Below are 186,521 nucleotides of genomic sequence, written 5' to 3'. Positions count from 1 at the left end.
CGCCTGTTTGAGGTTGCGCTCCTTGCTGTCGCGGGTGCGGAAGCGCTCGTTCCACGTTCGGAGGCGCTGCATCTTCTCGCGCTGGCGGGAGCCGAGGGTGTTGCCGTAGGCGTCCTTGTCCTGCCAGCCGATGTTGGTCGACAGCCCCTTGTCGTGCATCATCTTCGTCGTCGGTGCCCCGACGCGGCTCTTCTGGTCTTTCTCCTTCGAGTCGAACGCGCGCCATTCGGGACCGCGGTCGACGGAATCTTCTTCGACGACGAGACCGCACTCGGCGCAGACGGTTTCGCCGCGACCTTCGTCGCTGATGACGTTGCCGCCACATTCGGGGCAGACGCCCTCTTCTCGCTCGTCCTCGCTCTCGTGTTCCCGTTCGTGGGCCGATACGCCGGACTCGCTATAGCGTTGTATCTTGGTTGTAGTCATGGGTATGCGTTGGCGGAGGCTCCCAGTAGGGAAAACCCGAAGAATCCCGGAAGCTTAGTTCCTAACTCCTGGTTAGGGCGAAAGTTACTTAAATGTTTCGCAATCTGGTGCGATTTTCACCGGACCATATTCGCCGTTAATGACGCCGCTACCGCGCGTTAATCGCTGTTTGAGATTCAGATAATCTCCGTGTTGTGAATCGAAACCAACAAAATACTGTCGGTTTATAATATGAGAAACACTTCCACAGCATTTCGGTCCCGTCGTCTGGCTCATTTCGTCTTCGAACGATGCGCCTGTTCCCTATCCTAGTCCTCTAGATACGTTCTCGCCACCTCGTCGGGTACCTGCTCGAACACTCGATAGAACTGCCCGACCGCTCCGAACTGGAACGGCGCTTCGATGCAGAGCACCTCGTCCACCTCGCCGCGCAACTCCTCGATGGAACTCGGCGACCCGACCGGAACGGCCAGCGTAACGCGGTTCGCACCCTCGCTCTTCACCTGTCTCAAACAGGCGATGGTCGTCGCGCCGGTCGCCACGCCGTCGTCCACGATGAGCACCCGTTTCCCCTCGATATCGGGTACCCGGTCGCCGCCGCGGTACGTCTCCGCCTTCTCGCGGGCCGCTTCGGTCTTCCGCTCTTTCTCCCCTTGGAGGTACGCATCGCCGACGCCGAGTCGGTCGATGAGGTCGTCGTTCAGCCAGACGCTTCCGTCCGCGCCGACGGCCCCGATTGCGAGTTCCGGGTTCCCGGGTGCACCCAGTTTCTTTGCGACAATCACGTCGAGCGGGACGTCGAGTGCGTCCGCGACCGGTCGTCCAATCGGTAGCCCGCCGCGCGGAATCGCGAGTACGATGTCCGCGTCTATCCCCTCCCGTGTGACGAGCGACGCGAGTTGTTGCCCCGCGTCAGTTCTGTCGTCGAACATGACTGTCCCCGCTCGGACAGAGGCGACTCCCGCGGATAAAGGTGTGCGCCGCTGAAAAACGCCGAACAATTCGTTTTCTGGACATAACAATTATGACAGCATGCGCCAGTTATAGAACGAACTTGAGAGATGGGTGAGACGCCTCCTATCGTCGTTCTGTACGTGAACGACGACACAGAGATGCTCGACCGTGCGGCGACGTTCCTCGAACGGGAGTCGAAGCAGCTACGACTCCGAACCGCAACCTCGGGCGAGGAGGCACTTTGCACCCTTCGTGCGGACGATATCCACTGTCTCGTTTCGGAGTACGTTTTGCCCGGAATGGACGGGGTGTCCCTCCTCGAATCGGTTCGGGAGGGGTTTCCGACCCTCCCGTTTATCCTTTTTACCGATGCGGGGAGCGAAACCGTCGCCGGTCGCGCCATTTCGGCTGGCGTCACCGATTACCTCCAAAAGGAAGCATCGACCGAACAGTACGCGGTGTTGGCGGAGCGAATCGAAACCGCCGTCGATTCGACCGATACCGAAGACGCGCTCCAAGAGAGCGAGGAGCGCTATCGAACGGTCGTCGAGGGAGGTCACGACGCGGTGTACATCTATCAGGACGACCACTTCACGTTCGTCAACGAGCGTGCCTGTGAGATGACCGGCTACGGCGGGGACGAACTACGGGGTCTCAACGTCTGGTCGCTCGTCCACTCGGACGACCACGAGCGCGTGCGGACCATCGCCGAAAATCGACTGCGCGGGACGCACGACGTTTCGACCTACGACGCCCGATTCACGACGAAAGACGGGGAGACCCGATACGGGAACTTCTCCGTCCGCGAAACCACCTACGAGGGGCGTACGGCGACCATCGGGTCTGTCCGTGACGTGACCGACCGCAAACGGACGGAGGCGCGACTGAAGGCGCTCATCGAGCACTCTCACGACCTCGTGACGCTCGTCGACGACCGGGGGATAATCCGGTACGAAAGTCCCTCCGTCGAGCGTCTCGGTTACGACCCCGACGAACTCGTCGGCGAACCGGCCCTCGAATACATTCATCCGGCCGACCGCTCGCACGTCGCCGATACGTTCTCCCGAACGCTCGAAAACCCGGAGGTTTCGCCGACCATCACCTATCGCTTTCGGCACGCGGACGGGTCGTGGCGCTATCTCGAAACGGCGGGTGAAAACCACATCGCGACCGTCGATGTGGAGGGAGTGGTGTTGAACTCGCGGGACGTGACCGAACACGTCCGCATGAAGGAAGCGCACGAGGACATCCTCGCGCGCATGACCGACGCGTTCCTCGCGCTCGACGACGACTGGCGGTTCACGTTCGTCAACGAGCGGGCGGAAGAGTTGCTCAACCGAACCGCGCCGGAGATCATCGGCGACGTCATCTGGGACGAGTTCCCCGAGGCGGTCGACTCCGCGTTTTACCACGGCTACCGCGATGCCATGCGAACGCAGGAACCGACGACGTTCGAAGCGTACTTCCCGCCGTACGACAGGTGGTACGAAGCGAACGCGTACCCGTCCGCCGACGGCCTGTCGGTGTATCTACGCGACGTAACCGAACGAAAGAACAGGGAGACGACGCTCGAAGAACTCCACAACGCAACCCGGACCCTCATGCAGGCGGAATCCATCGCCGCCGTGAGCGACATCGCGGTCCGCGTGGCCCGCGACGTACTCGGCCTCCCGGTAACCGCCATCTGGCAGTGCGAGGACGCCACGCCCCGACTCATCGCTCGGACGGCGGAACATCGGACGGCGTACGGCGAGTCGGTCTCGGCTTCCGACCGACGGGCGACGGTGGAAACCTACGAGACCGGTGAGACGGTCACCAGGGAGACTCGTATCGAGGGCGCCGAATCGGAAGCGTTCGTTCCGCTCGGCGCGCGCGGCGTCATCACCTTCGGCGCGGAACGACTGGACGAGTTCGACATCTACTACGCGCAGTTGCTCGCCGCGAACACCGCCGCCGCCCTCGACCGTGCGGAGCGCGAGGACGAGCGGCGGGAGCATCAATGGGAGTTGGAACGGCAGAACGAGCGGTTGGAGGAGTTCGCAAGCGTCGTCTCGCACGACCTTCGAAACCCGCTGAACGTCGCACAAGGCTATCTCGACATGTATCGTGCGACCGCGGACGAAGACCACCTCTCCCGAATTGAGCGCGCCCACGACCGGATGGTCAATATCGTCGACGACGTGTTGACCCTCGCACGGCAGGGGCGGACGGTGAGCGAGACGAGAGCGGTCTCGGGATTGGCCGTCACCACGAACGCCTGGGGGTCCGTTGAAACCGGCACCGCCACCCTGGACGCGTCGTGGACGGCGACCATCAGCGCCGACGGGAGTCGGCTCCAGCAGTTGCTCGAAAACCTGTTCCGAAACGCGGTCGAACACGGCCAATCTGACGTGACCGTTCGCGTCGGTACGCTCGACAGTATCGCCGGGGATGGAGGGATGCAACGCGACCGACCGACTAGTACCACGAACGAAGCGGCGACCGACCGCGGGTTTTTCGTCGAAGACGACGGGCCGGGAATTCCCGAATCGTCGCGTGAGGCTGTGTTCGAGTCTGGCTACTCCACCGGGGAGCAGGGCACCGGACTCGGTTTACCCATCGTCAGACAGATAGCCGAAGCCCACGGCTGGCGGGTTTCGCTCGGCGAGGCGGAAAGCGGCGGCGCACGGTTCGAGTTCACGGGCGTCGAACTGGCGGACGAATGATGCGCCGTCTGTCGGTTGAGTCGGACGCCCGCACCGACATTACTCACCAGTTCGACGTGTTGGGTCGTCGGGAATGACTACTTCATCGAACGGCAGACAGCCCGTATTCGGGTTTTATCCGACGAAAAATCAGGACCACGACAATGGTCGACGAAACACAAAATACTCAAACAGTTCGTGGACATGACTACGTTATGGACTGGACGGACCGACTCCCGCCACGGGATTGGCTCACGCGCGGGGTCGTCTTATTGCTGGTCGTCGCCCTGTTGACCCCCTCCGTGGTCTCCGCGATAACGTACGACCGAGAAGCATCGAATCTCAAACCCGGAACCATCGAACAGCCTGCCAACGGGACGACGATTATCAGCGTTCAAGGCTACCACTTCCAAGGGCAAGGAAACAAGAAAAAGCCCGCACGCCTCGTCGCCGTCGGCCCGAAAGGCGGCGTGAAATGGGTGTACAACGGCTCGAAGGAGGGCGCGACGTGGTTCTACGACGTCGACCCGCTTCCGAACGGCAACCTGCTCGTCGTCTCGACGCAGCGCGGCGGCACCCTCGTCTACGAGATGAACCCGAAGACGAAGGAGAAGGTCTGGAAGAAGTTCCTCCCGATTCACGACACCCACGACATCGACCTCATCAACAACGGGACGCAGTTGCTCGTCGGCAACATGCGTAACTACAACGAGACGACCGGCAAGAACGACGACCGGGTGTACGTCTACGACCTCGAAACGGACGAAATCGTCTGGCAGTGGCACCTGCGTAACTACTACGACAAGGGTGCTGGCGGCGATTACACGAACGACTGGACGCACCTGAACAACGTCCAGAAAATCGCCGACGGGAAGTACGCGCTCGACCCGCGGAACATGGACGAGGTGATAATCGTCGACCGGAACACGGGCGAGGTCACGACGAAACTCGGCGAGGACGACAACCACGACATCCTCAACCAGCAACACAACCCCGACTACCTCGAAAGCGAATCGGGCAAACCGACCTTCCTCGTCGCCGACTCCGAGAACAATCGCATCGTCGAGTACGAGAAGAACGGCAAGGACTGGAAGCGGACGTGGGAACTCGGGTCCACCGATACCCTCAACTGGCCCCGTGACGCCGACCGCCTGCCGAACGGCAACACGCTCGTCGTGGACTCCTCGGACCACCGCGTCATCGAAGTGACCCCCGAGGGGAACATCGTCTGGGAGTTCTACTCGCCGTGGCTCCCCTACGACGCCGAACGCATCGGCACCGGCGACGAATCCAACGGTCCGACCATCGCCGACCAGAACGCCCAAGGGCAGTACGCCATCACCGGCAGCGCGAACCTCGACCCCGGAACGGGCAAGAGCCTCAGGATGTCCGTGTTCCTCTCGAACGCCTTCGCGGGCACGTCGATGCAGGACACCATGCGCCACTACGGTGCGCGCTGGGACCAAGTGACGCCGTTCATCCGCCCCGTCTGGATGAGCGAGTACGCCTTCATCGCCGCCATCTTCGCCATCCTCCTCCTCATCTTCTGGCTCATCGGCGAACTGGTGTACCAACGAAAGCGGATCTACGACGGCGTGAAATACCGGTTGGGCTAAACGTCGCCCATCGACTCCTCGTCCGATTTACTAGATTTATTCGTTTCCGACCCGTCGGTATTTACACGATGAGCGACCCCCAAGACGGGACCGAGCGGACTGCGAGGGAGTGGTGGAACAGTTGGGCGAACCATTTTCAATCGGAGTACGGCGACGGCGAGATACCCGTCGGAATCGCGTTCGGGCCGGGTGCGGAACAGGGCGACGACCTCGGTCTCCTCGGCGATTTGGACGGAAAGAAGGTCATCGAACTCGGATGCGGCGGCACGCAGTTCGGAATTGCGGTGTCCAAGCGGGGAGCGGACGTGACGGGCGTAGACATCTCGGAGGAGCAGTTAGCGTTCGCACGAACCCTCGCGGACGAACACGACCAGGACATCGAGTTCGTCGAAAGCAGCGTGACGGAGATGCCGACGGTCGCATCCGAGACGTACGACGTCGCGTTTTCTGCCTTCGCGTTCCAGTGGGTCCGCGACCTCGAAGCCTGCTTTGCCGAGGCGTATCGCGTCCTGAAAGAGGACGGGAAACTCGTCTTCAGCGTGGACCACCCATACTACAAGACCCTCGACGCCGAGACCGGTGGATTCGAGCGGAGTTACTTCTCCGACGAACCGCGGCGGGTCTACAGCGAGGAGTTCGACGCGGAGATGGTAATTTACAGCCGAGGGGTCGGGGAGACCGTTTCGCTCCTGACGGACGTCGGGTTCACAGTCGAAGCGATACGGGAACCCGGATACGAGGACCCCGATTGCTACGAGTCCGAGTACGGGAGTTTCGCCCCGGAGCTCATGGCGACGGTTCCGCCGACCATCGTCTACTCGGCGCGGAAGTGAGAAGTCCCGTTTCACTCCGTGGTTCGGTACATCGGCGCTCGCTCGGATGAACCGCGAACGTGAAATATGTTCTACAAAAATGCAGTTCAGATAGCACTTAAGCCGCCCCCAATAGATTTCGTTCACATGCTCATCGCTGGAAGCGACGACGGCGTGTATCGAATTTCGGGCCTCCGCGAATCAGGGGGAACGACGGCCGAAAAGCTACTCGACGCCGAGAAAGTGTTTCGAGTCGAGCAGTTCGATGGACCGGACGGGCTGTTCGTGGCCGCGAAGTCGGGGGTATACTATTCTCCCGACGGAGACGAGTGGACGACTCTCTCCGTCCCGGACGAGGAGGTGTACAGCGTCACCGTCGCCCCGTCGGGCGAGCGACTGTACGCCGGTACGCGGCCCGCCCGCCTGTTCGTCGCCGACTTCGGTTCGGGCGTTCCGTCCGACGCGGAGGCGTGGGCGGAAGTCGTCGGCTTTCGGGAGTTACGTGACCGAATCGACTGGGGGTTGGACCGCCACGACGGTCTCGCGCAGATTCGAAGCCTCCGTACGCACCCCGACGCGCCGGAACGACTCGTCGCGGGCGTCGAAGTCGGCGGCGTTCACGTGAGCGACGACGGCGGGGAGAACTGGCGGTCGCGGTGCATCGACTGCGACGCGCCGCACACGGACGACATCCACCACCTCGTCCTCGAAGACGAGGGGACCATCGTCGCCTCGACCGGAAGCGGCCTGTACCGTTCGACCGACGTCGGCAGGACGTGGACGCGATTGGACGGCGACCACGACCAGCGGTATTTCCGCGGCGCGTTCGTCCACGACGGCACGGTCTACGCCGGTGGCGCACCCGCGTCCTCCTCGTCGTGGGAAGAGGGGAACCACGCGCTGTTCGCGTCTCACGACGGAAAATCGCTCGAACGGATTTCCTTTCCGACGTCCGACGAGGTGGCAATCGGATGGTGTGCGGTCGATGGCGACGTTCTGACAGCGACCCACCGCGGGACGCTGTTCCGGCATCGCTCCGGAGACTGGGAGACGGTCGGGTCGGTTCCGACCCCCGGACGTGTGCGGGGACGGTACATGCCGCTGACGTGGTACGAGCCCTGACGATTGCGATAAAAGAGGCGGTTGTCCGTGGTTCGGTCTCCGAACGCGGTTATTCGGTGGCCGTTTCGAAGTCGAGTTCGGCCTCTTCCACGTCGTCGTCGAGCATCTGCGGTTTGCCGAGCGGGAGCGAACCGAAGAGGGCGTAGTGGACGGCGAAGGCGACGCCGACGAGCGCGACGAGCAGGGTCAGGGTACGTTTGACACTTGCCATATTCGGGACGATGGGCGCGAAAAGAAAGAGTGCTTCGGTGTGCCTTCGGGTAGCCTACCGATCCACCTCTCCCAACACGATATCGAGGCTCCCGAGTGACGCGATCAGATCCGGCACCAACTCGCCTTCCGACATCTCCGGCAGGGCCGAGAGATTGTGGAAACACGGGCTTCGAATCTTGAACCGCGCGGGGCTATCGGTGTTGTCCGAGCGGATGTAGACGCCGAGTTCGCCCTTCGCACCCTCCACCGCGCGGTACGTCTCCGCGTCCATCGGCGGTTTGAGCGTCCGGGGGACGTTCGACTGCAGGGTGCGCTCCTCCTCGGGCCAGTCCTCCAGCAGTTCGACGCACTGCTCGACGATTCTGGCCGACTGCTCGACCTCCCGGAGTCGGACGAGGACGCGGGCGTAGTTGTCACAGCCGTCCTCGGTTACGACGTCCCAGTCGAGTTGGTCGTAGTAACCGTAGGGGTCGTCGCGGCGCAAGTCGTAGTCGATGCCCGACCCGCGGGCGACCGGTCCCGTCACGCCGTACTGTTTCGCCACGTCGGGTTCGAGGATGCCGGTATCGACGCAGCGGAGTTGGAATATCTCGTTGCTCGTGAGGAGGTCGTGATACTCCTCCATCGTCGCCGGGAGGCCGTCGATGAAATCGAGCGTCTTGTCGAAGAACTCCCGCCGCGGCTCCGGAACGTCCCAGATGACCCCGCCGAGGCGGAAGTAGTTGTACATCATGCGCTGGCCGGTCAGGTCCTCCAGGATGTTCTGGACGATTTCGCGGTCCCGGAACGCGTACTGGAAGATGGCGGTGAAGTCGCCGTACACGTCGAGCGCGAAGGTCCCGAGCGCGAGGAAGTGGCCGGTCATGCGCGAGAGTTCGACGCCGAGCGTCCGGAGGATTTGGGCGTATTCCGGCACGTCGATGTCCGCGAGGTCCTCGGCCGCCCGCGCGTACGCCCACTCGTTGGTCATGTTCGCGGTGTAATCCCAGCGGTCGGGGTACGGCATGATTTCGTGCCGGTATTTTCCCGATTGCGCCATCTGCTCCTCGCAGCGGTGGAGGTAGCCGATGTCGGGGCGAACGTCCAGCACCTGCTCGCCGTCGAGGACGGTTTCGATGTGGAGGACGCCGTGGGTCGCCGGGTGGTGCGGCCCGATGTTGAGAAACATCGTGTCGGCGTTGTCCGCGTACTCGTCGTGTTTTATCGGGTTTTTGTGGGCCTCCAGCGTGACGATTTGCGGCCGGTCCTGGTCGTAGTCGAGGGAAAGCGGGTGGCCCTTCCACGCCTGCGGAAGGAGAATCCGACGCAAGTCGGGGTGTCCTTCGTACTCGATACCCACGAGGTCGTAGGCCTCACGCTCGTGCCAGTCTGCGGACCGGTAGACGGGTTCCGCGGTCTGGCTCACGGGCGCGTCGGTCGGCGTGGGGACGACGATACTCACCTCTTGGGTGGGGTCGGCGTACTTTTTCAAGTGATAGATGCTCTCGTAGCGGTCCTCGTACTGCTGGGCCGACAGACACGAGAGGTGGTCGAACCCGGCCTCGTCCCGGAGCGTCGTCAAGGCGGCCTGCACTTCGTCGGGCCGAACGACGAATCCCGGCGCGTTCAAGTGGTCGTCGCGGCCGATGGCGAGGTCGCCGAGGAGTTCGGCCAGTTCGTCCGCCTCCAATTCCTGCACCGCCGGAAGGCGTTCTTCTCGTTGCGAACTCACGGCGAATCCACCCAGTTGTAGCGCATGACGAGCGTGTCCTCGTCGATTTCGTCCGTGAGCGACTGCACCAACTCGTCGCGTTCCAAGTCGCCGAACCGCTCCAGTTCGTACGGTTTGACGACGACCGGACTCGCCTCGCCGTGGGCGATTCGCTCCTGCAGTTTGGCGATACCGTAGATGAGCGCTTCGGGTCGCGGCGGACACCCCGGAACGTGGATGTCTACCGGGATGACCTCCTCGGCACCTTTGATGACGTTATAGCCCTGCTGGAACGGCCCGCCGGAACAGGTACACGACCCCATGCTGACGACGAACTTGGGTTCGGGCATCTGGTCGTAGACGCGCTTCATCCGCGGCGCGAACTTCGAGACGATGGTCCCCGGCACGATGATGACGTCGGCCTGTCGCGGCGACGCGCGGGGCACCCCCGCCCCGAAGCGGTCCAAGTCGTGTTTCACCGCGTAGGTGTGCATCATCTCGATGCTACAGCAGGCGATGCCGAACTGCAACATAAACATCGACGACCCTCGCACCCAGTTCATGAACGCGTCGAACTTCGTGAGAATGAACGGCGAGGTGCCGAGCGCCTCTCGGAGTTTCGAATCGAACCGCCCCGGCAGTTCCTCCTTTCCCTGTTCACGACTGGTCGGTTCGACCATCTCCCGCTCCGTCGCCCCCTGTCTCCGTCGAGGTGGATGTGTATCACTACTCATTGTCCCCTCCCCATGTGCCCGCTGCGGGCGCTGACTAGCGTTCGGGAGCGAGGCGTATGAGTATTCGGTCGTTACCGAACCCGTGTTCTGAAAATCGGCGTGTCCGGGGGAAAATTACTGCCGCTCAGACCAACAGTTGCACGTCGGACTCGGCCATGTGTTCGAGGGCGGTTGCGGCCCCGACGCCGGTGACGACGCCGTCGTAGAAGTCGTTCTCGTCGTAGTCCATCAGGTCGATGGTCATCTGGCAGGCCTGCAGCTCGACGCCGGTATCTATCGAGACGTCGATGAGTTCCTCGATGGTGGCCGTCCCGTTCTCCTCGATTTTGCGCTCCATCATCTTCGTCGCCATGGAGTCCATGCCGGGGAGTGCGGCCATCGCGTTCGGCATCGGCATGCTCGGGTTGCCGACCGCGCTGAGTTTGAGGTTCTTCGACTTCTTCTCGTGCAGGATGTCGAGTCCCCAGAACGTGTGGAAGACCACGACGTCCCATCCGAAGGCGGCCGCGGTGCTGGCGAGGATGAGCGGCGGGTACGCCATGTCCAACGTGCCTTTCGTGGCGATGATGGTCATCTTCTTCTGTCCGTCGTCGTCGTCCGCTTTCAGGTCGGCCAACTCCGCCTCCAACTCCTCGATACGGGCGGCCAGGTCGGCGTCGGAGCTCGCCGCGTCCGCGGCGTCACCGGAGTTAGTCGTGTCTGTACTCATGATTATTCCGTCTTCCGAACGAAGTGCCGGTAGACCGCTTCGCCGCCCTCCTCGTCTTCCTCTTGGTCGAGCATTTCGACGCCGTCGGTCGTGTCGGCCCATCCCTTGAGGTCGCTCATGCTTCCCGGGTCGGTTGCGACGACTTCGAGCACCTCGCCCTCGGCGAGCGAGTCCGTGGCCTGTTTCGTCTTCACGACCGGCATCGGGCAGTTCAATCCTTGTACATCTAGGGTCTCAGTGATATCGAATTCCGTACTCATCGTGTGAATCTCCTATATTGGACGTATCGAACAATATCGGATACACCATTAAAAGTGTGTTGGTTATTGTGGATAGCATCCACGAGCGAATTAATTATAGTGTCTATCGTGCGCTCGTGTGGGGTTTTTCCGATTCGAATCCAACACTGTATTGTATGATTTGTGGAATACTATACGAACGCTTTTGTAGCTGTAGCCGATACCAGTTGATACAGCATGAGCGACGCAGCGTTTCCATCGCCGGACGCCGAAGTGGAATCGGTGACCCCCGACGAGCTATACGAGAAAATCGACGCGGGGGAGTCGGTTACCATTCTCGACGTCCGAGCGACGGGCGAGTACGAGAAGTGGCATATCGACGGGGAGAACGTCGAGACCATCAACGTTCCCTACTTCGAATACCTGGACGACCCGGACGACGAACTGTTCGAACCGGTCCCTGAGGACGAGGACGTGACCGTCCTCTGTGCGAAGGGCGGGTCGAGCGAGTACATCGCCGGAATGTTCGCCGAGCGGGACTACGAAGTGAACCACCTCGAAGACGGGATGAAGGGATGGGCACGCGTCCTCGAACGAAAAGAGATCGAAGGCGCTGATGAGGACACCGCGGTTATCCAGTATCAGCGGCCGTCGAGTGGTTGTCTCTCTTATCTCGTCGTTTCGGGCGACGAAGCGGCGGTCATCGACCCCCTCCGAGCGTTCGACGAGGAGTACGTCGCGGACGCGAACGAATACGGTGCCGACCTCCGCTACGCCATCGACACGCACGTCCACGCGGACCACGTGAGCGGCGTCCGAACCGTCGCGGACGACGACATCGAAGCCGTCGTCCCCGCATCCGCGGAGGCGCGCGGCATCGACTACGACGAGTCCTACCGAGCGGTCGAGGACGGCGAAACCCTCCCGCTGGGCGAGACGGAAATCGAAGTCATCCACACGCCCGGTCACACGACGGGAATGACCTCGTACCGCGTGGGCGGCGTCCTGTTCACGGGAGACGGCCTGTTCACCGAGAGCGTGGCCCGCCCCGACCTCGAAGAAGGTGACGACGGCGCACCCGACGCCGCCGCGATGCTTTACGAGACGCTGCAGGAACGGGTGTTGTCGCTCCCGGACGACACAGTGGTCGCACCCGCACACTTCAGCGACGCGGCGACGACCGCCGATGACGGCACGTACACCGCAACCGTCGGCGACCTGCACGAGTCGATGGACGTGCTCTCGATGGAGAAAGACGAGTTCGTCGAGTTCATCCTCTCGGACATGCCGCCACGCCCGGCGAACTACGAGGACATCATCGCAACGAACTTGGGGCAACGACACGCAGACGACGAAGAAGCGTTCGAGCTCGAACTCGGGCCGAACAACTGTGCCGCGAGTCAGGATTCACTCACGAGCGACTGACGTGGCAGGAGGAAAACAATGGATTTAGTGCCAGCATTTGCATTTACGAACCTGTTCCCGAACGGAATCGGACGGTACGCCATCGGTGGAATGTTCATCGGGCTCGGCGTCGCCGTCATCTACCTCGGAACCGGAATCATCGCCGGGGCGAGCACGTTCTTGGAGTCTACACTGTCCTACGTCTCCGACGTGCCCCGGTTTCAGAAACCGAAATACGTCGCGTCCCGTGACTGGCGTGTGTTGTTCACGTTGGGTATCGTCGGCGGAGCGGCCATCTACCAACTCGCGTTCAACGGCCAGTTCTGGACGACGGACGTCCAGTGGTGGCGGCTCCTCGGCGGCGGTTTCCTCGTCGGCGTCGGCACCCGTATCGGAAAGGGATGTACGTCCGGCCACGGGGTATGTGGCGTCGGCTCCGCGTCGTTCACGTCCATCAGCAACGTCGTGACGTTCATGGCGGTCGCCATCGGCGTCGCACAACTAGTGCAGGCCTTGGGGGTGTCGCCATGAGCGGAGAATCGAAGAGCCGAGGACCCCTCTTCAACGTCCTCATCGTCGTCGGCGGGTTGATATTCGGTTTCGGGCTGGGCTTCAGTCACATGGCCCGACCCGAGGTCGTGCTCAACTTCCTGCAGTTCGAGGATTTCGGCCTCCTGTTCGTCATGGGCGGCGCGGCGGTCGTCACCGGGGTGACCTTCGCAGTTGCAAGCCGCTCGTCCGGTCGCGCACCCTTGACCGGAAAGGCGTACACCCGAAGGCTGAAATCGTTCGACCGGAACGTCCTCATCGGCGGCGGTATCTTCGGCGTCGGTTGGGGCCTCTCCGGAATCTGTCCCGGTGCGGCATACGCGAGCCTCGGAATCGGTAACTACCCCATCCTGTTCGCTATCGGCGGCATGTTCGCCGGTGCGTACGCGCAGGGGCTCTGGCGGAAACACAGCGTGAGCGACCGACCCGTGTCGTCGGAAGCGGACTGATTTCACGTTCGGCTGCGGTACTCGTTTCGTGACGGAGCGCGGTCGTGTTTTTGATGTGAAAAACCATCGTCGAACCTTCCCCGGCAGCGTCGGCACCGTCGAGTAACGCGTTCGACAGCGAAGAGTCGCTGAATCAATTCTCCGAAGGTGTGATCCGAGTTCGAGGGCGAAATCTGCCGTAGGGGACGATGTGACGGATTAGCGCCGGATAACATATGGGAATAGTATTGCCCGCTAGACCCAAAACTATTAAAAGCAATTGTGGCTAATCCACGGCCAAGCGACATAGTATGAAACGTACACAACCACCCAGTCGATGCACGACGGATGGATATCCATGTTCGGAATAGAATCGCTCAGCGGAAACCTCCATGCGGCGGCTATCGTCGGACTCGTGTTCAGCGAGGCGTTGGTGCTGTACGCCGGGTACGGCGTCGCCACCGGTGCTCTCGCCTCGGTCGTCGTGAACGCCATCCGAGGTGAATGAAGATGGAGGTTCTCGGTATGAGCCTCCTCCTCGTTCTCCTCTTCGTCGGCTTCGGTCTCATCATCGGAATCCTGTTCGGATTCTTCGGGATGGGCGGGTCGTTCCTCGTCACGCCCGCGTTGCTGGTGTTGGGATATCCGGCAAAGGTCGCGGTCGGAAGCGGATTAGCGTTCGTCTTCGGCACCGCCGTCATCGGTGCGCTTCGGCACCGTGACCTCGGACAGGTCGATTACAAGCTCGCGGCGCTGATAATCACCGGGATGACGGTCGGTATCGAGATCGGCAAACGGGCGGTTCTCCTGTTGGAACGAGCGGGCTTGTCCGATATCGTCATCAGCGTTGCGTACGTCGGCCTCCTTGTCGTCGTCGGCCTGCAGACGCTCCGTGACTCGATGCAGAGCGAGTCGGACGAGGGCGACACGTTGGACCTCTCGAACGCTCTCGAACGGGTCCGCATCCCGCCGATGCTGACGTTCACGGGCGGAACGACCGTCTCGCTCTGGGTGACGCTCGGCATCGGACTCGGCATCGGTATCCTCTCGGGCTTCCTCGGCGTCGGCGGCGGATTCCTCCTCATGCCGACGATGCTCTACGGCTTCGGCGTTCCGGCCGAGGTCGCCATCGGAACTAGCGTGCTCCAGATAACGATTCCCGGCAGTTTCGGCGCGTTCGTCTACGCGCAGGAAGGAGCGGTCAACGTCCCCGTCGTCGCGTCGTTGCTCCTCGGGAGCGCGCTCGGGGCGCGCATCGGCGCGGCCGCGACCGAACTGATAGACGGGGACGACATCAAGGGCTACTTCGCCGCGATGCTCCTCGCGGGCAGCGTCGCCGTCGCGAGCAAGAAACTGAGCGCCATGACCGGCATCGCCGCGCTCAAAACGGTGAGCATGGTCCTCATTTTCGGAGCGGCGATCCTCGTCAGCGGGGCCATCATCTACAGCTCCGTGCGGGTACTCAGGGGACAGTCGGTTTCCGGTCGCCCGTCGACGAACTGACCCGACCTCGGCACACCGTGGAATTTTTGGCCGGGTAACGAACCGATGTCGGCGACTGCACCGCAGTCGTCGGTTCGACTACGCCGCCGTGGAACCGCGGACACGGTACTGAGCCATCCAACAATATTGTATTTCTATTGCAAATCAATAGGGATGGTTACGTCGATATTTTCGACCCGGAGAGATGTTTTCTGGGAAATCAGGAGCGGAAAAAATACCGGTTGAAAACGACCCGTTACCGCAATAGAGGCCGACTGCCAACCGATATCCGGTTTCGACCGTAGCAGATTGTATTGCACAATATTCACAAAACTATTAAGACCTGTGAGCGGATAGGCTGTAGTGAGTAGAAAAGTATGATTCGCACAAAACCGCGGTCAGTACGAAAGCGAGGTCGATGAGCATGTTTGGAATCGAATTGAGTGGACTCGGAGCAGCCACGACGGTCGGTGCCGTTCTCGGGGAGGCAGTCGTCCTCTATGCCGGATACGGTGTCGTCGTACAGATGGTGAGTTCGAACGTTATCGACGCGCTTACGGGTGAGTAATCGTGGAGCCACTCCTCATTGCCCTGTTCATCGGGTTCGGACTGGTCATCGGAATCCTGTTCGGATTCTTCGGGATGGGCGGGTCGTTCCTCGTCACGCCCGCGTTGCTGGTGTTCGGATACCCGGCGAAGGTCGCGGTCGGAAGCGGACTGGCGTTCGTGTTCGGCACATCGGTCATCGCCGCGCTCCGACACCGTAACCTCGGACAGGTCGATTACAAGCTCGCGCTGATGTTCATCGTCGGCATGACGAGCGGTATCAAGGTCGGGGAATACGTCGTGTTGTGGCTCGAAGCGACCGGCATGGCCGACATCGTGGTGGGGACCGCCTACGTCCTCCTGTTGGCCACGGTCGGCCTCTTCACGTTCCGCGACTCGCGTGGCAGTGACGACGACGGCGCGTCGTCGCTCCCGGAGCGCTTCGAGGTGCTCCAGATTCCTCCGATGGTTTCCATCAGCGGTGGCGTGGAGATTTCGGTCTGGCTCACGCTGGGCATCGCGCTGTTCGTCGGCATCCTGTCCGGCTTCCTCGGCGTCGGTGGCGGCTTCCTCCTGATGCCCGCGATGGTGTACGTCCTCGGCGTCCCCACCGTCGTGGCAGTCGGGACTGACGTGCTCCAGATCACCGTCTCCGGTGGTTTCGGGGCGTTCTCCTACGCCCAGAACGGGGCCGTCGAACTCGCCGTCGTCGCTCCGCTCTTGGCGGGAAGCGCGCTCGGAGCACGCATCGGTGCAGCGGCAACGAACCTGACCGACGAGGACGACATCAAGGGTTACTTCGCCGCGATGCTCCTCGCGGGCAGCGTCGCCGTCGCGAGCAACCGAGTCGGAGACGCGCTGGGCATCCACCTCCTCGACCAGATCAGCCTGGTGCTCATCTTCGGCTCCGCGGTGGTCGTCGCCGCGGCAGTCGTCTACAGCGCACTCGTCAACCTTCGGGAGCGCGAGTCGCCGAGCGTGTCGACCTCCGACTGACCTTCGGGGCGAACAAGTAGTTTTGTACAAACCATGCAAAATCCTTATACGTGCCAAATTCTTACTCACGACTTGAAAATGGCGAACTCGATGGCCGAGTACCTTCAGCAAGACATGGAGTGTGAAGGATTGCTGGAGTGTCTTCACGGACTGAAAGAACTCGATAAGCAGTGTTATCGAGTCGTGATCGAGAGCGAGAACCCACTAACCATCGACGACATCGCGGAGCGGATCGACCGCGAACGGTCGACGGCGTACCGCTCTATCCAGCGACTGCTCCAATCTGGGTTCATCCAGAAAGAACAGGTCAACTACGACCAAGGTGGCTACTACCACGTCTACAAGCCGACCGACCCCGGCGAAGTGTCCCACGACATGCAGCGCATGTTGAACGAGTGGTACGCCAAGATGGGCCAGTTGATTCAGGAGTTCGAGGACAAGTACGACCCGATGGAACAGCCCGAACAACCGGTCTAACCGACCGGCTTACGGGACCCCATCGCCGCTCTCGACATCACGAAGACGGTTACGTCTCGACGAGAACTTTTACTCGGTTGTACGGAAGCCAGCGTAGCTCGGCGTCCAGATAGTCGGCGACGTGCGCGACGAACTCGTCTTCCTTCAGGAGGCCGTCCTCGTCCGCCTCGTCGCTCAACTGGAGCGTTACCTCGTCGACATCCTCCAAGACGTCGCTGCCGACCATGACGGAGAACAACTCGGCGGGCGTCACGGGTTTTCCGGCGTCGATGGCGACCGCAACGTCGTCCACGGCGGTCTCGACCTCCGTTTCGACGTCGAACTGCACGTCCACCGACACCGCTTGGCCGAGCATGTCGGCCGCGTGAACCTCTTCCGCCTTCCGAACCGCGGGTTCGAGGGCGTGTCCGAACTCGCCTCCGCTCTCGCGCATGCCAATGTAAGCGAACGAGAGCATGGCGGTCAGTCCGTCCATGAACCGCTCGTCGTCGGTGTCGAACACCTGCCGTCGGTCTTTCTTTTTCAGGTGGTGGACGAGAATCCCGAAATCCAGTATCGCGTCCGTGATTCGACCGCGGATTCGCGCCTCCGCGTTGCGCTTCGACTGTTCGTGTTCCATGTCGGCCTCGCCGAGGAGGTAGGCTCGGTCGGCGGGCGAGAGGATGCCGCGTCCCCTGTCGGTATCTGGCGTCATAATCGGAATGGGATTATACAGCATCCGATTCTATCCGAAGCTATTTGAAGGGTGTGAAACAACCACCGACAAATGACGCTTATCGACGTGACGATGCGAATCGTACACACGCTTTTCGCGGGCGTGTGGGCAGGGTGGACGGTGTTCATGGCGGCGCTCGTGGTCCCGGCGGCACGGGACGGGAAACTCGGCGCGGACGGAATCCGGTGGATGACCCAGCAGTTCACGCGCTTTTCGTCGCTCTCGTCCGTCGTGTTGTTGCTCACGGGGGGATTCATGGCCGGAGACCTCTACACCACGGAAACCCTCACGGGTAGCTCGCGCGGCCATCTGGTCCTCACGATGGTCGTCCTCTGGCTCGCGCTCTCCGGGCTGAGCCACATGGCGGGTAGTCGGTTGAAGAAGAACCTCGACGCCGGTGCGAAGCAGGCCGCGGCGGGAGCCACGACGCTGTTTTACGTCGCCGGCGTCGTGGCGCTCGGCCTGCTCGTCGTCGCCGGGTGGCTCTGATGGCCGAGGACGGGTCCAAGAGGGCGCTGGCGACGGTGTTCGCTATCGTCTTCGTCGACCTCCTCGGCTTCGGGATTCTGATTCCCATCATCCCGCTGTACGCCGAGCACTTCGGCGCGAACGAGTTCGTCGTCGGACTCCTGCTCGCCTCCTACTCGGTCATGCAGTTCCTCTTCGCGCCCGTCCTCGGCCGCCTCTCGGACGAGCGCGGCCGCCGACCCATCCTCCTGCTCTCGCTGTTCGGGAGCGTCGTCGCGTGGACGCTGTTCGGCCTCGCGGAAAGCCTCCTCGTGCTCTTCGTCGCTCGCATCCTCGCGGGCGCGATGGGCGGCAACATCGCCACCGCACAGGCGTACATCGCCGACATCACGCCGCCGGAGGACCGTGCGAAGGGATTGGGCCTCATCGGCGCGGCGTTCGGACTCGGCTTCGTGTTCGGTCCGGCGCTCGGCGGCATCTTCTCCAGCGACGCCGCGCTCTCGCTCGCGCGGAACGTCCTCCCCGCGGTGGTGCCCGTGAACCAGTTCTCCCTGCCGAGTTTCGCCGCCGCGGCCATCTGCGGCCTCAATCTCGTCGTCGCCGCGCTCGTCCTCCCGGAGACGCGCACCAAGCGGGACAGCGACGAGGAGACGACGGACGAGCGTCAGTCGCGTCTCGCCCGCCTCGCGGACGCGTTCGCCGACCCGGCGCTCGCCGGACTCGTCGCCTCCTTCTTCCTCCTCTCGCTCGCGTTCTCCTCGATGGAGAGCATGTTCGTCCTGTTCACCGAACAGCAGTACGGCTTCGGTCCGGAGATGAACGGCTACGTCCTCGCCTACGTCGGGGTCGTCATCGCCGTCGTTCAGGGCGGCCTCGTGGGAAAACTCACGGACCGCTACGGCGAGCGGACGCTCGCGCTCGTCGGCGTCGTGCTCGAACTCGTGACGCTCGCCGCCCTCCCGTTCTCGCCGATGCTCGGCGACCACCTCCCCGCCATCGGACCGCTTTCCGGTGGGTTGTTCGTCCTGCTGGTCATTCTCACGCCCCTCGCGGCGGGTAACGGGTTTGCGAACGTCTCGCTCACGACGCTCGTCTCGAAGAGCGCGACGGAGGACACCCAAGGCGGCGCGTTCGGCCTGACCCAAAGCGCCGGAAGCATCGCCAGAGCGGTCGGTCCCATCGCGGCGGGAGCGCTGTACGCGGCGGTCGCCTACTGGCTCCCGTTCGTCCTCGGCGGCCTGCTCATGCTCCCCATCGGCTACGTCCTGCTGACGACGTTCCAAGGAAACGGCACCCCGACGCCGGTCAACTGAGCGAGTAGGACCCGCCGTCACGATTGCGCAATCGACCCGGGGGATTATATACGAGAACGGGACCACTCGGCCCCGATGAACCGAATCTTCGCGTGGCTTTCCGTCGTTCTGTTGCAGGCGATTCGCCCGCTCACCCCGCCCGAACCGTCCAGCGACTCAGAAGGCGTGTCTGTGCCACCCGCCGTCGACCGGGAGGGACGCCCCGGTGATGTACGCCGCGGCGGGCGAGGAGATGTAGGCGACGGCGCGGGCGAACGACTCCGGAGTGCCGAGGTCGGAAATACGTTCCCCTGAATGACTCTCCATCCATACCTGTTTTTCGTGTGTGATTATAGCGCACGGAACGGGAATGGGGCGTCGTCCGCGACGTACCCATCGACGCGCGCCTCAGTAGGTTTCCGAGGGGTCGGCGGGACCGCTGAAGACGGAGTACACTACGCCGAAGTACACCACGACTATCGGCAGGATGAACGCCGCGGCGACGGTCAGCATGGTGAGCGGCAGATCCGAGACGACGCCCTCCTGCACCGTCAGTCCGACCGCGGGGTCGATGGCGGGGTACAGGAGGTTTCCGACGAACGCGACCAGCGCGTACGGGAGGAACGCGGCCGCCGCGAACGCCGCACGGTGGCGGTCCGCCCTGCTGGCGAGGACGACGCCCGCGACCAGCGCGACGGAGACGACGACGGCCGCCAGCGAGAGCGGCGACAGCAGCGCCCCGTGAAGGTCCGAGCGGGTCGCCGCGAGGTAGCCGATGACGACGACGACCAGCACGAGGTACGCGAGCGCGGCGCGACCGCTGTAGTCCGACATCTCGTCGCGGAGCGTTCCGCGCGTCTTCAGGCCGAGGAACGCCGCTCCTTCAACGAGCGTGAGCGCGACGACCGTCAACCCGAACGCGAGGGAGGGAACCGACACGATGGTCGATGCGCCGAGCACCCAGTTGGCGGCGAACATGCCGAGCAGGAACGGTGACAACGCGCTGCCGACGATGAACGACCGACCCCACCAACGCTTCCAGCGGTCGTCCGACCGCTGTTCGTACAGTTCGGGCGCGATACCGCGGAGGATGAGCGCCCCGAGGATGGCGAACATCAGGAGGTAGTGGCGGCTGAACAGTCCGGCGTACGCCGCCGGGAAGACGGCGAACAGCGCCCCGCCGAACACGACGAGCCACACTTCGTTACCGTCCCATATCGGCCCGATAGCGGCCAGCAGCGTCTCGCGCTCCTCCTCGTCGTCGCGGGTGGCGAACAACAACCCGACGCCGAAGTCGAACCCGTCCAGGAAGAGGAACGTCCCGAGCAGGACGAACACGAGCGCGAACCAGAGCACCGCGAGATCAATCATCCGCGGCCACCTCGCTTCCGGGAGCCTCCCGCTGCGCGCGTTCGATTTCGGGCGCGCCGCCGCGGATTATCCGACGGATGACGTACACGTACACGACCAGCAGAGCGGTGTACACCGCGACGAATCCGAGCAGCGTCAGGGTCGCTTCGGTGCTCGAAAGCCCCGGTGAAACGCCCGCGCTCGTCTTCATCACGCCCTGTACGACCCACGGTTGGCGACCGACCTCGGTGACGACCCAGCCGGTTTCGACGGCGAAGAACCCGAGCAGCGACGTCCAGACGAACGCCCTGTGGAGGAGTCCGTCCTCGAACAGTTCGCCCGTCCGCCAGCGGTAGCCGCCCCAGAACGCGAGGAGCATGAACCAGAAGCCCATGGCGACCATCAACCGGAACGACCAGAAGACGATTGCCACCGGGGGCGACCCTTCGAACTCGTTCAGGCCGACGATTTCGGCCTGCGCGTCGCCGCCGCTGGCGAGCCACGACGCTCCGCCCGGAATCCCGATGCCGAAGATGTCCTTCGCGCGGGGATTGAGGATGTCGTTCAACGACGTCGGGAAGGCGACGATGTACTCAGGGACGTAGGTTGCGGTGTCCCAAACCGCCTCCATCGCGGCGAACTTCTGGGGTTGCGTCACCGAGATGTGGCGGGCGTACGCGTCGCCGTGAAGCACCTGCAGCGGGGCGGTGATGATGAGCGCGACGAGCGCGATTTTGAGCGTCGCGCGCCAAAAGCGGTCGTCGTCGGTTCGCGCGCTTCGAATGTGATAGGCCGCGATACCCGCCATGAGCAGCGCGACGGAGAGCACGGCCGCGTTTTGCATGTGCACGAACATCCACGGGAACCGCGGGTTGGCGTAGGCGGCGATTGGGTCCACGAGGGTGACGATGGGATTGCCGTTCCGCATGGCGACCTCGAACCCGCGCGGCGTCTGCATCCACGAGTTCGCCACCAGAATCCACACCGCGGAAAGCCACGTTCCCAATCCGACCAAAATAGACGAGAGGAGATACAACCTGTCAGAAACCCGCTCGCGGCCGAAGACGAAGATTCCGAGGAACGTCGCTTCGAGGAAGAACGCCATCATCCCCTCGACGGCCAGCGGTCCCCCGAACAGTTCCCCCGTCGTCGCCGCGAACGCCGCGAAGTTCGTCCCGAACTCGAACTCCAACACCAGTCCGGTGACGGTGCCGACGACGAAGCTGACCGCGAATATCCGAACCCAGAACCGCCGTAGCTGCTCGTAAATGGCCTCACCCGTCCGTACCTCCTTCCACGTGAAATAGACGAGGAACGGCGCGAGACCCATACTCACCACTGGAAACACGATATGTACGATAGTCGTCAGTGCGAACTGGAGGCGGCTTGCGGTTGTTGGGTCGAGCATACTCACTCCTGATCCGAGCTAAGTGTGACATCCGCATTAGAACGCGGATGATTCCCACCCCACGATAATCAGATGCCGAGAATTAGAACTGTTATGGCCGACGAACTGTTCGGACCAGTATGATTTTGAGCGTCGATAGCGTCCGTTCTAGGGTAAATGTACGAGCGAATCCTGCTCCCAACGGACGGGAGCGTGTCCACGGACAAGGCGGTCGAACAGGCGCTCAACCTCGCGGACGCCTACGGCGCGAGCCTACACGTCCTATCGGTCGTCGACCGAACCATCGTCCCGCCGGACGTTCGGTCCGACATCCTCTACGACGAACTCGAAGACGAGTGCGCCGACGCGGTTTCGGACGTCGAAGCCGCGGCGAACGAGGCGGGTGTGGACGTGGAAACGACGGTACTCCGCGGGACGCCACACCGCGTGATTCTGGACTACGCCGACAAGAACGACATCGACTGCATCGTGATGGGAACGCACGGCCGCCGCGGTCTCGACCGGTACCTCCTCGGCAGCGTCACCGAAAAGGTCGTCCGCCTGTCGGAGGTCCCCGTCCTGACGGTTCGGATGAACGAGGAGGAGTGAAACGAGGGGTCGAAGCCGAACGGTGAAAATCCCCGGATACGGTATAATTTGGCGTTTCAGGCAGTTAAGACCGGATTTCCCGTCATAGACTTTTGTCGGATGACGCCGTAGACGTGTGCGGGTAGATGAGAAAATGATTGACACGCTAACAGACACGGGCGGATGAACGTTCTCGAAAGCGTTCGAATCAGTTGGCGAAACATCCGCGAACACAAACTTCGCTCGACGCTGACGACGCTCGGCGTCATCATCGGCGTGGCGGCGGTCATCACCTTCGTCACGCTCGGCGCGAGTTTGCAGGCGGATATCGTCAACACGGTCGCCGGCGGCAACGCGGCGACCATGTACGTCTCGGCGGAGTCGCCGAGTCAGAGCGGGATTCCGAACTTCGGGAGTAGCGGCGGACAAACGATTTTCACCGAGCACGACCTCGGCGGGATTCGGTCGCTCGAAGGCGTCGAAGCGGCCGTTCCGGAGAGCGGTATCGCCGCCTCCACGGTGGCGTTCAACAACTCGACGGTCGGTCGGCAGTGGGTCGTCGTCACGTCTCCGCCCTACTTCGACGTGAAAAACCAGCAATTCGTCTCGGGCGGGTCGTTCCGGAGCGGGGAACGCGAAGTGGTCCTGAACCGCCCCGCCGCGCGGATGTTCAGCGGCGGAAACGTTTCCGTCGGGGACAACATCACCGTCACGCGCGCCGTCAACGGGGAAGAGATCAACGCGACGGTGACGGGCATCGTCGAACCGTCCGACGAGACCACGCTGGGCATCAGCAGCGGCCCGACCCCGCGAATCTTCGCACCGACGGACCCCTTCTACCAGCGGACGGTGTACAGTCCGTCGGCGGACCGCAACCAGCGCGTGTACGGGCGGATACTCGTCCTCGCGGGCAATCCCGGCCAAGTGGACGCGGTGCAGGGGCGCGTCTACACGTACCTGGGCGAGGGCTCTGATGCGAGCGAACTGAAATCGGAGAACTACAAGTTCAAGGTGACGACGCAGGAGGAACTGGTCAGCCAGGTCAAACGGGTCAGCGACACGTTCACGGCGTACATCTCCGGCATCGCCCTCATCTCGCTCATCGTCGGAGCAATCGGCATCGCCAACATCATGCTGGTGAGCGTGACCGAACGGACCCGCGAAATCGGCATCATGAAAGCCGTCGGCGCGCAGAACACCGATGTCCTCCAGTTGTTCCTGTTCGAGGCGGTGTTGCTCGGCCTGTTCGGGTCGGCGCTGGGCGCGCTCGTCGGCTTCGGCGGCGGCTACGTCGCGGCCCAGCTCATCGGACTCCCCCTCGCGTTCAGGGCGGAATGGTTCGGTATCGCCGTCGTGGTCGGCGTCATCGTCGGGGTGCTCGCGGGACTCTATCCGGCGTGGGACGCGTCCCACACGAACCCCATCGACGCGCTCCGCTACGAGTGACGGTCGCGGAACCTCTCGGACGAGAGAACGGTTCCGTGAACTGTTTCGACCGTTTCAAATCGGGGACGACGGAGCGAACTCGTTTGGACCGTCCGTCCCGAAATCGACGCACTCACAACCTCGTGTTACTGTCGGTGGAATTCGCACCTACCCTCACTCCGCGGTCAGTATTCGTTGCTATCCCGCCGATAGCCACTGGATAACAAAGAGTGAATCCTGCGATAGTTCCGTCCGAACGAGACAAGTGCCGCTGCCAGCCTCGGAGCGGCCGCTTCCCCCAACACAACCATGGCTAGTCATCAGACGGATTCGAAAACGGCGCAGGAATCGAGAGGACTGAGTTACGAACTGCCATGGCTCGTCCCCGCGCTCATCGCCGGAGTGTGCGTCCTCTATCTCTACGTCGGAAGTCATCCCTATCCGTCCTTCGGCGCGGGGCTGTACCTCCACATCGCCGAGGAGATACAGAAAAACGGCTACGTCCTTCCGAAGACGATTCCGGGCTACACGCCCGACGGCGTGCCTTTCGCGTATCCGCCGTTCATGTTCTACATCCTGGCCGTCATCCTCGACGTGACGCGAGTCGGCGCGTTCACCATCGCCAGATACCTTCCCGGCCTCGTCTCGGTCGCATACCTCGTCCCGCTGTACTTCCTCGCGCGGGACCTGTTCGGGTCGCGGCCACAAGCCTCGCTCGCCACGCTCATCGTCGCCGTCAGCCCGCCGGTGCTCCAGTGGCACATCTCGGCCGGGGGCATCGTCCGCGCTCCCGCGATGTTGTTCTCGCTGACCGGAATCTACGCCGGGTTGCACCTCTTTCGGAACCACGACCGCCGGTGGCTCGTCCCCGCGCTCGTCACCTTCGCGCTGACGGTGCTGACGCATCCGATGTACACCATCTTCTTCGTCATCAGCTTTCTCGTGCTCTACGTCCGGTTCGACCGGTCCGTACGCGGGCTCGCCTACGGGTTGGTCGTCGGTCTCGGCGGGATAGTGCTCACAGCCCCGTGGTGGCTGTCGATCGTCTCGATGCACGGAACCGCCGTGTTCAGCGGGGCCGCGGGTACCCACGGCGGGCTCGGCGGTGCCATTCCGGCGCTACGGGGATTACTACGCCAGCAGCTCAACGAACCGCCGTTCCTGTCGGCGTGGCACCTGCTTCCGGCAATCGGATGTCTCTGGCTCGTTCGACGACGCGAGTACTTCCTCCCCGCGTGGTTAGTCGTCATCACGGCGGCGATGGACGAGGCGCGTTTCGTGTTCCTCATCGGCGCGCTCATCACCGCGCGATTCGTCTTCGACGGCATCTTCCGGTGGGTCAAGGAAACCTCTTCGTCCGCCGAACGGAACGAAATCGTCACGTTTTCCGTGGTGTTGCTGGCGACCATCGGCCTCAGCGGCGGGATGTTGTACGCGATGGGCGGGATGAACGCCCACGCCGGGAGTCCGTCCCTCCCGCAGTTCGTCAACGACAACGACGTCGAGGCGATGACGTGGGCGGGCGAGCACACCGACCCGTCCGCACAGTTTCTGGTGCTCGGCGACGCCGCGGAGTGGTTCCCACAGCAGACGGACAGGACCATCGCCATCGGGCCGTGGGGCGTCGAGTGGAAGGGTCACGAGCAGTACCAGTATCAACTCCATCAGTTCCGCGAGCTATCCCGGTGTCACAGTGCCAACTGTCTGACGACGGAACTGATGCGGATGCAGGTACACCCGCAGTACATCTACGTCCCGAAGGAAACCTACACGATTCGCGGGATGCGCCACTACCAACCGCCGGAGATGATGTCGACGATGCTCTCGTCGCCGCAGTATCACCTCGCGTTCGAGAACGACGAGGTGGCGATATTCGCGATGTCCGAGGGGTGGTATCCGTCGGGACCGGAGACGAGCGGACCGATGCCCGTCTGAGGGTGGGTGAGTCCGAACGCGACCCCCGAATTCGGCCCGAAAACAGCCGTGAGAGATAAGTCACGGCCGCGTGTATCGTCCAATCGGACGAATTTATTCACGAGAGAGTTACTTATGTCAGGACAATCACCACCGGAAAAACTTCGCGTCGGCGTCATCGGCGGCGGATTCATCGGAACGACCGTCGGACGCGCCTTCGAGGAGGACCCCCGCTCGACGGTCGTCGCCCTCGCCGACGTGAGCGAGGTGGCACGAGCGGAGGCCGGAAACGCGCTCTACGTCGGACAGGGGTCCCAGTACGAGCGGTACGAGGCGATGCTGGACGCCGAGGAGTTGGACGCGGTGCTCATCGGGACGCCGCACGCCTTCCACTACGAGCAGGTAACGGCCGCGCTCGACCGCGGGTTGCACGTGCTCTGTGACAAGCCGCTCACGACCGACCGCGAGAAAGCGCGCGAACTCGCGGAGCGAGCGGAGACGAGCGACCAGGTGCTGATGGTCGGCTATCAACGCCACTTGAACGAGGCGTTCGTCGAGGCGCGCGAGCGGTGGGCCGACTCGGAACTGACGCCGCGGTTCATCAGCGCCGAAATCACGCAGGACTGGATTTCCCGGTTCGAGGACACGTGGCGGACCGACCCCGACCTCTCGGGCGGCGGCAACCTCTACGACACCGGAAGCCACCTCGTGGACGCCGTTCTCTGGACGACGGGGCTGACGCCGACGTCGGTGCAGGCGGAGATGAAGTTCGCCGACGAGGACGATCGCGTGGACGAACGCGCACAACTCACGGTCGCGTTCGAGAACGGTGCCTCGGCCAGCATCTCGGTGTTCAGCGACGCGCCGTGCGTCCGCGAACACATCCACGTCTGGGACGACGAAGGGGCCGTGTACCTCGAAGGACGACAGTGGGAACCGCGGCAGTTGACCGAGATTCGGGAGGACAGCACGACGGTCTCACCCTACATCGACCAGCAACGAGGCGAGGACAAGGCGGCCGTGTTCATCGACTGCATCGAGAGCGGGAAGACGCCGCCCGCGACGGCCCGCGACGCGTTCGCCGTGACCGCGCTCACCGAAGCGGCCTACGAGTCCGCGCGAAGCGGCGAGCGCGTGACGGTTTCGCTCGACTGATCGTCGAAGCGGTAGGAAGAAGCGTTCGTAGCCACTCTCGGTGGTCCCGTCCGGGTCAGGTCCACCCGAGGCCGTCCACGACGTGCTTGCCGCCGATGAGGATGAGCGCGCCGCCGGCGAGGAGCACGAATTTCAGCGGTTCGTCCGTCGTTTCGGCTTCGAGAAATCCATCGCTCGGGGACCCCGGGGATACGTATGCCGTCACCGAGTCGCCCGTCTCGTACCCATCGATGACCGACCGGGCCTTCGATTTCGTATCGTAGCTCGGCGTGATAGTGGCGGGGTAGACGTTGTGTGCCGTGTAGGACTCGCCGCGGTAGCGATAGTCGAACGCGACCGTCGGCTTGTAGTCCGGGGAACTACGACGCCTCGAAATACGTTCGACGCCCGTATCGGTGATGGTGGCGTTCACCGTCACTGCATCGGCCACGGCGTCGGATTGTTGCGTGTAGTCGTAGACGCCGTAGCCCGCGACGGCGATGCCGACGACCAGCAGTAACGCCCCGAAGTGGGTACGGTCGAACGTGTCCAACGCGGTGGAGAGTTTCGAATCTGGGGACACGACGGGACGTGACAACTAAAACATGATAGTTTTTACGCACGAGCGGTTGGCGCACATCGCCGCTTCCGTCCGCTTTTTCACGGTTCCCTACCGACCAACGAGCGAATGAGAACCCGAGTGTCCGGTCGGTTTTCGCGCGTCGCCGACTACGACACGCTCCTGTTGACGGCCGGACTCTGGTTTCTCGCGAAGTTCCTGCGGTACGCACTTCCGGCGCTGTTTCCCACCTTTCGAACCCAGTTCGGCGTCTCAAACGCGTTTCTCGGAACGGTGTTCACGGTCACGATGCTCGGCTACTCGCTCATGCAGTTTCCCAGCGGCGTCCTCGCCGACCGGTTCGGCGCGGTGCGGGTCATCGCGGCGGGTGCCGCGGTCGCCGCCGGAGGGGCGCTGGTGCTCGGGGTCGCCGCGCCGCTCGCGGTGCTCGTCGGCGGTATGCTCCTCGTCGGTGTGGGGACGGGCATCCACAAGACGGTCTCGATTCGGTTGCTCTCGCGGGTGTACCCGACGAGGACCGGCCGGGCGCTCGGCCTGTTCGACACGCTCGGAGCGTTCGGCGGCGTGGCCGCACCCGCGGCCGTCGTCCTCGTGACCGACGCCGGAAATTGGCACGCGCTCTTTCTCGCGGGTGCCGTGGCGGGGTTCGTGCTCGGCGGCGGCGTCCTCGCGTACGTCCCACGGCGGTCATCGGACGCCGAGGACGATGGTGAGAATGGTGACTCCGCCGGTGGAGACGATTCCGCGAACCCGCTCGCGTTCCGGCGGTATCTCGACCTCTTTCGAAGCCGTCGGTTCACGGTATTCGTCGGCGTGACCGTCTGTTTCAGCTTCGCGTACAACGGCGTCGTCGCGTTCCTCCCGCTCTATCTCACCGACCACGGGTTGTCCGAGTCGGCGGCGTCGCTCGTCTACAGCGCCCTGTTCGCCGTGAGTCTGGTGCAGGTCGTCACCGGCGACCTCTCGGACAGAATCGGGCGGCTTCCGCTCGCCGTCGCCGTCCTCGCCGTCGCGGCGGGCGCGCTCGGAGCGCTTTCCCTCGCGGGGACGGCGAGCGCCGTCGTCTTCGGCGGTATCGTCGTCGCGCTCGGCGTCGGCAGTCACGGATTCCGTCCGATTCGCGGCGCGTACCTCGCGGCGACGATTCCCGACGACGTTGCCGGAGGCGGCCTCGGGTTGGTCCGTACCCTGCTGATGGGCGTCGGCGCGCTCGCGCCCGCCGTCGTCGGCGTCGTCTCCGACACGACCGGGTTCGCGGCCGCGTTCGGCCTGCTCGCGGTCGTGATGTCGTGTGCGGCGCTCTTGGCAGTTCTCACCGCACTTATCGGGACGTGAAACCCTTATCGGGGAGTGAAACCGACGAGCGGGGCGGGCGGTCGCGGTCATCCGCGGACCGCTCGACCGATCAGCCGACGTAGTGGGCGGCGACCCACGTCAGCAGCCCGAGCAGGACGAACGGAACGACGAGCAACAGCAGACCGAGGACGCGGTAGAGTTCGTTCGGCGGATACGGCGACGTTACGAAGAAGAGGACGAAGAAGAACCCGAGGATGATGAGGGGAACGATGTTCACCACGATGTCGAGCAGCGTCTCGCGGTCGAAGACGGAGTAGGTGGCCATCAGTCGTCACCTCCCGTGGCCTCGTCCGAACCGCCGTCCGTCAGTCCGTCGCCATCGCCGTCGCCACCGTCGGCGAGCGCGGTTTCGCGTCGGTTCTCGAACCACACCCACTCGGGCGAAAGCATGCCTTCCTCCTCCAGCGCCCACGGGTCGCCGCTTTCGACCGCCGGGCCTTCGAGCCACGACTGGACGATGTTCCAGACGAAGATGAACTGGCCGATACCGAGGATGAACGCACCGAGCGTGGCGACCTGATGCCACGTCGTGAACTGCGGGAGATAGGTCGCGTACCGGCGGGGCATGCCGCCGTAGCCGAGGAACAGCATGGCGAAGAACGTCACGTTCGTTCCGATCATCGTCAGCCAGAAGTGCCAGTGGGCGAGCGACTTCTGGTACATCTTGCCGCTGTAAATCGGGAACCAGTAGTAGAACGCCGCGAACAGGGCGACCCCGATGGCACCCATCACGATGAAGTGGAAGTGGCCGACGACGTAGTAGGTGTCGTGGAGCACGAGGTCGACCGGAATCGCCGCGAGGAAGATGCCCGTCACGCCCCCGATGATGAAGTTCTGGATGAACCCGATAGAGAAGAGCATCGGTGCCGTCAGGCGGATGTTCCCGTTCCACATCGTCGTAATCCAGTTGAAGACCTTGACGGCGCTGGGCACCGCGATGGCCAGCGACACCGCCATGAAACTGAGACGGATACGTGGGTCGATACCCGTTGCGAACATGTGGTGGGCCCAAACGCCGAACGAGAGGACGCCGATGGCCAACGTCGAGTAGACGACGAACTTGAACCCGAACAGCTTCCGGCCCGCGAAGCGCGGTAGAATGAGACTGACCAACCCCATCGGCGGGAGGACGAGGATGTACACCTCCGGGTGCCCGAAGAACCAGAAGAGGTGTTGCCACAGAATCGGACCGCCGCCGCCTTGTGGGGAGAAGAACGTGGTCCCGAAGTTGCGGTCGAGCAGGAGCATGATGATGGCGCTGCCGAGCAGCGGGAACGCGAACAGGATGAGCCCCGACTGCGTGACCATCGTCCACGAGAACAAATCGAGGTTCTCCCACCCGATGTTCGAACCGCGTTCGGTGAAGATGGTGGCGATGAAATTTATCGCCCCCATCGTGGTGCTGATGCCCGAGAGGTGCAGACCGAGAAGCATCAAATCCGTCGCCGGACTCGGTTGCTGAACGGAAAGCGGCGTGTACATCGTCCAACTCGTCTGTGCCGGTTGGATGCCCGACCCGATTGCCCCGAGTGGGAAGCCGATCCAGATGAGTATCGCCGCGGACGGTAGCAACCAGAAGGCGATGGCGTTGATGCGCGGGAACGCCATGTCGTCCGCCCCGATGAGGAGCGGGATGAAGTAGTTCGCAAACGCCGCAATCATCGGCGTCCCGAACAGGAGCAACATCGTGAGGCCATGGGTCGTCATCAGCGCGTTGTACGACTGCGCCTGGAGGAACATCGTGTCAGGCGAGAGTAGTTCGGTTCGCATCAGCAGGGCACCGATTCCGCCCCAAGCGAACGTTATCAACCCGTAGACGCCGTACAGGATGCCGATATCCTTGTGGTCGACAGTCGTCAGCCAACGGAGTATCCCCGAGGGCTTTTGCGCGTAGCCGACCCCCTGCTCTTCGCCGCGACCAAACCCCCCACCGGTGGGTGTGTACGACCGCCAGTCCTCGACTTGGAGGATGAAGTAGAGGACGACGAGAAGGAACCCACCCATCAGGATGGAGAGCGCCAATGATGTGGTAAGCGCTGCCATCACACAATGGTCGGGAGGCAAGGAGTAATTCGTTTCGGTCGTTTGTCATTTATTGCGCGGACACACGGGTCCCATCTATGACCTGAATTGTATTCGATGTGAAGCGTTCCGCGAGAAGGGACGTAGCACGACAACTCAAGTGGCGGACGGCAACGCGGAACGCACGGACGACGCGCCGAACCGGGCGTTACCAGAACGTGAGGTTTTTCTTCACCGCTTCCCGCTTCAGTTCCTGAATGTGCTGTGTCAGCGGGATGTCCTTCGGGCAGACGTTGGTACAGGAGAACTGCGTCTGACAGCGCCAGACGCCGTGTTCTTGGTCCATCTGGTTCAGTCGATGTTCCGTCACGGACTCTCCCTCGCGTTCGTCCATGGCGAACCGGTACGCCGCGTTGATGGCCGCCGGGCCGAGGTACCGGTTGTCGCCCGCCGCGATGTTACACGAGGACATGCACGCACCGCACCAGATGCACCGGGTTGCCGTCTTTATCTCCTCGCGGTTCTCGCGGGACTGGCGCTGTTCTTCGAGGTCGTCGTCCGGCTTCTCGTCCGTCTGGAAGTAGGGTTCGACCGCGTGCATCTGGTCGTAGAAGTGCTCCATCTCCACCACGAGGTCTTTGATGACCTCCTGATGCGGCAACGGTTCGACCTGCACCGGGCTGTCGAGGTCGGACACCTGCGTCTGGCAGGCCAGCCGTTGTGACCCGTTGATGAACACGGCGTCGCTCCCGCAGATGGCTTGCCGACACGAGTGGCGCACCGTCAGCGTGGAATCGAAGTGGTCGCGGGCGTAGATGAGCGCGTCGAGGACCGTCAGCCCCCGTTTGTCCGGGACGTAGAAGTGGTCGAACCGCGGCTTTTGCTTCTCGGGCACGTCGGGGTCGTACCGGAACACCTTGAGGTGAACCGACTCGTCCGGCGATTCGGCGGCCCGTTCCGCCTCGGCTTCGCGCTCCCGTCGCCGCCGCGCCTTGCGCTCCAGTCGGCGCTGTTGTGGCGACGATTCGGTCGCTCTTCCAGCCTGTTCCACTTCCTCTTCGGACTCCTGTCGCTCCATTTCCCCTTCCTGTTGGCTCATCGAAACCCCCTCGCACGGGTATCACGGGCCGAACGAGGATAAACCCCGTCGTCGATATGCCATTTCGGTCGGATGGCGAGCGACGGAACGACGGTTCGACGAACATCTCTCTGAAACGGACAAAAACGGTAACATGTTGGGCGACCATGCAGGAACGATTCGCATGGAATCCAAACGACACGCACAGAGCAGACGACGCGTCCTCAAACGGGGTGCCCTCGCCACCGCCGGGGTGGCTTTCGGCGTCCCCTCGCTCGTCGGGCAGGCGAGTGCGCAAGACGAGACGGAGGACTGCTGTAAGACCTGTTGGATGGACGTGAAACCCGGCTGTTGTCCGAACACGGTGAACGCGCGGGCGGACGAACCCGTCACGGTCTACATCGGCTGGCCGAACGTGAAACCCGAGAGCGTTCGTCTGGTTCCGTCGTCGGACCGGGCACCGTTCGAATCGCGGCGCTGTCAGAAGTACCGAAATCCGAAGTGGCGAGACATCACCTGTGCGGACATCGACGGCCTGCTCTCGGAGACCGACGGGCGGTCCGCACCGGCGTGTCGCGTGAAAAACGAGAACGTGGACGGCGACGCCGACGGCGACACCGTACTGACGTTCTGTAGCTGTGACCTCGAACTGTGTTCGAGCGACCGGAGCCTGCTCCTCGAAGCCGAGACGGGAAGCGGCTGTCGCCTGCTCGCCGTCGATAGCGTGAAGCCGGTTAACTGCTGACCCGCCACCAAGCACTAATCCTTCTTCCTCGTATTTCGGGCGATGAAAGCATCCGACTTGCTGGTGGACTGTCTGGAGCAGGAGGGCGTCGAGTACGTGTTCGGGTTGCCGGGCGAGGAACTCGGCGACGTCCTCTTCTCGCTCCGCGACTCCGACATCGAGTTCATCCCCGTTCGACACGAACAGGGTGCGGCGTTCATGGCCGACGTGCACGGGCGGGTGACCGGACGTGCTGGCGTCTGCCTCTCGACGCTCGGGCCGGGCGCGACGAACCTCCTGACGGGGGTCGCGGACGCACATCTGGACAAGAGTCCCGTCGTCGCCATCACCGGACAGGCCGGACTCGAGCGCCAGCACAAGGAGAGCCATCAACTGCTCGACGTGCTCCACACCTACCGGTCGGTGACGAAGTGGAACACGCAGATGACCGACCCGGAAACCATCAACGAGTCGGTCCGCAAGGCGTTCAAACTCGCCGAATACGAGAAACCCGGCGCGACGCACCTCGAATTCCCGGAGGACGTCGCGGCCGAGGAAACGAGCGCGGAACCGCTCGAATTCACCCGTCGGGTGCGGCGACCCGACCCGGACGAGCGGTCCGTCGAGCACGCCGCCGAACTGCTCCAACGGGCCGATAGACCGCTCGTCATCGCCGGCAACGGTGCGGTGCGGGAGCGGGCGGCAGAGAGCCTCCGCGAGTTCGTCTCCGAAACCGACGTTCCCGTCGTCGGAACCTACATGGGTAAGGGGGCGCTCTCGGACGCCGACGAGCACTCCCTGTTCACGCTCGACTCGGGCGAAAACGGCGAGGCCGCGGACGCCATCGCGCGGGCCGACTGCGTGCTCACGCTCGGCTACGACATCGCCGAACACGACCCCGAAAGTTGGAATCCCGACCGCGACAAGGACATCGTTCACCTCGACTCCGAACCCGCCGAGGTGTACGAACACTACAACCCGAACGTGGAACTCGTCTGTGACATCTCCGCCGGACTCGACGGGCTCCGGGAGCGACTCGACGTGGCCTGCCCCGCCGAATGGTACCGCGACAAGCGCGAGGCCATCGCCGAGCAGACGACCCGGCACCCCGAGTCCGACGACCCGGTGACGGTGAAGAACGTCCTCCCATTCCTCCGGGAGGCGATGGCCGACGAGGACGTGCTCGTCTCCGACGTGGGCAGCCACAAGATGGCCATCGCGCAGAACTTCCCGACCTACGAACCGAACACGGTCATCGTCTCGAACGGCCTCGCCAGCATGGGAATCGGCGTTCCGGGCGGTCTGGCGGCCGACCTCGCGTCCGATTCGAACGTCGTCGTCGCCACGGGGGACGGCGGGTTCATGATGAACGCGGCGGAGATAGAGACGGCGACCAGACTCGGCTGTGCGTACACCATCATCGTCTTCAACGACTCCGAGTACGGACTCATCACCGAGGAACAGGAGGAGGAGTTCGGCGAACACTTCGGGACCGGCCTGACGAATCCCGACTTCGTGAAATTCGCCGAAAGCTTCGGCATCGACGCCACGCGGGCCGAGACGTGGGACGAAATCGACGCGGCGCTGACCGAAGCGGTCGAGAGCGAGGACATGGCGTTGGTCGAGATACCGGTGCGGTAAGCACGAACCCGCGCCGGAATCGCGTCGGCGGGTACCCCGACCGAAATCACCTATACGAACGCCGACGAACGAGTTCTCGAATGACTGGTACGACGGAACCGACCGCCCTCGACGTCCTCCTGCTTCCAGCCTTCGCGGCGGACGACTTCGACGTGGAGAAAGACCTCCCCGACGAGTTCGAACGCTGGCGCGAGAGCTACGAGTTCGAGAATTCGGTGTCGGTATCGGGCGCGAACATGCCCGTCTACTACACGGACGACGGCATCGGAATCACCTCGACGGGGATGGGAAAAGCGGATGCGGCGGCGACCGTGACCGCCATCCTCGCCGGAGAGCGGTTCGACTGCTCGGAGACGTACTTTCTAACGGTCGGCATCGCCGGAGCGCCGCCGACGGTCGGAACGCTCGGGTCCGTGTTCGTCGCGGACAGCATCGTCGATTGGGACCGGAAACATCGCTGGGCGGCGCGCGACGGCGAGACAACGGACGAGCGGGAGCGGCCGCTCGAACTCCTCTCCTATCGGCCGCACGATTACGTCTACCACCTGAACGACGACCTCGTGACCGAAGCCGTCCGGGTCGCAAAGTCGGTCGAACTCCTCGATTCGTCGGGTACGGAAGCGTACCGAAACCGCTACGAACAGCAAGCTGCGCGGTCGAAGCCCGGCGTCGATGTCGGAACGACGCTCTGTGGCGACGAGTTCTGGCACGGAGCGACGATTTCCGAGCACGCCCAGTGGCTCACGGAGCAGTACGGTGCCGGAACCTACGCGACGACTGAGATGGAAGAGATGGGAACGGCGACCGCCCTCGACCGGTTCGGACTGCTGGACCGGTATCTGAGCGTGCGCGGGGTCGCCAACTTCGACAGACCCCACGACGGACAGTCGATTCGGGAGAGCCTGCACGACGGCGTGCAGGCGGAAACCTTCGACGTCACGCTTGAGAACGTTCGCCGCGCCGGGTCGGCCATCGTGGAGGAACTCCGCGACGGTGGAGATGTGAACGGGGAAACAGGCTGAGTTACCGTCCCAACCGGCCGCGAAGCATCGACATTCCCGTGCGAAGGCGCGAGGGGCGCGCCACGAGTGCCATCTCCGTCTCGGTCAGTTCGAAGTCGAAGATTTCGAGGTTCTGTTTCAGGTGCGCCTCGCTCGTCGATTTCGGAATCGTCACCACGCCGTCCTGCTGTGTCACCCACCGGAGCGCGACCTGTGCCGGGGACTTGTCGTACTTCGTCCCGAGTTCCGTGAGAACGTGGTCGTGCATGGCGCCGCCGTGGGCCAGCGGACTGTAGGCCGTCAGCAGCACGTCGTTTCGCTGGCAGTAGTCGAGCAACTCCGCCTGCGGGTTGAACGGGTGAAACTGCACCTGGTCGGTGAACACGTCCACCGTCGCCTCCTCCCGCGCCGTCTCCAACTGCCCCGTGTCGAAGTTGCTCACGCCGATGTGGCGGGCCACCCCGTCGCTCTGTAGGTCCGAGAGCGTCCGCATCACCTCGCCCGTCGAGGCGAGCGGGTTCGGCCAGTGGATGAGGAGCAAGTCCACGTACTCGGTCCCCAACTGCGCCAAACTCTCGTGGACGGAGTTCACGATGTCGGGACGTTTGCGGTGCATCGGCCACACCTTCGTCGTCAGAAAGATGTCGTCGCGGTCGACGTCGGAGTGCTCGATGGCTTGCCCGACCTGCCGCTCGTTGCCGTAGGCTTGCGCGGTGTCGATGTGTCGATAGCCGAGGTCGAGCGCGGTTCCGACCGCATCGCGGCACGTCGCGCCCTCCATCCGCCACGTTCCGAGGCCGACCTTCGGAATCTCCTCCCCGTGAATCGTCTCGTACTCCATATCGTTCGTATGCGTGCGGGACGGTAAATATCGACTGGCGGACTGGTGAGGGTCGAGCGGCGTTCCCGATACGCCGCCGTTACTCCTCGTCGTTCCGCTGTTACTCCTCGTCGTTCCGCCGCTATTCCTCGTCGTACGACACCACGCGTCCCCACGAACTCTTCTTCCCCCACAGTCCCGAACGCATACACTCCAACTCGACGATTTGGGAGTTGTCCACGAACAGGTTCACCTCCGGCCCGAAGTTCTTGATGTACCACTCGAAGACTTGCGGGTCGGCGGCCTCGAACACGCAGTTCTCGATGCCGACCTCGTTCGCTATCTCGAAGGCCACGTCGGTCCGCCAGTCGCGGACGCGCTCGGTGATTCCTTCGGATTCGACCATGATTTTGTACGCGCCTGCTTCGAGATGGCGGTGAGCCTCCTCGATGGCGCTCGCAGGGTCGATGGCCGCCTCGCTCTCCAGTTCCTCGACCGAAGAGGCCCCGCCAGCGCCGAATTGGACGTTGATTTCGGGCTTGGCCTTCAGGCCGTGGTCCTGAACGAGTCGGGTCAGTTCCACGAGGTCGTCGGTGTCGATGGCGATGAATCCCGAGGAGATTTCCACGATGTCGAAACCGAGGTTTCCGGCCTCCTCGATGTACCGTTCTACCTTGTCGTTGTCGCGGACGAGGACGTTCTCGATGAATCCCCCGGTCGAAACCTGAACGTCGTACTCGTGGCAGACGGTGATGAGTTCCTCCACCACGTCCTCGGGCATCAGTGCGAACGACCCGCCCGAGAACTTGTAGATGTCCACGTACTCGCCCATCGTGTCGAGAATGTCCTGCAGTTCGCGCGGCCCCATCGGGTCGTAGTACGGCCCGCGCATCTCGGTGATTCCCTTCTCCCGCGGTTTCGATTCGCGCTCGTTGACGTGCAGAAAGTCGAATGCTCTGTCGGTCATGAAACCCCCGGACGGGGTACGACGAACAGATACTAAAGGCGTTGGGCGTCGTAGTAAATGACAATACCTCAATAGAACATTCGTTCGCCAAACGCTGAAGGAACGCGGTTCGAAATTTTACAGGTATGGGCTCTCCACCATCGCTCGCGTCGGAGATTCGGTCGATGAGCTTCGACGATATTTTTTTGCTCACCACGATGGCGGTGTTCGCCGTCTCGTTCATCGGCCCGGACTCGTACTTCGGAATCGACGACGGGACGCTCGCGTGGGGATTGACCCTGTCGGGGATGACGTGGGCGTTTTCCCGAGGACGTGTGGCATACTCGCCGACAAGCTTCGGGGTGAAACACCGCACTGACATCCGACCCATCGAAACCGACGAACAGGTCCGCTGTGACTGCTGTGGAGGTCGAACCGAGGACGGCGAGCGGCGGCGGTACGCCAAACAGCAGGTCGCCTTCGGCATCCCGCTCAGAACGCTCGACTGGGGCGAAAACGTCTACTGTCGGGACTGTCCGTCGCCTGAATCCGACGCCGAACCCGGAACGGAACCGATAGCGGACGAAAAGCGTTCACTGAGACTCGAACACGGATATCGATAGGCGGGTCGTTCGACGCCGAGACGTGCGGAAACCCGGCATTTCTCGTCGGTAGCGAGCGTTTGAAGCGCGACAGAGACGGCCTGTTTCGACTGAAGGGGAGCGAACGACGAACGACGAGGTATCAGGTCGGCTTCCGCGCGTCAGTGGCCGAGGACGGAACGATCACGGGTTCTCCGGGAATCGACGTCGAACGGGACGACGCCGACAGAGAGGACAGACTGGACGACATTCGACTGCTCTTTGGCTAGCTGGGAATGCAGTCTCGGAATCACGCTCGGTAGTCGGCGCGACGACCCGCTACAGCGGCACCCACGGCGGTTCACCGATGCGGTCTATCTGCTCACCCGCCGGAAAGCGAACGAAATCGTTCCGCTCACAGCCAGCGCCGTAGCGCTGGAGGTGCCACAGGACGCCGTTGTCGGACGGTGCCGAACAGGAGTCCGCCACCGTCTCGGTCGGGGGTGACGGCGACGACGGTGCTCCCGAGAGGACGCCGGGTACGATTCCGAACGACAGGACGACGAGCAGGACGACGCCGCGCGTCGTGGCGTCGGTCGGTCGTAAACGCCGGTCGTCGGTGTCAGAACCGGAATCGACCGGAGTTCTGGACGGACGGTCTGCGTCGGTCATATCGAAACGGAGAACGGCGCTCTCGTGCTTTGTTATTGGGAACCCATCCGTCGCGCAATCTCGATTACCGGTCGTCGTCGTGCCGACGGGCCGAAAAATAGTCGTGCTGTAAAGCGTTTGGAACTCGATTCGCCGAGTTCAGTAATCCGCTGGTTTAGTCGTCCTGGTTCTGCCAGTTGTAGTTCTGGGCGTTCGACGCGCCGACCTGCGCGTTTTCGTTGCTCTGGTAGCTCGCTTGGACCGCGTACGCGTTGCCGGAGTCGGCCTCACCGTCGTCCCAGCCGACCGCAGCCGAGACCGCGTAGTTGTCCTCTTGGTGGTTGGCGTTGCCCTGTGCGACGTACTGGTCCTGGCTCACACCGGACCACGCGTGCTGTTCACTGTACTGTGCCTGATTGTCGTCCGCGAATGCGGCCGCGTTTCCGACGAAGCCAACCGCGAAGAGGCTGGCAACGACGGTCATAGCGAGGAGCATTCTAGTTCCTTTTTTCATTGTATTCACCTTGGACGACACCGACACGTCGTCGTGTGTTCATCGTCCACTTTCTCGTGTCGTCGCAACTGTATTTCAATGGAGGGGACCGTTTTTTCGACGCGGCCGGTCGGTACCAGATGGCTACCTTCATCGAGGTGGAGTAAGCAGGATAAGCCGGGCAATACAGCCGAATTCAGGCCTTTCGGTCCAACACAGTTCGGCTAACTTATCCGATAAAGCGCAGCCGACCGGACGACAAATATCATAAAACATACAATATGTTCGAGCTGCCAGTCGAGTTATATGCTATCCATTGTCAGCATATCCGGGAGTTAACCGAGGGCTGACGCGCCGCCGTTAGTCGAGTAACCGCACGATGTCGTCGGCATCCCGGTCTTCGAGTCCGCGTACCGTCTCGATGATGTCCCCCCGGTGCGCTTCGTCGTATCGGGATTCGGTCATCCGCTCGAACTTCGATTCGACCTGTTCCCACGACATCGAGTTGTTCGGATGGCCCGCGAAGTCGTCCTTCTCGACGTGGTACGTCGTGCCGTCGTCCATCACCACGTCGATGTTCGCGGGCATCTCGCCCGCCTCGAAGCGGTCCGTGAGGTCCTCGTCCTCCTCCACTTCGACGGTCCGGAGCAGTTCCTGTACGTCGTCCTGCCGGATTCGGTCCGGGTCGTACTGCGCGTTCGTCATCTCGCGGTCGATGAGCGACACGGCGAGCATGTACGGCAGGGAGTGGTCGGCCTGTGCCTTCGTCTCCACCTCGTAGCGCGACCCCTCGCCGCCGCCGATGATGAGTTTCGCACCCGCGAACGTATCGAGGTGAATCGAGTCCACGCGGTCGGGGTCGATGTCCTCGCGCTCCGCCAACTCGATGATTCCCTCGACGGCCGACTGGGCGTACGTCTCGGCGACGTACCGCTTCGTCATCACGTCGTGGACGCGCTCGCCCGGCGACAGGTCGACGTCGAACTCGCCGGAGACGATATGCTTCCATCCCTTTTGCCCCTCGAAGAGGTTCGTCGGCCCCTCGACGCCGTTTTTCGCTAGCATCGCCGAGTAGACGGCGTTTCGCGCGGCGTTCGCTGAGGCGAGACCCTTCCACTCCGAAATGCCCTCGGTCCGCGTCACCCGGAGGGCGTTGTGCGCGGTTCCGGCGATGCCGATGGCGGACCGGGTTTCCTCGCGGTCCAACCCGAGCAGTTTCGACGCGCCCGCCGTCGCCGAGATGACGGTGTGGGTAACGTGGTCCCATCCTCTGTCCCGAACTGGCGCGTTCCACGCCAGTTCGGCCTGCACCTCGTACGCGACGGCGATGGCGGTGATGAGGTCTTCCCCCGTACACCCCTCGTACTCCCCGCACACGATTGCGGCGGCGATGTTGTCGCTCGGATGCGGCGTCTCGCCGGGTGCGAGAAACGAGTCCATGTAGTCGAGATACCGGACGTACGCCGTGTTCAGCATGGTCGCGTCCGGCGGGGACGCGCTTCCGCCACCCCAGAGCGTACAGTCCCCGCCGTCACCCATCTCCTCGACGGTCGCGCGAACCGCCTCGACGGGTTTTTCGCCCATCGCTCCCACGGCGATTCCCACCGAGTCGAGCACCCGCTTTTTGAGTTCGTCCACCGTGTCCTCCGAAAGATCATCGTAGGTCGTTTCCGCGACGAAATCCGCGAGTTCTGCTGTCGTCGTCATGGCTCATGTGAGCAACGGGCACAGGTAAAAGTACAGCGGGCGATACGAGTCGGTAGTTCGGCGGCACTTTTGGGGTGTGGAAAACCATTATCGACATCCACGTGAATCCACACGAGATGAAGAAAGTCGCAATAGAGGATACGAACGGCCACGCGTCCCGCGCATTCCAACCGCTCACCGAAGCGCTCGGGGCTACCGGCCTCGCACTCAACTACTACGAACGCGCTTCCGGCGAACACATCGGCGATTGCTATCACCGCCATCACAAGCAGGAGGAAGTGTTCTACGTCCTCTCGGGCACGGCGACGTTCGAAACCGAGGACGGAGATGTCGAAGTAGACGCCGGGGAACTGATACGGTTCGCACCGGGCGAGTGGCAACAGGGGAGGAACGACGGGGGCGACCGACTCGTCGTCCTCGCACTCGGTGCGCCGCGTAGCGACGAACCGATGGACCTCCGCCGAACGTGCCCGTCGTGTGAGGAGCGAACGCCAGCAGTCCCCGAAGAGTCGGACGGCGAAGTCGTGTTCTACTGCGAAGTTTGTGGCGCAGAAACAGGGCGATACGGTTGGTGACCCTATTCGTGCGGAAGCGACATGACGGTCGCCTCGCCGGAGAGGACTTCCCGGTCGGTTTCCGCGCTGATTTCCACCGCGAGGCGGTCCGTGCCCAAATCCTCGGTCACGGTCGCCGTCGCGCTGACGGTTTCCCCCGGCCGGACGGGATTCTCGAAGTCGATGTTCTGGGAGAGATACACGATGTCGCCGGGGAGCGCCGCGAGCGCGGCGCTGACGACGCTGGCCGTGAGCGCACCGTGGGCGACGCGACCCCCGAACAGTCCGTCCTCGGCGTAGTCGGCGTCCACGTGGAGCGGGTTCTCGTCGCCGGTGAGCGCCGCGAACCGGTCGATTCGTTCCTGCGTCAGTTCCAACGTTGCCGTTTCGGAGTCCCCGACGGATGCGACTGGCATACCCGAACTCGGTCCCCGGCCGGAATGAATCTCCGGGTTAACATGTAAAACAGGGGGTTGATTACGCGCTCATACGTCGCAATACGCATGCCATTTACCGACAACGACGGCGTTTCGCTCTACTACGAGGAGCACGGACCGACGGACGCCGACCCCATCGTTTTCGTGGAAGGACTCGGCTACGGGCGGTGGATGTGGCGCTGGCAACGCGAGGCGTTCGCGGACGACTATCGCGTCATCGTGTGGGACAACCGCGGGACGGGGGATTCCGACGCGCCGGACGGTCCCTACAGCATCGAGGAGATGGCTGGAGACCTCGAAGCGGTACTCGCGGCCGTCGGCGTCGAATCGGTACACGTCGTCGGTGCGAGCATGGGCGGGATGATAGCCCAGCAGTACGCGCTCGACTACGACCGGGCGAAGACGCTTTCCCTCCTCTGTACCACGCCGGGCGGCGACGAGGCGGTGCCGACGCCGCCCGAGACGCAGGAACGGATGTTCGACGTGCCCGAGGGGTGCGACGAACGCGAGGCGATTCGCTACAAGATGGCCCCCGCGATGACCGAGGAGTTCACCGTGGAGCACGACGACCTCGTTTCGGACATCGTGGACTGGCGACTGGCGGGCGACGCGTCCGACGAAGCGAGGGGAGCACAGGCGATGGGCGTCACGAACTTCGACGCCAGCGACCGTCTCGGTGAACTCTCGCTCCCGACCCTCATCGCGCACGGAACCGCGGACAGCGTACTACCTTTCGAGAACGCCGAACTGCTCGCCGACCGCATCCCGAACGCGGAACTCGAACCCTTCGAGGGCGGGCCACATCTCTTCTTCATCGAGCAGTCCGGGGCGGTAAACGAACGACTCCGAACCTTCCTCGACGATGCCTGAGCACTCGACGCGACCGTACGAATGGGTCGGCGCGTGGAGCGAAAAGCGGGCGCAACTCTCTCCCGACGCGGTGGGGCTGGTAGACGCCACCACGGGCGAGCGCTACACCTACCGCGAACTCGACCGACGGGCGAACCGCACCGCCCGACTGCTCCGCGAACACGGGGTTACCGACGGCGAGCGCGTCGCCGTCCTCTCGCGCAACCGTCCGGAACTCATCGACTGCTTTTTCGCCACCGGGAAGACCGGCGGCGTGCTCGCACCGCTCTCACACCGCCTCGCACCGCGCGAACTGGTGCAGATGCTGAACGACGTCGAACCGGAACTGCTCGTCGTGGAAGCGCCCTTCGCCGAGCTCGCCGCCGACGTGCTTTCCCACGACGCCCGCGAGTTCGAAACGACGGTCGTCACGCTCCCGGCGGACGAGGATTCGTCGGAAAGCGATGCGGACCCGTCCGACGGGTCCGCATCGCACGCGGCCGAGTCACGAGAGGACGAATGGCGGGGAGACGAATGGCGGGGAGACGAATGGCGGTCGTGGGATTCGACCCTTCCGGTGGACGGTTCGCCGGTCGAAACCGCCGACGTGTCGATGGACGACCCGCACCTCTTCCTGCACACGGGCGGTTCCACGGGCGTCCCGAAGGAGACGGTCATCACCCACGGCTCCGTCCTCTGGAACTCCTTCAACACCATCACGGCGTGGGGGTTGCGCCCGGAGGACGTGACGCCGATGGTGTTCCCGCTGTTCCACACCGGCGGGTGGAACGTCCTCACGGTCCCCCTCTTCCACCTCGGCGCGCGGGTGGTCATCGCCCGCGAGTTCGACCCCGAGTCCGTGCTCCGACTGGTGGAGTCGGAAGGGGCGACCGTCCTCGTCGCGGTCCCCGCCGTCCTGCGGATGATGTGTCACCACGACGAGTGGGACGACACCGACCTCTCGACGCTCCGTTTCGCTAAGAGCGGCGGCGGCCCGTGCCGCAACTCGGTGATGGAAGCGTGGTGGGACCGCGGCATCGAACTCTCGCAGGGCTACGGTCTCACCGAGTGCGGGCCGAACAACTTCACCCTGCCGGACGGGTGGTCCCACGAGAAATCAGACAGCGTGGGCGTCCCCGCGATGCACGTCGATGCCCGCGTCGTGGACGACGACGGCGAACCGCTCCCGTCGGGGACCATCGGCGAACTCGAACTCGCCTCGCCCCACGCCGCCGACCGCTACTGGAAGAATCCGGCGGAGAGCGCGGAAACGTTCGGTGACTACGTTTCGACGGGCGACCTCGCGCGCGTGGACGAGGACGGTTACGTCTACATCGAGGGCCGAAAGAAGAACATGTACGTCAGCGGCGGCGAGAACGTCTACCCCGCCGAAGTCGAGGACGTCATCGCCGACCACCCGAAGGTCGAGGAAGTCGTCGTGGTCGCCGTCCCCCACGAGACGTGGGGACAGGTCGGAAAGGCGGTCGTCGAGGGCGACGAGTCGCTCACGCTATCCGATTTGGAGGCGTTTCTCGACGGCAAGCTCGCGCGGTTCAAGCGCCCGCGCCACCTCGCGTTCGTGGACGGGATGCCGATGTCCGGGCCGTCGAAGATAGATAGGGAAGCGGTGAAGTCGGAGTTCGGGGAGGCGAAATAGCCGTCGAATCCGATTCGTCGGGCTAGAAAAAAGTTTGGATTTAGGGAGCTAATTCTGATCTGATGTCCGGAACAATGGTGTCGTAATGAAGAAAATGCGCCCGGAAAAACCGTCGGTCTTCGTACCCGGAATGGTCATCCTCAGTGCAGTGGTGTGGGTGACTATAGGAGTTCTCTTCTTCGGTGAACGTCCGGTTAACCAAGCGGTGTCCGGTGCGAGGTGCGGATTCTTTCTGTCCCTCATCTAGGTCTTCGACCGATGGCGGAAACGGCGGCGGGGCGACGCGTGATTCGAGTCAGTTTCCGTCGAGCGTCGTCGTACCCTTTCGAACGGACGGTTCGATAGCTACGAGAGAGATACTGAACGGCAGATATTTCCAACACAGATATGGTAGTGGAAAACCAATTTCAGCTATGGATGTCTTCAGCCTCGAAAATCCATGGGTCTACTCGACCATCATAGTCGTGCTGTGGGCGGGGATATGGGGTGTTCTCGGTGTGTTTGTCTTCGACGGGGTACTGGTCGCCCCCATGATTACGGGTGCCTTCGGCGGGTTGGCGTTCGCACTCGTCTTTCAGTATCTGCGACGCAACGAGGAGAATGCAACCGGTCCGTGAATATCGACGTCACCGCCTTTTTTCACTCTCGGCGGGAGAAATCAGCCAGCAACGAGCGATAAGGAAACTATTTTAACTCGTCTTACGTATGTTCCGCGGTAACAGAGCGAACGATAATGATAGACCTCACGATGGACATGGAGCAGTACGACTGCCCGTTCATCGACTCCTCCGACGATTACGGCGTGGCGTACTCGGCCGTTCACTGGGATTTCGACCGAGCGCGGGAGGAGTTGGAGACGCGGTTGGTGGTCGAGGGTGACGACCGAACCGAACTCGAACACGGTCTACGGGCGCTCCGCGAACACGACAACATGCACGACTGCTCGCTGCTGTCGAAACGGGAGAACGTCGCGCACATCCGAACCACCATCGGGCAGACGGAGGCAATGGAGTCCATCCGCAACCACGACGGCTACATCACCGGCCCGTTCTACATCGAGGACGGCCACGAACTGTGGCACGTCGGCTTCGACCACGAGGACGTCGCGGAGGGCGCGCTCTCGGAACTCGAATGGAACAACGAGTTCGAGGTCGTATCGCGCGAAACGCCCGACCTGCCGGACCTACAGAACCTCGTGCAGAACGCGGGGGCCGCGATGACGCTCATCGACGGCTGTCGGGACCTCTCGGACGTGGAGCGCGAGACGCTCGAACACGCCGTCAGGGACGGCTATTTCCAGAGTCCGCGGTCGGCCACCCTCGGCACGCTGGCCGACGAGTTCGGCGTCTCGAAACCCGCCGTCTCGAAGAACCTCCGCCGCGGACAGCGAAAGATGATACAGCGCGTCGTGGACGCGCTGGAACTGCTCGACTGAACGTTATTCTCCCTCGAACGCGCTCCGTAGTCGCTCGCCAGCGTAGGCGAAAAACTCGTCCGTCGTGTCCACGACGCCGAGCATGTTGGCAAAGCCGTGTACCATCGCCTCGTAGTCCCGGTGTTCGACGGACACGCCGTCCTCCGCGAGTCGGTCGGACGTCACGACGGTTCTCACTCGTAGGTCAACGTCATGCCGCCGTCGAACAGCAGGTCGCCGCCGTTCAGGTGGTCCGCGTGTTTGGAGAAGCCGAAGACGAACAGGTTCGCCACGTCCTGCGGCGTCATCATGTCCTTCGTGCGCGCTTGGCCCAGCATCACGTCCTCGACCACCTCGTCCACGCTGATACCGCGCTGTTCGGCGGTGTCCGGTATCTGGTCCGTCACGAGCGGCGTCTTCACGTAGCCCGTGCTGACCGAGAAGGCGCGAACGTCGCCGTCGCCCTCGGCGGCGAGGGACTGCGTGAGGCCGCGGAGGCCGAACTTCGAGACGTTGTAGGCCACCTTATCGGAGGTGGTGTAGTGGCCGTGAACCGACGCCATGTTGCCGATACAGCCCGTTCCGTCGCCGCTCTCGCGCATGTGGGGCAGGCAGGCCTTCGCCAGCAGGAACGGCGCGCGGACCATCACGTCGTGGAGCAGGTCGAACCGCTCGGCCGGGAACTCGTCGATGGGGTCGATGTGCTGGAGTCCGGCGACGTTGACCAGATATTTCACCGCGCCCGCGTCCGCCGCGTGGGAGACGATGCGGTCTATCTCGTCCTCGTCGGTGAGGTCGGCGACCACCGTTTCGACGTTTCCCCCGAGTCCCAACTCCTCGGCGCGGTCGGTCGTCTCTGCCAGGCCGTCCTCGTCCACGTCCGTCCCGACCACCGTGAGGTCGTTCGCGGCGAGCGCGAGCGTCGTCGCACGACCGATTCCGGAGGCCGCGCCCGTCACGATAGCCACGTTCTCGGGCGTGAAGTGGTCGTCTTCGACGTGCAGTACCTCGTCGGGGTCGAACGTCGGCGGCGTTACCGCGTCGTCTGCCATATTTCAAACTCCGAGCGATAGCGAGGAAAAATCCACGGTTGATATGTGAACCGGCCCGATTCCGTTCTGTTCACATGTTAACCCTGCAGTATTTGCCGCTCGTAACTCCCGGTATAGGTGGTATGACAAGGCGGAGACTGACACGGCGCAACGTCCTCACGTCGGCGGGTGCGGTCGGGATTGCCGGATTGGCAGGGTGCACTGGAAACGATGACACAAACGATACGACGAACGACGACAAATCGGGGAACGACAATGGAACGGGTGGCATGACGACGACCAAGAACGTATCGGGGACGGTGAAAATCGGCGTTCTCCAACCGATTTCGGGGAGCCTCAAATACTACGGACAACAGAGCCTGTGGGGCTTCCTCTCGGGACTGGCCTACAAAGCCGACGCCGATCCGAAGACGGGCGTCAAGAGCGGGAAAACGGTCGTGTCGGTCGGCGACACCGATTTCGAACTGTACGTCCGCGACACCGGGTTCTCCCAGAGCAAGGCGAAGAAACTGGCGACGAACCTTGTGACGGATCAGAAGGTCGATATGCTCTTCGGCTGTGCGTCGTCGTCCTCGGCGACGACGGTCATCAAGACGGTGGCCAAGGCGAGCGGCGTGCCGTACGTCGCCGGACCGGCCGCGTCTGCATCCATCACCTCGGACGGCGAGACGTGCAACAACCTCGTCTTCCGCGCGAGCGAGAACACCGCGATGGACGCCCGAAGCGGCGGGAAGTACGTCGCCAAGAAAACCGACGTGAAGAAGGTGTACCTGTTCGGGGCCGACTACAGTTTCGGCAAGGCCGTCGTGAACAACTACGAGCAGGTACTCGAGGACGAAGGCGTCGAAATCGTCGGCAAGAAGTTCGTCCCGCAGGAGCACTCGGAGTGGAAGGGCCTGCTCGACAAGGCACAGGATGCGGGCGCACAGGGAATCGTCGGCGGATTCACCGTCGCCACGCTCCCGAACCTGTTCACCGAATACCTCTCCGGAAGCTACGACTACCGCGTCTTCGGCGGCTTTGCGACCCAAATCACGAACAAGGTGGTCGGCCAGACGATGCAGAAAGTCATCGGCAAACCGCTGACGAAAGAGAAGATAGAGAAGACGAAACTCGGCCCGTTCACGACCCGCTATCACTGGAACCAGTACGACAACGATATCAACACCTCGTTCGTCGATTCGTACACCAAGGCCTACGGCGTCGTTCCGGACCTGTTCACTTCGGGCACCTTCACCGCCGCATCGGCCATCGTGCAGGGCGTCCACCAGAGCGGTTCCACCAAAGGGACCGACATCGCGGAGGCCATGCGCGGTATGACCGTGAAAGACACGCCGAAGGGAGAGGGCGGCTACGTCTTCCAGAAGTACAACAATCAGGCCCGCTCTTCGATGACCGTCGCCAACCCAGTCCCGACCACGGACGAGTGGGCAGACAACTGGGACGCCGCCGTCATGCCCGGCGAGCCGCTCGCCACCATCGAGGGAGAGGAGGCGACCATCCCGAAGGACGCGGCCGGAATGTCCTGCTCGCTCTAACATGCTCCGAACTACGGGGCTGACGAGACGGTTCGGCGGCTTGGTCGCCGTCGATGACGTGGATTTTACGCTCGAAGCGGACGAACTGTGTTCGCTCATCGGGCCGAACGGGGCGGGCAAGACGACGTTTTTCAACCTGTTGACCGGCGTGCTCGCGCCGAGCGAGGGCAGCATCGAATTCCGAACGAACGGGTCGTGGCGGGACATCACGGGGACGGAGCCCCACGAGACGGCGCGGTTAGGACTCCACCGGTCCTACCAGATAACGAACGTTTTCCCGACGAGTACCGTCCTCGAAAACGTCCGCGTCGCGGTGCAGGCACACGGGGACGGGTCGGCCAATCCGATTCGAAACGCGAGGGCGTTCCCGGAGCACACCGAAGAGGCCCACGCGATTCTGGAGCGCGTGGAACTCGACGACTTCGCCGAGACGACGGCGGGGAACCTGAGCCACGGCCAGACACGCCAGTTGGAGGTCGCCATCGCGCTCGCGGGCGACCCGGACGTACTCCTGCTCGACGAACCGAACGCGGGCGTCTCTTCCGAGAGCGTGGGGACGATAATCGACCTCATCGAGGACGTGGCCGAGGACCACGCGGTGCTGCTGGTCGAACACAACATGGACATCGTGATGCGCGTCAGCGACCGCATCGTCGTGTTGAATCAGGGGTCTGTCATCGCCGACGACACGCCGGAGTCGGTGCGGGACGACCCGAACGTGCAAAAGGCGTACCTTGGCGGCTACGAGGTCGAGGAGGGTATCGCGTGAGCCTGTTGACCGTCGAGGACGCCCACACGTACTACGGCGAGAGTCACGTCTTGGAGGGCGTCTCGATGGAAGTCGAAGCGGGCGAAGTCGTCGCCCTCGTCGGCAGAAACGGCGTCGGGAAAACGACGACGCTCCGCACCATCCTCCAACTGACCCCGCCGCGGCGGGGGAGCGTCCGGTTCCGCGGCACGGAACTGGTCGGCAAGAGCACCCACGAAGTCGCGGAGAGGGGAATCGGATGGATTCCCGAGGAGCGGCGGGTGTTCACGCAACTTTCCGTCGAGGAGAACATCCGGGTGGCGGTGCCGAGCGGGGAGGACGTGCACGAGGCCCTCTCGCTCGCCTACGAGACGTTCCCCGACCTCGAAGAGCACCGCGACCGCGAGGCCGGAAATCTCAGCGGCGGTCAACAGCAGATGTTGGCCCTCGTCCGCGGTCTCGTCGGGGAGAACGAACTCCTGCTGGTGGACGAACCGAGCGAGGGACTGGCCCCGCTCATCGTCGAGGCCGTCGCCGAGGCGCTCGCAGAGGCGGCGACGGATACCACGCTGTTGCTGGTCGAGCAGAACCTCCCGCTGGCGCTCGACCTCGCAGATCGGTTCTACGTGCTCGACAACGGACGCGTCGTCGAACAGGGCGACGCGAACGAGGTGTCGATGGACGACGAGCGACTCCGGAGGTATCTCTCGGCATGATGGAACTCGTTCCGCTCGCGGGGGTCGGAAGTGCGCTGGGGGATTTCCTCCGGCCATCGACGCTCGCGTCGGTGTTCATTCAGGGGTTGGCGAAGGCCGCGCTGTACGTGATGATAGCGAGCGGCTTGACGCTCATCTTCGGCCTGATGGGTGTGTTGAATTTCGCCCACGGGTCGCTGACCATGTTGGGCGCGTACCTCGGCGGGTTGGTGATGGTCGCGTTCGTCGCCGCCGGAGGCAGTTCTATCACGCGGTTGGCCCTGTTTTTCGTGGCCGTCGTGGTCGTCTTCGCCCTGCTCGCCGGACTCGGGACCGCGGTCGAAGTCGGCCTCATCCGCAAACTGTACGACCGCCCGCCGGTGTACCAGATTCTGCTCACCTTCGGGCTGACGCTCGTGCTGAACGAACTGGTCCGAATCGCAGTGCTGTTCTACGGCATGCAACCTCAGACCGACTGGCAGGACGCCTTCGGGACGAAACCCGGCTTCCTGACGAACCAGATCGGACTCGGCTCCGTCTCGGTGAACGGCCTCGCGCTCTTCGAAATCGCGTTCGGCGTGCTCACCGTCGCGGGAATCTGGGCCTTCCTGACCCGGACCCGCTACGGACTCGTCATCCGCGCGGGAAGCGAGGACGCGGAGATGACCGAAGCGCTCGGCATCGACGTTCGCCGCGTGTTCACCGTCGTCTTTGCGCTCGGCACCGGATTGGCCGGAATCGCCGGGGTGTTGCTCATGTGGGACCCGAAGTGGGGTGCCAGCGTCCCGGTCGCCTCGGAAGCGCTCCTCCCGGCGTTCGTCGTCGTCATCGTCGGCGGCCTCGGGACGTTCCGAGGGACCGTCGTCGCGGCGCTCCTCGTCGGCATGGTGGACGCGGCGATGTCGTGGTGGTTCGTCAACGCCATCGACTTCGCGGGACTGCCCGAGATGACCATCTTCCTCATCCTCGTGGTCGTCCTCATCCTCCGGCCGCAGGGCCTGTTCGGCGTCGAGGAGGTGGGGGGCCATTAGCACCGAAACCGGAACGGACGCGGGGCGGTCGATTTCGGAGACGGACGCCTCGTGGGTCGAAGAGTACGCCCGCGACCACATCGTCCACCTCGCGGTTATCACCTTCCTCGCGGCCTATCCCGGCCTGTATCACCTGCTGGTGAACTCGCCGTTCGGGACGGAGGCGGCGACGCTCCTCCCGCGCGTGGAGACGATGATACCCGTCCTCTACTTCGGCCTGTTCGCCATGTCGTTCGACTTCATCAGCGGCTACACGGGCTACCTCTCGTTCGGCCACGCCGCGTTCTACGGGACCGGCGCGTACTTCGTCATCCTCACGGCGAACGACAAGATTCCGCTCCTCCCGCCGGGAACGCCGTTCATGGTGTCGCTCGTCGTCGCGGGACTGGTCGCCGTCGCGCTCGCGCTGGCGATTGGAGCCGTATCGTTCCGCCTGACGGGGGTCTACTTCGCCATGATCACCCTCGGCTTCGCGCAGGTGTTGTACGTCTTCGTCCGCGGCTGGGATTACGTCGGGTCGAACCCGCGCGACGGCATCTTCCTGAACGGGGCCAACGGCCTCAATATCGGCGTCCCCGGCGTCGATGCGCTGAACCTCTCCATCGGGGCGCTGACCGGTGACGAGGTATCGCTCGGATTCGTCCACCTCGGTCAGACGGAGGTGTCCTACTACATGATCGGTCTCGTGGTGCTCGTCTGCTACTTCGCCATGCAGCGAATCATCCACTCGCCGTTCGGCAAAGTGATGGTCGCCATCCGCGAGAACGAGGAACGCGCCATCGCGGTGGGGTACGACACCTTCCGCTACAAACTCGGCGCGTTCGCCATCAGCGCCTTCTTCGCCGCCGTGGCGGGGGGCCTGCTGGCGGGGTACGAACGAACCGTCTCCCCGGACGAGTCGTTCAACTTCCTCGTCGCGGGTGATGCACTGTTGGCCTCCATCATCGGCGGGTTCGGCACCCTCGCCGGACCGCTGTACGGCCAACTGTTCAACGAGACGTTCCGCGAGTTCCTGTCGAAGGCGGGCGAGGGCGGCGGACTCCTGCCGTACCTCAGAACACACCTCGGGTCGGGCGTCATGGGAACGACGATTTACAACGGCCTGACGGTACAGGGAGCCATCGAGACGTTCCTGAACGGCCACGCGAGCCTCTACGTCGGCGCGCTGTTCGTGCTGTTCGTGTTGTTCGTCCCGAACGGGTTGCTCGGCACGCTCCGCGACCGCCTCGGCGGTCCCGTCTCAAAAGAGATTCCCGCACGGCTCCGGAGGTTCAGATAATGGTCGGACTCACGGGCTACGGACTGTACGTTCCCGAAGAGACGGTAACGGGCGAAGAAATCGCTCGCCGGAGCGGGATTCCCGAGGAAGTCGTCGTCGAGAAGATGGGCGTCCGCGAAAAGCACGTTTGCCCGCCGGACGGCGACCACGCGGCGGACATGTGCGTGAAAGCGGCAGAGCGGGCGCTTTCCCGCGCCGGAATCGAGGCCACAGACCTCGACGCCGTGCTGTATCACGGCAGCGAGTTCAAGGATTTCGTCGTCTGGAGCGCCGCGGCGAACGTCGCCGAGCGCATCGGCGCGGAAAACGCGTTCGCCAGCGAGAGTTACGCGCTCTGTGCCGGTGCGCCCATCGCGCTCCGGCAGGCGAAAGCCACCCTCGTCGCGGACGCCCCGGAGCGAATCCTGCTCGTCTCGGCGAGTCGGGAGGAGGACCTCGTGAACTACGAGAACGAGGATTCTTCGTTCATGTTCAACTTCGGCAGCGGGGCGTGCGCGATGGTGCTCGAAGAAGCGCCGGACGACCCCGTCGCCACGGTCCGGGAGAGCGCCGCGATAACGGACGGCCGCTTCTCGGAGGACGTGGTGATGCCCGCTGGCGGGTCACGCAACCCGCCCAGCGAGGCGACCGTGGCGGCGGACCTCCACACCTTGGACGTGCCCGACCCGGACGGCATGAAGGAACGATTGGGCGAGGTCAGCCTCGATAACTTCCTCGACGTGGCCGACACCGCACTCTCGCGGTCGGACTACGACCGGGACGACCTCGGATTCGTCGCGCTGACGCACATGAAACGGTCGTTCCACGACTACCTCTGTTCGACGCTCGACACGGCGAACTACTATCTGGACGAGTTCGGGCACGTCCAGAGCGTGGACCAGATACTCGCGCTGGACGCGGGACTCGAGAACGGACTGGTCGAATCGGGCGACGTCGTTTGCTTCCTCGCCGCCGGGACGGGCTACACGTGGGCGGCGACCGTGTTAGACTGGCACGGCGAGTAGCGGGGCCAACTCGTCACTCCTTTGGGTAGCGAACGTACGGTCCGGGAAGGAGGGCGCGAATCGAGTACGACCGACGAGCGGCGTTCTCGTCGTCCGACTGTCCGGTCTCCGCGTCCGGTCGGTCCGTTTCACGGTCGGACGTTTTCCGCCAGTTGATTCCGAAGGTGCTCACACCACCGAGAAAACACTTCACGCGTCTTTATTATACGCCCGATAACCGCGTGACAGGGCGGGAATGAATTGAAATACGGAGATGACTAATCGTATAGCATGACCGTGTGGCCCGCCCATCCGCGCCGATGCGCCGTCGGATTCTTTCTCGCACTTCTCGTCTCCGTCGTCGCGGTCGGTCGCCGCGCTCGTTCGGCATTCCGCCGAACACGGGACGTTCCGTTGAGTCCGCTCGTCGCCAGCACCCGGGTAGGTTCGGACTATCTTCAACGGAACGACGTTACGACCGGCGTGCAACTGTCGGGCGAGATGGACGACATGGCGGCGTTCGCCCGTCCCGACTTCGACCCCGACGAGGTGCACCCGGAGGTCAGACGGTTCTACGAGCGCACCGCGGACTACGACATGGCGTATCGGGTGCACTGGCACCGCGGCTTCCGGGTCGGCGCGGCGCTCGCCGCCCGACTCACGAGCCGCATCGAACAGCTCAACCTCCCCGGCCCGTGGCAGTCGTCCGGCGGCCCCCTCACCAGCGAACTCGTCGCCATCGACCCGGACGAGGACCACCGAGACGGGGCGCGAGCGTGGATTCGAACGGACGGGACGGGAACCGCCGTCTTCGTCGCCATCTACGCCAGCCACGTTCGGGACGGAATCCGCTACGTCAACATCGCCGTCCCGCTCCCGTGGTCGAACCTGAGCACCGTCCTGCACGTGCGAACGCTCGACGGGTCGGTCGGTGACGAAGACGGCGAGGGGACCGGCATCGAACTGACGACCCGAAGCGAGACGGGCGACGAGGGGTTGTATCTCCGCACGCCGCTCGGTCCGGTCGCGCTCCCGATGGAACAGCGGTTCCGCGTGGCTCCGAAGGGTGACGGCATCCACGCCGAACACGCGATGTGGGTGTTCGGTCGACGGTTCCTCACCATCGAATACGACGCGGATCGGTAACCGACGTACACTCATTTACTATTCGTACTATCGCTACCATCGAAACCATCACGGTAGTCAGCACTCACGGTACGATTCGTTCCATCGGTACGTTCGGTACCCTCGAAAGAATCCCGACGCTCGCAACTATCGCGATACTTCCCACCCTCAGGACTACCGCGACGGTGCCACTGTTACTACCGTTCTCACTCTCACGACTACCGCGACAATACCACCATCTCTACAATCTCAACCATCACAACTGCCGCGACAGCATCACTATTACTACCAACATCACCATCACTACAAGCCTCACTATCAGAACTACCACGACGGAATCACCATTTCCACCGTCCCCACCGTCACCACTACCGCAACAAAACCACTATCACCACCATCCCAACCATCACAACTACCAAATCGACATCACCGCACAACCTTCTTCACCATCACAACTACCAACCAGACATCACCGCACAATCTTCTTCACCATCACACATATCTAATTCGAGTGAGAGGTTTCCCGTATGAAGTTCAGCGACGCGAGCGCGTCGGTTCGAACGGTCCTCCTTAGCCGCCCGGCCTCGGTCCTCCCGCTGTTCCTCGCGGGGGCGAGCATCAACCTCATGGCACAGACGTTCCCGATAGTGGGACTCGTGCTGGCCTTTTTGCTCCTCGCGGGAACCGGGCGACTCGACGCCGTATTCGCCGCGTTTCGACGGAGCGATTTGAACGGAATCGAGACGAATCCCGCCGCCGTGGAGCGACTGCGGGACGCGATTATGGGCGCGTTTACGCCCGAGGTCATCGTCATCCTCGTCGCGTCCGTTCTGTGCAGTCTCGTCGTCGTGTTCGTCGCCCGCGCGCTCGTCGGGGCGGGACAAGTACACGCCGTGATGAGGACCCTGCGGAACGAGCGCGCGAGTGCGACCGACGGCGACGTGGCCACCGTTCCCCTCCCGACGCCGCTTCGAACCGAACGAGCGATTGGGGCCGGCGTCGCCGGTGCGAGCAGGGACGGAACGAGGTTCATCCTGCTGTCGCTCGCCCGTCTGTTTACGTACTTCCTCGTCTTCGTCGCGTTCGGCGTCGCGGAGGTCGTGGTGACGAGTGGGGGTACCGTCACGGCGGTCCTCGGGTCGCTCGTGCTGGCTCTCGTGCTCTTCGTCGTCCTCCTCGCGGTTTACCTGCTCTTCCTGTTCGTCCCGCAGGCCATCGTCATCGACGACGTTGGCGTTCGCGGTGGACTGCGACGGAGCGGGAGTTTCGTCCGTCACCACAAGGCCCGCGTCGCTGGCTACATCGTCGTCGTTGTCGCGTCGTTCGGCGTGTTCGGCGTCGTGACGGCCGGATTGAGTTTCCTCGGCGTCAGTCGAGTCGCCGCACTCCTCCTCTTCTTCGGGGTGCTTCCGGCGCTCGGCGTGCTGAAGACGGCGCTGTATCTCGATTCTGAATCCGCGGTGTCCAACGGTCGGGGGTCGGTCCGCGGCGCATTCGGTCGTGGGATTCACGAACTGCGGACGTTTCTCGTCCGGAGACCGCTTCTCGTTCTCGGCGCGCTCTCGCTCTTCGCGGTCGGCGGCGTCGGCGGCTGGCTCGCGGTCCAACCGTTCACGCTCGAAAGCGTTCGCCCGGACGTGACGAGCAACGTCTTCGGGTCGTTCCCGATAGACGTGTTCGTCAAGCTGGCCGCGAACAACTGGTTCGTCTCCATCGCGGCGGCGTTCGCGGGGCTCGGGTTCGGCGTCCCGACACTCGTCGCGCTGCTGTTCAACGGTGCGGTGGTCGGTGCCGTCATCGGCCTCCTTCCCGACCCCACGTTCGCCCTCGCGCTCATCCTCCCGCACGGAATCATCGAAATCCCCGGCCTGTCCGTCGCGGGTGCGCTCGGCTTACATCTCGGCGGGGTCGCGTGGTCCTACGTTCGCGGTCGGTCGTCGGCCGACGCCGTTGCGAGCGAACTCGTCCGCGCCTACTACGTCCTGCTCGGCTTGCTCCCGGTCTTCGTCGTCGCGGCGTTCATCGAGGCGTTCGTGACGTGGTGGGTCGCCTCGGCGGTCGTGTGAGCGGAAGACTCACTGCGCGATTTCGGCGAACTCGTTCGTGTCCTCGTCCGTTCCGGCGATGATGAGTTGGTCGCCGCCGCGAACCACGAAATCCGGCCCGAGGTCGGTGATGACCTCGCCGTTCCGCTCGACGGCGATGACGGTACAGCCCGTCCGGGTTCTGACCGCCGCATCCCGCAACGTCTGGCCGGTGAGTCGCGGCGCGGTCGTCCTGAGGATTTCTATCTGCTTGTCGGGCGAGATTATCTCCTCACCTTCGAGGATGGTCGAGGCGAGCATCCGACCGCTCACGGTTTCGAGGGCGAGGACGTAATCCGCGCCCGCGCTGTACAGCTTTCCGATGTTGTCCGTCTCGTTCGCCCGGGCGACGATTTCGACGCCCGGCGCGAGTTCGCGCGCGATGAGCGTGGCGAAAATCGTCGTCGTGTCGTCCGCGAGCGCGAGGATGAGCGCGTTGGCGTACTCGATGCCCGCCTCCCGCAACACGTCCTCGTCGGTCACGTCGCCGAGCACGTCCACGCCGGGTTTCTCCTCCCTGTCCACGACCGTGGTTCGCACCGATTTCGACTGCATCGTCTCTTCCACCGTCGAACCGACTTCCCCGTATCCGGCGACGAGTATCGAACTCCGAACGGGTCCGCGACCGTCCGAGATGGTCATCTCCTTCAGCCGTTCGAGCTGCGTCTCCCGTCCGGCCGCGAGCAAAATCGTGTCGCCGTCCAATTCGGTCGTCGGGGAGGGCGAACTCTGGAACTCCCCGCGCCGCCACAGGCCGATGATGTTCGCGCCGGTGCGCTCCCGAACGCCGCTCTCGTCGAGCCTCGTCCCGTCGATGTCCGACCCGGCTTGAATCGACAGTTCCAGGATTTCGAAATCTTCGCCGATGGTGACGGTCTCGCCGAGGTCGGTCGTCACGGACGCCGTGACCTTCTCCGCCAGACTGTGACCGAGCAGGTGGCGCGGCGAGAACACTTGGTCCGCACCGGCGTACTGGAGGTAGTTCGTCAAGTCGGGGTTCTCCACGAGGGTGATGACGCGAACCGTCTCGGACACCTCGCGGACCGCGAGCGCGATACTCGCGTTCTGCTCGTCGGTCGCGTCGGCGATGACCGCATCCGCGTCCTCGACGTACACGTTTCGGAGCGCGTCGGCCGACTCGGGGTCGCCGTGGACGACGGTGATGTCCTGTTCGTACAAATCGAGCGCCTCGTCCCGGTCCCTGACGACGATGACGTACTCGTGGTCCCACGAGTGAAACTCGTCGATGAGCGTCTCGGCGCGCGCCGAGTAGCCACAGATGACGACGTGGTTTTCCACGTCGTCGATGGTCGTCGGCGGACTCACGCGGAGCGCCTCCTGTACCCACGGCGCGACGAACACCGGGAGGGCCATGAAGATGAGTATCACCCCGGACATCTGCATCAACACCATCAGCAGGCGCATCTGCGGCGTCGTCCACTGGCCCGCATCCACCCCGTATCCGGTCGTCGTAAACGTCTCGACGACGATGGAGAACGCCTGCAGGACGGTCCGGGTTTCGCCTTCGAACGTCGCCATCCCCCACATGTACGCGGTGGTGTACAGGACGATGACCCCGATGAACGACGCGATATAGAGAAACACCCGGCGTCGCTGCCGCGTGACTGACGGAAAGACGGTGAACGGAACGCGCCGAGGTCGGTCGACCATTATCGTATGACTTTGACATCCTCCCCACCTTAAAGGTCGAGGATTCCTCCGTTGGGGGTTCAGCTACCGACCCACGGAGGCAACTTGCGGGTTTGTGCGCACTTCTTTGGGACTTTCGTGAGGGTGTGGTTTCCCCGACCAATCGTGGTCGTCCCACTCGAATCGCACGGGCCGTGCCATCGGCCTGATTTCGCAATCGCTGTTTTCTCGAAGGAACGTCTCTGACGCCGTGAGGTCGGCGTGTCCCTCGAAACCGCACGGACACGTCAGCGTATCCTCGTGGCGAACCGTCGCGTCGTGGTCGCCACACTCGGGACACGTCTGACTCGTCCACGCTTCCGACTCGGCTTCGAGGGAGATACCGTACTCCTCACAGATGCACGCGAGACGGTGGATGAACTTCTTGAACGCCCAGAAGTTGTGCGTCTTGGCGTTCACCCTGACCGACCAGTGCGTTTCCAGCACGTCGGTCAAGTCGCCCACGTACACCGTCGCCACGCCCTCGTCGTACAGCCGTTCAACGAGGTCGCGCACCAGCGCGTTCTGTGCGTGGTCACGACGCTTCGTCCGCTGTCGGTACAGCCGTCGAATCCGCTTGGAACTGTAGTGTCCCTCTCGGAGTTTTGACTGGAGACGGGCGATTTCGTCAGTCGTCTCACGGAACCGTCCGAACAATTCCCGACCGTCGTAGAGGTACTGGTTCCCAGTAGTCGTGGAACAGGCGACAAGATTGTTCGTGCCAACGTCGAGGGCGGCTTCGTGAGAAGCCAATGGTGAATCCAGTCGAGAATCAGGGACGGAGACTGGTTGGAAAGCCCTGAACGTGTCGCTAACCTCGTCGTACTCAAGTTCCAGACGGCCCTGTTTTCCGTCCCACTTCGGGTTGCCTCGGACTTCGAGGCGAAGTCGTTCGTGGTAGCCGAGTCCGTATTCGTCTTTCAGTTCTTGCCCGACAGGGATTTCGAGACGCGACCGCTGGCCCCACTGAATCGTGTATTGGTTGCATCGGATGTAGGTGCGGAGTTCGCGTCCGTCCTTCTCGTTGCCCCAGTACGACGGCGGGTTGGCGTACTTGCCTTTCTCTTTGAGGGCAAAGAACGACCGCCACGCTTCGCTGTTCTTGCGCGTGACCTGTTGAACAGTCGCGCTTCCGACGACACCGTTGTAGCGTCCTCGGTACTCGGAGGTGTTCCACACGTCGCCGTCACCGAAGTAGTTCTGACGACGTTCGTAGGTCAGTTCGTTCCACAGAGATGCGGAGGCGTCAAGTAGCCGTCGGAGGCACTCTTTGTCGTTCTCAGACTGTGGGATGACCTCGAAGGTGTTGACGCGCTTCATTCGTCCTCACCCTCCTGTTCAGCGATGTAGCGTTTGACAGCGCCCTTTGAGGCACTACCCGCCGTATCGACGTAGTAGGAACGAGTCCACTTCACGCGGTCGTCGTAGCGGTTGTTGTACTTCCGCGCCGAGATGCCCTTGACCCAGTTGACGATGAGTGACGGGGCGTTCTTGGGTGGACTCCCGATGAACAGATGTACGTGGTCGGGCATAACCTCGGACTCAGCCAGTTCGAGGCCCTTGTCCTCACAGATTTCCGCGAAGATGGTTTCGAGACGTTCCTTTGTCTTCCCCGTCAGGTGCGAACGCCGATACTGAGCGGAACCGTCGGTCCCGCCCGATTTCGGCATGAACACTATGTGGTAGTAGAGTTCGTATTTCGCGTGACGGGTACACTTTACCATCTATGTATACTATTATGGTCGGATGCGTTAAAGATTGCGTTGGAATCCCGTCTGTGCCGTCGTCGGCGTTAACGAGACGCGTCGCGTCTCGTTCCCACACCAGAACGCGAGCGTTCTGGGGACGGTTGAATACTGTTGGTCGGCTTCATCCCCGTCCTCGAAAAGCGAAGCTTTTCGGTTGCAGCGAGAGCTTCGCTCTCGCCATGCCCCTGAAGGGCGAGGCTTTCGCCTCGGATCGTCCGTAAGCCGGAGGACTTCATTGTGCCGTCCTTCGGAGAGGTTCGGAGTGGGAATAACTGTCGAGGGTAGGACGGAGCCGCCAAACGGAGAAACGTCGAGCGCCTACGCGGACTCGTTCGAATTCCACATCGAGTTTTTGAACGACGGAACCGCGACGTTCGCCAAAACGTGGTACGCCATGATGAGCGTCCATCCGGCGACTCCGGCGAAGATGAGGAGAAATATCGCCTGTTGAAGCACGGTGGTGCCACCGCGCCAGATGCTCGTACCGAGGAGCATGTCCGAGAGCCAAAACAGGGTGCTCACAGCGACCGCACCGCCGCCGAGCACCATCGCCGCGTTGGCACGTTTCACCCATCGGTTCAGTTCGAACCGTTCGCTGGTCTCGGCTTCCGCCTGCCGTTGCGTCTCGGACTCCGTTCGCAGTTCGAGTCGGTGAAGCGACTCCACGTCCACGCACGTCTCGTCGCCGGTTAGGTCCTCACTGCGGGTGCGTGCCTCGGAAACGAGTTCCTCCCGGTCGATACCTCGAAGTTCACGAATCCGCTCGACGGTGAGATACGTTTCCGCGAGCGCGGTGCGAACATCCTCGTCGGAAGCGGAATCGAGCGCCATCGTGAACTGTTCGTCCGGGTAGTCGGCCAACAGTTCGAAATCGAAGAGGCCCGAGCGAACCCGCTCGCGGATTCGTTGTTGGTCCCGGCGTTTCTTTTCCTCGTCGAGGTCAGCGAACTCGTTCCGGAGGCGTCGGCGCTGCGTCTTCGTGAGCAGCGACGCCGATTTGCGTGTCATAGTTTCGTATCGTCTGTATGATTGTTATATCCCCCGATTGTTTGGATTCTCCCGTCGTCGTGTATCGGGATACATCCCCCTCGATACCCGACGAAACCGCGCTATCGAAGATAGTGAGGACGCGGTATTTCGGGTGTAGATGCCATAATAGAGGTGTACAGCCATACATCGTCGAGAGCCGACGATGAACGGTGTGGCCCATTTAGTACCGAATCATCACGACGTTTCGTCGAATGACTGCAATCGAAACGAGCGGGTTGTCGAAGCGCTACGGAGACGTGACCGCGGTTTCCGACCTCGACCTCGAAGTGGAGGACGGCTCCGTCTTCGGATTTCTCGGACCTAACGGTGCGGGAAAATCGACCACCATCGACATCCTTCTCGGGTTTCTGTGGCCGACGGGCGGGAGCGTCTCCGTCCTCGGACGCGACCCGACGACCGACGCCAAAGCGGTGCGGTCCCGAATCGGTCTCCTTCCGGACGGCTTCGAACCGTATCGAAACCTCACCGGGCGACAGCACGTCATCTCGGCGGTGCAAACCAAACGGGCGGACGACGACCCCGACGCGATACTCGAACGGGTCGGCCTGTCCCCGGAGCAGGCCCGCCGAGCCGCAGGTGGGTACTCCAAGGGGATGACCCAACGGCTGGCGTTGGGTATCGCCCTCGTCGGCGACCCCGACCTCCTGATACTGGACGAACCGTCCAGCGGGCTCGACCCAAGCGGCGTCAAACTCCTCCGTCAAGCCATCCGCGAGGAGAACGACCGCGGTGCGACAGTGTTCATCTCCTCGCACATTCTCGAACACGTCGAACGGGTGTGTGACCGAATCGGAATCATGCGAGGCGGGACGCTCGTCACGACGGACACCATCGAAACCCTCCGCGAACGGTCGGGAGCGAGCGTCGTCGAAGCGACCGTGGATGGCGTCCCGGAAATGGCGACACTCCGGAACGTCGATGGGGTTACGGACGTATCCGTGTCTGGGGGTACCGTTCGCATCACGTGTGCGCGACAGGCGGCCAAGACCCGCGTACTGGTACGACTCGACGAACTGACCACCGTCAGGAACGTCGAGATGGCAGACACGTCGTTGGAGACGCTGTTCGCGGAGTTCACTGGCGAGGACGAGACGCTCGGTGGGGGAGGGATGTCCGACGGAAAACAGCCCGTTGAAACCGCGTCGGAAGGGGACGAGCGACGATGAGCACCTACACCGTCGCCCGAGACGATTTCAAAAACAGCGTCGCGTCGTCCGTGGTGCTCGGCGTCGTCGCGGCATTGGCCGCCATCGTCGCGCTCACGTTCGTCGCCGAGAGCGGACAGTACGACGACCCGTACCGGACGTTGTTCGACGCGACGCAAGCGGTGATTCTCCTCGGTCCGATTCTGGTGGCCCCACTCGCCTACCAGTGTATCGTCGGTGAACGAGTCAGCGGCCGCATCACGTTCCCCTTAGGACTTCCCAACAGTCGCGGGGAGTATTTCGCGGGGAAACTCCTCTCCCGATTCACAATCGCGTTGCTCGCCGTCGGGTGCAGTGCAGTCCTCGGATTCGCCATTGCCGCCACAACCTTCACGAACGCGCCCGACCTCAGAAGATTCGCCGTCTTTACCGGTGCAACGGCGCTCTACCTGCTTTCGTTCGTGAGTATCTACCTCGGACTCTCCGCGCTAGCGAACGACCGCACGGCGGCAATGGTGGGCGCGTTCGCCGCGTACTTCCTCCTGATTCCGTTCTGGGGCGGATTCATGCCGTTCGTCAACCTCGATACGGTCCTCACCGGCGTCGGTCATCTCATCGGGACGCCCCTTTCCGACGCGACGAAGGAGGCGATACGGAATCTCTCGCCGTGGAAAGCCTACGGCGGTTCGACCGCCTCGTTGTACGCGGATGTCGGCGGGGGATACCAGCGACTCCCGTCGATTCCGCCCGAGAAAACGGACGAGGTGTACCGACAAACCGCGAGAAACGTCCTCACCCTGCTCGGATGGTCCACCGTCCCCCTCGTCGTCGGCTACACAAAATTCCGAGTGGCGGAGTTGTGCTGACGCGCCGAGTCCGTCTGCCGCAGTCGCCGGTCACCGGACGACTCAACATCCCGTGGTTCGTCTACCACGCCAATGGCGACCTATCGCGGCGCGATAGTGGACGTGGATGGAACGCTCGTTCGCGGCGACAACGGCCTGTCCGGTGCGGCCGACGCCGTGAGGACGTTGCGAGAGACGGGAATCACACCGCTCTTTTTCTCGAACAATCCGACGCAGCCGCCCGAACACTACGTCGAGCGACTCGCGGCGCACGACATCGACATCGACGCTGCGGAAGTGCTCACCTCGGCGCTCGTCACCGCGGAATTCCTCGACGACGAGCACGCCGGACGCGACGTGTTCGTCGTCGGGGAGACGTATCTCCGCGAGTTGCTCGAACGGCGCGGGTTCGGAGTTCGGGACGACCCCGACGCCGCCGACGTCCTCGTCGCGTCCATCGACCGCGAGTTCGATTACGAGACGCTCACCGAGGCGTTCTGGGCGCTGGAAAGTGGCGCGTCCTTCGTCGGTACCGACCCGGACGTGACGATTCCGGTCCACGAGCGACTGGTGCCGGGGTCGGGAGCCATCATCAACGCCATCGCCGGCGTGGCGGGACGGGACCCGAACCACGTCCTCGGAAAGCCCTCCGCGGACGCGGGACGGGCCGCCTTGTCGCACCTCGACGTGTCGCCCGAAGAGTGTCTCGTCGTCGGCGACCGACTCGATACGGACGTCGCCCTCGGCGAGCGGATCGGTGCGACGACGGTGTTGGTTCGCTCCGGGGTGACGACGCGCGGTGAACTCGCCGAATCGGACGTGACGCCGGACTACGTACTCGACTCAGTTAGGGAGATAGGGGAAGTGCTCGCGGACTGAACGGTCGGTATGAAAACCGCGCTCGTCTGGTTTCGAACCGACCTCCGCGTTCGGGATAACCGCGCCCTCGCCGTCGCGACCGAGGCCGAGCGACTCCGCTGTGTGTACTGCTTCGACCCGCGGGAGTTCGGGTCGCGGGAGTACGGCGGAAAAGATTCGTTCCGATACGAGAAGACGGGAAGCCACCGGACGCGATTCCTCCGGGAGAGCGTCGAAGCCCTCAGAATCTCGCTCCGAGAGAGGGGAAACGAACTGGTCGTTCGACACGGACGCCCTGAGGAAGTCGTCCCGTCGCTCGCCGCCGACATCGACGCCGACCTCGTATGCTTTCACGCCCTCCCCACCCCGGAGGAGCGCGCCGTCGAACGGGCGGTCACCGAGCGACTCGCCGACCCGGAAACGGATGTCGATGCCGACATCGAGTCGATTTGGGGGCACACGCTCTATCATCCCGACGACGTGCCCGTCCCGGTCGCCGAAATCGACGACACGTTCACGACGTTTCGCCAGACGGTCGAGCGTTCGGACGCGGACGTCCGTTCCACCGTCGATGCGCCGACGACGCTTCCGCCGGTGCCGGAGGAGGTGACGAAGGCGGGAAAACGAGAGGGGGAAGGAGAGGACGGCGACGAAATCGACCCCGGAACAATTCCGTCGTTCGCCGATTTAGGGGTCGAACCGCCGACCCGAGACGAGCGACGCGTCCTCGATTTCGAGGGCGGCGAACCCGCCGGACTGGAGCGGTTGGAGCGCTACGTCTGGACGCGCGACCGTCTCCGCGAGTACAAGGAGACGCGAAACGGGCTGTTGGGGTCGGATTACTCCTCGAAACTCTCGCCGTGGCTCAACGCGGGGTGCCTCTCTCCTCGAACGGTGTTCGAAACCGTCCAGCGGTACGAGCGCGAGCGGGTCGCGAACGAATCGACCTACTGGCTCGTGTTCGAGTTGCTGTGGCGGGATTTCTTCCAGTTCCAATTCGCAAAGCACGGGAGTCAACCGTTCAAACGGCGGGGAATCCGTCGGCGAACCATCAACTGGCGGAACGGAGAGGGTGATGGAGATAGCGGACACGACGGAGGAGACGAAGATAGCGGAGACGACGGCGACGGAGAATGCGAGTTCGAACGGTGGAAGCGCGGGGAGACCGGCATCCCGTTCGTGGACGCCAACATGCGGGAATTGAACGAGACGGGGTACATGTCGAATCGCGGGCGGCAGAACGTCGCCAGCGTGCTGGCGAACGACCTCCGCATCGACTGGCGGAAGGGTGCGGCGTACTTCGAAACCAAACTCGTCGATTACGATCCGGCGAGCAACTACGGCAACTGGGCGTACGTCGCGGGCGTCGGCAACGACTCCCGAAACCGCTCGTTCGACGTGCTGTGGCAGGCCGAGCACTACGACCCGGACGCGGCGTACGTCAAGTACTGGCTCCCCGAACTCCGCGACGTGCCCGACGAGAAAGCGCACGAACCGTGGCGGCTCACCGCCGAGGAACGGGACCGATACGGCGTTACGCTCGGCGAGGAGTATCCCGAACCGCTGGCTCGGTGGCTGGCGTCGAACGATTAGCGGTCGCCGTTTTCGGCCGCGTTTTTGACCGTCTCTCGTCTTCGCCGACCAAGGAAATGAGTATTGGGAGTCGACGGAAATCGACCCGACAGTTTTCACTCTCCCTGCCGTTTCATCGTTCGATGACACTCTACGAGTCAGTCGCGGACCTGCCGCTCGAAATCGAGTCCTGTTCGTTCGAGCCGCACGAGCGCGAGACGTCGAGCGATTTCACGCGCGTCACGACCGAAATCTCGCTTCGCGGCGGCGGGGAGGTCGGCAAGGGCGAGGACGTGACCTACGACGCGGAGGACCAGCACGGGTTGGCGGAGTTGGAGTTCGACCTGACCGGGACCTACACCCTCGATTCGTTCTCGGAAGCGCTATCGGACCGCGACCTGTTCCCGGTCGGACCGTCGCGCGAGGATTTCCGGCACTACCGACAGTGGGCGTTCGAGAGCGCTGCGCTCGACCTCGCGCTTCGGCAGGCGGGGACGGACCTCGCGGCCGTCCTCGACCGCACGCCGGAACCGGTGCGATTCGTCGTGAGCACGCGGCTGGGTGACCCGCCGAGCGCCGACCGGGTGCGCGAGTGGCTCGACATCGACCCCGAGTTGGGGTTCAAACTCGACGCCACGCCGGAGTGGGACGACGAACTCGTCTCGGAACTGGCCGAGACGGAACGGGTTCGAATCGTGGACATGAAAGCGGAGTACGGCGAGGCGGAGGTGGGCCAGTCTCCGAATCCCGAGCTGTACCGACGCGTGGCGGACGCGCTGCCCGAAGTCGTCATCGAGGACCCGGCGTACACCGACGAGACGGCGACCGTGCTCGATTCGGTACGCGAGCGGGTGTCGTGGGACGCGCCGATTACGGGCGTCGAGAGCGTCGAATCGCGCCCGTTCGAACCCGAGTGGTTGAACATCAAGCCCTCGCGCTTCGGAACCGTCGAGTCGCTGTTCGACGCGCTGGAATACTGTGCCGAGCACGGGATTCGGCTGTACGGCGGCGGGCAGTTCGAACTCGGCGTCGGCCGCGGACAGATTCAACTGCTGGCGTCGCTGTTCTACCCGGACGGACCGAACGACGTGGCTCCGCGGTCGTACAACGACCCCGAACCGACCGCCGGGTTACAGTCGAGTCCGCTGCCAGCGCCGACCGTCGAAGGGTTTCGGTGGGAGTAGCTCGATAAGTAGCGGAGGAAGCACCGTTTCGCGTCGATGTCGAGCGAGCGGAGAACGAAACGTGCGGCGGCGAGGGCGGGGGGCACCTAGCTCCGTCGAATCCGAAAGCGCGCGCCGCCGTCCGATCCGTCGGACACGGAGATGGACCAGCCGTGTGCGTTTGCGATGCCCTTCACGATGGACAGTCCGAGTCCTGACCCGCTCTTTGCGGTCGTGTGGCCGTGTTCGAACACGGCGTCGCGTTCCTCGGGGGGGATGCCGGGACCGTCGTCCTCGACGTAGAATCCGTCCGCGAGTTCCCCGACGCGAACGGTCGTCTCGTCACCGGCGTGTTCGACCGCGTTTCGAAACAGGTTCTCGAACAGTTCCTGCAGTCGTCCGGGGTCGGCATCGACGGTTCCGAGGGTATCCACGATGAGCGTTCGGTCCCCCGTCTCGACGTTCGACCACGCCTGTCGAACGATGGTCGGAAGTTCGACCGGTTCCGTTTCGCTGACGACCTGCCCCTGTCGCGCTAGCGTTAGGAGGTCGGCGATGAGGCTTTCCATTCGGTCGAGGGCGCTCTCCGACTTCTCGAAGTGGCGGTCCTCTCCGCGTTCTTTAGCGAGTTCGAGATGGCCCTGTGCGACGTTCAAGGGATTGCGAAGGTCGTGGGAGATGACGCTGGCGAACTCCTCCAAGCGCTCGTTCTGTCGCTTGAGCTCCTGTTTTCGCTTCTTTCGGCCGGTCACGTCACGGGCGGAGCCGAGGTGCGCGTGTTTGCCCTCGTACGTGATGATGCGCACGCTGAATTCGATATGCCTGATGTCGCCGTGTTTCGTCTCGACGCGGGCCTCGTAGTGCGGCGAGTGCTCGCCGCGGCTTCGACCGCTTGCGATGTGCTTTACCTCCTCGCGGTCGTCGGGATGTATCAGGTCCCAGATTTCCATCTCCATGAGTTCGTCGCGCGTGTACCCGGTCAAGTCACACACGCGCTGGTTGATGAACTCGAACGAGTCGTTTCGGTAGATATAGATCGCGTCGTGGCTCTGTTCGACCAGCGTTCGGTACTTCTCCTCGCTCTCCCGAAGGGCCGTTTGCGAGCTGATTCGCCGAAGCGCCTCGGCGGTGTGTGAAACCAGCAGTTCGGCCAGTTCGGCGTCGTCGTGGTCGAAGGACGCGACGTCGCGCGACCCCGCCTGAAAGATGCCCTCGTCACCGACGGGAACGCTGAGGAGCGACCGGTATTCGGCCTGTGCCGGGACCGCATCCGATTCCTCGCGCACGTCGTCGATGACGTACGTCTCGTTGTTTTGATGCGTCTTCCCGGCGATACCCTCGTTGGTCCGGAGTTTGGAGTACCCGTCGTTCGTCATACCGGTGGAAATCGCCGTCGGAACGAAGTGGTCGTCCTCGATGAGGTCGACGCCGCAGATGTCGAACTGGAGGATACTTTCCGCCGCATCGACGGTCAGGTCACAGATTTCGTCCGCCGTTTGGCACGACTCCATCTCCGATGCCACTTCGTGGAGTTCCTCGATTCGTCGTTTTTCGTCACGAAGCTCCTTCTTGACGTGTTCGTGCTCCTCGATACTTCGGAACACTCCCACGGTTCCGCGAAACACGTCGTTGTGCGTGAGCAACCCGATGCGGGCCTCGCACGGGACGGTCCTCCCATCCACCGTATGAAGCGTCGCCTGTAACTGACCGACGGCGTCGTTATCACGGATGAGGCCTCTGATGAGTTCGTCCCCGCGCTCGACGTCCTCGTCGTCCAACAGCATCGAGATGTGCTCGCCGACGAGTTCGTCACGTTCGTAGCCCGAGATATCGACGAGGGTATCGTTGACGGCGGTCATACGGCCGTTCGTGTCCAGCGTGTACACACCGTCGCCCATCGCCTGCACGATGGAACGGTAGTGGTTAAATCGCCGGTCGGTGCCGCTCGTTTCGGATGGAGAGACGATTCGTTCGACACGCTTCGCCAGCGTTTCCGGGTCGGTGTCCCCGGCCCGGAGGTACTCGGTCACACCGGCGGAGATGGCTCTGCTTGCGATTTTTTCGCTCCCGGATTCAGTACAGAGGATGTACGGAAGGTTCAATCTCGTTTGCCTGACCGCGTGCAACAACTCGATACCGTCGGAATCGGGAAGCGCGTAGGCGCTGATAACGCAGTCGATACGACGCTCCGACAGGACATCGAGTGCTTCGTCCGTGGTCCGCGCCTCCACGACGGAGAGAAAGTCGATGGCATCGGCGAGACGGTCCGGAAAAACACCCGCGTCAGAGAGGGGGTCAACGAATAGCACACGGATGTCGTCCATCATCGTTTCAACTTCTCTATCAACTATCGTATTCGTTGCCTAATAATTAGTAGTATCGAAATCCGTGGGGTTCTCCTCCCGATACCGTACTTCGCGGGGAGAGGTCGTTCGTTCGACCGAGGGAATCTCCGTTGCCCGTACCTTTTTCCTCGCGGGCGACGAGCGAACGCGCATGGAGTATACGACGCTCGGGGACACCGGAATGGAAGTCAGTCGAATCTGTCTCGGCTGTATGAGCTTCGGGTCGAGCGACTGGCGCGAATGGGTGTTGGACGAGGACGAGAGCATGCCCATCATCGAGCGGGCCATCGACCTCGGTATCAACTTCTTCGACACGGCGAACATGTACTCGAAGGGCGAAAGCGAGCGAATCCTCGGGAAGGCGCTGGAGGGCCGACGCGACGAGATGGTCGTCGCCACGAAGGGCTACTTCCAGATGGACGAAAACGACCCCAACTCCGGGGGCCTGTCGCGGAAGGCCATCGAGCAGGAACTCAATAACTCCCGCGAGCGATTGGGCATGGACACCATCGACCTCTACCAGATTCACCGCTGGGACCCCGACACGCCCATCGAAACCACCATGCGGGCGCTGGACGACGCGGTTCGACGCGAGAAGGTCCGCTATCTCGGCGCCAGTTCGATGTGGGCACACCAACTCGCCGAGGCGCTCTACACCAGCGAGCGAATCGGACTGGACCGGTTCGTCACGATGCAGAACCACTACAACCTCGCGTACCGGGAGGAAGAGCGCGAGATGCTCCCCCTCTGTAAAAAGGAGGGGATGGGTGTCATCCCGTGGAGTCCGCTGGCCCGCGGCTTCCTCACCCGTCCCTACGAGGCGTTCGAGGACACGACGCGCGGCAAGACGGACGACTACGCTCACGAGCACCCCTACGCCGAGGGTGGCGGCGAGGAAATCAACGAACGAGTGCAGGAGTTGGCCGCCGAGAAGGGCGTTACGATGGCGCAAATCGCGCTGTCGTGGCTCTTCCACAAGGACGCCGTGGACGCCCCCATCGTCGGAACGACCAGCATCGAACACCTGGAGGAGGCCGTCGAGGCGCTCGACATCGACCTCTCCTCGGGCGACATGGCGTATCTCGAAGAGCCGTACGAACCGGTTCGCGTGTCCGGCCACCAGTGAATTGAAATAGAGCACACGAAAGCGCCTCTGATTTTTGTCTTCCGTACATTTCCGACGGTGATTTTTCGTCGTCATTAGCCAGAACGGTATAAAAGCGCGGTCACATACATCCGGGTCCGAACGCGGACTCCGAGGTGACCATCGCATGCAACTCACACACGTCGTCACGCAGGTCGAACACGCGTTCGAGCCAGCGCGGGAACTACTGAAGCCGATACTGTCGAATCCGACGTTACTCGGTGCGTGGGCGCTTCTCGTCCTCGTCTGTGTCGGCGTCCTATGGTGGGACATCCGGGAGCGAAACGGGGCGCTCCCCTCGCTGATGAAGTTCGTCTGGACGCTCGTCGTGCTGTACTCCGGGCCGTTCGGACTGGCCATCTACTGGTACTCCGGACGAGCCCAGATTTCCCACGACTCGCTGTGGCGTCGCGGCTTTCGCTCGACCGCACACTGTTACTCCGGCTGCGGTGCCGGGGAAGTGGTCGGCATGGTAACCATCGCGGGCATGCTCGCGGTCGGGAGCACGCTGGTTCAGGCCGCGGGAACGTTCGCACTCGCGTACGTCTTCGGCTACGCGCTGACGGTCGGGCCGCTGATGCAGGAGGGAGAAGGCTTCCGGACGGCGTTCGCCGACGCCTTCTACAGCGAAACGCCGTCGATAACCATCATGGAAATCACGGCCATCGGCACGGACCTCCTGCTCGCCGGGGGCGCGAAGTTCGGGAGTCCCCTGTTCTGGGGGTCGCTCGCCTTCTCGCTCTCGGTCGGGTTCCTGTTCGCCTACCCGGTGAACGCCGCGCTCGTCCGCTTCGGCGTCAAGGAGGGGATGATGAACCCGAAAAAGATGGGCGAGGGAAGCGCGCACTCCGCCGACTGAACGCGGTCAGCGCTCGCCGCGGAGTCGCTCGCGTCGATTTTCGAACTCCTCCTCCGAGATGTCGCCGCGGGCGTACGCCATCCGCAGTTCGGCGAGCGCCGGGTCGGTCCCGTGCTCGCCGGAGCGGAGAACTCGGTAAGCGAGATAGCCCAGCGCGACGAGGAGACCGAGCGGGACGAGCATGACGAGCCAGCCCCACACGGGCATCGCCCCGTATCCCGGGCCGTATTGACCGCCCATCATCCACCCGCCCATCATGGGGAACGCGAACAGCATCATCGCCATCGGGAACACCAGGAGGGCGATAACGATGACGACGAGCAGTCGGAGGAACGAGTTACCGTCGTTTGCCGTGGTCATATTCGGATATAGGACGGGGAGGGAAATAGTCGTGGTGCCGCCGCGCCCCAGGGATTAACCTGCCCCACTCCGTCGGTTCGACGCATGGCCTTCGATTCCGACCGCGTTTCGACGGTGACGTTCGACTCGTACAGCACGCTGGTGGACGTGGACGCCGCCGAGAAGGCGCTCGCGGAGCGCGTCGCCGACCCGGAACCCGTCTCGAAACTCTGGCGCGCTCGGTCCCTCGAATACACCTTCGTGGGAAATCACATCGACGCGTATCAAACGTTCTACGAGATGAACCGCGACGCGCTCGAATACGCCCTGTCGGTCCACGACGCGGACGTGTCCGCGGACGAGCGCGACGAAATCCTCGCGGTCTACCACGAACTCGACGTGTTCGACGACGTTCGAAGCGGCATCGAGCGGTTGCGGGACGGCGGCTACGACTGTTACGTCGTCTCGAACGGCAACCCCGAAATGCTCGATTCGATGGTCGAACACGCCGACATCGGCGACCTGCTTTCGGACACCATCAGCGCCGACGAGGTGAGGACGTTCAAACCCGACGCGGAACTGTACCGCCACGCCGCCGACCGAATCGGCGTGCCGGTCGAGGAACTCGCCCACGTTACGGCCGGGTGGTTCGACGTGATGGGTGCGAGACACGCCGGACTGCAGGGCGTGTGGCTGAATCGAAAGGATATGCCGTGGGAACCGTTCGACGGCGACCCCGACCTGACCGTCGAGTCGCTGTCCGAGTTCGCCGACGAACTCGGCGTATGAAATCGAACGGAACGGCGTGATTGGAGAACCGCGTGACTGGGGAACGTGTGGAGAAATGCGTGAAGAAGGAATGGGGCCGGGAAACACGTGAATTCGATAGCCTCGACGGCGACATCGATGAGGAGAACGACGATGGGGAGAACAGCGATGGTGATTGCAGTCGCTAGGGACTACCCACCCCACCGCAACCAACCCCACCGCCCGCTCCCCGAGCGAACGCAAAGCGTCCGCTCGGTCCGCTCACTTGGCCACCCCACGCCGTCGAACGGTCGGCTTCCGATTTCCAGCGGCCGCTCGTCCGGTCGATTCGGGTAGAAAAAGAGGCGAAGCGCGGGACTCACGTCCCGCGCGAAGCCGAAATCGGGGTGGATGAACCTTAGCGGTTGAAATCACGGCTGAAAGGACCGAGGAGTTTCGAACGGGAGAACGAACGCTAGAGGCGGGAAGAGGTGCAACAACAGGAATCACCGAAACGCGTCACAGTCGTCGAGCCAGCGACGCGAGCGCGTCGGACCCGCCGCGGAGAATCGGCGTGCCGTGACCCATACAGAGGAGGTCGAGCGGCGGGATGGACCCGGCGAACGCCCGGATGCTCCGTCGGATTTCGCCGGTGTCGTAGGAGTCCCACCACTCGGGCGGCGTCAGCGTCCCGTCGCGCTCCCACACGAGGTCGCCGAGGAAGCCGACGCCGAGTCCATCGTGAACGTAGGCCGTGTGCCCCGGATTGTGGCCGGGCGTGTGGTAGGCCGTGAATTCGCCGATTCGCGCGCCGTGGCCGACGGGGCGGACGTCGAACCGGGAGGGAATCGAAACGAGTCGGCGCGCGAATCGGTGAAACGCGCCCTTGTGGTGGAAAAGCGGCGGGTCGTACCGCCCGGCGAGCAGGTCGGCGTCGCGTTCGCCGACGAACACCGGCGCGTCGAGGGCAGGGAGGTCGCGGAGGCCGCCAACGTGGTCGATGTCGTAGTGCGTGAGCAGCACGCGGTCGATATCGGCGGCGTCGTAACCCGCTTCGCGGAGTTCGCGGCGCAACCCGAATCGCGGCAAGCCCGCGTCCACGAGCGTCACCTCTCCGTCGTCCACGAGGAAGGCGTTCGCGCCGACGACGGGAACCGCGAGTTCGAGCATCCACACGCCGGGAGCGAGTTGCCGGGCCATATCGGGGCGACGGGTCGCGGACACTTAATATTCGAACCCCATCGAGCGTTCGAATCGGGGCAGGGGAGGCCGAAACGCCTTCCCGCACGAAGCGCCCAGTGTGGGGCATGCGATTCGAAGCGGTCGGTGCGGGCGCGCTGGTCGAATTGCTCGCGGTCGCCGTCGGCGCGACGATTCCGCTCCCCCGAAGCGTCCGCGTCTCGGCGGCGCTGGCCCTCCTCGCCGTCGGCCTCGCGGGCGGGTACGTCGCCGGATGGTTCGCGGGCGGCAACTGGCGCGACGGATTCCGGCACGGCCTGCTGGCGGGCGCGATAGGCGGCATCGCCCTCGCCGCCGTCCTCGGCTACACCATGGCGACGCCCGGAAGCGAGGTGGGCGCGCTCTGGGGCATGAACTACCTGATAGCGACGGGCGGCATCCCGCTTTGGCTGGCCGCGTACGACGCGCAACTCGGCATCGCCCTGCCGCTCCTCGCGGGGATAATCGTCGCGCTGGAGGGCGCAATCGCGGGCGGCGCGGCGGGAACCGTGAGCGTCGAACCGCCAGCGACCTGACGCCGCTCGACGGCGGGAGGAGTCACCGCAATTCGACCGAGACGACCTTCTCGGGGTCGCGCGCGCCGAGAACATACCGAACCCGAACCCCGTCCTCTCGGGTGGCGTCCTCCTCTCGAACCATGTCGAACAGGCGAAACGAAACGACGAGGCGACCCGCCGGGAGGGTGGCGCGAAGGACCGGCCCGCGACTGGTCACGGCCACGTACGGCGGCGCGGGAACCGGTCGCGCCTGAAGCGAGAATCCGGCGGCGGTTACCGTCTCCGAGAGGAGGTCGGGGAGCCGCTCCAACAACCCCGTCTTCCGAAGCTCGCGCGAGAGCGGTCGGACGACGGAATCTCGGTCGGTCGTCGAGTTCCGGCCGCCAGTTGAATCGGGGCCGTCCGTTGAATCGGGGCCGTCCGTCGAACCGTCGTCCCACCCCTCGGCGACTCGCTTCGCACACTGCAGAAGGGTGCGGACGGTTTCTCGGCGGTCGGCGAGGAGAAATTCACGGGCGGCGCGTTCCGGCTCGGTCATCGCTCGAAGGGGCGATGGCGGGACACAAAGCCGTGTCGAACGCTACCGACCTGCACCAACAAAGCTTATATCGGAAATGGAGCAAGTGGCCGGTGGAATGAAACAAATCCTTTCCCGCGTTGGTATTGGTTCCGCTCGCGTCGATACCGTCCTCCCGAAAACCACGCTCTCGGCCGGAGAGTCGGTCGATGTCGAAGTCCGCATCGAAGGCGGCTCTTCCGAACAGGAAATTGACGCCATCTACTTCGCGCTGTTGACCCGATACAAAACCGACGACAGCGTTCGAACCGGCGTCATCGACAAGTTTCAGGTCGCCGACCCGTTCACCATCGGCCCGGACGAGGAGCGGACGTTCCACGTCACCATCGACGTCCCACTCGATGCGCCCATCACGGCCGGGCGGACGAACGTGTGGCTCGAAACCGGTCTCGATATCGATTGGTCGATGGACCCCGAGGACGAGGACCCGGTGCAGGTCGAACCCGGCCCGCGGCTCGGTGCGTTCATGGACGCGCTCGACTCGCTCGGATTCAGGCTCAGGTCGGCCGAGTGCGAGCAGGCACCGGGGTCCATCTTCCCCGGACGGTTCGTACAGGAGTTGGAGTTCGTCCCGCACGCTGGTCCGTTCGCCGGTGCGCTCGACGAACTCGAAGTCGTCCCCACGGAGACCGGAACGGGACTCGACGTGAAGCTCGAAATCGACCGCCGCGGCGGTCTGCTCTCGGAGATGGCCGACATCGACGAGCGGTGGTCGCAACTGTCGTTCACGAACGAGGATGCACGGGAGATGGAATCGGCACTCCGCTCGGAAATCGAACGGCACGCGTAAGCGACCCGTCGAAATCGGAACACCTCGAAACGAGGAGTTCCGAAAACGAGTTTCCCAAGTACGCCGCGCACGTACTCCGCTCGTGAACGACGTGAGCGAGGACGATACGAAGCCGCTACGGGTCGAAGACGCCGACGAACTCGACCGCTGTATCGAGAAACACGACCGACTGCTGGTCGATTGCTACACGAACGGCTGTGCCCTCTGTCAGGCCATCGAACCCGTCGTCGGGAACGTCGCCCGCGCGACGGACGTCGCGGTTGCGATGGTCAACCTCGGAGAGGACCTCTCGCTGGTCGAGCGATACGACATCCGGAGCGTGCCGACCCTCCTGCTGTTCGAGGATGGCGAACTCGTCGACCGAATGGCCGACGGCTTTCGGGGAACGGAGGCGGTCGTCGAATTCGTCGAAACATCGAGCGGTGCGTAATCGAAGCGATCGATACCGCGAAGCTGTTATCTGCTATCGCCGGAGGAAAACGACCGCGAAGGTGGTCACGGTCGCCAGCACGATGGGATACGCGGCACCGATGGCGGCCGCCTTTTGCAGGTCCGGTTGCGCCGTCATCCCGAGGATGGGGAGCGTGAAGGTGAACGCGCCGACGATTGCCATCGCCGCGTATCCGACGGTGATGCTCGCGCCGGAGTAGACGACGGTTTCGACCGTCTCACCCAGACGGTTGCGAGCGGAGAACACGGCGCTCGTCGCGAGGAGCGAGACGACCGGAATCGCGTAGTACACGATGGGCGGAACCGCCGGGTCGGACGCCTGACTGATGTAGTTGTACGATTGGCTCCCGATGGCGATGGGAATGAAGTGGGCGTTGTAGAACGCGAATCCGAACCACTTGAGTTTGACATCAAGGGGCCCCTCGACGTTCGCGGGACCGACGACGAACAGTGCCGCGACGAGGAGATAGCCGACGAGATACGAGAGAAGACCGAACGTGAACCCGCGAGTGCAGAACGACGCGAGTCGTTTCGACCGCATCGACTGCGGTTCGGCATCCGACGTTGCTGTTGACTCCATATCCAGTTTCGCCCGGGAGTAGTTATATAAATGTTTTTATTTGTCTGTATTAGTACCTGATTCTAGTAAACGGCATGCGCGACCTATTCAAGCGACATACCGTCTCTTGCGGCCGACAAACAGCAATATCAGTAAGGTGCTGAAAAACGGAGGGAAGAAAACGACAATTAGCACACGATAAAGAAGGAGGAGAGACGAGCAGGGTTGTGGTAACAGTTACCACGAGGCAAAAAGCCTATAAATAACCGAACGGTATCGTTTTACACAGATGGTAGTCGAAATGATTCCGCTGTTCGGGCCGGTTCCCGGTGGGATGGAACTCGCGGTGATTCTGCTCATCGCGGTCCTCCTGTTCGGTGCAAACAAGATTCCGAAACTCGCCCGTTCGACCGGTGAGGCGATGGGAGAGTTCAAGAAAGGCCGCGAGGAAGTCGAGACGGAGCTCCGCGAGATGCGCGACTCCGGCAGCGACACCGAGCAGAACCCGACGGTCGAAACCGAAGCGGACGCGTAACCGCGGATTTTGGGGGTCTGGGGGAACACCCGGCCCGAACCGGATTTTTCTGACGTCACCGACGAGAGACAGCATCGTCCGTCGGCGTGCCGAACTTGTTCGACCCGTTAGGCCACGGTGACGCCGTAAACTGTCCACTCCGACGGCGACAACCGCCGTGTCAGTCCCCGACCACAACGGAAAAGTCACTCAGCCGCAAAGCGAACGGTATGTCCGAGAACGCGACAGACGAGGAATCGGAAACCGAACCCGAGAGCGCGGAGCGGTCCGGTTCGGGACTCAAAACGCTGGTCCTCCTCGGGATTTCCTTTATCGCTGGCTATCTCGTCGGAAAGAGCCGAAACGAATCGAGCCTCGACGAGGAGTTGGGTGAGTTCAGCGGGTCCGAAAGCGGCCCGATGGAAATCGAGATTCACGATACCGACGTGGGTGCCACGGCGGAATCGGACGACGAAGAAGAGGAAGCGGAGGAATCCGCGGAAAGCGAAGAAGCGGACGGAGAGAACGAAGACGAAGAAGCGGACGACGAGACGGAATCGGACCACGAAGAAGAGGAAGAGGAAGAGGAAGAAGAAGAGTAGTTCAGTACCCGGAGGCGTTGCCGTCCTTTCGCGGTTCGGTCGCACCGGAGAGGACGCCGTTGTCGTTTCTCACTATCTGTGCGCCGCCGAAGAGCACCGGCGCGAGAACGCGCACGTCGTGGCCCTTCCGCGTGAGTTTCGTGGCGAGGTTGCCGTCCATTCTCCCCTCGATGGCGAGGGTGCCATCCTCCCGATAGCGCCAGCGCGGTAGGTCGAGCGCGGCCTGTAATGGCAGGTCGTAGTCCACGATATTGGAAACGACTTGGACGTGGCCTTGCGGTTGCATGTAGCCGCCCATCACGCCGAAGGCGGCCCAGTCGTCATCGTCGAACTTGGCGAGCGCGGGAATCAGGGTGTGGAACGGGCGCTTTCCGGGTTCGAGGTGGTTCGGGTGGCCGGGGTCCAGCGAGAAGGACGCGCCGCGGTTCTGGAGCGCGATGCCGGTATCCCCGGCGACCAGCCCGGAGCCGAACCCGGCGAATCGGGAGTTGATGAATGAGACGACGTTGCCCTCGTCGTCGGCGACACAGAGGAGGACGGTATCCGCGTCCTCCGCGTTCGCGTCGGGCACGCCGAACGAAACGTCGTGGTTCGCGCTCTCGCCGACGTGTTCTGCTCGTTTCTTCGCCCACGAGTCGGACGCCAGCGGTGGAACCTCCTCGTACTCGGGGTCCGTGATGTAGCGGTGGCCGTCGTGGAACGCGAGTTTCATCGCCTCTGCGAAGTAGTGAACCCGTTCGGGCGAGTCGATGGGGTGGTCGCTCGCGCCGAGTTCGTCGGCGATGTTGAGCGCCTCCAGCGCTATGAGGCCCTGATTGTTCGGCGGCAGTTCGTAGATTTCAGCGCCGTTGTACGTCGTCGAAACCGGGTCGGGAAACTCGGGTTCGAACGCCGCGAGGTCCTCCACGGTGAGGAAGCCGCCCTGCGATTGTACTTCCTCGGCGATTTTCTCGGCGATGTCCCCCTCGTACAGGACGTCCGCGCCCTCCTCCGCGATTCGACGGAGGCTCTCGCCGAGGCGGGGAAGCGTCATCGTCTCGCCCGCTTCCGGTGCCTTTCCGTCCTTCAGGTACGCCTCGCGGGCGTGGTCCGTTTTGAAGAGAGTCTCCGCGCCGACCCAGTGGGAGGCGATGACTTCCGAGACGGGATAGCCGCCGATGGCGTAGTCGATGGCGGGTTGGAGCGCGTCTTCGAGCGATAGCTTCCCGAAGCGCTCCACCGTCGCTTCCCACCCGCGGGCGGTTCCGGGGACGGTGACGGCGTGCGGGCCGAGGAACGGCATGCCGAGGTCGTCCGTGTCCTCGGTGCCGTCCACGGCGTACCCACGGTTCTCGGGGTACCACTCCGACGGGTCATCCTGCGCTTTTAACGAGGCGCGGACGTTTTCGATGGTCGCCTCGGCGGGCGCGCCGCCACAGCTTCGCATCGCGCCGACGTCGCCGTCCGCGGTGCGATACAGCGCGAACACGTCGCCGCCGAGTCCGGTACTCGTCGGTTCGACGACGTTGAGCGCCGCGGCAGTGGCGACGGCGGCGTCGAACGCGTTCCCCCCCTGCTGCAGAATCGAGACACCCGCTTGCGAAGCGAGCGGTTGACTGGTAGCGACGACACCGTTCGGCGCGTAAACGGTCGAACGCCGCGAAGTAAACCTATCCAAATCGGGTTGCGTCATACCATGACATACTCGGATGCAACCCTAAAGTACCCCCCAAATAGGTCCGGGGTGGCCCTTATCGGAGTGTGAGATAACCACACGCATATGACTTTCTCGATCTGCGTCCGGGAGGAAACCGACGAAGGGACCAGTTTCGGCGTCGCCGTCGCCACCGACGCGCCCGCGGTCGGCGCGCTCGCACCGTACGTCACCCACGACGGCGTTATCAGCACGCAGAGTTTCGTCAACGTTCGCCTCGGCAGGCGGGGCGTCGCGCTCCTGCCGGACCTCGGCGTGGACGACGCGCTGGCCGGACTGCTCGAACAGGACGACCACAGCCACCTCCGACAGGTGCACGGACTCGACGCGCGGGGAAACGCCTTCGCGCACTCCGGCGACGGCTGTGACGGCTGGTTCGGCCATCAGGTTCACGATGAGAAAGACCTCACGGTCGCCGGAAACATGCTCGTCGGCGAGGAGACGCTGGACGCGCTGGCCGAAAAATTCGCCGCGGGCAACGAGGAGGGGAACGAGGAAGAGGACCTCGTTTCCCGACTCATCGACGCCCTCGCGGCGGGGAAGGAAGCGGGGGGCGACAAGCGCGGTCACACCTCGGCGACGGTGATGGTCAAAGCGCCGCGAACGACGGCCTATCACGACTTGCGAGTCGATGCACACGAGGAGCCGATAGCGGAACTCCGGCGCGTCTACGAGACGACGAAAGCGGCGAGCGACGGCTTCAGCGAGTCCTCGAAGGAACGGATTTTCGACTGAATCGGGCGGAAAGCGGGTCGATTCGGGTCGCCGTTCGCACGGTATCGGAGTTCTCAGCTCACCAAGACTTATCCTTCCCATCCCCCTCTGTGCCGATAACGATGGGACTGTTCAAGAACATCGGCCGGAAAGTCGAGGAGTTCAAACAAACCTCCGAGGCGGTCGCGGCCGAAGAGGCGAGTTACGAGTGTACGGACTGCGGAAAGCGCCTCTACACGAGCCACGACGGCTGCCCGGAGTGCGGCGGAACCGTGGTTCCGGTGGCAGAGGAATCAGAAACGACAGACGAGAGCGAATCGAAACCGACAGACGAGAGCGAATCCGAAACGACAGACGACGAGTAGGGACGGTCAGCAGTCGGTCCGGAAGGACCGGACGCGGCGTCAGCCGTTGTACGGTTCTTCAGCGGACGCCCCTGCTATCGCAGTCGAGACGACGGTTCCGTTCCGGTCCAACGTGAGGGAGAGGGTTTCACCGTCCAGATTCGCGTCCACACCCAGTCGGAGCGGGTCCGTGGACAGCACCGTCTCGCGGCCGGGCGCGCAAAACTCCAGCGTCCAGAACGGAGTGGTCAGGACATCGACGCCGCGCTCGTAGTAGAAACTCGTCACGGCGGGATGGCTGGCGAGGAACATCCCGACCGGAATCCCGTGGTGGAACCCGCACCGACGACAGCGGCCGTGGTAATGGTAGTGTTCGGGTTCTTCGGGAACGGTCTCGATTCTCCCCTCGACGTACCCCTGACACTCCGAACAGATTCCGCGACGGGTGAGCGACCCCCACTGGTTTTCGAGAAATGCGATTCGTTCGACGATTTCCGTCTCGCTTCCCTCCGGATGCGATTCGAGAAGACTCGGCGGTATCGAAAGCGGAACGGAATGCTCGTCGATTCCACACGAGAGCCACAGGATGCCGCCCTCGTAGCGGAGTTGCAGTGGGTCGTCACAGCGACGACAGTGGCCGGGTGCGTCTATCGGTCCCCACGCCCGCTCGGTGTCGAAGACGCCGGAAGAGATGGCCGAGACGACCGACATCCCGATACGCGAGAGTCTGTACCCCGGCGAACCCTTCACGACGAGGCCCCCGAGTTGGTCGAGGTGGTAGTTGAAGTTTCCGTTGTCACGGATTCCGACGACCTCCCGAAGTTCGCTGTACGCGAGCCACGGGTCGGTCGGCGAATCGCCGTGTGCGTCCGCCAGCGCTCGCAGGATTTCGACCCGAGTCGAGTTGCTCACCGAGTCGAAGACCCCGGTCGTGTTCGGTTCGCCGTCGCTCATCGTTCGCAGCTTCGTCCCTCGAAAGGAAAACGTTAGTGTCAGTTCTGTCGGAGGAATTCGTTGCTCCGAACGAATATTTCGTCGTCAGTCGAACTGACAGATGAAGTCGAACCACCACAACCCATGAACGAACGACAACGACAGCGGCTCCTCGACCGGATTCAGCGTCCATCGGCGACCGTCGGAAAGCAGATGGTCGACGAACTCACGATACAGGGAACGACGATAGACGTCCAAGAGTTCGTCTTCGAGTGCAAGCGCCTCGAAGCGATTCCCGAGAGCGAACGCGATGCCATCGAGGAGATGAAGACGAAACTCAAACGCGAGCGTCTCGCCCGAAAACAGCGAATCGACCGTGGAGAGATAGCGGTCGAGGAGGGAGAGCGACTCGTTCGGAGCATCCACGGCATCGACCGCGCCCTGACCGCACTGGAGGGGTTGGACTCCCCGAACATCGAGGAGGAGGTGCGACTGAAGAAACTCAAGGATGCGAGGGAACTCATCTCCCTCATCAGACAGCGGCCATGAGGAATCGCCACGAAGCGCTTCAGCACCGAGTTTTCGTCGTCCCCGGTCCGGCGTGATGACCGGACGCCGGACGGTGGATGACAGATACGTCCGGCCGAGGGACGAACGACGAAGAGAATCCGCGATTTCGTCAGGAATCCTGCGAAGTAACGCGGTGGCACGCCGCGGCGTGTCCGTCTCCCGCGTCGGTCGGCTGTGGCGTCTCGTGTTCGCACGGCGACGGAAACGCGTTCTCGACGATTTCGTTCGCGCGTTCGTGGTCGGCGGCGGCCAACGCGTCCGCCGCCGAGCGAACGGCCTCGCCCGCGTCCGACGGCAAGGCCTCCGGGTCGCCCGGAAGCAGTTGCGCCACGAGGTACGACGCCACGCTCGAATCGTCCGTCTCGCGCCCCTCGGCTTCGAGACGGGTCCGCGCGGCGTCCGGGTCGAGTTCGCCCGAGAGCACGTGGTTCCTGAACGCGAAGGCCGCGCGGAACGCCTCGTCGGTGCCCACCCAGTCCTCGGGCGGAATCACCATCGGACAGCGCGTGTGGAACCGACAGCCGGACGGCGGGTCCAACGGCGACGGAACCGACCCTTCGAGGATGATTCGCTCGTCGCGGTCCGCCGGGTCGATGCGGGGCACCGCCGACAGCAGCGATTTCGTGTACGGATGCTGTGGATTCTCGTAGAGTTCCGCGACGGGTGCGGTCTCCACGATTCGACCGAGGTACATCACGGCCACCCGGTCGGCGACGTGGCGCACGACCGAGAGGTTGTGCGCGATGAACACGAGCGACAGGCCGAGGTCGTCCTGAAGTTCGTCCAGGAGGTTGAGAATCTGGGCCTGCACGGACACGTCCAGCGCCGAAACGGGTTCGTCCGCGATTATCAGTTCGGGCTCGAGTGCGAGCGCGCGGGCGATACCGACGCGCTGCTGTTGTCCCCCCGAGAACTGGTTCGGGTAGCGTTCGATGTGTCCGGCCTTCAATCCGACGCGCCGGAGGAGGTCTTTCGTCCGCTCCAGTCGGCCCTCGTCGCTGTCGCCGATGCCGTGGACCTCCATCGGCGCGGTGATGATTTCGCCGACCGTCTGGCGCGGATTCAGCGACGCCAGGGGGTCCTGGAATATCATCTGCAGGTCGCGCCGGTACGGTCGCATCTCCTGCTGTGAGAGCTCGGAGAGGTTCGTCCCGCGATATTCGACCGACCCGTCGGTCGCGTCGTGCAGGTTGAGAATCGTCCGACCGAGCGTCGATTTGCCACAGCCGGACTCTCCCACGATGGCGAGCGTCTCGCCCTCGGTGACCGTCAGATCGACGCCATCGACGGCGCGGACGCTCGCCGTGTCGCCGACCAGTCTGTCGAGGACGCCCCCCGACTGGTCGAAGTGCTTTTTCAGGCCGCGAACGGCGAGCAACGGTTCGGTGTCGGACGTCTCGTCTGCGCTCGTTAGCTGCATGCTCATAGTCGTTCCTCCGTGGGTCCGCGGCGCAGACACGCCGCAACGTGGTCGTTCGATTCGCCGTCCGTGTCAGCATCGACCGGTCGGAAGTCCGGGTCGATTTCGTAACACTCCCGCGTGGCTTCGGGACAGCGCGGCGCGAAGTGGCACGCGAAGGGGATGTCGATGAGGTCGGGGACGTTCCCGTCTATCGGTTCGAGGCTGTCCATCGGCGCGTCGAGACGCGGCGTACTGGCGATGAGGCCTTGCGTGTAGGGGTGTTGTGGATTACGGAACAGTTCGGTCGCGTCGGCGCGTTCGACGATTTCCCCGGCGTACATCACGTTCACCCGGTCGCACACCTCGGACACGACCGCGAGGTCGTGCGTGATGAGCAGAATCGACGTGTCGAAGGCGTCCTTCAACTCCCGGAGTTCGTCGAGGATTTGGGCCTGAATCGTCACGTCGAGCGCCGTCGTCGGCTCGTCCGCGATGAGCAGGTCCGGTTCGGCCGCCAGCGCCATGGCTATCATCGCCCGCTGGCGCATACCGCCGGAGAACTCGTGGGGGTAGTCGCTCGCCCGCGTCTCCGGCTCCGGAATCTCGACGCTTTCGAGCATCTCGATGGCCCGTCGCCACGCTTGGCCGTTCTTCGAGGACCCGACGAGTTTGCGCTTGAGTTCCGCCGGGAGCCTCACCGACTCGCCGACGGGTTGGTGGAGTCGGACCATCTCGGCGATCTGCTCGCCGACGGTCAGCGTCGGGTTGAGGCTGTTCATCGGGTCTTGGAACACCATCGAAATCGTCCCGCCGCGGATTTCACGGCGCTTCGATTCGGGCAGGTCGAGCAGCGACTCCCCGTGGAGTCGGATGTCGCCCGACGCGATTTCGCCCGGTTCCTCGACGATGCCCATGATGCTCTCCGCGAGGACGCTCTTTCCCGACCCGCTTTCCCCGACGAGACCGACGATTTCGCCGGGTTCGATGCGCAAGTCCACCTCGTTCACCGCGTCCACCGTCCCTCTGGGGGTCGGGAAGCGGGTGTGAAGCCCGTCGACTTCGAGGACGGTCATCGGCTCTCGACCTCCCCGTCGCTCACGTCGAAGATGTCGCGGAGACCGTCGCCGAGCATGTTGAACGCGAGGACTACCAGCATGATGGCGAGGCCGGGCATGACGCTTATCCACCACGCCTCGCCTATGAACTGACGCCCGTCCGAGAGCAACAGCCCCCACGTCGGCGTCGTCGGTTTGACGCCCAGACCGAGGAACGAGAGGCCCGCCTCGGCGAGGATGGCGAGCGGAATCATGAGCGTCGCCTGCACGATGAGCGGCGCGACCGCGTTCGGCAGGATTTCCCGCGTCATGATTCGCTTGTCGGTCATGCCGATGGCGCGGGCCGCCATGACGTACTCCTCCTCGCGGAGCGACAGCACCTCGCCCCGAACGAGGCGGGCGAAGTCGTCGATGTACGCGATACCGATGGCGATGACGACGTTCGTGATGCCCAACCCGCCGGAGATGGCGATGATACCGACCCCGAGGATGAGTTCGGGGAACGCCCACTGAAAGTCGACGTAGCGCATCAGCACGCTATCGACCCAGCCGCCGTAGAATCCGGCGAGGAGGCCGATGGACGTGCCGAGCGTGAACGCCACGGCGACCGTCGAGAGGGCCACGAGCAGCGAAACCCGCGCACCGTAGATCATGCGCGAGAGGATGTCGTGCCCGAACGAGTCCGTCCCGAGCGGATGCCACACGGATTCGGTTCCGGGCGCGCCGTCGTAGTTGCCCACGGAGTGGGAGTTCGGCGCTTTCATGAAGCCGAACGTGGCCTCGGGGTCGTGGGGTGCGACGACCGGCGCGAAGATTGCGACGAAGACGAACAACAAGACGACCACGGCACCGAACAACGCCATCTTGTCGGCCAGTAGCCCCTCGACGAGGCGTTGGCGCGTCGATTTGTGTTCCTCGTAGTGTTCTTCCTCCCGATATTCTGGCGGGACGTCGATGGGTCCCGATTCAACAGGAGCGCCGGACTCGGTGGTCGCATTGTGGCCGACGTTCGAATCGGTGTGTTCCGTCATTGGTTCCCTCCGTAGCCGATGCGCGGGTCGATGACGGTGTACACGAGGTCCACCGCGAGGTTCGTGAACACCATCACCGCGGCGACGATGAGGATGACCGCTTGCGTCACCGGGTAGTTACGGTCGAGCATCGAATCCACGAGCAGTCTGCCGAGTCCCTGAATCCCGAAGACGAGTTCGACCGTGACGCTGCCGACTAACACCAGCGCGAGTTGAATCCCGGCGACGGTGATGACGGGGATGAGCGCGTTCTGGAGCGCGTGTTTGAACAGCATCACGCGACCGTTGACGCCCTTCGCTCGGGCGGTTCGCATGTACGGTTCGTTCAGCACTTCCAGTAACGACGAGCGCATCATCCGCATGACGACGGCGGCGTACGGCAGGCCGACCGCGATGCCGGGGAGTAGGACGCTCTCCAGCCACGGGACGAGTCCCTCGCTCGGCGGCGTGTAGCCGAAGACGGGAAGCAGGTTCAGCCAGACGCCGAACACCAGCGCGAGCAGGATGCCGACGAAGAACGCGGGCATGGAAACGCCGAGGAACGCCGTCACCGTCGCCGCGTAATCGACCGGTTCGCCCTTGCGCGTGGCGCTGATGATTCCGGTCGGGATGGCGACACCGAGGCCGATGATGATGGCGAGAATCGCGATGGAGAGCGTCTTCGGTGCGGCCTGCGAGACCAGCGTCGAAACCGGCTGGCCGGTGCTCAGGCTCTGGCCGAAGTGTAGCGTGAGCATCTCCTTCAGCCAGTCGAAATACTGGACGTACAGCGGCTGGTTCAGGCCGAGTTTCGCCCGCAGCGCCGCAACCGCTTTCGGTGTCGCTTCCTGCCCGAGCATGGTCCGAACCGGACCGCCCGGAATCAGGCGCAGGCCGAAGAAGACCGTGGTCGCCACCAACCACATGATAAAGATGGCGTGTGCGACCCGCTTTGCGACGTACTGGCGCATCTATTCCTCGACCCACGTCGTGTGGAAGTTACGCATGAACGGGATGTGGGTGAATCCCTTCATGTTCGAGCGTTTCGCCGCGATGTCGTTCTGGTGCATCAGGTAGGCGTGCGGGACCTGCTTGATGAGGTGGTCTTCGAGTTCCTGCAGGAGCTTCTTGCGCTCGTCCCGGTCGAGCGCTTTCCGCTGTTCTGCGAGCAGGTTGTGTGCCTTGTCGTCCTCGAAGTTCACCCAGTTCCACGCGCCCCCGTCGTCGGGCTTACGGTAGAAGTTCCAAAGCGACTGCTCCGGGTCGGGGTCGCCGACGCTGCCGCTGATGGTCGTGTCGTAGTTACCCTTCTCGTAGCGTTCCCAGTAGGACGAACTCGTCACCTGTTCGATGCTCACGTCGAATCCGGCCTTGTTCAGCTGTTGGCGCATTGCCTTCGCACCGCGGAGACTGCTTTCGGTCGTCAGGATGGAGAAGGACGCCCCTTCGGCACCCGCCTCCTTGATGAGCTGTTTGCCCGCTTCGGGGTCGTACTGCTGGTCGGTCGGCTTGTCGTCGCGCCAGACCCAGTTCGTCGCCTTGTTGATCGGACCCGTGTCGGGGAGCGCGTTGCCGAAGTAGGCCGCATCCACGTACGCCTGATTGTCGATGGATTTCGCGATACCCATGCGGGCCTTCTTCGAGTCGAACGGCTTCCGACGCTCGTTCATGGCAAATCCATACCAGTTGATTCCCGGCGCTTCCAGTTTCGTCACGCCGCTCGCCGACTCGACCTTCTTCACGTTCTGGAGGGGCACGAGGTTGGCGAAGTCGATGTCGCCGCTCCGAAGCGCGTTCACGAGCGTCGCGGGTTCGGGAATCGGCTTGATGTCGATGCCGTCCAAGTACGGGAGCGCGTTTCCGTCGCTGTCGGTTTCGAAGTAGTCCTCGAACGCGTCGAGGGTGATACCGGAGCCGATTTCGTGTTTCGAGACCTCGAACGGACCGGTCCCGACCGGCGTCACCTTGTACTGGTCCGCGCCCATCTTTTCGATAGCCTCCTTGTTGACGATGGTCGCGGCGCGGCCCGGTCCGCGCGTGAGGTAGACGAGGGCGGGTGCCATCGGTTCCTCGAAGTTGAGTTCGACCGTGTGGTCGTCCTTGACCACGACGCCGCCATCGTCCACCGGCTTGAGCGACCCGAGTTTCGAGGCGGCGGGAGCTTCCTCCGAAATCGTCCGATTGATGGTGTATTTCACGTCCTCGGCGGTGAAGTCGGTGCCGTTGTGGAACTTCACGCCCGTACGCAGGTCGAAGGTGATCTTCTTCCCGCCGTTGCTGACCTCCCAGTCCTTGGCGAGGTCGCCCCGAATGGTCAGATCCTTTTTGAGCGTGACGAGGCCGTTGAACACGTTGGCGGCCACCTGGAAGTACTGGCCGACGCTGATGTACGGCGGGTCGAGCACGTCGATGCTGCCGGTGAACCACCCGGCCGTCAACCGTCCACCGCGCTGGTCGTCCGAGGGAACGTCGGTCGTGCCGTTGCCACCGTCGTCGGTTCCACCATCGCCACCGCTGCCACCGTCGCCGTTGTCGTCACCGCCGCTCGTACAACCGGCCAGGCTAGTGATACCTGCCGCACCGAGCAGTTTGACGGTCGTCCGGCGGTCGATAACCGGGCCACTGAGGGCTTCGTCCGAAATTTTGCCACTGTTTCCCATGGTAGTATGGTACAGATGAACAGCCCCCTTCGTTGGATACCCGTATAGATTCGGTTGTCAAAGAATCGAATATGAAAATGATAGAAACATACAATATATGATGCAGAAGGATAACTAGAGTGGATACAAAGGTTCAACACATTCGGTTTCCTCGATTGTAGTTATGCGAGAAGTGACGCTTCGGATACGTCACCACGGCGAGCCGGAGAGCGACATCAGCGCCGATTACCCGGCCATCACGATTCGCTCCGTCTCGTCGATGACGGGAAGCGCCGCGGAGCGAAAACGCATCATCGAAATAACCGGCCCGGAAACGTCGATTGCGGGCTTCCTCGACGAGTTCGAGGCCGCGGAACCCGTACTGGACGTGGACGCGTTGACGCCGCTCGACGTGCCGCGAGTCCTCGTCGCCGTCACCATCGACAGCTACCAGTGGGACAGCATCTCACAGCGGTTGACCGACTTGGGCGTCCACTACCGAACCGGAGCGACGATAGCCGCCGGGTGGGAACGCTGGACGTTGTATCTGGACGACGCGGACGACCTAAACGAAATCGTCGAGTCGCTCGAACGCGCCGGGAACGAGACCGACCTCGTTCGAAACGTCGAACTCGGGACCGTCGCAGAACAGGAGCAGTTGGAGTTCTCGCGCGTCGTCCACGAACTCACGGGACGACAGCGAGAGGTGCTCGGTACGGCCATCGACCTCGGCTACTACCGACCGAAGAAGGAGACCAGCATCGAGGACATCGCCGATACCGTCGGCATAGCATCCACGACGGCGTGGGAACACCTCGCCCGTGCGGAGCGGAAGGTGATGGAGGAGGTCGGCAAGCACGTCAACTCAAACCAACTCTGACCCCGCTCGAAGCGAGAGCAAGACGCCGAGTAGGGACGCGACCGTCGCGAATCCCGCGAGGACGAGGAACAGGACCGTCGGCGAATAGTACTGGAGCACGTAGCCAGCGACTGCCGCACCGAGCGCGCCGATTCCGAACACGCCGAGATAGGTGTAACCGTATGAAAGACCGCGGGCGTCGGGCGGCGTGAACTCGGCGACGGTCGCCTGATACAGCGGTTGCACCGCGAACAGCCAGAATCCGAGCGCGAAACTGACGACGAGCAGGGGGACGAGCCCGGCGTCCGCGGCGGGGACGAACACGAGCGCGATGAGCGCCAACGTGCCGAAGGCGACCGCGATGGCGGCGGTGTTTTCCACGCGGTCGGTGAGTTTGCCGCCCGCGAACTGTCCGACCATCCCGACGGTGAGGAGTCCGGCGTAGAGGTAGCGCGCCGGTTCGAGCGATTTTCCGGCAACGTCGATGGGCGCGAAGAGCGAGAGGCCCGAGAGGAGGTCTGGGAGGAAGGTCAATACGCCGCGGTAGTACAGTCCGGAGAGCATGACGACGCCGAAGACGGCGACGAACCAGCCCGAAAAGAGCGACCGAGAGGCGGAAAGGAGGTCCGAAATCGAGGTGAGGCCGCCGTCGGTACGGGTGGTTCGCTCCACGCTCGAATCCCGCGCACGCGTTTCCGTCTCGACCGCCGCCGTCTCGTCGATGGACGTTCGAAACGCGACCACGGCGGCGACGAGGGCGGGAACCGCGAGGACGGCGACGACGGTCCGCCAGCCGAACGCGAGCAGGAGGAGCGTCGTCGCCAACGGGCCGAAGGCGATACCGACGTTTCCGGCGATGCCGTGGTACGCGAAGGCGCTCCCCTGGTCGTCGGGTTCGATGCCGGTGCTCAGCAACGAGAGGCCGGACGGGTGATAGACGCTCGCCGCCGTCCCCCACAACAGGAGCGCGAGCGCGATGACGGGGAGCGTCGGGGCGAACGAGAGGAGGAGAAACGACCCACCCATGCCGAGCAGACAGACGACGATGAGTCGGCGGGAGCCGTAGCTATCGGAGAGGACGCCGCCGGGCAGCGCGCCGATGCCGAACAGCGCGTAGCCGAGCGAGAGGACGACCCCGAGCGTGGCCTTCGACGCGCCGAACTCGACGAGCCAGACCGGGATGAGGATGGGAAGGGAGAGTTCGTAGGTGTGAACCATCGCGTGGGCCAGCATGGTCAGGCCGAGGATGGTTCGGTCGTTTCGCTTCACTGGAGACACCCTAGCCGGTCCCGACTATAAACGGTCGCCCGAATCGAGCCGGATTTTACAGAAACGACCGTGATAATCGACAGAACAAAGAGACGAGAGCGGGTGGATTCGAGTAGCATGACAGGCCTCGACGACGGTGCGGGAGAGACGACGAGCGAAGCGCTGGTTTCCGTCCTCGAATCGCTGGGCGTGGAGTACGTGTTCGGCTATCCGGGCGGGCGCGTCATCGAGTTGCTCGACGACCTCCCCGAGTCGAGCGTGGACGTGGTTCGCCCGCGCGACGAACGCGAGGGAAGCGTGATGGCCGAGATGTACGGCCGCCTCCACGGCAAGCCCGCCGTGCTGGCCGGACAGGGACCGTGGATAGGGAGCCTCGGCGTCATCGGACAGATGGAGGCCCGGCTCGCCTCCTCACCGATGGTGGTCTTGACCGAAGCGAGCGAGCGCGGCGACTACTCGACGCTCGCGCCCTATCAGCAGTCACGCGGCGACTACGGCGGGCTCTCGCTCCCGAAGATTCTGGACGGCGTGACCAAAGAACACTGGTTCCCGCGCACGCCGACCGAGACCATACGAAGCGTCCAACTCGCGTTCAAACACTCGACGGCGGGCCGGTCGGGACCGACGGCCGTCATCCTCGACGGCAACGCCATTACGGATGACGTCCCCGAAAACCCGATACCGCCTGTCTGGGACAGCGAGGAGCAGGTTCGAAACTGGGAGTCCAAGCCGACCGACCGCGACGTGAGCGCGGCGGTCGAGGCACTCGAATCCGCGGAGCGTCCCGTTATCATCGCCGGGAACGGCGTCCACTCGGCGGGAGCCTACGACGAACTCCGGGACGTCGCGGATGCGTACGATGCAATCGTTACGACTTCCTATCTCGGCAAATCGACGATTCCCGAGACGCACGACCTCGCGGCGGGCGTCATCGGCTCGTTCGGCCACGAAGGCGCGAATCGGGTCGTCAGCGAGGCCGACACCCTGCTCGTCGTCGGCTGCCGGATGAACCCGATGGACACCAACTGGCAGGCACCCTCGTTCATCCGCCCGGACGAACAGACCATCATCCACGCCGACATCGACACGCGAAACGCGGGCTGGGTGTACCCCGCCGACGTGGGACTCATCGGCGACGCGAAGGAGAGCCTTCGGGCGCTATCGGACGCCGGGAGCGCCGACAACGACTGGGCGCGCGACCGGGCGGAAACCGCGCGGGAGTCGTTTTTCACCGAGACGTGCGAGAGCGACGCCTCGCCCATCAAACCGCAGCGCGCAGTGAAGGAAATAGAGGCGATGGTGGACGAGGACACCATCGTCACGGCCGACTCGGGCAACAACCGATTCTGGCTATTGAACTACCTCCAGACGCCCGCCGTTCGGACCTACTTCGGGTCGGGAGGCGTCGGCGGGATGGGGTGGTCCGCCCCGGCCGCCGTCAGTGCCGCCATCACCACCGACAAGGACGTCATCGGCGTCGCGGGCGACGGCGGCTTCACCATGACCATGACCAGCGTCGAAATCGCCGTCGAGAACGGCGTCGCGCCGACGTTCGTCGTGCTGAACGACACCAGTCTCGGCATGGTGCGCCAGATGCAGGAGGAGGACGGCGACATCGCGGGCGTCGAATTCCACGATACGGATTTCGTCACGGTCGCCGAGGGCTTCGGCGCGGACGGGACGCGGGCGGTGACCCCCGAAGAACTCGCCGACGCGCTTCGAACGGGGAAGGAAAGCGACGTTCCGTTCGTCATCGACGCGCGAATCGACCGCGAGGAGGACATGGCCGAACAGTTGGAATCCTCGTTCTACGCCGAAACGGGCGGATTACACGAGTAAAGTCATCGGTGTTTTTCCGCGCGATTTCGTCGCGCTTTCGGACGAACTCGGCGGGGTCGGTTTCACCCTTCGCGGCGAGTTCCCTCGCGGACTGGAGTTGCGAATCGACGACCGTCTTCTGCTGGCGCGACCACTCCTCGTCGTCGTGGGTGCGAACGTACTCGGCCCACTGCTTGATGAACGCTCGTCGTTCTTCGGCGTCACGCGCTTTGGAGTTCGTCATAGTATCGTTTCACTCCGAGTTCGTTGACGTGACGTTCGAGTCGGTCCTCACCTAGTTTCATCGAACGGAAATTCCGCGCCATCACGTAAGAATGTACGGCGGTTTTCGAACCCCGTCACGAAAAAACAGGAAGGAAACCTTTTCTTGCCAGCCAGAGAGTAAAAAACCATGGCGCAAAGCGAGACGGTGCTCGTCACTGGCGGGACAGGCTTCATCGGGTCGTACACGGCAAAGGAACTGCTCGACCACGGCCACGACGTGGTCGCCTACGACCTTTCGACGGACACGCGCATCTTGGAGAAACTCGGCATCGCGGACGACGTGGAGATTCGCCGCGGCGACATCACCGACTCGACGGACGTGTTCCGCGCGGTGCGCGAGACGGGTGCGACGCGAATCGTTCACCTCGCGGCGCTACTCACGACGACGGCGCGCGAGAACCCTCGCCTCGCCATCGACGTGAACGTTCGCGGCACGAACACCATCTTCGAGGCGGCGCGCACGTTCTCCGACCAAGTGGAGCGCGTGGCGTGGGCGTCCAGCGCCGCCGTGTTCGCGCCGCCCGCGAACTACGACGACGACTGGGTGACCGAGGACGACCTCGTGTACCCCGATACGCTCTACGGCGCGAGCAAGGAGTTCAACGAGCATCAGGCGAAGGTGTACTTCGAGGACCACGACCTGTCGCACGTCGCGCTCCGACCGACCGTCGCCTACGGTCCGTACCGCGAAACGGGTGGCTCTGCGTTCCTCGCAAATATCATCGAAAAGCCCGCGCTCGGCGAACCGTTCAGCGTCGAGTACGGTGATCAAGTCATCGACTGGCAGCACGTCGAAGACATCGCACAGGCGTTCCGCCGCGCGGCGTTCACGCCGGACGAGGACCTGAACCAGCGCGTCTACAACGTTCGCGGCACCGTGGCGACGATTCGTGAGGCCGCCGAGACGGTCGAGAAAATCGTGCCCGACGCCGACTTGGAGGTGTCCGACGAGGGCGAACTCCCGTGGACCCAGAAGCTCGACATGACCGCGATTCAGGAGGATTTGGGTTACGAACCGCGCTACGACCTGGAGAGCGGGTTCCGGTCGTACATCAACGTGCTCCGCGAGGAGAACGGACTGGAGACGGTCTGAGGGGACGAATCGAACGACGGAACTGCTTTTTGCGACCGTTTCCAAGTACGTCCCAATGCTCGGCATCGAGATGGGATGGCGACGACTGCTGTTCGCCAACTGGCCGGTCGAACCGGAAATCGTGGAGCGAGGACTTCCGGAAGGGTTGGAGGTGGACACGTACGACGGGAAAGCGTGGCTCAGCGTCGTTCCCTTCACGAACGTCGCGGTTCGTCCGCGGGGGCTTCCCGCCGCCGTCGGCGTGTCCTTGCCCGAACTCAACCTCCGAACCTACGTCACCGTTCCGGGGGAGGACCGACCCGCCGTCTTCTTCTATAGCCTCGACGCGGACGGTCTGCTGTCCGTGCTCGGTGCCCGTCTCGCCTTCGGACTGCCGTACTACAACGCGACCATCGAGATGGCGGAACGGGACGGTGCAGTTCGCTTCCGGAGTCGTCGCGCCCATCCCGGCGACCAACCACTGCGATTCGATGCGCGCTACGAACCGACCGGGGAGCGACTCGACACCGGTCCCGATTCGCTGGCGACGTTCCTCACCGAGCGCTATCGGTTCTACGTCGGCGGGCGGGACGGGAAAATAGGGTACGCGAACGTGGACCACGACGTGTGGTCGCTGTACCCGGCGACGGTCGAGTTCGGCGTGAACGAGAGTTTCCGGGCGAACAACTTCGCCCACCCGGACGGGGACCCGATTTGCTACTACAGCCCCGGTGTTGACATCGTATCGTCCCGTCGGAAGTGGCTCTGAGTCCGAGTGCCGTCGGACTTCACTGCGTTTGGCTGTACTTCTCCACCCACTCCTGTAGCGTGATGCCCATCGCGGACTGGGTGATGGCGTTCGAACTCGCCGAGTTCGCGCTCTTGACGAGTTCGGCTTCCAGCGTGCGGGTCGGAATCTCGCCGAGGAAGTGCGGAATCGCGCGCTGGACCGAAATCGGACAGCCGACCTCGTGGGCCAGCGCGTACCCCGACAGGGAGTGGGGAATCTCCTCCGTGGCGTAGGTCGGGTCGGGGTCGAGCAGTTGGTCCTCGTCCGCGAAATCCACGTACTCGTAGCACTTGCCGACGTCGTGGAGCAGACACGCCGCGATGATGGTATCCTCGTCCGGGTCGGCCCCGTGGAACTCGCGCTGTTCCTCCGCAGAGCGCATGGCGATGCGCGTCACGCCGCGGACGTGTTCCACGTTCGTCTTCTCGTGGATGTTCCACGCGTAGGGAATGTCCTCGATGTCCTTCCACCCGCCGCGTTCGAGGCCGAGCACCCACGCCTCGATGACCTTCTCGCGCAATTCGTCGTCCTCGATGGACTGGAGTTCCGGATAGGCGCTTTCCACTTGTGTCCGGTAGTCGGGAGTGTCGTCGCTCATGAAGAATCGGTTTGATTCGTGAGAACGTAATGGTTCGTGAATGGGAGGCGTACCGCGAGCGGGTGAGTCACTCAACTGCGATTTCGGTTGTGACGGGGGTACTTCGAAGCCCGGAATCGCTCAAATCGCCACGAACCCGGCTCCGAAAAAGACGATTATCGCTGTCAGTTCAGCGAGAGGTTGATGGTCTTCGTCTGGGTGTAGTGTTCGACCGCTTCGAACGCCGTCTCGCGTCCGATTCCGGACTGTTTGTAGCCGCCGAACGGCTGTCCGGCGGGGAAGTCGTTGTACTGGTTGACCCAGATGTTGCCCGCCTCGATGTCCTTCGCGGTTTCGTAGGCCTTCGTCACGTCGTTCGTGATGACGCCCGCCGCGAGACCGTACTCCACGTCGTTCGCCCGCTCTATCATCTCGTCGTAGTCCGTCCACTCGAACACTTCCTGAACGGGACCGAAGATTTCCTCCTGCACCGCTTTATTGTCGTGGTCGATGTCGTCGATGAGCGTCGGGGCGACGAAACAACCGTTCTCCAACGCCTCGTCGTCCGGCGCCTCGCCGCCGGTAACGAACGTGGCACCGGAGTCGCGGGCGGTCTCGATGTACTCCATGGTTCGGTCCACCTGCTCCTGTGTCACCTTCGGACCGAGGTCGGTGCTGTCGAGGAGCGGGTCGCCGACCGTGAGGTCTTCCGCGGCCGCGGCCAACTTCTCCACGAACTGGTCTTTGATGTCGCTGTGGAGGAACAAACGCGACCCCGCACAGCAACACTCGCCCGTGTTGAAGAAGATGGAGATGATCGTGGTCTGAACCGCCCTGTCCAAATCGGCATCGGGGAAGACGACGAGCGGACTCTTACCGCCGAGTTCGAGCGTCAGGTCGGCAACGTTGTCCGCCGCGTTCTTCATCACGGATTTGCCGACTTCCGTCGAACCGGTGAACGCGAGTTTCCGCACGTCGGAGTGCTGGGTGAGCGGTTCACCGGCCTCCCGACCGTATCCGGTGACGACGTTGACGACGCCGTCCGGAAGCACGTCGTCTATCTCCTCCATCAGTTTGAGAACGGTCAACGGCGTCTCCTCTGCCGGTTTCAGGACGACGGCGTTTCCGGCGGAGAGGGCCGGACCCAGTTTCCACGCCGCCATCAGCAGCGGGAAGTTCCACGGGATAATCTGTCCGACGACGCCGTAGGGTTCGCGGATGGTCTGTACGTGTCGGCTGTCGTCCGTCGGAACGGTCGTCCCCTCGTTCGTCCGCGCCGCTCCGGCGAAGTACCGGAAGTGGTCGGCAACGAGTCCCATGTCGATTCGCGCCTCGGTAATCGGCTTGCCGTTGTCGAGCGATTCGAGCGTGGCGAACTCCTGTTTTTTCGCCTCCACTCTGTCGGCGATGGTTTCGAGGACTTCCTGTCGATCTGCGGTGGAGTAGTCTGACCACGTTTCGTCGTAAGCCTCCCACGCGGCCTCGACTGCGCGGTCGATATCGTCCGCATTTCCGGCTTGTACGTCGGCCAGTACCTCGCCCGTCGTCGGGTCTCTCGTCTGAAACGTCTCGCCGGAGGCGCTTTCGACCCACTCCCCGCCGATGTACAGCTTCAGTTCGCTCGGGACGACTTCGGCGGCGGCGGTTTCGTGGCGTTGTTGAATCTCGGTTTTGCGTTCACTGGCTGATTTTGTCGACATCCCGCGTTAAGAACCGTTACGGTTCCCAATAAGTGTATGTATCTAATTCCGACATATGTAACCGAATATGGTTTCTTTTTCGGCTTATTTTGATGATTCGGGGCCTGTTTCAATTACACCCCCCTCTCGTTTCGAGAGTGTTCGGATTTCCCTGTGACGCGCGCTGGGACGAGCGAGAGGGCACACTACCCGACGGCTTTCGAGGCCATCAGAGAGGCGGAACGGACCTCGAAAGCAGATTCTATCCGTAACGAGCGTTGTTAGAATTTTCAAAGAGGTGCCCATCGAGACTGGAACACTTACAAAAGAAATCCCCATTCACCTCATCGTTTCGTATCGAAACCCATCTAAGTACCAACGACCAGATGCCGATAATGGCTAGCCGTCGTGACATCGCTCTCTATCTCTCGCTCGCCGCCGTGTGGGGGACCGCGTTCCCCGCGACGAAAGCGGCGCTCGACGGGTTTCCGCCGGTCGCTCTCGCCGCCGTCCGCTTCAGTTTGGCCGCGTTCGTCCTCTTCGCCGTCGCCGCCGCGACCGGGCGCTCGCTCCGACCGCGTGGGCGAGGTGACTGGACGCCCGTCCTCGTCGGCGGCGTGTTCAACATCGGCCTGCATCACGCGCTCCTCTTCGCCGGGCAGGTGTACGTCACGAGCGCCGTCGCATCGACCCTCCTCGGCCTCGTCCCGGTTCTCACGCCCGTCGTCACCTCGGCGTTCCGCCCGGAGGAGTCAATCTCCGTACGGGGTGCCGTCGGCGTCCTCCTCGGGTTCGTCGGCGTCGTCCTCATCGCAAACCCGAGCGCGGGCAACTTCTTTAGCGACGTGGGCGTCTGGTTCGTCCTCGGGGCCGCCGTCGCGTGGGTCGTCGGGGCCGTGTTCACCGACGAGGACGACGCCGGACTCTCCGGGCTTTCCCTCCAAGCGTGGATGCTCGCCGTCGGCGCGCTGGCGCTCGACGCCGCGGCGTTCGTCGTTCCGGGACAAGGCTTCGCCGCCGCCGCGCCGACGACGAGTTCGTTCGTCTGGGTGCTCTACCTCGCCGTCGTTCCCGGCGCGCTGGGATTCCTCGTCTACTTCCGCCTGCTCCACCGCCTCGGCCCGATAGAGATGGGACTCATCGAGTACGTCATCCCGCCCTTCGCCGCCGTCTTCGGCTGGCTCGTCCTCGGGGAAGGACTCACCCCGACGACCGGCGGCGGCTTCCTCGCCATCCTCTGTGGGTTCCTCCTCGTGAAGTGGCCGCGAGTCGTCGGCGGAATTCGGGGCTACGTCGATGGACGCGCTGCTGGAAGGACCGACTCTTCGAAGGCCGACTGAGCTGGTGCTGGTGCGTGGAACGGTTCGAAAAAAGGAACGTGGAACGGGAGAGACGCTATTTACTCGAATCTATGCACACGACGTGTAACAGATGTAGTTTCCGGAGCGAGCGGGACAGTCTTCACCCGACGAGTAACAGCGACACTCACCGTTCCGCTGATTACAGGTCGTGTGGACACGGGTCGCGTAACAATCCGCTGTGCCGTTGGGATGTCCGATCCTGAGACAGGAATTGTCCGTGCAGTACGAACTGTCCGAACAACTACTCGCCTGCACGTCCCCGTCGGTCGTCAGCGGGAATTTCGTCCTGTCGAGTGAGGGGTCGATGGCGAACTCCTCTCCGGACGATTTGGATTCGACGAGCGCGTACTCCTTCCCGGCCTGCGGTTGGATGTGAAGGGTGAGGTCGTACTCGTCGGTCGTCTTCGAGAACATGAGATGGGCCGTCCGAACGTCCTCCTGATTCGTGTACTCCGTGACGGTCCATCCGTCGGTGGCCCACGAGGCTTCGACCCGCGTGCTGTCGAGTTTCGTGTCCAAATCGAACACCTCGGGCGACGGTCGTGCGATGATGTCGTGTGCGGCCAGCTCCGCGAGCACGTCGTGTCCGCGGGAGGCGAGCGTACTCCGATGTGCCCCCTCATTCAGATACTGCTTTTCGAGTTCCCGGTCGCGCTCCGGCTCCTCTGCCATGACGCCACTACTACTGAGGGCGACAGCGCCGATCGCCGACGCACCAGCTTTTTTGAGAATACTTCTCCGGTTGAATTTTTTCTCAGACATGCATCTAGTTTCCATTACTATGGATAGTTAAATCTTATTCTAGCTAAAATTAAATTGGACTATTTTGGATGGTGAGATATGGGCGCGGCACGAGTTCGAAATGGAACGTGGCGAGCGCCACTAAACGAGGATGTCTCGGCTCAGTACTCTATCTGCGTGATTTCCTCGACCGGCCACTGGCTGAGAATCTCGACGCCGTTCTCGCGGACGACGACCATCTCCTCGACGCGGACGCCCTGTCGGTCCGCCGGTTCCATCGTCTCGACGGCCATGGTCATGCCCTCCTCGATTTCGATGGGGTGGTCCGGCGAGATGCCGCGCCAGATGAGCGGCACTTCGTACAGTTGGAGGCCGAGGCCGTGCGCCCAGTGGTTGGTCGTCATCTGCCAGTGGTCGGTGGCGTCGTACCAGTCGGCGTGTTCGCCCTCCATGTCGGGGAAGCCCTTGCAAATCTCGTCCGTCGTCGCGCCGGGTTCGATGCGTTCCAGCACGTCGTAGAGGTTGTCGCGGGCGGTTTCGTAGGCGTCCTGCTGGGCTTGCGTCGGCTCGCCCATGCTGAAGGTTCGGTAGTAACAGGACCGATAGCCCATGAAGCCGATGTTGTAGAAGTCGGCGTACACGATGTCGCCGGGACGGATGATGCGGTCCGTGGTGTTCGCCTGGTGTTTCGGCCACGTGTTCGGGCCGGAGGTGACGTAGCCGCCTTGGACCATCGCGCCGAGCCCCCACAGTTCGCGGGTGGCTTCGCCCCACACTTCCGACTCGCGGACGCCCGGCTTTGCGGTTTCCGTGATACGCTGGAAGCCCGCTTCACAGAGCGCGGCGACCATCCGCAGACACTCGATTTCGTCACGCGTCTTCACCTTGCGGGCGTCCTCCATTACCTTCGCGCACTCGTCGGTGCGGACGTCCACGCCGCGGTCCTCGAACTTCGAGATGAGGGGAGCGTTGCCGATGTCGATTCCCATCGGTTCCTTCGCCACGCCGTACTCCTCCATCGCCTCGTAGACGAGTCCGGCCATCTTGTCCTTCAACCAGTCGCGGGCGGAGTCGCGCCCGGACGCTCGCGGGACGTTCCCGAGGCCGGGGCAGGCGTAGCGGATGTCGGAAATCCACGGGCAGTTGAACTGTTGGTTGCTCGCGTGGTCCGCCGTGTCCCAGTGGACGATATCGCCGTCCTCGGTGAGCAGGGTGTAGTGGTCGGCCCCGGACCCGCCCGTCATGGCGAGCCCCGTCACGTAGCGGACGTTCGGGTCGTTGATGAGGAGCATGCTCCCCAGTCCCGCTTCGCGCATCCGAGTGAGAGCGCGCTCCTTGCGCTCCTCGCGCATCCGCTGCATGTCGATTCGTTCCTCCCAATCGACGCTCATCGTTCCGCGCGTCCCTTCCATGAAATCGCGTTGATAGAACCCCATGCGAAACCGTACACGGAGCGGCGTTATGTAATTTCCCGAATCGTCCGTGATAGATTGTCGCCTACACGTTCAAGATGGTCCGTTCCTTCGTCATGGGCAATGAACACACACGACACGCCGATTCGAGTGGACCACGTCGGCATCGCCGTCGAATCCATCGAGGACGCCGAACCGATTTTGCTCGCCCTCGGCTGCGAGCGACTTTCGGTCGAAACGGTCGAGGAGCGGTTTCGGTGGGCGTACTATCGGTTGGGCGACGCCTCCCGACTCGAACTCATCGAACCGATAGCCGACGACACCTTCCTCACGGACTTTCTCGACCGACACGGACCGGGGCTGCACCACGTCACGCTCGAAGTCGCCGACATCGCCGCCGTCGTCGAATCGCTCCGCGAACACGGGATTCGCGTCATCGACCGAGCCGAATTCGATACGTGGACGGAGGCGTTCGTCTCGCCGCGAAACCCGAGCGGCGCGCTCTTCCAGTTGATGGAGTACCACGACGATTACCACGAAAACCGGCGTCCGCCGCGGGAGTTGTTCGTCAACGGGAGTCGAGTCGGGGAAGGAGGTCGGGAATAGAATCGGACGAAAGATGCGCTTAGACGCTGATTCCGAGGTGTCTGTCCATCAGTTCCTCGTTCGCCTCCAACTCCTGCGGGGTCCCCTCGAAGACGATTCGCCCTTGGTCGAGGAGATACGCCCTGTCGGCCAGCGAGAGCGCGACGGCGACGTTCTGCTCCACGAGGAAGACCGTAATTCCCTCCTCGTTCAGGTCGCGGATGAGCGCCTCCACGCGTTCGACGATGAGGGGGGCGAGGCCCTCGGTCGGTTCGTCCAGCATGAGCAAATCCGCGCCACAGACCAGCGCCCGGGCGATGGAGAGCATCTGCTGTTCGCCGCCGGAGAGGTCGGTGCCGCGGCTGTTTTTGCGTTCTTGTAGGTTTTCGAACGCGCTCGCGGAGAGGACCTCCTCGACGGATTTTCGCCGCGCGCTGTCGTTCCCGCCGAGCGCCCCGACGGAGAGATTTTCACGGACCGTGAGACCGGGAAACACCCGTCGCTCTTCGGGGACGAGCGCGATACCGTGCTTGACGGATTCGACGGGGGAACAGCCGGTGATGTCCTCGCCGTCGAACCGAATCGTGCCCGACCTCGGCGTCAGCGCGCCTGTAATCGAGCGAAGCGTGGTCGTCTTTCCGACGCCGTTTCGACCGATGAGGGCGACGACTTCGCCCTCCGGAACGTCGAGCGAGACGCCCGAGAGCACTTCCGTTTCGCCGTACCCCGCGCGCAGGTTGTCGATGGAGAGCATCAGGTCCGAACACCTCCGAGGTACGCGGCCTGCACCTCGTCGTTCGCCGCCACCTGCGCCGGCGTTCCGGTCGCGAGTTCGCGGCCGCGGTTGAGCACCGTGATTCGGTCGGAGACGTTCATGACGAGGTCGATATCGTGTTCGATGAGCAACACCGTCCGGTCCGCGAGGACGTCGTCGATGAGCTCCATCGTCGCTTGCGTCTCCTCCACGCTCATCCCGGCGGTCGGTTCGTCCAGCAGGACGACCCGCGGGTCCGTGGCGAGCACCAGGCCGATTTCCAGTCGCCGTCGGTCGCCGTAGGCCAGCGCGGAGGCGCGTTCGTCCGCCCGTTCCGTCAGGCCGATTTGCGAGAGGACCTCCTCGACGCGCTTTTCGACAGCGGGAAAGTCGTCCGTCGGGTGGAACAGTCGTTGTCGCGGGGAGAACCGCTGGCCGGACTGTGCGGCCAGTCGGACGTTCTCACGAACGCTGAGACCGCTGAAAACCGTCGTTATCTGGAACGACCGCCCGATACCCTGACGAACCCGTTCGTGCGGCGGGAGTCGAGAGACGTCCTCGCCCGCGAACGTGATGGTCCCCGAGGTGGGAAAGAGTGCGCCGGAAATCAGGTTGAACAGCGTCGTCTTTCCCGCCCCGTTCGGGCCGATAACGCTCCGAAACTCGCCCGCTTCGACGGCGAGATTCACGTTGTCGGTGGCGACCAAGTTCCCGAACTGCCGCGTCAGGTCCGTGGTTTCGAGGAGCGCCATCAGTTGCTCACCTCCGAGTCGGGTTCCGCGACCGGTTCGGGACCGCCGCCGGTCTCGTCGTTGGTGTGCCGGGAAAGCATCGCCGGTACCGAGACGAGGCCCTCGGGAACGTAGATGACGAAGAGGACGAACACGACGCCGAGGATTCCCTGCCACTGTTCGGTGAACGACTGTAGGAGTTCCTGCAGGCCGAAGAAGACGCCCGCACCGATCATCGGTCCGTACAGGGTACCCATCCCGCCGAGGATGGTCATCACGATGACCTCGCCGGAGTTTATCCACGCGAAGACTGACGGCGAGACGCCGCCGGTGTGAATCGCCGAGAGGCCACCAGCCAGACCCGCCAGTCCGCCGCTGACGACGAACGCACGGCGCTTGTAGGCGGTCACGTCGTAGCCGATGAACGAGGCGCGCTCCTCGCTCTCGCGGATGCCCTGGAGCACGCTCCCGAACGGCGCGTTCATCATCCGTCTGGCGAGGAGGTACGACCCGACGACCGCGGCGAGGACGAAGTAGTAGTACAGTTCGATGTCGCCGAGGAGGGACACGTCGCCGACCTCCGGCCCGCTCGTGAGTCCGTACACCGGGTCGAATCCGAACAGCCCTTCGCTGCCGCCCGTGAAGCCGACCTTCTGGACGAGTTGGAAGAACAGTTCCGCGAAGCCGAGGGTGATCATCGAGAAGTACACGCCGGAGACGCGAATCGAGAGGTGGCCGACGGCCCACGCGACGAGGGCCGCGACGACCATCCCGACGCCCAAGGCGACGAAGACGGACGGCATCCCGTTTTCGACCGTAAGGACGGTGCTGTACGCGCCCAATCCGAAGAAGAGGACGTGGCCCAGCGAGACGAGTCCGGCGTAGCCCATCACGAAGTCGAGGCTCAACGCGAACAGCGCCCAGACCAGCGTGGTCAGGAGAAGCGAGTTCACCTCGTAGGATGTGTAGAGGACGCCGATTCCGAGCGGTGCGAGCGCGAGGAGAGCGACGACGAGCGCGCCAAGACGGAAGCGCGTTTGGCCGTCCAACACGCCGCCACCGCCGCCGGTCAGCAGTTCGCCGCCGCCGTCCGAGGATTCCCACTCGGGGTTGCCGAACAACCCTTGCGGGCGAACGAGCAAGACCCCGATCATCAACAGGAAGATGACCAAGCCTTCGAGATTCGGCAGAAACGCGTCCAAGCCGAACGGCGGACTCCGGAGGAACGTCTCGATGAGACCGACGCCGAACCCGCCGACCACCGCACCGCGGAAACTTCCCAATCCGCCGAGAACGACGATGACGAAGGCAGGGATGATGACCGAGTTTCCCATCCCCGGGTTGACGCTCTGTTTCGCGCCGAGGACGATTCCGGCGAGCGCGGCGAGGAACGCCCCGAAAGCGAAGACCAACGTGTAGTAGCGGTCGATGTCGATGCCGAGGTGACGAACCATCTCGCGGTCCTGTGCACCAGCGCGAACGACGAGGCCGAACCGCGTGCGATTCAACAGGAGCCACGTTCCGACGGCCATCACGACGCCGATGGCGATGACGAAGAAGTTGTACTTCGAGTAGCTGAACCCGAGCAAATCGACGGGACCGCGGAGGAGCGGTGGCTGGGCGAACTGCTTGGCGTTGTCCCCCCAGACGAACGAGATGACGTCCTCGAAGATGAGGACCAACCCGAACGTGAGGAGGATGTGGTACAGCGGGTTTCGCCCGTAGAGCGGGCGGATGGTGCCGCGCTCGATGACCGCCGCGATGAGGGCGACGACGAGCGGCGCGACGAGCAACGCGAGCCAGAACATGCCGCCGCCGGTGCCGACGGCGACGATGGCGACGGCGAGGTACGCGCCGAGCGCGAAGAACTCCCCGTGGGCGAAGTTGATGACGTCCATCACGCCGAAGATGATGGAGAGACCGGCCGCTAACAGGACGTACACCGCGCCGATGGTTAACCCGTTCAGGAGTTGTTCGAAGAATACCCCCGCCATATCAGAGCTGGCAGCCGGTTTGGTCACACGGCGGTATCGCGTCGTCGCCGCTCACCTTCTCGATGAGTTTCACGTCGGCCATCGGACCGCTCTCGTAGACGTTCTGTCCGACCCAGACCGGGTTTTTCGCCTGATGGTCACAGCTCCGGAACTCGTTTTCCCCGAAGAGGGACTGCATCTTCAGTCCGCCGAGCGTGTCGGCAACGTCGTCGGGGTCGGTGCTTCCGGCCTCCTTGATTCCGTTTGCGACCATGCGGATGGAGTCGTACGCGACCCGCGCGAAGTTGCCGGGTTCGCTATCGTTGGCGCTCTTGTACGCTTCGACGAACTCCTGATTGTCGCCCGCGTCGATTTTGGGGACGTATCGCGTCCCGCTGTAAACTCCGTCGGCTTTCTCGCCGAGCGCCCCGCGAATGACTTGGAACGACCCCGTGGTCGTCATCACCTTCTTCTGGTCGGTGAGTCCCTGCGCGTTCGCCTGATTGAGGAACTCGATGAGGTCGCCGCCCGTCGAACCGACGACGACGACATCGGCGTCGGAGTTCTTGATCTGACTGATGAACGAATCGAAGTTCTTCGCGCCGAGTTTGGCCCGCGTGACGCCCGCTTCCGAGAAGTCGGCGCTCGACCCCTTCATCCGCGAGCGCCACTCGCTGAGGACGGATTTCCCGTACGCGTAATCCGCGATGTGGAACCAGACGTTGCTCCCGAGGTTGTTGAGCGTCCATTCGGAACACGCCTCGGCGATTTGGGCCGTGTTCGTCTCACAGCGGAACACGTACTTGTTACAGTTCGCACCCGTGATGGGGATGGCCGCCGCTCCGGGGGAGTAGACCACGCTCTCCTCCGTTGCGAACTCGTTCAAGCCCAGCGCGACGGAACTGGAAATCGCTCCCATGACGAACGATGCACCGTGCTGTTCGACCAATTTCCGCGCCTCTTGTTGCCCGGTCTCCGCGTCCGCCTGCGTGTCGCCATACTGCGCGTCGATGGTGAAATCGTACTCGTCGCTGTCGTTTATCGTCTTCACCGCGAGTTTCGCCCCCTTTCTCTGTTCCTTCGCGAGTCCCGCGTACGGTCCGGTCATCGGGTTGAGAACCCCGTACTTTACCGTATCGCTCCCGCCCCCTCCGCCGCCGATGTCGCTGAGACAGCCAGCAACCCCGGCAATTCCCCCCGCCCCGACCGCACCCAGAACGGCGCGCCGAGTCGTCTTGAAACCGTTCGCCTGTCCCGTATTACTGTCAGCCATGGCAACAAGGAGCAAATGGTGCATAATAAATGATTGTGTATTCGTAAGTGAATGTTTTTGATGCACCCAACAGCGGTGGAAGATTTACACGAAGGTGAGAAACACGCCGGAGGCGTCGAGTTTAGCGTTCACAGACGTCTCCGTTTCTACTCCTCGTCGTCGGTCGGGGTCGAAGGAGAGACCGACCGAAGAGAGGACGACAAACAGCGGAAACGATGGTGTTGAATTTCCGGGCGAAAGTCGCCTGAGCCGACATGCTTCGCGCCTTTTATCACAGCACGGACTGTGCCCTCGAACGAAATGTACAAGCACGTTGCCTTGTTGGTGCGCAAGGACGACATGAGCCACGAGGAGTTCGTGGAGTACTGGCAGAACAACCACACGGAAATCGCCCGTGACATCGAAGGCGTCGTCAAATACAGCACCGTCCTCCCGGTGACCCCCGACGCCGCGGAGTTCGACGGTCTCGCCGAACTCTACTTCGAGGATTTGGACGCGCTCCACGACGCCCTCGGCAGCGAGGGCAGTCGCGACTACGACCCCGACAAAGGCAAGGCCAAGGAAGCCCGCGAGGACGTGGACAACTTCCTCGCACTCGAAAAGCGACCGCGATTCATCGGCGAAGTCGTCACCCAGAAGGACGAGGTTGACGGCAAAACCGACGGCCTGTACAAACACTCCGCCTTCCTCGTTCGCAAGGACGGCATGAGCCACGAGGAGTTCGTGGACCACTGGCAGAACAACCACACGCCCATCGCCCGCGAAATCGAGGGCGTCGTCAAATACGACACCGTGCTCCCGACCGACCCCGAGAACGCCGAGTTCGACGGCATCGCCGAACTCTACTTCGAGGACCTCGATGCGCTCCACGACGCCCTCGGCAGCGAGGGCAGCCGCGACTACGACCCCGACAAAGGCAAGGCCAAGGAAGCCCGCGAGGACGTGAACAACTTCCTCGCGCTCGAAAAGCGACCGCGCTTCATCGGCGAGGAAACGGTACAGAAAGACGAGACGCGAGACTGAGCGCGGATTTCGGTCGGACGTGTTTGGAAGCCCCCAGCGGGGATGGTCCGACGACACCACGTATTTTTGTCAGTCGCGCGCGTTTCGAGAGCCATGCGCGTGAGTGCGGTCCTATCGGTCGTGTGCCTCGTCGTGCTCGCCGGATGCGTCGGAGGCGGGTTCGGAACCGACGGCGGGAACCAATCGACCACCGGAACCACCAAGGTAGAGGAAACCGCCACCGCGGCGTTCGTCACGAACGGCGACCGAACGACGGTCGAACTCGAAGTCGCAAACTCCTACGACGAGCGCGAGCGCGGACTGATGTACCGGAAGTCGCTCCCGAAAAACCACGGGATGATATTCGTCTTCGAGAACCCGTCGGTGCAGTCGTTCTGGATGAAAAACACCCTCATCCCGCTCGATATGATATTCGTTTCGCCGAACGGGACGGTCCTCAACGTCGCTCACGCGGACACGCAGCCGAACGCGAGCGACAGCGAACTGCGGACCTATCGAAGCGACGGGGACGCGAAGTACGTCGTCGAGATGCGGCAAGGATTCGCGGAGCGAGTCGGCATCGAACCGGGAACGAAACTCGTGTTCGAGGGGGAGCGGCCGACGACCGAGGAAAACTGACTTTTCGTTCTGCAACGACGGTTGTGATTCAGCATCGTTACCACAGAGCACGGTGAACGGACTGCCGGGGGAACTGCGAATGGAGATACGACCAGCGAACGGGGAGGATTTCGAATCGGTCCGGAACGTCGCACGGCGTGCGTGGAAGGAAGCATACGAGAATTTCGTCGATGACGAGTCCATCGACGGGACGGTATCGTCCTGGTACTCGGACGAGTCGCTCGCGGCGGCCGTCGAGAAACCCGGAACCGTGTTTCTCGTGGCAACGGGAGCGGACGGACTTCTCGGGTTCTGTCATGCGGTCTGTTACGAGGACGAAGGTGACTTGCTCCGACTGTACGTCGATCCGGACCATTGGGGGGATGGCATCGGAACCGCACTCTACGAGCGATTACGAGGCGATTTCCGGGACATCAACATGAAGCGAATCCGGGCGATGGTGCTCTCTCAAAACGATATGGGGATCGAGTTTTACCAGCGACTCGGATTCGAGAAAACGGACGAAGCGACCGTCGAAATCGGTCCCGGAGAGTACGACGAATCGGTGTACACGGTTGCGCTCTAACCGGAGTGAAGAACACAAAGCATTTATCGTATCCACGTCAATTTCAGCTTACCTCGGGTAGGGGTACACGAGGTTTTCTTTATCGCTACACCGACAGTTACTGCTCTCCCGACCAGTCGTCCTCGAACAACTGGTAAGCGCTGGCGAGGTTGAAGAGGAGTCTGCGCTCCGACGCCCCGGCGTCGAGCGCGCGTGCGGTGGCGTGAACCACTTGCGAGTACTGTATCGTCTCCTCGTCCACCGTCGAGTGGTCGTCGCCGAACTCGCCCCCTGAAAACGACGCTCGAACCGCCGCCCGCTGCTGTCGTTCGACGAGTTCGAACAACCGCCAGTAGTCCACACCGGCGCGCCGCGCGTCCACCATCGCCGCGACCACTCGGCGTTCGAACCGTCGTTCCGGCGATTCGGTCGCTTCCTCGTCCAATCCGAGCGCGGCCAGTATCTCGTCCGCCTCCTCGTCACCCATGTCCGAAGTCTGTGAACTCTAGCGCTTTACTATTACGGATAGTGAAGTCTAGAATCTGTCAGTAATCGGCGTCGAACGACAACCGACGGAGAAACGTCCGCAGTTCCACGTATGCGGCCTCGTACTCGTCACGGAGCACGCAGTGTCCGGCGTCGTGGACGTGAACTAGTCGTCCGTCCGTCAGTTCGTCGGCGAGGTCGAGGTCGGCCGCCCGCGTCTCCGGGTCGGCGTCGGCTTTCAGGACGAGCGTCGGACACTCGATATCCGGGAACGCGTCCGCCAACGGGGGATAGCCTTCACGGGCAATCTCCGCGATTTGCGGGCGACACTCGGCGTTCGCCACCGCGAGGCGTCGGGCCAGCGCCGGTTCTCGGTCGTCGTGGTCGGCCACGAGTGCTTCGAGCGACCGGTTCGACCACTCGCGGACGTTTTCGCGGACCATCCGCGCCCGCTCGTCGGGTCCGGTATCGGGAGGGCCGTGCACGCCAGCAGGGTCTTCGAGGACGACGGCACGCGGGAGGTCGGGATGGGTCGCGGCCGTCCACGCCGCCGTCGAACCGCCCATCGAGTGGCCCACCAGAATCGGGTCGTCGAGCGAGAGCGCCCCCACGAGTCCCACGAGGTCGGCGACTCGGTCCTCGATGCCGTACCCCGACTCCGGTGCGTCCGACCGCCCGTGCCCGCGGGCATCGTACATCACGAGTTCGTACTCGTCGGCGAGGTCCGCGGCCAACCGCTCCCAGCAGCGACCGTTGCTGTAAAAGCCGTGTGCCAGAACCAGCGTCGGCCCGTCGCCGGTGCGGTAGTACCGTAGCTCGACGCCGTTCACGCGGGCGGTGTTCGTCGTCCAGCCGTCGGGAAGGTTCATACTGAGACGGCCGTAGCGAGCGTAAAAAACACGTCGGAGGGGAGCGAGAGCGGGGTCGGCGGAATCGGGGGAAATCGAGCGAGGTAACGGTGGTCGAAATGATGTCAGTCGAGGTCCTGAAACGCGCCGACGAAATCGTCGTGGTTCTGTAAGTTCTCGCGCGAGTCGTCGGCGACCTCGCGGAGGCGTTCGACATCCCGCTTGAGTTCCTGATACCGCTCGTTGTCGCGCAGATTCGCTTCGTCCTTTTCGGTTTCGAGGACGGCGAGTTTGGAGGCGAGCGAGAAATATTCCTGCATCTGGGAGTCGTATTCGACCCGCGACAACATCCCGCTCACAGTCGTATAGAGGTCGTCTTTCGAAACCGGTTTGACGAGGTAGTCGTCGAATCCCATGTCGATGATGTCGAAGTCGGGCTTGACGGCCGTCACCATCACCACACGGGAGTGGAGGTCGCGGCTTCGAAGTTCCGCGAGCACTTCGTCCCCGGAGAGGCCGGGCATCCGACGGTCGAGGAGAACGACATCGACCTCATCGTCGAGCATGTCCAGCGCTTCACGGCCCTCGTATGCGCGTCGGACGTCGTAGGAATCTTCTAACCACGTCGCATACAAGTCCGTAACGTCTGCCTCGTCATCGACGACGAGAATCGTTGGTTCGTCAACAGCCATAATTGGTTCCAGAGGTCCCGTTTATCCATCGACCGCGGTTTGTTACTGAACCATTCGCTAAAGCATCTTTATATCTTGTGGTTACGAAATCCGTGAATGGCGAAAGACAGGTCCATACTCGGTTCTTCTATCAGTTCGACAGTACCGAAATAAATAACACAGATGACATCCAATGAGAAACTGGTATGTCGAAAACCAGTGGTCGTTTTTGCCGGACACTCCGGCAGTAACACAACCCCCCAAGAACGATTCGAGCGACTTATCGAACTGCCACCCAGTGCAAAACTCGTCTACCGGGTTCTCACGGAGGATGCACCGATGACCCAGCAGCAGGTGCGCACCGACGCCCTGCTACCGGCCCGCACGACGCGAGACGCATTGATGAAACTGAAAGACGAAAATCTCGTCGAGGAACGACTCTATCTTCCCGACGCGCGAAAGCGGCTCTACGCGCCGCTCGAAGTCGAACGCCCGGACGACGAGACGGAGTAGCCGACTCCGCGTTTCATTCGACGGGTCGGTTTCTATCGCATGTGCGGTATATCGCAAGGAATCACGAAACCGCCGACCCATTCATACATGTCCGTCACGTTTCTTCGACGGAAGGTATGACGAGAGACAAGCACGGTCGGTGGCGTCCGCGGCGGCCACGAATCGACCCGGCGGACTCTCGACGAGGAATAACGGAGCGCGAGCTGTTCGATCAGCTACGCGCCGAAATAGAGTCGCTCCGTCGCCGCCTCGCGGAAGCCGAGGAGCGGGTCGAAGTCCTCGAAGCCGAGCGTAACCGACGGGAACGCGTCGTCAGGGCGTGTACCATGTGCGGCCGTGTCTGCACGCGTCCGGGACCCGGTGCTCACTGTCCGTACTGCAAGAACGGTCAGTTGGAGCGGATATGAGGGGACGGTAGAATCGGAGATGCGGCGAACGGAAGATAGTCGGGACAGGGGGAACGGTCGGATCAGGGGGAGAGCCGCCGCGGAGACGGGAGTTCTATAGTTCGCCGATTCGAACCGCCCGTCGATGGAACCGGAGACCCGCGAGGAACTGCTTTCCGCGGCCGAACGCTACGCGGAGACGGTTCCGATAGCGGTTGACCTCGACGCCGTAGAGTGGGAGTGCTCGGACCGGGCGGTGCGCCGTGCGGGTGCCTGTCTGTACGACCGGCGGGCGGCACGGGTGACGATTCGCTTGACGTGGGACGCCTATCGCTCGTTCGGATGGGACGAGTTCACGGGAACGATTCGACACGAACTGGTACACGCGTGGGAGTTTCAGCGGTTCGGCGAATCGGGTCACGGCCCGCGATTCGCCGAGAAAGCGAGGGAACTCGACGCGCCGCGCCACTGTCGGTCGTTCGCGGACGCACGACTTCGACTCGTCTGTTCGTCCTGTGACTGGGACGCGCGTCGCTTCCGCGCGTCGAAGGCAGTTAAACGACCCGAGCGGCGGCGGTGTGGGAACTGCGGCGCGCGCTATCGAGTCGAGCACGTCGAAAGCGGACGGCGCTGGCGAACGCACGCCGGGTATCTGGTCGCGCGGAGAAAGTTGGGGAACGATTGGTGAAACGGGCGGTAAAGACGGTCGCTCAGTCGGAAATCGTCTCGATAAACGAGAGCAGTTCGGCGAGGGGTTCCGCGTTGGCTTCCGGATAGAGGGACCCGCTGGGGCCGTCAGGGGCGGAGAGAACGTCGGCGTCGTCCAGGACGGAGACGTGTTGCTGATAGAACGTCGTGTAGACGGTGGTCCGTTGGTTCGTGGTCCAGTCGGGACCGAACTCCCGGGACGTCACCTCGTCGACGAGCGTTCGCATCGGAATCACGTCCTCGACGTCTGCCATAATGGTAATCGCGTGACGGCGGCGCTCGACGCGACACAAGTTGAACAGTTCGTCTCGGGACAAGTGTATCGGCGAAGAGACGGGGTGACGGCCGAACAATCGTCCGAACATACGTACGACCGTCATCGAAGCATCAACTTACCAGTTGCGATTGTGAAGAAACGAAGACAGGTAACTATTCCGTTACGACAGTGACCGCGCCGTCGAAATCGAGGATGACCGACTGCGTTCGGTCGCCGAACAGGGCTTTCCCGGTGGGAGAGCGCTTTCGGCCCGCGAGGAACACGTGGTCGCAGTCGAGTTCGGTGGCGGCGTCGAGAATCTGATCGCGCTCGTCCCCGATGCGCCCGATGGCCTCGTATTCGACGTCGATACCGTCGAGGACTTCGCGCCCGATGTCTTGGGCGAACTGTCGGGCACCTTCGAGCGCCTGCCCGGCGGTGTAGGACGTTTCGAGATTCGGAATGCCTTCCAACGACGTGCGCGTCTCCTCGTACTCCTCGTTGGTCGTGACGTGGAGCAAGACGAGTTCCGCCCCGACGCCCGCTGCCAATTCGCCCGCTTCCCGAACTAATTCTTTTGCCGATTCGGATGCCTCGACGACCGCGAGTGCTCGTTTCACACCAGATATTGCCAGAGTCGAAGGATAAATAAATTAGCTTTCGTTCGCGCCGAGTTTCCCCGCTCGCGCGAGGGACAAGCGGTATCATTTCGTTACGTGGTTAGAATACGAACCGATTTATGCCTCCGCGGAGTTGGATGGAACGAGAACACGAATGTCCGAGTCCGTCGAGAAGAACGTCTGTCCAGTCGTCAAATCCATCGAGCAGATAGGGTCGCAGTGGCGGTTGGTCGTCCTCCACGATTTACACGATGGCGAGAAGCGATTCAACGAACTCAAGCGCTCCACGGGAGCGAGTTCGCGGACCCTCTCGCGCGTGCTGGACGACCTCGGTGAGATGGGATTCGTCAGTCGCCGTACCGAGGAGGACGCGCCGATAGCGACGTACTACAGCCTGAACGAGAAGGGTCGCTCGCTCTGTCCCATCTTCGAGGAACTCGAACTGTGGGCCGACGAGTGGCTCTGAGAACGTCTTCCCGCTGAAACGCGTCCTCGTATCGGCGGGAAAAAGCGCGCCCGCACTGTACGATTTCGAACGTCGAGACGCATCGCGGTTCATCGAACGCCTTCCGGTTCGTCCCGCAAACGACAACTATTCGGCGCGTCCGTCCCGACATTCGACTATGACGACTGGCGTCGTGGTACTCAACTTCGGAGAGCCGGACGAACCGACGCGAGAGAGCGTCCTCGATTATCTCGAGCGCATTTTCATGAATAACGCCGACCTCGAAGGTGACACCACCGAAGAGGAAGCGCGACAGCGCTCCCGGCAACTGGCCGAACGACGCGCGCCCGGTCTCATCGAAGAGTACGAGGAGATCGGCGGGTCGCCGCTCGACCCGCAAGCGAAAGCGCAGGCCGACGCGCTGGAAGACGAACTCGACGCGCGGGGGTTCGACGCGACGACCTACACTGGCTTCCAATTCACCGAACCGTTCATCGCCGACGCCGTGGAGAAGGCTCACGAGGACGGCGTGGACGAACTCATCGGCCTGCCCGTCTACCCGCTCTGCGGTGCCTCGACCACCGTCGCCTCCCTCGAAGAACTCACGGAGGCGGTGGACGACCGCGACTGGGACGTCCCGGTCCACGAAATCACCGGCTGGCACAAACACCCGACGTACAACCGGATTCGCGCGGAGAACATCCGAGCGTTCGCGGACGAGGAGGGCATCGACGTGACCGACGACGACACCGAACTCCTCTTTTCGGCTCACGGGACGCCGAGTCACTATCTGGACGAAGGGAGTCGCTACGACGTCTACGTCGAGGAGTTCTGTGACGTGATGGCGAGCGAACTCGGCGCCGAGTCGTACTCGCTCGGCTTCCAGAACCACGGCAACCGGAAGATTCCGTGGACCGAACCCGACGTCGAGGAGGTCGTCGCCGACATCGACGCCGAGCGCGTCGTCGTCGAACCTATCAGCTTCATGCACGAACAGAGCGAGACGCTCTCGGAGTTGGACGACGAACTCCGCGAGGAGGCCGAGGAAGTCGGACTCGACTTCTACCGGGTTCCCGTCCCGCACGACGACGAGCGATTCGCGGGCGTCCTCGCCGACCTCGTGGAGCCGTTCGTCGCCGACTTCGACCCTTCCTACTACCAGTTCCGCCAGTGCCAGTGTAAGGACACGCCCGGCACGATGTGCCTCAACGCCCCGTTCAGCCGATGACGGTCGGAATCATCGGCGCGGGCATCACGGGGCTGGCGCTCGCCCACCACCTCGACGGGACGGAAACCGAGTACGTCGTCCTCGAAGCCGACGACCAACCCGGCGGCGTGATTCGGAGCGGGCGCGTCGATGGCTACCTGCTGGAGTGGGGCCCACAGCGACTCCGACGGACGGGACCGGTGGACGAACTCGTCACCGACCTCGGGCTGGACGGCGAGGTCATCGAAGCCGGGGACACGAAATTGTTCGTCTACGCGGACGGCGACCTCCGGCGCGCACCGTTCACCATCGAGGAGTTCGGCCACACCGACCTGCTCTCGTGGCGCGGCAAGCTCGACGTGCTGAAAGAACCCCAGACCGCCCCCGCGGACCCCGAGGAGACCGCCGCGGAGATGTTCACCCGGAAGTTCGGCGAGGAGGCGTACGAGAACCTCATCGGCCCGCTGTTCGGCGGGACGTACGGATCGCTTCCCGAGTACATGCCGGTCAAACACTCGCTCTCCGGCGTGTTGCGGATGGAAGAGAAGTACGGCGACCTGCTGACCCCCGTCCTGAAACGCGCCATGGCGGGGGGCAGTTCGGCTCCCCCCATGTCCTTCGAGGAGGGCGTCCAACAGCTTCCGACGGCCCTGTACGAGGCCCACCGCGAGAACGTGCATCTGGGAACCCCCGTCACCGGAATTCGGGAGGACGGTGCGGGATACGTCCTCGAAACGGACGACGAATCGTTCGAGGTCGATGACGTGGTTGTCACGACGCCCGCCGAAGTGAGCGCCGACCTGCTGGCCCCGCTCACCGAGAGCGCGGACGCGCTCCGGCGGCTGAACTACAACCCGCTCGCGTTCGTCCACCTCCGCGCCGATTCCGACCGGGACGGCTTCGGCTATCAGGTCCGCCACGACGAGGACCTCGACACGCTCGGCGTCTCGTGGAACGCGAGCATGTTCGGCCGGACCGGACGGTCGGACGACGGCGCGGACGAGGCAGGAGGGGTCTACACCGTCTTCCTCGGCGGGATGAAAAAGCCCGAACTGCTCGAAGAGAGCGACGAAACGCTCGGCGACATCGCCGCGACGGAGTTTGCCGCGGTGATGGGAACCGAGGCCGAGGTGGTGAGCGTCAACAAACTCGACCGAGGATTCCCCGCCTACGACGCATCGTGGGACGCGCTGGAGGAGTTCGAGGCCCCGGACGGCATCCACCTCGCCACGAACTACACCGCGCGGATGGGCGTCCCGAGCCGGATTCGGGAGGCGAAGGCGCTGGCGGAGCGGTTCGCGGAGTAACTACTGGATGTCGGCGTTTTCGAACCGCCAGTAGCCCAAAGCGAGCGGGACGACTCCCCAGAGGAGCAGGACGACGAGGAACAGCCACAGGGAGAGATACGCCGGGGGTTGACCGCCCGAGGCGATTCGGAGGGACGGGAGCAAGGACAGACGAAGCAATCCCTCGTACGCGCCGGACGGACTCAGCCACTGTACGAGATACGCCCACGCCGGAATCGGGTAGGTCATCGTCGAAGAACCCGTTTTGAAGTACGCGACGATATTGACCAGCACACCCCAAAACAACTGGAAGAGGGCGAACGCGCCGACCGCGAGGATTCCGGCGCGGCGGTTCGATTTCGCCAGTCCCGACAGTCCGACGCCGATTGCAACGTACACGGCACCGAGGAGGACCGTCGCCGCCGTGAACAGCGCGTACGGTCCGAGCGAAAAGCGGCCGAACTGCGAGACGATGAAGACGATGGCGAGGAGGAAACTCGCCAACGAAGGGACGAGAGCGACACCGCAGCGAGAGAGGAACTTGCCGCCGAACACGTCCCGTCGAGAGTGTGGCAAGCCGAGCAGCAGTTTTAGCGACCCCGACTCGCGTTCACCGGCGACCGCGCTGTACCCGACGAACAGTCCGATGAGCGGAACGAGCACCTGTGCCGCGGAGTAGACGTACTCCACCACATCAACCGCACTTCCAGTGCTGTAGGAGTGAATCGTATAGAAGTACGACCACAGGACAACGAGCAGGGAGAGGACGACCGAAACGGCCCAGAACGACTTCTTCCGAGCAAAATCGAAAAAATCCTTTCGGGCGACCAATCGGAGGGACATAAATCCGAACTGACGCTATTTTGCTATAAAGATGCCTATCGTTCGATTTCCTTCGCCGCGTCCACGAACGCCGTCGCGTTCTCGACGGGCGTCGTTCGGTCGATGCCGTGGCCGAGATTGAGGATATGGCCGGAATCGCCCGCCTTCTCGATGACCTCGTGGGTCTTCTCCTTGACGAACTCGGGACTCCCGAGCAGGTAGGAGGGGTCGAGGTTGCCCTGCACCGGTGTGTCGCCCAGCTGCTCGCGGGCGTCGGCCATGTCCACCGTCCAGTCGAGGCCGACGACATCCGCGCCCGATTCGGCGAGCAGGTCGAGTTTGCCGCCGGGGTGGCGCGCGAAGACGATGGAGGGGACGTCGATTGCGTCGAAGATGCGCTGGTGGAGCGGCAGGACGAACTCCCGGTAGTCGTCCGGCGTCAACACGCCCGCCCACGTGTCGAACACCTGCACCACGTCCGCACCCTGCTCGACTTGGTACCGGACGTACTCCTCCACCACGTCGGTGAACATCGAGAGGAGGTCGCGGAACGCCTCGGGATGATTGGTTCGGAACCGCCGAATCGGTTTTCTGGACGTGGGTTCGTCGCCGACGACGTAGGAGGCGAGGGTGTACGGACCGCCGGAGAAGCCGATGATGCTCGTCTCGTCGCCGATACTCGACTGCAATCGGGCCAATAGGTCGCCCACGTAGTCGATTTCCGTGGCGACGTCGGCGAACTCGGTGGGCACGTCGCCCGGGTCGGTGACGGGATTGGAGACGACGGGGCCGACGCCGCTCTCGATGCGGTAGTCGAAACCGAGGGGTTCGAGGACGGTGAGGATGTCCGAGAACATGACGAGACCGTCCGGTTCGAACAGCTCCCACGGGAGCAGGGTTATCCGCTCGGCCACCTCGGGATTCTTGATGGCCTCCTTGAACGTGTACTGTTCGCGGATGTCGCGGTACTCAGGGATGTATCGTCCGGCCTGTCGCATCAACCAAACCGGTGGGCGTTCGGTCCGTTCGCCGCGTGCCGCCCGAACCAACAGGTCGCTCATGTGCCGAGATTGGCCGGATAGCGTCTAAGCGTTTCGACTCGTCCTATTTCGAGCGGCGGAAAAAGCGAGAGCGTTTCAGGCCGAGGCGTCGTACCCGGCGTCCTCGACGGCGGCGACGATATCGGCGTCGTTCGCGTCGCCTTCGACGGTCGCCGTTCCCGCCTCGTGGTCCGCGCTAGCGTCCGAGACGCCCGAAACGTCTTCGAGCGCTTCGACGACGTTCTGCTCACAGCCACCGCAACTCATTCCGTCCACATCGATGGTTCGAACCATACTCACGGTTACTCACCCGTTGCTTTTTGCGATTTCGGAAAAATATCCAAAGCCGTTCCGTCGAATCCGAACGGGGGAAAGGAGGCGTGAAAAGAGGACTCGTGAGGGTGACGTGGCGCGGAAGCGGAAGTCGTCGAAGGGAGAGAGGAGTTCGAGGATAATTCGTTTTTTAAACAAGCGGAATTTTGTATTTCACCGAATATACACAGGAAGTCAGCGGCAGAGAAGCGAGATAACGAAAACTGTTTTTATTCTATAACGCTAACTGAGTTGTAATGCGACAACTCGACGACACTGACCGGGAGATAATCCGGTTGCTTGTAGAGGACGCACGCCGCCCCTACAACGAAATCGCGGAAACGGTCGGCCTCTCGCCGCCGACGGTCTCCGACCGCGTGGAACGGTTACGAGAAATCGGTATCATCCGCCGGTTCACCGCGGATTTGGACCAAGGAATTCTCATCGACGGCCTCTCGTTGCTCGTCACGGTCAACGCCAAACCGGGACACGTGGACGCCATCAAGGGCTCGCTCGGTTCGTTCGACGGCGTGGAACACGTCTTCGTCACCGCCGACGCGCACATCGTCTGCAAGGCGAACTTACACGAACACGCGGTCGAGGCGCTGCTCTCCGACGCCATCGAGGAGGACGCCGTACGCGATTACGACGTCCAGTTGCTCGTTGACGAGGAGTGGAACCCGCAACCGGGAACCATCGAGTTCGCCCCGGATTGCGTCGAGTGTGGCAACACCGTCACGAACGAGGGGGAATCGACGCGCATCGACGGCGAACTGTACCACTTCTGTTGTTCGTCGTGCAAAGGGCAGTTCGCCGAGCGATACGAACGACTACAGGAAGGTGCCGCCGACTGACACGGGAGTTACATAAATCCGTTTCAGGGAAGGGTTTTGGTGCCATGTACCAAACGACGAGACATGGCAACCGAACAATCGTTCGTCCGGGTCGCCGACGCGGACGACCTCCGGGAAGATAACCCGCAAATCGTCCAGGCGGACGGCCACTCCATCGGACTCTTTTTCCACGAAGGAGAGGTTCACGCCGTCGATAACCGGTGCCCGCACATGGGGTTCCCGCTCACGAAGGGGTCGGTCGACGACGGCATCCTCACCTGTCACTGGCACCACGCGCGGTTCGAACTGTCCTGCGGGGACACGTTCGACCCGTTCGCCGACGACGTGCGGACCTATCCCGTCGAGGTCCGGGACGGGGACGTATACATCCAACCGAATCCACCGCGGGACGAACCGCCCGAAGAACATTGGCGGAATCGACTCGAACACGGCCTTCGAGAGAACATCAGCCTCGTCGTCGCCAAATCGGTCATCGGGTTGGAGTCCGAGGAGGTTCCGTCCACCGTCCCGGTGGAACTCGGGACGGAGTTCGGAACGCACTACCGCCAAGCCGGGTGGGGTCGGGGACTGACGACGCTGGGCGTGATGACGAACCTCCTTCCCGCGCTCCGCCCGGAGGACCGCCGCCGGGCGCTCTACGTCGGATTGACGGAGGTGGCGGACAACTGTTCCGGCGAACCGCCGTTCTTCGTGCAGGAGGCGCTTTCGACGGACGACGTGTCGGCCGAACGGCTCACGGAGTGGTTCCGCGACAACATCGAAGTTCGGGACTCGGACGGCGCGGAGCGCGTCCTTCGAGCGGGAATCACGGCGGACCTCGACGAGTCCGACATCGCGGGGATGCTCGTCGCCGCCGCGACGGACCACTTGTACCTCGATACCGGCCACCGGTTGGACTTCATCAACAAGGCGTTCGAGACGCTCGACCACATCGGGTGGGAGCGCGCGGACGACGTGCTCCCCAGCCTCGTCCCCGGATTGGCGTCGGCCAACCGCGCGGAGGAGAACTCCTCGTGGCGACAGCCCATCGACGTGGCGCAACTGTGTTTCGACGCCGCCGAGGAACTGCCGGACCTGCTCGAAGCGGGCGGGGGCAAGACGTGGAAGGAACCCGACGACTTCGTGGACGTGCTCCTCGGCGAGGACCCGCACGCCATCGTGGACGCGGTGACGGACGCCATCGAAAACGGCGCGACGGCGACCGAACTCGCCCGCGTCGTGACGTTCGCCGCGGCGCGACGGGTCGCCCACTTCGGCACGTCGAACGAGTTCCGCGACTGGAACACGGTCCATCACACGTACACCTACGCGAACGCGGTGAACGGGCTCTCCCGGCGGACTGACGCACCGGAGGTGTACCGCGGCGTCTTCGATGCCGCGATGAACGTCTACCTCGACCGATTCCTCAACACGCCGCCGACGCCGATTCCAGACCCGGACGAGGACCGTGACCCCGACGCCGCGCTCGACGAGCTGATGGAGACCTTCGAGGTGGAAGCCGACGAAGAGGTGGACCTCGCCGGGGAATCGACCGCGGACTACCTCGCCGCCGGAGGCGACGCGGACCGACTGAAGCGAAAACTCGGGGAGGCGTTGGTGCGCGAGGACGTCGGCTTCCACACCCGACAGAACGTCGAAGTGGCCTTCGGGCAGTACGACGCGCTCGCGGCCGAAGGAACCGAAGAGAGCGAACGAAGGGCGCGGATTCACCTCATCGCCACCGCGCGCTACCTCTCGGCCCACACGCCGACGCGGCGAGCGGGCGAGCAGACGTTCCGAATCGCGGAACGGCTCAACCGCGGCGAGAACATCCACGAGATGGACTGAGCGCCGTCTCCCGTCGTCGGAATCGAGACGGTCCGATTTTCGAATAACTGGCTCCGACAGCGGCGTCCGCGGCCGTTTTCGTCGTTCGAGCCGGTGATCTCTATCGCCCTAATACAAACAAATTTGTTTTACTGCAATTGAATTGGGCAAAGTTTATGGGTGCCCGTCGGGACACCACATATAGCGGTTGGAGCAGGGTACGCCCCACATGTGGGCTTACAAGACTGGAGGTACAAGGAGTGACAACTATGGACTGCCCGGACTGCGGGAACGAGCGGACGCGAGTCATCGACACCACGAGTGCCGACGGAACATCGGTACGGCGGCGGCGCGAGTGCCAACGCTGCTCGTTTCGATTTACCACGTACGAGCGTCCGGAGTGGGACTCCCTCCAGGTGAAAAAGCGCGATGGGAACATCGAGTCGTTCAGCCGCGAGAAGCTCCGCGCGGGTATCGAACGAGCCGTGGAGAAGCGCCACGTGAGCGAGGCGGACGTGACGGCCTTGGTGGAAGCGGTCGAGTCCGAGTTGGGAAACCGAGAAACTCGAATCGTCTCGTCCAGCCTCGTCGGCGACCTCGTTTCCGAACGCCTCCGCGAACTCGACCAGGTCGCGTACATCCGGTTCGTTTCGGTGTACAAGGCCTTTTCCGAACCCGAGGAATTCCTCCGCGAACTCGACGCCGTTCTCGACGCGGAACTCGACGACGACCCGCCGCATCCAACCGATGATACCGATAATCCATGAGTCAACGAACACCGACGACGACCATCGACGTACGGTCCATCCTCGACCGAGCACGAACAGGCTACGAAACCGCACTCCCCGAGGACGAGTGTGAAACCCTCGCCAGCGAAATCGAACGCACCCTCTACGACGGCGCGTCCACAGACGAAGTGTATCAGGCCGTTACCCAAGCGCTTTCGGCGCGCGTCGAGCGCGAACCGGCGTTCAAACGAATCGCGGCCGCGGCCTTCCGACAGGGGTACTACCACGAAGTCATCGGCGAGAACCTCCGGGGTTACGAACTGGACCGCGAGTACCGCGCGACCTTCATCGAGAACCTCGAACGCGCGGTCGAAATCGGACGCCTCGACGAGCGACTACCCGAGCGATTCGACCTCGACGACCTCGCGTCCTATCTCGAACCGGACCGCGACGAGCGCTTCGAGTACATGGCGATGGAGACGCTGGCCCAGCGCTACTTCCTCAAAACCGAGGAGAATGGCGAGCGACTCGAACTCCCGCAAGCGTTCTGGATGCGGGTCGCCATGGGCCTCGCCGTCGAAGAGGACGACCCGCAACGCCGGGCCAAGGAGTTCTACGACGTCCTCTCGAAGCTGGAGTTCACCCCTTCGACGCCGACGCTGTTCCACAGCGGCTCGACCCACCCGCAGCTCTCCTCGTGCTATCTGACGACCGTCTCGGACGACCTCGAACACATCTTCGATTCGTACAACCACCACGCCCACCTCTCGAAGTGGAGCGGCGGCCTCGGCAACGACTGGACCAACCTCCGGGCGAGCGGCGCGCTCATCGAATCGACCGGCGTCGAATCGACCGGCGTCGTGCCGTTCCTCCGCATCAGCAACGACGTGACGGCGGCCATCAACCGCTCCGGGAAGCGACGCGGCGCGGCCTGTGCCTACCTCGCCTGCTGGCACCTCGACTTCCCGGCGTTCATCGACCTGAAGCGCAACACCGGCGACGAGCGGCGGCGCACGCCGGACATGAACACGGCCGCGTGGATTCCGGACCTGTTCATGAAGCGGGTCGAAGCGGGCGAGGAGTGGACGCTGTTCAGCCCCGACGAGGTGCCCGACCTCCACGACCTGTCCGGCGAGGCGTTCGCCGAGAAGTATCGGGAGTACGAGAAGCAGGCGGAGGCGGGCGAGTTCAGGCAGTACGAGCGCGTCGATGCCGAAGAACTGTGGCGAAAGACGCTCACGCGACTGTTCGAGACGGGCCACCCGTGGCTGACGTTCAAGGACCCGTGTAACGTCCGCTCGCCGCAGGACCACGCCGGGACGGTCCACTCCTCGAACCTCTGTACCGAAATCACGCTGAACACGAGCGAGGACGAACACGCCGTCTGCAACCTCGGCAGCGTGAACTTTGCGACGCACGTTTCGGGCGGCGAACTGAATCGCGACCACCTCGCCGAGACCATCGAAACCGCGATGCGGATGCTGGACAACGTGGTTGACCTCTGCTTTTACCCGACGGACGAGGCCGAACACTCGAACATGCAGCATCGGCCGGTGGGGCTCGGCACGATGGGATTCCACGACGCGCTGATGGAACTGGGAATCCCCATGGACTCCGAGGACGCGATCGAGAAAGCGAACCGCTGGCAGGAGTTCGTCTCCTACCACGCCATTCACAACTCCTCGAAGCTCGCGGCGGAGCGCGGGACCTACCCGTCCTACGAGGGGTCGAAGTGGGACCGCGGGATGCTCCCGCAGGATACCGTAGATACGCTCGAAGCCGAACGGGGCCGCGAAATTCCGACCGAACGCGAGGAGACGCTCGACTGGTACGTCGTCCGCGAACACGTCGAGGAACACGGCATGCGGAACTCGAACACGATGGCCATCGCGCCGACGGCGACCGTCTCGACCATCAACGGAACCACGCCCTCCATCGAACCGATGTACTCGAACCTCTACGTGAAATCGAACATGTCCGGGGAGTTCACCGTCGTCAACGACCACCTCGTGGACGACTTGAAAGCCCTCGAACTGTGGGACGAGGAGATGGTGGACCGCATCAAGTACCACGACGGGACGATTCAGGAAATCGACGCCGTACCGGACGACCTGAAGGAACTGTACCGGGGTGCGTTCGAAATCGACCCGCGCCACCAACTCCGCCTGACCGCGCACCGACAGACGTGGATAGACCAGTCCGTCTCGCACAACGTCTTTTTCCCCTCGACCGACGGCACGCTGCTCGACGACGTGTACAAGACGGCGTGGCGGTTGGGACTGAAGACGACCTACTACCTCCGCACACTCGGCGCGTCGGGAATCGAGAAATCGACGCTCGACATGGCCGAATACGGAAAGAGCCAGCACCGGGACGGATTCGGAACCGACCCCGACGGTGACGGGAGCGGGGATGACGACAGTAGAGACGGCGGGGACGCCGACGACGGAGACGGCGAAACCGATCTCTGTACCGTCGAGGACCCCACCTGCGACGCCTGCCAGTGACACGACCGACGCGATAACATACCTCACGAACGATACATGCCGATACTCGACACCGACAACGAACACGACCCGAACAAGATACTGCCGCTCGACTACGACTGGGCCCGCGACTACTACGAGGCGGGCGTCAACAACAACTGGGTTCCGGAGGAGATTCCGATGCAGGACGACATCTCCCAGTGGAACGGCGACGCCCTGTCCGACGCCGAGCGCCAACTCATCGAGTGGAACCTCGGGTTCTTCTCGACGGCGGAATCGCTCACCGCGAACAACATCGTCCTCGCGCTCTACGAGTACGTGACGGCTCCGGAGTGTCGCCAGTACCTCCTCCGACAGGCCTACGAGGAGGCGATTCACACGGACACGTTCATCTACTGCTGTGACTCGCTCGGCTTCGACCCCGACTACCTCTACGGGATGTACGACCGAGTTCCCTCCATCGCCGAGAAGGACGAGTTCGTCGTGGACCTGACCCGCGCCATCGACCGCCCCGATTTCACCATCGAAACCGACGCCGACGTCCGCGAGTTCCTCCGCGACCTCGTTGGCTTCTACGTCATCATGGAGGGCGTCTTCTTCTACGCAGGATTCGCCATGATGCTCGGCCTGAAGCGCCAGAACAAGATGGTCGGCATCGGCCAGCAGTTCGAGTACATCCTGCGCGACGAGTCGCTCCACGTCGGGTTCGGCGTGGACCTCATCAACGAAATTCGCGCGGAGAACCCGAACGCGTGGACGGACGCGTTCGGCGACGAGGTGACTGACCTCATCACGAACGCCGTCGAGTTGGAGAAAATTTACGCGTACGAGGCCTGCCCGGACGAAATCCTCGGCATGAGCGCGGCGCAGTTCGCCGAGTACGTCGAGCACATCGCCGACCGCAGACTGGCGCAACTCGACCTCGACGAACAGTACGGGACGGAGAATCCCTTCCCGTGGATGTCCGAGCAGGTGGACCTCAACAAGGAGAAGAACTTCTTCGAAACGCAAGTCACGGAGTATCAGAGCGGCGGGTCGCTCGACTGGTAGCGGCCGTTCTTATCGGGACGCACTGAGCGACGTGCGGCGCTTTTCGCGGCGGCGAAGGGCGTCGTCACGCAGGGTTTTCTGGTCGTCCGTCGGACAGTCGAGGGCGGGGACCGCCGTCGGAGTCTCGTCGTCGTCCAGCGCGACCATCGTGAAGAACGACGTCGCCGTCTCTCCCTTCTCGTCGTGACTGGGCCGCTCCGCCCGAACCGAGACCACGACCTCCATGCTCGTCTCGCCCGTCTCGAACACGTACCCCTCCACAGTCACGATGTCGCCGAGGTCGATGGGACCGAGGAAATCGACGTGATCCATGGACGCCGTGACGACCTGTCGGCGGGAGAACCGGCGCGAGGAGATGGCCGCGCAGATGTCCATCCAGTGTAGAATCGACCCACCGAGCGCCCGACCGAGGTTGTTGGCGTCGTTCGGCATCAGGATTTCGCTCATGACCGTCCGCGATTCGGCGAGTGTCGCAGTGTCGTGCATCGAGTGGCGCTACACGACGCTCACAGATAAAACATCTGTACTTGTATTTTTGAAAGTGAGTTTGTTCTACGGCCGTCTCACTTATCAGCCGACGAATCGTGAACGTGAACGGATATGGGGGAATGGACGGATATGAGAGGGAAGGAACTCATCATCGGGGGAACGTCGCTCGCCGTCTGGCTGCTCGCCGCGCCGTTCGTCGTCTACGACGCGATGCTCGCACCGAACTTCTGGAACGACATTCTCGTGGGGGTCGTCGTGGCGGCGCTCGCGCTCTACGGCGTCGTCTGCACGTGGCGCGACCGACAGGTCGGCATCGCGGCGGGGGGACTGCTCGCCCTGCTCGGACTCTGGCAAGTGACGCGCCCGTTCGCCGTCGCTACCGCAGGACCGATTCCGAAGTGGGGCGACGCGGTCGTCGGCGTCCTGCTGGCGTTTCTCGGCGGGCGCGTGGTACGAGAAGCGCGGACGGCGGCGCTCGAACGACGCTCCCGAAGCGACGTGGGCGGAAGCGGACAGTCGTAGCCGCAACCGTGGCTCGAGGTGTTTTTCGCGGCCGCGAGGAGGGCACGACGCATTATTCTGAAATCGGCTCGACATGGCATAAAAAGGTACGCGATACGCGTGTCGAAAGCAGTAACAAAGGTGTTCACGCCCCATTCGGGTTCGACCGTATCGTCGTCTCGACCCGAGAAATTAGTATCTGAGGTCCATCCACAACCTGGCCGAATTTTCTAAAGGACAAGGTGAATGAACACGGATACCGTAGAGAGACACAATGACGGAACGAACGCAACTCGAAATCCGTGGGATGAGTTGCGCGAATTGTTCGGGAACGGTCAGCGAGGCGTTGAACTCGCTCGACGGCGTACGGGAGGCGAACGTCAACTTCGCCACCGACGAGGGTACCGTCGAGTACGACCCGGAGGTCGTCTCGCTGTCCGAAATCTACGCGGCCATCGAGGACGCTGGATACGACCCGGTTCGCGCGACGACGACCATCGGAATCACGGGGATGTCCTGTGCGAACTGTGCGGACACGAATCGAACGGCGCTCGAATCTGTCCCGGGCGTGGTGGACGCCGAGGTCAATTACGCGACCGACGAGGCGAGCGTCGAGTACAACCCCGCCGGAGTGAACCGGTCGGCCCTCTACGACGCCGTGGAGGAGGCGGGCTACGAACCGGTCCGGGAGGACGGCACGGACGGGAAGGAAGCGGAGGCGGACGCCCGCCAAGCCGCGCGCGACGCCGAGATACGCAAGCAGTTCCGACTGACGCTGTTCGGCGCGGTGCTCGCGGCGCCGCTCGTCTTCTTCATGCTCGAACACCTGTTTTTCCCGGAGATGGTGAGCGAGACGGTGTTCGGCGTCGATGTGGCAGTAATACAGTTCCTTCTCGCCACGCCGGTTCAGATTTGGCTGGGTAAGGAGTTCTACGGGAACGCCTACAACGCGCTCGTGAAGAACCGGACGGCGAACATGGACGTGCTCATCGCGCTCGGTTCGACCACGGCGTACGTCTACAGCGTCGCCGTCATGCTGTCGCTCATCCCGGGCGGCACCTACTTCGACAGCGCGGTGCTCATCCTCGTGTTCATCACGCTCGGCAACTGGCTCGAAGCCCGGTCGAAGGGGCAGGCCAGCGACGCGCTCCGCGAACTCCTCGAACTGGAAGCCGATACGGCGACCGTAATCGAGGACGACGGCGAACGAGAAATCCCGCTCGAAGACGTGGAGGAGGGCGACCTGCTTCGCGTCCGCCCCGGCGAGAAGATTCCGACGGACGGTATCGTCGTGGACGGAGAGAGCGCGACGGACGAGTCGATGGTGACGGGTGAATCCGTCCCCGTCGAAAAGCGCGAAGGCGACGAGGTTATCGGCGCGACCATCAACGAGAACGGCGTGCTGACGGTTCGCGCGACGAAAGTCGGCGAGGAGACGGCGCTCCAGCAAATCGTCGGCATGGTGAAGGAGGCACAGGCCCGCCAACCCGAGATTCAGAACCTCGCCGACCGCATCAGCGCCTACTTCGTCCCGGCGGTCATCGCGAACGCGCTGCTGTGGGGAATCCTCTGGTATCTGTTCCCCGAAGCGCTCTCCGGGTTCGTGAACGGCCTGCCGCTGTGGGGACTGGTCGCCGGTGGCCCGAACGTCGCGGGCGGTGCGGCGGGTGCTGCTGGCGGCGTCACGGTCTTCGAGTTCGCCGTCGTCGTCTTCGCCAGCGCGGTGCTCATCGCGTGTCCCTGCGCGCTCGGCCTCGCCACCCCGACGGCGACGATGGTCGGAACGGCCATCGGCGCGCGTACCGGCGTCCTGTTCAAGGGCGGCGACGTGCTGGAACGGGTGAAGGACGCGGAGACGGTCGTCTTCGACAAGACCGGGACGCTGACCGAGGGCGAGATGCAGTTGACGGACGTGGTGGCGATTGCCGACGAAACCGACCCCGCGATGGCGGACGGCGGGGCGGACGTACTCGGAACGGCGGCGGACGCCGAGACGACGGAAGAACTCGTGCTCTCCGCCGCGGCCAGCGCGGAGCGGGGAAGCGAGCACCCGCTGGCGAAGGCCATCGTGGCGGGTGCGGACGAGCGCGGCGTCGAAATCGAGGACCCGAGTTCCTTCGAGAACGTGCCCGGCCACGGAATCCGGGCGGAGACGAGCCACGGCGAGGTGCTCGTCGGCAACCGGAAACTCCTTCGGGAGGCCGGAATCGACACCGACCCGGCAGAGGAGACGATGGAACGGCTCGAACGCGAGGGGAAGACGGCCATGCTCGTCGCGCTCGACGACCGCCTCCTCGGCGTCGTCGCCAACGCCGACGAGGTGAAGGCGAGCGCGAAGGAAGCCGTCTCGGACCTCCGAGAGCGGGGACTGACCGTGCTCATGCTCACGGGGGACAACGAGCGGACCGCCCGCGCCGTCGCGGAACGGGTCGGCATCGACCCCGAAAACGTCCGCGCAGAGGTGCTCCCCGACGAGAAGGCGGCCGTAGTCGAGGACGTGCAAGCGGGCGGCGAGAACGCGATGATGGTCGGCGACGGCGTGAACGACGCCCCTGCGCTCGCGGCGGCGTTCGTCGGCACCGCCATCGGCAGCGGCACCGATGTCGCCATCGAGGCCGCAGACGTGACGCTGATGCGCGACGACCCGCGCGACGTGGTGAAGGCGATTCGGATTTCGGCGGGAACGCTCTCGAAGATAAAGCAGAACCTCTTCTGGGCGCTCGGCTACAACACCGCCATGATTCCGTTGGCCTCGCTCGGACTGCTCCAACCCGCGCTCGCCGCGGGCGCAATGGCGTTCTCCAGCGTGAGCGTCCTGACGAACAGTTTAGCATTCCGACGGTACGTCCCCGACCACGAGTACCGCCTGCTCGGCTTCCTCCGCTGAACAGCGGAAGTCGTGGTGTGTGTCGCCGTACCGTCCTCCGCTTTTTCGATGGTTCTCAGCAGATGCGAACGATGGAGGTAGTCGAACCTATTATGTGCCGAGCAACGAAAGGTCGGGTGAATGGTGCGGGATTTGGCAGACGATGCGCCCGAATTACAGGACGTCCTCGACGCCCTCGACGACCCCGCATGCCGACGAATAATCATGGAATTACGCGACCCGATGACAGCGCGGGAACTCGCCGACGCGACGGACATCCCGCTCTCGACGCTCTACCGAAAGCTCGACATGCTAAGCGAAGCCTCCCTCGTCGACGAACGAACCGAGATTCGGGAGGACGGCCATCACACCTCCCGATACCGAATCACGGTGGAATCGGTGAACATCTCGCTGACGGACGATAGGGAATTCGACGTGTCGATAGACCGTCCACCGGAGACCACCGACGAACGCCTCGAACGGCTCTGGACGGAGGTGCGAAAGGAAACATGAACGTCACCGTCATCGTCATCACGCTCAAGACGCTCACGCTCGTCCTCGGCGGCGTGATAACGTACTTCGCGTTCAAAGCGTACCGCCGAACCGGCTCACCGGCACTCAGGTCGCTCGCCATCGGGTTCGGCGTCGTCACCCTCGGCGCTCTGCTCGCCGGACTCGCCGACCAAGCGTTCAGCGTGAACCGGGATTTCGTCCTCGTCATCGAAAGCACGCTGACCGCGCTCGGCTTCGCCGCCATCGCCTACTCGCTCTACGCGGAGTAGCCGTTCGACGCGGAGTAAACTTATCCCGGTGGCGGGCGTTGTGAAACTAATGACCCGGCACCGTGGAGCGGCCGCGGGTGCTACGGAATCGGTGGACGAGACCGTCCGGTGCGCCCTCGAACTCGCCACGGACGAATTGCTCGTGACGCTCGAACCGACAGCGGCGGGACCGGAACTGGCGTTCGACGCCGCCCTCGTCGGCGTGTTCGACCGCCTCGTCACCGAATTTGCGGCGGCACGCGACCGCGACCGACCGCCGTTTGCGAAGGGGCCGGAACTCCGGGACGAGCGGGTGCGCTTCGACTCGCTGTCGGAGGACGCGAACGAACGATTGCACGCGCTGTTGGACTCGCTGGCGTACGATTCGCTGTCGTTTCGGCGACTCGGTGGCGCGTACGAGCGGTCGCTCGATTACGTACCCGAGATGGAAGACGGCGGGATTCGTCTCACGGGAGACGCGACGCGGCGGGTGTCCGTGGGAGCGTACTACACGCCGAACGAGGTGGTCGAATACGCGGTTTCGCGGGCGCTCCACGGACGGGAGGACGCCCGAGTCATCGACCCCGCGATGGGGAGCGGAAACTTTCTGACCTGCGCCATCGACCGGTTGGCCGAATCCCGCGACGAGCAGAGCGAGCGAGCCCGTCAGTTCGTCGCGGAGAACCGCGTCTTCGGGGTGGACGTGGACCCGCTGGCCGTCGAACTCGCACGGTCGGCCGTGTGGTTCGAAACCGGCGTCTGGCCGGACGACACCCTCGTCGTCGGCGACGCGCTCGCGTCGAACCCGGAGTGGATGGACGCGGCGGGATTCGACGGGAACGGATTCGACGCCGTGGTCGGCAATCCACCCTACGTACGGAGCCGCCACCTCCCGGCGGAGCGAAAAGACGATCTTCGGGAGCGGTACGATACGGTGACCGGGTCGTTCGACCTCTACGTGCCGTTCGTCGAGCGCATGGCCGAACTCGGAGGGAGGGTGTCCTGTATCGTCCCGAACAAGTGGACGACGGCGCGATACGGGCGACCCCTCCGCGACCGACTGCTCGACGAGCACCGATTGGTGGAACTGCTCGACGTGTCGAACGGCACGGTGTTCCCCGACGCGAGCGTCTACCCGCTGGTTCTCACGTTCGACTCCGGCGGCGGCCCGACCGAGGAGATATCGATTCGGCGGGGGGAGTCGAGCGACGGGACGGAGGAAACAGCGGAAACGACGCTCTCCCGGTCGTTCGTGGACGCGCTCGGCGACCGGGTGATTCCGGTGGGTATCGACCCCTCGTTCGGGTCGCTGGCGGAACGACTCGTCCGGGAGTTCGACGAACTCGGAGCGCACGTCGATATGACGGAGGGTATCCACACCGGCAACGTGCGGGAAAAGCTCGTCGTGGACGAACCGGGGCCGGACTGTGAAAAAGTCGTGGGCGGGGGGGACGTATCGCGCTACCGATTGGAGTGGGACGGCGACTGGGTTCGGTTCGACCCGTCGCTCATCGGCGACGGCGAGTACGGTGCCCTACGCGACCGGACGGTCTTCGACGGCGAGAAACTGCTCCTCCGAGACATCAGCGACCGTCCCGTGGCGACGTACGACGACGCCGGAACGTACGCGCTGAACACCCTCTTCAGCGTCCGGTCCCGCCCTCGTTCCGACCTGCCGCTACGGTACCTCCTCGCGGTCATCAACGCCACGGTTTCGGCCTGCTGGTTTCAGCAGGTGTACGGCGGCACGCACGTCAGCGGCGGCTATCTCCGGTTCAAGCCGATGTTCGCAAATCGGCTGCCGATTCCCGACGGCGAGGGGGAGCGCGACGAACTGGTCGCGCTGACGGAACGGTTGGAACGGCTTCGAGAGGCGCGGGCGGACATCGAAATCCGCCTTCCCGGAGGGGATGGGGATGAGGATGAAGAGGATGGGAGTCCAGAAGGAGATGAGGGTCCAGAAGAGGATGAGGGTGAGGGGGATGACGGCCCGCGACTCGGTGACCTCGTTCGGCGGGTCGGCACCGACTCGCCGTTGGCCGAGACGACGACGACGCGGGACGGGCTTCGCGTCGGGAACGTCAGCGTCGAGAGAGGAGTGGACGAACTCGTGTTCTCGGCGACGGCCCGCTATCGTCCCGCGGAAGAGCGGGCCACCGATACGTGGGGGTTCGCGGAGACGGAACCGATTCGAGCGCTCGTGTTCGAGGCCGACGGGCGGGAGGAGTGGCGCGACGTGCTCCCGTGGTACGTCCCGCGCCACGTCGAAAGCGACGGGTTCACCGAGGAGGCGCGGAAAACCATCTCGCCGCTCGACCGACTCGAATCGATTCGGCTCCCGTCGCTCGAAACCGCGACGGCGTTCGCGGAGCGGTGTCGGTCCGCGGCACAGGTGGACGCGAAAATCGAGCGGACGGATGCGGAAATCGACCGACTCGTCTCCCGAGCCTACGGACTCTCGGCGGACGAAATCGAACTGGTCGAGCGACTCGTGAACTGACGTCCCGAGGACGACGGGTGTTATGAACACAGACCCGTTCAGTTGCTAGAGACTGCTATTCTACCCCGGAACGCTGACAGGGGAATTAATACCCGAGAAGGGGTTTCGTTCCCACATGAGCGACCGCTCGAACGGTCACGGACACGACCATGACCACGATGGTCACGGTCATGGCGGCCACGGTCACGGCGGTCACGGTCACGACCACGGCGGTCACGGTCACGACCACGACGGCCACGGTCACGGCGGCCACGGGGGGTCGGGGAACCGGCGAGCGTTGAAAATCGCGCTCGTCATCAACACCGCGTTCTTCGTGGTGGAAATCGCCGGGGCGCTGTACGCCAACTCGCTCACGCTCCTCGCGGACGCCGGGCACATGCTCACGGACTCGGCGAGCATCGTCCTCGCGCTCTTCGCCGCGTGGATTGCCACGCTCGATGCGGACTCGAAACGCACCTACGGCTATCAACGCGCCGAGATTCTCGCCGCGCTGGCGAACGGCGTCTTCCTCGTCATCATCGTCGTCTACGTCGCCTACGAGGCCGTCATGCGGTTCCAGAACCCGCAGGACGTGAAGGCGCTTCCCACAATCGTCATCGGTGTCGTGGGACTCGGCGCGAACCTCGCCGGGGCGTACGTCCTCCACGGCGGCCGGGACAGCCTCAACGTCGAGGGCGTCTACCTCCACCTGCTGACCGACGCCGCCGGAAGCCTCGCCGCCATCGCGCTGGGGGTCGGATTGTACGTCTCCGACCTCTACGTCCTCGACCCGATATTCAGCCTCGTCATCGCCGCGCTCGTCCTGTACTCCGCGAAGGACCTCCTCATCGAGAGCGTCAACATCCTCCTGCAGGGCACGCCGTCCAGCGTGGACGTGGACGACATCACCGGGACGCTCTCCGACCTCGACGGAGCAATCGACGTCCACGACGTGCACGTCTGGGCGCTCACCAACCGCAGTTTGGCCTGTAGCGCCCACGTCGTCGTCGCGGATGACGCGGACCGCGACGCGGTTCTCGACGCCGCCCGCCACGCCCTCAACGAACGCCACGACATCGGTCACGCGACCATCCAAGTCGAGTCCGAGAGCGGCGACTGCGAAACCGCCGACTTCGACTGCTATCCGGCGAACGGCGGCCACGTCGCCGATTGAATGGAAATGAGCGGCGAAGCGGAGAAAGCGGTTCGATGGAGAGGTGCGGTTCGATAAGGACGTGTGCGGTGCGGTGCGGTGCGGTGCGGTGGACATAGAAACCGATTTTTGAACCGCTCGGACGAGAGTGGAGGAGGAGAATACAGTGTAGGATGGTAGATATAAGTATGAAATAGTAGGATATAGTATGAAATAGTATTCTCCGGTAGTATCCAGTAAAAAATAGAACGCTCCAGTAGTCACGAAGTCACGCCGGTAGGGTCGCGGTGGTGAAAACCACGAACGCGGCCAGGCCGACGGAGGCGGGGTCGCGAACACGAATATCGAAAGCAACGCCATTGATAATTCACACAGTGATGTTTTGAATCCATTTTGAATGATTTTTATTTCATCTCCATAAGTTATCACCAATCTTTTTGAGGCGAAAATCCGTACACGGGGATATGATGCAGACCGGGTTGGCGGCTGTGACGACGGACATGCTCGTGGTGTTCGCCATCGTCCTCATCGCGCTGGTGTTCTTTGCGACGGAGTTGCTTCCCGTGGACGTGACCGCGATTCTGATAATGGTCACGCTGATGGTGCTCGAACCGTGGACGGGAATCAGCACGACCGAGGGAATCGCCGGGTTCGCAAACGAGGCGACCATCACCGTGCTGGCGATGCTCATCCTCAGCGCCGGCGTCAGCCAAACGGGGGTCGTCCAGTTGCTCGGCAGTCGGCTAGCCGACTTCGCGGGAACGGACCTCAGAAAACAGCTGTTCGCCACCATCGGCGTCGCCGGACCCGCGTCCGGGTTCGTGAACAATACGCCGGTCGTGGCGATTCTCGTCCCCGTCATCACGGACCTCGCACACGAGGGAAAAACCTCGCCGTCGAAGCTCCTCATCCCGCTCTCCTACGCCTCAATGCTCGGCGGGATGCTCACGCTCATCGGCACCTCGACCAACATCCTCGCCAGCAACGTGACGGGGCGACTCGCCGAGCGAACCGGAAACGCCCGCCTCCACGCCTTCTCGATGTTCGAGTTCACGGGACTCGGCGTCATCGTCCTCGTGGTCGGCGGATGCTACCTGTTGTTCGTCGGCCACCGACTCCTACCCGAACGCGTCCCGCCGGAGGAAGACTACATCGAGGAGTACGAGATGGAAAACTACCTCACGGAAGTCGAAGTGGCCGAGGGGTCGCCGTTCGTCGGCCAAACGGTCGAAGACGCCATCGACGAGGCCGTCTTCGACGCCGAGATAATCCAGTTAGTTCGGGACGACGAGACGTTCATCGAACACATCGGTCAGCGGACGATACGCGCCGGTGACGTGCTCACGCTCCGAATCGACAAGCAGACGCTAAGTACGCTCACGACGCTCGAACATCTGACGCTCGCGGGGACGCCGACGGAGGCGGAAATCGACCCCGGCGAGGAACAGACGCTCGTCGAAGTCGTCATTCCCTCCGGGTCCTCGCTCGTCGGGGAGACGCTTTCGAGTTCGACGTTTCGGGAGCGCTTCGACGCCGCGGTCCTCGCCTTCCGGAGCCGCGGCGAGGTCATCCACGAGCGTCTCGACCGGGTGACGATTCGGGTCGGCGACACGCTCCTCGTGCAGGCGTCGGCGGACAGCATCGACCGGCTGGCGGCGAATCGGGATTTCATCGTGGCCCACCAAGTGAGCGACCCGGACTACCGAACCGAGAAGATTCCGGCGGCGCTCGCCATCATCGTCGGGGTCGTCTCGCTCGCCGCGCTCGGGGTCTTCCCGATTCTCGTCACGGCGCTCGGCGGCGTGGTGGCGATGGTCGCCACCGGCGTCCTGAAACCCGGCGAGTTGTACGAATCGGTCGAGTGGAACGTCATCTTCCTGCTGGCGGGCGTCATCCCGCTCGGCGTCGCCCTCGAAAACTCCGGCGGCGCGGAACTGCTCGGCGGCCTCGTCGCGGCCAGCGCGAACTACCTCCCGGTCGTGGCCGTCCTCTGGATATTCTACATCGCCACGGGCCTCATCACGGAGGTCATCAGCAACAACGCCAGCGTCGTCCTGATGATTCCCGTGGCCGTCGAGGCGGCGACCCGAATCGACGCCAACCCGTTCGCGTTCGTCCTCGCGGTGACGTTCGCCGCCTCGACGTCGTTCCTCGGTCCCGTCGGCTATCAGACCAACCTGTTCGTCTACGGGCCGGGCGGCTACAAGTTCACGGACTACTTCCGAATCGGGGCACCGCTCCAACTGCTCCTGTCCGCCGTGACGGTCGCCGGAATCGTGACGTTCTGGGGACTCTGAGGAAAGGACGTTCAACGAAGCGGTCGAATCGGGTGCGTGGTGCGTGTTTCCCGTTTCAATTCCGATTCGGCCGGAATCCAGAGAGCACGTCCAGCCACGAGACGAAGATGAACGCCCCGATGACCGCGGCCATCGTGCCGCCGAAGAGGGTCGCCATCCGCTCCGTGATGTGTTCTCGTTCCGAAATCGTGATGGCGTACACCCTATCGTTGTCGATGACGAACGAATAGTCCTCCAACGCGCCGGGCGGCTCGTCCGACAGCTGATACGACCCGTGGAGTTTCGCGCGACCGAAGGCGACCCGCGCCTCGCTCGATAAGCTTCCGTACTTCACCGACGACGAGCGCACGCCGGGTTCGTTCTTCTCCACCTGCTCCAGCGAGAGCGTGTAGGTCGTCGTGTTTTGCGGCGGCTGGAGGAGCGCGTAGCCGGTGAGGACGAGCCCGGCCAAGAGCATGAGCGTCGCGAGTGCCTGAATCAGAAAGCTGTCGAACCGCATTCGATGTTGGTTGTGGTGTAGCGGGAGAGGTAAAGGGTTTCCATCGAACGTGGGGAGAAAGAAAACGGGACGGTCGGTCGGAATCGGTTATCGACGGGACGGAAGGACGTCTCGAACCGGATACAGGTCTTCACGGATGCCCGCGCCGTCACAGTCGTCGTTCGGACACTGGTAGTGCCACCCGTCGTCCGTCGCGGCGTCGGCATCGAAACGCTCCCCACACACCTGGCAGAACAGTCGGTCGAGGTCCCCCGACCGCGTTCTGCTTGCAAGTTCAGGCTGCATACGCGTATATTCGCAGTCATCAATGAAAGAACCTACGTTTTTCCGGTGACATGTGTGAGACTCCCTATCGTTGGGAGAACTTCCCACCGTCGGGTGACATGCATGATACCGGGTTACCGTGCAGTTAGCGAGCGGTTTAGTGGCTGGCACCCATGGAACCGTGTATGGAGAAGCAGACCCTGACCTGCCTATGTGAGCTACCGCCGAGCGCGAAGCTCGTGTTCAAAGTGTTGGAGTACAGCGGCGCCCACACGCAGAAGGAAATCGTGAAGCGGTCACGACTTTCGGCGCGAACGGTCAGGAGCGCACTGGAGAACCTGACGGAAATCGGTGCCGTCACCGAGGAAGTGTACATCCCCGACGCCCGACAGCGGCTCTACCGACTGGACGATACGGGCGACTGGGAGCAAGTGAACTGCTTGAACGAAGTGCCGGTGTAGGACCGGAACGTAGCGGTACGGAACCGAACTGAGCGAATTCCTTCTACGCGGACGTATCGACACGCTTCGGCCAGCGCAGCGACCCGCCAGCCAACAGCCAGAGGCCGGTGCCGAGGAACGACAGCGGCGCGACGACCAACAGCAACCACCCGCCGAGACCGGCGTCCGCCGTCAGCGCTCCAGCGATGAGAACGAACGCGACGAGCGGCGTCGCCAGCAGGAGGAGGGCGATGAGGAGGATGCGCCGAAGGGGAAGGCCCTCCGCGGATTCAGTTGTGGGAGACATACTGGTGATGTGTCGTCAAAATTTGTATTTATTCAGGAGGGTTTTTCGAGCTACGATGACGCGGAGAACTCGACAACCTCGATGCCGGACGTTTCGAAGTCGTTCATGGCGGCGAGGCGGTCGGGAACCTCGGCCAGAGAAACGGTGTTCGTCACGAGTTTACCGGGCGAGAGCGTGTCCCGTTCCAGCATGCGAAGCAGTTCGTCGTAGCGGGACGGCGGCATCCCGCGCGACCCCAAAAACGTGATTTCGCGCATCGTCATCGCGTCCGTCGGGAGGGAGACCTCGCCGCGTTCCGCGTCCGTCGTCAACCCGAGTTGGACGTGTTGACCGCGCGGGCGGAGGCAGTCGATGGAATTCCGACACGTTTCGGCGATGCCGAGCGCGTCGATGGAGACGTCGGCCCCGCCGAGTCGCGCCTGGATCGTCGTCGGAACGTCGGTCTCGGCGTCGGCGAGCACCGTCTCGTCCGCGCCGAGGTCTCGCGCGCGGTCGAGTTTGTCGGCGTCCAAATCCACCGCGATGACGTTCGCGCCGAGCGCGTCGGCGACGTGAACCGCCGAGAGGCCGACGCCGCCACACCCGTGAACCGCGACCCAATCCCCCGGCGTTAGGTCGGCGCGGTGGGCGAGCGCGTGGTACGCCGTGACGAACCGACAGCCCAACCCGGCCATCTCGACCGGCGAGACGGATTCTGGGAGGTGCACCGCGTTGTAGTCGGCGGACGGGACGTGGACCCGTTCCGCGAACGCGCCGGGCGCGGACTCCTCGAAGCCGAGGGCGATGCCGTTTTCACAGACGTTGCCGTGGCCGTTCTGGCAGTACCCGCAGTGGCCTCGGCCGAGATTGAACGGGACCGCGATTCGGTCCCCCTCGCCGATGTCCCGGACCTGCTCGCCGACCGCGACGACCCGTCCGGCGGGTTCGTGGCCGAGGATTTGCCCGATTGGAACTTGGTCGTCGGCCCACTCGCCGTGGCCCTGCCACGCGTGCCAGTCGCTTCGACAGATGCCACAGGCTTCGGTTTCGATGACGACGCCGTGCGGGTCGGGGGTCGGTTCCGGCACCTCCTCGATGGAAAGCGGTTCGCCGTACTCGCACAACACAGCGGCTTTCATACCCGAGTGTCGGCCCTCGTCGGCTTAAAACGGCGGGAGGGGGCAAACGGGAGAACGTGAATCACGGTTGGAACTTTTAGGGGCGCTCACCGTATATCGGATATGAACCCTCGACTCCGGCGCGTCGTCTCTTTAGGGCGGGACATCGTGCGGGAAGTGCACGAGGAGAACATCAAATTCATGGCGGGGAGCATCGCCTACCACTCCTTCGTCTCCCTGCTTCCCGTGCTTCTGTTGTTGACGCTCATCGTCTCCGCGGTCGGGAGCGAAACCCTCGCGAGGCGGTTGATACAGGACATCGGGTCCTACCTCCCGGCGAGCGCCAACATCTTCCTGCAAAACGCGATTTCAGGGGCACCGTCGCCGGGCGACTCGCTCGTCGTCGTCCTGGTGCTCCTCTGGGGCACGTTTCGAATCTTTCGGGCGCTCGACGCGGCGTTCGCGGACATCTACGACGTGGAGCGAAAGACCTCGTTCAGGGACGAACTGGAGGACGGCGTGGTCGTCCTCGTGGCGCTCGTCCTCGTCGTCGTCACCATCGGCGTGACCAGCGCGACGATTTCGACGCCACAGCGGTTGCCGTTCGACGAGTATCTGGCCGAGGGGGTGTCGATACTCGTCCTCGGCATCGCGTTCCTCCCGATGTACTACGTGTTTCCGAACATCGACGTCGAAATCGGAGAAATCCTCCCCGGTGTCGCCATCGCGGCCGTGGGCTGGCAGGTCCTCCACTCGGTGTTTCACATGTACGCGCAAGTCTCGGCGTACAACACCAGCCTGTACGGAACCGTCGGAAAGATCCTCCTCGTCATCGTCTGGCTCTACGTCGGCAGCATCGTCATCCTGTTCGGCGCGGCGGTCAACGCGGTCCTCGCCGGACGGACGGGAGACGCCGCCAAAAGCGACCGCGAACGCGACTCGGCGGAAGTGAAACCGACCGAGAGGAAGGGTACGGTGGGGGACGAGACGGAGGAGAGCGGCGCGGGAGCGAACAAATCGGGAGTGAACGATACGAGGGCGAATGAAACAGTGGCGAACGGGGGAGAAGCAGTGGCGAGCGGAGGAATCGAGAGCGAGCAGGAGTTCCGGGAGGTGTTACACCGGCTTACCAGACAGGCGCGTGAGGACGGCCTTTCGACGAACGAGATTCAACGGGAGCTACGGCGGGAAATGACGAAGACGAGGCGCAGCGGGGAGTAGGGAACCGGCACAACTGTTTTGCTCATTCGTCACGATACGTACTCGATACGGGGGAAAGGGGTATGCCAGACAAACCACATCAGAACCTAGCGATCATCGGTCACGTCGACCACGGAAAATCCACCTTAGTCGGACGACTCCTCTTCGAGACGGGGAGCGTCCCGGAACACGTCATCGAACAGCACAAACAGGAAGCCGAAGAGAAGGGGAAGGGCGGCTTCGAGTTCGCCTACGTGATGGACAACCTCGCCGAGGAGCGCGAACGCGGCGTCACCATCGACATCGCCCACCAGGAGTTCGACACCGACGAGTACTATTTCACCATCGTCGATACGCCGGGCCACCGCGACTTCGTGAAGAACATGATTACGGGAGCGAGTCAGGCGGACAACGCCGTCCTCGTCGTCGCCGCGGACGACGGCGTTCAGCCACAGACGCAAGAACACGTCTTCCTCGCGCGCACCTTGGGCATCAACGAACTCATCGTCGCGGTAAACAAGATGGACGCCGCGAATTACAGCGAGGACCGCTACCGCGAGGTCGTAGACGAGGTAAAGGGGCTGTTGAATCAAGTCCGGTTCGACACCGAGGACGCTTCGTTCATTCCGATTTCGGCGCTCGCGGGGGACAACATCGTGGACCACAGCGACGAGATGTCGTGGTACGACGGGGAAACCGTCCTCGAAGCGCTCAACGACCTGCCGATGCCGGAGCCGCCGACCGACGCGCCGCTTCGGTTGCCGATTCAGGACGTGTACACGATTTCGGGCATCGGAACCGTCCCGGTCGGACGCGTCGAGACGGGCATGTTGAACATCGGCGACTCGGTGTCCTTCCAACCGAGCGACGTGACCGGCGAGGTCAAAACCATCGAGATGCACCACGAGGAGGTCCCGGAAGCGGGACCGGGGGATAACGTCGGGTTCAACGTCCGCGGAGTCGGCAAAAACGACATCCGGCGCGGGGACGTCGCGGGTCCGGCGGACGACCCGCCGAAGGTGGCGGACACCTTCACGGCCCAAATCGTCGTGATGCAACACCCGTCGGTCATCACCGCGGGCTACACGCCGGTGTTCCACGCGCACACCGCACAGGACGCCTGCACCATCGAATCCATCGATCAGAAGATAGACCCGGCCAGCGGCGAAGTCGTCGAGGAGAATCCCGACTACATCCAGAGCGGCGACGCCGCCGTCGTCACCGTCAGACCGCAGAAACCGCTGTCCATCGAACCGTCGTCGGAGATTCCCGAACTCGGCAGTTTCGCGGTGCGCGACATGGGCCAGACCATCGCGGCGGGGCGGGTGCTGGAAGTGAACGAGAAGTAGCGGGCGTCGGCCCGAATTGCTGTTTTTCGCGGGATGAAGTCCGGTGAGTGTACGGAAGATGGTGAAACAGCCCGGAGCGGCGCATCCGCGCCGCTCCGGGCCGCACAGTGTCGGGTAGAAAACGAAGAACGGGGAAAGAGATCAGGGGAAGAAGGAGAGAGGTGAGAGCAGGCGAAGAAGGAGGGAAAACGGCGACGGTGAGAACGGGACCACGTGAAACGAGATGTTCAAATTATTTCGGTTAGAAAATCCCATTTGCATTGTTTTTAGCAAATTGGGAAATCATTGGCAGAGCTTATCGCCCGATATCACCACAAGAACTAAATAGTAATCGCGCCGTTGTACTATGTGTTATGTCATACCAAACAGGAGGGAACGAATAGGATTCGAAGAACGACCCGCGAAAAATCACGGCTTTGCGCCTGTCAAAATCTACAGCTCTGTGTCTCTGGTTCGGTGCATCTCCCGATGCATCTTCCAATTCAGGTCTACCGGTTTTCGGAAATACGATTCCAGTCGAACGTCCGTTGAACCCGACAGCGGTGCGGTTCCGCGGACCGACGCGCTTTTTCATACGGGACTGCTACGGAGGGTGTGCAATGGCTTCACGAGGATGAACGGACGAGCAATCCGTTCGGAATGCAACCACCCTGCCAGTGTAACGTCACACACGACGGGGACTGTGCAGTGTTCGGCTACGGCGACGCGAACGCGGACTTCCACCTCATCGGCGACCATCCGGGAGCGCACGGCGGCATCGAGTCGAACGTGCCGTTTACCGGCGGCCCCGTCGGGGAGACGCTACAGCCGGTGTTGAACGAGGTCGGCCTCATCGGCGACGTGTACAGCGACCGGCCGACCATCGCGAACCTGTTCATGAGCTACCTCCACATGTGCAGGCTGCCCGACGGTCGGCAACCCACGCCGCGAGAGTACGACGACATGGAGCGGTTTTTCGACGCCGAACTCAGGGCTATCGCCGCACACGTCCTGCTTCCGGTCGGCCGAACAGCGACCGAACACGTCTTCTGGGAGTTCACGGCGCAAGCCGAAAAACACGGAATCGGCGACGGACGGGACGGCCCAGATATGGCGGCGCTCCACGCCGAGGAGATCAAAGGACGGGGCTTCCTCGTCGTCCCGGTTCGTGACCCGCGCGAGTGGGGACCGAACGACGGCGACCGCCTTCGGGAGCGACTGAACGGAATCCTGTCCTCGGACTACCAGCAGACGGTCGATCTGGGGCGCTTCATGCCGGACGCCGATCCGTACGAGGTCCGGTGACGACGCGAACGAGTCCGACCACGATTCCCGCGACGAACTCGACCGCGAGCAGCGCGACGGGAAGCACGATGAACGAAGCGGCGAGAAAGCCGAGCGCGATGCCGCCGATGATGGCGGCGCGTTTCCAGCGCGATTCCGGGCGTTCGAACTCCATGCGGCGAGAACGTCGAGCGGGCGGGTAAAACGCGGTGAGCGTTCGGCCGGTAAGGGGAGATTACTGCGAAAATCGGGTCACGGGAACGGGCCGGTCCACTCGTCCAGACAGTCCTCGCTACAGAAGTGGAGGGTCACGTTCTCCGTTTGGTTGGCGGTGACGCTGTGTCGAACGACCACCGTCGGGTGATACTCCGAGAGGTTGACGAGTTTGCCGCAGTTGGCACAGGACGTGAATTCATCGTCCGAGCGGGTGGGACTGGGCATAGAGTCACCACGGCCCGAAGGCGCGTAAACGTATGGTCTAGCCGCCGAGTTCGCGTCCGTTCGCTCCGGAGTCAGTTTCCCGTTCGACGGAAACCGTGTTTTCGACCGCTTCGCGCACGTCCTGTTCGAGGACCGAGAACGCCATCGCGCGGACGAACACCTCGTAATCGGCGTGCGTCTCGGTCTCGTCCTCGGCGACGATTTCGGTCACCATCTCGATTTCGGGGTCCTGTTCGGAGAGTTCACAGACGCGAAGCGACACGTCACGATTCCAGAGGTTGCCGATACACTCGCCGACCGACCGGTACAGGGCGGAGCGCATGCTCATCCCGGAACCGACCCGTTCCCGAACCTTGCCCGCGAGTCGGTGCACGACTCGCCTGTACTCCCGGCCGTCGAAGTTCTCCATCGTCGTGGAAAGCTTCCATTTCGAGATATTAAAACCCCGACCACGGCTTCGACGACGAAACTGAACAGTCGGGAATCGGAAACTACCAACGAGCGGCCAGAAGATAAATGAGACCTTTATCATCGTCGTAGACCCAATACCTTTTTAAAATCAACAAGAGATATTGAACTACATGGCACGCGAGCAACGAAACGACCGATTACCGAGACGACCGACAGTCTCGGACCGAAGTAACGACGAGAATCCACGACCGGGCACTCGAAATCGAGTGGAAAGCGACGCATACCAAGGGACGAAACGATGAGCGTCAGTTCCGACTCGACCGCGGGAGACGGGTTCGAACACGCCACGGAGGAGTCCGTCGAACCGCTCTCCCGCGACAAGATATTTCATATTCTCCAGACACAGCGACGTCGGGACGCGCTTCGGTTCCTGAAGGAGACCGGCGGCACGGTCGAGATGCGCGACCTCGCGGAGCAGGTCGCCGCGTGGGAGAACGACACGACCGTGCAGGCGCTCACCTCGGACGAACGCCAGCGCGTCTACATCGCGCTGTACCAATCTCACCTGCCGAAGCTCGAAAGCGAGGGAATCATCCGCTACAACAAGAGCCGCGGCATCGTCGAACGCGGACCGCTGGCCGACCAGTTCGACCCGTATCTCGACACGGCGGACGAATCCGACTACGAAGTCGAAACGAAAGAGACCGAATCGAGCGACGACGAAATCCCGTGGTTGCGCTACTATCGACGCGCCACCGCGGTCGGAATCGCCGTCGTGGCGGCGGCGTGGCTCGGCGTCCCACCCGTTTCCTTCGTCCCCAACCTCATTTGGGACGTCCTCATCGTCGCGTCGTTTACGGCGCTGTCGCTCGCCCAACTCCTCGCGGGCGACGAGTAACGAGTACCGCTCCGACGTTCGACACGCCGACGGACGCCACTCGTTATCGAGAGAAATATAAAAAATATAATGAGTGGTGACGCTCGAAAACAGGTGTGAACCGAATTCGACTCGAAAACTCGGAGTTCGAGGGAGAAAACAGCGTTTACCTCCTCGGTACCGATACCGATGCTCCCACGACACTCATCGACACGAGCGTGCGAAAGTCCGAAACGCTCGATTCGCTGGAGTCGGGATTGGCCGACTACGGCTGTTCGGTCGGCGACGTGGACCGTGTGCTCGTCACCCATTGGCACACCGACCACGCCGGACTCGCGGGAACCGTCCAAGCGCGAAGCGACGCCGCCGTCTTCGTCCACGAGGACGACGCGGCGCTCGTCGCCCAAGACGAGTCGGCGTGGGACGCCATCGAAACCCGCCAACGGCGCCTCCTCGACGAGTGGGGGCTCCCCGAGCACATCCAGGACCCGGTGTTCCAGCACGCGCGGAAAATCGGTCGTCTCGACGGTCCCGAACCGACCGTCGAGCCGTTTTCCGCGGGCGACCGCTTCGACTGCGGCGACGTCGAACTCGAAGCCGTCCACCTCCCCGGCCACACCGCCGGTCTCTCGGGGTTCGCCTTCGACGGCGACTCCGGCCGCGGACTCTTCTGCGGCGACGCCCTCCTCGGAAACTACACGCCCAACGTCGGCGGCGCGGACGTCCGCCTCGAAAATCCGCTTGCGGCGTACCTCGATACGCTGTCGCACGTCGTCGGGGAGTCCTACGAGCGCGCCTGGCCCGGCCACGGCGGCCCGCTCGACCCGACGGAGCGCGCCCGCGAGATTCGGGACCACCACCGCGACCGCGCCGGTGACGTCATCGACGTGCTGGAACGACACGGCCCGACCGACCCGTGGACCGTGGGTTCCCACCTGTTCGGCGACCTCGACGGCATCCACCTCCTCCACGGCCCCGGCGAATCCTACGCCCACCTCAGACATCTCGCGGAAGCGGGATACGTCGAACGCGTCGGCGACGAGTACGAACTGGTCGAGCAACCCGATTTGGACGCGCTCTTCGAGGACCGGATGGCGACGAGTCCGTAATCACGAGTTCGCGTTTCGAGACCGGGAAACGGATGTTTGGTGCAGTTGGCAGCAGTTTTCGGATAGTTCGGTCACGGTCGCGACGAACAGCCAACGGTTTTCGCGTGATTGCAGCGCTACGAGGTGAGTTTGCTGTTACTGAGAACACATCTACAGAAGTGAGAACTTCGAAAGCCCCCGCCTCGCCAGCGCGCGCCGGACTGGAAATTCGAATGCGCGAAACACGCAAAACGGAAATACGAATGTACGAGGTCCCAAAGGTCGAAACCGTCCGAGTCGGGGGAAATCGGGGTAGAGTCGCGGTCAGGGGAGGTGTCGCGCGAACACGTCGTCGTGGAGCGTCTCGCAGGCGTAGTCGAGAATCGTCTCCAGGTTTTGCGTGTCGTACTGGTTGTACCGGACGAGAACGTCGAGGGCGTCCTCGTCGCCCGCTTCGTACTGGTGCCAGAGTCGAACCGCGTCCTCGCCGCCGATGTCCATGCCGCCGCGACTGATGTCGAGGTCGGACTCCACCGCGCTGAGGCCGCCGGTGAGACCGAGGCGCTTGCAGACGTACATCAAATCGACGTGGGGCGTGTCGAGCGACAGGTCGAACTCGTGTTCGAGGAACGGCTGGTCGAAGCGCTTGCCGTTGAACGAGACTATCAGGTCCGACTCGCCGAGTTCGCGCCGAAGGGCGTCCGCGGTCAAATCGTCGCCGCGGACGAGCGTCTTCGTCTCGCCGTCGCGGTGGAGGCTGACCGTGGTGACGACGCTGGAGTGGTGGCTCAGCCCGGTCGTCTCGATATCGAAAAAGCAGGTGGAAGAGCGGAAGTTCTCGTACAACCGCCATCCCTCGCCGCTGGGGAAGGCGGACGCGAAAAAGGCGGAGTTTCCGTCGTCCAAGTGCTCGCTCGCGGTGGCGATGAACGACTCGATTCGGTCGCCGGTGGCGTCCCCGACGTACGACGGGTCGAACTCGTCCCAGTGTGTGACGCCGTTTCGCCACAGTTTCCGTTCCGTCTTCTCGCCCACCCCGCGGACGGGAATGAAACTGTTCTCGATTCGCATCGACCGAAGGATACCACGAGAGCGTTAAATGCGTTGTCTCTCGCGGACGAAAACCATCAGTTCCGTGAATGAAACCATGGTCGAAACTTACTCCGCACTGAGCATGCCGCGAATCGTCGCGCGCAGGTCGGCGGTATCGACCGGCTTTTCGAGGATGGATCGAACCCCGCGGCTGATGGCTTCGCGCCGGAGGCGCGGCGACGTCTCGGGGGTGAGAACGACCATCGGAACCCCGCGCTCGTGGAGGTCGTCACACCGTTTCCAGAGGTCTGCAGTGTACCCCTCCGTATCGAGGACGGCGACGGCTATCGACGCCTCGTCTCGGAGCACGGTGTCGAACTCCGCGACGGACGTGACGGTGGTCGCCTCACAACCCTCCTCGGAAACGAGGTCGGCGAGGAGCGAGAGGTTGCGCTCGTTCTTACTCAGGACGAGCACGGATGACGAAGCGGTCATTCATCGTCGAGGTCCGGCGCGGATTCGACCCACTCGGGAGCGCCCGAGAGGACGCCGCGAAGACCGGTGAGCGGTTTCCCGACTTCGACGCCGTGTTCGGTGATGCGGAACTCGCGGAGGGTGCGCTCGAAATCGCTGGTTCGTTTTTTCAGCACGCCGATGGCCTTGCGCATCTCGCCGGAGATTTCGAGGTGGCGAAGGAAGACGAGGGTGTCGGCGAGATAACTGATACCGGCCTCGGTCGCGCGGAATTCACCGGTCACGGTGCCGATTTCGTCCACGAGGATGACGGTGACGCCCATGCTCTTCAGGTAGCGCGAGAGGGTGTGGAGCTTTCGGACCAGCGTCTCGTTGTCCTCGCTTTGGACCGACAGCTTGTACCCCTGCAGACCGTCTATCATCACGATGCTGATGTCGTTGTCCTCCACTTCGTGGCGCACCTTTCTGGCGAACTCCATCGCCGAGTGGTCGAGGGGCTCGACCTCTTCGACCGAAAGCGTCCCTTCCGCCATCATCTCTTCGACCGGGATGCCGACGGATTTGTTCCGTTGCATGAACGTCTCGGTCGATTCCTCGAACATGTAGATTATCGACCGCTCGCCGCGATTCGCGGCCTCCTTCATGAACTGCGTTCCGGCCGTCGTCTTCCCGACGCCGGTCGGACCGCTGATGACGGACACCGTGCCGCGCTCGATACCGCCGTGCAGCAGTTCGTCGATTTCGGAGACGCCCGACGGGATGGGTTCGGCGACGTACTCGCCGTCGGACTTGCTCGTCGTCAGTTCGGGATAGACGGCGAGACCGCCCGCCTCGATTCGCATCGAATGTCTCCCCTCTCGAATCGACGAGCCGCGGAACTTCGGCACGCTGATGGTGCGACCGCGTTCCGACCGTTTGAGTTCGATAGTACCGTCCGTCATGTACTGGAGGTCATCGTCCGGCGAGTTCGCAGTGTTTTCCGACGTGACGAGAACGGTCGCGCCCTGCTCTTTCAGGTAGCGCATGAACGCGATGACCTGCTTTCGGAACTGGTACTCATCCGAGGTCAGATGTCGGAGTTTCGTGAGGGGGTCGATGAACACCCGATCCGGCTGTATGGTTTCGACGCGCTCTGTTATCGCCCGCGTGAGCGGTTCCTGTTCGACTTCGCTCGGAGAGAAGATATCGTAGGACTGGTCGTCGACGAACACGTCCGAATCGGGACTCAAATCGAGGAAGTGCACGTCGTCGAGGTCGATACCCAGCGTCGCCGCGTTCTGTCGAATGTCAGATTCCGATTCCTCCAAATTGACAAACAACACCGTCTCGCCCGCGTCGAGACTCGCGGTGAGATAATTGATGCCGAGAATCGTCTTCCCCGTTCCCGGATCGCCTCGAACGAGATAGCTTCGTCCCGGAATGAGTCCGCCGTGCACTATCTCGTCCAGTCCGGGCACACCGGTCGATATCCGCTTCGGTGGACTGAGAGTCATACCCTAGTACATAATCGCGGGAACACACATATATCTCTATTGGGCGTGAAAGGAACGAATCGCAAGGGAGCGGCGACCCGATGCGGGGAAAATAGGTGGAACGGACCGTGACGTGAACAGTCTGAGAACGTGTATGACAAAGGTGGTTTCGAGAACGTGACGAAGTAGCAGAAAACGAACACTTACCCGGAACCGTCAGGGGGTAAGCACCGGCAGCCGTTCGATTGGCAACAAATAACAAAGGGAGAGAGGGACCTAGCGACGCCATCGCGTGAGCCGCTCGTCCACCGACCCTGACGGGGTGAGCGACACGCAGGTGAAAATACGATGTCCGACGCAGACACCGACAAATATCCGGAGGAGTCCTCGCGCCGACGGTTCGTGAAAGGAGTCGTCGGCAGTGCGGCGTTGGCCGGTATCGGAACGGGAACGGCGGCGATGATGAAAACCGCGACGTCGCCCTCCGGAGCGGGTGGCGGGACCGTCGAATACTACGGCGTCGAGAACATCGCCGGACCCGCACCGCGGGGGATGCCCCAAATTCCGGTCGAACTCGATAGCAACGGCGACCTGAGAGGCGTGTGGCCCGAGGTGAAGCAGGTCGAACGAAACGGCAACACCGTCACCATCGCCGAACAACAGATGGGGGGAATCACGTACTCCTCCCAGTGGTTCCAGTACTGTGGCGTCCAGACGTATCCCGGTATCCAACCGGACGCGGAACAGGACAACTACTTCCGCTACACGTCCTCGCAGTACACGTGGCAGTCCGAATCGGTTTCCGCGGGGGATAGGGTCAACATCGACGACTTCGACGACTACAGGACGTGGGGGAACGACATCGGAAAATCCGGGCTCGGGAAACCCGCCTCCGCGACGTGGCGGTCACAGGACGTGGAAGCGAGCGGGACGATTCCCGTCCAGATAATCAGGAGCACGGCGATAGAGGAGAAGGCGAAGAACAACCAGTGGTTACAGGCGAGCACGCAGGAAGGGTTCATCGCCATCCTCGACAAGTGTACGCACTTCTGCTGTGTGCCGCTGTTCAAAGCCGACCCGGGGAGCGCGAAGTTCAACGCGCAAAACGATATCTACTGCCCGTGCCACCAGTCCATCTACGACCCGTACGCCATCGAACGGCTCTCGTTCGTCGCCCTGCCGCGGCCGACGGATTCGTCGGGTGAGTAGGGGTAACGAGCAGTTCCAGAGTAGAGCAATTCCCGATTATCGCTCTCCGATTACCGCTCCTCGACCGGTTGCCACTCCCGATTTTCCCCGCCGACGTAGGCGGAGCGCGGCCGGATGATGCGGTTGTCGTCGAGCTGTTCCAGACAGTGTGCGGTCCATCCGCCGACGCGGGCGATGGCGAACGTCGTCGTGAACAGTTCCGACGGAATCCCGATGCCGTGGAGGAGGACGGCCGTGTAGAATTCGACGTTCGTCGCCAGACTGAGGTCGGGCCTGCGTTCCGAGAGCAGGTCGGTCGTGGTCGTTTCAACCGTCTTCGCCGTCTCGAAGAACGCGCGCTCGCCGCCCGACTCGTAGAAGGATTCGGCGGCCGACGAAAGCACGGCGGCCCGCGGGTCGCGGACGTTGTAGACCCGGTGACCGAAGCCCATGATTCGCTCTCCTTCGTCGAGTTTGTCCTCGACGTAGCCCGCCGCGTCGCCCGATTCGTTGATGTCGAGGAGCATGTCGAGAACCGGGCCGGGCGCGCCCCCGTGGAGCGGCCCCTTGAGCGCGCCGACCGCGCCCGTAACTGCCGACACGAGGTCCGTCTCCGTCGAGACGATGGCTCGTCCGCTGAACGTCGAGGCGTTGAGGCCGTGGTCCACGACGGAGTTGAGATAGGTTTCGAGGCCGCGCGTCTCGGCGTCGGTCGGTTTCTCCCCGGTGAGCATGTAGAGGTAGTTCGCGGCGTGCGAGAGGTCGCCGTCGGGGGCGACCGGTTCGTTCCCGTTTCGGAGTCGCCAGTAGGCCGCCACGATGGTCGGCAGTTGCGCGACGAGGAGGCGGGCTTCGTCCTCGGGACCGTCCGTTTCGTGTCCGAGCGTCGCGGCCGCGACGCCCATCCGAAGCGCGTCCATCGGGTCGGCGTCGTCCGCCGCGGCCGCCCGGAGCAAGTCAAGCGTCGCATCCGAGAGGTCGCGGTAGGCGGCGAGGTCGGCGCGGAAGGACGCCAACTCCTCGGCGGTCGGCAGGCGGTCGTTCCACAGGAGGAAGACCGTCTCCTCGAACGTCGCTTGCTCGGCGAGTTCCGCGAGCGGATACCCGGCGATGACCAGTTCACCGGCGTCGCCGTCGATGTAGCTGCGTCGGGTTTCCGCGACGATGACGTTCTCCAATCCCTCGTTGATGGTCTGGTCGGTCATGCTTCGAATGAACTACGAACGCCGGAGCATATATACACCCTATATTTCCTATTACAAATATAAATTCGTGAAAAATCGTGGAGCGTCCGGAAATCGCTCAGTCGGGTGCGCCGGACTCGAAGAGAATGGGATTTCTGGGAAGATATACAGAGAGATATCTGGACAGAAATGCGGAGAGATTTCTAATTGGACAGGAAAATACCCTTCGAATGGGTCGGGAAGGATTACTCTCCGACCCATCCCTTCGACGAAATCCCGACCGAACCCGGAAGGAACGTGGGGGAACCCCAGTCCTAAGGCCGGGAGAACCCAATCCGTTGGCATGAACATGCTCGTGGACGGCGAGTGGCGGACCGACGCGTACGAGAGCACGAACGAGGAGGGAGAGTTCGAGCGACAAACGACGTCGTTCCGCGAGTGGGTCGAGGACGACCCGGAGAGCGAGTTTCCGGCGGAATCGGGTCGCTATCACCTGTACGTCTCCTACGCCTGCCCGTGGGCACACCGGACGCTCCTCGTGCGGTCGCTGAAGGGACTCGAAAACCACATCTCGGTGTCGGTCGTGGACCCACACCGGCAGAACGACGGCTGGGAGTTCTCTCCCGACCGGCTCGGCTGTACGGCTGACAGCGCGAACGGGGCGGAGTACCTCCGAGAGGTGTACGTGAAGGCCGACCCCGAGTTCACCGGGCGCGTGACGGTGCCCGTCCTCTGGGACGAGGAGCGCGAAACCGTCGTCAACAACGAGTCGGCGGAGATAATGCGGATGTTCGACACCGCGTTCGACGACATCGCGGACCGCGACGTGACCCTCTACCCCGAGACGTACCGCGAGGAAGTGGACGAGACCATCGAGGCGATCTACGACCCCATCAACAACGGCGTGTACCGTGCGGGGTTCGCGGAGACCCAGACCGCCTACGAAGCGGCCGTGTCCGACCTGTTCGAGGCGCTCGACCGCTGGGAGGGGGTACTCGCCGACCGGCGCTACCTCTGCGGGCCGGACCTGACCGAGGCCGACCTCTGCCTGTTCACGACGCTCGTGCGCTTCGACGCGGTGTACGCGACGCACTTCAAGTGCAACGTCCGCCGAATCGCGGACTACCCGAACCTCTGGAACTACCTGAAGGAGTTGGCACAACTGCCCGACGTCGCCGAGACGATTCGGATGGACCACATCAAGGGACACTACTACCGAAGCCACGCGGACATCAACCCGACCGGAATCGTCCCCGTCGGCCCGGACCTCGACTTCGATGCGGACCACGACCGCGAGCGGTTAGCGGGCGGCCCGCCGAACGAGATTCGACGGTGAAAATCCCCAGAATACATAGATAACCATCGTTGGAAAAGTATGAAGTAACTAATCATCTTACTTCCAGAAGTGCGCGAGAATACATTCGACATCACGAGGCGGAGCGCGCTGGCACTCTTGGGAGCAGGTGTGGCCGGGGCGATGACTGCCCCCATCGCGGCGGGCGAGCGGCCGACCGGCGGCAGCGACGCCCACTGGACGACGGGCGAGAAGTACGGCGTCGGCACCGTCGCCGACCACGATTCCGACGACCCCTCGCGGGTCTGGTTCACCCTCACCGAGGGCGCGCTGACCGAGGCGCGATTCCCGCGAATCGACTACATCAACCTCCGAACGCTCGATTTCGTCGTGGCAGACCCGGCGGACGGCTACGTCGCCCGCTCGTTCAACGTCTCCCGCTTGGACGACGAGGAGGAGGGCGTCGAGCGGACGACCGAGATGGCGGACGACGATTCGCTCTCCTTCCGGCAGACGATAACCGCGACCGACGGCCGGGATTGGAAACTCGTCGTGGAGTACGCGGCGCATCCCGACCGCGACGCGTTCCTCGCCGACGTGAAGTTCGACGGGGGCGGAGCGAAGTACGACGTGTACGCCCTCGCCGACACGGCGTTCTCGAACAGCGGGATGGGCGACGTTGCACACACCAGGGCAGACAGCGGCGAGTCCTACCTGTCCGGCCACGACACGACCGACAACGACGGGAACGCGGTCATCCTCGACGCGGACGGGAACCCCTACAACGTCGCCGGGGCGCTCGCCGCGGACGGCGGCTTCGACTGGACGACGGTGGACGTCGTGGGGGGCGACAGCCTCTCGCCGCTGCTCACGGACGGAACGGCCGAAACGAGCTACGACGAGGCGGCCGGGAACGTCGCGCTCGTCGGACGACTCGGACGGAAGACGGACGGAGTGAACGCGACCGTCGCGTTCGGCTTCGCCGAGAACGCGGACGAAACGAGCGCGTACGAGGAGGCGAAGGCGGCACTCTCCTCGCCGTTCGGGAAGGTCCGCGCGCGCTACGCGAAGTCGTGGCGAGAGTACCTGAAAGGAGTCACAGTCCCGAAAAGCGTTCGAAGGGACGAGGAGCTTCGACGGCAGTTCGACGCCAGCGCGATGGCGCTGAAAGCCGCCGAGTCGAAGCGGTTCCGCGGTGCGGGCGTCGCCAGTCCGAGCGTCCCGTGGGGCGAGGCCGTAGTTGCGAACGAACCGTCCGACTACGGGTACAACTTCGTCTGGTCGCGCGACCTCTATCAGGCGTTCACCGCGCTCTCGGCCATGGGCGACGTGGAGAGCGCCGTCGCCGCCGTCGAGTACCTGTACGAGTATCAGCAGGACGACGCGGGCTTTCTCCCGCAGAACACGTTCCTCGACGGCCGGACGCGCTGGGGCGGCGAGCAGATGGACAACATCTCGTTCCCCCAAATCATGGCGTATCAACTGCGCGAACGCCACGACATCGGGTTCGACGACGTGAGCTACGACTACGAGAACGTCCGCCTCTCGGCGGATTACGTCGTCGGTCACGGACCCGCCACCGGACAGGAACGCTGGGAGGAGGAGTCGGGCTACTCGCCGAGCACGACGGCCGCCGAAATCGCCGGACTCGCCTGCGCCGCGGCCATCGCCGACGAGGAGGGTGAGGACGCCGACGCGCTCGTCTACCTCGCGCTGGCCGACCGCTGGCAGGCGAAGACGGAAGCGTGGATGGCGACGACGACGGGCACCGATGAGCACACGCGGACGCCGTACTACTTCCGCATCAACGACGACACGGACCCGGACGACGGCGCGCCGCGGAGCATCAACAACGGCGGGCCGACGCTGGACGAGCGGAACGTCATCGACGCGGGCTTCCTCGAACTCGTCCGCCTCGGCGTCAAGCCGTGGGACGACCCGACGATTCGGAACTCGCTCGCCGTCGTGGACGACACCATCGAGGTCGAGACGCCGCACGGTCCGGCGTTCTACCGCTACAACGACGACGGCTACGGCGAGCAGGGTGAAAACGCGAGCGACGACTACCGCGAGGGCGGACCGTGGTCGCTCGACAACGAGGGGCAGGGTCGCCTCTGGCCCATCTTCACCGGCGAGCGGGGCGAGTACGAACTCCTCGCGGGATGTGAGCGCGAGTACGACCCCGAATCGTTGCTCACGACGATGGCCGGGTTCGCCAACTCGGGGCGGATGATTCCCGAGCAGGTGTGGGACCGGCCCGATTCGACCGCCTACGGGTGGGAGTTCGGCGAAGGAACCGGCTCCGCGACCCCGCTGTCGTGGAGCATGGCGCAGTTCGTCCGACTGGCCTACGGCATCGAGGCCGGAAAGCCGGTCGAGACGCCCGCGTTCGTCGAGGGGCGCTACGCGGACGGCGAAGTCCCGGACGGACCGGCCCTCTCGGTCGAGTTCCCGTCGTCGCCGGTCACGCGACGGACCGTCACGGTCTCGGGCGAAACGGACGGCGCGACGGTCGTCGTGAAGACGCCGAGCCAGACCATCGTGCGCGACGGCGGCGCGTTCAGCGTCGCCGTCGAGGTCGGCGACGGCGAGAGCGGCATTACGGTCGCGGCCGCGACCGACGGAGATTCCCTCGCGGAGACGGGAACGACGGTGCGCCGGAAGACGGTGGCGTACGTCGACGTCGGCGACGAGGTTGCGACGTGGGACGACCCGGAGGGCGACGACGCGGGGCCGGGTTCCTACACCTACCCGACCTCGGGCGAGTTCGTGGACGGCGCGTTCGACATCGACTCGTTCGGCGTCTACGAAACCGACGACGCCTACCAGTTCCTGCTCCGGCTCGCGGGCGAGTTGACGAACCCGTGGGGCGGCAACGAGCTATCCTTGCAGACGATTCAGGTGTACCTCCGCGACCCCGACGCGTCCGGTGGGGAAACGGCCGCCCGCGAGGGCGTCAACGCGACCCTCGAAGCGCCGTACCAGTACCGCGTCGTCGCGGAAGGGTTCGTTCCGGCGCGCGTCGAAGCGGGAGACGGGAGCGAGCTCACGCGCGACGTGACGATAACGGGCTACGAGTCGGTCGATGCGGTCAAGCTCGAACTGCCGAAGTCCACCCTCGACGGCGATTTGACCGACATGCAACTCGTGCCGCTCCTCCTCGGACAGGACGGTTACAGTCCGGGACGGATTCGCCCCGTCAACGCGACGGCGGGCGGCTACACCTTCGGCGGCGGCCGCGAAGATTCGATGAACCCGAACGTCATCGACCTCGTGACGCCCGAGGGAGTGAATCAGCCGGACGCGCTCGCCTACTCCGCCGACGAACTGGCGACGATTCCGTACCTGTCGCTGTAACGACCAGACGCCGGTTCGGTCGCGTTTCGCTCCCCGAGCGCGGTGACGACCGAGCGGTCCGTGCGGGAGAGGGAGGCGGTGACGGCGGAATCGTCGCGGACCACCCGACTGTCCGCGACTCTCGACCAGTCGCCGTCGTACCGCCACAGTCGAAGCGTCGTCTCGTTCACGCCAGCGGCCGCGACGGCGCGGGGGTCGTATCCCACTCGAAGGTCGAGCGTCGAGTCGGACGACGTTCCGCTGACCACGAACGACCGGCCGACGGGCGCGCGATTCGGCGGAGCCTCCGGCCGGTCGGTCGAGTCGAGGGCGACGTTCCGCCCCGAGAAGGACAGTCGCGTGCCGTCGAGCGAGACGTTCCGAGCGTCGAGGGACGAACCGCGTTCGGCGAACACGGTCCAGTTCTCGTTTTTCGTCGCCGTCACGTCGCGGAGACGGGCGGCGGAGTCGTTGAGATAGAACCCAGAACTCGTCGCGCCGGGGATAGAGGCGTTGCCCGCCGAGCGTGCGACCGTCGTGTTCGAAATCCGGGCCCGAGAAGTCCCGACCAGTCCGACACCGACGAACCCGCTTCCGGTGACGGTGCTGTCGGTCACCGTCGCGTCGGTCGAGTCCAGGAAGTTGACGCCGACGAGTTCGTCGGTCGTCGTGGCGTTGTCCAGCGTGGTCCGTCGGGATTCGACGACGCTCACGCCGAGCAGACCCGAACTGGCGTTCACGTCGGCGACGGTGGCGTTCGTGCTGTTTTCCACCCCGAACCCGACGCGATTCGAGATGGCGAACGAGCGGGCGAACGTGCTGGCGCTCGCGTTGTCGGCGAAGAACGCGACGTTGTTCCCGGCGGCCACGCCCCCGCGGACGGTCCCGTTCGTCCCGCCGAGGAGGAACCCGACTTCGTTCGACTGCCCGACGCTATCGACGACGACGGAACCGGTCGAACGGACGGACGCGAATCCGGCGACGTTGCGCGATAGGTTCGCATCGAGGACGCGCGTGTCGGTGCTGTCGGCGACGAAGATTCCCGCGGACTCCGATGGCCCCGGGAACGGACGACGTTGGGGATTCACGTTGGTCGTCGCCGTGACGTTCGTCAGGTCGGTTCCGGTCGCGTCGGCGAGTCGCACGCCGGACAGGTCGTTATCGACGACGCGAACGTCCCGAAGCGTTCCGTCGGTCGTCCCTGCGAACCCGACGCCGACCTCCCAGTCGGTCGCCGTCAAGTTCCGAACGGTGACGTTCCGCGCGTCGCGGACGGACAGACCAGTATTTCCGCTGTTTCCGACGCTCCGTCGGTCGGTTTTGCGCCCGTCGATGACGTGGCCGCGACCGTCGAGCGTCACGTCGTCGGCGCGGATGTCGATGCAGGATTCCGCCGTCTCGGTTCGAACGTCGGACGCGAGGACGTAGCGGCCGGGCGTCGAAATCGTCGTACAGGAGTCGAGGGACGCACTCGACGCGTCGGGGGCGTCGCCGAACGCCGGAACGGACGCACAGACCAGCGAAACGGCGAGCAGCAGAACGAACAACCGAACGAGTCGTGACGAACGCGCGGGGCGTGACGGTCGCATGTCCCCCGGCACGAGCGGCCGGTGCTTTGTTATTCGCCGGAAGCGACGTCGTAACGGCGAAAGCACGTTGGTAGAACCGGGTATCGTCGAAAGTACGTCGGTCGGAGCGGGTAACGCCGAAAGTACGTCGGTCGGAGCGGGTAACGCCGAATACCGACCCGGGAAACCCTAACCGTGTCGGGCGAACGTGTTTTGGGGGTCGGCGGAAATGATGAGATATGGTGATGAAAGAGTCAGAGGAGAAGATCGGACGCGACGACCCCGTGCCGAACTTCGAACTCCGCGGCACGGACGGAGAATATCACACGCTGGGCGACTTCGCGGACTACGACGCCGTGTTGCTGGTGTTCACCTGCAACCACTGTCCCTACGCGCAGGCGAAGTTCGACCTGCTCAACGACCTCGCGGACGAGTACGACGACGCGGCCGTCGTCGGTATCAACCCCAACGACGCCGACGAGTACCCCGACGACTCCTTCGAGGCGATGCAATCGCGAGTGGAAGACGGGACGATAGGGTACGACGCCTACCTCCGCGACGAGTCACAAGAGGTCGCGGAGGCCTACGGCGCGGTCTGCACGCCGGACCCGTTCTTGCTCCGCAACGAGGGAGACACGTTCACGCTGGCCTACCACGGCCGACTGGACGACGCGCTGAACCCCGACGCGGAGGCGACCGAGTTCTACATCCGCGACGCCATCGACAGCGTGCTGTCGGGCGAGGATGTGGACTTGGAATTCATGCCGTCTCGTGGTTGTTCCATCAAGTGGAAATAACGAAAAGTAGGAGCAGGCGGTAACACTCGTGTCACTTCCCGACGTGAGTGTAACCGAATATTTTGGGAACCAGCTATAAGTGAGAATTCGTCGTTGTAGTATCCATGGCAGAAGGAAGCGATACGGTGACGAAATCGACGGGGTTCAGGTTGGCCAGAGTGATCTACGGCGGTCTTCTCACGTACATGGGGATTTCCGGGCTCCGGAACGTCGAAGCGCAGGCGGGCTACGCGGAAGCCAAGGGCGTCCCGATGCCCGAAACGTCCGTCGTGGCATCCCACTGGCTCCTCCTCGTCGGTGGCGTCGGAATCACCCTGTGGAAACTTCCGGCGCTCGCCGCCAGCGCCGCCATCAGTTTCTTAGTCGGCGTCACCCCGTTCACCCACGACTTCTGGAATCAAGAGGGTCAGGAACGACAGAACGAAGAGAACCACTTCCTCAAAAACGCGGCCATGCTCGGCGCGGCACTCGCCTTCCTCGGCGTCGCGGAATCCGAGAAGGCGAAAAAATCGACCGACGAATAACGAACCGAGCGACACGCGACGAACTGACCGGCGAGCGACGGACGGCCGCGACGGCGCTTTTTTCGAACGAGTACACCGACCGCGGACCCGAGTGCCGCAAAGCTTTACGGGCGAATCCGACGAATCGGACCACATCGTGGCCCGCCTCGAAGACCCGCTCGAAATCGGGGGCGTCGAACTTCCGAACCGACTCTATCGCGCCCCGTTACTCGAATGCGCAGGCAACGGCGAAGACGCGGTGGAAACCCTGCTTCGGGAACTCGAACCGGCCGCCGAGTCGGGCGTCGGGCTGATATGTCAGGGTGCGACCATCGTGCGCGGCGAAGGAGGGTGTGCCGCGCCGGGAATGACCAGGGTCCACGACCCCGCGTTCGTCTCGCGCCTCTCCCGACTCACGGACGCGGTGCACGACCACGGGAGTCGGATTTTCGTCCAACTCGAACACGGGGGGTTGCGGAGCATGGAGACGTGGCACGCGGGCTACCGCGCCGAAAACCCCGAGTTGCGACAGTTGGCCGTCTCGCGGCCGCCCGCCGTCCTCCGATTGCTGGACAGAGTGGGCTTCCTCGACTACGACCCGCACGTCCTCTCGACAGCGGAGGTGTACGACCTCGCGGCCGATTTCGGCCGCTCGGCGGAATACGCGGTCGAAGCGGGCTACGACGGAATTCACATCGCCGGGGCGAACATGGGTATCGTCCAGCAGTTCCTCTCGCCGTTCTACAACCGCCGCGACGACGAGTTCGGCGGGTCGCTCGCGGCCCGGACGAGGTTCCTCGAAGTGGCGTACGACGAGATTCGGGAGCGCGTCGGCCCCGACGTTCCCGTCGTGACCAAGGTTCCCGCCGAAACGACCGCCCCGGCGTTCGTCCGGCGGCACCTCTCGCTCGCCGACGGAATCCGCATCTGCGAGCGGTTGGCCGACGTGGGATTCGACGCCCTCGTCCCGGTGCAGGCGTCGGTGTTCTGGGACGCGAGCATCGTTCGCGGCGCGTTCCCGGCCCGCGCGTGGCGCGACGAGCGGTTCCGCGACGGATACGGGGAGGCGTTCGGGAGCAAACCGCGCGCCGCGCTCGTCGCCCTGCTCAACTGGCTCCAGTCGCTGAAATACGACTTCGACCCGGCGTGGAACCGTCCGTTCACCCGTCGCGTCTCGTCGCGCGTGTCGGTGCCCGTGCTGGCGGAGGGCGGGATTCGGACCCGCGCCCAAATCGACCGACTGCTCGCCGAGGGCGCGTGCGACGCCGTGGGAATGGGTCGGCCGTTTTACGCTGAGCCGCGGCTCCCGGCGCGACTGCTCGAAAGCCCGAACGCCGCCGTCGCGTGCGAAAATTGCAACAACTGCACCGTCCCGCAAGCGACGGGGGCGCGCGGCGTCTGTCGAACGCCCAGCGTGCTCGCAAAGCGCGGAGAACTCCGGGAATCGGGTGCCTACGACCGCCCCGGTAACCCCGACCGAGAGGAGTCGTAACGGGTATTCGGTCGGGGACCCAATCGAGGGACAGTGACCGACGAGTACGAGATTTCTGACTTCTACGACGCCATCGAAGACGTGGGGCGTCCGGTGCTCACCGCCGATGAGGTTGCCCGCGCACTCGACTGTTCGCACGAGGACGCCAACCGCGTGCTGGAGCGACTCGCCGAGGAGCGCGACGTGGCGCGGCTAGACGTGGAGAACGACCCCGTGGTCTGGTTCCCGACCGAGTGGGAACGACTCGCCGACCGCGAGCGAATCGTGGTGTTCCCGAAACGCCGCGAAATCGTCGCCGACCAACCGGCGCAGTTCACGCGGGCGCAGCTCTCGCAGTTCGCCCACCTCACCGATACGACGCGGGCGGGGAGCTACAGCTATCGTGTTCGGGAGGAGGACATCTGGTCCGCGCCGTACGATTCTCTGGAAACCCTGATGCGGACCGTCCGGCAGGTGCTCCCGGAGCCGTCGCCGGATTTGGAGGGATTCATCGAGGCCCAGTGGAAGCGCGCGCGGCAGTTTCGCCTCTACACCCACGAGGACGGCTACGTCGTCCTCGAAGCCGCGAGCGACGACCTGATGGGGAACGTCGCCCGACAGAAGTTGAGCGAGGACCACCTCCGCGCGCCCATCGCCGACGACGAGAGCTGGGTCGCGGAGGACAAGGTGGCCGAAGTCAAACGAATCCTCTACGAAGCGGGCTACCCCGTGCAGGACGAACGCGACTTGGAAACCGGGGACGACCTCGATATCACCTGCGCCCTCGATTTGCGCGACTACCAGCGCGAGTGGGTCGAGGAGTTCGTCGATCTCAAATCCGGCGTCCTCGTCGGCCCGCCGGGGAGCGGGAAGACGGTGGCCGCGATGGGCGTCCTCGAAGCCGTCTCCGGCGAGAGCCTGATTCTGGTTCCGGGACGGGAACTCGCCGGGCAGTGGCGCGACGAACTGCTGGCCAGCACCAGCCTCACGCCGGAGCAGGTCGGCGAGTACCACGGCGGCGAGAAGAACGTCCGCCCGGTGACGATTGCGACCTACCAAACCGCCGGAATGGACCGCCACCGCCAGCTGTTCGACCAGCGACGGTGGGGCCTCATCGTATACGATGAATGTCAACACATCCCGTCGCGGGTGTTCCGCCGGAGCGCGGACCTGCAGTCGAAGCACCGACTGGGATTGTCAGCGACGCCCGTACGGGAAGATGACAAGGAAAAAGACATTTTCACGCTCATCGGCCCGCCCATCGGCACCGACTGGGACGCGCTGTTCGAGGCCGGATTCGTCGCGGAACCCGAGGTGGAAATCCGGTACGTCGGGTGGGACGAGGAGACCTATCACGGCGAGTACGCTAACGCCGACGGACGCGGGAAGCGGCGAATCGCCGCGACGAACCCCGCGAAACTGGACGAGATTCGGTTCCTGCTCGCCGAACACCCCACCTCGAAGGCGCTGGTGTTCGTGGAGTACCTCGAACAGGGCGACCGAATCGCGGAGGCCCTCGACGTGCCGTTCCTGAGCGGCCAGATGCGCCACGCGGAGCGCGAGCGCCACCTGCAGGCGTTCCGCGACGGCCGGGAGGACACCTTGGTCATTTCGCGCGTCGGCGACGAGGGAATCGACCTGCCGGACGCCGAAATCGCCATCGTCGCGTCCGGGTTGGGCGGGTCGCGGCGGCAGGGCGCACAGCGCGCCGGGCGGACCATGCGCCCCGCCGGACGCGCTCGGATGTACGTGCTGGCGACGCGCGGCACCCGCGAGGAGGAGTTCGCCCGCCAGCAGTTGCGCCATCTCGCTTCGAAGGGGATTCGAATTCAGGAGACGGTGCTGGACGAGCGAGAGGAAGACGACTGACTCGGCGACGGGAGTGAAGTAACGGCGGCCACAACGTCGGGGTATGGCCCGCGAAGTGCGACACGACGCGAGGAGTCCGCTCAAACTCGACGAGGACGACATCGACGAGGAGAAAGGCGATATCGCCGTCTGCCGGTGCGGCCTGTCCGCGGAGTATCCGTTCTGTGACGGCACACACCGAACGACGCGGGACGAGGAGGAGGGAACGGTGTACCGGTACGAAGACGGCGAGCGACGGGTAATCGAGGAAATCGTCTATCGGGAAGGGAACGAGAGCGGCGACCACGGAAACGGCACCGACGACCGCGGGGACGGTAACCGCGACTACGGGGACGACAACGGCGACTGACGCGCCGCGTCGGCAACAACGCCTAACCGAATCGCCCGCGTCCCGAAGGTATGCGTCTCGGGGAGACGAGGGGAAGAAGATGAGGGGAATACCGGCGGGTGCGGTCGTCGCGGTCGTCGTCGCCGCCGCGATTGTCGGGGGTATCGGAGTCGCTTCGGGAGGAGGCGAACCGGGAGCGACGGAGCCCCCAGCGGTCCAAGCGGTCGGCGTGACTGCCGACATCGAGTACACGTGTCGGAACGTGACCGTCACGGTCGAACCCGAGCGGGTGCAGTACGACCTCGTTATCTTCTACGAGGATACCGTCACGGGAAAGCGAGGCAAGGCGCTCGTCGGCCCGATGCGCGGGAAGACGGTCGAACCGTACGGGAACGGCATCGTGTTCACGAGCGTCGAAGTGATGGTCAACGGAGCGACCGTCGAAACGGAAACCATCCTCGCGAAGTGCTACCCGGATACCAAAGACGCGACGCGCTCCGGGAGGTCGCCTATCGGCACCGATTCGGGGGTCTCGGCGAGCGGGGAGCGTTCCCGAAACCCGGTGCCGGTCGCGATGGCGACGACTGATTCTTCGGGGTCGATTTTGCCCGCGGTCGAAAGGTGACGGATTCCCGCCAGCGTCGTCGCCGAAGCCGGTTCGACGCAGAGACCGGCGCGGCGCGCGAGTTGTCGTTTCGCGTCGAGGATGGCGTCGTCCGCCACCGAGAGCACGGCCCCGCCGGTGTCACGAACCGCGGCGAGGACCCGGTTTCCGCTCGGCGGGGAAGCATTGGCGATGGAGTACGCCACCGTTTCGCCGCCATCGACGGGCGTCACGCGGTCCGCCCCGTTCCGGAACGCTTCTGCTATCGGGTCGCACGCGGCGGCTTGGACGAAGTAGAGTCGGGGGAGCGACTCGGCATTGAGCAGGTTCGCGTCGCGGAGTTCGCACACCGCCTTCCAGATGGCGCTGGCGTGGCCGCCGCTACTCACGGGGGCGACGATGGCGTCGGGCGTCCGTCCCTCGTCGGCGAACGCCTCGCAGATTTCCAGCGCCGTCGTCTTCTGGCCCGCGACCCTGAGCGGCGCGTCGGAGTTGACGAACCGGACCCCCGGTAGGTCGAGACTCACGTCGTACAGCCGACCGTAGTCGCCCTCGACGCGCACCAGCGTCGGGTCGTGCCGGGCGATGTGGGTCAGCCGCTCCGTCGGGATGTCGTCGGGGACGAGCACGAGGCAGTTCAGCCCCGCGCTGGCGGCCGTCGCGGCCGTGCTCATCGCCATGTTGCCGTGCGAAACGGTTCCCACCCAGTCGTCGCCCGCGTCGAGCGCTCGGGCGACGCCGACCGCGCTTCCACGGTCCTTGAAGCTGCCCGTCGGGTTCGCGCTCTCGTCCTTGACCCGGAGTTCGCATCCGGCGTAGTCGTCGAGTCGCGGCGTACGAAGCAGCGGCGTTCCGCCGACGACGGACCCGATGCCCGGCGGGCGGGAGACGGGGAGCAGGTCGCGGTAGCGCCAGATGGACGAGCCGGACGTTTCCGGCCACGAAAATCGCGTCGCGTCCGTTCGGTCCGCTCGGCCCGTCGCGTCAACCCCATCCGTTCCGTCGATTTTCAACCAGAGCGGTTCGCCGCACGAACAGCGCGCACCCGTCGCGGCTTCCCGGCCGCACCGATAGCAGACCCGCGTCGGCGGCGTTTTCGTCCCCGTCATCGGATCGCGTCCTCGTAGGTTCGTTTGGCGCGACTCGCGCCGTCGAGCAGGTAGTCGGCGTCGATGCCGACGACCTGAAAGTCGAATCCGGCGTTCACCCAGCGTTCGACGTCCTCGGGGTCGAGTGCGATGCTCCCGACCGGAACGTCGGCGTCGTGAGCCGCGTCCAGAACAGCGGAAATTTCGGTGTCCAGCGACTCCGTGTCGCCGAACCGTCCGAGCGACGCGGAGAGGTCCGCCGGGCCGACGAAGAGCGCGTCGATGCCGTCCGCAGCCGCGATGTCGGCGGCGTGTTCGACGCCGCTCTCGGTCTCGATTTGCGCCACGACGAGCCGTTCGTCGTTCGCCCGCTCGAAGTAGTCGGCCAGGTCGCGGCCGTACCGCGACGCCCGCGACCCGGCGACGCCCCGGGTTCCGTCCGGCGGATAGCGCGTCGCGTCGGCGATTCCACGGGCCTGTGCCCCCGTCTCGACCATCGGAACGATGACGCCGGAGACGCCGGTATCGAGGACGCGCTTGAGCCGCGCGGGGTCGTCGTCCGCCACGCGAACGAGCGGTTCGGTGGTCCCGCTCGCGGCGTCCACGGCGCGGGCGAGGGTTTCGACCGTTTCGAGGGACATGGCCGTGTGTTCGGCGTCGATGACCACGAAATCGAAGCCCAGTTCGGCGCACATCTCGGCGACCGCCGGGTGGGCGATGGAAATCCACGACCCGACCGCGGCGTCGCCCGCACGGATGGCGGTTGGCAGTTCGCTCATGGGGTGCAGGACGGGTGGGAGGGAAAAATAGCACCGGGTCGGGGAAATCCGCTCAATCCGCCCCGGTCACGCTGTAGATGACGAAGAGGTACCCGACCGTCGAGACGCCGTAGTTCACCGTGAGGAGCAACCGACTGTTGTTGAAATCGGTGAGAAACGCGCTGAACGTGGTGGCGATGGCCGCCGCGACGAGGATGGAAAACCCGATAGAGAGGACGAGCATCGACCGACGGGACGTCTGTTGGTATGCGCGCATCGCTAACCCGACCATGGTGAGACCGGTCGCGGCGAGAACGACGCTGAGTACGATATACGTGATTTCGATAGCTTGCATGGAGTGTCGCCTTCTATTTTCGTGAACTACAAATCAGGCAACTGATTTAAAATTACGCCATATCGCAATCCATCAATCGGACGGCACGAACCGCGTCGGGTTCGGAATCGAATCCGGCCACGCGGGATTGAAAATTTATTTGACAGTGTGAAGAACCGCCGTCCGTCAGAACAGCGTGACGGCGAGGAATCCGACGAGTAGCGTTCCCGTCACGACGAGTTGGAACACCGCCGACGCCAACAGGCCGACGATGGCGAAGGTGGCCGTCTTGGCCCCTCTTCCCGCATCGCGGGTTCGGGCCAGTTCGACGGCGAACGTGGCAAGGGCGACGGCGACGAGCATCCCCAGCGGTCCCGTCGTGAACAGTGCGACGACGCCGACGACGCCCGCGACGGCGGCCGACCAGACCGAACCACCGCTCGCTCGGGCGGAAATCGCGCTCCCGGCGTACTCGGCGACGACCGCGGCGACCCCGAGGACCGTTGCGATGGCCACGAAGGGAAGACCGGGGTCCCCGAACCCCGTCCCCCACCAGTAGGCGTAGATGCCCGCGAGCGAGAGCGGGACGCCCGGCAGGAGCGGGACGACGCTGCCGAGGACGCCGCCCAGCAGGAGCGCGAGGGCGAGGAGGAAGGGCCAATCCATGTGGAAGGGAAGGCGGTTACGAGCCATAACCCTTCAGGTTGCCCGATAGCTTTTGAACGCTAGCGACCGGAGATACGAACGATGACGGTACTCGTCGCCGGCGCAACCGGGTTCGTCGGCCGCCACCTCGTCCCTGCACTCGTCGAGCGCGGTGAGGAGGTCGTGGCGATGACGCGGGACGCATCGACGTACGACCCGCCGGAGGGCGTCTCGGTCGTCGAAGGCGACCTGAACGACCGGGATAGCCTGCAAGGTATCTTCGAGGGCGTGGACGTCGCGTACTACCTCGTCCACTCCATGGGCGAGAGCGAGGACTTCATGGCCCACGACCGGGTCACCGCGCGGAACTTCGTTTCCGCGGCACGCGAGGGGGACCTCTCCCGCGTCGTCTACCTCTCCGGACTCGGGGGGGAGCGAGTCACCCTCTCCGACCACCTCAAATCGCGCCGCGAGGTGGAGTACATCCTCGGCACCGGTCCCTACGACCTGACCGTCCTCCGGGCGGCCATCGTCGTGGGGGGCGACAGCGCCAGCTTTCGCATGGTTCGACAGCTGTCGGAGCGCCTTCCGCTGATGATAACGCCGCGGTGGGTCGGGACCGACTGCCAACCCATCGCCATCGACGACGTGGTGGCCTACCTCCTCGGCGTCCTCGACGCGCCCGAGACGGCCGGAAAGACGTTCGAAATCGGTGGACCGGACGTCCTCACCTACGGCGAGATGGTGATTCGGACGGGTGACCTGCTCGGCAAGCAGTCCACCATGATTCCCGTTCCAGTCCTCACCCCGAAGCTCTCGGCCTACTGGGTCGACCTCGTGACGGACGTTCCGAAGGAGGTTGCCCATCCGCTCATCCTCGGCTTGAAGACGCGAACCGTCGTGGAGGACGACCGAATCCGCTCGCTCGTCCCCATCGAGTTGACGTCGTTCGACGACGCCGTTCGGCGCGCCATCGCATGAATCGCCCCGTCTATCGATGGACGTACGAGAGCATCGTGGACGCGATTCCGGGCGTCACGTTTCCCGATTGGCTCGCGCTCACGATACAGTTCGTCCTCTTCGAAGGGGTCATGTTGCTCCTCGCGTGGCGATACGACCTCTGGCACGCCGTCCCGGCGGGAACCGCGGCCATCGTCGTCGCCACCGCCGGAAGCGCGCTGATGCTCCTCATCGGCCGCCGAGTGCGGGACCTGTCGATGCCGACGGCGTACCGAAAGCTGCTGTTCGGGTCGAGCATCGAGGTGGTGCTCGGCGTCATCGCGTACGTCGCGTTGATAACGTACCTGCTGGTGTACACCCCACGGACGGGCGCGCCGCTCCTCGAATCGCTGTTGGGAACCGCCCCGCCGATACCAGCGGTGTTCCTCACGCTGCTCGTCCTGTGGGACGTGTGCTATCGCATCGGCACCGCGTGGTGGGCGAGCGTCATCGGCTTCTGGGTCGCGTTCCGGCATCCGACGGAGGGAGCGACGCGGCGAAGTCTCCGCCGCGTGGACGCCTTCGTCATCTGCTTCGCCCTGTTGCAACTCGTCCTCGTGCCGTTCGTCCGGGGCTACGACCTGCTGGTGTTCGCGCTGGTCGGCCACGTCGTCGCGGTGCTCTGCGTCTCGGGGAGCGCGATTTTTATCCGCACCCGTGGCTCAACTATTTAACGGATGGTGGCATAATCCGTTGGTACAGGTTCCCAAGCCATGTCCGACAGTGACCCGTCGTTCTCGATTCCGCACCGGCCGCGACGGACGTATCCGCGGCAGGGCGGCGTCCGCTACGAGGGGGAGACGCTGTTTCGCCTCTCGCCGAGTTCGGACCCCTCCGAGAACGACCTCGTGAACCTCGTCGAGCGCGTGCTCGACGGGGAGTCGTACACCTACGGCGACTGGTTCGACCTCCCCGTTCCGATGTATCTCGTGCGCGACCGCGAACACGACACCACGTTTCGCGTCGTCGTTCGATACGAGTCAGTCGAGCTACACATTCTCCCTGACACGCGTTCGTCGGGGTTACAGACGCTCTATCATCGACTAACGGCGTGTTCGGACTGCTCGTGGAGCGTCTCGTGCGAGTCGAACCCAAACTGACAAATCGAAACGGAGTACAACCATTATATACCATCGGCGGGTGAACGTAATCTAATGGCGCTCCATGTAGACTCCCGCGATTGGACCCTCCGTACGACCCACAATCGAGACGAGATGTTGGCGCTCGCGGACGAAGAAGGAATTCGAGCGGCACGGGCGTCCTACCCGTCCGGCTGGCTCTTTTTGACCCGTGACCCGTCGACCCGTGAGCTGGTTCGGCTCGCCGCGGCGACCGGCGGCGAGTGGCAGGTGGAGGACCTCGCGCACGAACTCGACCGGGACCTCGAAGACGTCGAGCGAAGTTTGGAGGACCTCGTTGCGCTTCGCGTGTTCCGCGAGGACGACGAGACGTATCGACCGAACTCGGAAAGCGTCGTCGCGAACGCCGTCGGACAGTTACGAAGCGCGGCGGACGAGCGGGGCGCGTCCGACGGCTTCCGCGACCTCACGCAGCCCGAAGCGGTTCGCCTGCTATTGGACGCGCTCCTCGCCGTGGACGAGACGGAAGAGTTCACGCAGGACGACCTCCACGAACGCGTGGGGTTGTCCCGGAAATCGGTGTGGATGCACGTTGACCCGCTGGAGGAACTCGGCGTGCTCACGGACTCCGGTAGCGGCTACAAAATAAACGAATCGAGTTCTGTCTTCGCTCACATCAGAGCGCTGAACGCCGCGGTTCTCGGCACCGCCCTCTCCCCTTAAGCGGTCTGTGTCTGACTGAGATCCGCCCCGACGTAGTCTTCTTCCCACTCACGGCGCGCTTCGATTTCACGCGCACCCCTCCGGGTGAGCGTGTAGTAGTTCGTTCGACGGTCTCGCTGTCCCTTCTCCACCAACCCTTTGTCCACGAGGGAGTCGAGATTCGGATACAGTCGCCCGTGATGAATCTCCTTCTCGTAGTACGCTTCGAGTTCTTCTTTGATGGCGAGGCCGTGGGGTTCGTCCAGACCAGCGATGACGTACAGCAAGTCCCGCTGGAAACCAGTCAGGTCGTGCATGGTTCTCCCTATCCCTACAGAATCATGCAACAGACAAAAGAGTGATGGCCGTGCCGAGCATACCCCGACGCTTGCTTGCGGTTTTTTGAAAGGGCGTATCGACTACTCTCGTGTCGAAATCTGTTGGAAAATCTATGTGAATGACCTCTCCCCAAACTCTATAGATACTCCTCCGGTCGTCACGTCCCGAGAAGCGACACGTCGAAAAAAGGACCGCTCGAAGCGATCGGTCGGTCGAAATCGGACGTTACGGGACGCGCCGTCCAGTTTTCTCGACACGTCCGTCCCGGCGGTTTCGGTTTTAGACACGCGGCGATGCGATGGATTCAACCCCGGATTTATGCCCACGTGTCTGGTTGTCTCACGCATGGCAATACGGGACGATCATCCCGACTTCGAGACGTACCGTGCCGCTCTCGGACACGAACCGCCGGACGCCCACCCCTCCCTCGCGGACGAGTTGCGCGCCGCGGTCAACGGAGAAGTCAGGTTCGACCGATACACGCGCGTGCTGTACGCGACCGACGGCAGCATCTATCAAGCGCAACCGGCGGGCGTCGTCTTTCCGACCGACGTCGAGGACGTCCGGGCCGCGGTCCGGGTCGCCGCCGACCACGACATGCCCGTTCTCCCGCGCGGTGCCGGTTCCTCGCTCGCCGGGCAAACCGTCGGTCCCGGCTGTGTCGTGCTCGACTTCTCACGGCACATGGATTCGATACTCGACGTGGACCCCGACGGCCGACGGGCGGTCGTCGAACCCGGCGTCGTACAGGACGATTTGGACGACCACCTCGCGCAGTGGGACCTGAAGTTCGCCCCCGACCCGGCCTCCTCCAACCGAGCGACCGTCGGCGGCGGCATCGGCAACAACTCCACCGGCGCGCACTCGGTCCGCTACGGCATCACGGACGCCTACACCGCCGAGCTCGACGTCGTGCTCGCGGACGGGTCGCTGATTCACACCCGCGACGTCGAACTCGACGGCGAGGAGTGGGACGAAATCGTCGGGAAGGACGACCGCGAAGCCGAACTGTACCGCACCGTCCGGGAACTCGTGGAGGAAAACGAGGACGAAATCGAAGCGCGCTATCCGACGCTCAAGCGCTCCGTCAGCGGCTACAACCTCCACAAAGTCGTCTTCGAGCGGGACGGGACGCGCTACATCAACCTCTCGAAACTGTTCGTCGGCGCGGAGGGGACCTTAGGCGTCGTCGTCCGCGCGACGTTGGATTTGGTGTCGCGTCCCGGCGAAACCGCGCTCGCGCTCTACTGCTTCGACGACCTCGTGTCGGCGATGGAAGCGGTTCCGGAGGCGTTGGAGTTCGACGTGAGCGCGGTCGAGTTGATGGACGACGAGGTGTTCCGTCTGGCGCGCAACTCGTCGGAGTTCGCCGCATACGCGGAACCGATTCCCGAGCAGGCCGCCGCGGCCCTCATGTTGGAGTTCGACGGCGAGATTTGCGACGACTTCGAGGACGCCATCGCGGAGACGAACGCCCACTTCGTCCACGCGGGCGAGGCGTTCGACGTCCTCGAAGCCTACACCGAAGACGAGCAAGCCGACCTCTGGAAGCTCCGGAAGGCGGCGATTCCGCTGTTGATGAGCATGGAAGGCGACCCGAAGCCCTACCCCTTCATCGAGGACGCCTCCGTGCCGCCGGAGGAACTCGCCGAGTACGTGCGCGAGTTCATGGACGTGCTCGAAAATCACGACACCTCGGCGGCCTACTTCGCCCACGCCGGAAGCGGGACGCTGCACATCCGCCCGATTCTGAACCTGAAGGACGCCGAGGGCATCGAGACGATGCACTCCATCGCCGACGATGTGACGTCGCTCGTCCTCGACCACCACGGGTCCTTCTCGGGCGAACACGGGGACGGATTAGCTCGAACCGAGTTCAACCCGAAGATGTACGGCCCGCAACTGTGGTCGGCGTTTCAGGAGCTGAAGACGGCGTTCGACCCGGACTGGCGATTGAACCCCGGAACCGTCGTGTTCCGCGACGAGGACGGCGCGGACATGCGCGAGCACCTCCGATACGGTCCCGAGTACTCCTCGCTCGAACCGACGACGGTGCAGGACTTCTCCGACGAGGGCGGCTTCTCGCACCTCGTGGAACTGTGTAACGGCTGTGGCACCTGCCGCCAGACCGGGAGCGAAACCATGTGTCCGTCGTACCGCGGCATGAAGGACGAGATGGCGACCACGCGGGGGCGAGCGAACATGCTCCGCGCCGCCATCAGCGGCGAGATTCCGACCGAAGAACTGTACACCGACCGGTTTCAGGAGGAGGTGCTCGACCTCTGTCTGGGCTGTAAGGGCTGTGCCCGCGACTGTCCGACGGGCGTCGATTTGGCGAAGCTGAAAGCGGAGGTGAAACACGCCCACCACGAGGAGTGCGGGCCGAGCCGTCGGGACCGATTTTTCGCCAACGTGGACAGAATCTCGGCGCTCGGAAGCGCGCTCGCCCCGGTGTCGAACTGGGCGACGCGGTTGCCGGGGTCGGACGTCATCGCCGAGAAACTCCTCGGCATCGCGCCCGAACGAGACCTCCCGACCTTCAGCAGGGAGTCGTTGGAAGAGTGGTTCGAGGCGCGCGGCCCTCGCGTTCCGAAGGACATCGCCACGGAGCACGTCGTCCTCGTTCCCGACACATTCACGAATTACAGCTATCCGGCACCCGGCAAGGCCGCGGTTCGCGTCCTCGAAGCGGCGGGCGTCCACGTGCAAGTCCCCTCGAACCTCGCGCCGAGCGGGCGGGCGGCCTACTCCGAGGGCTTCCTCGATACGGCGAAAGAGAACGCGGAGAAAAACGTCTCGGCGCTCGAACCGGCCGTTTCTGAGGGGTGGTCAGTCGTCTTCGTGGAACCCTCGGACGCGGTGATGGTGCAGGACGAATACCGGGACCTCGTATCGGATTCCGCCGTCGAGAAAGTCGCCGCGAACACCTTCGGCGTCTGCGAGTTCATCGACCGCGAGCGGTTGGACGACGACATCGAGTTCCGCGAAGTGACGGAATCGCTCGCCTACCACGGCCACTGCAACCAGAAGGCGCTCGGGCGCGACCACCACGCGGTGGGCGTGCTCCGCCGGGCGGGGTACGCGGTGGACCCGCTGGAGAGCGGGTGCTGTGGCATGGCGGGGAGTTTCGGCTATCGAGAAGAACAGTACGACCTCTCGCAAGCCATCGGTCGAATCCTGTTCGAGCAGGTGGAAGAGAGCGACGCGGAAACCGTCGTCGCGCCCGGCGCGTCCTGTCGCACGCAACTCGAAGGCCACGAGGCGCGCCCACCGCACCCCATCGAGAAGGTCGCGGAGGCGCTCCCTCCGGGGAGCGCGACGCGCTGACGCGGTTCTCCGCCTCCACTATCGGTTTCAGCCGAGGAAGTACATCGCGGCGAAGAACAGGACGAGCAACGCGAGCAACACCATCACCGGCTTGAACGCGTTCAGTATCGAGCGATCCGGCTTCTTCGGGCCGGAACTGGTGAGTGGACCATCCATAGTTACGACATTCAAACTAGTGGGAAAAAGTTTTGTGGTGAGGAACGTCGAGCATTCGGAAATGTTCGAATCCGTGCTTATAAACCGTTAAGGTGTCGCCGTTCGATTTCCCGGGCATGAAACTCGGGACGGGGCTGTTCACCTGCCAGCGACGACCGGACGACGACCGTTCGATGACCGAGATTTACGACGAAATGCTCGAACTCGGGGAGGTTATCGACGACTCCGGCCTCGACAGCATGTGGGTGTCGGAACACCACTTCGCCGAGGACGGCTACCTCTCGGCCACCATGCCCTCGCTCGCGGCGCTGGCCGCCCGCACCGAAACCGTCGAACTCGGTACCTGTATCGCGCTCGCCCCGCTCTACGACGGGGTTCGGCTCGCCGAGGACGCCGCGACGGTGGACCTGCTCGCCGACGGCCGACTGACGATGGGACTCGCCATCGGGTCGAACCCGCGCGAGTTCGAATCGTTCGGCGTCCCCCGCGAGGAGCGCGTGGAGCGCATGACCGACCTGACCGACCTCCTCCGCGCCTCGTGGTCCGACGGTCCGCTCGACTACGACGCCGAGTTCCACGACGTGTCCCCCGACGTGAGCGTGACGCCGAAACCCGAATCGGAGATTCCGATCATGTTCGGCGGGTCGGTCAAACCCGCCGTGCGACGCGCGGCCCGCGTCGCCGACGCGTGGTGTGCGCCCTCCGCCCTCTCCGTCGAGGGCGTCAGAAAGCGCAAGGAGGACATCGAGCGCGTTCGGGAGAAGGAAGGAATCGAGGGCGACTTCGAAGTGTACGTCCTCCAGCACGGCTTCGTCGCCGATTCCAAGGAAGAGGCGTGGGAAGCGATGAAACCCGGGTACTTCTACATCCAGCGCCGTTACGCCGAAATCTTCTCCGGCGAATCGGTGGACGAACTGGACGCGGAGCGGAAATCGGAGCTGAAAGAACAGGCCATCTTCGGCACGCCCGAACAGGTGGCCGAGGAGTTGAACGAGTACCGCGACGCGCTGGGCGACGACGTTCACTTCGTCTTCCGCACCTACCACCCCGGCATCGGCACCGACGCGATGGTCGAGTGCGTGAAACGACTCGGGGACGAGGTTGCACCGCTGGTCCGAGAATAAGAGAGGGAAAAACCGGCCGCCTACCCCCGTCGTTTCCGTTGTTCTCCGTTCGGTCGGGAGGAGTCGGCCGTCAGGGCCAGAGACCCCGAACCCGATGGGCTTCGCCGATACGCGAAAGGGCGACGACGTACGCGGCGTCGCGCCACGTCACGTCGCGGTCTTCGACTTCCTCGCGCACGTCGTTCCACGCGTCGAGCATCCCGGCTTCGAGTTCGTCGTTCACGCGCTCCAGCGACCACTGCCGACGGTTGATGTCCTGTAGCCACTCGAAGTACGAGACGGTCACGCCGCCCGCGTTGGCGAGGATGTCCGGGATTACCGGGACGTCCCGCTCCGCGAGGATGGCGTCAGCGGAGGCGGTCGTGGGACCGTTCGCACCCTCGACCACGAGCGAGGCCCGTACGTCGTCCGCGTTCGCACCGGTGAGGGCGTTGCCGACGGCGGCGGGAACGAGCACGTCCACGTCGAGCGTGAGCAGGTCCTCGTTGCTGATGCAGTCGTCGGCGTACCGGGTGACGGCCTCGGGTTCCTCCTCGTGGGACGGAACCGCCGCCGTCTCGATGCCGTCGGGGTCGTACGCCGCGCCGTTCACGTCGGAGACGGCGACGACGGTCGCCCCCCATTCGTCGAGGAGGCGGGCGGCGTTCGCGCCGACGCTCCCGAACCCCTGTACCGCGACGGTCGTTCCGTCGAGTCCGAAGTCGTAGTAGTCACACGCCTCGCGGGTGACGAGCGCGACCGAACGACCCGGCGCTTCCTCGCGGCCGAACGAACCGCCGACGACCGGCGGTTTCCCCGTGACGACGCCGGGTTGAGTCTCGCCCTCCTGCATCGAGTAGGCGTCCATGAACCACGCCATCGTCTGGGAGTCGGTTCCCATATCGGGGGCCGGAATGTCGCTGTTCGGCCCGACCGTATCGCGCAGTTCCTGTGCGAACCGCCGCGTCAGGCGTTCGCGCTCGGAGTCCGAGAGTCGTTTCGGATTGACGACGAGGCCGCCCTTCGCGCCGCCGAACGGGATGTCCATGACGGCGCACTTCCACGTCATCCACATCGAGAGGCCGATACACTCCTCCTCGGTCACGCCGGGGTGATACCGGAGGCCACCCTTGTACGGCCCCCGAACGCTGTCGTGTTGCGCGCGGTAACCGGTGAACACCTCGACCGACCCGTCGTCGCGCTTCAACGGGACGGTGACGCGGTGGACGTGGGTCGGATGGCGCAAGCGCTCGACGATGTTCGGGTCGATGTCGGTCCCGGCCGCCGCTCGAGTCAACTGTCGCCGTGCGGTGTCGAGCGCCGATTCCACGGGTCCGTCGCCCGGTTCCTCCGCCGGTTCCGGGCGCGAATTTACGTTGGATGCCATCGATGGGTTATTCGAGGGGCGTCCCTCGATTGCGGAGGTGAACGTCGCACTCGTCACACGCTCCGGGGTGGTGGGTCGCGGTCACGATGGTACCACACCGCGGACACTCGTACTGCGATTCCGTCGTCGGGTCGGGGGTTATATCTCGCATCGGAAATTCCTCCAATCGGCGACGACGCGCTGCTCGGTTGGCACCGACAGGTCGCCGCCACGTACCGCAATTTTTGCGACGCGTGCAAGTAATTGGATGTTGGATAAAGAAGCAATTGGGGAAGAGGGTGCCTAGATAGTCAACCCCCATTCGGGACGGACGGAATTCGGTCGAAGACCGCGGCGAGGAGTTTCCGCTGTACTTTCCGCATGTGTTCATAGAACGCGGCGGAGGAGATGTCCAGCATGGCGGCGACGGCCGCGCCGTCGTTCGCACGGGGGGATTCGAAGTAGCCGCTGTAGTAGGCCGTCTGGACGACTTCGAGTTGTCGATGGGTGATGTCGGACAGGAACCCGTCGCGGAACCGGCTCCCGGTGTCCGTCGGCCGCTCTCGCTCCCGCCGTGCGACGAGTTCGGACGAGGGGTACGCGTTCGAGAGCACGTCGTCGATGGTACGAACCGCGACCGGGGAGGGGACGAAAACCGTCGCCGTCGTGTCGCCGCCGTCGGAGCGGAGGCGTTCGAGCGTCGCCCCGGACTCGGCCAATCTGGTGGCGATGAACGGCGCGGTGAGCGTCAACTGGACCAATCCGCCCTCGTCGTCGCTCGAAACGACGCGAACGGACTCGACCGCCACGATGGCGTTTGCGGCGGCGGCGACCTCGCTCGGCGACCCGCCCGACACGGCGACGAGAATTCGGGCACCGGAATCGAGTTCGCGGACGCCGCCCTGCAGTTCGAGGGCACACTCCGCGCGCCGCGAGAGCGCGTGAAGGACGCAGTTTTCGTCTGTGATACGGTAGTCGAGTTCGACGACGGTATCGCTCACGAGCGCGCGTTTTCGCTCGACGGATTGGATGGCCGAGGCGATGGTCTCGCCGAGTTCGGACAGCACCGTCCGCGCCCGGTCGTCGAACGCGTTCGGACGACCGGCGTACACGGAGAGCGTCCCGTAGGCGACGTCGCCGTGGGTCAGCGGAACGGAAAGTATCGACTGGAACCCGCGGGAGATGGCCTCTCGACGCCACGACGTGTCCTGCAAATCGTCCGCCACGTTCGGGACGACGGTGACGGAATCGGCGGCCGCCGTTCGCCCCGCGGGGTCGCCCCGGGCGGTGAAATCGGCGGCGTCGAGATAGCCTCGGTCGTCGCCCGCCCACGACCGGGGTTCGAGGTCACCCGACCCGGGGTCGGTATCGCCGACCCACGCGAACTCGAACCGGTCGCTCGCGGTCAGCAGTTCACAGACCTCGGCTTCGATTTCCTCGCGCGAATCGGCCCGAACGAGGGCGCGGTCGATTTCGCGGATTATCTCGTTCGTCCGGTTCAACCGGGAGAGTTGGCGATTGCGCCGGTGGAGTTCGCGGTCGCGTTCGCGGAGTTCGTCCTCGCGCTCGATGCGGTCGAGCGCCGCCTCGACGGTCGCCGCGAGGAGGTCGATTATCTCCCTCGTTACCTCGTCCAGCGTGCCGCGTTCGTCGGCCGCGACGAAGACGCCGTGGTCCGAGAGCGGGATGAACAGCCCGCTCCGCCGTTCGACGGCCGTCACGGGGAACGCGTCGGATTCGGTCACGTCGTCGAACGTGAGCGTCGTCCGGTCCACGAACGCCCGACCGAGCGCGCTCGACTCGTCGAGCCGAACCGTCGGGAGCGGCCCCGAGAGCGACTCGATGGCGTCCGTGGCCGCGGCGGGCCACAGTTCGTTCGCGTCGGTGTCGAAGAGGTACACGGCACACTCGTCCACGTCGAAGATGTCGGTCACGTCGTCGATGACGAGCGAAGCGATCTCCGGCGTCGTCTCCGCGTAGAGGAGGTCGCGGCTCGTGCGGTGTAGCGCGGTCAGCGCCCGCTCGCGGTCCTTCCGTTTGGTGATGTCGCGGCAACTGTAGAGCGTCGTTCCGCCTTGAATCGAGACTCGCTTCACGTTGACGAGGAGCGTGTGTTCCCGCCCCGCCCTGTCGGTCGCGGTGCACTCGATGTTCGTGAGGAGCCCCTGGGAATCGAGCGTTTCCCGGTCGAACAGGTCGTCGCCGAGGAGCGCGTCGATGCGTCCGAGGTCCCGAATCTCCTCGACCGAGTAGCCGAAGATGTAGTGGACGTTCGGGCAGATGTAGGTGAACTCGCCCGAATCGTCCGTGACGAGGACGGTATCGGTCATGTTGTTGAGGGTGACGCGGTGAAGTTCCTCCGACTCGCGGAGTTCCCGTTCGAGGTTGGCGCGTTCGCTCACGTCGAGCGCCTCGACGACGACGCTGACGATGGCTCCGTCCCGGTCGGTTACCGGGCGGAACGAAACGTCGAGTTCGACGCGGCCGTCGGGGGCACCGAACGCCGTCTCGAACCGCGTCACGGAGCCGTTCCTCGCGGTTCGGAGGGCGTCCCGTATCTCGTCCGGCGTCGTCTCCGACCGCTCCCACCACGGCGAGTCGGCGAACGACGCATCGACGACCGACGTCGCCGGAGCGTCGAGGAAGTCGAGGGCGGTGCGGTTCGTCCGTCGAATCGCCCCGCTCGGGTCGAGGACCCACATGAACGTCCGCGGGTCGTCGAACAGCGCGTCGAACTGCCGCGCCCGGCGGCGGCGAGCGCGGGCCGTCCGATACCGGACGGCCGCCCGCCGAACGCGCCGGAGGAGGTCGTCGGTGAGCGACGGCCGGTCGTCTACGGGGACGTACTCCGTGACGTCGGCGGCGACGGCCCTGCTGGCCGTCGCCTCGTCGCCGTCGGAGGCGAGGAGGACCACCGGAAGGTCGGGATAGGCGGCGCGAACGACCTCCAGAAAACGAACGCCGGACATGTCCACCAAGTCGAGCGAACAGACGATACAATCGACTTCGCCGGGCTGTGCCGTCAGCCACTCGTATCCGTCGTGACCGCGAGCGGCGGTCGTGACGAGGGTTTCGTCGGCCGCGGAGAGGTCGGCGACGAGCGGCGTTCGCCAGTTCGGGTCGCCGACCACGAGCACCGAAATCGGTCCCGCGGGGGGGTCGGCGGAACGTGGTGTCGGTTCCATCGTCGGGAGGTGAGGCGAGCAGCGGTTAAATCGCGTCGGTCTCCGAATCGGGGGACGACAGAGGTCGGCGCACGAACCGGCGCGGGAGAGGTCGAGGTGTCACGCCGGTACCTGATCAGTCCGCGAACAGCGACCGGTCAACCGACGGTTCCGGGTCGTCCGTCCCCGAGCGGTTCGGAAGCCGCGCCAACAGGCTCATCAGGGCCGCACCGCCCCGCAACAGGTGCGGTTCGAGCGGGTCCGGGAGACGGTCGCGCGACGAGAGGAGCGAGAACAGGCCGCGTCCGCGCGACCGCTGTCCTCGTATCGTCCGCTCGACGGCGGGGCGGCGGTTCCCCTCGACCCGCCGGAGGGTGGCGTTCGAAATCGGACCGTCGCCGCGAGCCAACACGGGGGTCAGCAGGCGATGTGTCTCCACGGCGTCCTGAATGGCGAGGTTGTTCCCCTCGGCACCGATGGGCGATGCGACGTGCGCGGCGTCGCCGATGAGGAGCAGACCGTCGTCGGTCCACCGCTCCGCGAGTCCGGAGCGGACCGACAACAGCGAACACTGGTCGAAGGACGTCAGGTGCGATTCCACGCTGTCCGCGATGGCGGGTTCGATTCCCGCGACGGTCTCCCGAAAGCGGGCGATGCCGCGGTCGCGTATCGCGGGATAGCGACCCTCGGGCACGAGCAGTCCGTACTGGGATTCGCGTTCGGAGAGCGGGGAGTACACCAACACCCCGTCGTCCTCGATGCGAATGTGCGTCGTGAAATCCGCCGCCGCGCGTGGGAGCCTGAACCAGACGACTTCCGTCCCGGACTCGTCCATCCCCGCGTCGATTCCGGCGGCCCGTCGAGTCGTCGAAAACCGACCGTCGGCCCCGATGACGAGTCGGCTACGGAAGTCGTGCGTCTCGCCGTCCGGGCGGGACGTGGCCGTGATGCCCGCGACAGCGCCGTCCTCGCGGCGGAATCCGTCGAACGAGGTCCCGGCGTGGAACGTGAACGTCTCGAACTCGCGAGCGCGTTCGATGAGGAGTCGGAGCAACGGCGGTTGCTTGAGCAGGAGGACGCGCCGGTCGTCGAAATCGAACACCGGATACGACTTGCCGTAGGCGACGACCGTCCCGCGGGAGATGGTTTCGTGGGGGAGGTCTTCGACGTCCGCGAGGAGGTCCATCTCGTCGAAGAGTCGCGGAATCGGCGGGCGAAAACCGTAGCCGCGGAACTCGCGGTCCAGCGTACGCTGGCGTTCGATGAGAACCGTCTCTACACCGCTTCTGGCGAGCAGGTAGCTGACGACGCACCCCGCGGGTCCGGCACCGACGACGATTACGTCGGCCGACCGTGCGGTCATCGGTGGGATTCCTCCGCGGGCAGATGGGCGAAAGCACGGGCCGGACGAGGCGGCGGGTGGCTACGATTTCGTGTCAATGAACGACGGTTGCGGCCAAGAGGTCGAAAAGTTTTCGAGACGGTATAATCCGAATTCGATTATATCGTCGGCGACGCCGTGCGGTGAGTCGTCACCACGAGAGCCGCTCGGCCCTAAAACGTCGGGCGAGTTCGGCGACGGGAACTCGTTTTCCGAGTTCGAACACGGCGAGTGCGCCGGCGCAGAACGCCACGCCGGTCAGCAGGAGTGCGAGCTGCGGCGACAACCCGAACCGAGTGAAAAAGAGCGGGTCGTCCCAGATGTTCGTGGCGGTGCGGAACGACTGGAGCGGCGTCACCACCGCGCCGAGCAGGAACAGCGACCCGACGAGGGTGCCACCGGCCCACAGGACGCGGAGGATGATGCGCTGGGAGACGGCCGGGTTCTGACGGATGTAATTCCGGGAAAGCCAGAGCGAACCGAGCGCGACGGCGGCGAGACCGCCGAGAACGACGACGACCCGCGGATGTAGCTGTGCGTAGGTGAGCGTCTCCGCGACCTCGGCAGACAGCGCGCCGAGCAATATGCCGAGCGGCGACGTTTCGCCCGCGCCGCTGTAGACCAGAAACGTGAGCAGGAGGTTGAAGACGAACGCGCCGCTCGCGGAATACGTGACGAACTTCCGGAGGTCCATCTCCGCGATTCCGGCGGGAATCGAGATGACGGCGCGCATCAGCGGCACCATCCGCCCCCAGAGAACCGAACTCTCGCCCCAGCGCTGGAACCACCGGCGGCCCCGATGGATGTCGTCCTCGGTGACGTGAACGAGGTGTCCGTACCGACCCAGAACGTATTCGCTGTTCTTTCCGAGAACGAAGTACGCGAGGACGCTCCCGACGGTGGCACCGACCGTCGCGTCGAGGACGAAGATGCCGAACGAGAGCGGGTCGTGAACGAGTTGGCTGGCCGCGAACGGGACGACGAGTTCGCTGGGCGCGAAGTGAAGGATGAACGCCGTTTCGAGCGCCATGTACACGAACACGGCGAAATAGCCGTAGTCGGAGACGAACGACAGGACGGCGTGCGTCACCCAGTCGAACATTCGGGCGCATATCGGACGAGCGCGATTATCAACTTAGTGGTGGCCCCGTCGGGGCGGCGTTCCGGCATCGAACTCGGTGTCAGTCTCACGACAAGCGACGGGAAGAGAACGCACATCGAAGGCGAATTATCTGGAGAACAACCTGAACGGAAAAGACGTAAATAGACGTCGAAATCGAATGCAGTCGGACACGCGTCGGGTGAGACAGTTATCGGATAGTTTCGAGCAAATATATTCTATATTCGGTACACGGCCGCTATGTACCCCATTAGTATCAACATATACACGTTGATTATCGGTTTGTCGAATCAAGCGACCGTATGCCAGAAACATACTCCCGGCGGAAAACGCTCGGCCTCCTCGGTCTGACGGCACTCTCGACGACCGGCATCGCGGTCGCCGAGAAAAACGACGATAGTAACGAGACCACCGAGGAGACGAAAACGGATGGCGACCATAGCAACCCGAACGAGCCATCCCTGACGCGGTTCGCCACCGTCCCGCTCGGAGCGGAAGTCACTGGTCTCCGCGTCGCACCCGGCGGAGAGCTGTTCCTGAACGTCCAGCACCCGAACGAAGACAACCCGGCACCGTACGACGCGAGCGTCGTCGGTGCCGTCGTCGGAATCGACGGGGCGGAAGTTCCGATGGACGTCCCGAACCTCTCGGTTCCGACGACCGACGCCGAAAAACGCACGACTCGGACGGCCGTCGGCGAGCACCAAGTGCTGGCGACGGGCGCACAAAAGCTCGGAAACGGCGACCTGCTCGGCGTGCCGAACGACGCCGACGGGAACCCTATCTCGGACGAAGCCGAATCCGACATGAACGCGTTCGTGCCGACTGGCGAGAACGAGGGCTACCTCTTCACGAACTGGGAAGCCCAACCCGGCATGATTTCGCGGCTGTTCATCAGCCGCGAGGACGATGCCGCGGAGTGGAGCGTCGATTCGGACAGCATCGAAAACCTCGACGTACGCCAGATGAAAGGAACGTGGAACAACTGCAACGGGTCGCTCAGCCCGTGGAACACGCCGCTGTCCAGCGAGGAGTACGAACCGGACGCGAAGGCGTGGTTCGAAAGCGACGAGAAAACGTACGGCAACGCCGAGAAGACGTTCGAGGAGTACCTCGGCTACTTCGGCAACGCCTACCGCTACGGCTACATCGTGGAAGTAGAGGATCCGGCCGGTGACGCGACGCCGACGAAACGGTTCGCGCTGGGCCGCGCGTCCCACGAGGTCGGCGAAGTGATGGCCGACGAGCGAACCGTCTACCTCACCGACGACTACGGGGGCGGCGTCCTCTACAAGTTCGTCGCCGACGAGGCGGGCGACTTGAGCGCCGGGACGCTCTTCGCCGCGAAATTGGAGCAGGACGCGACGGACGACGTGACCGAAGCCGGGTTCGACGTGGAGTGGGTCGAACTGGCGCACGCGACGGAGGACGAAATCGAGTCGTGGATAAGCGAGTACGACGGCCAAGACCCGGCCGCGGACGGGTACGAGGCGAACTACATCACCGACCACGAGGTTCGAGCGTGGGCGAACGGCAATGCCGAGGACGACCGGGTAGCGTTCCTCGAAACCCGAAAGGCCGCCGCCGCGGTCGGCGCGACGAACGAGTGGCAGAAGCTCGAAGGCGTCAGCGCTCCGAGCGACGCCACGCCGGGCGACTTCATCAACATCGCCTGTTCGAACGTCCGCGACACGATGAGCGACGTGGACGGCGACATGATGCTCCAAGGTGACGGGTACGGAGCCGTCTACACCGCGCGGCTGACCGGGAACTACGACATCCGCCGCATCGAACCGTCGCTGGTCGGCGGTCCGGAGGCGAACGTCGTCGCCCCCGGCGCGGACGGCACGGACGCGAACGGTATGCTCGTGAACACGCTCGCAAATCCCGACAACATCTTTACGCTTGAAGACGGCCGCGTGCTCGTCGGCGAGGACGGCGACCACGAGAACAACGTCCTCTGGCTGTTCTCCCCCGGAAAGCGCGACTGGAACGGACGCGACGACGAGAACGACGACACGGACGAAAACGAGGGCAACGACGGCAGGCGGGGCGACGAGGACGACGAGAAAGACGACGGCTGCTGAGCCGAGCGAGCCGCCGCAAACGCGACTTTTTCTCGGGACGGCGACGAACATCCGAAGCGTGGCCGACGAACCACGAGATGGATGGATATAGCGAATTGGGATATATTTCTGCCGCGAGCACGCTCAGGTCGCCAAGAGGACGACCGCACCGACGGCCAACCCGACACCTGCCACGTCCCGAACATCGACCGATTCGCCGAGGAACACCGCGCCGAGAACCGCGGCGACGACGAAGTAGAGGGCGGTCACGGTCGTCGCAACGGCAGTATTGCCGCGTTGCAGCGCGACGTAGTAGCTGATGGAACCGATGCCGGAGAACAGACCGCCAGCGACGGCGAAGGCGACGCCCGACTCGGAGAACGACACGGGACCGGCTTGAGTGGCGATGTACGCGATTGCGACGCCGACGCCGACGGTGTAGGAGATGGCCATCGCCACTTCGGGCGCGAGCGTTCGGGTGGCGTAATCGGCAAACAGCGCCCAGACGCCCCACGCGAACATACCGACGAGTGCGAAATATATCGCGGTTCGAACCATGGCGTTCCGGAAACGGTCCACCGACGAAGGTGTTCGGATTCCGCCGGAACAGGGGACGACAACCGACGAACAGACGGCCCTTGATTCGAACGCAGGAGAAGCATAACAAACTGGCGTACTCCCGACGAACCGGATATGAGACGCCCGACGATTCTCGTGTTTACCCTGGTCGTCGCCTCCGCGGTCGGGGCGATGGCGATAGGGACGGCCGAGCCGCAAGGGGATTCGAAACCGAACGAGCGATGGAACCGAACGTACGGCGGGTCAGGCGACGACATCTTCGCGGACATCGCGCGAACGGACGACGGCGGCTACGTCCTCGCGGGCGAAACCGAGAGCGATAGCTCTGGTATCGACGGCTGGGTGATGAAGATAGACGGCAACGGAAATACGGACTGGGAACGAACGTTCTCCGGGCCGGGGACGGACCGACTGTACTCGGTGGTCACGACGGACGATGGAATCGTCGCCGCCGGGCGAACCGACCGCGGCGGCACCCCGATGGGATGGGTGCTGGAACTCGATTCGGACGGGGAGACGCGACGCGAACGGACGCCGGGAACGGGTGCGTTCTACGGGGTCGAACGGGACGGCGACGGGTACGTCCTCGCGGGGTGGACGCGCGGTGACGGCGGCGTCGGCGGATGGCTGGTAAAACACGATACGTCGGGAGCGAAGGCGTGGGAGCGGACGTACGCGACACCGGACGGGAGCACGGGGCGCTTCAAAGCCGTCGTTCCCACGTCGGACGGATACCTCCTCGCGGGAGAAGTCGAGAGCGGGAGCCAAGACGCGTGGATACTCCGGGTCGGCGACAACGGGGAACGGCAGTGGCAGCGAACGCTGGGCGGCGCGGACCGGGAAGCGGTCTGGGCGGCGACCGGCGACGAGAGCGGTATCGTCGTGGCCGGTGAATCCGAGAGCGGCGAATCGCGCGACGGCTGGGTGTTCCGATACGACGCGAGCGGCGAACGACAGTGGGAAAAGCGGTTCGGCGGCGGCGAAGTCGATTGGCTCGATTCGGCGATGCGAACGGACGACGGCGGCTACCTGTTCACCGGCGGGACGCTCACCGGCGGAATCGGTAGCGCGGACGGCTACGTTGTGAAGACGGGAGCCGACGGGACGCTCCAGTGGGAGAAAGCGTACGGAAGCGACGCGTGGGATAAACCGTGGCCGGCGATACGAACACACGATGGCGGCTTCCTGCTCGCCGGGCAGACCGGCGGGTTCGGTGCCGAAGCCAAGGACGGCTGGGTGCTGGAACTCGGACCGGGGTCGATGACGAGCGCGACGAACGATACGTCCGCGGACGAGACGACGAGTACCTCGGGAACGAGCACGACGGGAGCGGAATCGACCCCCGAAGCGGATTCCCCGTCGAGCAACACGAGCTTACCGGGGTTCACGGTACCAATAGCGGTGGTCGCGGTCGTCATTCTGGGGTTGTGGAGGGGCAGACGAGCGTAGACTTCCGAGGACTGAAAAGCAATGACCACGAACCATGACGTAGCGGTGGCATACTGGTACCGCTACGTAATTCATCTACTTTCGGAGAGACATTTCTAATATTATATAATTATATTAGTTTCAGATACAATCGAGATTCTTTTATTGCTGTGATTAGTCTAACTGTCTAACTGACCAGACAGAACAGTAGATTATGACAGAAGGACAATTCACGGAACGGGCGGCGGATCTCGACCGGGACGGACGCAACGCGTATCGAGTCGCCGGAGAGACCGACGACCCTAGCACGAGAATCATCCGAGGCGTAGAAGAGATAGTTGGACGGAGCGCAGAAAAGCAGACGTGGCTCTACGACAGCGTAGACCCCGATGCGTTGGACGCGATATTCGAGGAGAAACACGACGGAACGACGCGGACCGGCGGAAAGGTCACCTTTACCGCTCGCGGTTGCGAGATAATCGTCGATGCGGACGGCGAGATACTCATCTACGGGCCGGTCACGGACGACGAGAAATAGCCGAACGATTTCGAAACGGTATTGACCATCCGGCCATGAATGGCGTCAAGAACCGATTGATGACTAACGAAGTATCCGTTACGTTCCGTGAACTGTTCGAAGAGCTGCCAGTACAGACCGGTCTATTCAGCTTCGGACCGGTATTGCTCGGTATCGCCCAGTTATGGAACGGCTATTCGCACCAGACCGCACTCTCCTTCCACGCGCTGTTCGCCGTCGTGATGGTCGGGTTCGCGGTACTCGTCACCCGATACCATCTCGCGTCATTCCGGTTGGAGAAACTGGAACGAGTTTAGGCGGTTCCGGCAGGCGCACCCGCTCTCTCACTGCGGCCCGCGTAGGCGTTGTACCCGGCGACGATGGCGACGACGATTCCCGAGATGACGTCGCTCCAGAACGCCGTCGAGGCAGTCATGATGAACGGGACGAGTATCATCCAGAGGCCCAACAGCGCGACGAACGACGAGCTACCCACGCTCGCCGACATTCCCCGCGACATGCGGTAGTAGTTGTACCCCGCGACGAGGAAGATGGCCGCGCCGATGATGAGGTTGTTCCAGTAGCTCGTCATCGACATCGACGGGTAGACGAACGCGGAGATGAATATCCACGCCCCCACGAGCGATACGAACCCGCTCAGCCATTTCAGGCTCGATTCGTCGGTGTCGGTGCTCCGTGTCGTTCTCTCTCTCGCTTCTGTTTCACTCATCAGTGTTTCCCCGATGAAGGGTAAGTCGAGCGAGTGAATAAAGCGAGCGACCGTTTAACCGGAAACGGCGACCGTTCAACGGCTAACGTGCCATTACGCCGATTCGGAGTCGTGGGTTGTGAACCATTCCGTGAGCTGTTCGAGGCGGTGAACGGCCCTGTCCGGGTCGCCGATGTTGTGGTGTTCGTCTGGATAGACCACCAGTTTCGCGGGAACGCCCTGCTTTTTCACGCTGACGTAGAGCTGTTCGGACTGCGAGGGCGGACACCGCCAGTCCTCGCCGCCCGCCGTCACCAACAGGGGCGTTTCGACGTTGCCGACGTCCGTGATGCTGGAGGCGGCGTCGTAGATTTCCGGATTCTCCCACGGGAGACCGAAATCGTTCGTCCACCAGAGGTGTGCGTCGTCGGTCCCGTACGACGACCGGAGGTCGTAGATACCGTGTTCGGCGGCGGCCGCGGCGAAGCGGTCCGTCCGCGTCACGAGATAGCCCGTCGTGATGCCGCCGTAGGAAAAGCCGGTGACGAAGGTGCGGTCCGAATCGGCCCACCCGCGTTCGACGAGGTGCTCGACGCCCGCGAGTACGTCCTCGGACTCCCGCGGACCCCAGTCACCACGGATCGATTCGCTGAAGTCCCGGCCGTAGGAACTGCTTCCTCGATAGTTGGGGCGGAGGACGACGTATCCCCGGTCGGTCCAATAGGCGTATTCGAACGCGAATTCCGGCGCGTCGTAAGACACCGGGCCGCCGTGGATGGCGGTTATCAACGGCCTCGGGTCGGGGTCCTCGGGGTCGAAGTCGTCGGGATAGTAGACGATGCCCTCGATTTCGTCGTCGGCCTCGTTCGAGTAGACTACGCGCCGACAGCCGGACGTATCGTACCTTTCCTCGAACGCCGCGTTGCAGTCGGTCACGCGAGCGGGTTCCCCGGCGTCGAGTTCGTCCGCGTCCATCGCGTACAGGTCGCCGACTGTTCCGGGGTCGGTCAGGAGGAACGCGACCGTCCCGTCCGCGAAGTCGAAGGTCTGGACGGTTCGATAGTCGCCCTGCGAGTCGAAGGTGAACGCGGGCGAATCCTCGTCGGCCGAACAGCGCACCAGGCGGGTGCTCCCCTCGTCGCCGACGGCCGCGAGCAACGTCCCGTCGTCCACCCACCGGAACCGCCGGGAGCGTGCCAGCGTCCGGTCGAGCGATTCCGTGACCGACCGATAGTCACCGTCGTCGGCGACGTACAACTGGGTCGGGATGTGCGTGTTCACCGGGTCGTCGACGGCGAACGCGAGACGGGACCCGTCGGGCGACCAGCGCGGCCCCGCGGCGGCGAGGTCCGAATCGGTAACCGTCCGCAGGTCGCTCCCGTCGGGTGCGATGGTGTACACATCCATGACGCCGGAATCATCGGGGCGGTCGGTGCGGTTCGAAAGGAACGCGATTCGGTCGGCCCCCCACGCCGGTTGCAGACCGAACATCGGTTCGTACGCGCCGCCGCCGTAGGCGTCGTCGAGGCGGCGGCTGTCCCGCGTTTCGACGTCGACGACGAACAGGTAGGTCGTCACGTCGTCCAGAAAGCCCTCGCCGTCGAACCGGTGTTGCAGTCGCTCGGTTTCGACCGGGCCGCCGTCCCGGAGGTCGGCGAGGTAGTCGCGTTCCGTCTCGGTCGGGTCGCGCGACGAGACGACGAGTCGGTCGCCGTCCGGTCCCCAGTCGAACTCGCGGACACCCTCCTCGCGGTCGGTGATTTGCCGGGCGTCGCCGCCGCGAACCATGTCGAACAGCCAGACTTGGGGTTTGGGTTCGTCGTCCGCGCCGTTCGCCTCGTCCGCCTCGTCCTCATCGCCGTCTTCGTCAGTATCGTCGGCCCGTACCGACAGGGAAACGTCCTCGTCGCGGGCGGCGAGGAACGCGAGTTTCGCGCCGTCGGGCGACCACTTCGGCGACCCGGCGTCCGACGCCCGCGAGAGTCGATACGGGTCGTCGCTTCCGTCCGACGGAACGACGAACAGGGAGGTTCGTCGGTCGTCTTCGGACTCGTCGAACTCGTCTGCGACGAAGGCGATTCGGTCGCCGTCGGGCGAGAGCGCGAGGTCGCTCACCAACGTCAGGTCGTAGAAATCGTCCAGTTGAACGGTGTTCGTCACGAATATTCCGTCCCACGGGAGGCTAATAGATGTATGTGCGCCAGCAAATTGGACGGGTCGGGAGCGACGAGGAGTTACGCGACGTTCCGTTCGTCGACCGTCCGTCCCTCCTCGAATCGGTCGGCGTCGAGGCCGGAGATATCGACGAGCGACGGTTCGCCGTCGAAGACGAGTTCGGTGACGAGTTGCCCCGTCGCCGGTGCGTGTTGGAACCCGTGCCCCGAGAAGCCGACCGCGTTGACGAAGCCCGGAATCGTCTCCTCGATTATCGGATGGTGGTCGGGCGTGACGGCGTACAGACCCGCCCATCCCCGGCGAATCCGGGACTCAGGACCGAAGTAGGTCGTCCAGTCCGACGCCTTCTCCACCGCTTCTATCGTCCAGTCGAGGTCGGTCGTTTGGTCGAATGCGTTCGGGTCGGCCGTCGTGTCGCCCCCGAAATGCCCGCCGACGAGCGCGGCCCCTTCCCGTTCCGGGCGGAAGTACGACCCCGTATCGAGGTCGATGGTCAGCGGAACCGATTCGGCGACCGGCGTCTCCGGATCCACGACCGCCATTTGGCGACGCTCGGGTGAAATCGGAAGGTCGAGGCCCGCCATCTCGGCGACGCTGCTCGCCCACGGCCCGGCCGCGTTGACGACGAAATCGGCATCGATGGTTCCGTCGGTCGTTTCGACGCCCGTGACACCACCGGCGTCGCCGAGCACGTCCGTCACCTCGACCCCGGTTCGGACGTCCGTCCCGACCTCTCGGGCGCGAGCGGCGAACGCCTGCAGGGCGAAGTGTGGGTCCGCAAACCCGTCGTTCGGGGAGTACGTCGCGGCGCGGAACAGGTCCGTGCGGAGGCCGGGGCAGACCTCGCGCGCTTCCTCGGGCGTGAGGAGTTCGCTCGGGACGCCCTGTTCGTTTTGCATCGCGACCGTCTCCGCGAGTTCGTCCGCGGAGTCCTCGTCCCTGGCGAGGAAGAGGTACCCGGAACGACGGAGCGCGATGTCGGCGTCGAACTCCTCCTCGAACCGGTCCCAGACCCGCATGCTGGCCCGGGAGAGCGCGACGTTGACGGGGGTCGAGAACTGTGCACGGATACCGCCAGCTGAGCGTTCGGTGCTTCCGGCGCCGATGTTCGAGCGCTCGCAGAGGACCACATCGGCCCCGCGTTCCGAGAGGTAGTACGCGCTCGAACAACCGACGATACCGCCACCGACCACGACGACTCGCA

The 186,521-nt window shown here is 63.6% G+C and carries 190 protein-coding genes (1 of these 190 only partly in view); 103 read left to right on the top strand and 87 right to left on the bottom strand.

Features of this window, described 5'->3' with window-relative positions:
- Both OPC11_RS19905 and OPC11_RS19900 read right to left on the bottom strand, forming a co-directional pair.
- A partial coding sequence (locus OPC11_RS19905; RefSeq protein ID WP_303649059.1) for a TFIIB-type zinc ribbon-containing protein occupies positions 1-426 on the bottom strand: 426 nt, incomplete at its 3' end.
- Between the two features lie 308 nt (positions 427-734).
- Positions 735-1,358, bottom strand: a complete 624-nt coding sequence (locus OPC11_RS19900) for a phosphoribosyltransferase family protein (RefSeq protein ID WP_264783090.1) — start codon at positions 1,356-1,358, stop codon at positions 735-737.
- 162 nt (positions 1,359-1,520) lie between these two features.
- Here OPC11_RS19900 and OPC11_RS19895 point away from each other — a divergent pair, with 162 nt between their 5' ends.
- The 4 genes from OPC11_RS19895 to OPC11_RS19880 all read left to right on the top strand — a co-directional run bounded on the left by OPC11_RS19895 (position 1,521) and on the right by OPC11_RS19880 (position 7,614).
- Entirely contained in the window at positions 1,521-4,085 is a 2,565-nt protein-coding gene (locus OPC11_RS19895; protein WP_264783089.1) for a PAS domain S-box protein, read from the top strand.
- 194 nt (positions 4,086-4,279) lie between these two features.
- On the top strand, positions 4,280-5,680 hold the full coding sequence (locus tag OPC11_RS19890) for a PQQ-binding-like beta-propeller repeat protein (protein WP_264783088.1): 1,401 nt from the start codon (positions 4,280-4,282) through the stop codon (positions 5,678-5,680).
- 68 nt (positions 5,681-5,748) lie between these two features.
- A complete protein-coding gene (locus tag OPC11_RS19885; protein ID WP_264783087.1) occupies positions 5,749-6,513 on the top strand; it encodes a class I SAM-dependent methyltransferase in 765 nt (254 codons plus the stop codon).
- Positions 6,514-6,639: 126 nt separating this feature from the next.
- Complete coding sequence (locus tag OPC11_RS19880; RefSeq protein ID WP_264783086.1) at positions 6,640-7,614, top strand: WD40 repeat domain-containing protein; 975 nt, start codon at positions 6,640-6,642, stop codon at positions 7,612-7,614.
- Between the two features lie 49 nt (positions 7,615-7,663).
- Here OPC11_RS19880 and OPC11_RS19875 read toward each other — a convergent pair whose 3' ends face one another.
- From OPC11_RS19875 to OPC11_RS19855, 5 genes are all read right to left on the bottom strand, one after another.
- Positions 7,664-7,825, bottom strand: coding sequence for a hypothetical protein (locus tag OPC11_RS19875; protein WP_007980704.1), 162 nt, complete (start codon positions 7,823-7,825; stop codon positions 7,664-7,666).
- 54 nt (positions 7,826-7,879) lie between these two features.
- Positions 7,880-9,538 carry an NADH-quinone oxidoreductase subunit D gene (locus OPC11_RS19870; RefSeq protein WP_264783085.1) on the bottom strand — a complete coding sequence of 553 codons (1,659 nt, stop codon included), beginning with the start codon at positions 9,536-9,538 and terminating at the stop codon, positions 7,880-7,882.
- Positions 9,535-10,197, bottom strand: a complete 663-nt coding sequence (locus OPC11_RS19865; protein WP_007980706.1) for an NADH-quinone oxidoreductase subunit B — start codon at positions 10,195-10,197, stop codon at positions 9,535-9,537. Before OPC11_RS19865 ends, OPC11_RS19870 begins: the two co-directional genes overlap by 4 nt.
- A gap of 178 nt (positions 10,198-10,375) precedes the next feature.
- A complete protein-coding gene (locus OPC11_RS19860; RefSeq protein ID WP_264783084.1) occupies positions 10,376-10,960 on the bottom strand; it encodes a DsrE/DsrF/DrsH-like family protein in 585 nt (194 codons plus the stop codon).
- Positions 10,961-10,962: 2 nt separating this feature from the next.
- The gene (locus tag OPC11_RS19855; protein WP_007980708.1) at positions 10,963-11,220 is read right to left on the bottom strand and encodes a sulfurtransferase TusA family protein; all 258 of its coding nucleotides are present in this window, start codon (positions 11,218-11,220) and stop codon (positions 10,963-10,965) included.
- 216 nt (positions 11,221-11,436) lie between these two features.
- On the opposite strand from OPC11_RS19855, the gene OPC11_RS19850 reads away from it, so the two are divergent.
- The 8 genes from OPC11_RS19850 (at position 11,437) to OPC11_RS19815 (ending at position 17,081) form a co-directional block, all read left to right on the top strand.
- Positions 11,437-12,624, top strand: a complete 1,188-nt coding sequence (locus OPC11_RS19850; protein WP_264783083.1) for an MBL fold metallo-hydrolase — start codon at positions 11,437-11,439, stop codon at positions 12,622-12,624.
- Between the two features lie 18 nt (positions 12,625-12,642).
- Entirely contained in the window at positions 12,643-13,134 is a 492-nt protein-coding gene (locus tag OPC11_RS19845) for a YeeE/YedE thiosulfate transporter family protein (protein ID WP_026177962.1), read from the top strand.
- A complete protein-coding gene (locus OPC11_RS19840) occupies positions 13,131-13,601 on the top strand; it encodes a DUF6691 family protein (RefSeq protein ID WP_007980711.1) in 471 nt (156 codons plus the stop codon). The genes OPC11_RS19845 and OPC11_RS19840 overlap by 4 nt, the downstream gene beginning before the upstream one ends.
- 337 nt (positions 13,602-13,938) lie before the next feature.
- Positions 13,939-14,088, top strand: coding sequence for a hypothetical protein (locus tag OPC11_RS19835; RefSeq protein WP_007980712.1), 150 nt, complete (start codon positions 13,939-13,941; stop codon positions 14,086-14,088).
- Positions 14,085-15,083, top strand: coding sequence for a sulfite exporter TauE/SafE family protein (locus OPC11_RS19830; RefSeq protein ID WP_264783082.1), 999 nt, complete (start codon positions 14,085-14,087; stop codon positions 15,081-15,083). The genes OPC11_RS19835 and OPC11_RS19830 overlap by 4 nt, the downstream gene beginning before the upstream one ends.
- Positions 15,084-15,486: 403 nt before the next feature.
- Positions 15,487-15,630, top strand: a complete 144-nt coding sequence (locus tag OPC11_RS19825) for a hypothetical protein (protein ID WP_171970536.1) — start codon at positions 15,487-15,489, stop codon at positions 15,628-15,630.
- Between the two features lie 2 nt (positions 15,631-15,632).
- Positions 15,633-16,604, top strand: coding sequence for a sulfite exporter TauE/SafE family protein (locus OPC11_RS19820; protein ID WP_069451346.1), 972 nt, complete (start codon positions 15,633-15,635; stop codon positions 16,602-16,604).
- A gap of 78 nt (positions 16,605-16,682) precedes the next feature.
- Entirely contained in the window at positions 16,683-17,081 is a 399-nt protein-coding gene (locus OPC11_RS19815) for a helix-turn-helix domain-containing protein (RefSeq protein ID WP_007980716.1), read from the top strand.
- Positions 17,082-17,130: 49 nt separating this feature from the next.
- Here the strand turns inward: OPC11_RS19815 and OPC11_RS19810 are convergent, their stop codons facing one another.
- Complete coding sequence (locus tag OPC11_RS19810) at positions 17,131-17,775, bottom strand: hypothetical protein (protein WP_007980718.1); 645 nt, start codon at positions 17,773-17,775, stop codon at positions 17,131-17,133.
- Positions 17,776-17,847: 72 nt separating this feature from the next.
- Between OPC11_RS19810 and OPC11_RS19805 the strand changes: the two genes are divergently transcribed.
- Complete coding sequence (locus tag OPC11_RS19805; RefSeq protein WP_264783081.1) at positions 17,848-18,285, top strand: CopD family protein; 438 nt, start codon at positions 17,848-17,850, stop codon at positions 18,283-18,285.
- Positions 18,285-19,577 (top strand): MFS transporter, encoded by a 1,293-nt coding sequence (locus tag OPC11_RS19800; RefSeq protein ID WP_264783080.1) that lies wholly within the window; start codon positions 18,285-18,287, stop codon positions 19,575-19,577. Before OPC11_RS19805 ends, OPC11_RS19800 begins: the two co-directional genes overlap by 1 nt.
- A 156-nt stretch (positions 19,578-19,733) precedes the next feature.
- Here the strand turns inward: OPC11_RS19800 and OPC11_RS19795 are convergent, their stop codons facing one another.
- The 3 genes from OPC11_RS19795 to OPC11_RS19785 are packed head-to-tail and all read right to left on the bottom strand — an operon-like array spanning position 19,734 to position 22,314.
- Positions 19,734-19,907 (bottom strand): SDR family oxidoreductase, encoded by a 174-nt coding sequence (locus tag OPC11_RS19795; RefSeq protein WP_264783095.1) that lies wholly within the window; start codon positions 19,905-19,907, stop codon positions 19,734-19,736.
- Between the two features lie 57 nt (positions 19,908-19,964).
- Positions 19,965-20,927 carry a cytochrome d ubiquinol oxidase subunit II gene (cydB, locus tag OPC11_RS19790; protein ID WP_264783079.1) on the bottom strand — a complete coding sequence of 321 codons (963 nt, stop codon included), beginning with the start codon at positions 20,925-20,927 and terminating at the stop codon, positions 19,965-19,967.
- Complete coding sequence (locus OPC11_RS19785) at positions 20,920-22,314, bottom strand: cytochrome ubiquinol oxidase subunit I (RefSeq protein WP_264783078.1); 1,395 nt, start codon at positions 22,312-22,314, stop codon at positions 20,920-20,922. Before OPC11_RS19785 ends, cydB begins: the two co-directional genes overlap by 8 nt.
- Positions 22,315-22,470: 156 nt before the next feature.
- Here OPC11_RS19785 and OPC11_RS19780 point away from each other — a divergent pair, with 156 nt between their 5' ends.
- From OPC11_RS19780 to OPC11_RS19765, 4 genes are all read left to right on the top strand, one after another.
- Complete coding sequence (locus OPC11_RS19780; protein WP_007980730.1) at positions 22,471-22,902, top strand: universal stress protein; 432 nt, start codon at positions 22,471-22,473, stop codon at positions 22,900-22,902.
- Between the two features lie 162 nt (positions 22,903-23,064).
- Entirely contained in the window at positions 23,065-24,327 is a 1,263-nt protein-coding gene (locus tag OPC11_RS19775) for an ABC transporter permease (protein WP_069451355.1), read from the top strand.
- Positions 24,328-24,615: 288 nt separating this feature from the next.
- Positions 24,616-26,241: a glycosyltransferase family 39 protein gene (locus OPC11_RS19770; RefSeq protein ID WP_007980732.1), complete on the top strand. Its 1,626-nt coding sequence runs from the start codon at positions 24,616-24,618 to the stop codon at positions 26,239-26,241.
- A 114-nt stretch (positions 26,242-26,355) separates the two neighbouring features.
- Positions 26,356-27,375, top strand: coding sequence for a Gfo/Idh/MocA family oxidoreductase (locus OPC11_RS19765; RefSeq protein WP_264783077.1), 1,020 nt, complete (start codon positions 26,356-26,358; stop codon positions 27,373-27,375).
- 55 nt (positions 27,376-27,430) lie between these two features.
- Here OPC11_RS19765 and OPC11_RS19760 read toward each other — a convergent pair whose 3' ends face one another.
- Positions 27,431-27,937 (bottom strand): DUF3592 domain-containing protein, encoded by a 507-nt coding sequence (locus OPC11_RS19760; RefSeq protein ID WP_264783076.1) that lies wholly within the window; start codon positions 27,935-27,937, stop codon positions 27,431-27,433.
- Positions 27,938-28,042: 105 nt separating this feature from the next.
- On the opposite strand from OPC11_RS19760, the gene OPC11_RS19755 reads away from it, so the two are divergent.
- Positions 28,043-29,269 (top strand): MFS transporter, encoded by a 1,227-nt coding sequence (locus tag OPC11_RS19755; RefSeq protein ID WP_264783075.1) that lies wholly within the window; start codon positions 28,043-28,045, stop codon positions 29,267-29,269.
- Positions 29,270-29,339: 70 nt separating this feature from the next.
- On the opposite strand, the gene OPC11_RS19750 is transcribed toward OPC11_RS19755, so the two are convergent.
- From OPC11_RS19750 to OPC11_RS19740, 3 genes are all read right to left on the bottom strand, one after another.
- Positions 29,340-29,555 (bottom strand): DUF6684 family protein, encoded by a 216-nt coding sequence (locus OPC11_RS19750; protein ID WP_007977263.1) that lies wholly within the window; start codon positions 29,553-29,555, stop codon positions 29,340-29,342.
- Entirely contained in the window at positions 29,555-31,333 is a 1,779-nt protein-coding gene (ctaD, locus tag OPC11_RS19745) for a cytochrome c oxidase subunit I (protein WP_264783074.1), read from the bottom strand. Before ctaD ends, OPC11_RS19750 begins: the two co-directional genes overlap by 1 nt.
- Before the next feature lie 187 nt (positions 31,334-31,520).
- Positions 31,521-32,390 carry a succinate dehydrogenase/fumarate reductase iron-sulfur subunit gene (locus OPC11_RS19740; protein WP_264783094.1) on the bottom strand — a complete coding sequence of 290 codons (870 nt, stop codon included), beginning with the start codon at positions 32,388-32,390 and terminating at the stop codon, positions 31,521-31,523.
- A 184-nt stretch (positions 32,391-32,574) separates the two neighbouring features.
- Between OPC11_RS19740 and OPC11_RS19735 the strand changes: the two genes are divergently transcribed.
- From OPC11_RS19735 to OPC11_RS19725, 3 genes are all read left to right on the top strand, one after another.
- On the top strand, positions 32,575-33,135 hold the full coding sequence (locus OPC11_RS19735; RefSeq protein WP_264783073.1) for a twin-arginine translocation signal domain-containing protein: 561 nt from the start codon (positions 32,575-32,577) through the stop codon (positions 33,133-33,135).
- 42 nt (positions 33,136-33,177) lie between these two features.
- Complete coding sequence (locus OPC11_RS19730) at positions 33,178-34,755, top strand: acetolactate synthase large subunit (RefSeq protein ID WP_264783072.1); 1,578 nt, start codon at positions 33,178-33,180, stop codon at positions 34,753-34,755.
- 80 nt (positions 34,756-34,835) lie between these two features.
- On the top strand, positions 34,836-35,777 hold the full coding sequence (locus OPC11_RS19725) for a purine nucleoside permease (protein WP_264783071.1): 942 nt from the start codon (positions 34,836-34,838) through the stop codon (positions 35,775-35,777).
- A gap of 1 nt (position 35,778) precedes the next feature.
- Here the strand turns inward: OPC11_RS19725 and OPC11_RS19720 are convergent, their stop codons facing one another.
- Positions 35,779-36,597, bottom strand: coding sequence for an aldo/keto reductase (locus OPC11_RS19720; protein WP_007977257.1), 819 nt, complete (start codon positions 36,595-36,597; stop codon positions 35,779-35,781).
- Positions 36,598-36,718: 121 nt separating this feature from the next.
- Positions 36,719-37,543, bottom strand: coding sequence for a phosphosulfolactate synthase (locus OPC11_RS19715; protein WP_007977256.1), 825 nt, complete (start codon positions 37,541-37,543; stop codon positions 36,719-36,721).
- A 125-nt stretch (positions 37,544-37,668) separates the two neighbouring features.
- On the opposite strand from OPC11_RS19715, the gene OPC11_RS19710 reads away from it, so the two are divergent.
- The gene (locus tag OPC11_RS19710; protein WP_264783070.1) at positions 37,669-38,145 is read left to right on the top strand and encodes a hypothetical protein; all 477 of its coding nucleotides are present in this window, start codon (positions 37,669-37,671) and stop codon (positions 38,143-38,145) included.
- Positions 38,146-38,204: 59 nt separating this feature from the next.
- Positions 38,205-38,393, top strand: coding sequence for a hypothetical protein (locus OPC11_RS19705; protein ID WP_264783069.1), 189 nt, complete (start codon positions 38,205-38,207; stop codon positions 38,391-38,393).
- A gap of 49 nt (positions 38,394-38,442) precedes the next feature.
- Here OPC11_RS19705 and OPC11_RS19700 read toward each other — a convergent pair whose 3' ends face one another.
- From OPC11_RS19700 to OPC11_RS19690, 3 genes are all read right to left on the bottom strand, one after another.
- The gene (locus tag OPC11_RS19700; protein ID WP_264783068.1) at positions 38,443-38,775 is read right to left on the bottom strand and encodes a hypothetical protein; all 333 of its coding nucleotides are present in this window, start codon (positions 38,773-38,775) and stop codon (positions 38,443-38,445) included.
- Positions 38,776-38,929: 154 nt separating this feature from the next.
- The gene (locus OPC11_RS19695; protein ID WP_264783067.1) at positions 38,930-39,238 is read right to left on the bottom strand and encodes a hypothetical protein; all 309 of its coding nucleotides are present in this window, start codon (positions 39,236-39,238) and stop codon (positions 38,930-38,932) included.
- Positions 39,239-39,607: 369 nt separating this feature from the next.
- Positions 39,608-40,954: an MmgE/PrpD family protein gene (locus OPC11_RS19690; protein WP_264783066.1), complete on the bottom strand. Its 1,347-nt coding sequence runs from the start codon at positions 40,952-40,954 to the stop codon at positions 39,608-39,610.
- A 116-nt stretch (positions 40,955-41,070) separates the two neighbouring features.
- Here OPC11_RS19690 and OPC11_RS19685 point away from each other — a divergent pair, with 116 nt between their 5' ends.
- The gene (locus OPC11_RS19685) at positions 41,071-41,529 is read left to right on the top strand and encodes a cupin domain-containing protein (protein ID WP_026177957.1); all 459 of its coding nucleotides are present in this window, start codon (positions 41,071-41,073) and stop codon (positions 41,527-41,529) included.
- Positions 41,530-41,531: 2 nt separating this feature from the next.
- On the opposite strand, the gene OPC11_RS19680 is transcribed toward OPC11_RS19685, so the two are convergent.
- Entirely contained in the window at positions 41,532-41,924 is a 393-nt protein-coding gene (locus tag OPC11_RS19680) for a MaoC/PaaZ C-terminal domain-containing protein (RefSeq protein ID WP_007977241.1), read from the bottom strand.
- An 87-nt stretch (positions 41,925-42,011) separates the two neighbouring features.
- Here OPC11_RS19680 and OPC11_RS19675 point away from each other — a divergent pair, with 87 nt between their 5' ends.
- From OPC11_RS19675 to OPC11_RS19660, 4 genes are all read left to right on the top strand, one after another.
- Complete coding sequence (locus OPC11_RS19675; RefSeq protein WP_264783065.1) at positions 42,012-42,815, top strand: alpha/beta hydrolase; 804 nt, start codon at positions 42,012-42,014, stop codon at positions 42,813-42,815.
- The gene (locus tag OPC11_RS19670) at positions 42,808-44,451 is read left to right on the top strand and encodes an AMP-binding protein (RefSeq protein WP_264783064.1); all 1,644 of its coding nucleotides are present in this window, start codon (positions 42,808-42,810) and stop codon (positions 44,449-44,451) included. The genes OPC11_RS19675 and OPC11_RS19670 overlap by 8 nt, the downstream gene beginning before the upstream one ends.
- Before the next feature lie 413 nt (positions 44,452-44,864).
- Complete coding sequence (locus tag OPC11_RS19665; RefSeq protein WP_264783063.1) at positions 44,865-45,068, top strand: hypothetical protein; 204 nt, start codon at positions 44,865-44,867, stop codon at positions 45,066-45,068.
- Between the two features lie 116 nt (positions 45,069-45,184).
- Positions 45,185-45,886: a helix-turn-helix domain-containing protein gene (locus tag OPC11_RS19660; protein ID WP_007977233.1), complete on the top strand. Its 702-nt coding sequence runs from the start codon at positions 45,185-45,187 to the stop codon at positions 45,884-45,886.
- A gap of 3 nt (positions 45,887-45,889) precedes the next feature.
- Here OPC11_RS19660 and OPC11_RS19655 read toward each other — a convergent pair whose 3' ends face one another.
- Both OPC11_RS19655 and OPC11_RS19650 read right to left on the bottom strand, forming a co-directional pair.
- The gene (locus OPC11_RS19655) at positions 45,890-46,051 is read right to left on the bottom strand and encodes a hypothetical protein (protein WP_264783062.1); all 162 of its coding nucleotides are present in this window, start codon (positions 46,049-46,051) and stop codon (positions 45,890-45,892) included.
- An 8-nt stretch (positions 46,052-46,059) separates the two neighbouring features.
- Positions 46,060-46,917 (bottom strand): SDR family oxidoreductase, encoded by an 858-nt coding sequence (locus OPC11_RS19650; protein WP_264783061.1) that lies wholly within the window; start codon positions 46,915-46,917, stop codon positions 46,060-46,062.
- A gap of 122 nt (positions 46,918-47,039) precedes the next feature.
- On the opposite strand from OPC11_RS19650, the gene OPC11_RS19645 reads away from it, so the two are divergent.
- The 6 genes from OPC11_RS19645 to OPC11_RS19620 all read left to right on the top strand — a co-directional run bounded on the left by OPC11_RS19645 (position 47,040) and on the right by OPC11_RS19620 (position 53,212).
- The gene (locus tag OPC11_RS19645) at positions 47,040-48,455 is read left to right on the top strand and encodes an ABC transporter substrate-binding protein (RefSeq protein WP_264783060.1); all 1,416 of its coding nucleotides are present in this window, start codon (positions 47,040-47,042) and stop codon (positions 48,453-48,455) included.
- Between the two features lies 1 nt (position 48,456).
- Positions 48,457-49,224: an ABC transporter ATP-binding protein gene (locus OPC11_RS19640; RefSeq protein ID WP_007977225.1), complete on the top strand. Its 768-nt coding sequence runs from the start codon at positions 48,457-48,459 to the stop codon at positions 49,222-49,224.
- Complete coding sequence (locus OPC11_RS19635) at positions 49,221-49,919, top strand: ABC transporter ATP-binding protein (RefSeq protein WP_264783059.1); 699 nt, start codon at positions 49,221-49,223, stop codon at positions 49,917-49,919. Before OPC11_RS19640 ends, OPC11_RS19635 begins: the two co-directional genes overlap by 4 nt.
- Entirely contained in the window at positions 49,916-50,929 is a 1,014-nt protein-coding gene (locus OPC11_RS19630; protein ID WP_018129063.1) for a branched-chain amino acid ABC transporter permease, read from the top strand. Before OPC11_RS19635 ends, OPC11_RS19630 begins: the two co-directional genes overlap by 4 nt.
- Before the next feature lie 124 nt (positions 50,930-51,053).
- Positions 51,054-52,208, top strand: a complete 1,155-nt coding sequence (locus tag OPC11_RS19625) for a branched-chain amino acid ABC transporter permease (RefSeq protein ID WP_264783093.1) — start codon at positions 51,054-51,056, stop codon at positions 52,206-52,208.
- Positions 52,208-53,212: a 3-oxoacyl-ACP synthase gene (locus OPC11_RS19620; protein WP_264783058.1), complete on the top strand. Its 1,005-nt coding sequence runs from the start codon at positions 52,208-52,210 to the stop codon at positions 53,210-53,212. Before OPC11_RS19625 ends, OPC11_RS19620 begins: the two co-directional genes overlap by 1 nt.
- A 13-nt stretch (positions 53,213-53,225) precedes the next feature.
- Here the strand turns inward: OPC11_RS19620 and OPC11_RS19615 are convergent, their stop codons facing one another.
- Positions 53,226-53,384, bottom strand: a complete 159-nt coding sequence (locus OPC11_RS19615) for a hypothetical protein (protein WP_232423875.1) — start codon at positions 53,382-53,384, stop codon at positions 53,226-53,228.
- A gap of 98 nt (positions 53,385-53,482) precedes the next feature.
- On the opposite strand from OPC11_RS19615, the gene OPC11_RS19610 reads away from it, so the two are divergent.
- Together OPC11_RS19610 and OPC11_RS19605 are read left to right on the top strand one after the other, a co-directional pair.
- Positions 53,483-54,337, top strand: coding sequence for a hypothetical protein (locus OPC11_RS19610; protein WP_264783057.1), 855 nt, complete (start codon positions 53,483-53,485; stop codon positions 54,335-54,337).
- Between the two features lie 506 nt (positions 54,338-54,843).
- Positions 54,844-56,382 (top strand): stage II sporulation protein M, encoded by a 1,539-nt coding sequence (locus OPC11_RS19605; RefSeq protein WP_264783056.1) that lies wholly within the window; start codon positions 54,844-54,846, stop codon positions 56,380-56,382.
- A 9-nt stretch (positions 56,383-56,391) separates the two neighbouring features.
- Here OPC11_RS19605 and OPC11_RS19600 read toward each other — a convergent pair whose 3' ends face one another.
- The 4 genes from OPC11_RS19600 to OPC11_RS19585 all read right to left on the bottom strand — a co-directional run bounded on the left by OPC11_RS19600 (position 56,392) and on the right by OPC11_RS19585 (position 60,845).
- Entirely contained in the window at positions 56,392-58,071 is a 1,680-nt protein-coding gene (locus tag OPC11_RS19600; RefSeq protein WP_264783055.1) for an NAD-binding protein, read from the bottom strand.
- A 63-nt stretch (positions 58,072-58,134) separates the two neighbouring features.
- A complete protein-coding gene (locus tag OPC11_RS19595; RefSeq protein WP_264783054.1) occupies positions 58,135-59,409 on the bottom strand; it encodes a transposase in 1,275 nt (424 codons plus the stop codon).
- Positions 59,406-59,813 carry an IS200/IS605 family transposase gene (gene tnpA / locus OPC11_RS19590; protein ID WP_264783053.1) on the bottom strand — a complete coding sequence of 136 codons (408 nt, stop codon included), beginning with the start codon at positions 59,811-59,813 and terminating at the stop codon, positions 59,406-59,408. The genes OPC11_RS19595 and tnpA overlap by 4 nt, the downstream gene beginning before the upstream one ends.
- 342 nt (positions 59,814-60,155) lie before the next feature.
- Entirely contained in the window at positions 60,156-60,845 is a 690-nt protein-coding gene (locus OPC11_RS19585; RefSeq protein WP_264783052.1) for a hypothetical protein, read from the bottom strand.
- A 233-nt stretch (positions 60,846-61,078) separates the two neighbouring features.
- Between OPC11_RS19585 and OPC11_RS19580 the strand changes: the two genes are divergently transcribed.
- The 5 genes from OPC11_RS19580 (at position 61,079) to OPC11_RS19560 (ending at position 66,491) form a co-directional block, all read left to right on the top strand.
- Positions 61,079-62,053 carry an ABC transporter ATP-binding protein gene (locus OPC11_RS19580; protein ID WP_264783051.1) on the top strand — a complete coding sequence of 325 codons (975 nt, stop codon included), beginning with the start codon at positions 61,079-61,081 and terminating at the stop codon, positions 62,051-62,053.
- Positions 62,050-62,898, top strand: a complete 849-nt coding sequence (locus OPC11_RS19575) for an ABC transporter permease (protein WP_264783050.1) — start codon at positions 62,050-62,052, stop codon at positions 62,896-62,898. The genes OPC11_RS19580 and OPC11_RS19575 overlap by 4 nt, the downstream gene beginning before the upstream one ends.
- A 72-nt stretch (positions 62,899-62,970) precedes the next feature.
- On the top strand, positions 62,971-63,756 hold the full coding sequence (locus tag OPC11_RS19570) for an HAD-IIA family hydrolase (RefSeq protein ID WP_264783049.1): 786 nt from the start codon (positions 62,971-62,973) through the stop codon (positions 63,754-63,756).
- 9 nt (positions 63,757-63,765) lie between these two features.
- Positions 63,766-65,328: a DASH family cryptochrome gene (locus tag OPC11_RS19565; protein ID WP_264783048.1), complete on the top strand. Its 1,563-nt coding sequence runs from the start codon at positions 63,766-63,768 to the stop codon at positions 65,326-65,328.
- A 122-nt stretch (positions 65,329-65,450) separates the two neighbouring features.
- Complete coding sequence (locus OPC11_RS19560) at positions 65,451-66,491, top strand: hypothetical protein (RefSeq protein ID WP_264783047.1); 1,041 nt, start codon at positions 65,451-65,453, stop codon at positions 66,489-66,491.
- Positions 66,492-66,577: 86 nt separating this feature from the next.
- Here OPC11_RS19560 and OPC11_RS19555 read toward each other — a convergent pair whose 3' ends face one another.
- On the bottom strand, positions 66,578-68,797 hold the full coding sequence (locus OPC11_RS19555) for a PAS domain S-box protein (protein WP_264783046.1): 2,220 nt from the start codon (positions 68,795-68,797) through the stop codon (positions 66,578-66,580).
- 169 nt (positions 68,798-68,966) lie between these two features.
- Between OPC11_RS19555 and OPC11_RS19550 the strand changes: the two genes are divergently transcribed.
- Both OPC11_RS19550 and OPC11_RS19545 read left to right on the top strand, forming a co-directional pair.
- A complete protein-coding gene (locus OPC11_RS19550; RefSeq protein WP_264783045.1) occupies positions 68,967-69,941 on the top strand; it encodes an aldo/keto reductase in 975 nt (324 codons plus the stop codon).
- A gap of 145 nt (positions 69,942-70,086) precedes the next feature.
- Positions 70,087-70,818 (top strand): DUF4396 domain-containing protein, encoded by a 732-nt coding sequence (locus tag OPC11_RS19545; protein WP_264783044.1) that lies wholly within the window; start codon positions 70,087-70,089, stop codon positions 70,816-70,818.
- A gap of 6 nt (positions 70,819-70,824) precedes the next feature.
- Here OPC11_RS19545 and OPC11_RS19540 read toward each other — a convergent pair whose 3' ends face one another.
- A complete protein-coding gene (locus OPC11_RS19540) occupies positions 70,825-71,178 on the bottom strand; it encodes an SHOCT domain-containing protein (RefSeq protein WP_007977197.1) in 354 nt (117 codons plus the stop codon).
- Between the two features lie 84 nt (positions 71,179-71,262).
- Here OPC11_RS19540 and OPC11_RS19535 point away from each other — a divergent pair, with 84 nt between their 5' ends.
- Positions 71,263-71,946, top strand: coding sequence for a haloacid dehalogenase type II (locus OPC11_RS19535; protein WP_264783043.1), 684 nt, complete (start codon positions 71,263-71,265; stop codon positions 71,944-71,946).
- Between the two features lie 170 nt (positions 71,947-72,116).
- On the opposite strand, the gene OPC11_RS19530 is transcribed toward OPC11_RS19535, so the two are convergent.
- Positions 72,117-72,287: a hypothetical protein gene (locus OPC11_RS19530; protein ID WP_264783042.1), complete on the bottom strand. Its 171-nt coding sequence runs from the start codon at positions 72,285-72,287 to the stop codon at positions 72,117-72,119.
- A gap of 136 nt (positions 72,288-72,423) precedes the next feature.
- Entirely contained in the window at positions 72,424-73,104 is a 681-nt protein-coding gene (locus OPC11_RS19525) for an MBL fold metallo-hydrolase (protein WP_264783041.1), read from the bottom strand.
- Between the two features lie 107 nt (positions 73,105-73,211).
- On the opposite strand from OPC11_RS19525, the gene OPC11_RS19520 reads away from it, so the two are divergent.
- Positions 73,212-73,658 (top strand): hypothetical protein, encoded by a 447-nt coding sequence (locus OPC11_RS19520; RefSeq protein ID WP_007977192.1) that lies wholly within the window; start codon positions 73,212-73,214, stop codon positions 73,656-73,658.
- 22 nt (positions 73,659-73,680) lie between these two features.
- Here the strand turns inward: OPC11_RS19520 and OPC11_RS19515 are convergent, their stop codons facing one another.
- Positions 73,681-74,178, bottom strand: coding sequence for a hypothetical protein (locus OPC11_RS19515; RefSeq protein ID WP_264783040.1), 498 nt, complete (start codon positions 74,176-74,178; stop codon positions 73,681-73,683).
- Between the two features lie 97 nt (positions 74,179-74,275).
- On the opposite strand from OPC11_RS19515, the gene OPC11_RS19510 reads away from it, so the two are divergent.
- Positions 74,276-75,007, top strand: coding sequence for a sporulation protein (locus OPC11_RS19510; protein WP_264783039.1), 732 nt, complete (start codon positions 74,276-74,278; stop codon positions 75,005-75,007).
- A gap of 82 nt (positions 75,008-75,089) precedes the next feature.
- Complete coding sequence (locus tag OPC11_RS19505; protein WP_007977188.1) at positions 75,090-75,437, top strand: thioredoxin family protein; 348 nt, start codon at positions 75,090-75,092, stop codon at positions 75,435-75,437.
- Between the two features lie 33 nt (positions 75,438-75,470).
- Here OPC11_RS19505 and OPC11_RS19500 read toward each other — a convergent pair whose 3' ends face one another.
- Positions 75,471-76,037: a hypothetical protein gene (locus OPC11_RS19500; protein ID WP_232423873.1), complete on the bottom strand. Its 567-nt coding sequence runs from the start codon at positions 76,035-76,037 to the stop codon at positions 75,471-75,473.
- A 313-nt stretch (positions 76,038-76,350) separates the two neighbouring features.
- On the opposite strand from OPC11_RS19500, the gene OPC11_RS19495 reads away from it, so the two are divergent.
- Positions 76,351-76,551: a twin-arginine translocase TatA/TatE family subunit gene (locus OPC11_RS19495; protein ID WP_303645370.1), complete on the top strand. Its 201-nt coding sequence runs from the start codon at positions 76,351-76,353 to the stop codon at positions 76,549-76,551.
- 209 nt (positions 76,552-76,760) lie between these two features.
- Positions 76,761-77,132 (top strand): hypothetical protein, encoded by a 372-nt coding sequence (locus tag OPC11_RS19490; RefSeq protein ID WP_264783038.1) that lies wholly within the window; start codon positions 76,761-76,763, stop codon positions 77,130-77,132.
- 1 nt (position 77,133) lies between these two features.
- Here OPC11_RS19490 and ggt read toward each other — a convergent pair whose 3' ends face one another.
- Positions 77,134-78,804 carry a gamma-glutamyltransferase gene (gene ggt, locus OPC11_RS19485; RefSeq protein WP_264783037.1) on the bottom strand — a complete coding sequence of 557 codons (1,671 nt, stop codon included), beginning with the start codon at positions 78,802-78,804 and terminating at the stop codon, positions 77,134-77,136.
- Between the two features lie 87 nt (positions 78,805-78,891).
- Between ggt and OPC11_RS19480 the strand changes: the two genes are divergently transcribed.
- Positions 78,892-79,560, top strand: coding sequence for a DUF1028 domain-containing protein (locus tag OPC11_RS19480; RefSeq protein WP_264783036.1), 669 nt, complete (start codon positions 78,892-78,894; stop codon positions 79,558-79,560).
- Positions 79,561-79,661: 101 nt separating this feature from the next.
- A complete protein-coding gene (locus OPC11_RS19475; protein WP_264783035.1) occupies positions 79,662-79,904 on the top strand; it encodes a hypothetical protein in 243 nt (80 codons plus the stop codon).
- A 39-nt stretch (positions 79,905-79,943) separates the two neighbouring features.
- Here the strand turns inward: OPC11_RS19475 and OPC11_RS19470 are convergent, their stop codons facing one another.
- A complete protein-coding gene (locus OPC11_RS19470) occupies positions 79,944-80,837 on the bottom strand; it encodes a hypothetical protein (RefSeq protein WP_264783034.1) in 894 nt (297 codons plus the stop codon).
- 123 nt (positions 80,838-80,960) lie between these two features.
- On the opposite strand from OPC11_RS19470, the gene OPC11_RS19465 reads away from it, so the two are divergent.
- Positions 80,961-81,365, top strand: coding sequence for a DUF5788 family protein (locus OPC11_RS19465; RefSeq protein WP_007977180.1), 405 nt, complete (start codon positions 80,961-80,963; stop codon positions 81,363-81,365).
- Positions 81,366-81,495: 130 nt separating this feature from the next.
- Here the strand turns inward: OPC11_RS19465 and OPC11_RS19460 are convergent, their stop codons facing one another.
- From OPC11_RS19460 to OPC11_RS19440, 5 genes are read right to left on the bottom strand one after another with little or no spacing between them, the layout of a single operon-like run.
- Entirely contained in the window at positions 81,496-82,812 is a 1,317-nt protein-coding gene (locus tag OPC11_RS19460) for an oligopeptide/dipeptide ABC transporter ATP-binding protein (protein ID WP_264783033.1), read from the bottom strand.
- Positions 82,809-83,861 (bottom strand): ABC transporter ATP-binding protein, encoded by a 1,053-nt coding sequence (locus OPC11_RS19455; protein WP_264783032.1) that lies wholly within the window; start codon positions 83,859-83,861, stop codon positions 82,809-82,811. Before OPC11_RS19455 ends, OPC11_RS19460 begins: the two co-directional genes overlap by 4 nt.
- A complete protein-coding gene (locus OPC11_RS19450) occupies positions 83,858-84,874 on the bottom strand; it encodes an ABC transporter permease (protein WP_007977177.1) in 1,017 nt (338 codons plus the stop codon). Before OPC11_RS19450 ends, OPC11_RS19455 begins: the two co-directional genes overlap by 4 nt.
- Positions 84,871-85,824 carry an ABC transporter permease gene (locus OPC11_RS19445; protein WP_007977176.1) on the bottom strand — a complete coding sequence of 318 codons (954 nt, stop codon included), beginning with the start codon at positions 85,822-85,824 and terminating at the stop codon, positions 84,871-84,873. Before OPC11_RS19445 ends, OPC11_RS19450 begins: the two co-directional genes overlap by 4 nt.
- A complete protein-coding gene (locus OPC11_RS19440; RefSeq protein ID WP_264783031.1) occupies positions 85,825-87,513 on the bottom strand; it encodes an ABC transporter substrate-binding protein in 1,689 nt (562 codons plus the stop codon).
- Between the two features lie 163 nt (positions 87,514-87,676).
- Between OPC11_RS19440 and OPC11_RS19435 the strand changes: the two genes are divergently transcribed.
- Entirely contained in the window at positions 87,677-88,372 is a 696-nt protein-coding gene (locus OPC11_RS19435; protein WP_007977174.1) for a helix-turn-helix domain-containing protein, read from the top strand.
- Here the strand turns inward: OPC11_RS19435 and OPC11_RS19430 are convergent.
- On the bottom strand, positions 88,358-89,620 hold the full coding sequence (locus tag OPC11_RS19430; protein ID WP_264783030.1) for an MFS transporter: 1,263 nt from the start codon (positions 89,618-89,620) through the stop codon (positions 88,358-88,360). The genes OPC11_RS19435 and OPC11_RS19430 overlap by 15 nt on opposite strands.
- Positions 89,621-89,737: 117 nt before the next feature.
- On the opposite strand from OPC11_RS19430, the gene OPC11_RS19425 reads away from it, so the two are divergent.
- From OPC11_RS19425 to OPC11_RS19415, 3 genes are all read left to right on the top strand, one after another.
- On the top strand, positions 89,738-91,459 hold the full coding sequence (locus OPC11_RS19425) for a thiamine pyrophosphate-binding protein (RefSeq protein ID WP_264783029.1): 1,722 nt from the start codon (positions 89,738-89,740) through the stop codon (positions 91,457-91,459).
- A 391-nt stretch (positions 91,460-91,850) separates the two neighbouring features.
- Positions 91,851-92,816, top strand: a complete 966-nt coding sequence (locus OPC11_RS19420) for an NAD(P)-dependent oxidoreductase (RefSeq protein WP_264783028.1) — start codon at positions 91,851-91,853, stop codon at positions 92,814-92,816.
- A gap of 55 nt (positions 92,817-92,871) precedes the next feature.
- A complete protein-coding gene (locus tag OPC11_RS19415) occupies positions 92,872-93,564 on the top strand; it encodes a DUF2071 domain-containing protein (protein ID WP_264783027.1) in 693 nt (230 codons plus the stop codon).
- 19 nt (positions 93,565-93,583) lie between these two features.
- Here OPC11_RS19415 and OPC11_RS19410 read toward each other — a convergent pair whose 3' ends face one another.
- Together OPC11_RS19410 and OPC11_RS19405 are read right to left on the bottom strand one after the other, a co-directional pair.
- A complete protein-coding gene (locus OPC11_RS19410; protein ID WP_007977160.1) occupies positions 93,584-94,183 on the bottom strand; it encodes an HD domain-containing protein in 600 nt (199 codons plus the stop codon).
- A gap of 164 nt (positions 94,184-94,347) precedes the next feature.
- Entirely contained in the window at positions 94,348-95,862 is a 1,515-nt protein-coding gene (locus tag OPC11_RS19405) for an aldehyde dehydrogenase family protein (protein WP_264783026.1), read from the bottom strand.
- 374 nt (positions 95,863-96,236) lie between these two features.
- On the opposite strand from OPC11_RS19405, the gene OPC11_RS19400 reads away from it, so the two are divergent.
- Positions 96,237-97,181, top strand: coding sequence for a DMT family transporter (locus OPC11_RS19400; RefSeq protein ID WP_264783025.1), 945 nt, complete (start codon positions 96,237-96,239; stop codon positions 97,179-97,181).
- Positions 97,182-97,250: 69 nt separating this feature from the next.
- Here the strand turns inward: OPC11_RS19400 and OPC11_RS19395 are convergent, their stop codons facing one another.
- Both OPC11_RS19395 and OPC11_RS19390 read right to left on the bottom strand, forming a co-directional pair.
- The gene (locus OPC11_RS19395; protein WP_264783024.1) at positions 97,251-97,874 is read right to left on the bottom strand and encodes a hypothetical protein; all 624 of its coding nucleotides are present in this window, start codon (positions 97,872-97,874) and stop codon (positions 97,251-97,253) included.
- Between the two features lie 230 nt (positions 97,875-98,104).
- Entirely contained in the window at positions 98,105-99,379 is a 1,275-nt protein-coding gene (locus OPC11_RS19390; RefSeq protein ID WP_264783023.1) for a M24 family metallopeptidase, read from the bottom strand.
- Positions 99,380-99,478: 99 nt separating this feature from the next.
- Between OPC11_RS19390 and OPC11_RS19385 the strand changes: the two genes are divergently transcribed.
- On the top strand, positions 99,479-99,961 hold the full coding sequence (locus OPC11_RS19385) for a VOC family protein (protein ID WP_007977153.1): 483 nt from the start codon (positions 99,479-99,481) through the stop codon (positions 99,959-99,961).
- A gap of 19 nt (positions 99,962-99,980) precedes the next feature.
- On the opposite strand, the gene OPC11_RS19380 is transcribed toward OPC11_RS19385, so the two are convergent.
- From OPC11_RS19380 to OPC11_RS19365, 4 genes are read right to left on the bottom strand one after another with little or no spacing between them, the layout of a single operon-like run.
- The gene (locus OPC11_RS19380; RefSeq protein ID WP_264783022.1) at positions 99,981-100,694 is read right to left on the bottom strand and encodes an ABC transporter ATP-binding protein; all 714 of its coding nucleotides are present in this window, start codon (positions 100,692-100,694) and stop codon (positions 99,981-99,983) included.
- Positions 100,694-101,446, bottom strand: a complete 753-nt coding sequence (locus OPC11_RS19375; protein WP_264783021.1) for an ABC transporter ATP-binding protein — start codon at positions 101,444-101,446, stop codon at positions 100,694-100,696. The genes OPC11_RS19380 and OPC11_RS19375 overlap by 1 nt, the downstream gene beginning before the upstream one ends.
- Positions 101,446-103,419 (bottom strand): ABC transporter permease, encoded by a 1,974-nt coding sequence (locus OPC11_RS19370; protein WP_264783020.1) that lies wholly within the window; start codon positions 103,417-103,419, stop codon positions 101,446-101,448. The genes OPC11_RS19375 and OPC11_RS19370 overlap by 1 nt, the downstream gene beginning before the upstream one ends.
- 1 nt (position 103,420) lies before the next feature.
- A complete protein-coding gene (locus OPC11_RS19365) occupies positions 103,421-104,671 on the bottom strand; it encodes an ABC transporter substrate-binding protein (RefSeq protein WP_007977145.1) in 1,251 nt (416 codons plus the stop codon).
- A gap of 300 nt (positions 104,672-104,971) precedes the next feature.
- Here OPC11_RS19365 and OPC11_RS19360 point away from each other — a divergent pair, with 300 nt between their 5' ends.
- From OPC11_RS19360 to OPC11_RS19350, 3 genes are all read left to right on the top strand, one after another.
- Positions 104,972-105,694 (top strand): EthD domain-containing protein, encoded by a 723-nt coding sequence (locus OPC11_RS19360; RefSeq protein ID WP_007977142.1) that lies wholly within the window; start codon positions 104,972-104,974, stop codon positions 105,692-105,694.
- A gap of 93 nt (positions 105,695-105,787) precedes the next feature.
- Positions 105,788-106,312, top strand: coding sequence for a DUF192 domain-containing protein (locus OPC11_RS19355; RefSeq protein WP_264783019.1), 525 nt, complete (start codon positions 105,788-105,790; stop codon positions 106,310-106,312).
- A 79-nt stretch (positions 106,313-106,391) separates the two neighbouring features.
- Complete coding sequence (locus OPC11_RS19350; protein ID WP_026177949.1) at positions 106,392-106,877, top strand: GNAT family N-acetyltransferase; 486 nt, start codon at positions 106,392-106,394, stop codon at positions 106,875-106,877.
- Positions 106,878-106,974: 97 nt separating this feature from the next.
- Here OPC11_RS19350 and OPC11_RS19345 read toward each other — a convergent pair whose 3' ends face one another.
- From OPC11_RS19345 to OPC11_RS19335, 3 genes are all read right to left on the bottom strand, one after another.
- Positions 106,975-107,343: a hypothetical protein gene (locus OPC11_RS19345; protein WP_264783018.1), complete on the bottom strand. Its 369-nt coding sequence runs from the start codon at positions 107,341-107,343 to the stop codon at positions 106,975-106,977.
- A 58-nt stretch (positions 107,344-107,401) separates the two neighbouring features.
- Positions 107,402-108,211, bottom strand: a complete 810-nt coding sequence (locus OPC11_RS19340; RefSeq protein WP_264783017.1) for an alpha/beta hydrolase — start codon at positions 108,209-108,211, stop codon at positions 107,402-107,404.
- Positions 108,212-108,315: 104 nt separating this feature from the next.
- Positions 108,316-108,882 carry a HalX domain-containing protein gene (locus OPC11_RS19335; protein WP_007977132.1) on the bottom strand — a complete coding sequence of 189 codons (567 nt, stop codon included), beginning with the start codon at positions 108,880-108,882 and terminating at the stop codon, positions 108,316-108,318.
- A 318-nt stretch (positions 108,883-109,200) separates the two neighbouring features.
- Here OPC11_RS19335 and OPC11_RS19330 point away from each other — a divergent pair, with 318 nt between their 5' ends.
- A complete protein-coding gene (locus OPC11_RS19330; RefSeq protein WP_232423872.1) occupies positions 109,201-109,374 on the top strand; it encodes a hypothetical protein in 174 nt (57 codons plus the stop codon).
- 215 nt (positions 109,375-109,589) lie between these two features.
- Here OPC11_RS19330 and OPC11_RS19325 read toward each other — a convergent pair whose 3' ends face one another.
- Positions 109,590-109,742, bottom strand: a complete 153-nt coding sequence (locus tag OPC11_RS19325) for a hypothetical protein (RefSeq protein WP_007977128.1) — start codon at positions 109,740-109,742, stop codon at positions 109,590-109,592.
- Positions 109,743-109,905: 163 nt separating this feature from the next.
- Between OPC11_RS19325 and OPC11_RS19320 the strand changes: the two genes are divergently transcribed.
- On the top strand, positions 109,906-110,448 hold the full coding sequence (locus OPC11_RS19320) for a SprT-like domain-containing protein (protein ID WP_007977126.1): 543 nt from the start codon (positions 109,906-109,908) through the stop codon (positions 110,446-110,448).
- A gap of 22 nt (positions 110,449-110,470) precedes the next feature.
- Here OPC11_RS19320 and OPC11_RS19315 read toward each other — a convergent pair whose 3' ends face one another.
- Both OPC11_RS19315 and OPC11_RS19310 read right to left on the bottom strand, forming a co-directional pair.
- Positions 110,471-110,722: a hypothetical protein gene (locus OPC11_RS19315; protein WP_264783016.1), complete on the bottom strand. Its 252-nt coding sequence runs from the start codon at positions 110,720-110,722 to the stop codon at positions 110,471-110,473.
- Positions 110,723-110,897: 175 nt separating this feature from the next.
- Positions 110,898-111,344, bottom strand: coding sequence for a universal stress protein (locus tag OPC11_RS19310; protein WP_007977122.1), 447 nt, complete (start codon positions 111,342-111,344; stop codon positions 110,898-110,900).
- 154 nt (positions 111,345-111,498) lie between these two features.
- On the opposite strand from OPC11_RS19310, the gene OPC11_RS19305 reads away from it, so the two are divergent.
- The 3 genes from OPC11_RS19305 to hemG all read left to right on the top strand — a co-directional run bounded on the left by OPC11_RS19305 (position 111,499) and on the right by hemG (position 114,303).
- Positions 111,499-111,810: a helix-turn-helix domain-containing protein gene (locus tag OPC11_RS19305; RefSeq protein WP_007977121.1), complete on the top strand. Its 312-nt coding sequence runs from the start codon at positions 111,499-111,501 to the stop codon at positions 111,808-111,810.
- Between the two features lie 157 nt (positions 111,811-111,967).
- Positions 111,968-113,017 carry a ferrochelatase gene (hemH, locus tag OPC11_RS19300; RefSeq protein ID WP_264783015.1) on the top strand — a complete coding sequence of 350 codons (1,050 nt, stop codon included), beginning with the start codon at positions 111,968-111,970 and terminating at the stop codon, positions 113,015-113,017.
- Positions 113,014-114,303 carry a protoporphyrinogen oxidase gene (gene hemG, locus OPC11_RS19295; RefSeq protein WP_264783014.1) on the top strand — a complete coding sequence of 430 codons (1,290 nt, stop codon included), beginning with the start codon at positions 113,014-113,016 and terminating at the stop codon, positions 114,301-114,303. The genes hemH and hemG overlap by 4 nt, the downstream gene beginning before the upstream one ends.
- Here the strand turns inward: hemG and OPC11_RS19290 are convergent, their stop codons facing one another.
- The 3 genes from OPC11_RS19290 to OPC11_RS19280 form a co-directional block, all read right to left on the bottom strand.
- Positions 114,304-115,125 (bottom strand): ABC transporter permease, encoded by an 822-nt coding sequence (locus OPC11_RS19290; RefSeq protein ID WP_264783013.1) that lies wholly within the window; start codon positions 115,123-115,125, stop codon positions 114,304-114,306.
- A 35-nt stretch (positions 115,126-115,160) separates the two neighbouring features.
- Complete coding sequence (gene hemE, locus OPC11_RS19285) at positions 115,161-116,165, bottom strand: uroporphyrinogen decarboxylase (RefSeq protein WP_007977117.1); 1,005 nt, start codon at positions 116,163-116,165, stop codon at positions 115,161-115,163.
- Between the two features lie 75 nt (positions 116,166-116,240).
- Positions 116,241-116,438 (bottom strand): heavy metal-associated domain-containing protein, encoded by a 198-nt coding sequence (locus tag OPC11_RS19280; protein ID WP_007977116.1) that lies wholly within the window; start codon positions 116,436-116,438, stop codon positions 116,241-116,243.
- 275 nt (positions 116,439-116,713) lie between these two features.
- On the opposite strand from OPC11_RS19280, the gene OPC11_RS19275 reads away from it, so the two are divergent.
- The 5 genes from OPC11_RS19275 to OPC11_RS19255 all read left to right on the top strand — a co-directional run bounded on the left by OPC11_RS19275 (position 116,714) and on the right by OPC11_RS19255 (position 123,380).
- A complete protein-coding gene (locus OPC11_RS19275) occupies positions 116,714-117,310 on the top strand; it encodes an AsnC family transcriptional regulator (protein WP_007977115.1) in 597 nt (198 codons plus the stop codon).
- Positions 117,311-117,373: 63 nt separating this feature from the next.
- Positions 117,374-119,137 carry a Rieske (2Fe-2S) protein gene (locus tag OPC11_RS19270; protein ID WP_264783012.1) on the top strand — a complete coding sequence of 588 codons (1,764 nt, stop codon included), beginning with the start codon at positions 117,374-117,376 and terminating at the stop codon, positions 119,135-119,137.
- A 248-nt stretch (positions 119,138-119,385) separates the two neighbouring features.
- Positions 119,386-119,883, top strand: a complete 498-nt coding sequence (gene nrdR / locus OPC11_RS19265) for a transcriptional regulator NrdR (RefSeq protein ID WP_007977107.1) — start codon at positions 119,386-119,388, stop codon at positions 119,881-119,883.
- The gene (locus OPC11_RS19260) at positions 119,880-122,351 is read left to right on the top strand and encodes a ribonucleoside-diphosphate reductase subunit alpha (RefSeq protein WP_264783011.1); all 2,472 of its coding nucleotides are present in this window, start codon (positions 119,880-119,882) and stop codon (positions 122,349-122,351) included. The genes nrdR and OPC11_RS19260 overlap by 4 nt, the downstream gene beginning before the upstream one ends.
- A 36-nt stretch (positions 122,352-122,387) precedes the next feature.
- Complete coding sequence (locus tag OPC11_RS19255; RefSeq protein ID WP_007977102.1) at positions 122,388-123,380, top strand: ribonucleotide-diphosphate reductase subunit beta; 993 nt, start codon at positions 122,388-122,390, stop codon at positions 123,378-123,380.
- A gap of 9 nt (positions 123,381-123,389) precedes the next feature.
- Here the strand turns inward: OPC11_RS19255 and OPC11_RS19250 are convergent, their stop codons facing one another.
- Positions 123,390-123,866: an acyl-CoA thioesterase gene (locus OPC11_RS19250; RefSeq protein ID WP_007977100.1), complete on the bottom strand. Its 477-nt coding sequence runs from the start codon at positions 123,864-123,866 to the stop codon at positions 123,390-123,392.
- Positions 123,867-123,980: 114 nt separating this feature from the next.
- Here OPC11_RS19250 and OPC11_RS19245 point away from each other — a divergent pair, with 114 nt between their 5' ends.
- The 7 genes from OPC11_RS19245 (at position 123,981) to OPC11_RS19215 (ending at position 133,926) form a co-directional block, all read left to right on the top strand.
- On the top strand, positions 123,981-124,391 hold the full coding sequence (locus OPC11_RS19245; RefSeq protein ID WP_264783010.1) for a hypothetical protein: 411 nt from the start codon (positions 123,981-123,983) through the stop codon (positions 124,389-124,391).
- Between the two features lie 253 nt (positions 124,392-124,644).
- A complete protein-coding gene (locus tag OPC11_RS19240) occupies positions 124,645-127,257 on the top strand; it encodes a heavy metal translocating P-type ATPase (RefSeq protein WP_264783009.1) in 2,613 nt (870 codons plus the stop codon).
- 120 nt (positions 127,258-127,377) lie between these two features.
- Positions 127,378-127,749, top strand: coding sequence for a transcriptional regulator (locus OPC11_RS19235; RefSeq protein WP_264783008.1), 372 nt, complete (start codon positions 127,378-127,380; stop codon positions 127,747-127,749).
- The gene (locus tag OPC11_RS19230) at positions 127,746-128,018 is read left to right on the top strand and encodes a hypothetical protein (protein WP_007977093.1); all 273 of its coding nucleotides are present in this window, start codon (positions 127,746-127,748) and stop codon (positions 128,016-128,018) included. The genes OPC11_RS19235 and OPC11_RS19230 overlap by 4 nt, the downstream gene beginning before the upstream one ends.
- Positions 128,019-128,067: 49 nt before the next feature.
- The gene (locus tag OPC11_RS19225; protein WP_264783007.1) at positions 128,068-130,497 is read left to right on the top strand and encodes an N-6 DNA methylase; all 2,430 of its coding nucleotides are present in this window, start codon (positions 128,068-128,070) and stop codon (positions 130,495-130,497) included.
- Positions 130,498-130,612: 115 nt separating this feature from the next.
- Positions 130,613-131,650 (top strand): cation diffusion facilitator family transporter, encoded by a 1,038-nt coding sequence (locus OPC11_RS19220; protein ID WP_264783006.1) that lies wholly within the window; start codon positions 130,613-130,615, stop codon positions 131,648-131,650.
- Between the two features lie 443 nt (positions 131,651-132,093).
- Positions 132,094-133,926: an SLC13 family permease gene (locus OPC11_RS19215; RefSeq protein WP_264783005.1), complete on the top strand. Its 1,833-nt coding sequence runs from the start codon at positions 132,094-132,096 to the stop codon at positions 133,924-133,926.
- A 55-nt stretch (positions 133,927-133,981) separates the two neighbouring features.
- Here the strand turns inward: OPC11_RS19215 and OPC11_RS19210 are convergent, their stop codons facing one another.
- Both OPC11_RS19210 and OPC11_RS19205 read right to left on the bottom strand, forming a co-directional pair.
- On the bottom strand, positions 133,982-134,425 hold the full coding sequence (locus tag OPC11_RS19210; protein WP_007977082.1) for a hypothetical protein: 444 nt from the start codon (positions 134,423-134,425) through the stop codon (positions 133,982-133,984).
- Between the two features lie 87 nt (positions 134,426-134,512).
- Entirely contained in the window at positions 134,513-134,710 is a 198-nt protein-coding gene (locus OPC11_RS19205; RefSeq protein WP_018129055.1) for a hypothetical protein, read from the bottom strand.
- Positions 134,711-134,862: 152 nt separating this feature from the next.
- Between OPC11_RS19205 and OPC11_RS19200 the strand changes: the two genes are divergently transcribed.
- Complete coding sequence (locus OPC11_RS19200) at positions 134,863-135,150, top strand: MarR family transcriptional regulator (RefSeq protein WP_007977078.1); 288 nt, start codon at positions 134,863-134,865, stop codon at positions 135,148-135,150.
- Between the two features lie 43 nt (positions 135,151-135,193).
- Here the strand turns inward: OPC11_RS19200 and OPC11_RS19195 are convergent, their stop codons facing one another.
- Together OPC11_RS19195 and OPC11_RS19190 are read right to left on the bottom strand one after the other, a co-directional pair.
- A complete protein-coding gene (locus tag OPC11_RS19195) occupies positions 135,194-135,436 on the bottom strand; it encodes a hypothetical protein (protein ID WP_264783004.1) in 243 nt (80 codons plus the stop codon).
- A gap of 50 nt (positions 135,437-135,486) precedes the next feature.
- A complete protein-coding gene (locus OPC11_RS19190; RefSeq protein WP_264783003.1) occupies positions 135,487-136,554 on the bottom strand; it encodes a zinc-dependent alcohol dehydrogenase family protein in 1,068 nt (355 codons plus the stop codon).
- Positions 136,555-136,656: 102 nt separating this feature from the next.
- Here OPC11_RS19190 and OPC11_RS19185 point away from each other — a divergent pair, with 102 nt between their 5' ends.
- The 3 genes from OPC11_RS19185 to OPC11_RS19175 all read left to right on the top strand — a co-directional run bounded on the left by OPC11_RS19185 (position 136,657) and on the right by OPC11_RS19175 (position 140,366).
- Positions 136,657-137,754 (top strand): YihY/virulence factor BrkB family protein, encoded by a 1,098-nt coding sequence (locus tag OPC11_RS19185; RefSeq protein WP_264783002.1) that lies wholly within the window; start codon positions 136,657-136,659, stop codon positions 137,752-137,754.
- Positions 137,755-137,816: 62 nt separating this feature from the next.
- Positions 137,817-139,082 (top strand): translation elongation factor EF-1 subunit alpha, encoded by a 1,266-nt coding sequence (gene tuf, locus OPC11_RS19180; RefSeq protein ID WP_264783001.1) that lies wholly within the window; start codon positions 137,817-137,819, stop codon positions 139,080-139,082.
- A 687-nt stretch (positions 139,083-139,769) separates the two neighbouring features.
- The gene (locus tag OPC11_RS19175; protein WP_264783092.1) at positions 139,770-140,366 is read left to right on the top strand and encodes a uracil-DNA glycosylase family protein; all 597 of its coding nucleotides are present in this window, start codon (positions 139,770-139,772) and stop codon (positions 140,364-140,366) included.
- Here the strand turns inward: OPC11_RS19175 and OPC11_RS19170 are convergent.
- The 3 genes from OPC11_RS19170 to OPC11_RS19160 form a co-directional block, all read right to left on the bottom strand.
- The gene (locus OPC11_RS19170) at positions 140,332-140,520 is read right to left on the bottom strand and encodes a hypothetical protein (RefSeq protein WP_264783000.1); all 189 of its coding nucleotides are present in this window, start codon (positions 140,518-140,520) and stop codon (positions 140,332-140,334) included. The two genes, OPC11_RS19175 and OPC11_RS19170, sit on opposite strands and share 35 nt — an antisense overlap.
- A gap of 77 nt (positions 140,521-140,597) precedes the next feature.
- Positions 140,598-140,786 (bottom strand): hypothetical protein, encoded by a 189-nt coding sequence (locus OPC11_RS19165; protein ID WP_264782999.1) that lies wholly within the window; start codon positions 140,784-140,786, stop codon positions 140,598-140,600.
- Positions 140,787-140,823: 37 nt separating this feature from the next.
- Positions 140,824-141,195, bottom strand: coding sequence for a hypothetical protein (locus OPC11_RS19160; protein WP_264782998.1), 372 nt, complete (start codon positions 141,193-141,195; stop codon positions 140,824-140,826).
- A 300-nt stretch (positions 141,196-141,495) separates the two neighbouring features.
- Between OPC11_RS19160 and OPC11_RS19155 the strand changes: the two genes are divergently transcribed.
- Both OPC11_RS19155 and OPC11_RS19150 read left to right on the top strand, forming a co-directional pair.
- Positions 141,496-142,095 (top strand): hypothetical protein, encoded by a 600-nt coding sequence (locus OPC11_RS19155; RefSeq protein ID WP_264782997.1) that lies wholly within the window; start codon positions 141,496-141,498, stop codon positions 142,093-142,095.
- 95 nt (positions 142,096-142,190) lie between these two features.
- Positions 142,191-143,183 (top strand): MBL fold metallo-hydrolase, encoded by a 993-nt coding sequence (locus tag OPC11_RS19150; protein ID WP_264782996.1) that lies wholly within the window; start codon positions 142,191-142,193, stop codon positions 143,181-143,183.
- 303 nt (positions 143,184-143,486) lie between these two features.
- Here OPC11_RS19150 and OPC11_RS19145 read toward each other — a convergent pair whose 3' ends face one another.
- The 3 genes from OPC11_RS19145 to OPC11_RS19135 all read right to left on the bottom strand — a co-directional run bounded on the left by OPC11_RS19145 (position 143,487) and on the right by OPC11_RS19135 (position 146,161).
- Complete coding sequence (locus tag OPC11_RS19145) at positions 143,487-144,233, bottom strand: ribonuclease H-like domain-containing protein (RefSeq protein WP_264782995.1); 747 nt, start codon at positions 144,231-144,233, stop codon at positions 143,487-143,489.
- An 87-nt stretch (positions 144,234-144,320) separates the two neighbouring features.
- Positions 144,321-144,689, bottom strand: a complete 369-nt coding sequence (locus tag OPC11_RS19140) for a response regulator (RefSeq protein WP_007982112.1) — start codon at positions 144,687-144,689, stop codon at positions 144,321-144,323.
- Complete coding sequence (locus tag OPC11_RS19135) at positions 144,686-146,161, bottom strand: ATPase domain-containing protein (RefSeq protein ID WP_264782994.1); 1,476 nt, start codon at positions 146,159-146,161, stop codon at positions 144,686-144,688. Before OPC11_RS19135 ends, OPC11_RS19140 begins: the two co-directional genes overlap by 4 nt.
- 327 nt (positions 146,162-146,488) lie before the next feature.
- On the opposite strand from OPC11_RS19135, the gene OPC11_RS19130 reads away from it, so the two are divergent.
- A complete protein-coding gene (locus OPC11_RS19130) occupies positions 146,489-147,349 on the top strand; it encodes a Rieske 2Fe-2S domain-containing protein (RefSeq protein WP_007982108.1) in 861 nt (286 codons plus the stop codon).
- A 50-nt stretch (positions 147,350-147,399) separates the two neighbouring features.
- Here the strand turns inward: OPC11_RS19130 and OPC11_RS19125 are convergent, their stop codons facing one another.
- Positions 147,400-148,533: a citrate synthase gene (locus OPC11_RS19125; RefSeq protein ID WP_264782993.1), complete on the bottom strand. Its 1,134-nt coding sequence runs from the start codon at positions 148,531-148,533 to the stop codon at positions 147,400-147,402.
- A 322-nt stretch (positions 148,534-148,855) separates the two neighbouring features.
- On the opposite strand from OPC11_RS19125, the gene OPC11_RS19120 reads away from it, so the two are divergent.
- Both OPC11_RS19120 and OPC11_RS19115 read left to right on the top strand, forming a co-directional pair.
- Positions 148,856-149,848 carry a glutathione S-transferase family protein gene (locus OPC11_RS19120; protein WP_264782992.1) on the top strand — a complete coding sequence of 331 codons (993 nt, stop codon included), beginning with the start codon at positions 148,856-148,858 and terminating at the stop codon, positions 149,846-149,848.
- A 69-nt stretch (positions 149,849-149,917) separates the two neighbouring features.
- Positions 149,918-153,163, top strand: coding sequence for a glucodextranase DOMON-like domain-containing protein (locus OPC11_RS19115; protein ID WP_264782991.1), 3,246 nt, complete (start codon positions 149,918-149,920; stop codon positions 153,161-153,163).
- On the opposite strand, the gene OPC11_RS19110 is transcribed toward OPC11_RS19115, so the two are convergent.
- A complete protein-coding gene (locus OPC11_RS19110) occupies positions 153,118-154,731 on the bottom strand; it encodes a right-handed parallel beta-helix repeat-containing protein (protein WP_264782990.1) in 1,614 nt (537 codons plus the stop codon). The genes OPC11_RS19115 and OPC11_RS19110 overlap by 46 nt on opposite strands.
- Positions 154,732-154,949: 218 nt before the next feature.
- Between OPC11_RS19110 and OPC11_RS19105 the strand changes: the two genes are divergently transcribed.
- The 5 genes from OPC11_RS19105 (at position 154,950) to OPC11_RS19085 (ending at position 159,699) form a co-directional block, all read left to right on the top strand.
- The gene (locus OPC11_RS19105) at positions 154,950-155,507 is read left to right on the top strand and encodes a thioredoxin family protein (RefSeq protein WP_264782989.1); all 558 of its coding nucleotides are present in this window, start codon (positions 154,950-154,952) and stop codon (positions 155,505-155,507) included.
- A 104-nt stretch (positions 155,508-155,611) separates the two neighbouring features.
- The gene (locus OPC11_RS19100; protein WP_007982101.1) at positions 155,612-156,031 is read left to right on the top strand and encodes a DoxX family protein; all 420 of its coding nucleotides are present in this window, start codon (positions 155,612-155,614) and stop codon (positions 156,029-156,031) included.
- A gap of 91 nt (positions 156,032-156,122) precedes the next feature.
- Positions 156,123-157,502 (top strand): NADH:flavin oxidoreductase, encoded by a 1,380-nt coding sequence (locus OPC11_RS19095; protein WP_264782988.1) that lies wholly within the window; start codon positions 156,123-156,125, stop codon positions 157,500-157,502.
- 33 nt (positions 157,503-157,535) lie between these two features.
- Positions 157,536-159,350: a DEAD/DEAH box helicase gene (locus OPC11_RS19090; protein WP_264782987.1), complete on the top strand. Its 1,815-nt coding sequence runs from the start codon at positions 157,536-157,538 to the stop codon at positions 159,348-159,350.
- Between the two features lie 43 nt (positions 159,351-159,393).
- On the top strand, positions 159,394-159,699 hold the full coding sequence (locus OPC11_RS19085; protein WP_264782986.1) for a CDGSH iron-sulfur domain-containing protein: 306 nt from the start codon (positions 159,394-159,396) through the stop codon (positions 159,697-159,699).
- Between the two features lie 447 nt (positions 159,700-160,146).
- Here OPC11_RS19085 and thrC read toward each other — a convergent pair whose 3' ends face one another.
- From thrC to OPC11_RS19065, 4 genes are all read right to left on the bottom strand, one after another.
- Positions 160,147-161,391 carry a threonine synthase gene (gene thrC / locus OPC11_RS19080; protein WP_264782985.1) on the bottom strand — a complete coding sequence of 415 codons (1,245 nt, stop codon included), beginning with the start codon at positions 161,389-161,391 and terminating at the stop codon, positions 160,147-160,149.
- Positions 161,388-162,149 (bottom strand): aldolase/citrate lyase family protein, encoded by a 762-nt coding sequence (locus tag OPC11_RS19075; RefSeq protein ID WP_264782984.1) that lies wholly within the window; start codon positions 162,147-162,149, stop codon positions 161,388-161,390. Before OPC11_RS19075 ends, thrC begins: the two co-directional genes overlap by 4 nt.
- Positions 162,150-162,201: 52 nt before the next feature.
- Positions 162,202-162,483, bottom strand: a complete 282-nt coding sequence (locus OPC11_RS19070) for a hypothetical protein (RefSeq protein WP_007978060.1) — start codon at positions 162,481-162,483, stop codon at positions 162,202-162,204.
- A 165-nt stretch (positions 162,484-162,648) separates the two neighbouring features.
- Positions 162,649-163,128, bottom strand: coding sequence for a DUF456 domain-containing protein (locus tag OPC11_RS19065; RefSeq protein ID WP_069451252.1), 480 nt, complete (start codon positions 163,126-163,128; stop codon positions 162,649-162,651).
- An 81-nt stretch (positions 163,129-163,209) separates the two neighbouring features.
- On the opposite strand from OPC11_RS19065, the gene OPC11_RS19060 reads away from it, so the two are divergent.
- The 4 genes from OPC11_RS19060 to OPC11_RS19045 are packed head-to-tail and all read left to right on the top strand — an operon-like array spanning position 163,210 to position 165,908.
- Positions 163,210-164,088, top strand: a complete 879-nt coding sequence (locus tag OPC11_RS19060) for an NAD(P)H-binding protein (RefSeq protein WP_264782983.1) — start codon at positions 163,210-163,212, stop codon at positions 164,086-164,088.
- On the top strand, positions 164,085-164,780 hold the full coding sequence (locus OPC11_RS19055; RefSeq protein ID WP_007978063.1) for a hypothetical protein: 696 nt from the start codon (positions 164,085-164,087) through the stop codon (positions 164,778-164,780). Before OPC11_RS19060 ends, OPC11_RS19055 begins: the two co-directional genes overlap by 4 nt.
- A gap of 39 nt (positions 164,781-164,819) precedes the next feature.
- The gene (locus OPC11_RS19050; RefSeq protein ID WP_264782982.1) at positions 164,820-165,206 is read left to right on the top strand and encodes a hypothetical protein; all 387 of its coding nucleotides are present in this window, start codon (positions 164,820-164,822) and stop codon (positions 165,204-165,206) included.
- Between the two features lie 54 nt (positions 165,207-165,260).
- Positions 165,261-165,908: a hypothetical protein gene (locus OPC11_RS19045; protein WP_232423891.1), complete on the top strand. Its 648-nt coding sequence runs from the start codon at positions 165,261-165,263 to the stop codon at positions 165,906-165,908.
- Here OPC11_RS19045 and OPC11_RS19040 read toward each other — a convergent pair.
- The gene (locus tag OPC11_RS19040; RefSeq protein WP_007978070.1) at positions 165,905-166,204 is read right to left on the bottom strand and encodes a PadR family transcriptional regulator; all 300 of its coding nucleotides are present in this window, start codon (positions 166,202-166,204) and stop codon (positions 165,905-165,907) included. The genes OPC11_RS19045 and OPC11_RS19040 overlap by 4 nt on opposite strands.
- 367 nt (positions 166,205-166,571) lie before the next feature.
- Here OPC11_RS19040 and OPC11_RS19035 point away from each other — a divergent pair, with 367 nt between their 5' ends.
- Positions 166,572-169,553 (top strand): FAD-binding and (Fe-S)-binding domain-containing protein, encoded by a 2,982-nt coding sequence (locus OPC11_RS19035; RefSeq protein WP_264782981.1) that lies wholly within the window; start codon positions 166,572-166,574, stop codon positions 169,551-169,553.
- A 27-nt stretch (positions 169,554-169,580) separates the two neighbouring features.
- On the opposite strand, the gene OPC11_RS19030 is transcribed toward OPC11_RS19035, so the two are convergent.
- Positions 169,581-169,709 (bottom strand): hypothetical protein, encoded by a 129-nt coding sequence (locus tag OPC11_RS19030; RefSeq protein WP_007978074.1) that lies wholly within the window; start codon positions 169,707-169,709, stop codon positions 169,581-169,583.
- A gap of 116 nt (positions 169,710-169,825) precedes the next feature.
- Between OPC11_RS19030 and OPC11_RS19025 the strand changes: the two genes are divergently transcribed.
- The gene (locus OPC11_RS19025) at positions 169,826-170,833 is read left to right on the top strand and encodes an LLM class flavin-dependent oxidoreductase (RefSeq protein ID WP_264782980.1); all 1,008 of its coding nucleotides are present in this window, start codon (positions 169,826-169,828) and stop codon (positions 170,831-170,833) included.
- A 70-nt stretch (positions 170,834-170,903) separates the two neighbouring features.
- Here OPC11_RS19025 and gdhB read toward each other — a convergent pair whose 3' ends face one another.
- The 5 genes from gdhB to OPC11_RS19000 all read right to left on the bottom strand — a co-directional run bounded on the left by gdhB (position 170,904) and on the right by OPC11_RS19000 (position 177,825).
- Entirely contained in the window at positions 170,904-172,199 is a 1,296-nt protein-coding gene (gene gdhB / locus OPC11_RS19020) for a glutamate dehydrogenase GdhB (RefSeq protein ID WP_264782979.1), read from the bottom strand.
- A gap of 7 nt (positions 172,200-172,206) precedes the next feature.
- Positions 172,207-172,350 carry a rubrerythrin-like domain-containing protein gene (locus OPC11_RS19015; RefSeq protein ID WP_264782978.1) on the bottom strand — a complete coding sequence of 48 codons (144 nt, stop codon included), beginning with the start codon at positions 172,348-172,350 and terminating at the stop codon, positions 172,207-172,209.
- A gap of 139 nt (positions 172,351-172,489) precedes the next feature.
- Positions 172,490-175,363 carry a bacterio-opsin activator domain-containing protein gene (locus OPC11_RS19010; RefSeq protein WP_264782977.1) on the bottom strand — a complete coding sequence of 958 codons (2,874 nt, stop codon included), beginning with the start codon at positions 175,361-175,363 and terminating at the stop codon, positions 172,490-172,492.
- Positions 175,364-175,478: 115 nt separating this feature from the next.
- A complete protein-coding gene (locus OPC11_RS19005) occupies positions 175,479-176,705 on the bottom strand; it encodes an FAD-dependent monooxygenase (RefSeq protein WP_264782976.1) in 1,227 nt (408 codons plus the stop codon).
- Between the two features lie 169 nt (positions 176,706-176,874).
- Positions 176,875-177,825: a DedA family protein gene (locus OPC11_RS19000; protein WP_264782975.1), complete on the bottom strand. Its 951-nt coding sequence runs from the start codon at positions 177,823-177,825 to the stop codon at positions 176,875-176,877.
- A 320-nt stretch (positions 177,826-178,145) separates the two neighbouring features.
- Here OPC11_RS19000 and OPC11_RS18995 point away from each other — a divergent pair, with 320 nt between their 5' ends.
- Positions 178,146-179,930, top strand: coding sequence for an alkaline phosphatase PhoX (locus OPC11_RS18995; protein WP_264782974.1), 1,785 nt, complete (start codon positions 178,146-178,148; stop codon positions 179,928-179,930).
- Positions 179,931-180,053: 123 nt separating this feature from the next.
- Here OPC11_RS18995 and OPC11_RS18990 read toward each other — a convergent pair whose 3' ends face one another.
- Positions 180,054-180,467, bottom strand: a complete 414-nt coding sequence (locus OPC11_RS18990; RefSeq protein WP_264782973.1) for a DMT family transporter — start codon at positions 180,465-180,467, stop codon at positions 180,054-180,056.
- A 135-nt stretch (positions 180,468-180,602) separates the two neighbouring features.
- Here OPC11_RS18990 and OPC11_RS18985 point away from each other — a divergent pair, with 135 nt between their 5' ends.
- The 3 genes from OPC11_RS18985 to OPC11_RS18975 all read left to right on the top strand — a co-directional run bounded on the left by OPC11_RS18985 (position 180,603) and on the right by OPC11_RS18975 (position 182,750).
- Positions 180,603-181,937 carry a hypothetical protein gene (locus OPC11_RS18985; protein WP_264782972.1) on the top strand — a complete coding sequence of 445 codons (1,335 nt, stop codon included), beginning with the start codon at positions 180,603-180,605 and terminating at the stop codon, positions 181,935-181,937.
- 193 nt (positions 181,938-182,130) lie between these two features.
- The gene (locus OPC11_RS18980; protein WP_007978094.1) at positions 182,131-182,454 is read left to right on the top strand and encodes a HalOD1 output domain-containing protein; all 324 of its coding nucleotides are present in this window, start codon (positions 182,131-182,133) and stop codon (positions 182,452-182,454) included.
- 59 nt (positions 182,455-182,513) lie between these two features.
- A complete protein-coding gene (locus OPC11_RS18975) occupies positions 182,514-182,750 on the top strand; it encodes a hypothetical protein (protein ID WP_232423890.1) in 237 nt (78 codons plus the stop codon).
- Here OPC11_RS18975 and OPC11_RS18970 read toward each other — a convergent pair.
- The 3 genes from OPC11_RS18970 to OPC11_RS18960 form a co-directional block, all read right to left on the bottom strand.
- Positions 182,747-183,163 carry an SPW repeat protein gene (locus OPC11_RS18970; protein WP_007978097.1) on the bottom strand — a complete coding sequence of 139 codons (417 nt, stop codon included), beginning with the start codon at positions 183,161-183,163 and terminating at the stop codon, positions 182,747-182,749. The genes OPC11_RS18975 and OPC11_RS18970 overlap by 4 nt on opposite strands.
- Before the next feature lie 93 nt (positions 183,164-183,256).
- On the bottom strand, positions 183,257-185,302 hold the full coding sequence (locus OPC11_RS18965; RefSeq protein WP_264782971.1) for a S9 family peptidase: 2,046 nt from the start codon (positions 185,300-185,302) through the stop codon (positions 183,257-183,259).
- A gap of 74 nt (positions 185,303-185,376) precedes the next feature.
- A protein-coding gene (locus tag OPC11_RS18960; protein ID WP_026177977.1) for an FAD-binding oxidoreductase crosses the window boundary here: on the bottom strand, positions 185,377-186,521 show its 3' portion. Its footprint extends 1 nt past the window's final position; only the last 1,145 of its 1,146 coding nucleotides appear in the window; its start codon straddles the right edge of the window (only 2 of its three bases are visible, at positions 186,520-186,521); the stop codon is at positions 185,377-185,379.

This window comes from Haladaptatus sp. T7, assembly GCF_026008575.1.
Lineage (GTDB): Archaea > Halobacteriota > Halobacteria > Halobacteriales > Haladaptataceae > Haladaptatus > Haladaptatus paucihalophilus.
Note: the sequence above shows the minus strand (reverse complement) of the source record. Positions and strands in the feature narration are given on the sequence as shown.

Coding starts and splice junctions, on each gene's coding strand:
- OPC11_RS19135 (WP_264782994.1), bottom strand. CDS start 146,161: ATGACTCTCAGTCCACCGAAGCGGATATCGACCGGTGTGCCCGGACTG.
- OPC11_RS19785 (WP_264783078.1), bottom strand. CDS start 22,314: ATGCTCGACCCAACAACCGCAAGCCGCCTCCAGTTCGCACTGACGACT.
- OPC11_RS19255 (WP_007977102.1), top strand. CDS start 122,388: ATGCCGATACTCGACACCGACAACGAACACGACCCGAACAAGATACTG.
- OPC11_RS19740 (WP_264783094.1), bottom strand. CDS start 32,390: ATGGAGCGACAGGAGTCCGAAGAGGAAGTGGAACAGGCTGGAAGAGCG.
- OPC11_RS19455 (WP_264783032.1), bottom strand. CDS start 83,861: ATGACCGTCCTCGAAGTCGACGGGCTTCACACCCGCTTCCCGACCCCC.
- OPC11_RS19025 (WP_264782980.1), top strand. CDS start 169,826: ATGAAACTCGGGACGGGGCTGTTCACCTGCCAGCGACGACCGGACGAC.
- OPC11_RS19780 (WP_007980730.1), top strand. CDS start 22,471: ATGTACGAGCGAATCCTGCTCCCAACGGACGGGAGCGTGTCCACGGAC.
- OPC11_RS19275 (WP_007977115.1), top strand. CDS start 116,714: ATGCGACAACTCGACGACACTGACCGGGAGATAATCCGGTTGCTTGTA.
- tuf (WP_264783001.1), top strand. CDS start 137,817: ATGCCAGACAAACCACATCAGAACCTAGCGATCATCGGTCACGTCGAC.
- OPC11_RS19190 (WP_264783003.1), bottom strand. CDS start 136,554: ATGAAAGCCGCTGTGTTGTGCGAGTACGGCGAACCGCTTTCCATCGAG.
- OPC11_RS19085 (WP_264782986.1), top strand. CDS start 159,394: ATGGCCCGCGAAGTGCGACACGACGCGAGGAGTCCGCTCAAACTCGAC.
- OPC11_RS18975 (WP_232423890.1), top strand. CDS start 182,514: ATGACTAACGAAGTATCCGTTACGTTCCGTGAACTGTTCGAAGAGCTG.
- OPC11_RS19890 (WP_264783088.1), top strand. CDS start 4,280: ATGGACTGGACGGACCGACTCCCGCCACGGGATTGGCTCACGCGCGGG.
- OPC11_RS19140 (WP_007982112.1), bottom strand. CDS start 144,689: ATGACCGCTTCGTCATCCGTGCTCGTCCTGAGTAAGAACGAGCGCAAC.
- OPC11_RS19835 (WP_007980712.1), top strand. CDS start 13,939: ATGTTCGGAATAGAATCGCTCAGCGGAAACCTCCATGCGGCGGCTATC.
- OPC11_RS19235 (WP_264783008.1), top strand. CDS start 127,378: ATGGTGCGGGATTTGGCAGACGATGCGCCCGAATTACAGGACGTCCTC.
- thrC (WP_264782985.1), bottom strand. CDS start 161,391: ATGACGGGGACGAAAACGCCGCCGACGCGGGTCTGCTATCGGTGCGGC.
- OPC11_RS19340 (WP_264783017.1), bottom strand. CDS start 108,211: ATGAACCTTCCCGACGGCTGGACGACGAACACCGCCCGCGTGAACGGC.
- OPC11_RS19865 (WP_007980706.1), bottom strand. CDS start 10,197: ATGGTCGAACCGACCAGTCGTGAACAGGGAAAGGAGGAACTGCCGGGG.
- OPC11_RS19450 (WP_007977177.1), bottom strand. CDS start 84,874: ATGACGGAACACACCGATTCGAACGTCGGCCACAATGCGACCACCGAG.
- OPC11_RS18985 (WP_264782972.1), top strand. CDS start 180,603: ATGAGACGCCCGACGATTCTCGTGTTTACCCTGGTCGTCGCCTCCGCG.
- OPC11_RS19525 (WP_264783041.1), bottom strand. CDS start 73,104: ATGGCCCGGCAACTCGCTCCCGGCGTGTGGATGCTCGAACTCGCGGTT.
- ggt (WP_264783037.1), bottom strand. CDS start 78,804: ATGACGCAACCCGATTTGGATAGGTTTACTTCGCGGCGTTCGACCGTT.
- OPC11_RS19410 (WP_007977160.1), bottom strand. CDS start 94,183: ATGAGCGACGACACTCCCGACTACCGGACACAAGTGGAAAGCGCCTAT.
- OPC11_RS19290 (WP_264783013.1), bottom strand. CDS start 115,125: ATGTCCCTCCGATTGGTCGCCCGAAAGGATTTTTTCGATTTTGCTCGG.
- OPC11_RS19200 (WP_007977078.1), top strand. CDS start 134,863: ATGGAACCGTGTATGGAGAAGCAGACCCTGACCTGCCTATGTGAGCTA.
- OPC11_RS19465 (WP_007977180.1), top strand. CDS start 80,961: ATGAACGAACGACAACGACAGCGGCTCCTCGACCGGATTCAGCGTCCA.
- cydB (WP_264783079.1), bottom strand. CDS start 20,927: ATGATTGATCTCGCGGTGCTCTGGTTCGCGCTCGTGTTCGTCCTGCTC.
- OPC11_RS19810 (WP_007980718.1), bottom strand. CDS start 17,775: ATGACGCCAGATACCGACAGGGGACGCGGCATCCTCTCGCCCGCCGAC.
- OPC11_RS19470 (WP_264783034.1), bottom strand. CDS start 80,837: ATGAGCGACGGCGAACCGAACACGACCGGGGTCTTCGACTCGGTGAGC.
- OPC11_RS18990 (WP_264782973.1), bottom strand. CDS start 180,467: ATGGTTCGAACCGCGATATATTTCGCACTCGTCGGTATGTTCGCGTGG.
- OPC11_RS19630 (WP_018129063.1), top strand. CDS start 49,916: ATGATGGAACTCGTTCCGCTCGCGGGGGTCGGAAGTGCGCTGGGGGAT.
- OPC11_RS19005 (WP_264782976.1), bottom strand. CDS start 176,705: ATGACCGCACGGTCGGCCGACGTAATCGTCGTCGGTGCCGGACCCGCG.
- OPC11_RS19185 (WP_264783002.1), top strand. CDS start 136,657: ATGAACCCTCGACTCCGGCGCGTCGTCTCTTTAGGGCGGGACATCGTG.
- OPC11_RS19420 (WP_264783028.1), top strand. CDS start 91,851: ATGGCGCAAAGCGAGACGGTGCTCGTCACTGGCGGGACAGGCTTCATC.
- OPC11_RS19070 (WP_007978060.1), bottom strand. CDS start 162,483: ATGCAAGCTATCGAAATCACGTATATCGTACTCAGCGTCGTTCTCGCC.
- OPC11_RS19770 (WP_007980732.1), top strand. CDS start 24,616: ATGGCTAGTCATCAGACGGATTCGAAAACGGCGCAGGAATCGAGAGGA.
- OPC11_RS19840 (WP_007980711.1), top strand. CDS start 13,131: ATGAGCGGAGAATCGAAGAGCCGAGGACCCCTCTTCAACGTCCTCATC.
- OPC11_RS19765 (WP_264783077.1), top strand. CDS start 26,356: ATGTCAGGACAATCACCACCGGAAAAACTTCGCGTCGGCGTCATCGGC.
- OPC11_RS19620 (WP_264783058.1), top strand. CDS start 52,208: ATGGTCGGACTCACGGGCTACGGACTGTACGTTCCCGAAGAGACGGTA.
- OPC11_RS19800 (WP_264783080.1), top strand. CDS start 18,285: ATGGCCGAGGACGGGTCCAAGAGGGCGCTGGCGACGGTGTTCGCTATC.
- OPC11_RS19695 (WP_264783067.1), bottom strand. CDS start 39,238: ATGACCGTCGTTGCCAGCCTCTTCGCGGTTGGCTTCGTCGGAAACGCG.
- OPC11_RS19000 (WP_264782975.1), bottom strand. CDS start 177,825: ATGTTCGACTGGGTGACGCACGCCGTCCTGTCGTTCGTCTCCGACTAC.
- OPC11_RS19385 (WP_007977153.1), top strand. CDS start 99,479: ATGAACACACACGACACGCCGATTCGAGTGGACCACGTCGGCATCGCC.
- OPC11_RS19855 (WP_007980708.1), bottom strand. CDS start 11,220: ATGAGTACGGAATTCGATATCACTGAGACCCTAGATGTACAAGGATTG.
- OPC11_RS19515 (WP_264783040.1), bottom strand. CDS start 74,178: ATGACCGAGCCGGAACGCGCCGCCCGTGAATTTCTCCTCGCCGACCGC.
- OPC11_RS19830 (WP_264783082.1), top strand. CDS start 14,085: ATGAAGATGGAGGTTCTCGGTATGAGCCTCCTCCTCGTTCTCCTCTTC.
- OPC11_RS19060 (WP_264782983.1), top strand. CDS start 163,210: ATGACGGTACTCGTCGCCGGCGCAACCGGGTTCGTCGGCCGCCACCTC.
- OPC11_RS19120 (WP_264782992.1), top strand. CDS start 148,856: ATGAACATGCTCGTGGACGGCGAGTGGCGGACCGACGCGTACGAGAGC.
- OPC11_RS19825 (WP_171970536.1), top strand. CDS start 15,487: ATGTTTGGAATCGAATTGAGTGGACTCGGAGCAGCCACGACGGTCGGT.
- OPC11_RS19315 (WP_264783016.1), bottom strand. CDS start 110,722: ATGGCAGACGTCGAGGACGTGATTCCGATGCGAACGCTCGTCGACGAG.
- OPC11_RS19030 (WP_007978074.1), bottom strand. CDS start 169,709: ATGGATGGTCCACTCACCAGTTCCGGCCCGAAGAAGCCGGATCGCTCG.
- OPC11_RS19370 (WP_264783020.1), bottom strand. CDS start 103,419: ATGGCGGGGGTATTCTTCGAACAACTCCTGAACGGGTTAACCATCGGC.
- OPC11_RS19380 (WP_264783022.1), bottom strand. CDS start 100,694: ATGCTCTCCATCGACAACCTGCGCGCGGGGTACGGCGAAACGGAAGTG.
- OPC11_RS19110 (WP_264782990.1), bottom strand. CDS start 154,731: ATGCGACCGTCACGCCCCGCGCGTTCGTCACGACTCGTTCGGTTGTTC.
- OPC11_RS19550 (WP_264783045.1), top strand. CDS start 68,967: ATGGAGTATACGACGCTCGGGGACACCGGAATGGAAGTCAGTCGAATC.
- OPC11_RS19440 (WP_264783031.1), bottom strand. CDS start 87,513: ATGGGAAACAGTGGCAAAATTTCGGACGAAGCCCTCAGTGGCCCGGTT.
- OPC11_RS19675 (WP_264783065.1), top strand. CDS start 42,012: ATGCCATTTACCGACAACGACGGCGTTTCGCTCTACTACGAGGAGCAC.
- OPC11_RS19605 (WP_264783056.1), top strand. CDS start 54,844: ATGAAGTTCAGCGACGCGAGCGCGTCGGTTCGAACGGTCCTCCTTAGC.
- OPC11_RS19345 (WP_264783018.1), bottom strand. CDS start 107,343: ATGGGTGACGAGGAGGCGGACGAGATACTGGCCGCGCTCGGATTGGAC.
- OPC11_RS19335 (WP_007977132.1), bottom strand. CDS start 108,882: ATGGCTGTTGACGAACCAACGATTCTCGTCGTCGATGACGAGGCAGAC.
- OPC11_RS19210 (WP_007977082.1), bottom strand. CDS start 134,425: ATGCGGTTCGACAGCTTTCTGATTCAGGCACTCGCGACGCTCATGCTC.
- OPC11_RS19010 (WP_264782977.1), bottom strand. CDS start 175,363: ATGGAACCGACACCACGTTCCGCCGACCCCCCCGCGGGACCGATTTCG.
- OPC11_RS19650 (WP_264783061.1), bottom strand. CDS start 46,917: ATGGCAGACGACGCGGTAACGCCGCCGACGTTCGACCCCGACGAGGTA.
- OPC11_RS19815 (WP_007980716.1), top strand. CDS start 16,683: ATGGCGAACTCGATGGCCGAGTACCTTCAGCAAGACATGGAGTGTGAA.
- hemH (WP_264783015.1), top strand. CDS start 111,968: ATGACGACTGGCGTCGTGGTACTCAACTTCGGAGAGCCGGACGAACCG.
- OPC11_RS19475 (WP_264783035.1), top strand. CDS start 79,662: ATGGGACTGTTCAAGAACATCGGCCGGAAAGTCGAGGAGTTCAAACAA.
- OPC11_RS19845 (WP_026177962.1), top strand. CDS start 12,643: ATGGATTTAGTGCCAGCATTTGCATTTACGAACCTGTTCCCGAACGGA.
- OPC11_RS19270 (WP_264783012.1), top strand. CDS start 117,374: ATGGCAACCGAACAATCGTTCGTCCGGGTCGCCGACGCGGACGACCTC.
- OPC11_RS19885 (WP_264783087.1), top strand. CDS start 5,749: ATGAGCGACCCCCAAGACGGGACCGAGCGGACTGCGAGGGAGTGGTGG.
- OPC11_RS19045 (WP_232423891.1), top strand. CDS start 165,261: ATGGCGCTCCATGTAGACTCCCGCGATTGGACCCTCCGTACGACCCAC.
- OPC11_RS19330 (WP_232423872.1), top strand. CDS start 109,201: ATGACCCAGCAGCAGGTGCGCACCGACGCCCTGCTACCGGCCCGCACG.
- OPC11_RS19040 (WP_007978070.1), bottom strand. CDS start 166,204: ATGCACGACCTGACTGGTTTCCAGCGGGACTTGCTGTACGTCATCGCT.
- OPC11_RS19165 (WP_264782999.1), bottom strand. CDS start 140,786: ATGCCCAGTCCCACCCGCTCGGACGATGAATTCACGTCCTGTGCCAAC.
- OPC11_RS19575 (WP_264783050.1), top strand. CDS start 62,050: ATGAGCACCTACACCGTCGCCCGAGACGATTTCAAAAACAGCGTCGCG.
- OPC11_RS19660 (WP_007977233.1), top strand. CDS start 45,185: ATGATAGACCTCACGATGGACATGGAGCAGTACGACTGCCCGTTCATC.
- OPC11_RS19055 (WP_007978063.1), top strand. CDS start 164,085: ATGAATCGCCCCGTCTATCGATGGACGTACGAGAGCATCGTGGACGCG.
- OPC11_RS19775 (WP_069451355.1), top strand. CDS start 23,065: ATGAACGTTCTCGAAAGCGTTCGAATCAGTTGGCGAAACATCCGCGAA.
- OPC11_RS19680 (WP_007977241.1), bottom strand. CDS start 41,924: ATGCCAGTCGCATCCGTCGGGGACTCCGAAACGGCAACGTTGGAACTG.
- OPC11_RS19145 (WP_264782995.1), bottom strand. CDS start 144,233: ATGCGAATCGAGAACAGTTTCATTCCCGTCCGCGGGGTGGGCGAGAAG.
- OPC11_RS19035 (WP_264782981.1), top strand. CDS start 166,572: ATGGCAATACGGGACGATCATCCCGACTTCGAGACGTACCGTGCCGCT.
- OPC11_RS19405 (WP_264783026.1), bottom strand. CDS start 95,862: ATGTCGACAAAATCAGCCAGTGAACGCAAAACCGAGATTCAACAACGC.
- OPC11_RS19900 (WP_264783090.1), bottom strand. CDS start 1,358: ATGTTCGACGACAGAACTGACGCGGGGCAACAACTCGCGTCGCTCGTC.
- OPC11_RS19360 (WP_007977142.1), top strand. CDS start 104,972: ATGTACAAGCACGTTGCCTTGTTGGTGCGCAAGGACGACATGAGCCAC.
- OPC11_RS19350 (WP_026177949.1), top strand. CDS start 106,392: ATGGAGATACGACCAGCGAACGGGGAGGATTTCGAATCGGTCCGGAAC.
- OPC11_RS19400 (WP_264783025.1), top strand. CDS start 96,237: ATGGCTAGCCGTCGTGACATCGCTCTCTATCTCTCGCTCGCCGCCGTG.
- OPC11_RS19100 (WP_007982101.1), top strand. CDS start 155,612: ATGGCAGAAGGAAGCGATACGGTGACGAAATCGACGGGGTTCAGGTTG.
- OPC11_RS19130 (WP_007982108.1), top strand. CDS start 146,489: ATGTCCGACGCAGACACCGACAAATATCCGGAGGAGTCCTCGCGCCGA.
- OPC11_RS19555 (WP_264783046.1), bottom strand. CDS start 68,797: ATGATGGACGACATCCGTGTGCTATTCGTTGACCCCCTCTCTGACGCG.
- OPC11_RS19170 (WP_264783000.1), bottom strand. CDS start 140,520: ATGGAGTTCGAACGCCCGGAATCGCGCTGGAAACGCGCCGCCATCATC.
- OPC11_RS19435 (WP_007977174.1), top strand. CDS start 87,677: ATGCGAGAAGTGACGCTTCGGATACGTCACCACGGCGAGCCGGAGAGC.
- OPC11_RS19690 (WP_264783066.1), bottom strand. CDS start 40,954: ATGACGACGACAGCAGAACTCGCGGATTTCGTCGCGGAAACGACCTAC.
- OPC11_RS19365 (WP_007977145.1), bottom strand. CDS start 104,671: ATGGCTGACAGTAATACGGGACAGGCGAACGGTTTCAAGACGACTCGG.
- OPC11_RS19540 (WP_007977197.1), bottom strand. CDS start 71,178: ATGACCACGGCAAACGACGGTAACTCGTTCCTCCGACTGCTCGTCGTC.
- OPC11_RS19585 (WP_264783052.1), bottom strand. CDS start 60,845: ATGACACGCAAATCGGCGTCGCTGCTCACGAAGACGCAGCGCCGACGC.
- OPC11_RS19535 (WP_264783043.1), top strand. CDS start 71,263: ATGGCCTTCGATTCCGACCGCGTTTCGACGGTGACGTTCGACTCGTAC.
- OPC11_RS19610 (WP_264783057.1), top strand. CDS start 53,483: ATGACCGTGTGGCCCGCCCATCCGCGCCGATGCGCCGTCGGATTCTTT.
- OPC11_RS19375 (WP_264783021.1), bottom strand. CDS start 101,446: ATGGCGCTCCTCGAAACCACGGACCTGACGCGGCAGTTCGGGAACTTG.
- OPC11_RS19495 (WP_303645370.1), top strand. CDS start 76,351: ATGGAACTCGCGGTGATTCTGCTCATCGCGGTCCTCCTGTTCGGTGCA.
- hemG (WP_264783014.1), top strand. CDS start 113,014: ATGACGGTCGGAATCATCGGCGCGGGCATCACGGGGCTGGCGCTCGCC.
- OPC11_RS19560 (WP_264783047.1), top strand. CDS start 65,451: ATGACACTCTACGAGTCAGTCGCGGACCTGCCGCTCGAAATCGAGTCC.
- OPC11_RS19755 (WP_264783075.1), top strand. CDS start 28,043: ATGAGAACCCGAGTGTCCGGTCGGTTTTCGCGCGTCGCCGACTACGAC.
- OPC11_RS19490 (WP_264783038.1), top strand. CDS start 76,761: ATGTCCGAGAACGCGACAGACGAGGAATCGGAAACCGAACCCGAGAGC.
- OPC11_RS19860 (WP_264783084.1), bottom strand. CDS start 10,960: ATGAGTACAGACACGACTAACTCCGGTGACGCCGCGGACGCGGCGAGC.
- ctaD (WP_264783074.1), bottom strand. CDS start 31,333: ATGGCAGCGCTTACCACATCATTGGCGCTCTCCATCCTGATGGGTGGG.
- OPC11_RS19600 (WP_264783055.1), bottom strand. CDS start 58,071: ATGGTCGACCGACCTCGGCGCGTTCCGTTCACCGTCTTTCCGTCAGTC.
- OPC11_RS18995 (WP_264782974.1), top strand. CDS start 178,146: ATGCCAGAAACATACTCCCGGCGGAAAACGCTCGGCCTCCTCGGTCTG.
- OPC11_RS19510 (WP_264783039.1), top strand. CDS start 74,276: ATGAAACAAATCCTTTCCCGCGTTGGTATTGGTTCCGCTCGCGTCGAT.
- OPC11_RS19075 (WP_264782984.1), bottom strand. CDS start 162,149: ATGAGCGAACTGCCAACCGCCATCCGTGCGGGCGACGCCGCGGTCGGG.
- OPC11_RS19305 (WP_007977121.1), top strand. CDS start 111,499: ATGTCCGAGTCCGTCGAGAAGAACGTCTGTCCAGTCGTCAAATCCATC.
- OPC11_RS18980 (WP_007978094.1), top strand. CDS start 182,131: ATGACAGAAGGACAATTCACGGAACGGGCGGCGGATCTCGACCGGGAC.
- OPC11_RS19215 (WP_264783005.1), top strand. CDS start 132,094: ATGATGCAGACCGGGTTGGCGGCTGTGACGACGGACATGCTCGTGGTG.
- OPC11_RS19425 (WP_264783029.1), top strand. CDS start 89,738: ATGACAGGCCTCGACGACGGTGCGGGAGAGACGACGAGCGAAGCGCTG.
- OPC11_RS19520 (WP_007977192.1), top strand. CDS start 73,212: ATGCGATTCGAAGCGGTCGGTGCGGGCGCGCTGGTCGAATTGCTCGCG.
- OPC11_RS19580 (WP_264783051.1), top strand. CDS start 61,079: ATGACTGCAATCGAAACGAGCGGGTTGTCGAAGCGCTACGGAGACGTG.
- OPC11_RS19220 (WP_264783006.1), top strand. CDS start 130,613: ATGAGCGACCGCTCGAACGGTCACGGACACGACCATGACCACGATGGT.
- OPC11_RS19500 (WP_232423873.1), bottom strand. CDS start 76,037: ATGGAGTCAACAGCAACGTCGGATGCCGAACCGCAGTCGATGCGGTCG.
- OPC11_RS19645 (WP_264783060.1), top strand. CDS start 47,040: ATGACAAGGCGGAGACTGACACGGCGCAACGTCCTCACGTCGGCGGGT.
- OPC11_RS19725 (WP_264783071.1), top strand. CDS start 34,836: ATGACTGGTACGACGGAACCGACCGCCCTCGACGTCCTCCTGCTTCCA.
- OPC11_RS19670 (WP_264783064.1), top strand. CDS start 42,808: ATGCCTGAGCACTCGACGCGACCGTACGAATGGGTCGGCGCGTGGAGC.
- OPC11_RS19640 (WP_007977225.1), top strand. CDS start 48,457: ATGCTCCGAACTACGGGGCTGACGAGACGGTTCGGCGGCTTGGTCGCC.
- OPC11_RS19595 (WP_264783054.1), bottom strand. CDS start 59,409: ATGAAGCGCGTCAACACCTTCGAGGTCATCCCACAGTCTGAGAACGAC.
- OPC11_RS19240 (WP_264783009.1), top strand. CDS start 124,645: ATGACGGAACGAACGCAACTCGAAATCCGTGGGATGAGTTGCGCGAAT.
- OPC11_RS19710 (WP_264783070.1), top strand. CDS start 37,669: ATGGGCTCTCCACCATCGCTCGCGTCGGAGATTCGGTCGATGAGCTTC.
- OPC11_RS19565 (WP_264783048.1), top strand. CDS start 63,766: ATGAAAACCGCGCTCGTCTGGTTTCGAACCGACCTCCGCGTTCGGGAT.
- OPC11_RS19460 (WP_264783033.1), bottom strand. CDS start 82,812: ATGAGCATGCAGCTAACGAGCGCAGACGAGACGTCCGACACCGAACCG.
- OPC11_RS19545 (WP_264783044.1), top strand. CDS start 70,087: ATGCAACTCACACACGTCGTCACGCAGGTCGAACACGCGTTCGAGCCA.
- OPC11_RS19205 (WP_018129055.1), bottom strand. CDS start 134,710: ATGCAGCCTGAACTTGCAAGCAGAACGCGGTCGGGGGACCTCGACCGA.
- OPC11_RS19730 (WP_264783072.1), top strand. CDS start 33,178: ATGAAAGCATCCGACTTGCTGGTGGACTGTCTGGAGCAGGAGGGCGTC.
- OPC11_RS19720 (WP_007977257.1), bottom strand. CDS start 36,597: ATGGAGTACGAGACGATTCACGGGGAGGAGATTCCGAAGGTCGGCCTC.
- OPC11_RS19065 (WP_069451252.1), bottom strand. CDS start 163,128: ATGGATTGGCCCTTCCTCCTCGCCCTCGCGCTCCTGCTGGGCGGCGTC.
- OPC11_RS19280 (WP_007977116.1), bottom strand. CDS start 116,438: ATGGTTCGAACCATCGATGTGGACGGAATGAGTTGCGGTGGCTGTGAG.
- OPC11_RS19230 (WP_007977093.1), top strand. CDS start 127,746: ATGAACGTCACCGTCATCGTCATCACGCTCAAGACGCTCACGCTCGTC.
- gdhB (WP_264782979.1), bottom strand. CDS start 172,199: ATGGCATCCAACGTAAATTCGCGCCCGGAACCGGCGGAGGAACCGGGC.
- OPC11_RS19245 (WP_264783010.1), top strand. CDS start 123,981: ATGGGGGAATGGACGGATATGAGAGGGAAGGAACTCATCATCGGGGGA.
- OPC11_RS19685 (WP_026177957.1), top strand. CDS start 41,071: ATGAAGAAAGTCGCAATAGAGGATACGAACGGCCACGCGTCCCGCGCA.
- tnpA (WP_264783053.1), bottom strand. CDS start 59,813: ATGGTAAAGTGTACCCGTCACGCGAAATACGAACTCTACTACCACATA.
- hemE (WP_007977117.1), bottom strand. CDS start 116,165: ATGAGCGACCTGTTGGTTCGGGCGGCACGCGGCGAACGGACCGAACGC.
- OPC11_RS19105 (WP_264782989.1), top strand. CDS start 154,950: ATGGTGATGAAAGAGTCAGAGGAGAAGATCGGACGCGACGACCCCGTG.
- OPC11_RS19570 (WP_264783049.1), top strand. CDS start 62,971: ATGGCGACCTATCGCGGCGCGATAGTGGACGTGGATGGAACGCTCGTT.
- OPC11_RS19015 (WP_264782978.1), bottom strand. CDS start 172,350: ATGCGAGATATAACCCCCGACCCGACGACGGAATCGCAGTACGAGTGT.
- OPC11_RS19395 (WP_264783024.1), bottom strand. CDS start 97,874: ATGGCAGAGGAGCCGGAGCGCGACCGGGAACTCGAAAAGCAGTATCTG.
- OPC11_RS19160 (WP_264782998.1), bottom strand. CDS start 141,195: ATGGAGAACTTCGACGGCCGGGAGTACAGGCGAGTCGTGCACCGACTC.
- OPC11_RS19445 (WP_007977176.1), bottom strand. CDS start 85,824: ATGCGCCAGTACGTCGCAAAGCGGGTCGCACACGCCATCTTTATCATG.
- OPC11_RS19880 (WP_264783086.1), top strand. CDS start 6,640: ATGCTCATCGCTGGAAGCGACGACGGCGTGTATCGAATTTCGGGCCTC.
- OPC11_RS19665 (WP_264783063.1), top strand. CDS start 44,865: ATGGATGTCTTCAGCCTCGAAAATCCATGGGTCTACTCGACCATCATA.
- OPC11_RS19225 (WP_264783007.1), top strand. CDS start 128,068: ATGACCCGGCACCGTGGAGCGGCCGCGGGTGCTACGGAATCGGTGGAC.
- OPC11_RS19195 (WP_264783004.1), bottom strand. CDS start 135,436: ATGTCTCCCACAACTGAATCCGCGGAGGGCCTTCCCCTTCGGCGCATC.
- OPC11_RS19700 (WP_264783068.1), bottom strand. CDS start 38,775: ATGACCGACGCAGACCGTCCGTCCAGAACTCCGGTCGATTCCGGTTCT.
- OPC11_RS19735 (WP_264783073.1), top strand. CDS start 32,575: ATGGAATCCAAACGACACGCACAGAGCAGACGACGCGTCCTCAAACGG.
- OPC11_RS19850 (WP_264783083.1), top strand. CDS start 11,437: ATGAGCGACGCAGCGTTTCCATCGCCGGACGCCGAAGTGGAATCGGTG.
- OPC11_RS19805 (WP_264783081.1), top strand. CDS start 17,848: ATGACGCTTATCGACGTGACGATGCGAATCGTACACACGCTTTTCGCG.
- OPC11_RS19125 (WP_264782993.1), bottom strand. CDS start 148,533: ATGACCGACCAGACCATCAACGAGGGATTGGAGAACGTCATCGTCGCG.
- OPC11_RS19155 (WP_264782997.1), top strand. CDS start 141,496: ATGAGCGTCAGTTCCGACTCGACCGCGGGAGACGGGTTCGAACACGCC.
- OPC11_RS19250 (WP_007977100.1), bottom strand. CDS start 123,866: ATGCACGACACTGCGACACTCGCCGAATCGCGGACGGTCATGAGCGAA.
- OPC11_RS19320 (WP_007977126.1), top strand. CDS start 109,906: ATGGAACCGGAGACCCGCGAGGAACTGCTTTCCGCGGCCGAACGCTAC.
- OPC11_RS18970 (WP_007978097.1), bottom strand. CDS start 183,163: ATGAGTGAAACAGAAGCGAGAGAGAGAACGACACGGAGCACCGACACC.
- OPC11_RS19355 (WP_264783019.1), top strand. CDS start 105,788: ATGCGCGTGAGTGCGGTCCTATCGGTCGTGTGCCTCGTCGTGCTCGCC.
- OPC11_RS19390 (WP_264783023.1), bottom strand. CDS start 99,379: ATGGGGTTCTATCAACGCGATTTCATGGAAGGGACGCGCGGAACGATG.
- nrdR (WP_007977107.1), top strand. CDS start 119,386: ATGGACTGCCCGGACTGCGGGAACGAGCGGACGCGAGTCATCGACACC.
- OPC11_RS19715 (WP_007977256.1), bottom strand. CDS start 37,543: ATGACCGACAGAGCATTCGACTTTCTGCACGTCAACGAGCGCGAATCG.
- OPC11_RS19260 (WP_264783011.1), top strand. CDS start 119,880: ATGAGTCAACGAACACCGACGACGACCATCGACGTACGGTCCATCCTC.
- OPC11_RS19415 (WP_264783027.1), top strand. CDS start 92,872: ATGCTCGGCATCGAGATGGGATGGCGACGACTGCTGTTCGCCAACTGG.
- OPC11_RS19050 (WP_264782982.1), top strand. CDS start 164,820: ATGTCCGACAGTGACCCGTCGTTCTCGATTCCGCACCGGCCGCGACGG.
- OPC11_RS19480 (WP_264783036.1), top strand. CDS start 78,892: ATGACTTTCTCGATCTGCGTCCGGGAGGAAACCGACGAAGGGACCAGT.
- OPC11_RS19875 (WP_007980704.1), bottom strand. CDS start 7,825: ATGGCAAGTGTCAAACGTACCCTGACCCTGCTCGTCGCGCTCGTCGGC.
- OPC11_RS19750 (WP_007977263.1), bottom strand. CDS start 29,555: ATGGCCACCTACTCCGTCTTCGACCGCGAGACGCTGCTCGACATCGTG.